Genomic DNA, 230,686 nt, shown 5'->3' on the forward strand with positions numbered 1-230,686 from the left:
CAAGCCTTCTATATGGAGCTGTGGTGAAGTTGGAGTTCACGCCGGTCTGTCACACCGGAGGTCGCGGGTTCGAGTCCCGTCAGCTCCGCCATTCTTATTCAAGAGTGGCGAACAAAGTATATGGCTCGGTAGCTCAGTCGGTAGAGCAGAGGACTGAAAATCCTCGTGTCGGCGGTTCGATTCCGTCCCGAGCCACCATGTACGAGCCATTAGCTCAGTTGGTAGAGCATCTGACTTTTAATCAGAGGGTCGAAGGTTCGAGTCCTTCATGGCTCACCAGTTTTTTCAATCGGACAAAATATGAATAGTTGATAAGATGTGCGGACGTAGCTCAATTGGTAGAGCGTCGCCTTGCCAAGGCGAAGGTCGAGGGTTCGAGACCCTTCGTCCGCTCCATTTTTGTTCGTAAACACCACTTGCTATGTGCCAGTGGTGTTTCTTGATTTATCCGCTGAACACTTTAAAAGACGAGTCAGCTTGTAGGGTGCCGATGCTTCTGGTACGATACTTGGAGTGTAAGCTCCTACGATGTTGGAGGTTTTATGAAACATAACAAAAGTATTTTGAAGAAAACGACCGTCGTTGACTTTAAGCAAGATGCTGCTTTTTTTGTTGACCGGGGAATGCGTTGTTTGAATCGGTACGACTATGATAAAGCATTGCGTTCATTTCGCCGAGCAGTTGAAATGGAGCCAACGAATGCAGAATGCCACTGCCATTTGGCAAGTGCTTTAGCTGAAACCGGACAGTTTGAAGCGTCAAATGAAGTCCTCTATGAAGTGATAGAAAAATGGGACCCATCTATGACAGAAGTGTATTTCTACATGGCGAACAACTATGCCAACTTAGAAGATTACCCTATGGCAGAAGAAATGGCTGTTCGTTATTTACAAGAAGATAGCACTGGACCGTATCGGGAAGAGGCCGAAGAGCTCCTCGACTATATTTACTTTGAGCTGGACATGCCACCGCGACACTTCCTCCCAAGTGAAAAAGAGGACGTATACAGCAAGCATGAACGAGCTCGTCGGAGTCTGGAAGAGGGACGTTTCTTGGAGGCACTGGATACCTTAAAAGAAATCGTCGAAGCCGATCCTGACTTTTTGCCAGCGTGGAACAATTTGTCTCTCGCCTACTATTATGCTGGGGAATTCCAGAAGGCGATGGAGACAATCGAACAGACGCTGGATAAGGAAGAAGGAAATCTGCATGCACTGTGCAATTTGGCGGTTTTGCTCTCCCATCACAATCAAACGACAGAGCTGTTGAGCTTGATTGATATGCTGAAAAAGGTCGTTCCGTTCCATCCGGAAAATACCTATAAGCTCGCAACAACAATGGGAGTGCTTGGCCAGCATGATGAAGCGTATTTCCATTACCAACGCATGCTGCGAAATGGACGGCCGCATGAAGCGTGCACGTACCACTATGCTGCGATCTCAGCTTATTTGAGCGGGAAAAAGGATCAGGCACTGCGCTGGTGGCAAAAAGCCAAGCAGTTAGACCCAGAAGCAGGAATCGCAGATCAGTACATTCAAATGGTAAAAAACGAACAAGAAGGGGAGACTATAAAACCGATCCCCTACCAATACAATACGAACCAACGTGATGTTTCTTGGGAAAAGGCCTCATTCACGGGAGTGGAAGATTTTAAAACAGACCCGATGATCCGAGCTTCCCTTCTCTGGGCATTGCAGCATGGACGCGATGAAGTGAAATTCGCGGTGTTGCAAACCTTGTCTCTGATCGGAGACGATGAAGCTGAAACCGCGGTCCGTCAATTTTATTACCAGACGGATAACCAACAGCTGCAAAAGTTGGCGTTGCTGGCTTTGGCTGATATGGGTGCAGACATGCCGGAAGGAACTCCTGATGGATCGAATGGTTCACCCGCGACGGATGAGCAAAAGGGCAGTATAGAAGAAGGCATAAGCCGTTATTTGCTCTCACAGGGCAAGCAAGAGGCCGGAGAATGGTGCCTCGATGTATGGCGCAAGCATCATGAATATGCCCAAAGTCTTGTACAAGTGCGAAAAGAAGTAGCGTGGGTCGCAGCATTAGAATATGTATACGGAACGATAACGAACGAAAAACAGTCACAAGCCCTTCTAGCTCAAAAATACGGCATTTCTGCCGCTACCTTGGCAAAGTGCGTCAAAGTTTTGTCGACACTTGATTTTAAATAGATTATTACATTATAATTAATTTAAATAAGGAAACAGAACTGTGTGAGATGAGGAGGCAACAACCATGAGCGATCAAAAAATTTATGATGTGATTATCGCCGGAGCTGGCCCTGCTGGAATGACGGCTGCTGTATATACATCCCGTGCGAACATGAGCACATTGATGCTGGAGAGAGGAATTCCAGGCGGTCAAATGGCGAACACGGAAGATATCGAGAACTACCCAGGCTTCACTTCTATTCTTGGCCCTGATCTCTCTACAAAAATGTTTGAGCATGCACAGCAATTCGGTGCGGAGTATGCATATGGCGAAATCAAAGAAATCCGCGATGAAGAGCCGTACAAGCGCGTTATCACGGGTGACAAGGAATACTTGACCAAGTCTGTTATTGTGGCAACTGGTGCAGAGCATCGTTTGCTCGGTGTACAAGGCGAAAAAGAATTGTCCGGCCGTGGCGTTTCTTACTGCGCGGTATGTGACGGTGCATTTTTCCGCAATAAAGAGCTGGTGGTTGTTGGTGGAGGAGACTCCGCAGTGGAAGAGGCTGTGTTCCTTACTCGCTTCGCTTCCAAAGTGACGATCGTACACCGTCGTGATCAGTTCCGTGCACAGAAAATCCTACAAAAACGCGCTTTCGATAACGAAAAAATCGAAGTGATCTGGGATACAGAACTAAAAGAAATCCGTGGTGAAGGCAAAGTACAAGCGGTTCTCTTGGAAAACACCAAAACAGGTGAACAAAGAGAATACCCAGCAGATGGGGTGTTCATCTACGTAGGTATGGACCCATTGACTGCTAGCGTACGTCCACTGGGTATCACCAACGACGCAGGCTACGTATTGACAGACGAAAAAATGTACACCAAAGTAAAAGGTGTTTTTGCAGCAGGAGATGTACGTGAAAAAATGCTGCGACAAGTCGTGACAGCTACTGGAGACGGTTCAATCGCTGCTCAATCTGCTCAACACTATGTAGAAGAGCTTAATGAAAAGCTAAAGGAACAAAATGTCACAATCTCTTAACCTGCTTGTAACATGGGTGAAATAATTCAAGAGTAATCTATAGACAATGAATTGACCCCCTTATCTATATAAACAATTGTTGCGTGGCTGGCATTCAGTCACGCATCTTTTTTTCTAAAAAAGCTTATACGCCTGTAGAAGACATCATTGGAAAAACAGGGGAAGCGGTTCAAAAAGGTGCGAATAAGGTGGACAATATGGTATGCTATTGTCAGAATCGTAGGAGGCGAGTTGCGTGACGGAATTGGGAAACGACAAGGCCATGAATCTCCTGATTATTACCGGAATGTCAGGTGCGGGAAAGACAGTTGCTGTACAAAGCTTGGAGGACCTGGGCTTTTTTTGTGTAGACAACCTACCCCCTGTACTGATTCCCAAATTTGCTGAGTTGGTCAAACAGTCTGGTGGGAGTATTGAGCGAGTCGCATTGGTGATTGACTTGCGAGGGCGTGAGTTTTTTGAAAATCTAGCCGTAACCATGGAGAGCCTCAATCAGATGAATGGATTATCGTACCACATCCTTTATCTGGATGCGAACGATCAGACATTGGTTTCTCGCTATAAGGAAACACGTCGCAGACATCCGCTTTCCCCGAACGGTTCGCCTTTGGAAGGAATTCACGCTGAGCGCCGTTTGTTGGAGGAAATGAAGGGCTGGGCGCATCAGATTATCGATACGAGTCAAATGAAGCCAGTTCAGCTTCGAGAAAAAATCATCAACCAATACGGTCAACAAGGATCACCACTTACGATTAATGTTTTGTCGTTTGGTTTCAAATACGGCGCACCAATAGACGCTGACTTGATGTTCGATGTCCGTTTTTTGCCTAACCCACATTATGTGGAGGATTTGCGTCCGAAAACAGGATGTGATCCAGACGTGGCAGAGTATGTGATGAAGCACAAGGACACAAAAGAATTCTTAGAAAAGCTTACAGACTTTTTGGGGTACACCCTGCCGCATTACCAGCGAGAAGGAAAAAGTCAACTTGTGATAGGAATAGGATGCACCGGTGGCAAGCATCGCTCGGTCGCCATTGCAGAACATTTGGGAGAAACCTTTGGTAAAGATTTTTCTGTCCGTGTCAGTCATCGAGACATGGAAAAGAACAAATGAGCATAAGATGGCAGGAAAGATTGAAGCGTGCATAAAAAGCCACCTGTGGTATGTGTATTAGAAATAATGAGGTGACATATGCCTACTAAGGGAGTCGGGAGGCTACAGTCAAGGCCATTACGGGTAGTCGTTATTGGCGGAGGAACGGGTTTGTCCGTCCTTCTACGCGGTTTGAAGCACGAGCCGGTGCATATCACAGCGATTGTGACGGTAGCAGACGATGGGGGAAGCTCTGGACGTTTGCGAGAAGAAATGGATATGCTTCCACCTGGCGACATTCGAAACGTCTTGACTGCTCTGGCCGATACAGAGCCGTTGATGGAAAAAGTCATGCAATATCGTTTTTCCACAGGCACGGGATTAGCAGGGCATAATTTGGGAAATCTATTACTTGCAGCGATGAACGAAATCACTGGAGATTTTGTCACCGCAGTCAAAACACTAAGCGGAGTTTTGGCAGTACGTGGAGATGTATTGCCAGCTTCCACGCAGTCGATTCAGTTGAAAGCGGAAATGACAGATGGATCTCTCGTAATCGGAGAATCCCAAATACCGTTGACTGGCAAAGAAATCAAGCGGGTATTCCTTGATCCGGAGGACGCTGTTCCTCTGAGCGAAGCCCTGATGGCCATTGCCGACGCGGATGCCATTTTGATTGGGCCTGGCAGCTTGTATACGAGCATCCTGCCCAATTTATTAGTACGCGGGTTATTTGAAGCGATTACACGCGCACAAGCCCCGAAAATCTACATTTGTAATGTCATGACACAACCGGGGGAGACAGACGGTTTTTCTGCATCCAGGCACGTCAATGTCATGTATGACCATGTAGATAGACCATTTCTGGATACGATCATTGTCAATTCAGCCGAGCTGCCTACCCATGTATTGGACAAATATACGGAAAAAGGAGCAGCTCCTGTCCGATGTGATTTAAAGCAATTGCGCCAACTCGGTTTAAATGTGGTGGCGAAGCCGTTAGTCACATTTGAGGACGGATACCTACGTCATGATGCACATGCTGTCAGCAAGCAGGTTGTGTCACTCGTCAAACGTAGACGGAAGGTGCTGAAGATAGAGAAGGAGTAGTGAAGTCGATGTCATTCGCCGCGCATACCAAAAAAGAACTTACCATGACGGAGGGTGCCGATTGCTGCAGCAAGGCAGAGCTCTCAGCCTTGATTCGAATGAATGGAAGTCTGCAGTTTGGAGCCGGACGACTGGTGCTGGATGTGACGACAGAGAACGCGGCGATTGCCCGACGCATTTACACGCTAATCAAGAGGTTGTTTCAGATACACGCTGAACTGCTGGTTCGCAAAAAAATGCGATTGAAAAAGAACAACGTCTACATTGTGCGTATTCCGAATAAGGCCAATGATATCTTGCAAGACTTGGGCATCATGGATCAAAGCCTGTCGTTTATCCCAGGAATCGCTCCTGAGATCGTGAAAAAGTCCTGTTGCCGCGCTGCTTATTTGCGGGGGGCTTTTTTGGCGGGGGGATCGGTGAATCATCCAGAGGCATCCAGCTATCATCTGGAGATTTTCACTTCCTATCAGGATTTTTGCGAAGCATTGACCAAGATCGCCAATCGGTATAAACTAAATGCCAAGTGCATCGAGCGGAAAAAAGGGTATGTTCTCTATATTAAAGAAGGCGAAAAGATTACAGAGTTTTTGAGCTTGATTGGGGCTCATCAGGCGCTTCTGTATTTCGAGGACGTCCGAATCGTAAAGGACATGCGGAACTCAGTAAACCGATTACACAATTGTGAGATCGCCAACATAAACAAAACGGTGAATGCAGCCACCAGACAAATGGAAAATATTCAGCTCATCGATCAAGAGATGGGATTGGAGAATTTGCCAAAACGTCTGCGCGAGGTCGCGGAGCTACGATTGGCTCATCCTGATATCAATTTGAAAGAATTGGGCGAGATGGTGCCAAGCGGAGTAGTGAGCAAATCGGGCATTAACCACCGCTTGCGAAAAATTAACGAAATCGCTGACAAAATACGAGAAAAACAAAATATTTCGATGTAGATGCATGTTATACTAAAGGATAATAGTCTACAAGTAAGGAGGTCCATTCATGGTTCAACAGCAGGTCGTGGTTCAGTTAAAGACCGGTTTGCAAGCTCGTCCAGCAGCCTTTTTCGTACAGGAGGCTAACCGTTTTGCATCGGAAGTATTCGTAGAAAAAGGCAACAAGAAGGTTAATGCGAAAAGCATCATGGGTATCATGAGCCTCGCAATCAGCTCTGGAACGGAAATTACCATTTTGGCAGAAGGGCCGGATGCCTCCCAGGCAGTTACTAGCCTTACGAATCTGGTAAGCAAGGAAGAATAGAGTCACGAGAGACACTTTTCCCTTAAGGGAGGTGTCTTTTTTTGTTGGTCATCTTGATGAATATGTATCAATTCACTTCGGGCAGGGCATTTCTAACCATGTATATTGCATGAAGGAGGAATCAGACATGAGTAACCGTGATTCGTGCCACGAAGGCCGCGATTGCTTTGACATGGACATTGACCGGATGATTAACGAAGGACTAGGGGGAGGGATCGTTTCCGACCAGAACGGCCTGATTGAAGAAACCAGTGTAGACACAATGACAGGGGCGTCGTCAGCCAAGCAAGCCCTTGAAGATGAGCAATAGGGAGCCGCTTATGAATGTAACGAGAGCACAAGCCATTATGAGCTCCGACGACCATATCAAGGTAGAGTACGAAGGACAAGCCGTTTGGATCGATGCTGTAGACGAAAAAACGTCAACAGCACGTGTGCATGAGGAAAAAAATCCAGGACATAGCCGGACGGTGTATGTCAGTCAGTTAATGGAAGTGTCACAATGATCCATTGAAAAAGCCGGGCAAATCAAGGGAAGCCTCTTGGGGTTTGCTCGGCATACAAAAAAACACTCGGCCAGTAGTCCAGGCACGAGTGCTTTTTTTACTACGTATTTCTTATTTTTTGGAAGACGGTTCGGAAGTGATTACTTTGTCAATCAATCCGTACTCTACTGCTTCTGCGGCAGAGAGGAAGTTGTCACGATCGGTATCCTTTTGGATGCGCTCCAAAGGCTGTCCAGTGCGTTCAGCCAGGATAGTGTTCAGATGATCACGCATCTTCAAAATACGTTTTGCGGCGATCTCAATGTCGCTCGCTTGTCCTTGGGCACCACCCAATGGTTGGTGAATCATGACTTCACTGTTTGGCAGAGCAAAGCGTTTGCCTTTTGCCCCAGCAGCCAGCAGGAATGCTCCCATCGAAGCAGCCATTCCGATACAAATGGTGGATACATCTGGCTTGATGAAGTGCATAGTATCGTAAATTGCCATACCAGCAGTAATAGAACCGCCTGGGCTGTTTATGTACAAGTGAATGTCTTTCTCCGGATCTTCCGCCTGAAGGAACAACAACTGTGCCACAACGATATTGGCTACGGTGTCGTTGATTGGGGTTCCCAGAAAGATGATGCGGTCTTTGAGCAGGCGGGAATAAATGTCGTAAGCACGTTCCCCGCGGTTCGTCTGTTCAATGACGGTTGGAATTAAATTCATATGCATCTAGTCTTCCTCCTCTCTTTGTAACAATATCATACACAAAAGGTCAATGAAGGTCAAACACATAAGTGCGCGCCCTCACTACCATGTTTGCCAAATTCCCTTTGTCTAAACCTACTCCAAAAAGAAAACATTCATTCCTTAGAATTCTCATCGGCCTCGGTCAAATCGACGGCGAGTTTCAGCGTGGCCTTCATCTTTTTTCCCTTGATGATCGTATACTCATCGACTTGTTTGGCTTGCAGCTGATTGATGGCTTCCGCTAGCTCCTGTTGATCTTTGTATGGTTCAATGGTCAATAAGCATTCTTCGTCACTGGCCTCTTGATAAATGAGAAAAAAACGTTCCCCTGCCATGGCAAGCCTCACTTTCGAAAGTTATCCACAATGTTATGCACAGGTTGTGCACAAAAACATTTGTTCGTGGGATATTTATTTTTTCAACGTACTTTCCAGAGCACATGAAAACGTTCCGCTAAAACGCGTTTGCTCATGAACAGGCGTCGCTAAAGGTTTTCTTATAGTCTGGTCATGATTGGCGATAGAGTTGCATAGGAGATATATGGAAAGAGTAGAGGGGTGTGTATGCTTCGCAAGTTTTCGACCTAGATCACGATGCAAAACGCGCACTTACAAGCTAATTATTCCAATTTGTTCCTGAAATGAATGAGATGCCTTTTCATCAAGATAGCCATTTCTATGCAGAGAAGTGGCTATTTCCTTGATGCAATACGTCATACACCTCTATTAGCAGACAGCAATAGAGGTCTTTTGATTGATTCTTCTTTTAATCATTTCTATTGCAAATTTTCTAAAATATCCTACAATAAGATTGTGATTCATAGTTTGCTCATAAATAAAGAGGGGGATGTTTTTGCAATGAAAAAACAGAAATCATTGTCGATACTGGCTGCAACATTTGCTCTGAGCACATTGCTCGCGGGCTGCGGTGGAGGTACGGGGACTGGTGGACAAAGCGCGACACCACAGCCGAGCAACAATAGCGGAGGAAGCACGGGCGGTGCAAGCGGAGCTACTGAGAAGCTCGTGATTGCTGTAGTTGGTCCGATGTCTGGTCAGTACTCCGACTACGGAAGCACAGCAAAAGCTGGTGCTGAATATGCGTTGAAAGAAAAAAAGGAGGCATTCAAAGCACTTGGCTTTGATGTTGAATTGTCCGCGCAAGACGACCAAGCTGACCCGAAACAAGGGGTAGCAGTCGCACAAATGTTGATTTCAAATCCTGACGTAGTCGGAGTAGTTGGCCATGCTACAACAGGTGCTTCGATTACAGCAGCAGCGCAATATGAACAAGAAAAGCTCGTAATGGTATCTCCTTCCGCAACGGGATCCGATTTGACTGAGCAAGGCAAGAAGATCGTACACCGTATTTGTGCGCGTGATGATCAACAAGGCTCTAAGGCTGCTATTTTTGCCAAAAATCAATTGAATGTAAAAACGGCTTTCGTTATGCATGACAAGGCTGCTTATGGACAAGGTCTTGCAGAAGAAGTGAAAAAGCAATTTGAAAAAGACGGCGTACAAGTTCTCGGCTATGAAGGGGTAACGGCAGGCGAGAAGGATTATAGTGCGATCATCACCCAAATCCTTGCGAAAAATCCAGAGATGATCTACTTCGGTGGATACTACTCTGATGCAGGGATCATCGTGAAGCAAGCACGTGAAAAAGGCTTCAAGGGTGTCTTCATGGGTGGCGATGGCTACGACTCCGCTGACATGGTGAAAATTGCTGGTGCGGAAAATGCGAATAACGTAGTCTTTACTTCTACTGTTGGTGATATTGGTGCTACCGAAGACGGCAAGAAATGGATCACAGATTTCGAGAGCGCGACTGGCAACAAAGTAGGGATCTTCACTTCGTTTGGTTATGACTCCATGGGGGTTATGCTGAACGGTCTGGAAGAAGCGATCAAAGCAAATGGCGGCAAAAAGCCAACTCGTGAACAAGTGCTGGAAGCTGTTCACAAAACCAAAGATTACAAAGGCAAATTCGTCAACGTAACATTCAATGAAAAAGGCGACAACGACTTTGCTTCCGTATATGTGTACAAGTATGAGGATGGAAAGAAAGTATTTATGGGTGAAGCGAAGTAATTCTTCATTATGAATCAGCCGTTTGGGACATACTACGTTTGGCATGAATACCAGAATGAAAAGGAAGGGATTCTGATGTCAAACAATCGTAATACGAAGAATGGCGGCAACCAAGGACACAGCAGCAAGACGCAAGGCACCCAAAAGCAAAAGTCTGAAAGAGATCGTAACCTGAATAAGCAGGATCCACAATAACAAACAAAAACCCACCTGGCCCAGCAATGAGCTCGCAGGTGGGTTTTTGTTTCGTTATACTCGTTGCTTGCTGGGCAGCCGCTGTTCCGGATGACCATAGCCCTGATGCTGTCTGCTACGCAGGTTTTTCGCTTGGGATTCGCGAATTTTGGCCACAAACTCACTTGTGCTCATTTTGGTGAAATCCATAGGGCACCTCCGCTGATAATGGGATGTACACCTTTCTAGGATGACCCAATTTGGTCCTGTACAATCGGCAGTGTAATCTCTACCACTGTACCTTCGTGCTCCCTGCTTTTAATTTCCAGGCTACCGTTGTGGTCTTTCATGATTTTGCTGCTGATCATGAGGCCGAGGCCAGTCCCGTTTTCTTTTGTCGTGAAAAAGGGAGCACCCAGCTTGTGAATCATTTCTTCAGAGATTCCACAGCCTGTATCCGTAAGCGTAATGAGCACCTGATGATTGTCTTTTAAGGCGGTGGCAATATGAACCTCTCCATGTCCGTCGATCGCTTCGATGGCATTTTTAATGATATTGATAAAGACTTGCTTGAGCTGGTTTTCTTCTCCCGCAATGATCGGATGGTAAGCAAATGCGGTACGGAAATCGATGTTTTTCAAGTTTGCTTCCGAACTCAATAGTGCCAAGACGCTTTCCAGCAAAGGGATGAGCGGAAGAGGCTTGATTTGAATGCTATGAGGCTTTGCCAAGACTAGCAATTCACTCACAATAAAATTGATCCGGTCCAGTTCAGAGAGCATGATATCAGCGTACTGCTGGTTATCATTCATGCTCGGATAAAGAAATTGGATAAAGCCCTTCAAGGATGTTAGGGGATTGCGAATCTCATGGGCGATCCCAGCAGCCAGCTCCCCAATCACGGACAGCTTTTCAGCCTTCCGTAATAATTCCTCGTTATTTCGGCGTTCTGTAATATCCCGCGATACGATGATAAAGCCATCACAATCTCCCGTTTTCGTCAGGATGGGGGCACCCTTTGATTCGAGAAAGATCCATTTGTTATTTTTCGTTTGGAAACGGAACTCGCATATCTTTGGTTCTTGGGTCACCAGCAAATGATGAAAGTGGTCAATGACTGTTTGCCGATCTTCTGGATGAATGTCAGCAAAGGTGAGCTGACGGCAATTTTCACTCGTTTCGATTACGCGTGAATGAGAAGGGGAGAGATAGAGGATATCCCCGTTTTTGTCCGTAATTAGAATAAGATCATCTGTGTATTCCGAGATGATTTTGTTCGTTTTCTCGCTTTTAAACAAGGCGGCCTCAGAGTATTTGCGTTCTGTGACATTTCGCGAGACTAACATGATGTTTTGTACGTCTCCTACCGCGCTTAAAATGGGGATACCGCGTGTTTCGAAGGAAACCTCGTTTCCGTTCCTATCCATAGAGCGCGTCTCGAAATGAACGGGTTGTTTCGTTGCCATGATCTCTTGAAATTTGTCCCTGAACATAGGGATATCCTCTGGATGTGTGAGTTGCAGATTGTTAGGGGAAGTAACCTCGGCTGGAACAAATCCCAATTGCTCGATTGATGGGGATGCATAGATGCGTCGCATGGATAAATCATAAATCGTCACGATATCCTGGGTATGATCGATGAGGAGACGATATTTGGCTTCGGTTTGACGCAAGGCCTCTTCAATTTTTTTGCGGTCGGAAATGTCACGGGTAATACAGGAAGCACCAATAATTTTTCCCGTTTCATCTTTGATTGGAGCAGCCGACAGAATGACATCCATCTTCGTGCCATCTTTTCGCTGCCTGATGGTTTCGTAATTGGTTAGTAAGACACCCATGCTCCTGACCGCATCAAATAACTGTTTGGTCTCGCTCCTATACTCGTCTGGAATGAAGCAGAGCGGTGAAGCGTAAATCTCCTCCATGGACCAACCGTAGTATTGCTCAAAAGCATGATTCACCAAGACGATATTGTTATCGAGATCACTAATCGAGATGGCATCCGTCGTAAAGTGAAAAAATGCTTTTAATATTTGATCTGGAAATAACACTTGCGTGATTTCCTTTTTTGAGCGTTTCTTTTTCCATAAGAAAGGGGTATTAAGCTTGTTCATCAGATTTCCCCCGCATAGTCTATCAAGTATTTGAGTGAGATAGCGTTGTCGTAACTATTCGAGATATAAGACCCATTTTCCTATCAAAATTTGGAATAGTTTGTTATTCCATAATGAATTGGTTATGCATGAAGGTTCTGACTCGCATGGAAATCAGCTATAATGAGAGTTAGAAAAAAGTCGGGGGTGTATGCATGACAACTGGTTTTATCGTTGCGTTGGTGCTCATTTTTATCGTCATCATCGGTGCGACGATTTTGGTTACAAACAAAGCTTATTCGCGTAAACCTGAACAAATAGATCCGATTCTGCCCAGTAAGGATACTGCTGGAAGTAAGGAACTCGATCAATAATGCCAGTAGGTAAAAGAAAAGGAGTGGTTATCTCAACCACTCCTGCTTTATTGACGGTATCGGAAAGTATATAGCCTACAGTTTGGAGAAGCGTTCTACGATGTCATCAACAAGCAGTTCAGCAGAAAGGATACCGCCACCTACGTTCCAGATCACTTCGTCAACTTGGAATGCCTTATTGTTTTTCGCGACATTCAGTTTTTGATAGAGCGGATCTTTCATCCATTCCTCGGTGTATTTATTGGCAGATCCATCACCGGAATAATCACCGATCCAGTAAAACATGACATCGCCATCCATTTCAGCCATGAGCTCTTTTGGAATGTCTTTTTTGAACTCATCGATGTCTTGGGAGGCTGGTCGAGCAATGCCGAGCTGGCTCAGAACAACGCCAGAGAAAGTGTCTTTCAAGTAAAGACGAGTTTTTCCAGCTACGAAACGAACGACAGAGACTTTCATCTTCGTCTTGTCACCCAGTTTTCCTTTTGCCTCTTCAATCTTCTTATCGAAATCAGCCATCAGCTTGTCGCCTTCAGCTTTTTTATTCAACGCTTCGGAGTAAAGTGCAAAGTTGATTTTCCATCTGCCTACGAGATCCTCGGAGAAGACGGTTGGGGCAATCGCGGAAAGCTGAGCGTATACTTTTTCTTGCCCTTGGCGTCCTTTTGTTCCCAGAATCAGGTCTGGCTTCAGGCTGGCGATCAGTTCAACATTCGGTTGGTTCTCGTCACCCAATTCAACTGCATCCTTCATTTTCTCTTTAATATGTGGATGCCATGGGTCACCAGGTTTACCGAGGCCACTCATGACAGCCCCAACTGGCGTAATCCCTAATGCGAGAACAGCCTCTGTGCTTTCACTAGTAAGAGCGACCACTCGCTGAGGAGTCCCTTTTATTTTTGTTGACCCCATAAAGTGTTTTACTTCTCTCTCTTCAGACGCTGCCGGTGCAGGTGTAGTTGTTGACGCAGCTGGAGTAGAAGAAGATGAGCTGGATGTAGACGTTGCCTGTCCCCCGCAACCTGTTACGAGCATCACAGCGGAAAGCATAGCCCCGAGCATCAAACGCAGGGAAGTTTTGCGCATGATGGAAAATCCCCCTTTTAACTGATAATGATTATCATTTTTCTTCACTACTGTATATGCTTATATGACAATGTGTCAATATATTTTTTGGAATGAAAGGAAAAGTATAGATATTTTTGTGCTGAATTTTCCAATAGCGATAATAAAAATCAATATCATTGACTAGCCCTATCCGCAAGCTTAGACTGATTAGTGGGAGAAACTTACATACATATGTAGCGAATAGACAGAATAGGTAGAATGCAACGGAAAGAAGGGAACAGGCGTGAATGTGATTTTGTCCAGCCGACTGCAAAAGACTACTGTACTCATAGTAGGACTCGTCGTCCTGGCAGTCGTGATGGTAGCTAGTATCCTTTTCGGAATCAATCGGTATTCGCTCACTACTGCAGTAGAGGCATACACCCAATTTTCCGGTTCAGAGGAACATTTGATTATTACGACTTCCCGAATGCCGCGTACACTTACAGCGGTAGCGGTGGGGAGCAGCCTCGCTGTAGCAGGTGTTTTGTTGCAGGCGTTGACTCGAAATCCTTTGGCTTCACCATCTCTTATTGGTGTGAACGCTGGAGCTGCAGCAGCTATTGTGACGACGATTGTTGTTTTTGGCTCGCAATTCCCAGTGTCGAAAATGATGTGGGCAGGCTTTATCGGAGCGGGTGTGACTGCTCTGCTTGTATACGGGTTGGCTTCCGCTGGGCGGGGAGGCATGACTCCGATTAAGCTGACACTTTCGGGTGCAGCGGTTGCCGCTTTTGCTTCGTCTGTGACCTCTCTGTTTATGCTGCTGCAAGAAAAGACGATGACAGAGGCTTTTTACTGGTTAGTTGGTTCTGTGGAGGGAAGACAGCTCGATCATTTTTTTATGATCATTCCTTATTTGCTAGTAGGCTGGTTAGGCGCTATGCTACTGACCGGTTCGTTAAATTTGATGGTACTCGGTGATGATGTGGCGACTGGTCTGGGCCAAAAGATTATCTTGGTAAAAGCTATAGCGATATTGATCGTGGTGCTCTTGGCAGGTGGGAGTGTCGCGCTCGCCGGACCGATTGCATTTGTGGGCATCATCATCCCGCATCTTTGTCGTTTTTTAGTCGGTCTTGATCATCGATGGTTGATTCCCTATTCGATCGTCTTCGGTGGAGCTTTTCTGGTCTGCGCTGATTTGCTTTCTCGCCTTGTATTGATGCCGATGCGTTTGGAAGTACCAGTAGGCGTAGCAACCGCCATGATCGGAGTGGCCTTTATCATCCCGCTGGTCAGGAGGAGGGCGTATGCATAGACATGTAGTCATTCGGACCAAGAAGCCAGCGCTCTCGTTTCATGTAAATAAGCGGGCGTTAGGAATTAATTTCATACTATTTTTGCTGTTATCTGTTGTGATTGTATTGAGTATTGGCTTAGGTAGCTTGCATATTCCTGTGTGGGAAGTCATCAAAGCTTTTGTGGGAGCGGGCAGTGAACAGAATGAATTGATCGTGCTCGATTGGCGGTTGCCTCGCGTTGTCGTTTCAGTCATGGTGGGGGCTTCCCTGGCGGTATCGGGGGCCATCTTACAGTCCTTGGTACGAAATCCGTTAGCTTCGCCTGATTTGATCGGAACTACAGCGGGAGCGACGGCAGCAGCGGTAGCATTTATCACATTCGCAAAAGATGTAAGTGTGCAATGGATGCCATTGGTGGCCTTGACCGGTGGATTGCTAACCGCTACGCTTACGTATCTCACTGCGTGGAAGGAGGGAGTCTCACCTTTTCGCCTCGCGCTTGTCGGTGTATGTATATCAGCGGGGATGGGAGCATTAACGATCTTTTTCATGGTGATCACCCAAACCCACAAAGCTTCAAACGCTCTAGGGTGGATGACTGGAACGGTGTACGGTATGTCTTGGGTAAATGTCATGACGTTGCTTCCGTGGACGCTTTTGTTTCTCGTGGCTACGATTTTCCAAATCCGTTATTTGAATGCCCAGGAGCTCGGTGATGATATCGCCAGAGGCATTGGCGTAGCAATTGATAAGAAGAGATTGCTCTTGATTGCGATTAGTGTGGCACTGGCAGGTGCTGCGGTCGGTGTGGCAGGAGGAATCAGTTTTATCGGTTTGATGGCTCCACATATTGCGCGTAGGCTAGTTGGCTCAGCGTATGGCTACTTGCTGCCGGCTTCCGCTGTTTTGGGTGGGATGCTTGTCGTCTTGGCTGATTTGATTGGGAGAACGGTGTTTTTACCGCATGATTTACCAGCTGGGATTTTTACCGCAGCGATTGGAGCGCCGTTTTTTGTTTATCTTTTGTATAAAACGAGGAATCATCAATAGGTCCCCTGATGTCAAGGCGATTTTTAACGAGTAAATGTCACGCAAGAGAAACAGTTCATAATCGGGCTGTTTTTTTTGTTCCCATGGGGATTCAACATAAAAAAGCGACCTCTGGAAGTCCAAGAGATCGCTTTGTCTTTATTAGTATGGTACGCCTGAAGGGAATCGAACCCCCGCACATGGTTCCGGAGACCATTGCTCTATCCACTGAGCTACAGGCGTATATTGTGACGACAATTTTCATTATAAAACATCGAGAATCTCAATGCAAACGAAAAAAAGTAGTTCAGCAGAAAAAACTAGTGATAAGGTAAGCGAGAGTGAAAAAGTCCATTGGTGAAGATCTTTCGACGTTTTTTGTGTTCTGCTTCATCAATTTGGCAGGAAAATTGCATGAGAGAACGAATATAATGAAAATAAAGAGTCATCGAGCAGCATGAGCAAGTGCGAAGGAGGCGGGCTTCATGAACATGGGATTGGGGTTATTTCAAGAACAAACACTGAAATTAGTGATGACGCCGGAATTACGCCAAGCGATTACCATATTGCAGTATTCAGCCATTGATCTCATCTCCTATTTGCAGGATCAGGCCAATGAAAATCCTGTTTTTGACCTTGAAGTTGCTGGAGAAGTCGCTTCTGCAAAAGCAGAGAAACCAGCTCCTGAGATTGACTGGAAAGAAATTGTGGGCAATCGCGCGACAGGTGAGTACGGTTCGTTGAAAAATGAAAGCACTTACAATCCGTTGGATTACGTCCAGCAAGGTGCGGAGACGCTGTACGAACATCTGGAGCGTCAACTCGGCTATGTAAAAGGATTCTCGTCGCTGCAAAAACAGATCGCTCTCTTTTTGATCGGGAATCTGGATGAGAAGGGTTATTTGGAAATTACACTGGAGGAAGCGAGTACGCGCCTAGGTGCTGAAATGCTGGAGATTGAGGACGTGTTGTCCGTCTTGCAGCATTTTGATCCAGTAGGCGTAGCTTCACGCAGCCTAGAAGAATGTCTTTTGCTGCAGCTCGAGCATTTGGCACTCGATGATGAAAAGATCGTTCAGGTCGTTCGCAACCACCTGCAAGATTTGGCGGACAATCGCTATCAGCGGATTGCAGACAAAATCGGGTGTACACCGCAAGAGGTACAGGCGATGGCAGACTTGATCCGTACGCTGAATCCGCGTCCAGGGGCGGCCTTTTCCGCAGTAGACACAAGATATGTCATTCCAGATGTGACGGTAGAGAAGGTCGGGAATGATTATGTAGTATTGGTCAATGATGTTGCTGCACCGCGGCTGAAAATCAACAGCTTCTATGAAAAGATGCTGAGCCAGCAAAAAAGTCAGGATGAAGCCAAGCAGTTCATTCACGATAAGCTGAATGCTGCTATGTGGCTGGCAAAAAGTCTGGAGCAGCGCCGCCTGACGCTCATGCGTGTAACTCAGGCCATCCTCGATATGCAACGGGAGTTTTTTGATCGGGGGATTCATTACTTAAAGCCCATGACACAAAAAGAAATAGCAGAGCGGGTCAGCCTGCATGAATCGACGATTAGTCGGGCAACCAGCAATAAATACGTCCAGACACCGCGTGGAATCTTTGAACTGAAGTATTTCTTTACGTCAGCACTCTCTACATCTAGCGGGGAAGTGACTTCTTCTGAGAGTGTTAAGCGCAGAATCAAAGCACTGATCGAACAAGAAGATCGGAAGTCTCCGTTATCTGATCAAAAGCTGGGTGAGATGCTGCTTACAGAGGGGATTGAAATCTCCCGCCGTACGGTTGCCAAGTACCGGGAAGAAATGCTGATCCCATCGTCAGCTAAACGAAAGAGGTTTTAACGGGCATGAATGAAGAAACGTTTGAAATTGTCTTGTACGGGAGAAAAAAATGTCATTTGTGCGACGAGGTGGAGCTCTACATCCGCAGTTTGGCGAAGGAGCTCCCCCTTCGTATGCGCATGGTTGATATTGAAAGTGATCCGGTCTTGCATGAAGAAATGATGTTTGTCATTCCAGTAGTCGAGATTGATGGAGAAATCGTATTTCGTTCCATTACACATGTGGTGACGCTAGAGGAGCTGCGAGACGAATTACATAGACGTGCCGCTCGGTCATGAGTGGCACTTTTTTATAGGGACTCGGGGGAACTTGCAAGATATTGTTAAATATGATACATTCAAGTTGTAGCAAGTGATCTTTTTTTTGCACCAATCGGGACAAAAAATGTATATACAGGGACTTTTAACGTCCCGATCAACAATTTGTAACCAAGGAAGAAGGCAAAATGCGACGTTTACTGGAACTGCAACAAAAATTGTTGCCTGACTTGATTCAGGTTTTGCGTCAGCGGTACATGTTGCTCCGATCCATCTATCATTTGCAGCCGATTGGCAGAAGAGGTCTAGCTCAAGCCATGGATACTACTGAGCGTATTTTGCGGGCAGAAGTGGAACTGCTAAAAGAGACGGGGCTCCTTCATGTAACGGCTGCGGGAATGAGCCTGAGTGAAGAAGGGCAACAAGTCTTGGACGACATGGAGCCTCTCGTCGGAGACCTATTCGGCCTTACTGACTTGGCGGAACGCCTGCAAAAAAAGCTGGGCATATCAGAAGTGATTGTGGTGCAGGGCAATGCAGACCAATCGCCTTGGGTAAAGGAAGAGCTGGGACGGGTAGGGGCAAGGGTACTCAAACAGGTCGTGCAAGAAGGAGACATTGTAGCGGTAACAGGTGGTTCATCCATCGCCAGCGTAGCAAGTCATCTGACGCCTTCTGCTTCGTTCAAAAACGTTCAGTTTGTCCCTGCTCGCGGTGGACTGGGAGAACGCGTAGAGCTACAAGCGAATACGCTCGCTTCCGCCATGGCAGCGAAAACAGGTGCTTCTTATCGGCTTCTTCACGTACCGGATCGCCTCCATCCAGAAGCCTTGCAGACATTGGTCAAAGAGCCGCAAGTGCAAGATGTGCTGTCGCTCTTGGGCGAGACTCGAATCGTTTTGCATGGAATCGGGGATGCCGTCACGATGGCGAGAAGGCGGAATTATTCTGAGGAAGAGCTCGCAGAATTAGGGGAGACGGGTGCTGTATCAGAAGCATTCGGTTACTACTTTAATGAAGCGGGAGAAACGGTCCACAGAATGCCGACAATTGGTTTACAGCTAGAGGAAGTGCACAAGGCAGAAACCGTGCTCTCCATTGCGGGGGGCGAAAGCAAGGCAAAAGCGATTCTTTCCTTTGCTAAGCAATCGTGTCAGAATGTACTCATTACGGACGAAGGGGCAGCTTACACGCTGTTGTCCGCACGATTGTAACGGAAGGAAGTCGGTCGCATGTCTATCACATCGGTAACACCCATCTTGGCAATGATCGCTGGCATCATTTTGAGCCTATCGCTCGGTTTTCCGATCGCATGGGGGATTGTTTTTGCGATCTTGGTCACACTGGTTAGTGTAAAAAGATTGGGTTATCCGTGGAAGCAGCAGTTCGTGTTTGGCTGGGAAGGTGTCCAAAAGGCAAAGCCCGTCCTTACGATTCTGTTTTTAGTAGGACTCTTGATTCCGCTTTTAATGATGGGAGGAACTATACCCGCCATCATTTACTACGGATTGTCGATTGTGAATGTCGAGTATTTGTTCGTTCTCTCTTTTCTGTTGACCACAGGCGTCAGTTATTTATTGGGTACATCAATCGGTACGCTGAGTACGATTGGGCTGTCTCTGATGGGCATCGCACACGCAGCAGGGATATCACCTGCGATCGTAGGAGGTGCGCTCATCTCTGGAGCGATGGTGGGGGAACGTTTCTCACCGATATCCAGCAGTCGTTTACTGGTGCTTTCCAATGTCGGTATGACAGAAGAGCAGGAAAGAAGAATACGGCGTCCTGCTTTGCTTACGGTAGCGATTTGCGCGTTACTTTTCCTGATTCTTGATCTGTTTCGACCTCAGGCGAGCTCGACGGATACCATTCAAATGTACCAGGAGCTGTTAGTCAGTCATTTTTCTGTACATTGGCTACTCATGCTGCCTCTCGTCGTGTTAATTGCATCTTTCGCACTGAGAGTAAAAGCTGTGAAGGCATTGTTTTACGGTATCGGAGCCAGTGCGATTCTAGTCGGGATCAATGGGAATTTGGATGTGAAGACGTTTTTTACATCGATGCTAGTTGGATTTGAGCTTCATTCAGGAACGCCGCTGGATCAACTGGTCCATGGGGGCGGGATGTTCGCCATATTCAGTGTTCTGGCGTTAATCATTCTCGCAGGCTTTTTAAACGGCATTTTGAACAGAGCCAATTTATTAACCCCCATCGTAGACAAAATGATGGGCCATACAAAAAATAAGACGGTATTGGTAGCGAAGGCAGCGGCATTATCGCTGTTAGTGGTCATCATCAGCTGTAATCAAACCATTCCAATATTGGTTCTCGGCTCTACTCTTCTCGGACGGTTCTCCCAATGGGAGGGAGGGCGCGAGCTGTTGGGCAAGACGATGTTGGACTCCACAGTTGTCATGCCTGTACTGATCCCATGGAACGGTCTATCGATGATGATGGCACTCACGTTAGGTGTTTCGACGATCCAGACATTGCCCTTTGTGTTTTTTCCAATCTTATTACCGATTGTGACGATATTATCGACCCGCTGTTTTTCGCCAGAGGGCAGGTTTCTCGCGATGAAGAATAAAGCTAGCTAATGAGCAGGAGGTATACATTATGGTAAAAGTAGGTATTAACGGATTTGGTCGTATCGGTCGTAACGTATTTCGTGCAGCACTGAACAATCCGAATGTAGAAATCGTGGCGGTCAATGACCTGACAGATGCACACACACTGGCTCACCTTTTGAAATATGACACCGTTCATGGTGTTCTGAACGTGAGCGTTGAAGCTTCCGAAAACACGCTCATCGTTGACGGCAAAGAAATCAAGGTGTTGGCAGAGCGCGACCCAGCTCAACTCAAATGGGCAGATTACGGTGTTGAAATTGTAGTGGAATCGACTGGACGCTTCACGAAGCGCGAAGATGCAGCGAAGCACCTGGAAGGTGGCGCGAAAAAAGTCATCATCTCCGCTCCAGCAACAAACGAAGACATTACAGTCGTAATCGGTGTAAACGAAGACAAGTACGATCCAGCTCAACACACTGTAATCTCCAACGCATCCTGCACAACGAACTGCTTGGCGCCTTATGCGAAGGTTCTCAATGAAAAATTCGGTATCGTACGCGGATTGATGACAACCGTTCACTCTTACACCAATGACCAACAAATTCTCGACCTGCCGCACAAAGATTTGCGCCGTGCCCGTGCAGCTGCGGAGAACATCATTCCAACCTCTACAGGAGCGGCAAAAGCGGTAGCACTCGTACTGCCTGAGCTGAAAGGCAAGCTGAATGGTTTCGCAATGCGCGTACCAACTCCAAACGTATCCGTAGTAGACTTGGTTGTTGAGTTGAAGACTGATGCAACTGTTGAAGAAATCAACAACGCTCTGAAAGAAGCGGCAGAAGGCCCACTCAAAGGCATTCTCGGCTACTCCGAAGAGCCACTCGTATCGTCTGATTACAATGGAAACCCTGCATCCTCCACAATTGATGCTTTGTCTACAATGGTACTGGAAGGAAACATGGTGAAAGTCGTTTCCTGGTACGATAACGAGTGGGGTTACTCCAATCGTGTCGTAGACTTGTGTCATTATGTTGCACAGCGCGGCTTCTAACACGTAAAATAGAACTGTTGTGGAAAAAAAGGGAGAGCAATCTCCCTTTTCCCATATCTTTTTTCCGAATAAAAAGCCAATGATTTGGGAGGATCGTTCATGAACAAGAAATCTATCCGCGATGTTGAGCTGGCAGGCAAGCGCGTATTCTGCCGCGTCGACTTTAACGTGCCGATGCAGGACGGGGTAATCACCGACGATACACGCATTCGTGCTGCTGTACCAACCATCCGTTTCATGATGGAGGCAGGAGCCAAAGTAATCCTGGCGAGCCATTTTGGGCGACCTAAAGGCCAAGTAGTGGAAGAGATGCGTCTTACTCCTGTCGCCGCACATCTATCCTCGCTCTTGGGCAAGGACGTGCGTAAGCTGGAGGATTGCCATGGTGCTGACGTAGAAGCGGCAGTAGAACGGATGGAGTCTGGCGACGTCATTCTGTTGGAAAACGTGCGCTTCCATGCGGGAGAAGAAAAGAACGATCCAGAACTGGCAAAAAGCTTTGCGGCCTTGGCTGATCTGTTTGTCAATGATGCTTTCGGGACAGCTCACCGGGCACATGCTTCTACAGCGGGAATCGCTGAGTACATACCAGCAGTTGCAGGCTTGTTGATGGAGAAGGAGATTCGCTTCATGGGCGGAGCCTTGTCCAATCCGGAGCGTCCGTTTACAGCGATTGTCGGCGGTGCAAAAGTAAAAGATAAGATTGCTGTCATTGAAAATTTGTTGACCAAAGTCGATCACCTGATTATCGGCGGCGGTATGGCGAATACATTCCTCAAAGCACAGGGTTACGGTATTGGTGCTTCTCTGTGTGAAGACGACAAGCTCGATCTCGCACGTACGTTGATGGATCAGGCAAAAGAGCGCGGCGTTCAATTGCTGATGCCAGTTGATGTTGTGGTAGCTGACCGTTTTGCGGCAGATGCCGAGAAGAAGGTCGTAGCAATTGATGCGATTCCAGAGGGCTGGATGGCACTCGATATTGGGCCAAAAACAGTAGAGCAGTACCACAGCGTCATTGTAGAATCCAAAACAGTGGTGTGGAACGGTCCGATGGGCGTATTTGAAATGGATGCTTTTGCAGGCGGCACGATTGGTGTAGCCAAGGCGATGGCAGCATGCAGCGGTACGACCATCATCGGTGGTGGGGATTCCGTAGCAGCTGTGGAGAAAGCAGGCGTTGCCGAGCAGATGACACACATTTCTACAGGCGGCGGAGCGTCTCTGGAATTCATGGAAGGCAAGGAACTGCCAGGCGTAGCTGTGTTGGCAGATAATCAATAAGAGCGAAGAGGGGGAGTTTGCATGCGAACACCAATTATCGCGGGGAACTGGAAGATGTTCAAGACGATGGCCGAGGCAAGAGCATTTGCGCAGGATGCCAAGGCAGGCAACAATACTTCCGGGGTACAAAAAGTCATTTGCGCACCATTTACAGCGTTGGCTGCACTTAAGGAAGAACTGGCGGGCACGGATATTGCCATCGGCGCGCAAAACATGCATTTTGAAGAGCAGGGTGCTTATACAGGGGAAATCAGCGCGTCCATGCTCAAAGAAATCGGTGTGGAGTACGTGATCCTTGGTCACTCCGAGCGCCGTCAATATTTCAATGAAACAGATGAGACCGTGAACAAAAAGGTTGTAGCCGCATTAGCAGCAGGTCTCGTACCGATTGTGTGCGTAGGCGAGAGTCTGGAGCAGCGGGAAGCGGGCGAGACAGCTGACGTCGTTCGTACGCAGACAGAAGGTGCCTTTGCTGGAGTGGACGCTGCACAAGTGGCAGATACCGTTATTGCATACGAGCCGATTTGGGCGATTGGCACAGGCAAGTCTTCCACGGCAGAGGATGCCAATGAAACGATTGCCATTATTCGTAGCGTAATCGGTGAACGCTTCGGACAAGCGACAGCTGAAAAAGTGCGCATTCAATACGGCGGAAGCGTAAAGCCGGAAAACATCGCAAGCTACATGTCACAGCCGGATATCGACGGAGCATTGGTCGGTGGAGCGAGTCTTGTAGCGGACAGTTACTTGCAGCTAGTGGCAGGAGCTACGTCGCGATAGGAGGAGAAAGCAATGGCACAAAGACCAAAACCGGTTGCCCTTTTGATTGTAGATGGTTTTGCTCTGCGTAACGAGACGCATGGAAACGCAGTAGCACAAGCCAACAAGCCGAATTTCGACCGTTACTGGAACCAATACCCTCACGCGACACTGGAGGCAAGCGGGCTGGCTGTTGGGCTTCCAGAAGGACAGATGGGGAACTCCGAAGTAGGCCATCTCAATATCGGCGCAGGGCGTGTTGTTTATCAGGATTTGACGCGCATTACCAAGTCGATTCAAGAAGGCGCTTTTTTTGAAAACGAAACACTGATCGCTGCTTTCCAGCACGCGAAGCAAAACGGCAAGCAGCTTCATCTGTTCGGGCTTTTGTCCGATGGTGGTGTACACAGTCACATTAACCACCTGTTTGCAATGCTCGAGTTGGCGAAAAAGCAGGACTTTGCGGATGTGTTCATCCACGGTTTCCTCGATGGTCGCGATGTATCGCCTGACAGTGCAGTGGGATATATCGAACAGCTGCAAGCCAAAATCGCAGAGATCGGCGTTGGTCGCATTGCTACCGTACAAGGTCGCTACTACGCGATGGATCGGGACAAACGCTGGGAGCGCGTAGAGAAGGCGTATCGTGCCATGGTGTACGCAGATGCTCCGGCTTATCGCGATCCGGTTCAAGCAGTGAAAGAATCCTACGAAAAGTCCATTATGGATGAGTTCGTCATGCCAACCGTGATTCTCGATGAGGCAGGAAAACCAGTGACGACCGTTCAAAGCGGCGATTCGGTTATTTTTTATAATTTCCGCCCGGATCGTGCGATTCAAATGTCGCAAGCCTTTACGAATGAAGATTTCCGTGGCTTTGACCGCGGAGATGAGCGTCCACGCGATCTGCATTTTGTGTGCCTGACGCATTTTTCCGAGACAGTTGACGGGTATGTCGCTTACAAGCCTTCCAATCTGGATAACACGTTGGGAGAGGTGCTTTCCCAGCAAGGCTTGAAGCAGTTGCGCATTGCCGAGACGGAGAAATATCCGCATGTGACGTTCTTCTTCAGTGGCGGGCGTGAAAAGGAGTTTCCAGGTGAGACGCGTATCTTGATTCCTTCGCCAAAAGTGGCGACGTACGACCTGCAGCCGGAGATGAGTGCACCAGAGCTGACAGACGCAGTTGTGGCTGAGATCGAGGCGGAAAATTTTGATGCGATCATCCTGAACTTTGCCAACTGCGACATGGTTGGTCATTCCGGTATGATGGAGCCAACGATCAAAGCAGTCGAGACGGTCGATGCATGCTTGGGCCGAGTGGTCGATGCCATCGTAGCAAAAGGCGGCGTAGCCGTCATCACAGCTGACCACGGCAACGCGGATCTGATGCTGGATGAAGCGGGACGTCCGATTACTTCACACAGTACGTATCCGGTGCCTGTAATCGTGACTAAAGACGGGGCTGCTCTGCGCGAAGACGGTATTTTGGCCGACTTGTCCCCAACGCTTTTAGAGCTTTTGGGGGTAGCGCAACCGGTTGAAATGACAGGCAAATCGTTACTTGCAAAATAGACTTTACTGGGACACACTGTAAGGGTAGCTTGGCGTTTATCGAAATAGATTGTAAGTGCACATGAAAAAAGGAGATGGACGAGAAATGGCAATGATTACTGACATTTATGCACGCGAAATTATGGACTCCCGCGGTAATCCAACTGTGGAAGTAGAAGTGTATCTCGAAGATGGCTCGATGGGTCGCGCAGATGTTCCATCTGGAGCGTCTACAGGTGCGTATGAAGCAGTTGAGCTTCGCGACGGTGACAAATCCCGCTACTTGGGTAAAGGCGTTCTGAAAGCTGTAGAGAACGTGAATGAAATCATTGCTCCTGAACTGATCGGCATGGACGCTCTCGATCAAGTTGGCATCGATATGGCGATGATTCAGCTCGACGGTACACCAAACAAAGCCAAGCTAGGCGCAAACGCGATTCTCGGCGTGTCCATGGCAGTAGCACGTGCAGCTGCAGACTCTCTCGGCGTTCCTCTCTACAACTACCTCGGTGGCTTCAACGCGAGAATGTTGCCAGTTCCTATGATGAACATCCTGAACGGTGGTAAGCACGCAGACAACACTGTAGACATTCAGGAATTCATGGTCATGCCAGTAGGTGCTACTTCCTTCAAGGAAGCGCTGCGCACAGGTGCGGAAATTTTCCACTCCCTGAAAAAAGTATTGGGTGAAAAAGGTCTGAGCACAGCAGTAGGGGATGAGGGTGGCTTCGCTCCAAACCTGAAATCCAACGAAGAAGCGATCACAACCATTTTGGATGCGATCAAGGCAGCAGGCTATGAGCCAGGTAAAGACGTGTTCCTCGCACTGGACGTTGCAGCTACAGAAATGTTCAAAGATGGCAAATACCACTTCGAAGGCGAAGGCGTTGTGAAAACAACAGAAGAAATGATCGCGTTCTACGAAGATCTGGTAAGCAAATACCCAATCATCTCTATCGAAGACGGTTTGTCTGAAGACGACTGGGATGGCTGGAAAGCACTGACTGACAAGCTGGGTAGCAAAGTTCAGCTGGTAGGCGACGACTTGTTCGTAACGAACACCGAGCGTCTGGCTCGCGGAATCGAAACCTCTACAGGTAACTCCATTCTGGTAAAAGTAAACCAAATCGGTACGCTGACAGAAACCTTCGAAGCAATCGAAATGGCGAAGCTGGCTGGCTATACTGCGGTGATCTCCCACCGTTCCGGTGAAACCGAAGACTCTACGATTTCGGATATCGCAGTGGCTACAAATGCAGGTCAAATCAAGACTGGTGCGCCTTCCCGCACTGACCGCGTAGCGAAGTACAACCAATTGCTGCGTATTGAAGACGAACTCGCTGATACAGCTCGTTTTGGCGGTCGTTCTGCATTCTACAACCTGAAGAAGTAAGCTTACATGATTGATAGATAAAAAGAACAGTGGCAGTCCAGGATGCAAGAAAGTCCGGGACTGCCACTGTTCTTTTTGTAGGATGAAAGAAACATGCCATTGCACTCAAGTTTTTGCATACGAAAAAAGACTGCCCATACTACTGATGGACAGTCTTTTTGTTGTTTGGCGTTTATGACATGGCGAATGCTTTGGGTTCGGCCTGCACAAAGCCCAGGCGGCTTTTACTGTACGGGATGCACATAGGAGTTCCGTACAGCGGGTCTTGCGTAATTTGGCAATCCATATCGAAAACCGTACGGACAAGGTCGGTCGTCAGTACTTCGTTTGGAGCCCCTTCTGCCACTACGGTCTGATTGTGAACGGCAACGATATGATGGGCATAGCGGCAAGCGAGATTCAGATCGTGAAGAACCATGACGATGGTGCGCTGTTCTGTTTGATTCAGTTCAAACAACAGGTCCAAAATCTCAATCTGATGCGACATATCCAAATAAGTCGTAGGCTCATCCAGCAAAATCGTTTCGGTGCCTTGGGCGAGCGTCATCGCGATCCAGGCGCGTTGACGTTGTCCGCCAGAGAGACTGTCGACGGCACGGTTAGCCATATCCGTGAGTTGAGTAGCTGCCAATGCTTTGTTGACCATCTGCTCGTCTTCTTCTGACCATTGCTGTAGCCAGTTTTGATAAGGATAGCGTCCTTGTTTGACCAATTGCAGAATCGTTAATCCTTCTGGTGCAGATGGGCCTTGAGGAAGGATGGCAAGACGTTTGGCTACCTCTTTGGTAGAGCGCTTTGCGATTGATTCTCCTTCAAGCAGGATGGCACCTTCCTTTGGTTTGAGTAAACGTGCCAGAGAGCGCAGCAATGTCGATTTACCACTGCCATTACTACCAATGAAAACAGTTATTTTTCCACGCGGGATGTTTAAATCTAATGCTTCAATGATGTTGCGTTCTCCGTACGATAACGTAAGCCGTTGGGTTTCCAAAGCTTGCATATGGGTTGGACTCCTTTCAAACGCATAGGAAGTTAAAAAATATATTCAGGGCCGCATGTGGCTATGGTGGGAGCAGAATATTTCCAGTCTAGGCTCCAGGCTACGTCCCACTGGAAGCGTGCACTGTCCGCTCCGAAGGACTCCACAAGTCGCTACGTCTGGAAATATTTTTCTCTGGCGTTACTGATCACATTCATCAATCTTTTAAAGGCTTTTTAAAATCCGTATAGCACGACAGCTCGTAGAGGAAACAGGAGAAATAAGCGAAGATCTTTGGCACGCCGACCGAGACGGAATGCAAAAAGCGAGACACGTTCTTAAGCCTCCACCTCTGAAAAACTTCCGGAAAGAACCACTTTGGACGCGGTTTCGCTTTTTGCATGGAGTCGGGCAGTGAATCCCTCAGTGGGTGGGACAAGAAGCTGAGCGTTTTCTCCTGTTTCCTCCCACCACCACAGCGGGACAAAGTTCTTTACTAGCGATTTCGGTTTTTGTACAGCAAGTAGATGAAAAACGGAGCGCCGATGGCAGAGGTGAATACCCCTACAGGCACTTCGATTGGTGAAAAAGCCATCCGTGCAATCAAATCCGCAAGCAATACGATAATGGCACCCAAGAAAGCCGAGAGTGTCATGGCACCGCCAAAGGACGGACCAATCAGTTGTTTGGCAATGTGTGGCGCCAGCAAAGCTACAAAGCTGATGTCTCCTCCAACAGAGACGGCTGTTCCCGTCAAAGCCGCGCAAATCATGAGCAGGAGGAAGCGATCCAATTGCAAGGAACTGCCGAGACTCGTTGCCAGATCATCGCCGAGCTGTTGAATGTTCACGCGTCTAGCAAGTAAGGCGGCTACGAGAATCAGTCCGACGACCCACGGCAAAATCATGAATACGTCGTTCCAGGCAACGCCGTAGATGCTTCCTGTCAGCCAGAGCAATGCCTTATTTTGCAGCAAAAACGGGCTGAACATGATCAGCATGGTGACAATGGCACCCGCTGCGATTTTGATTCCAACACCGATCATGACGAGACGAAGCGGCGTAACTCCTTTTTTCCAAGAGAGGGCATACAGCAGGAATGTTGTCAATGTCGCTCCCAAAAAAGCGATGGGAGGAAGCCATTTGATGCTCGCTGTTTCAAATAGGATCAAAAAGCCGACTGCAAAAACAGATGCTCCACCGGATACTCCAAGAATATCTGGGGAAGCCAACGGATTGCGGACGAGGCCCTGCATGATGGCACCAGCAACGGCAAGTGCGGCACCTACCAGAATAGCGATGACGATGCGTGGCAGGCGAAATTGCTCCACAATCAAAGCATTCTCTTCTGAACCGATTCCCAACAAAACTTTGACCACATCGAGCGGGGCGATTTTCATTTCACCCATTCCGAGACTGACAACCGCCACTGCGATGACGATCAGCAAGGCGAGTAGCGAAAACCAGATCGTCTTTTTATGTAGCTGAAACGATGAAAAGCGCTTGCCGATGCGAAGAGACAGGTAGTGTTTCATTATTTATCCAGCCCCTTGCGTGCGACATAGATGAAGAAAGGAATCCCGATCAGGGCTGTCATTACTCCAATAGGAACTTCTGAAGGCATTGCGATATACCGAGCGCCGATGTCTGCTAACAGCAGTAGGATGGAACCGAGTAGACCGCTGTACAAAAGCACCCAGCGAGTGTCGATTCCAACGAGATAGCGGGCCAGATGCGGAGTAACCAATCCGACAAAACCAATGGGTCCAGCAACAGCAACCGCGCAACCGGATAAGAGAACAATGACGATTCCAACACTGAATTTGACCAATAATGTGCGCTGTCCGAGACCTTTTGCTACGTCATCACCCATCAATAAGGTTTGAATCGGACGTGCGAGGACAAAAGCAGCGATCCAGGCGATGATCATATAAGGAAAGACAGTGGCTAAATACTCCAGCTTTCTGCCTCCGACTGACCCTGCTAGCCAGAACAGCACCTCGTCAGTAGCTTTTTCATTAAGGACCATCATGCCGTGTCGGATTGAGGAAGCCAAAGCGGTGATAGCTGCACCCGCTAGAACCAGCTTCACAGGTGAAAGCCCATCTCTGCCGAATGAACCGAGCAAGTAAACGATCAAACCTGCTACAGCGGCTCCTAAAAAGGAAATCCACGTAAACTGAGTCAAGGAGCTGATTCCGACAAAAGTAACGGCGAACACAACAAAAAGAGAAGCACCTGCATTAAGACCGAACAGTTCAACGTCTGCAACAGGGTTTCTCGTCAAGGATTGGAGCAGAGTTCCGGCCAAGCCGAGGCAAAAACCGACCGTAAGCGCATTGAGCACACGCGGTACTCGCACTTCTTTAATGACAATGTGCTCATTGGAGCCGTTGAAATTCGTGTAGGCATCAATCGCAGTTTGCCAACTTGTGTCAATGACGCCAAAGATGAGGCTGGCATAACTGAGGTAAGTCAGGAGAAGAAGGGCGAATATCACTCCCAGAATTTTACGAAAGTTGCTAGCTAAAAAAGAATTCATGATGGCTACATCCTTATTTCTTAGATGGTTTCATAGTTAAGTGTAGAGCTACATAAAGGAAGTGTCAATGACGTTGATAGTCATTATCATTTTGTGATTGACTTTTGACAAGCAGGGGAGTAGGATAGACTCTGTCATTGATATGAATTCTCATTATAGAAAAGGGAAAGGGGTCCTTTCATCATGTTTTCTCGTACATATCGGACCACAAGCGGTAAAGCTTTCTTTGCTGTCTTAATGGCGCTCTTACTGGTTGTTACAGGTTGTGGTACTCCGCAAGCAAGTGAACAAAAGCCGGCAGAACAAAAGCCTGCTGATCAAGCAACAGGCAATTCGGAGGGTTCCGGCCAAAGCTACACAGTGAAACACGCGATGGGCGAAACAACCATTAAAGGTACACCAGAACGCATCGTTATGTTGACTAACCAAGGTACAGAAACCTTGATGGCTCTTGGTGTGAAGCCAGTAGGGGCTGTAGGCTCGACCGTTGATCCTACTCAATTCTACGATTTCACCAAGTCTTTCCTTGAGGGTACAAAATCCGTAGGTACAGAAGGTCAACCTAACCTGGAAGCAATCGCTGCACTGAAACCTGACCTGATTCTGGGTATGAAATTCCGTCACGAAAAAATTTATCAACAATTGACTGCAATTGCTCCAACGGTATTCGTTGACGAGCCACGCGGCGACTGGAAAGAAAACTTCTCCTTGTTCTCAGAAGCAGTTAACAAAAAGGCTGAGGGTGAAAAAGTCCTCGCTGACTGGAACAAGCGCGTAGAAGAATTCAAAACAAAAGCTGGCGACAAGCTGAACACAAAAGTATCCGTTGTGCGCTTCATGCCAGGTAAAGTTCGTATCTACTACAAAAACACCTTCACTGGCGCGATCTTCAAAGACCTTGGCCTGGCACGTCCAGCTTCCCAAGACAAAGACGATTTCGCAGCAGAAGTAACCAAAGAGCGCATTCCAGAAATGGACGGCGACATCATGTTCTACTTCACGTACGAAACAGGCAAAGGCGAGGCTTCCAAGCTGGAGCAAGAGTGGACGAACGATCCTCTCTGGAAAAACCTGAACGTCGTGAAAAACAATAAAGCATTCAAAGTGGATGACACCATCTGGAATACTTCCGGTGGCGTAATCGCAGCCAATAAAGTACTGGATGAGCTGGAAGGCTACATCATCGGTAAATAATGAAAAAAAGACGGGACTGATGCTCCCGTCTTTTTTGTGTGGTTATCCTGCCATGTTGTTGAATGTTCCTCGTGGGTAGTAAATGTTTACGTGATCGATGTAGAGGGTGTTTGGGTCATCGGTCATGATACCTGAGAAAATGAATTTTAATTCATAATCAGGGGTTACCTTGTAGGTGTAGATGGTTTGGCCGCCTGTTGTGGTTTTGCTAGCAGGCTCCCCAAGTGTTTCACGCACCTCGGCAAGTGTGATTGCTTGCAGGCGTGGGTCGTAGGAGCGAATATCAACGATCTGCATTCCTTTATTAAAGGCGAAGACTAGATTGAGATCCCGGTACGTATTGTACGTGATGCCATTGACGAAGGAGACGACATCCGGTTTGCCCAGCTGTTTTTCTGCGTCATCGAACACATCTTTTTCTACCCGATACTGACTGCCAAAGATTTGGCCTTTTTGAGCCAGATCACGCACGCTTTGTAACATCTCAGCATTGTTCGCATACAGCATGAGATTTTTGTTTCCTTGCGGGTAATACAGTTGGTATTCAACAAGAATCAGGTCTTCCTTGCTCGTGCTTTCTGATCCTTGGAAGTGAAATTTCACCTGATAGTTGTTTGTGACATCGTAGGTGTAAATCGTTTGATTGCCAAACTCACTGATACGCCCCGGCTTTCCCCAGCTCTTTTCGACGGCAGACAGTCTGATTTGCTGCAAACGTGAATCTGTCCTGCGCATGTCTACGATCTGCATACCTTTGTTGTAGCCAAACAAGACCTCTTTTTTCGGGTAGGCGGAGTAGATCAATCCATTTGCTGTGTAGGTTTTCTCAGGCTTTCCCCAGCCCTGTTCAACTTCGTCTACCGTTTTTTCCAGAACGAAAGGAAGGGAGATGACTCTGCCTTCTTTCGCATTTGAGCGAATTTGTGACAAGAGCTCCTCTGACTGCGGAGTAAGCGGTGTCGTTACCCTGTTGATTGGACCCGGTCCCGGAGAAGCGGTAGGAGAGCCAGGAGCAACAGGTGCAACGGTGTCTGGTAAAGTGCTCTGGTGTTGGTTCGTAAGGAGAGAGGCTCCCAGCCAGACGGTCGCAGCGAGCACAGAGCAGAGGGCCAATCCCTTGCCAAGAGCAGAGAAACCACGATAAGAAGCAGTCCTTCCAGATTTGCTTCCATTTGTTTGGCGAATAGCAGATACGATCTCTTGCTTTTTTTCTCCGCTCATTTTCATATCCGGCATTCCTTGTAATTTCCCTAGTAAGTCATGGTCTGAATTAGATCGCATCGCCAATCATCTCCTTTTTCTCACGCTCAAGTATTTCCCTGACAGCCTTCATGGCACGGTGCAGTGTCACGTTTACTTTGTTTTCGGACCACCCAAGTATTTCAGCCGTCTCCTTGGAGGACAGTCCTTTGACTCCACGCAAAATGAGCACCTCGCGAAAAGCGGGCTTTACTTCACGGATTGCATGATAAAGTGCTTGCTGTTCCTCATGTACGTGCAGAATTTCTTCCGGTGTTTTTTCTTCCGTCTCTACATTTGCCAGCCATTTATCTGGCAGCCAATTACGAAGACGTTGCTTTCGTTTATGATCGATGGCGGTATTCCTCGCGATCGTCAATAGCCATGTTTTCGGTTGCGATCTGCCTTCGAATGCATCCAGAGACCGAAACGCTTTTAAAAAGACATCCTGGACGAGGTCTTCTACATCGCGGGTTCCTGTGTAGTAAATAAGAAATTTGTAAATATCATCGCCATAGCGCAGGAACCATTGCTCCATTAAACCGTTTTTGTCCATAGCTGAACCACCTTTTGTACGTTCTACTTGTAATTTGACGACTCAGGGTGCATTTCATTACAAAAACAAAAAAACTGCCGGAAGCAAAGGTCCGGCAGTGTGTGCATTTACGAGTGGAGCATAGAATCCCGGGTAAACCAGAGCTGATAACTGAGCATGCTGATCAGAACCGCCGAAATAGCCGCAGAGGAGCTGAAGCTGAGCATAATGAGGATTTGGTAGCGCACGGCTTCGATGGGGCTGGCACCCGCGACGATCATTCCGGTCATCATCCCTGGCAATTGGACGAGTCCGATTGTTTTCATCGTGTCAAAGGTAGGAATCATGCTCGCTTTGACAGCGCGCTTCAACACCACATGCACGGCTTGGCGTGTAGTGGCTCCCAGACAAAGCAGTGTTTCGATTTCCCCACGAGAGGCTTCTACTTCTCTGTTCATATGCGTGAGAAAAAGGCTCGTGACGATCATAGAGCTGCCAATAATCATGCCGCTCATCGGGATGAGGTACTGCGGCGTAGGAGAGACAAGCCCGAGTACAACCAACAGTCCCATGGTGATGATCTCTGTTATCGCAAGTGAAATGCAGATCCGCCAAAAGATCCCGGATAAATGCTTCGCTCTGCTGGCAGCGTTCCACGAAGCGACCAAGATCATCATGAGAATGATCACGAAAATAAACCAGACACTATCGGCAGCAAAGACAAAATGTAGGACATAGCCGATCGCGAGCAACTGAACGGTCGAACGGATGGTGCCAATCAAAATGTCTTTTTCCAAACCGAGCTTCTGCCAAACAGAGAGCAGAAGGGCAATGAAAACAAAGGCATAGGCAAAGAGTAGCCACATGTATGAAAACGTAAAAGTATGCGTCATCGCTGCACCTCACTTAAGGCAGCAAAGACATTTCCATCTTGCAAAAATTCACGAGCTTCAACGGATTGGGGCGAGTGGAAAAACGCTTCACAATCAGCGTCTTCTGCGAGCTGGTGGTTGGCCATAAACCAAATGCGCTTGCAAGCGACTCGCGCTTCTTCTAAATCATGCGTGACCCAAATTAAGGTCGTGCCCGTTTGCCGGTGCAAATCGACGAGGAGACGCTCAGCAGCCTGCTTGCTTTTCATATCGAGTGAAGCGGTGACTTCATCCAGCAGCAGGACAGGTGGCTGAAGCAACAAGCTGCGAACGAGAGCGAGCCGTTGTTTTTCACCACCGGACAGTTGAGCGGCTGGTTTTGACCAATCGATCTCTTCCATATATAACTGCTCCATCAAGTCAGAGGCGAACTTCTTATCAAAAGGACGTTGATGCAAGGTACTTACTGTCCGCAGGTTGTCTTCCACACTGCCTGGCAGCATAACAGCCTGCTGTGCCACATAACTGATTTTCATTCGCCAAGCTTTCGCGTCCCACAATGCCATTTCTTTCTTCTCTAAAAAAACCTTACCCGCATCAGGGTGCAGAAGACGACCCAAAATACGGAGCAAGGTGCTTTTTCCTTGGCCTGATCTTCCCAGAATTCCAATAATCGTAGGTTCTTTAATACTAGCGTTTACGTCACGAAACAACCATGTACTCGTGGGAGAGTGGATTTGTTTCCCCAAAGCTTCGATCTTGATGGTCATATGTAAAAGCCTCCCCATTAACGCGGAAAACACCGAAGAGGACGAGTCTTCGGTGTTTCTTTCTTACTGGCTATCTATGTACTTATTTTTTCTCCGACAGCCACTGTGAAACCGCTTGAATTTCTGGTTGTTTCTTCAGCATTCCAGGAGGCATACCGCCCTTACCATCTTTGATGATTTTAGCAATGTCGTCAGCGCTGAGCGTCGCTCCAATTTTCGTCAGGTTTGGACCTGCAATGCCTTCGAGATTTTGACCGTGACAGGAAGCGCAATTTTGTTTAAATACAGCAGCAGCGTCAATTTGTGCAGTTGGTGCGCCGCCACCATTGGCTTCTTCGCCATGTTTTGGTGGGAAAATGATTGAACCTACAAGTGCGATGAGAAAAACTAGAAACAAGATACCAAACGAAGTGAAAAAGGCCTTCGCGGAATCAATTACATCGTTTTGATTCATGTCTTTTTTGTTGGACCCAGCCATCTGACAAAGACCTCCCAAAGCAAATAATAAAGTTTCATGGTAATTTTACGGCAAAAGTTTGACAATATCAAGGAGACTACCAAACAAGACAAAGAAAGTACACAATTTGCCATTATTTCGTAAAAACACGTTGCTCTTATTCTACCTTATAACGGTCAATATTATTTGAAAGAATTTCTCTTATAAATGGAAGGGATAGCGGGTTGCTGTTACCAGACAAGTGTGATAAAGTTGTTGTATTGGTTTTTTCCGCCTTGGAAATACGTTTTGAGGTGAATGAAAATGGCATTGGCTGCGAAAATTTTACTTGTGATCGCAAGTATTGGCTTAATTATCGTCGTGTTGCTGCAATCGGGAAAAAGTGCCGGCCTTTCCGGAGCGATTGGTGGCGGCGCAGAGCAACTGATGGGCAAACAAAAAGCCCGCGGGATTGACGCACTTTTAGGGAAACTGACCGTTGTATTTGCGGTTGGCTTCATGATTTTTGCGATTTTGCTCGGGTATTTCTTGAAATCAGGAGCGTAATAGACGAACGGCCGAAAGACAGCGAGTGCAACTTGCTGTCTTTTTCTCTATTCCGATTGCGATATGCAGGAACGGTGAATACTACATAATAGGATGGTCATGGAGAAACGCGGGAATGCCACGCGAAAAAGGAGGTTTGTGAATGGAAGACCAAGAAAAAATACTCGCGTTTATGCGAGAGCAAGCATACCACCCGATGACGGTGAGGGAACTGGAAGAAGCGTTTGGAATCAAGGATTCTGTCACGTTCAAGGAGCTTGTGAAAACGCTGAATGCACTGGAAGCGAGCGGAGAGGTGATCCGCACCAGAGCGAATCGGTATGGCGTGCCTGAAAAAATGAATCTGGTACGCGGACGTCTGCAAAGTCATCCGAAGGGCTTTGGATTTGTGATCCCGGAGACACCTGACTCGGATGACGTATATGTACATGCGAATGATATGAATGGTGCACTCCATGGCGATACGGTTTTTGTCCGCGTGGAAAAAGAAGCGGGCGGCAATCGCCTGGAAGGGCAGATCATCCGCATTGTCGAGCGCGGAATCAAGCAGGTTGTAGGGACATTCAAGGATGAGAGGCATTACGCGTTTGTCATCCCCGACGAAAAGCGAATCGGCAAAGATATTTTTATCCCGAAGGACTCCTTTAATGGAGCAGTAGATGGTCACAAGGTAGTCGTGAACATCGTTCGCTATCCAGAGGGGCGTGTGAATCCAGAGGGTGAAGTCGTCGAGATTCTCGGACATAAGAACGATCCGGGCGTCGATATTCTGTCGATCATCCGTAAGTTTAACTTGCCTGAGGCTTTTCCTGAGGACGTATTAGCTGAGGCTGAGGCGGCACCAGATGAGATATCCGAGGAAGAGATCAAGGGTCGGCGTGACTTACGTGATCGTATGATGGTCACCATTGATGGAGCAGATGCCAAAGACTTGGATGATGCGGTGTCTCTTGAGAAGCTGCCAAATGGAAACGTAAGACTCGGTGTGCATATCGCTGACGTGAGTTATTACGTTCGCGATAAGTCCCAGCTGGATAATGAGGCGTATCGTCGCGGTACCAGTGTCTACTTGGTTGACCGCGTCATTCCGATGCTGCCACATCGCTTGTCCAACGGAATATGCAGTCTCAATCCGCAGGTGGATCGCTTGACGATTTCTTGTGATATGGAGATGGATGCAGGCGGGAACACCGTTAAGTACGATATATTTTTGAGCGTGATTCGTACAGATGAGCGCATGACGTATGCGGATGTACGAAGTATTTTGGACGACAAGGACGAAGCGCTGATCGAGAAGTACAGCCAACTCGTCCCGATGTTCGAGGAAATGAAGAATTTGGCATTGAAGTTGCGTGGAAAACGTATGCAGCGTGGTGCCATTGACTTTGACTTCCGCGAAGCGAAAATTTATGTGGATGAAGCGGGTACACCTACGGAAATCGGCTTCCGCACGAGATCGATTGCGGAGCAGATCATCGAAGAGTTCATGCTCGCTGCCAACGAAACAGTGGCGGAGCACTTCCACTGGATGAAGCAGCCGTTCATGTACCGGATTCACGAAGACCCGAACGCTGAAAAGCTCATGGCCTTCATGGAGTTCATCACGAATTTTGGCTACTCGATCCGCGGGAAGGGCAATTCTGTTCATCCACGTGCGTTGCAGCAGCTGCTGGAAGAGGTAAAAGGAACGCCGGAAGAAATTATTATCAGCACCGTCATGCTGCGTTCGATGAAGCAAGCGCGTTACGACGCGGAAAGTCTGGGGCATTACGGCTTGTCTACGGAGTTTTATACCCATTTCACTTCGCCGATTCGCCGTTATCCCGACCTGATCGTCCACCGCCGTATTCGCGAATGGATCGAGTTGGGGAATCAAATATCAGAAAAACGTCTGGGGTACTGGGCAGAGCAAATGCCAGTAATCGCAGAGCATGCGTCACAGCGTGAACGGTTGGCTGTCGATGCCGAGCGTGAAACAGACGATCTGAAAAAAGCGGAGTTCATGCTTGAGCGAGTGGGAGAAGAATTCGAAGGTGTCATCTCCAGCGTCACTTCGTTTGGGATTTTTGTCGAGCTGCCTAATACCATTGAAGGCTTGGTGCACGTCAGCTTTTTGACCGACGACTACTATCATTACCATGAGAAAATGTTTGCGCTGGTCGGTGAGCGTACTGGAAAGCAGTACCGGATCGGGGATGTCGTCGAGGTACGTGTAGCGAATGTCAACGTGGATGAACGCACCATCGACTTCGAAATCGTCGGGATGCCGAAGGCTGGCTTCCGTGGTAGCCGTGAGCGTACGCCTCGCGTAATAGATGGTCGCGGTGGGGATCGTAAGCCGACACGTGGCAAGCAACAAGATCGTTCACGTGCAGGCCGTCCAGATCGTCCTGGCAGACCAGATCGACCAGATCGACCAGATCGTCAAAAGGACAAAAAGCATCCGGCGGAAATCCGGCAGAAATACAAGGATCGCCGCAAAGCGGAAGGGAACAAACCTCCTCGTCGTACTGGATCGGGCAAAGCATCGAACGGTGAAGAAGTGCTGCCAATCGGTACAGGAGAAGGAGATACCCCAGCGAAACGCCAGAAGGGATTCTGGGAAGATCTCGTCAAGTCCAAGAAAAAGAATCGCAAAAATGTAGCCAGTCAGGTGAAACGGAAACGCCGTTAAACAATTGTTTAAACCCCGAAAAGTACTCGGAGCGATCCGTTTCCCTTTTCGGGGATGGCTATTTACCGGGTAAATGACTTGCCACAATGGGCAAAATTTGCTAGACTAACTGGTACGAAACGCAGTACGTACAAGTGAGGTGATCTCCATGTCAAAAGAGAAGGCCGGAACCAAGACAATCGCCCAAAACCGAAAAGCGCGCCACGATTACCACATCGAGCAAGTATACGAGGCAGGCATTGAGCTGACCGGTACGGAGATCAAGTCCGTGCGTGCGGCGCGTGTCCAGCTCAAGGACAGCTTTGCACGTGTTCAGAATGGCGAATTGCTTCTGTACAATGTGCACATCAGTCCGTACGAGCAGGGAAATCGTTTTAACCATGAGCCAGAGCGGACTCGCAAGCTGCTGATGCGCCGCTTGGAAATCCTCAAGCTCAATGGTCTGATTCGCGAAAGAGGGTACTCGCTGGTCCCGCTCAGCATTTATTTGAAGGGCGGCTGGGCCAAGGTCGAGCTCGCACTTGTCAAAGGGAAAAAGAACTACGACAAGCGCGAAGACCTCAAGAAAAAAGAGTCTGCGCGTGATATCGATCGTGCTCTGCGCGAACGTCAAAAAGGTTGATTGGATTGCACTGGCAGGCTTGGCAGCAATCAACGTTGAGTTTTGGTTGTCGCCTGTGCTATATTTAATAAGCAACAACAAGCCAATACACTGTTAGTTACAATATAGTCTAGGTGCGGATTTAATGGCTCTTCACCTAGACTTTTTCTCACCTTACCTGGGGGCGTTCTGGATTCGACGGGGATGGTAGAGCATGAGAAGCGAGCCGGGGGGCTGCGGACCTCGTCAACAACGCGGAACGCCATTAACTGGCAACAAACAACTTTCTCTCGCTGCTTAATAACCAGTGAGGCGCTACCATTCCATCGCCCATGTGGCATGACTAGCGCTCAACTTTAGTGGGATACGCCGGAGGCTTCCGCCTGGAGCCGAAGGAAGAAGATCAATCAGGCTAGGTAACGGGTCAGCGCGTCACTCCGCGAATCCGGTACCGAAATTTAAATGAGTGACTGCGCTCGGAGATGCTCATGTATCGCTGTTTTCGGACGGGGGTTCGAATCCCCCCGCCTCCACCAAATACATAAAGTGATGTCACCTGTTGAGGTGTAATTTAAACCTAATTTTTGCCGCTTCGGCAAGTATAGCTTAAAATAAACTCTCGGCAAACAGATGCTTAAATTTTTTAAATATACCTAAAAGAAGTCCTCGATAATGGGGACTTCTTTGTCTATACTCTCTAAATTTAGAGGAGGGCTTTAGATGGACAATATAGGTGGAAGAATAAAGCATATTCGCAAGTTTAATAAAATGATTCAGACTGATTTTGCTACTTTGATCGGTACAGTTCAAGGAACTTTAAGTGAAATAGAAAAGGGAAAACTAAAGCCATCTGTCGATACATTGTATGACATTAGAAAACGTTTTCAAATTGATTTAAACTGGCTTGTATTGGGTGCTATCGAGTCTTCAGAGTTATTGGTATTTGAATATGAGCTTATTAGAAAGACAAGGGAGCTAGGTGCAAATAGCCAGAAGGAGGTAATGGAATTTATATACTTCAAATTGAACCGTAACAGAGTAAGCACCTCAAAAACTAATTAAACTGAGATAAAGATAGGGGATTTCTAAAAAGCTGGGACACAACCCTTTTATAGCTTAGACAATCACTTTTCCTTTTTACTTGCAAATTTTGAGGAAATCGAAAGTGGGTTATTGGAGCCCAAAATTCATGCATACCAATTGCACTTTAAAGAATTTAATTGGGTTGCAAAGAAGGCAGGCGTAGGTGATGACGAGGTATAACCCGATAATAATGCCATTTTATGAGACTAATTGCGTTAACGCTGTGAATAGTTAAATTGAATGTAAAATAACATTAAGAAAGGCTGTCGATTCTATCGACAGCCTGAGATTTACCACTACGGTTGAATTTCTTTTTGCTTTTAATCGGAAGTAGTAACCTCTTTTTGATCTGTTGAATAGTCATAAAACCTAAACTTGGAACTATATACATATTCTTCATTTAATTCAGAAGTAATCCAAAATCTGTGTAGTTTTTCTGCTACTTCACCAGTTACGCAACTACCTCCAAACGGATCTAATATCACATCGCCTGGATCTGTTAAAAAATTAATGAAGAAAGTAGGGAGGTTTGCAGGAAATCTTGCGGGATGAGGCTTAATATTCAAAGACTTGCAAGCTTGTAAGTACCTACTGGTTGCTTCAGTATTGGGTATTTCTAATAAGTTATCTTGTAATACTTCCGATAAATTATCATAATTCAGAAGGTTTGGAGGGATTGCCCCTCCATTGTCTTTACCCCACTTTTTCCCTACTTTATGTCCTGATGGACGAGGTCCATCATTATAACCCTCTTTAAGAAGTTTCTTCATACTGGCCTTATAAGGAGTAAGTACCTTCCTATTATCAGCTTTTGGCCGTTCAGTCTTTGATAACCACCAAACTGTATTAACAGAATCCTTAACTCGAACTCTTTCAATATTTACCCATTGAATTGGGCTTGGGATTTTTGCTGGATTGTACCAATAGAATTCTTGAGCTAGGTGGAATCCTACAACATCACTACATAATTTTATCAGAAGTTCAAAATGATATAAGGATCTTGTAGGATATCCCTTATTCCAACTACCACCAATATCTATAACGAGACTGCCTGTTGGCTTCAAAATTCGTTTAAACTCATTGGCAAAATTGGTAATAAACCAGTCAACGTAATTTTGTGAATCTTCATTTCCATATTTCTTTTTCTTCAACAGTGCGAACGGTGGAGATGTCATGATAAGATCAATCGAATCATCAGGTATTGACTTTAGAAAATTAATAGAATCACAACAATATGCAAATCCATAATCAGTTTGAAAGAAAGGCTTGAAATCATTAATTACAAAAGGAAACACATTATTAGACATAATACCAACCCTGATTTTTTTTTGTGAGCTCGTATGATTATACCATAGGATTAGAATCTAAAAGAAATGATAATTACTGCGAATAGTTTCCATTGGAATATTTCCTTCACAATATGGACCAAAAATAAATGATGAGGGTTAAAGGAAACACAAATTATTACAAAATGTGTAATATAATAGTTTGTATTTGATTCTAGGGATATAATATAGATTAGGACAATTTTACTAAAAAGGTGGTTACCATGGGGAGAGAATTGTCAAATCAGGATAGACAAAGGGCTTTTCAAGCAATATTACCTAAACAAATAAATTGTGAGTATTTTAATGAACTGACTGAGTTTTCGGCACATGATCTTGGAAGAGGTATGTTAAATCACGATAGATTTGGATTAATAGAGACTTTGAAGGGTTACGAAAATTTTGAAGCAACAGACAATGATATTATTGAATCACGTATTCTTCCTTCAGGTATAGATAATATTATTCTTTCTATCTCGCTAAAAGCTTTTTTGCTTTCTAAAGATAAGAAAAATAGTGGTGACATCGCATTACTAGTCCCACCTTTTTCGTATGCTTACCCCCTTTTTCTTTCATATCACCTAATATTTCAACACCTTGGTGAAAGCCTTTCACCTTTACTAGAGGCTAGATTTGAAGAATCCCAAGGAATCTTAATACTTTCTGATAATATCGAATTGCTTTCACATATATGGAGAACGTCAGTTGCAGGGACACATCTTAGAGATCATATTAATACGTATACATTAGAAGCAGGAAAGTTTAAAGAATTTAATTTTAACAAAAGAAAAAGTTTGAAGAAAAATGGAAAAAAATTGAGTGACGGAAGCCTTCCATGGATTGCATTGTTTAGGGCTGTGAGGTACTTTTTACCGGATAGTTTAGAAAAAAGACCTGCAATAATTATGGTTGACCTATTACCATATCGTCATAGGAAAAGAGCAAATGAGTTGATTGACTGGGCAAAAAGAAATGCAAATCATGTTATTGTTATAGCTCCTCTATATGATGATAATTTATATCAAAGTGTAACTACGAAAATAATTAATGTTTTAGCTATCGACCATTTCAATCTTGGGAGAATGAAAAAATCCTTTTATATAGATGAGAACAGCTCTTTTAATCCTGTAACTGCTTGTTGGAACCTTCATGCGTCCTTACCATTTATTGAAGATATTATTAGTTCCATTTCCATCACAAAAATCTCTGTTATCAAAACATTGGAAGAACTCATGAGTACTGCCTATATGCTTATTTCTAGTTCGAAGACAAAAGATGGTTCAAAACCTAAACCCTTTTTACGACTATCAAATATATTAATGAAATTGTGTTCTTTGTCTGTTCCTTTGGAATGGTACGAGCGAGCTAGAAGTGCGGAAGGAAAACCAACTATTGAAGAGTTGATTTTGAGAGCAGCCAAATACCCAAATGAAAGTTATGAAGAAAAAATAATTATAGAAAATTTGTTACCTCAGCTTCAACAATGTATAAATGATATTTATTCATTTCTTAAAATGCAAAAGAATAGCCCAAAAGGTGAAGCCATAACAGAGCTTATTAACATCTTTCAAGAAGAAAGTAAAATTATGGTGATTGTAGATGATAAAACTGTAGCTGTTGAGTTGAAAACATGGCTTAAGTATAACGGGATAAGCGGAGATAAGCTTGAACACTTAAAAGTGATAACTCAAGAGGAATGGGCTAAAAATCAATTAAAAGAAATTTATCTAGAACAGAGTGAGCACCCCAAAAAAGTGATACTAGCAACACCCTGGAAACAACAGTATCTTAGTTCCTTCTTTTTATCTAATAACACTGATATTTACTTTCTGACTCTTCCCACTGAGACTCTTATTGTTAAAAATCAAATCAGAAAAGTTTATGAAGAGAACATTTCTTATAAAGAAAAGATGGGGGAGTTATTTTACAACTTTTTTAAAATAAATAAACTTCAGGAAAATCAGCTTTCACAAGTAATAGTAAAATACAGTGAGTTTAAAGTATCTACTCTACTTAATAAAAAATCAAATGATTATGAAAATATTAAAGTAGACTCATTATTTGACGAAAAACTACTACTAGAAATGATGACGGAAAATGATAATGACTATGAAGAAATATTTGAAGAAGATAAATTTATAGAAGAGTATTTTAATCAAGACATAAACATTCCCGAATATTATTGTAAGGCAATAAAAATTTCTGCTAGGGACATAAATCACTCTAATACTCTATTAAATTATTTTTGCTCAATGGAACAAGATTCATGTTTGAAAATAAAGAAGATCAAGGAAGAACAAGTTGATGATTTACATCCTCTAGAATTACAGAAAGGAGATATTTGGGTCAAATTAAAAAAACATCAGAGAAGAGAACTATTTGATACAGTTCTTGGACTTGCTTCTAACACTTTGGCAATGAAGTGGATACAAATAAATACTGCCGAATGGAAAGAAATGACTAATTTACTATGGCACAAATATCATAATGAAAACCAATATAGGTCAGAAACATATGAACAAATTCTTCAGGCAGTACGTGAAAAAGGCGGATCAATTTCCTCAAAATTTGCAGTAGCTAGTTGGATTAAAGGTAATGTTACGTTAGTAAGAGATGAAAAGACGGTCAGAGCAGTTGCATTAGTTATTGGGGATAAGCGCTTCATTGATCGATGGAAATTAATTTATAAGGCTATGAGGCAGCTTTGGACAATACATATTCAACTTGGAAGAGCATTAGGTAAATTGATAATTGAACAGGCTGCTTTGATTTCACCTTATAAACATCAAAAAACCGAATGGATTGATCTAGGATTAGAAATTCGCATACCGCTAGATGACGTGCTAGATGTTTTGGAACTTAAAGAAATTATTGATATTGATAAAGAAATAGAGTATAAGGTGCCACAAGAAATACTTTATAAAAAGATCAGTGAAGAAACCATCGATAACTTATTGCGGAAAGGATTGATTCAAGTTGTCCAATAAACAAAGAGTTAATGACGAAATTCGTTTCGTAACACACATGCAAGAAGTTTTAAAACTTGGGATGCTTGGAAGAAATGATTTTGAGGTTGTTGGTGAAGAGCCATCAAGAAGATTCTATTCAGGGGTATTATTTCCCGATTCTGAATTTAAAAAGCAACTGTCGGAAGAAAATAATAATATTGATCCACAGCCTGTTTTCAGAAGCTTAGCAAAAAACTGCAACATAGGTTTGGAATTTTTAGTTAAACCTATTGACGAAAAAGTGGTTGTCAATGTTTCAGGTTCTTTTAAACTATACCCGCGAATTTTTCCTACATATACTGAACAGTTAAAGGCATTGGATTACTTAATTAATCAAGATGAGGCAAGTGAGAACCAACTTGAAAATGAAAATATATATGATGAGCAAGAAGTTGAATCGGATCAAGGTAATGATAATAAAAAACAAAAGGAGGATGGACTAAAATTATTAGAAAAATACAGGCAGATTAAAGTTGAATTTGAAAATATTGAATTTGATATAGATCATGAGAGATTATTATCTCATAAATTAGACTTGGGGCAGTATATATTTGAAGCAATACAAAAAGCAGGCACCTGGGAAGACTTATTTGCTGTTAAAAATGAGTTAATATCAAAAACAGGAACTATATCTTTGATAAACCGACCGGAAAATGAGAAATCCTTTGGAGAGTGGCTAAACAGCATTAGGAGTTCCGAGGTTACATTTCCAAATTGGAGTGCTTCACTTGTAGTTGAACCACGTATATACAAAGATGAAAATAGCCAACTATTGACGAGGTTTGTTACATCATTAATTAATCAAACATCAATACCCAATAAAGAACTTGGCGAAATACCGACAGGGCATTCATTAGAATTTTTTGACTGTGAAATATCAGTAGAAATAGTTCATGGTGAGCATATTGCCTTTGAATTCGATGGTGCACCTAGAGATTACAAGTACAACAAATATTACAGTGTTAAAGGAATAAATTGTGTTGGAGAAAACACGAAAAAAGGAATAAGAAGTGAAACAGTTCCTGTTTATTTTCAAAAACTTTACAGGACTAGGGGCGATCTATCTGTTAGTTTTGATGATCTAACAACACCTGAAAAAGTAAATTATTTTTTAAAAGATGTTGCTTCAAGAATGAGGGACTATTTAAGTGATTGGAGGGAATACATCGATAATGGGGGAGACGAAGAACAATCGTTGAGAACTGATGAGGAAGTTGAAAGCTGTAGAAAAGATATGAATGAATTTATAGAGGAGATTGAGTCATTTGAATTAGGAATATATGTACTTAATAGAGATAAACGGTTGATGTCTGCTTTTAACATAATGAATGAGATTTTTAAGGAATCGGGAAAAGGTAAGTACACATCATGGAGATTATTCCAGATAATTTTTATTGTTAGAATACTTCCAAGTCTGTACTTAAGGGAAATGCCAAATAGTGAAAACAAGAAGGAACAAATTTTAAAATCTGCTCAGTATGCCGATGTACTTTGGTTTCCCACAGGTGGTGGTAAAACAGAGGCTTATCTTGGTTTAATCGTTTGTGCTTTATTTTTTGATCGGTTAAGAGGGAAAAAAATAGGCGTTTCAACATGGATAAGGTTTCCCTTAAGAATGTTATCTAAAAACCAATTAGACCGATTAGCAAAAGTTTTGATTGTTGCTGAAAAATATAGACAAAATAATTCTGAACTTAACGGAAAAGGAGTCCCATTTTCAATTGGATTTTTTGCCGGAGGAGGAAATACTGATAACTTTCTAAGTGAAAACAAAAAGAAAAAGTATTTTGAAACAGAAAGCAACAAAATTAAAGCAATGTTACTTCATAAGTGTCCGATGTGCAATGGAAAATTGAATCTTGACTTTGATAATACTGCTTGGAAGATCCTTCATAAATGTGTTAATCCAGAATGCTTTGTTTATCAAAGCCCTGTACTTCAGGGTTCGCTGCCTATATATTTAACTGATTCGGAAACGTACAGATATGTACCGAGTGTTCTTTGTGGTACCGTTGATAAGCTTGCAATCTTAGGAAGATATAGAGAATTTGTTCATATTTTTGGTCAAGTTGGGGGACGCTGTGAAAAGCATGGGTATTTTTCAGATCGTTGTATAGTGGGTGCATATGATAATTACAATTCATGTGAAGCGAAAGTGACTCCATCAAATAAAGCAAAAACACAAACTCTCAAAGAAGCATTTTATGATCCAGTACCATTCTTCTTGATTCAAGATGAGTTGCACTTGTTAAAAGAAGAACTAGGCGCTTTAAATGGGCATTATGAAGGGGTATTAAATGAACTTGCAAGAACTTTTGGTAGGGAAAAATATCATTTGCCAAAAGTAATAGCGGCCACTGCTACTATAGAGTCATATGAGCACCACATTAATCACCTGTATACTCGACCGCCAAGAAAATATCCCTCAATGGGGTATAAAAATGGCGAATCCTTCTATGCAACGAGTAGCCCAGAAATATTACGTCGCCTCTACTTAGGCATTCTGCCCCATACAAGATCGCAAGAAGAAGTAATAGGAAGATGCCTGTATCTTTATCATAGAGAAATAAAAAGGCTCTATAGTACTGCCTCTTGTGCATGGAAGGAAATTGGGCTAAAAAGTATTACATCTGAAGATCAATTTGAGGATTTTTTATCAAATTATGATCTTTCAGTGGTTTATGTCAACCAAAAATCAATGGGGCATGATGTTAAGAGAAGGATAAATGAGACAACTACTCCATCTTTAAGGCGTGATAGTGATCAAGAATTTGATTTGCAAGTGGAAATGTTAACTGGTGAAAATGATATGGATAAAATTGTTGCTGCAATTGATAGAATTGAGTCAGAAGGTCATGGAAAAGAGTATAAAGACAAGCTTCATACACTAATAGCGACAAGTCTTATTAGCCACGGAGTTGATCTAGAACGAATAAATGCTTTCTTTATGGCTGGTATGCCTTCAAAACAAGCTGAATATATCCAGGCAAGTAGCCGATCGGCACGAACTCATGCTGGTTTAGTTGTTGTGAGTTTTAGACCAAATGATTTAAGAGAACGTTCTCAATACCAATACTTTATACAAAATCACACGTTTTTAGATAGATTAGTAGATCCTGTCCCGATCAACCGTATGGCAATTAAGGCGATTGAAAGGACAATACCCGGAATTTTATCAGGATTACTTTTGTGCTTACATTCACAGAAACACGAAAAAACTATCTACAGTTGTGGTGAGTATCAAAAATATATTGCTAATTTGACAACCAGAGGAGTTCATATAACGGACGAGTTAATTAATCAATTGAAAAGTATTATTGGTACTAATCATGAATATTTCTCGCTAACATCTCGAGAAAAAGCTAATGAGGTAATTGAGGAGATATTTAACGAAAAGGATCATATACTAACTTCCTCTCCTATTACCACAAAAATAAAGGATGAAAAGGTCCTCAACCCAATCACCAGCTTTAGGGATATTGAGGAAGGGTTACCTTTACTTTCTACGCCGGAGACTGCAGTAATATTAAAAACTTCGGCACTTTAGTAAGGAATATTTAAAGGAGGGGGAAGAATGCCAAACGTAAAACGAGGACGAAGCCAAGTTTTATTTAATTATCTACCTGGTGCTGTCTTTATGGAAAATGGTATGTGGTTCATAGTGAAGGATCTAAGACTTCGTGAGTTAAATGAAGCTTCTGAGCACCTATTAAAAAATGCCCAAAAATTTATTGAAGACTGGTCAATTAATCAAGAGCTCAACTATAATGTTTATCCAAATAGAGATGATATGTGGTTTATTGGAGAGATTGAAGAAGTTAACTGTGAAGTTTTTCCACTAGTTTTATACTGTAATAATAGTACTTGTAGAAATACACATGTATATTCGGATACAGATAAGTTAATTAAACAAAATCCCCAGATGACCTGTGAATTTTGCAAAAAAGGAAAACTACAACAATATCCTTATGCTTTAATACATGCCAACGGAGATTTACAACCTATAAAGGTTAAATACAATGATGAACAGACGTGGAAAGAAAAACTAGATGGAATCCGGATGTTTGATACTCGTAGATTCACTACAGCGACTTGGTACAATTATAAAACTGGAAAATCACTTGGTGAGTTAGGCACCAAGATGACTAACTTACCTTTACCAAGTTCAATGAATAACCGCAGATTCTTAGGAGGAACACACTTAGCGGATGGAGATGTGCACTATCCTGCAATAAGGTCTTTTGTTAATCTTGAGAACGGTATGCTAAATAAGAGATTGGAGAACCCAAACTTTCACTGTATTCAAATGGGTGCTCTGCTTGGTTTAAAAGAAATAAAAGTTGATAAGTTTAAAGAGAATTTTGAATCTAGTAGTGAAAATGAAACAATAAAAAAAATGCTTGAAAAAGCTACAAATGATGCTCAAAGGGAAATGGTATTACAACTTGCAGGCTTAAGTCTTTCAGACTTAAATTCAACAGAGGAAAAAATTGTAGTGGAAGTTGACACTTTATTTGGAAGTGAGGTACCAAACGAACAAATAATTAAGGATCGATCTTTACACGAATTCATCTTTTCTTGGTATGAAAACGAAGGAAGGACAATTGATCATAAAATAAAGGAATCAGAAGAAAAATGTAATTATACTCAACAAACTGAGTTTCTTAACGCAAAGTCATTGTTGAATAGTTATGGTTTAGAAGATGTAATGTTGCTTGAAAGATTCCCAGTTGTTTCGATGGCAATTGGATTTACAAGAAAATCTTTTGATCGTAAGAAATCGGTGCTTAATCCTTTTAAACAAAAAGTAAAAGGGAAAGATAAAACAGTTATTCCAGTACTTAAGAATGAAAATGAGGCTATTATTTTTAGACTAGATCCTAGAAGGGTATTAGCCTGGTTGCAAGTTAACAATTTTATCAATAACAGAAAATTTATTCCGAAATCAAAGGAAAAAGCTCAAAGCTATTTATACAGCCAATTTATTTTTTCGGATGTTAGAGAAGAAGAAATCTCCAGGTTATCACCCAAAGACTTCTTGGATGACAAAAGAAATCTTGTCTCAATTATGGTTTTTCGCCTACTGCATACTTATCTCCATGTCCTTTTGCAGTCAGGAAAAACACTTATTGGGCTGGACGTAGATAGTTTATCAGAATATTTATTTCCATCTTCGTTGTCAGGAGCAATTTATGTTTCTAAATTACAAGGAGGTGGAATGGGGGCTCTAATTGCAGCTTTTGAAAATGATTTATCAAGGTGGTTAAAAAGTTCATATGATAAGTCACATACCTGTTTATTCGATCCGGTTTGTAGGGAACATCAAGGTGCCTGTCATGCATGTCAATACTTGAAGTTTTCATGCCGTCATTTTAACCACGGTTTAAGTAGAAATATCCTAACAGGCGGCATAATAAAAGACTACCATGAGACTATTGAGGTATTGGGGTACTTCTCTAAAGAGGTCGATGATGTAATAAATCAATGGAGGATTTAATTGAAGATACAAGAGTTAGCAATATTATTTAAGCGAAGCAAATGCGAGAATAGTGTCATAGGATGGGCTGGAATATTTCGTTATCTTGGAGCTCGCTATCGAAACGATGGCTTTTCATTAGAAGATTGGCTTAGCTTAAACTTTAACAAAATAGATAGCCAGGTTGCCCAAAGTTTGTTTAGACTACTTGAGGAGTCTGAATTACTTAAGAAAAACGGTGTGAAATATACGATTTTAGATGATAATCTTCTTCAAAGAGTGTTAGAATCGATCGAATTATTACTAAAAGTAAATTTTGTGGATATCGATAATAAAGGAGAAAAATTACTTTGGACTCTTCCTAGTGGAAGAAACGTACCGAAAAACATCTCTTGTTCGTTTAGTCATTTAAACTCTTGGGTACGGGATTTAATACTCACAGGTAGGGAACGATTAATTTTCTTTTCACCTTATTTTTCAGAAGCTGGTATAAATCATTTCTTGATAAGTTTAGAAGCGCTGGTTAAGAACAGAGAAAATATTAGAATCGATTGGATTACGAGCGATTTAACTTTACAAACAAATTATAAGGCTTTCACTTTCTTAAAACAAAGGTTCAAAAATAAAAATATGAGATTCTTTGAAGCAAGTACGTATGAAAATGAAAGATTATGGTTTCATGCAAAGTTATTATTAGTCGATGCAGAAAAAGGGTACATGGGCTCAGCAAATTTTAGTAAAGGGGGATTGGATGAACAGTTTGAATTAGGAACACCACTTGGTGCAAATTATGCTAAACCATTAACAAAGTTGATTGATTATTGGATAGATGAAGAAGATATTCTAGAGGTAAACGTTTAAAGATATACAATTCACAAATACTCAAAAAACTAACTTTTACCAACCTGTTACAAAATAAATTACCTCATCTATTAAGGTGGGGTATTTTTATCGTTCAGTCAATTCTTCGAGTATGAGTGGGTTTAGATAATAAACAAAAAAAAGTTGAATTAATGATGAGGATATTTTATGGTGGATTAATTTATTTAGTATTACTTTAATTATAAAGTAATTTGAAGCCAGGCTGCCGCTGTTTATACAAGAAAGAGGGTAAAACACTATTTCCTCGTCCAATTACAAATATTCTTTTATAAAAAGGTGTAGAGTGAACGTCTACCCCTTTTCGCCTTTCTATAAGATCTTGGCTTTTTAATTAACTTTATAAGATTTCATTATATTCATGATTTGCTGAGTTCTTACGATGAAATCTAATATTTTTAAAATACCCAGTACGCACTTCTTCATAAATTTCTTTACCTAATTTTCGCTTTTGGGGATTCGATAAAGTTGACCAATTTTGAGTTGAATTTGTTTTAACTAAGCTACACTACCAGATTTAAGTTGACTTACGCTGTTACTAATTCTGGTTCTCCATTGATTATTCACCGTAAATCACCTTCCTTCAATTAGTTCTTCTGCTTCCAAAAGAATTTTTTTGCTTCTGCTATTTTTAAAAATTGTTTCAGTTCAATTATTAAACTCTCAATCTCGTCTAAGTCGCTAATTTCTAACAAATCTTTCAACTGTAGTTGATTAATCTTTGCAGGATCAATTTGTTGTTCTTCTTGAAGAGGATTTTCTATTAGAGTGACATCGAACATGCGATTTTCTACTTGTGAATATGTCTTCCACTCTACGAAACCTACTAACCATGGTCCTTCTCATCGGCAAAGACCTGTATATTTTTAAATTCAGCACCAACTTGAATACAGTTGAACACTACGTAAAACATTCAAAACAACCTTACTATCGTTTCTTGTACGCCTATCTACATGACAACGAGGTGGAAGCCGAAAAAGAACTGGCAAAAATCACATCCGATAAACTTCGCGCCTACATCACCGTAGTGGTAGAACTCCATCGCGGCAACTACGATTTGTAGAAAAAGCACTCAATAAGATTGATTCATCAGAGCATCGAAACTATTACTCCGCACATTTAGCACTACTAAATAACAACCAAGATGCCTACAAACAACACCGATCCGAGATCAAGAATCGTATCTACGAGTTGTCACTCGATGCTGAAGTGGCCTATCATCAAGGAAACATGGCAGAAGCAGAACAATACGGCCAACTAGCCATTGCCGAATCCAAGGGCGTACAAAAGTATTTGATGATCAAGACACTTGAAAAAAGCAAACGCAGTCTGCATCGGAACTCTTACTTCTAGGTCACTTTCCTCGTTCGTTTTCTGAATCTGGGAGGGATAGCCGTGTCTCACGAATACCGATCACGAATCAACCGTGTCGTCACATGGCTGCCACAGAGTGGATACGTATCAGATGATCGTCTATGCTACGAACGAATACCTATACAGGTGGGCAAGTAGGGGCCAGGTACGTCGTTGATATTTGTGTGCCGGTAAAATATATCTAGATCTGCGTTTTTCTTCTATAAAAAGGACTGTCCCGATTCAACGCTCGAGACAGTCCTTCTTTGCGCTACAGCTCCATCGCCCATGTGGCGTGACTAAGCAAGCCTATTTCCTCAATATAGCCCATTCGACAACAACAAAATTAAGAATAAGCCCAGCCCAAATATTTACATTCAATACCTCTCCAATGACGGTTTCCATACCTTGCGGAAGAGAAAAACCGTGTAGAATAAAGTAAAGAAGGAGTAATACTGGCACCAATAGACGCGCGCTTATGGCAACTAATGTCATTCCAAAACTGCGAATCATCCACTTTCGGTGTTCCTCATATTCCCTGTTGATTGCGGTAAGGTACCCTTTCCAGCATGTGAAAAGCCAAGCGAAAGATAAGACAAGGAAGCTTGTTGCCTTCATGAAATTTTCTGCATAAAAGATACTTGCTAAAGAGAGAAGTCCGCTAATAAACACACTGTACACATAAACTCTCCCAAGAAAACGATGTATCCTTGGGTTCTTTAGGCGAATTCGGTCGACAAACTGGAAAAAGCCAGTGAGAAGAGCAATGAAAGCAGAAACGATATGAGCAACTAATAAAGGATATTGAAGAGAACCGGAAATAATCGTTATGCGGCTGTTTGCAGGATCTAATGTTAAATAGGGAGCCATAAATGGAAGGATAACCACTAGCGATACAAGAAATAATCCCCACCAAATTTTAGGAAGTTTCTCAAGCACGCAAAAGCCTCTCCCCTCTGAATAATTTGCTTACCCCCATCCTAAACGTAATTTCAAAACAAACCCTAAACGATTTCTAAAAAAAGGATAAAAACTAGGGGAGGGGCAAAACAAATGATTCAACAGCCTAACAATGAGTTGCAGATAGAGACAGGTTGATGCAGGGAGGGAGTAAAGGAGGATATCCCGTTCATTACATAAAAAAACAAAGACCAACATAGTAAATATCGCCGGTCTTTGACTCATTATCAGCTATTAATTGGGCTCCAAAACAAAGTAATACGGTTTGGAGAGAAGATTGTGCAAATGATCGCGTACTTCCACGTTTGGCAATCGGTTTAATGATTCGCTAATTTCTCGGTTCAAGTCGGCGTACTGGATTTCATACTGCTCTTCCAGGCCCACTTTTTGTTTCTCCTCGTGAATTACCTTCGCCAAACGCTTCGCTATCCCAAATAGCTCTTGATTGGTCTCACCATAACCAGGTTCATTAGCGTTTGCCAAATATCCGCGCATCTCTGCCAATCGAGACAGGGTATCGCGCCAGTTCCATACTTGAATATTTTTTTCTCTTGTTTGAGAGCATATCTCAACAAAAGGATTTTTCGATAACAAATCTTCTAATGTACTCCATGAATCTGGTCGCAGGGATTCTTCGAGTTTTTGTAGGCAGTACGCATCAGGAGAGAGTAGCTCTACCACTTCACGAAACGCTGGAATCGAGTTTCGTTGATAGCTTTTGATTCCCCACAAGCTATGTACCTGCAATGCCGTAGCAAATGACTTGCAGTGAGTATCGAGTTCTTGTAATTGTTCCTCATCTAGCTTATGACTAGCAAGAATCCTCGCTTTTACCTCATTATCAGGGATGTTTTCATTCGCTTCGCCTAATTGCATGTTTCTTTTGATGTACGTTCGAACCGTGTCTTTTGGTATCGATCTATCCTCTAAAGCACCGAGAATTCCAAATCGATAAGAGATGAACTCCTCGAATCCTTTACTACTTCCGAATCCATCATCAATGGCATGCAAATCTGGTTGCACTTCCATCATTTCAGCGAGCACCTGCTCCTCAAGTCCATAAATGCATGCTTCGATATGTGTCCAGTAGCTTCTGCATTCGTCTTCGCTCCCCAGTACACGTTGGTAGACGTCATGGAAGAAGAGGATATGAGCAATTTCGTGGAAGTAGTTTTGAAAAGGAAACTTGATGTGACTTCCTTCCAAATACGATCCTGCATTTTGATAGATCCGTCCATGTTCTGGTCGGAATAATGTTGGTAGCGTCGAATGTAGATCTAAGTATAATCCAATCCCTTCATTGTAACTATGTGCCCAAACAGCTAAATAGGTTGGGCTTAACAACAAAGCGATGGAGTGATTGGTAATTTGAACGGGCAAATTGAAATAGCCGCCGTTTATTTGAGGCTGCAAGCTTAACCAGGTCATCCCAACTGCTAGAGCCTGATATAAAGGAAATTCACCATCCGCTGCTGCTTCTCTACAAAAACGTTGAAATTGACGTATATCGCTTACAATTCCATGGTTGTTAAAACCGTAGTTACCCTCGAATTGCTCAAGTCCCTCAATAAAATCCTCTGGTGATACCGTTAAAAATACGTTAATTCCATCCACCCATAGATCGGAACCGATCTCTGATTCTAGCCATGCGTCTGCGTCCTCGGCAAGCTCTCTCAACTGATGATATCTTTCCAACAAATGCGCTTGATTCATAAACTGCACCATCCCGTCATGTTTGCTTACTGCCTGGAAAGTGAGAACTTTATGCAAAAAATTCAAGAGCACACGAGGTGCTCTTGAACAATTGATTACATTCTACATGCAATTGTTAAAATTGGAAGAGGAAGCAATTTCATTTCTTGAACGTTTTGATTATTAGAAAGTTGTGCTTTCACTACCTTTTTCATGGGCAATCCCGTCCTTCCTAGTTTTTATAATTTTATGGAAATCACGAATGCTTTTTGATTCTCTTACAAGCACACATCAACAACTACACGCCATTTCAGCGCTTTCATTTCTTGCACTTGTTTGTTCTTGTTTACTGCTACTTTTACGACCTTCTTCATGAGTTTACAGCTCCTTTCCATAGAAGTGGAATTATATGACCTTTTTTATAAAGAAAAGGCTTAGTTGTAATTATAAGGAAAATTGACAATTCATTTCAAGTTAAGAAAAATAAATATTTTCTGAAATATATAAATTTGGTTAATGGCGGCTTATTCCAGGGAAGGTACTTCCTGCTGCGACAATAGGGGTGCTTGTAGTAAACTGTATCAGGGGTGTAAGCTTGATTTCCGGCAACTTGGAGTAACTGAGCCCATAGCGATTGGAGTGTCTTTCTCTTGCAAGCGGAGTGGTACTTTGAGTTACGTGTGTTTGAAAAGAATGTTTATTTAGAGTATAGTATCAGAATGAATAAATGAGGGTTGGGTAAGCAACCATCTGAATGAACATTGATGAATGAGAGATAGAGAACAATTAGGAGGATTTTTGTGTCACAGAAAGCGCCACTTTCTTTTGTAGTTACGATAGGATTCATGTTATTTGCTTTGTTTTTTGGAGCGGGTAATTTAATTTTTCCGCCCATGCTTGGCCAATTAGCAGGAACAAATGTATGGATAGCCAATGCAGGTTTTTTAGTTACAGGGGTCGGGTTACCTTTGTTAGCGATCACAGCCTTTGTTTATTCGGGAAAAGACGACTTGCGCTCTTTAGCCAGTCGCGTGCATCCCGTATTCGGAATGGTATTCACGATTGTTCTATATCTAGCAATCGGTCCGTTTTTTGCGATACCGAGATCAGGCAATGTATCGTTTGATATTGGGGTAAAGCCTTTCCTATCAGAACAGGCAGGTCCGGCACCGCTGATTCTATTTACCATCCTGTTTTTCGCAATTGCCTGCTTCTTATCGCTCAATCCTATGAAAATTATCCATGTAGTCGGAAAAATCTTAACTCCAATTAAATTAACGTTTATTGGAATTATTGCAGTAACGGCTATTATTTATCCAATTGGAGCCCTTCAAGCCCCGCAAGCAGATTACACATCCCATGTATTTTTCAAGGGTTTTCAAGAAGGGTATTTAACATTGGATGCGCTTGTAGCTTTTGTTTTTGGAATGATCATCGTGAATGCGATTAAAGAAAAGGGAGTTACTGCAAAAAAACAAGTATTGGCTGCGTGCGCAAAAGCAACAATGATAGCCGGTTTACTTCTCGCACTTTTCTATACCGCACTTTCCTTTATGGGTGCCTCTAGTGTAGAAAAGTTGGGCCACTTAGAAAATGGTGCTGAAGTTTTGGCGAAAGTTTCGAATTACTACTTTGGTTCTTATGGTGCCATTTTATTGGGATTAATGATTACAGTGGCATGTTTGACTACTAGTGTAGGACTTATTACAGCCTGCTCTTCCTTTTTTCATGCATGGTTTCCGAAGATCTCTTACAAAAAATTCGCGGTTATTTTGTCTGTTTTCAGTACACTCGTTGCCAATATTGGATTAACGCAACTCATTAAGGTCTCCGTTCCGATCTTAATGACCATGTATCCGATTGCGATCTCGTTACTCTTCTTGACGTTTCTGCACAAAGCATTCAATGGCAGACCAGAAGTGTATCAAGGAAGTTTACTTTTCACTTTTCTGATTAGTCTGTTTGATGGCTTAAAGGCTGCTGGATTCGAAAACAGTGTTGTCTATCATTATTTTACTCAGTACCTACCACTGTATGACGTAGGTTTGGGCTGGTTGCTGCCTTCTCTTATAGGCGGGGTATGCGGATACATGATCAGTGTATTCCGGAAGAATACGTACCACGTTCAAAAACAAAAAGAGGCATGAAAATAACGTACAAACCCGTCTCTTATCATATAGGAGACGGGTTTTGTTCATAAGTCAATCAGCATCGAGTGAGAGTTAAAAATATTTTTATTTTTCTAAAGTTTACAGATTGGAATTACTCATTTTATGATATTCTATTTTTTGCGATGGATGTCATATATATGGGGTGCATAGGGTGAAAGGGCACACGACAGAGAAAGAACGGACGATTTTTGATCATACTGGAAATAGGATCAAGACAGAAGATCGAGAGATTCGAATTCTTACTAAGTATGAGGAACCACTGGTTGTCGTGTTAGGAAATGTGCTTAGCGATAGCGAATGCGATGAGCTAATCGAACATTCCAGAGAACGATTGCAACGTTCAAAAATAGGCGAAGATCGTTCAGTCAATTCTATTCGAACGAGCAGCGGGGTGTTCTGCGAGCAGACGGAGACGATTACAAGAATCGAGAAGCGGATCTCCCAAATCATGAACATTCCGATTGAACATGGTGATGGCTTGCAAGTTCTACGATATACCCCTGGCCAAGAATATAAACCCCATTATGATTTCTTTGCAGAAACGAGTCGAGCAAGTACGAACAATCGCATTAGTACGCTCGTAATGTATTTGAATGATGTGGAGCAAGGCGGAGGAACGGTGTTCCCTTTGCTTAATTTATCTGTTTTCCCTACCAAAGGCATGGCTGTCTACTTTGAATATTTTTATAGCAATCAAGAATTAAACGAGTTCACTTTGCATGCAGGGACACAAGTGATCCATGGGGAAAAGTGGGTCGCAACGATGTGGATGAGAAGACAAAGCTTTCGGGTCTCCTAGATAATGATGTCCTACGCTATTGATAGGAACAAAACTACCACCTGACAAAGGTGGCTTTTTTATGTCCTCAAGCCAAAAGTCGTCTGTTTGAACTTTCTTATATACTTGAAACGAATATTATCAAGTGTTAGACTATTTGTTATTTATTGCATAATAGCTATAGGCTAAATACAAGGGGGCATCAGATGCCTGTCTTACAGAAGAAAGCAAACCACTCGAAAAAGATTAGTCTAGTGACACTTTTAACAGGACTAGTCTCTTTATCCGTTGTACTGACTGTTACTATCCTACTTATCTCATTCTATCAATCCAAAAAACAGGCACTGATTCACACGACGTTGACCTTAAATCACACAAGTGCACTTAAAATGAGTCACACCATAGACGCTTTGATAAAATCCATGCGGAGTAGCTTACAGTATTCGGCGAGCATCTTTTCCGATATGCACGAGATGGATGCAGATGAAATACATGGGAAGCTTGAATTGATACGTCGTACAAACAACTATTTTAATTCGATTATCGTGGTGGATGAAACCGGGCTTGTTCGAGGTGTGTCTCCCGAATCAATTGGTACAGCAGGAACCTATTTGAAAATGGATGTGGGGAAAACGGTATTGGCATTAAAAAAGCCTTATATTTCTGTACCCTATATCACTGCACATTCGAATCGTCTCATTTTGCTTATTAGTGAACCCATTTTTGATAAAGACGGAATCTACCGTGGTTTTATCGGGGGAACGATTTATCTTCATGAAGAGAACATTTTAAATACCATCCTGGGGAGCAACCCAACGGACGAGTTAGGTTCATCTTTCTACATCGTAGGATCAAACGGTTATTTGTTGTTCCATCGTGATGAAAGTCGGATCGGAGAGGATATCAGTGCCAATCCAGCCGTGCAGAAGCTCACTCAAGGGCAAAGTGGCTATGAACAGATTGTCAACTTGAGGGGACAGACGGAATTGGCCGCCTACGTGAAGGTTCCAGAGAACGACTGGGGTGTCGTTGTCGTGTCGAATATCAGTGTTGTTTATGAACAAGTAAATCGTGATATTCAACGCGTTTTGCTGTATACACTGCCTCCCTTTCTACTATTAATGCTAGTTGTGATTGGACTTGCGCGCAAAGTAGCAAGACCTTTCGTATCCCTGGCCGATCTTGTGAGCAAGGCAGGTAGAGAAGAGGTGGAGTTCTCCGAAGGTAAACAGCATTGGAATCGAGAGGCTGAGCTGTTAACTCGAGCCATTCGTTTTACATTAAACGATATCAAAAAACAGACAGATCAGTTGGCTCATGATGCGCGAACAGATCCGTTGACAGGGCTAACAAACCGAAGAACGCTCGAGGAAACCATGCAAAAATGGATGATGGAGCAAATCCCCTTTTCTCTTATTATGATGGACCTTGATCGATTTAAATCCATTAATGATACGTATGGTCATCAGTCTGGAGATGAGGTGTTGAAACATTTTGCGGAAATGATTTCTTCATCACTTCGGCCCGAAGATGTGAGCAGTCGCTTTGGCGGTGAGGAATTTGTTGTCCTTGTTTCCCATGCGGGCTTGGAGGAGGCCTATCAGGTGGCCGAACGAATACGCCATACCTTAGAAACAAGTACAAATCCAATCGGGCAGCCGCTAACCGTGTCACAAGGCATTGCGCACTATCCTTCCCATGCTGTTTCTGCTGAAGATCTGATGCATGTAGCTGACGAGGCCATGTACAAAGCGAAGAGATCGGGTAGGAACCAAACAATGATAGCGGAAGTGGAGTAATCTATATGAGGAGCGAAGAGGCGAGAGAGCGCCTCTTTCTTTTTGAAAAAAAATCACTTGTTCGGTGCTAAAAAAGTAAATTCAGAGATATATTATCTCGCGATTTACATATGCATGTAACAAATGGATAATTAAGGAAACTTCTAGTTCGAAATTGTGAAGCACATGATTCTTGTATCTCACTTTGGAAGAGGGGGATTCACATGGAGAATGTTGTCACAGGGGAACAGTATGAGAGGGCACAACGCTTGCATCCTGCCAATTATTACGACGCAGTATTCAATGCTTTTGTCAGGCCAAACTGGATCAGTGGGAATCGGTTCTGGTACATCCGAGAAATCCGTTTGGAAAAGGGGACTGGCAGGCAATATGTGATCGTAGATGCTGAACAGAATACGAGTCAGCCAGCATTCGATCACGCACGATTAGCTGTCTGTTTGTCAAGAAGGGCAGGAGAAACGTATAGCGCAGAAACATTGCCACTTGGGGAACTTTTATTTACCGAGAATGGATTGTCATTCCAGTTTAAGGTGGGCGGTACTGTCTGGAACTGTGATTTACAGGAATACAGCTGCAAGCCGATAGATCATGTGGATAAGCCGTCGATGGATGAACTGCCGTCTCCAGATGGAAAGTGGGTGGCGTTCGTATATGATCACAACTTGTATGTTCGGTCACTCGAGACCGGAAAGCGTTTCAGGCTAACCCGCGACGGCAAGGCTTACTATGATTACGGAACCCAACCTGAATGTCGGCTCTCGACGGTGGGGGAGCGATTGAATAACATAAAGCTTCCTCCAGTAGCGATTTGGTCACCCGATTCCAAGATGCTGTTGACCCATCGGCTTGATCAAAGAAAGGTGCGCAATTTGTATCTGATTCAATCGGTTCCGAAAGGCGAAGAAGTCAGACCGGTACTCCACTCGTACCGTTATCCACTAGTTGGCGATCCACACGTACCGTTGGCTGAGCTGGTCGTCTGTGATTTGGAAAGGCGAACCACAGTTAAGATTGAAAACGAGCCTTTACTGGCATGTCCAGTCTCACCCCTCACTCCGGGGATGCAAATGGCCGGATGGTCAGCCGACAGTAAACAGGTATATTTCGCCCGGATGTCCCGTGATGCTCGCTCTGTCGATTTTTCCGTGGCTGATCCTTGCTCCGGTGAGGTTTGCACACTACTTCGGGAACAAAGCGATACGTTTTTGAATCAAGACCTGCATAATCTCGGTGAAACTAATCCGAATATTCGGTTATTGGTTGATGGTTCGTTCATCTGGCACTCAGAGCGTGATGGGTGGAGTCACCTCTACCATTGCGATGGCAAAACGGGGGAAATTCGCAATCCGATCACATCGGGTTCCTGGACGGTACGAAAATTGATGGCAGTGGACGAGCAGCAGGGATGGGTGTATATCACTGGAGGGGGGCTAGAAGAGGGGCGCGATCCTTATTATCAACACCTGTATCGTGTTCGTCTGGATGGAACGGGTCTGTCGTTGCTGACGCCAGAAGATGCAGAGCATGATGTTGTGTTTTCTCCCAATCTGAAGTATTTCGTCGATACGTTTTCGCGAGTTGATTTGCCGCCTGTTTCTGTTCTCCGCTCGATAGATGGCACCCTGATTCGCGAATTGGAGCACGCTGATGTAGAAATGCTGCTCGAGATGGGGTACCAATTTCCAGAAAGGATTACCGTTAAAGCACGAGACGGTGTGACGGATCTTTATGGGGTGATGCTGCGTCCATTCCCGTTTGATCCTTCACGCAAGTATCCGGTCGTCGATTACATTTACGGGGGACCACAGATCATCAATACGCCGAAAGCTTTCGCGCTCGATCCCGGTCGAAGCCATGACCCGCTGGGTGGTGGACAATCTTTGGCGCAGTTGGGTTTTATCGTATTGATCCTAGATGGAATGGGGACACCTTATCGTTCTAAATGGTTCCATGATATCTCGAACGGAAAATTGGAGGAAGCAGGAGGTTTGCTTGACCATGTGACTGCGGTAAGGCAATTGGCTGAGCGCTACCCGTATGTGGATGTTGATCGGGTAGGCATTTGGGGCTCGTCAGGGGGAGGCTACGCTTCAACAAGGGCCATGCTCTCATTTCCAGCGTTTTACAAAGCTGCGGTTTCCGCGTGTGGTAATCATGATCAACGGCTGTATATAGCAGCATGGGCGGAACGCTATCAAGGTCTGTATGACCCGGACTTGTACAAGGATCAAGACAATGCACGTCTGGCAGCCAATCTGACAGGAAAGCTCTTACTGGTGAGCGGAGATATGGATGAAAATGTGCATCCTTCCCAAACGATTCGGATGGCGAATGCGCTGATTAAAGCGGATAAAGATTTTGACATGCTGCTATTGCCCAACCGACATCACGGCTTTTCTTTGGAACCGTACTTTATCCGCAGAAAGTGGGATTATTTTGTACGGCACTTGATGAGAGCAGAACCTCCGTGGGGGAATCAAATAGCCAGCAAAAAGGCCATTGATAAAGAGCCGATAGAGAAATAGTGTGTGTAGGAAAGAAAACGGTGAACTGCGAAGAGGAGCTCTAAGAAGAGCTCCTCTTTTCCTTTTTTATTGAAACTATGGAGTGTTTTTCCGAGGAGAAGGCAGTCGCTATTTTACCTCGCGAAAACTTGCACTGACCTTTTGCAGTTCTTGTTTGAGCGAATCAAACCTTTTCTCCTCAGTCCAAGCCATGATTTGATAAAAATGTGTAGGCGTTTCGAACACTGTCACAATATACGCGATTTTGACGCCGTCACCTTCCCCTTTGGCATTGAATTGGATGGCGACCTGGTTATTTACTACGGTACGAATCGGTTTATCAACGGATACATTTTCTACTGAATCTTCAATGTTTGCTTCAACGAAGTCTGCATAGTCCTGAAGTGTGAATGAACTGTCGAGATTCTGTTTGGCATCTGATAGTACTAGTAAATACTTTTCGCTGATTCGATTGGAGATGGCTATATCAGCCTCATCATGAAGGGCTGAATCCTTGCTCCAATCGGAAGGGGCTGTTATTTGAAGTTTTTTATCCTTGCTATAGAAAATTTCTTCGGTAGGCGTTCTTGATGCGAGATCGATTATCCCAAAAATCATACCAATGATGGATAAAACAGCAACGCTGGAGAAGACAACAGCGAGTACGGTTGTTTGCTTTTTGCTGACGTTGTTCAGATCCTTCACCTTAACGACGTATGTATTCGCTGCTAGATCGCCTAACCGTTGTTTTTTGTCGGAAGCCAACACACTGATACCGGCTGGCAACCCGCCTAGAAGAAACGCATTTGCTTCGAATAGACGAATGAGGGAACGGATGAATGATTTCCATAACCCCGGCGGCCGTCCTTCTGCATTGACAGCAATGATGCGAAAAGTAAATTTTCCGATCGTATATCCGGTAAGTCCTTCTAACAGTACATAATAAGAACATAGGATAATGGCGGCTAGGATGAAGAAGTAAAGACTGTTGGCGTCTTTATCAATGGAAATCCCAAGGGAGAGTAATCCGATTAGAAAACAAGCGAGAAGAATATGATCGAGAACATGGGCTCCCCATCTCGTGAAAAAAATCGTCGCCCTGTCGTACGATTTCGATAAATCCCCCATGTTTTTTGGTGGCTCTTGTTGGACAAGAGGAGAAAATTCTGTCGGTACCGATGATGATGACGGTTGTTGCTCCAATTTTGTGCACCTCCTGAAAAAATGTAAACATATTACATTTAACCACTTTGAAAATTGTATTGTCAAATGTAGACGATTAGAATGGGAAAAGATGAGTAAGGCGCTGCCGTCCCATTCCGGGGAGAGGAGAATAGCATATGGAAATCCACCAAATACCCGAGCAATTGCCATTGATCAAACATTCCAAAGACATCTGGGGCTCTTTTGCATATAGCAAGTGTAAGGATGCATACGGTTATGACAAGAACGGGCTGAAAAGATACGCACTGATTGTTCAGCTTCAATACGATCAGACTGTGACAGAAGCAGACAAAGAGTTCCTACACTATTTGATGAGCCAAGAGATTGAGATGCATAAATCCCATCCGTATCAGGGATTACATGAATCCATGGACATTGTGGCTTATTTGTTGGCGAAGTGTAAGGATGTGAACCATATCCCACTGTTTGAGCAGGCCAAATTAAGTAATTTCGATACCTACTATGGCTTTGACACCGAGTATATCATTTCGGCGGGGATTGAAGAGGCGATCACGTATATCAAAGAGAACGATCTGTACCGAATCAGCTCTTTCTTTCAGAATAAGAAAGAGGAGCTGGAAACGATGTATACGGCTGAACATATGGAACGATGGTTTCAATCCAAGGCAAGGAATTACCCTGCCAATCTCGAGGATGAGTCCTTGATTACGTTAATGGACAGAGCAAGCGATTTCGGTAATAGGGCAGAAGCCAGAGAATTACTGGGGAAGCTAGAAGAGCAGCTGGGCTCTGACAAAAAGAATTATTCTCTGCTGTATCATCAGGCAAAACAATTGGAAGAGTACGACAAGGCACTTCACTATCTCACACAGGATCTCCCGGAACAGGAAGATTCGTTTGACAAAGTATTTCTTTGGTTAAAAATGGCCGAAATCCATTTGCTCAAGCAGGACTTGGTCAAGGCTTTTGCCAGCGTTAAACAGTGCGAGCCAGAGCTCAAACTCTTTTCCTCCTGGAGGAGTGCCGGTTTGGGCAGAAGCTTGAGCGAGACCTTGTTGGATATCAGCTTGAAGGCGAAGGATAGCGACGAGTCTTTGGCTAGAGAAGCGTACCGCTGGGCCGACCAGATGTTGAAATCGACAAACAACTACAGCAGTAACGTTTTGAGAAAGGCGCACCAGTGTGCCAAGATGCTGCAACTCAAACAGGATAAAAGGCTGTACAGTAAAAAAGTCGCAATAGAAGCCAGACGAATCAACAGAATGTTTAGATGACTCAAAGTAAACCCGGCATCTGTAATGGTCGGGTTTTTCTCTGTTTGGAAGCAACGTTCATAAAAAAAATATCCACTCATGGATCACTTTGCTGTATCTTTAATCTGAGCAATATTTCCTATCTTTATATAGACTCTTTTTCCTCGTTAGCCAACCTCATTGCGCTTCAGGTCATCGATAGCAAGGCTACTTTCCATGTTTCCTTCATGAATGTCATTTTACTTCTAGGCAGGAGATGCGTATGGATTTATTAACGTACAGTCCACTTATCGCAACCAAGCTTCATGTTCCGAAGTATGGTTCGGACTTGTTACTTCGACATCAGATATTGAAAGAAATCGATGAAGCGGGCGCTGCAAGATTGATTCTCGTGTGCGCGCCAGCCGGTTTCGGTAAAACGACAGCAGTCAGTCAATGGACGCAAAATTCTGGCAAACCGACCGGTTGGATCTCTCTGGATGAATCAGATAATGATCCCGTGCGCTTTTGGCGATATTTTGCTAGGGCAATTGATATGGCTCAGGAAGACTTGGGCAAAGAATCTTCCTCGGTGCTCCACCCACAGTACACGGCTTCTGCTGAGCAGTTGATGTCCGTGTTACTCGAAGAAATTGCGGGGTTTGAACGTGATTTTTATCTGGTATTGGACGATTACCATCTCATTAAGGAACCTTCCATTCATGAAGGACTGCAGACACTGCTTCAGCATGCTTCCTTCTATATGCATGTCGTCCTGATTACGCGGGAGGAACCTCCTTTTGCCCTTCACCGTCTACGCGTTCGGAAACAGTTGAAGCAACTGGGCTCAGACACTCTTCGGTTCAATGAGGAGGAGTGTCGACGCTTATTCCATGAGCAACTGGGTCTGAGTCTGTCAGAACAAGATATTGGCTCGCTAAGTAAACGAACGGAGGGATGGGTTGCTGGTTTGCAGTTAGCAGCCTTATCCATGCAAGGAAAGCCTGAAGCGTCTAAGGTCATTCATCAATTTTCCGGTAACGATAAGTATGTCGGAGAATATTTGACGGAAGAAGTATTGAAACGACTTCCAGAAAAGGTGCAGATGTTTTTGTTGAAAACGTCCATACTGCCGCGTCTGACAGGAGATCTATGCGCAGCCGTTACCGGAGAGCCGGACGCTCACGACATCCTTCGCATGCTCGAGAGAACGAATTCATTTGTCATCGCGCTGGATGGAATAAATGAGTGGTATCGTTATCACCATTTGTTCGCAGAACTTCTGCTTTCCCATGTAAGGAAAACCTATAACGAATTGCTTCCTGCCCTACATATCTCTGCAAGCTGTTGGTTTGAAAGTCACGGGTGGATAATGGAGGCGACTGAGCATGCGTTTCTCGGAAAAGATTGGACCCGGGCGAGCCGTTTGATCGTCGCACATGCGCCGTGGATGTTGAAACAGTACGAAAATATAACACTGCGCAGATGGATGAATTACTTTGAGAAGTCCTGGTTGGAATGCAACCCTGAGCTGTGCATTGCTTTTGCTTGGCTGCATGCTGTATCCAACGAAATTGATCAGGCGGAAATCCTCCTTCAATTGGCTGACGAAGCAACACGGACCAATCATGGGAGCTTTGACGACTGTCGAGTAGAAATGTGTGTGCTTCGGGGATATATCGAAGTGATGCGGGGAAATGTAGATCTTTCCCTCAAATATATGGAAGAATCAGTTCAAATGAAGCCAAAATTCAGCCGCTACTTCATCGTCGGTATAGAGCTGAATTCGGATGAGCCGTACGTGCTGCGTAGTCGTGTGGCCTTGAGCGGGTATTTGTCCAACGTGAATGAATACTATCCAAAACTACGGGCGATCTGGAAGCACAGTGGTCTTGGCATATTAGCCTACGGTTCCATCGTGATGGCTGAGCTCTATTATGAGAAAAATGATTTTGAGCAGTTAAAATATTTTGTACCGCGAGCAATCCAGTTAGGTACCATCTCCTTGAATTTTGGCGTATTGGTCCCCGTGTATTTGACTTTGGCCCGATGGAGAAAAGCAGAGGACCGTAACGACGAGATGTGGCTGGCCATGGAGGAAATCACATCGCTATGCCGTCAGCACGATGCGCCTCCCCATTGGATGTCTTTTGTAGAAACATTCCGCGTCCGATTATGGATCGAAGAAAATCGACGGGAAGAAATAGAAAAATGGGCCGAGCCTTACACGAAAATGAATGTCGATATTGTCGCTTCCCGACATGAATTTGAGCGAATGACGTTGGCCCGGGCATACATCTATTTAAAAAACGACAGTGCAGCCATCATGCTACTAACCAGCTTAAAGCACGAAGCGGAAATAAAGGATCGGCTCGGGAGTAGGATTGAAGCCTTTCTTCTGCTCAGCCAAGCATACATGATCCAAAAACAGCATCATGAAGCGACGGCGTGTATGCGCATGGCTGTAACGTTAGCCGCGCCAGAAGGCTATGTACGCACTTTTTTGGATGAAGGCCCTGGCGCTGCCAAAATGCTCTATTCGCTCTATAAAAGCAAAAACGTATCCAAGCAAGAGATGGCTTATCTTTCGATGCTGCTCAAAAGTGTAGAGAAGGAATTTCCTACGCTAGATATTCAAATCCGGGTATCCCCCGCATTGGAAAAATTGACGGAAAGAGAGTCGGAAGTACTGGCACTGATCGGTGAAGGGTTATCCAACTCGGAGATTGCGGACAAGCTACATCTCACACTGGGGACGGTAAAAGGGCATGTGCATCAAGTTTTTAGCAAGCTCCAGGTGAAAAATCGGGCACAAGCCATCGTCAGATTAAGAGAAAGTGAGATCGACCATTAGAATCACCCCGCCTATACGGAGGCCACTGAAAAAGTCCACTCTTTCAGTGGCCTCAGCCATTTTCGGGTGTTTGTTTTCTTTACAAATCCATCTCATGTACACACAACGGTCACATCAGCCATCTATACTCATCTTGTAAAACCAAGGTTGGCGGTCATCGGAATGGCGACGGTGAGATATGGATTCGTAAGTTTCACAATAAACTGGTAATCTATGCAATAAATGCACAACCACGAGTAAGGAGTGCGGAAATGAAACGGAAAGTGTTACTCGTAGAGGACGACGAGCTCATACGTGAATTTGTATCGGATTATTTTAAAAAAGAAGCTTGGGAAGTGTACGAAGCGCAGCACGGAAAAATGGCGATGGAACTTTTCGCTCTGCACCCTGTCGATTTAGTTGTGCTAGATATTATGATGCCCGAGATGGATGGCTGGTCGGTGTGCAGAAAAATCCGCCAACAATCCGACATTCCCATCATGATCATTACAGCAAGAGTAGACGATGATGACCAGTTGATGGGATTCGAGCTTGGCGCGGACGAATACGTCACCAAACCGTTTAGCCCAAAAGTATTAGTGGCCCGTGCCAAAGCTCTGATGAAAAGGGCAGAGGGGAGCATCGGGAGGGGAGATGATATCGCTCAGTTTGGAGCATTGACGGTAAACAAACGAGCTCACACCGTTACGATTGCAGGCGTCCCGATTTCATTGACACCAAAAGAGTATGAGCTGCTTCTGTTCTTCATTAAGCATGAAGGGACGGTCTTGTCCCGAGATAGCATTTTGAATGGGGTTTGGGGGATGGACTACTTTGGCGACCATCGCACCGTTGATACCCACGTGAAAAAACTGCGTGCCAAGCTGGATACAGAGCAGCATCTGATTCAGACGATGATCCGTTTTGGATATAAGTTTGAGGCAAAACGATGAAACGCCTTCGACTTAACGTTGTGACAAAATTATTTGCCGCCACTTTTGTTTTTGTCTTTTTGCTCTACGCTTTGATATTGATAGGGGAAAAGTTTTTCTTTGAGCGCTTTTATTTAAATGCGAAAGTAAGCGAGCTCTCACAAGCAATGGTATCTTTTCCAGATGAGTACGCTCAACTCCCTCCCGACAAGCACAAGCTGGATAAGCTGGTGGGTACATTGATGAATCGCACAGATGCCAGCATAGCGATCGTAGATGAGCAGCTCAGACAATTGAATCTCACCCCCTATTTTCTAGAAATAAAAGTAGCAAATAAAAATCAATTGATTACCTTACCGCTAAAAGAAATGCAAAGCACCGATCTCCCTGAAGGACTCCGTGTTGGAGACACGATTACCATCGACGGAATCTATATAGATGAGAACGATACGATCATGAAGCCGATACGGATTGCAAGGCAAAGTCCATCCGCAAATGTGTCCGAAAATGGACTAACCCGGGTTACGGCTGTTATTTCTGAACTCATGCTGCCTAGTCAGCAACGGGCACATAACCCTTTTTATCAGGATTCTCTCGTAGCGGATCAAATCGGACCATGGCTGGAGCAGCAATACGACGAGATTACACAGATGAAAAGCGGATCATTCATCCAGCGGAAGTGGACTGATCCGTGGAGTGGTGTAAACTATGCCATCGTGATTCATCGGTTCTCCTATCAGGGCGGGGCGAGTTTCATACTGGCGGTGACGACGTTGCAACCAGTGAGCGATGCGGTAAGTATGCTGACCAGCTATTCCTTATACGCGACGCCAGTCATCCTCGTCATCTTATTGCTGCTGTCCTTTGTCTTTTCGAAGATTATCACGAAACCATTAGTTACGCTGAATCATTCCGCTTCACGTATGGCTAATCTGGACTTCACAGAACATGCTTCGATTCATTCTCAGGATGAATTCGGTGAGCTCTCTCGCCATCTGAATACGTTAGCTGGCAAGCTAGATCAGACATTAAAAGACCTGACGAATGCCAACGTCACTCTTCGCGAGGATCTAGAGCATAAGGAAAAAATGGAGCAGCTTCGCAAAGAATTGATTGCAAACATCTCTCATGAACTCAAGACCCCGCTTGGCATTGTGAAGGGCTTTGCGGAAGGGTTAAAAGATGATGTCGCACATGAAAAGCGGGAGCGATACATGGACGTCATTTTAAGCGAAGTCGACAAGATGAACGAGCTCATTATGGATATGCTGGAGTTGTCCAAATTCGAAGCCAAAGCCATTTTGCTTCGTAGACAATCGTTTCCCGTATCGGAAGTAATAGATCGTGTAGCCGCTTCCTTCCAACTACAGCTGGCAAACAAGCAGGTACGACTATGTCTCGTCTTACCTGAAGAGAACAACGTATGGGCAGATCCAAGACGTATCGAGCAAGTGATCGTGAATTTGCTCGGCAATGCAGTCCGGCACGCCAATCCATCAAGTGAGATTCGGATTACGGGGGCCCGCGAGCGGGATTGCATCCGGTTTCGAATCGAAAATGAAGGAGCGCACATCCCAGACGATCAACTAACGCGGATATGGGAGCAATTTTATCGAGTAGATAGCTCTCGCTGGCGGAAATCTGGCGGCACGGGTCTCGGATTGGCGATCTGTAAACATATTCTCGATCTGCATGGCAGTGATTATGGTGCGGAAAATACCGTGAATGGAGTCGCTTTTTCCTTCACGTTGGTTGAAAATGAAAACAAAGGTGGAAATGACAATGAATCTGAAAAAGAATAAAATGAAAAGCTTACTGGCTGTATTGGTCCTATCACTCGTTACGAGTGCTTGTGGCACACCGCTTCCTCCAGAATCGACTGCTCAAGTGCCGCCGCAAGTTCCTCAGGAAAACAAAGAAAACAAGGAGAAACAACCGGAGAACGTTGCACAAGACATGGCCGCAGAACAGCAGGAAAAAGAAATTCTCGTCGTGGTCGACCAAGAACCGAAACCCATCGATGGGAATAGCTTCGATTTCTTTATCGAACAGGTACCTGCCGGCTATTCGTTAGCTAGCATGCAGTGGAAGTCTGAGAAAACTGACATCGTAAGCACGATAGAGCAAGCGATCAAAAACGACACAGAAGGTATCCCTGGTGGGAATGGCTTTTACATCAGTGGCAATGGACAGTTCACTGGTTTCTTTTACAAGGATGAGTTGAAGGGGGAAAAGGGGAAATTGATTTTGGTCTTTCAAAATGAGCAAGGCAATGAAAAGACATGGGAGAAGGAGCTAACCCTTAAATAGCGCCCGATCAATTGGAACCTCATTTTTGGGGTTCTTTTTATTTTGTTTCGCACATGTTTACGGTGGGGCTTTTTATTGGGAAGAAAATAATCACGAAAAGACATAACTTTAGTTAGTATTTTTTGCAATAGACTGTTGTTACCATATTTTTGTTTCACCTAGATGTTTTGCTAGGGGAGTGTGTCGACAGTAGGGGGAGTTCAAATGAAAAAGGAAGGAGGACAGTGTTATTGATGAAAAGAATGATTGCTCGTTTATTGGTATTTACTTTACTGTTTGCAATTGTCCAACCTGTGTTTATTCAAGAAAAAGTGAACGCAGCTAATCTTACAGATGTGATTAGAGTAGAGGCAGACAAGTTCGTGGATGCGTCTGGTGCCTATCCAGAGGGAATACAGTATGAATTGATTCCGAACGCGTTGATCGTCGGCTATGCGCGAGACTCGGGCGGGGATTATGGGGCTGCGAATGCTGCCCTGCGTTTTGACCTGAGCGGCGTGAAAAGTGAGAAGAAAATTGAGTCCGCCAACCTGAAAATTTATGTGCACAAGGTAGAAGCAACAGGCGGAGATATGCCCTTTATTGATCTATGGGGCTCGTCTGATGACAGCTGGAACGATGATCCTACGGTGACGATACCTATGCATCACGAAAGAATCATACCAAATGAGATGCTCCCCAGTAATTTCACAGGGTGGAAATCGTTTGATGTAACCAGCTTTGTTAAGAGCCAGATTCCAGACAAAAAAGCTACCTTTGTTTTAAGAGGACGGCAAACAGCGCCGCCAGTACCACTTTTGTATCAGCCTCAAATCGTTTTCTATGACAAAAGAAATATTAGCTACGCTTCTCAGCTGGAAATCACTTATGCTGCTAACACTCCACCAACCGATATCCTCTTATCGTCCAATTCGATTCCTGAAAACAATCAAATAGGAGCGGTAGTTGGTACGCTGTCGGCAGTAGATCCTGATCAAGGAGATACTGTTACGTTCAGCATTCTAAACAATCCGGTGCCATTTACTGTTGAGGGAAATCAACTGAAGGTAACGGAAAAATTTGATTTTGAAACGAAGTCGACTTACTTCGTACCGATAACCGCAACAGACTCGGCTGGCAATTTCTTTACCAAGATGATGACCATCCAGGTGACAGATGTAAATGAACCACCTACGACGGCGACGGTTACCATCAATGGCGGTGCTGCGATTACGAATTCAGCAAATGTGACGCTCACTATGACCCATGATGACCCTGACGCGGCCAAGCCCGAGTACCGTTTGACGAACGTGGAAGGTGGTCCTTGGAGCGAATGGAAGTCGTTTGTGACACCTGTAACGTGGACCCTCACGACAGGAGAAGGGACCAAATCGGTCTTCATGGAGCTGCGTGACGGAACAGGAACTGTCTTGCAAGCGCAGGATAGCATTGTGCTGGATACGACACCTCCGGTAGGGACAATCGAGATCAATAACGGGAACGTAGTCACTTCATCAGAAAAGGTAGAGCTTACCATTCAGGGAAGCGATGCGAACGGCCCGGTAGAATTGATGTTGTCGAATGATAACAACTTTACAGGCAGTTGGCTGCCAATCCCAGCCAATAACAAGCTGGAATGGAACTTGGCTAGTGGAGACGGACAAAAAACAGTCTACGCGAAGTTCCGTGATGGTGTAGGGAATCTGTTTACGATATCCGATACCATCGTGTTAGACAAAACGCCGCCTATTGTGACGGGGGTTGCGAATGACAGCTTCTACACGGCGGATGTCACCCCTGTCTTTGACGATGGCACAGCAACATTGAATGGTGCTCCTTTTGCCAGCGGCACAAAGGTGAGCGTGGAGGGCAAGTACACGTTAGTCGTGACGGATACAGCGGGGAATACGACGACGGTAGCCTTTACCCTGGATAAAACCGCACCTACTGGAACTCTTGCGATCAATAACGGAGCCACCCATACAAATAATCAGGATGTCATCTTGCAAATCGATGGCACTGACGCTACCAGCAAGGTAAAAATGAAGCTGTCCAACGATAACATCAGCTGGAGTGCGCCAGAGGATGTTGCGACCACCAAGGCATGGAAGTTAACAACTGGGGATGGACAGAAAACGGTCTATGTACAGTTGATCGACGAAGCTGGCAACACCCATGATTTACAGGCATCGATTACACTCGACACGGTTGCACCTGTTGTCACAGGGGTAGAGAACAACAAGCTGTACAATCAGAGTGTTACGATCAGCTTCAACGAAGGAAAGGCGACCTTGAACGGAAAGCTGATAGCTGACGGAGAAATCGTCAATGAGGATGGAGCCTATACGCTGATTGTCACAGATGAAGCGGGCAATACGACTATCCTTCCATTTTCCATCGATCAAACGAAGCCGTCAGGCAGTCTCAAGATCAATGGTGACGCCAATTATACCCATACACTGGCAACTACATTACAAATTGCCGTTACCGATTTCAGTAATGAACTACAGATGCGCTTTTCCCATGATACGAGTGATCCAGCCAATTGGACTTCCTGGGAAACGCTGACCACGACAAAGGCGTGGACCTTGCCGACTGGGGACGGAACCAAGTCGGTTTACATGGAAGTAAAGGACAAAGCAGGGAATATTGCCAGCTTTACCGATGAGATCACACTCGATATGACCAACCCTACGGGTGCCTTCGAAATCAATCAAGGCCAGTTGTATACCAACTCGAGCAAGGTTACGTTGAGTGTGGAGTCGGCTGATGCTCATGGTGTGGAAATGCGCTTGTCCAATGACAACCTGACGTGGAGCGATTGGAAAACGGCACCATCAAAAGGCGACGTTCCATGGGAGCTGAGCGGTGTTGATGGAGCCAAAACGGTCTATGTCGAGCTAAGAGATCCAGCCGGAAACCAATTGGCCCTTCAAAAGCAAATCACGCTGGATTCAGCTGGACCAGTCGTCACGGGTGTCGCCCAGAATGGTGTCTATGCGAGCGATGTAACGATTTCCTTCAACGAGGGAACAGCATTACTGAATGGCAGTCCGTTTACGAGCGGTTCTGTCGTCACTGTGGAAGGATCGTATGAGTTGGTCGTCACAGATGAGGCACAAAATCGCACGACGATTCGTTTTACGCTGGATAAAACACCAGCGACAGGAACGCTCAGCATCGATAACGGAGCCGAATTTGCGAAAACAGAAGATGTGACGTTACACCTTACTTCCCCAGGGAATACAGACGATATCGAAATGCTGATCTCTAACGCGGATGACAATTCGGGTACGTGGGAGCGTTTCGCAGAGTCAAAAGCATGGAAGCTGGCTGATGGCAGTACAAACGGCACCAAAACGGTTTATGTCAAGCTGCGGGACAAAGCGGGGAACGTCACAAAGCTAAGCGATACGATTGAGCTAGATGTGGTGGCGCCGACTGGATCTATCACGATTAATAACGGAGACAACTATACCAAGTCTCGTGATGTTACGCTCGCCATAACAGCGAATGACAGTACGAGCGATGTGCAAATCCGCTTCGCCAATGGTGACAACGACTGGAGCGATTGGGAGGCAGTAACTGCGACCAAAGCATGGCAATTGAAGTCCGGGGATGGAACCAAGACCGTCGAAATGCAGATTACGGACAAGGCAGGGCACATCACAACCGTTTCCGATACGATCGAGCTGGATGCAGATGCGCCAGTTGTTACAGGAGTCGAGGACAAAGGCATTTACAAAGATGACGTGACCATCACCTTCAATGAAGGAACCGCGACATTGAATAGTGCTCCGTTCGCAAGTGGCGACCAGGTAACAACTGAAGGCAAGCATGAACTGCGGGTCGTAGATGCTTCCGGAAACGAAACCAAGATCACGTTTACCTTGGATAAGACAGCACCAACGGGAACGTTCGTCATCAACAATGATGATCGTCTAACCAGCTCCACCAGCGTGAGACTGCATGTTACTGCTGCGGACAATTTGGGAGATGTAGAGATGCGCATCTCCAATGACCAAGGCAAGTGGAGCAGCTGGGAAAAAGTGACGGGAACAGTGCCGTGGAGCTTGACGTATGGCAATGGCACGAAAAAAGTTCTGATCCAGCTTCGCGACCAGGCAGGAAACACCGTCGAACTGGATGATTCCATTGAGCTATATGTGTCGAATCCGCCAACGGGAGAGCCGGTCACCGGAGTTGAGTTGGAGGAAGAGGAGTTAACGCTGCGTGTTGGCGATACAGAAAGCCTTCGTGCCACTGTAAAACCAACGAACGCCACCAACAAACGAGTCAAGTGGGAAAGCAGCGACTCTGAGATCGTCGAGGTAGATAAGGAAGGCAAGATCACGGCTGTAGCTCCTGGGACCGCGACGATTACAGTGACGACCGAGGATGGGAACAAAACCGATTCGGTGGAAGTAACCGTTAAGGAAATAGCCACCTTCCAGTTGGAAACAAACGAACCGTCCTTCTGGATGAAGCCAAAGGGAACCACGACCTTACGCCTTTATAAAGTAGAAGGCAAAAAACGCAAAGACATCACGCGAGACAAAAATGTTGAATACGACACAGAAAACGGGTTGGTTACCGTCAAGCAGGGCCGCATTACGGCAGGAAAAGAAGAGGGAGAAGACATCGTTACCGTTCGCTATATGGGCGAGGAACTAGAGATTCCGGTGACGGTTTCTAAGAAAACGATTCGTTCGTTGACGACTTCCTTCAAGGATTTGGTGCTGGAGATCGATGAGGAGAAGCAGCTAACTCTGACAGCCGTCTTCAGTGACAAGAACACCGAAGAGGTGACAGAAAAAGCAACGTGGTCCTCAAGCGACGAAGAGGTCATCGAAGTAACAAAAGAGGGAAAAGTGACAGCGCTGGCTGAAGGGAAGGCTGTCATTACTGCGAAATATGGCGGTAAAAAGGTAACCAATCGTGTGCTCGTAGTAGAGGAAAAGAAAGTAAAAGATTTGCGAGTATCGCGCTCTTCGCTGCGCTTGAAGGCAGACAATACTGGAGAGATCGTCCTGTATGCGGTCTATGAAAATAGATACGAGGAGATCGTCACCAAGGATGCCGAATGGACAGTGGAAGATCCAGAGATTGCGACTGTAGAAAATGGTGTCGTGACCGCACTGGAATCTGGTAAAACAACGATTACAGTGGAATACGGCGGCGAGACCATTACGATTAACATTACGGTCTGGTAAATGAAAAGGGGCTGTTCGATCTACTATGGAGGGCAGCCTCTTTTCCATCCTGTTTTTAAAGGTGAAGAAATATGGAAAACGCATCCATTGCTTTTGTCACTAGCATGATGATTGGGGCTATTTTCTTTGGTATTTTATGGTGGGAAGGCTCGTGGTTCAGTCTTCGGTTTACGAAGTGGTACTTCGGTATTTTATTTGCAGTCTCGATAGTAGTAGGAGGGTATACCCTTTTCCAAGGGTAATGATTTAACGTATCGAGTAAGCAAATTTCTACAAAGAAAAATAGACATGTTCAACCTTCTCAGGTATCGATCAATTTCTACACCAGCCTACCCGAGAAGGTAAACATGTCTATTTTTGTTTGATGATAAACCAATGTCTAGGCTAATATTTGACATAAAATTCAGATATGATATAATGCTCTTAAATGGTAATCTATTACATTTTATGCTTTTAATAGGTAATTGTTCTAAAATATCCCCTCTTCCTAGTAGAATCTGAAGCTACCTTTCCACGATTCGAAAGAACAATTCACCTTTCAATTGCAAGGCTTCCCTGCATAGGTGTTTCATACTCAACTGTATTCAAACACTACTCCACTTTTTTCGCGAATTCATAGCAATTCAATTCAGTTACCTTCCTTTTCACATCTCGTTTGTAGCCGCTTTGAACATGCACAATAAAATTTGAAAGCAACATGTTTGTTTGGTCAACTATTCCTATGTTTTTCCCTTTTTCTATTTGCTTCACCTTAACTAATCGGGTGTCCAGTCTTTATCGTGGACGATTCGATGAGTCAACGCCTACTTTGTAAAGGAGGGGGAGGCTTACCGACTACTATCCATTTTAAAAGTCTGATCAAGCAGAGCGGGTGAGGAACTTCATAATTTTAGAGGGTTCCCCCTTCATTATCAAGCTCAAAAAGGGAGGATAACCATGACCATGGAAGATCAAGTGAATCATTGGCTTTCAGAATTGGCAGGAGAGGCTCCATTGCTACAGCTTCCGTTTGATATCCCCAGACAAAAAAATGTTCGCTATGAAGAAGAGTGGCAATCGATTGATCTGTCAAAACCGGTGGGGGAGAAAGCAAGATTACTTTGCATGCAAGAAGAGACCGACATGTTTACGCTATTCTTGGCTGCATACCATAGCTATCTTTACAGATATACGGGGCAAAACGACATTCGGATTGGTGCGATAGAGGGTGATAGCTCTGTCTTTTTTGCAAGTCGAGTGATTATGAGTGGAACGACGAATTTTAAGCAGCTGTTGAACGAGGTTAAAGAGAATGGGATGGAGGAGAAGCTTACCAGCAACTCCGAAACTACGAAATTATTTCATACCTTTTTAAGAGTGGGAAAAGCTGGGGATGGGGATATCAAACTTTTTGTCGATTCCCAAATAGCAAATGTAGAGCTGCGTGTTGATGTCGAAGAAGCTGAGGGAATGCGCATAACTTTTACATATAATTCCTTCCTGTTTACACAACAGACGATACGACGAATGATCGAGAACTTTTGTAACTGGATCGAACAAGTAATCACGGATGTCGAAACTCCTATCGATTTATTGAGACTAATAACCAAAAACCAAGAGAGAGAACTGGTAGACGAGTGGTGCAGGAATGATGAACCCACGAATGTTCCTGACACAATCTTGAATGCCTTTGATTTCCAAGCCAATCGGAATCCCGATGCCATCGCGCTCGTTTTTAAGCAAGAGAAGATGACCTATCGGGAATTGGATCTCCGCTCAAATCAATTGGCGAATTACCTCCGAAAGATTGGTGTAACGAGTGAAGTGCTGGTGGGAATATGCCAAGAGCGTTCCATGGAAATGATCGTAAGCATATTAGGTGTGTTGAAAGCAGGAGGCGCTTATGTACCGATCGATCCTGCTTATCCCGTTCAAAGACTCCACTATATTATGGGAGATGCTGCTTTACAAGTAGTGATTGCGGATGAAGCGTCCGCGACGAAAGTACCTGACGGAATAAAAGTGGTAAAATTGTCGGATTATTGCGAAATTTTGTCGAATGAAAGCACGGAGCCCCCTGCAATGGAAGTAAACGGCCATAATCTTGCTTATGTCATCTATACCTCCGGCTCGACAGGAAATCCGAAAGGGGTAATGATTGAGCATCATTCCGTTATGAATTTTCTTCAAACGCTGGAGAGTCGCAGTCCGCTTTTACAAACGGACAGGCTTTTACAAAAAACGTCTGTTTCCTTTGATGCTTCTGTTTGGGAACTCTTTTGGTGGATGTTGAAAGGCGCTAGCTTGTACATCCTCCCGAACAGCGATGAGAAAGACCCTGCCTTGCTTGTGAAAGCAGTCGAGATGCATAAAATTACCCATCTCGAGTTTGTGCCATCTATGTTGAAAGCTGTATTGGATTCTATAGAAAATCATGGTTCTTCTTCTGCATTATCCTCCTTGAAATACGTCACAGTTGGAGGGGAAGTACTTCCGCCTCCTATTGTTACGAAATGTACCGATCTGTTGACCATTCCTCATGGTACAACCTTATACAACACATATGGGCCGACAGAGACGACAGTCGAGGTTGCCAGCTTCAAATGCCATCCAGATGAAACCCACGCGCAAATACCCATTGGAAAACCGAATGCCAATACACAGTTATACGTGTTGAACGAACATTTGCAAATGCAACCTGTCGGAGTTGCCGGAGAACTGTATGTCGGCGGATCAGGCGTAGCAAGAGGTTACTTGAACCGTCCTGAATTGACAAAGGAACGCTTTATTTCCAACCCGTATTGTCCAAAATCAGACTCGCGTTTGTATCGAACCGGAGATTTGGTTCGGTACTTGGCCGACGGAAACTTGGAGTATATCGGGCGCAATGACAACCAGGTAAAAGTGAGAGGGTACAGAATTGAGCTGGAGGAAATTGAAGTCACTTTAGGCAATCATTCGACTGTTGAGCAAGCAATCATTGTCGCGAAAAAAGACGCCTATGAAAATAACAAGCTGATCGCTTATGTGATAGGGTCTGGAACGGTAACAGAATGGCGTGATTATCTGAAGGCTCAGCTTCCAGAGTTCATGGTTCCGGCCTACTTTGTGAAAATGGATGTTTTCCCGCTTACTCCCAGTGGAAAAATTGACCTGAAGTCACTGCCAGAGGTAGGTAATAGTCGTCCGCATGTTTCGACGGAATATGTAAAACCGGAAACAGAATGGGAAACGAAGCTCTTGGACATTTGGATGGATTTGTTCGGATACGATGAGATTGGAGTCGAGGATAATTTCTTTGAATTAGGCGGACATTCGCTGTTGGGGACTCAGGTTATTGCCAGAATCCGTGCTCTTTTCAAGAAAGAGATTCCGTTGTCTGCTCTGTTTACCCATCCGACGATTCGGAGCATCGTGCCGATCGTAACTGCCGCAGATGAGGTAGATGCAGTGGATGCGTTACCTGCCATCAAGAGGGTATCACGAGATCGAGAATTGCCGCTTTCTTATTCGCAAGAAAGAGTGTGGTTTTTAGAACAGTTAAGCGCGAATAATTTGGCTTATATTTTTCAAGCCACAATGAAAGTGCGCGGGATGCTGGATCTCCCCATACTCAATAAGTGTTTTACAGAGATTGTGCGCAGACATGAAATATTCCGAACCGTTTTTCATGAGAAAAATGGACAACCCTATCAGGTGATCTATGAACCATTCGATGTGGAATTGCCTGTTATAGATGTTTCGCACTTACCTGAGAGTGATCGTGCCGCCGAAGTCCAAAGACTCATTCAAATGGAGATCAAAAATCCGATTGATATCGCACAGCTGCCATTGGCGCGATGGATTGTTTATAAGATTTCTGAGTTGGAGTCTGTCATTTTGTTTGTGGAGCATCATCTGATTCATGATGGATGGTCATTCCGCAAATTTTTAAAAGAACTGTTTACGTTATACAGTGCCTATCTTGAAAAGAAACCATCTCCACTGGCTGAGTTGCCGATTCAATTCGCAGACTATTGCGTATGGCAGAACGAGCTGTTTAAGCGCGGCAAGGAAAACAAGCAGTTAACGTACTGGAAGAATCTACTGCAAGGGGCCAATGGGGTTCTGGAACTACCCACTGACAGGCCACGACCAGTAAATCAAACCTTTCACGGGAATATGTTCACCCAATTAATACCGGAAGAACTGTATCTTCAATTGCGTGATTACTGCATGAAAACAAACACGACCTTATTCATGGTCATGATGTCTGCGTTTCAAACCTTGCTCCATCGTTATTCCAATCAAGAAGACATTATTGTAGGTTCGGGTATCGCGAATCGCCGCTGGAAAGACACGGAAGAATTGATCGGGATGTTTGTCAACAATATTGTGATCCGTACGCAATTTACCGACAATATGACGTTCCAGGATGTATTGCAAGATGTGAAGAGATCGGCCTTGGAAGCGTACGAGAATCAAGAGATTCCTTTTGACCAAGTAGTCGATGCCTTAAAACTGAAGCGTGATCAAAGCCGTAACCCTCTATTCCAAGTCATGTTTAGTTTCCAGGATGCAAAAGTCACGCATTTACCTGTATCCAATCTGAATATTCAACTCACCGAAGGCATTAGCAACGGATCGGCCAAATTTGATATCAACGTAGTGGTGACAAATCACGAGGAGCTCTCCTCTTCCCTTTTAACAAAGGATGAATACGGAAGTATAAGTCTTGACTGGGAATACAATACGGATTTGTATGACGAATCTACGATGCGCCGCATGTTTGCGCATTATATTGAATTGCTGAAAAGCGTTCTTACGCACAGTGACCGGACGTTGCATTCCATGCCTATGCTGACCGCTTCTGAAGAGAACCAAATTCTCCAAGAGTGGAACGATACGGATGTTGCGTTTGAGGATCAAAAAACGCTCCATCAAATATTCGAAGAGCAAGCTGCCCGGACGCCAGAGCGAATGGCGGTTGTATTCGGCAACGAACAATGGACCTACAGGCAAATAAATAACAGGGCAAACTTCCTGGCAAGCAAATTGCGAAATCAGGGAGTGAAGCCGGATACATTAGTAGGGTTACTGAGTGAGCGTTCTCCCGACATGATGATTGGTATTCTTGCCATTTTAAAAGCGGGTGGAGCGTATATGCCGATGGACACAGTGGCTCCGAAAGAAAGACTGTCCTACATTCTCCGGGATAGCGATACGAAGGTCGTCGTCATGCAAGAGAAATTCAAGACAGCGATCGATTTCAATGGACCCGTCCTGTTATTGGAAGAGAATAGGCCGGATCAGGATGTAGAATGCGAGAATCTGGAGTCCGTTGCCCATTCGAAAAATTTGGCGTACGTCATCTATACTTCAGGTTCGACGGGGGCACCAAAAGGAGTCATGATCGAGCATTGCTCGGTTGTCAATCGGATGAACTGGATGGTCCATCGCTACCCCATGAATGAGCATGACACCATCTTGCAAAAGACTCCCTATTGTTTTGATGTTTCCGTAACGGAATTAGTCCTATGGTTTTTCACTGGTAGTAAATTATGTTTCCTCGCTCCCCATGCAGAGAAAGACCCGGAGCTTATTGTCAAAACGGTTGCCCAGCATCAGATAACTTATATTCATTTTGTTCCATCTATGCTCAGCATCTTTTTAGACCATTTGGAAAACGTGGATTGCGCAGAGGAAATCAAAACTTTACAGCGAGTCTATACGACCGGGGAAGCTTTGAGTGCGGAACAGGTTCAACGTTTTCATCGATTAATCGGGCAAAGGAATCATACGACTCTTATTAATCTGTATGGTCCTACGGAAACGACTATTGAAGTGACCTACTATGATTGCCAGGCCGATAGCAAGGTAATCCCCATTGGTAAGCCTATGGATAATATTCAAGCCTACATCCTCAATAAGGAAGGGGACCTGCAACCAATAGGCGTGATGGGCGAATTGGTTATTGGGGGCATTGGTCTTGCACGAGGGTATATCGGAAAGCCTGAGTTAACAGCTGAACGTTTTGTCCCGAATCCTTTTGGCAATCCATCTGAAAGGTTATACAAGACAGGTGACTACGCTTGGTGGATGCCAGACGGCAATATTGAGTACATCGGCCGTATGGATAATCAAGTGAAAATTCGCGGTTATCGGATTGAATTAGGTGAAATCGAAGCGGTTATGAGGAAGCAGCAAGGGGCAGGAGAAGTGGCAATCATTGCCCATGAATATGAGCCGGGGGATAAACGATTAATTGCTTATTACAGTGGGGCATCAGAGGTCGAGACAGTAAAAAGCCATTTACAGAAACAGTTACCGCCTTATATGATTCCTTCTTATTTTGTACGGGTGGGGGAAATGCCGCTCACATCGAGTGGCAAATTGGATCGTAAAGCATTGCCACTGCCTGAGATCCACATAGTAAGCCATCACTACACAGCGCCGCGAAACTCAACGGAAGAATTGCTCGCACTCATATGGAGTGAAATTTTAAGAGTAAACCAAATAGGGGTATTTGATTCGTTCTTTGAATTGGGCGGGCATTCCCTATTGGCAACACAGGTTGTATCGCGCATACGAGAAGTGTTTGGTCAACATCTACCTCTCCGAGCGATCTTTGATTGCCCGACCATTGAGGGGTTGGCTAAGCGGCTAACCGAATTGCGACAAGGCGAAAAAATGGTTCAACTGCCTGCGCTCCTACAAGTGGATAGAACGGAACCCATTCCGTTATCTTTTGCGCAGCAGCGGTTGTGGTTTTTTGACCAACTGGAGCCAGGAAGCAACGTCTATAACATTCCTTATGTATGGCGCTTAAGCGGTTCATGGGATGTTGCCGGATTAGAAAAAGGATTTAACCAATTAGTTGAACGTCATGAAATGCTTCGTACCGTATTCGCAAAACAAAATGGCGTCCCTGTACAGCTCGTTAAGCCGCATCAATCAAGATCATTGCCTGTCATAGATGTAAGTAGTCTTTCCGCGGATGAAAGTGAAAAGCAGGTCCAGCATTATATTCAACAGAGTGCTGATCGCGTATTTGACTTGAGCCAAGGACCGTTGATTGAAGCCGAGCTGATTAAGCAGGATGAATCGGAGTATGTTCTACTTTGTACCGTACATCATATTGTATTCGATGGCTGGTCAGAGGATATCTTGTTGGACGAGTGGATGGCATTTTATGAAGAAGCAGTCAGCGGAACACCTGCTGATCTGCCACCGTTATCCATTCAATACGGGGACTTTGCTGTCTGGCAAAGACAATGGCTATCAGATGAGACGATGAAAGAGCAAGTGGCGTATTGGGAAAATGAACTTGCAGACGATCTTACGGTGCTTCAGCTGCCATTCGATCGTCCACGACCAGCCATTCAAACGTATGCAGGAGACATGCAGCATATCGATCTGGCCCCTTCATTATTAGAAAAACTAAAAGCTTTCAGCAAGCAAGAGGGCGCTTCCCTGTTCATGACATTACTGGCTGCCTATCAGGGCTTTCTCTCTCGGTATACCGGACAAACAGACATTTTAGTAGGAAGCCCGGTTGCGAATCGCACTCGAAAAGAAATGGAAGGGTTAATCGGGTGCTTTGTAAACACGCTGGTTTACAGAGTGAACGTCGAAGACAATCCAAGCTTCAGGCAATTGGTCGCCCAAGTCAAAGAAAAAACATTGCGCGGGCAAGAAAATCAGGATGTGCCCTTTGAAAAAATAGTAGAGGCTCTCCAGCCAGAGCGAAAGGCAAGTTACTCCCCTGTTTTCCAAACGATTTTTACGATGCAAACCCACCTGAGAAACGTAAAGCAATGGCCAAATAGAAAAATTGAGCCAGTGAAAAGCACCATCAAGGTTGCCAAATTTGATTTGTCCATTTCAATAGAAGTCAATTCAGAGCACTCGTTGACGATTTCATTCGGCTACAATACAGACCTATTTAATCCGTCCAGCATAGAACGAATGATCGGACATTTTGTGAATTGGCTCGAACAAGTGATGGCATATCCTGAGGAGTCAATAGAAGGCTTGCGATTGATTTCAGAAGAGGAAGAAAAACAACTGCTGGAAATGTGGAGTAATCATTAGGAGGTGCTGTATGCAAGATTCCATTACCGCATTATTGGAAGAACAAGTGGAACTTCATCCTGATGCCATTGCATTGGTATACAAAGATGCAAGCCTTACCTACAAGGAGCTTAACAGCAGAGCGAATCGATTGGCCCATTATTTAAAATCGTGCGGGGTTGGAGCAGAGAGCCGTGTTGGCTTGTACATGGATCGCTCGTTTGAAATGATCATCAGTATGGTCGCTATTTTAAAGGCAGGCGGGGCCTATGTCCCGCTTGACCCTGCCTACCCTGAGCAACGATTGCTTTATATGCTGCAAGATGCAAGCATTTCGATTGTGCTGACACAAGAAAGCTTGAAGTCCAGACTGCCAGACGGAATGAAAATCGTTTGTCCTGATCTGGACGCTAGCAAGATCAACAAGGAATCAGATGCGAATGTAGGCGAGAGTACGACTTCGGAAAGTCTAGCCTATTTGATGTATACGTCCGGTTCGACAGGAAATCCCAAAGGGGTACTCATCCCTCACCGAGGGGTGATCCGACTTACGAAGCACGCCTCTTATGTATCACTCACACCGGAAGAAACGATATTGCAACTAGCGTCGATCTCATTCGATGCGGCTACCTTCGAGATATGGGGGAGCTTGCTCAATGGCGCGAGATTGGTGATTTATCCATTTCACGGCCTGTCTCTTGACGAGTTGGGACAAGTGCTGCGTGACGAAAAAATCAGTACGTTATGGCTAACCGCAGGCATTTTTCATCAAATGATCGATTATCGGATCGAAGACTTAAGAGGAGTGCGTCAATTGTTGACTGGCGGCGACATCGTGTCCGCCAAACATGCGCAACGAGCTTTAGACATGTTACCAGATACACTGGTGATTAATGGGTATGGTCCGACAGAGAATACGACATTTACGTGCTACTATCACATAAAAGAGAAGAGTGAGATTCAACATTCCGTTCCAATCGGCCGACCGATCAATGATACCGAGGTCTTTATCCTAAACGATAAGCAAAAGCTCGTTCCTGTTGGTCTTGTGGGCGAATTATATGTGGGGGGAAAGGGACTCGCTTTCGGATACTGGAATCGACCGGAGTTGAATCAAGAGAAATTTATTCCGCATCCATTTCAACAAGACCCTGAAGCGCGATTATACAGGACGGGCGACCTGGTGAAATATGTGCCAGGGCGAGGAATCGAATTTATCGGTCGAAAAGATAATCAAGTAAAAATAAGAGGAAACCGGATCGAGCTCGGTGAGATCGTAGCTGTTCTCAACCAGCATGAGAGCGTAAGGGAAGCCGTCGTCCTTGTACATGAATATGGATCCGATGATAAACGCCTGATTGCTTATATCACGGGAGATGGGGATGTCGATGAATGGAAGCGGTATGCGAATGAACAATTGCCGCCTTTCATGGTCCCTTCCTATTTTGTGAAAATGGACGCTTTCCCGCTTACAGCTAACGGGAAGGTAGACCGTCAAGCATTGCCGTTGCCAGAAATGCGCACGATGAAGGATGAATTTGTCGCACCACGTACGGATACCGAGAAGAGGATCGCAGAGATTTGGTATGAAATTTTAAAGGTGGAGCGTCTTAGCATCCATGACACCTTCTTTGATTTGGGTGGACACTCGCTGCTTGCGACGCAGGTCATATCTCGCTTGCAGGATGCCTTTCATCTGTCGATCCCGTTGCGCATCTTGTTTGAATGCCCGACAATCGCAAGCCTAGATGCCAAAATGATGGAGCTTGGCTGGGATGGCAAAAGAGAACGGACACCAGCTATTGCGAGAGTCTCTCATCGAGACAAGCTGCCGTTATCGCATGCCCAGCAGCGTCTATGGTTTTTGCATCAATTGGAACCGGAAAGTACGGCCTACAACGTTCCTCACATGTGGCGCTTAACAGGGCAGTGGAATGTGCGTGCGTTGGAAACGGGATGGAATGCGCTCCTTCAACGCCATGACATCTTGCGTACTGTGTTTCCGAATGAAGGGGGTCAACCTTTCCAGGCTATTGAACCCTATGTGTATCAAACGTTACCAGTGATCGATCTACGTGATCGACCTGCTGCCGAAAAAGAAGAGCAAATCCACGACTATATCGAACAGGAAGCAGACAAAAGATTTGATCTACAGCGAGGACCCTTGATTCAAGTCAAATTAATCGTCGTCGAAGAGGATCAGTTCCTTTTGCTGTGCACGATGCATCATGTCATTACGGATGGTTGGTCTGAAGATATCTTATTGGAAGAATGGCTGGCCTTTTATGAGGAAGCAGAAAGCGGGGCACGTGCGGAACTACCAGAATTGTCGATTCAATACGCTGATTTCTCGGTATGGCAGCGCGAATGGCTGACGGATGAAGTGATGAGCCAACAACTCGACTATTGGAAAGCGGAGTTGTCCGGGGAGCTACCTGCCTTGCAATTGCCGATCGATCGACCAAGACCAAGCATTCAAACCTATGCCGGAGATATGCATAAAATTGTACTGGCATCTGAATTGCTTGAGAAGCTGAAAGCGTTCAGTCGGCAAGAGAATACCACCCTATTTATGACCCTGATGGCCGCGTACCAAGGCTTTTTATCCAGATATACCGGGCAAAACGATATTTTGGTGGGCAGCCCGATAGCGAACCGTAATGTAAAGGAAATCGAAGGATTGATTGGCTTTTTCGTCAATACGCTCGTCTACCGGGCGAACCTCCAAGACAATCCTACGTTCAAGCAATTACTTGCCCAAGTAAAAGAAAAAGCGCTACAGGCACAGGAATACCAAGATGTCCCGTTTGAAAAAATCGTAGAAATGCTGCAACTGGAGCGCAATACAAGCTACTCCCCGGTATTTCAGACGGTGTTCACATGGGCGGAAATGACAGCGGATGTCTATCGCACGTCCAGTGGGCAATTAGAAAAAATGCCGGTTCAGATCAATGTGGCGAAATTTGATCTTCAGTTATCCATGGGTGAGTCCGAAGACGGCCTCGTGATGAACATGATCTACAACACGGATCTATTTGATCCATCCACCATTGAAAAAATGACAGACCGCTTCGCGCATTGGTTGCAAGAGCTTGTAAACACACCGGATGTGCCGATTGCCTTGCTGGAATTGTTGACTGAGGAAGAACGTCACAGACTCTTACTCGAATGGAATCATACTAGTGGTGACTTTGGAAAAAATGATGGGGCTACAGTCTCTATGCAAGATTCCATCTCCACATTATTTGAAGAACAAGTGGAGCTTCATCCTGACGCCACTGCATTAGCATACAAAGGCACGAGCCTGTCCTATAGAGAGCTTAATAGCAGAGCGAATCAATTGGCGCATTATTTAAAATCGTGCGGAGTAGGAGCAGATAGCCGAGTTGGTTTGTATATGGATCGCTCGTTTGAAATGATCATCAGTATGGTTGCTATTTTAAAGGCAGGCGGTGCCTATGTTCCGCTTGACCCTGCTTACCCTGAGCAACGCTTGCTTTATATGCTGCAAGATGCAAGCATCTCGATTGTACTGACACAAGAAAGCTTGATGTCCAGACTGCCAGATGGATTGAAAATCGTTTGTCCCGACCTGCAAGCTCGTGAGATCAACAAGGAATCAGATACAAATCTAGGCGAGAGTACGACTTCGGAAAGTCTAGCCTATTTGATGTATACGTCCGGTTCGACAGGAAATCCGAAGGGGGTACTCATCCCTCATCGAGGGGTGATCCGACTTACGAAGCATGCCTCTTATGTATCACTCACACCGGAAGAAACCATGCTGCAACTCGCGTCGATCTCATTTGATGCAGCTACCTTCGAAATTTGGGGGAGCCTGCTAAATGGCGCGAAATTGGTGATTTATCCATTTCACGGCCTGTCTCTTGAAGAGTTGGGACAAGTGCTGCGTGACGAGGAAATCAGCACGTTATGGCTAACCGCAGGCGTTTTTCATCAAATGATCGATTACCGGATCGAGTATTTAAAAGGGGTGCGTCAATTGTTGGCTGGCGGCGACATCGTGTCCGCCAAGCATGCGCAACGTGCCTTGGATATGTTACCAGATACATTGGTGATTAACGGGTATGGCCCGACAGAAAACACGACATTTACTTGCTATTATCCTATAAAAAATAAGAGCGAAATCCAGCACTCCGTTCCGATCGGTCGACCGATCAATGATACGGAGGTGTATATCTTAAGCGAAATGTTAAAGGTAGTTCCTGACGGTCTCGTGGGGGAGTTGTATGTGGGAGGCAAGGGACTAGCTTTCGGATACTGGAACCGACCGGAAATGAGCCAAGAGAAGTTTATTCCGCATCCTTTTCAACAAGACTCTGAAGCGAGATTATACAGGACGGGCGACCTGGTGAAATATGTGCCGGGGCGAGGAATCGAATTTATCGGTCGAAAAGATAATCAAGTGAAAATAAGAGGGAACAGGATTGAGCTCGGTGAGATTGTAGCTGTCCTCAGTCAGCATGAGAGCGTAAGAGACGCCGTCGTCCTTATACATGAATATGGAGCGGACGATAAACGTCTGATTGCTTATATCGCGGGAGACGGGGATGTCGATGAATGGAAACGGTATGCGAGTGAACAATTGCCATCTTTCATGGTCCCTTCCTATTTTGTGAAAATGGACGTTTTCCCACTTACAGCTAACGGGAAGGTGGACCGTCAAGCATTGCCGCTTCCAGAAATGCGCACGATGAAGGACGAATTTGTCGCACCACGTACGGATACAGAGAATAGGATCGCAGAGATTTGGCGTGAAGTTTTAAAAACGGAAACGGAACGATTGAGTATCCACGATTCCTTTTTCGATTTGGGTGGACACTCGTTGCTTGCGACGCAGGTCATATCCCGCTTGCAGGAAGCCTTTCATCTATCTATCCCGTTGCGCATCCTGTTTGAATGCCCGACCATCGCAAGTCTAGATGCCAAAATGATGGAGCTTGGCCGGGATGGAAAAAAAGAACGGACACCAGCTATTGTGAAGGCCTCGCATCTTGAAAAGCTACCGTTATCGCATGCCCAGCAGCGTCTATGGTTTTTACATCAATTAGAACCGGAGAGTACGGCGTACAATGTTCCTCACATGTGGCGCTTAACAGGGCAGTGGAATGTGCAGGCGTTGGAAATGGGATGGAATGCGCTTCTTCAACGTCATGACATCTTGCGCACTGTGTTTTCGAATGAAGGGGGTCAACCTTTCCAAGTCATTGAACCCCATGTGTCTCGAACGTTACCAGTGACTGATCTACGCGATCGACCTGCCTCCGAAAAAGAAGAGCAAATTCACGATATTATCATGCAGGAAGCAGACAGAAGGTTTGATCTACAGCGGGGACCCTTGATTCAAACCAGGTTAATCGTGATCGAAGAGGATCAGTTCCTTTTGCTGTGCACCATGCATCATGTCATTACGGATGGCTGGTCAGAGGATATCTTATTGGAAGAATGGTTGGCCTTTTACGAGGAAGCAGAGAGCGGGGCACGTGCGGAGCTGTCAGAATTGCCGATTCAATACGCTGATTTCGCGGTATGGCAGCGTGAATGGCTGACGGATGAAGTGATGGGCCGACAACTGGACTATTGGAAAGCGGAGTTGTCTGGAGAGCTTCCTGTCTTGCAATTGCCGATTGATCGACCAAGACCAAGCATTCAAACCTACGCCGGAAGTATGCATAAGATGGTGCTGACATCCGAATTGCTTGAGAAGCTGAAAGCGTTTAGTCGGCAAGAGAATACCACCTTATTTATGACCCTGATGGCCGCGTACCAAGGCTTTTTATCCAGATATACCGGACAGACCGATATTTTGGTGGGAAGCCCCATAGCGAACCGACATGTAAAGGAAATCGAAGGATTGATTGGCTTTTTCGTGAATACGCTCGTCTACCGGGCGAACTTCCAAGACAATCCAACGTTCCAGCAATTCCTTGCCCAAGTAAAAGAAAAAGCTCTACAGGCACAGGAGTACCAGGATGTCCCGTTTGAAAAAATCGTAGAAATGCTGCAATTGGAACGCAATACAAGCTACTCCCCGGTATTTCAGACAGTGTTCACATGGGCAGAAATGAAAGAGGATGTCTATCATTCGTTCAGTGGGCAATTAGAAAAAATGCCGGTTCAGATCAATGTGGCGAAATTTGATCTTCAGTTATCCATGGGTGAGTCTGAGGACGGTCTCGTGATGAACATGATCTACAACACGGATTTATTTGATGCATCCACGATTGAAAAAATGACAGAGCACTTCGCAAATTGGTTGCAAGAGCTTGTGAATGCACCGGACGTGCCGATGGCCTTGCTAGAATTGTTGAGCGAGAAAGAACGTCACAAAATCCTCGTGGAGTGGAATGATACAGCAGTCGCCATTCCAGAGAATACATGCCTGCATGATTTGTTTATCGAACAAGCCAAAAAGACACCGGAACTCATTGCAGCTGAATATGGCAGTGAAAAGATGACCTATCAAGAACTGGATAGACGTTCTAACCAGTTAGCGCACTACCTGATTATGCTGGGTGTTGGACCCAATAAGCCTGTCGGGATATGTATGAATCGCTCCATCGAGCTTGTCATTTCGATTCTCGGCATCGTAAAGGCTGGCGGAGCATTTCTCCCCTTGGATACCGAAATGCCGCAAGCGAGGATGGCGAAACTGTTGGAAAGCTCCAAAACCAACATTTGTATATCCGAGCCGGAGTTCATGAACCTGTTTGGACAAGCCACTCATGTGAGATGTATAGATTCCCAAGCGGAAAAAGAAAAAATAGCAAGCATGCCGGAGGGATTGCCGGAGCAAACCGTAAAACCGACAGATTTAGTTTCGATTTATTACACGTCAGGTTCGACCGGAAATCCGAAAGGCGTTGAAAACCTCCATTATGGTTGGGTAAATCGCATGTTATGGATGCAGCGACAACATGGCTTGGGGCAGGGAGAGTCTATTCTGCAAAAAACAACCTTAACATTTGATGATGCAGCTGTTGAGTTTTTTTGGCCATTGTCTGTAGGGGGACGGATATCACTCTTGGAACCATGGCTGCATCGGGACCCTGAGGCGATTATCCAGGCTGCTATTCACTATCAAGTTGCGTGCATTCAATTTGTACCGAGCATGCTCAATATGTTTGTGGACGCCCTTTCTCCAGAGGATGCATCCAACTTGCACAAATTAAAAAATGTCATCTCCAGTGGGGAGGCGCTTTTACCCGAAACAGTAGGCAAGTTCTTTAAAAAGCTAAATGCCAAACTCCATAATACGTGGGGGGCCACAGAAGTATCGATCGACTCCACCATTTACACATGCTCGCCAATGGACGTGCTGGAAAAGGATTGTGTGAGTGTAGGCAAGCCGATTGATAACAACAGAGTCTATGTTCTTGACCAAAATAGGAAGGCTGTCCCAATTGGCGTCATTGGCGACCTCTATATTGGTGGCCTTGGATTGGCCAGAGGCTATCTGCATAATAGCGAGAAAACCCAAGAAGTATTTATGGAGAATCCGTTTGTACCTGGGGAAAGAATATATCGAACCGGCGACAAGGGGTACTTCCTGCCTTCGGGCAACATTAAATTCGTAGGCAGACAAGATAATCAAATCAAGATTAGAGGCATGCGGGTTGAATTGGGTGAAATTGAATCCACATTAAGCAGGCATCCGTCCGTTCGTGAAGCAGCCGTTATTTCTGTGAAAAACGACAGGTCAGCTACCGAATTGGCTGCTTATATCGTGGGGGACGGGGATGTAAACGAATGGCGGGCATTCCTGAAGGAGCATTTGCCTGCTTATATGATTCCAACTTATTTCATGAAGTTGGACAGCATTCCTAAAACCACGAGTGGAAAAATTGACCGAAATAGACTGGAATTACCAGCCATGAAACCAAGCGATTTCTCGATCATTGAGCCGCGCACGATACCTGAAGAACTTATCCACTCCATCTGGTGCGATATATTACAGGTGGATCGGATTTCGATCAAGGACTCATTCTTTGATAGGGGTGGACATTCCTTATTGGCTACGCAAGTCATTTCCCGCATGCGAAATGTTTTGGGGATGGACATACCTTTGCGCACGATTTTTGAGTTTCCAACCATTGAAGCGATTGCCGCCCGTATTTCTGAGATTAAGCAAGGCAGTGAGACGAATACCCGCATCCATGAAGTATCGCGCGTGGAAAATCAGACAGATGTCTCCTTATTCGAAGTATCCCATGGGCAAAGAAGACAATGGTTCCATGCAAAATTCAGTGACCAAGAAGCAGTAGGAGGGGTTTACCTCTTTGAAGTAGACGGTCCCGTTGACAGTCATTCTCTGCACAGGTCTATGGGCCTCATGTTTGAACGTCACAGAATCATGCGCACGACGATTATAGAAAACGAAGGGCAATTGTATCAAAAAGTGCATGACGACCTTGAGGTGGAGAATGCGTTTGTAGATTTGTCTTCGTTATCTGTGACGGAAGGCGAGCAGCGTATCAAAATGGATTTGCAAGTTGCTCTGTACAAGCCATTTGATTTTTCGCGAGAGTCTTTCTTCCGGATGACTTTGTATCGAATCTCATCAACGAAGCACTTCTTCATCTTGAGCGCGCATCATATTGGATTTGATGGCTGGTCGTTAGATGTGTTTATGAATGATCTCGCGGGCATTTATCAACAAGTAAAGAGTGGGGTGCAACAGGAGTTTTCCAAACCATTGGATTATATGGATTACACCTTGTGGCAGCAAGCACGGTTGCAAAATGGAGAACTGAACCGACAACGGGACTATTGGTTAAAACAACTGCAACAAAATGTAGATGCACCGTTCATACCGCGAGAAACACAATCGTTCACACACGGCAACCGAATTTCAAACGTAGCTTCGCTTCCAATCGAGCAAGTGAAGGGACAATCGCTTTTAGAATTGACTCGAATGGCTGGTGGTACCGTCTATACGAGCTTGCTTGCGGCGATCAACATTTGGCTGTCACTCCTCACAGATCAAACCATCATAACTGTCGGCTCGACATTATCTGGCCGCACGCAGACGGATCTAGAAGGAATTATTGGACCGCTCATCAATCCGGTCGCCATGCGTACAGACTTGTCTGGCAACCCGACTGTATTGGAAATGATGAACAGAACAAGAGAAACCGCATATGGTGCGTACGAGAATCAAGAGTATCCGTACAATTTGGTTGTAGAGGATCAACTAGCTGCCACAGGCGATAAGAAGAGTTTGTATTCCCTTGTTTTTATTGGACAACATGTATCGAACAATCAGCCTGAATCAGATGAAATGACCTTTACAGAATGTCCGTTACGTCGTTTTCTGGATGAAACGATTATCAAAGCATATGAAGGCAGTCACTTTGTTCAAGACGATCAATTGGATATGATGTTATTTTTGTCCACGCGTCATGACCAACTGATGTTAACTGCTCATTACAACACGGAAGCATTCAGCGAAAATGCAATGGATACGTTACTAGATCAGTTAAAGCATGTCATTTGCCAAATGATTGACAATCCAATGCAGCGCTTGTCTCAAATAAACTTGGTGGAAGAATATGATTTCAATGAACTATTCAGCTAACTAGTTTATGGCTGTTGGGGCATGCTGGTGAGAGCCGCATGCCCAACCATTACGCAGTTGCGTATCGGGGAGACTACGAATGATGGATAAAACTTTTATCAAAACGATCCCTCTGTCTGAGGCTCAAAAAGATTATTATCTACACTATTTAGTCTATCCAATGAGTCCATATTATCAGGAGCAGTATCTATTCCACTTCGAAAGTCGATTGGATGTATCGGTTACGATCCGTACACTTTACGAGATCGTGAAACGCCACGAAATCTATCGTTCCATTTTTGTTTTGGAAGACGAGCCCATCCAAAAAGTATATAGCGAGCCCATATTGGATTTTGAACATGTGTCTTCCGCTACCTGGGACGACACGATGATTAGAGAATATTTCAATGAGGAGTTCAGCAAGCCTTTTACGCTGGAAGAGGGGCCGTTATTCAGTTGCAGATTGCTCGATTATAAAGAAAGCGGCAGTATTTTATGTTTCAAGTATCACCATATCTGCTTTGATGGGTGGAGTGTTTCGCTCACCCTCGATGAATTTACGATGATCTACCAACTACTGATCACGGGCAATGATCACGTGTTGCAACCACAAATACACCAATACGCAGACTTTGTGGAGTGGGAACAGAATTACATAGCGAGCCCAGAAGGCGAAGCTGCGAGAGGTTTCTGGAAAAAGAAATTGGGTGGGACTCTTGAGCGGGTAGAAGTACCGCCAGATAAAAAGCGTCCGAGTACCCCTTCGTTTAAAGGGGGGATATCATTCTTTACGTTTACCCGCCAACTCCGGGATGAGTTGATTGCTTATCATAAACATCACAAATATCCTACGGATGTCATTTATTTATCCCTTTTTAGTGCTTTTCTTTATCGGATAACTGGGCAAGACGACATCATTGTTGGCGTACCGAGATACGGCAGGCCAAAAAGAGAGTTTCATACGATCATGGGACCGTGTATGGTAATGCTTCCCCTGCGAATCAAAATTCCTAAGAACAGCTCGCTTCGTGAATTGGCAAAGCAGATTCATGAAGAATTGTCTTTATGTTCACAGTATCAAAACTATCCAATCTCTTTGATTACAGCTGAATTGCAATATGAGCGCGATAAAAAATATGCTTCCTTTTTTTCAACGGCTTTCGTCCATCAAAAAGCGATTAAGCAAGATGCAGCGATTATGCTGGGCAATGCGCAAAATACTTTTCATAGCAATGGCCTTACCGTAAGCACCTATCCGATTGGCAAAGATGTATCCCAGTATGATTTATGTTTGGTCGTTGAAAAGGACAACCATCATGACATACTGGCAGGATTCGAATACAATTCGGATATTTTGGATGAAGAAACCATTGCCAAATGGGTTTCCGACTTTGAACGCACCAGTCTTTCTCTTTTGAAAAATGATGGTGAAAACATCCCTGCACATGCAGGCAAGCCCGCTGATTGGATGGAGAGTCTTTCCACTTTACCTTCCCTCAAGATATTGCCAGAGGACGTCATCCCACTCTCTACCGACTCAGTAAAGTTCGAGGAAGTGACGTTTGAATGGACATGCTTGCGGGAGGCTGGGATATCTCATCTGCCTAAAGTTTGGGATGCCTCTTCCTATGCGATATTCATGACCGTATTTCTCGTACTTTTGTATGCAGAAACCGAGAAGGAGGATTTGGCTTTGGCATTTCGTGCGGGGTGGGACGAGAGCGAGGATGTCCCAAGCGCCCTGCTTTTACGAGCTGATCTGACAGGCAATCCACTACTTGGCGATTTGGTTTTGCAAATACAAAGCAAGTTAAAAGAAGCCCATTATCATCAAGCGTCCTTTCCTAACACTCACGAGCCTCAACTCTTATTTGAAATGAGTAAGAATGAATATCCCTCCACGATTGATTTTCAATTCCGCATCCATAAAACTAACAACCACATACATGGCGCCATTACCTATAAATCGAATGTATTCAAGAGGGAGACAGTGCAACGGATCTGCACCCAATATGAATACTTGTTGGAAAGCGTGACAGCCGAGTCGCATCAAAGAATCCGCGAGATTGTCAGTCATCTGAACAGCCAATTTCTAACCAGTGATGATTTTGAACAATTATTTCTGTAGCGAAAGAGGTGCACTGGCTTGAAGCATTTAACAAAAGAGAACGTACTGGAAGTCATAGAGCTTTCCATGGTGCAAAAGCAATTATTACGTCCTGACAAGATGACAACCATGCGCTATCTCATCGAGCACCGTCTCGAACTGGAACGCATTCAAGAAACGTGGAAGGAATTAATTAGCCAGACGCCGGTGATGCGAACAGTTTTCCGCCAGCTTAAAAATAAACATGTACAAGTCGTATTGAAGGAGCTACCCATTCCTATTGACTGGCACGATGTACGGGAATTATCTCCTGAACAGCAAGAGCAAGTCTATCTCTCTACACTTACAGCCCATCAGGAGCCCATTCCGTATGAGGAGGGGCCATTGATCCGGGTATCGATTTTGCAGATGGACGCCAATCAATCCGTCCTCATCTGGACTCATCATGCATTAAGTATGGACGATGCCAGTCGCGAGCTTCTTGTAGCGGAATGGCTGAAACGGGTACGGGGTAATCAGCCATCTGCCGACCAGCGGGCCTCATTCAAAGAGTATGTTGCTTGGGAGTCAAGCCAAGATGGCTCCAAAGTCAAAAGCTTTTGGGCAGATCAATTCCAAGGCTATGAAAGCGAGAATGTGTTTTATCCAGTACAAGGGGCACAGAAGGATGCGAGCCATCCGATCACCTGCAACGCTGTTCTTTCCGAAGCGGTAACCACGTCCATCAGAAGGATGGCATTCGAGCAGCGAGTATCCATAGAGGCCATCTTTCAGGCTGCTTGGCTCCTCTTGGAGAATATGTACAGTGGCGAGGACAAGCTGGTCATTGGGGTTACCGTCTCTGGCAGACCGGAAACATGGAAAGAGGCGAATACCATTATTGGGCCACTGGCTCACAGCTTACCTGTTTTCCAGACCGTGCATGCGAATCAAAAAGTGCGTGATGTCGTAAAGGATGTCGAGGAAAGCTGGGAACAACTACAGCAAAATGATATGGCCACACTAGACATGGTCCGTAACTATGCAGGCATCCGAGAAACTGATCTTATATTTGGAACGACATTGACGATACGGAATGGTGCAGAAGATCACCAGGAATCTGCCATGCTTTATCGTGGCGGCCTCGAAACAGTGGAGATAGTGGTGACGGTCGGGCAGCTCATGAAAATTCAAATTTTCCATATGAATGCGTCCTCTACGAGCGATCTGGAACGATTGCAGTCCCATTACATCCATATGCTCGAGCAGATTTGCTCAGAGGCAAACAGGAACATCAGCGATCTGAACATCGTGACGGATGAAGAACAAGAGATCATGACGAAGGTGATGGGCAATTTCGCGGAGTCGAATCGCAGTATGGAGCAATTTGCGCACCAAATCATAGAAGAGCAGGTCAAGCGCAATCCTGACGCTGTTGCTGCTATCGATGGGAAGCAATCCATCACCTACCGGGAATTGAATGAGGATTCGAACCGATTGGCGCATTGGTTGCGAAGACAAGGATTTGGCCGAAATGATCTTGCTTGCCTATTTGCTGAGAGAAGCGTCGACATGCTGCTTGGTATTCTGGCTGTACTGAAAGCAGGAGGGGCCTATGTCCCGCTTGATACAGCCCATCCCGATCAACGACTCCTTACGATTCTTGATAACAGCAAGGCGAAGGTTTTACTGACCGAGGCGCGTTTCCAATCGCGTAGCATGGCCTTGGCAGACAGATTGGAGCACAAGCCAGTTGTGTTTTGCCTGAACAAAGGGGACGGGACAAGCTCGGACATTTCTTCCTTGCAAGCGTCGGATACATCGAATCCAGAGATCATCCATGCGCATGATGATTTGGCAAACGTCTTTTTTACCTCAGGCTCCACTGGTATGCCAAAAGGGGCAATGATCGAGCATAGCGGCATGCTGAATCATCTTTACGCCAAAATGGATGTCCTTGGACTGAATGAAGATAGCATCGTAGCGCAGAATGCTTCTCATTGCTTTGATATATCGGTGTGGCAATTCCTGGCTCCCTTGATGGCAGGGGGTAAGCTAGTGATTTACGACAACGAGACGGCTACTGATCCGGATGCATTGCTCCAAGCCTTGAATCGAGATGGTGTCACCGTAATTCAGCTGGTCCCGGCGATGATAGAAGCATTGCACAATGCTGCACTGACTCTCCCGCTGGAACAGCATGCGTTGCCTCAATTGCAATATATGATTTCTACTGGGGAAGGATTGCCAGTTACCCTGTGCCAAAAGTGGCAAAGCATGTATCCCGATGTGATTGTAGTGAACACGTATGGAGCTACGGAGTGCTCAGATGATACGATGCATGAAATCATTGATCGTTCGTATGCGCATGATGATTATCCTTATGTGGCCTTGGGAAGCTCGATCGCCAATATGAAGCACTATGTGCTGGACAAATGGATGCGCTCCGTTCCGGTTGGTTGTGTCGGGGAAATCTACATTTCTGGAACTGGCGTAGGGCGGGGGTATCTCCATGATGCTGAACGCACTGAGCTAGCATTTTCAGAAAATCCATTTTTGCAGGGTAGAAAAGAACGGCTATATAAAACAGGCGATTTGGGACGTTATTTGTCAAATGGGAGACTCGTATTTGTTACGCGTGCTGATTTTCAGGTGAAGGTACGCGGACATCGCATAGAGCTCGGCGAGATAGAAAATGCCCTTTTACGTCACACGCTGGTGAGACAGTGTGTAGCGGTTGCACGGGAAGATGAAAATGGGCAGAACGGAATTGTTTGCTATGTGGTCACACATGAACAGCAGAGCGAGCATGAGCTGCAAGCCTATCTCAGAACGATCTTGCCGGAGTATATGGTTCCGGAGCGAATCGTCATTCTGGATGCAATGCCACTGAATCGCAACGGAAAAGTAGACAAAAAAGCATTGCCAGAGACAGACGTGATTCAAAAGAAGTCTGAAGCATTCGTCGCTCCTCGCAACGATCTGGAACGAAGCTTGGCAGCTATCTGGCGTACCGTGCTAAACATAGAGGACATTGGGATCGACGATGACTTTTTCCAGCTTGGCGGGCATTCTATGAAAACGATTCAGGTTCGCTTGCGCATGAAAAGAGAGATGGGCATAGAAGTTACCATCAAGGACTTATTCGAGCATCGAACCATTCGGGAGTTATCCTCCCTGTTTCATCACGAGGAAGCGCTGTCCACAGGTGAGCTCCATACGCAACATGATCGATCGACGATCCCCAAGGCAACAGAGCAAGCGTATTACCCGGTGTCACATGCGCAGAGGAGACTGTTTTTCATTCAGCAGCTAGAGCCTGAGAATACGGCTTATAATATGCCGACGATCTACCATATCACGGGACCATTGAAGGAGCGTGTCCTGCATCAGGCATTCGGGTTGCTAGTAAAAAGACATGAAGTGCTGCGAACAAAGTTCCTGTTAAGAGACGGACGCCCCGTTCAACAGGTGCTGCCGAGCAATGACTTCACCTATGCATTTGTCGATCTTTCCAAGGAGTCAGAAGCGTCGAAGCAAGAAGCAATTGATCTGATTATCCAAAAAGAGACGGAAACCAGCTTTGATTTTGACAGGGATACATTGTTTCGGGTGAAGTTATGCAAGGCTGCGGAAGAAAAATACGTATTGTTAATGAACATGCATCACATGATCAGTGATCAATGGTCATGGGGGATATTGATGAAGGATTTAGGCACCATCTACGAATCCTTGCATCAAGGGGTAGACCTCGAATTGCCAGAGTTGAGCATCCAGTATAAAGATTACGCAGTCTGGCAAAATCAGTCGATTCATCATGGAGAGCTGGCAGAATCAGAAGCGTATTGGCTGAAGACATTCGAAAAAGAGATCCCAGTATTGGACTTGCCGACAGATTGCCAGCGACAGCCTGTACAAACGTATTTTTCGGCAACGGAATCTTATCAAATTCCGGAAAAAGCGTTTAGCTGCATGAAAGAGATTGCTCAGCAACATGATGCCTCCATGTTTATGGTGATTTTATCAACGATAGGCATTTGGCTGTCCAAGCTAACCAATCAACAGGATATCATCATCGGTACTCCGGAGGCTGGCCGGAACCACATGGATATTGAACAGGTCATTGGATTTTTTATTAACACACTCCCGTTGAGACTAGAAGTCAATCAGGAGCATACCTTCATCGAGGCGTTACACGTTTGGCGCCAGCAAGCACTGGAGTCTTACATGCATCATGAGTATCCATTCGATAAATTGGTCGAAAAAATTAATCCGGAAAGAGATGTTAGCCGCAATCCTATTTTTTCTTTCATGTTCCAATATATTGAAAAAACGGAAGAGGAAAATGAAATAAATGGCTTGGAAATGACAGCTGTTGAATCCTATAACTCCATGACGAATTTCGATTTATCGCTCGTATGCATGGACCTAGAAAATGGAGCGGGTTTGACTGTCGAATATCGCACGGATTTATTTAAGCCAGAAACGGTTCAACGGATGCTCAAATATTTGGGCAACATCATCGAACAGGTAGCCAATCAACCAGATATCCATTTCAAGCATATCGAATTGTTGTCAGTGGAAGAAAAACAGGCAATGATCTCTGCCTATAAGGAAGTTTCTTTTACCAATGGGGATGAGCATAAAACAATCATCGAGCTATTCGAGGAGCAAACAGAGAAAACCCCGGATCGCATTGCTCTCGCTTTTGAAGAGCAAGAACTGTCTTATTCAGAACTGAATAAACGGGTGAATCAGCTGGCGCGGACATTGGTAGCTGCGGGCGTCCATGCAAATCAAATGGTGGGGATCATCGCAGAACGGTCCATAGAGATGATCGTTGGCGTATTGGCGATTGTGAAAGCGGGTGGAGCCTACGTCCCCATTGACCCTGATTATCCGGAAGAGCGTATACGGTACATGCTGGAACATTCGGGAGCAGAAGTTTTGCTGTTGCATCAGTCGGTACGCAACAAAGTGAATACTGACAAAAAAATGATCCTGCTTGACGATGAGGAGTCCTATCATCAGGAGAATACGAATCTCGGGTTACCTGTTCAGTTTGATCAGCTTGCTTATGTGATTTATACATCAGGCACTACGGGAACGCCAAAGGGAGTCATGATTGAACACCGACAGCTTCATTCGCTTGCGCAGGCATGGAAACAAGAATACAAGCTGGATGAATTCCCCGTCAGAAGTTTGCAATGGGCAAGTTTTTCTTTTGATGTGTTTACGGGTGATTATATGAGATGCCTGTTAAACGGTGGGAAACTGGTTATTTGCCCAAAAGATGCGAGAGTGGATTTGGAGCGCCTTTACTACCTGATGGAAAAGCATGAGATTAATCTGTTTGAATCGACTCCCGTCCTTGTGATTCCTTTCATGGACTATCTCTATGAAAATGGGCTCAACATAGACTTCATGAAAATATTGATTCTTGGCTCGGATCAATGCCCGTTACATGCCTTTCACAAACTTGTTGATCGATACGGAAGCACAATGAGAATCTTAAACAGCTATGGAGTGACGGAGGCTACCATTGATTCCTCCTATTATGAAAGAGATAAACAGCAAGATTACAAATTTCTGCCGATTGGCAAGCCTTTGCCAGGGGTGAAGATGTATATTCTGGACGCCAATCTTCATGTGCAGCCTGTGGGTGTCCCAGGAGAACTGTATATTGGAGGCTTGGGAGTAGGAAAAGGATATTTCAAGCGGTCAGATTTGACGAATGAAAAATTCGTTCCCAATCCGTTTTGTATCGGTGAAAGCATGTATAAGACAGGGGATATGGCTCGATGGCTCCCCAGCGGAGATATTGAATTTTTAAGGCGATTGGATAATCAGGTAAAAATACGTGGGAATCGAATCGAATTAGAAGAAATCGAAGCGGAATTACGAAAAATGGGCGATATTCGCGACGCGGTCGTTATCGCAAGAGCGGATGAATCCGGTCAAAAAAGGCTGGTTGCATTCTATGTAGCTACAAAAGCTGTGGAATCGAACGTATTGAGAGAGTCGTTGCGGAAGTCGTTACCGGCATTTATGGTCCCAGCCCATTTTGTTCAGCTAGATGAAATACCAGTAACGCCGAATGGAAAGATTGATCGAAAAGCGTTAATGGATATCAACATCGTCTTGCAGAGTGAAATGGAATATGTGGAGCCCCAAACGGATAACGAGAAGATATTGGTAGCTGTGTGGCAAGACGTTTTACATGAGAAAAAGATTGGGACTTTGGATCATTTCTTTGAACTTGGTGGCGACTCTATCAAATCGATTCAAGTTTCATCGCAATTAGCAGCTTTGGGATACAAGATGGAGATTCGAGATCTTTTCAAATATCCAACGATCGCAGAACTGAGTACAAAACTGAAACTGATGAATAGGAAAATTGACCAGAAGGATGTGGAAGGCGTTGTACCACTGACCCCGATTCAGCATTGGTTGATACAAGAACACAGTCAGCATCTCCATCACTATAACCAATCTTTTGTGTTGTACCGCAAAGAGCGGTTTGACGAGGAGATAGTTCGCAAAGTCGTCGATAAGCTCGTACAGCACCATGATGCACTGCGAATGATTTTCCGCCAAACCGAGACAGGTTATGAGGCTTATAATCGAGGCGTCAACACTAGCGACATGTATCGTCTGGAGATTTGGGACTATCAAAACAAGAATGGGTCTGAGATCGAACAAGCGATGGACTTGAAATGCAGTGAAATTCAATCGAGGCTTAACATTTTTGATGGCCCATTAATGAGGCTAGGGTTATTCCAATGCTCGGATGGCGATCACTTGCTTATTGCTGTTCATCATTTAGTCGTAGACGGGGTATCATGGCGCATTTTAATCGACGATTTCAAAACAGCTTATGGGCAGCTCCTCCGTAATGAAGAGATTCGTTTCCCTTTAAAAAGTGATTCAATCCAATTATGGGCACAACAATTGAACGAGTATGCCAATAGCGAAAGGCTCGAGCAAGAGCGTGAATATTGGAATCGAATCGAGGAAAGGGACACTCATTCGTTGCCAACCGATTACGATGAGCAAAAACCGCTTCGGAAAACAACCAGGACGAAAACGGTCATGATGGATCAGCAGCAAACCGAGGAATTGCTAAAACAAGCCAATCGTGCCTATCAGACGGAAATCGATGAACTTTTGTTGGCTGCTATTGGAATGGGCTTTAAAAAATGGGCAAATATCGATCGCGTCGTCTTGAATATGGAAGGGCATGGTAGGGAATCGATTTTACCAGATCTGAACATTAACCGCACAGTGGGATGGTTCACGAGTGAATATCCAGTGATGGTAGATGTCGGGAACGAAATGAATCCGTCAGCTATCATTCCTAAAATCAAAAAAGATGTACGAAGAATACCACATAAAGGGATTCACTACGGTATATTGAAATATTTGTCTGCAAAATCGCCAAACACCACCATGAATGTACATCCTGAGGTCAGTTTTAATTATTTGGGACAATTTGATATGGATCGAAAAGAAAAGGATGACGACATTCAATTGTCCACATTCTCAGGCGGAGAATCAATGAGTCTGGAGCAGTTCCGGGAATGCAAGATTGACATTGAGTGCGTGGTGTTGAATGGAAGCTTTCACTTTATGGTAGCTTACAGCGAGGCACAGTATAAAACGGAAACCATCGAACGACTTACTGCATGCCTTCAGGATAGTCTTAGGGAAGTCCTCCAACACTGCATGATGAAATTGCGCAACAATCCTGACCACGAAATCGCTGGAGAATGGGTGGACTTCGAAGCAGTGATAGACGGATTTTTCGACTCTTCTACGATGAGTGATCTTCCTGGCGCAATTGCGGTGGTAGTCCAACACGGTCAAGTGAAAGTAAAGAAGGCTTACGGTTACGCCAATCTATCAGAGAAAGTGCCCATGAGTGCAGATGAAACCGTAGTCAAGGTAGGTTCGATTTCCAAACTCGTAACAGTCGCTGCCATTTTGAAGCTAGTGGAGCAAGGTCTGATTGGATGGAACGAGGATGTTCAGCAATACCTCGATATGGAAATACCGAGAAGGGTTGAGGGCCCACTAACGGTAGAACATTTACTCAGTTACACAACAGGGTTTGACTCGCCAGACGCGGGAAATGATCAAAGCTATCATTTTGGCGGGCGTGACTCCCTAACGTTACGAGAGTATATTCACCGCTATATGCCAACCGTGATTTACAAGCCTGGCGAACAATATGGGAATGAGAATTTTGCCTTTATGCTGGCGGGTTATCTGGTGGAAAGAGTGACGGGAGTTTCCTTTGATCGCTATGTAAGAGAGCATTTCTTTACGCCTCTCGAAATGACAGACAGCAGTTTTCTACTACAACCAGAATTAGAGGCGAAGATGGCCACAGGCTATGATCTGGAAAATCAGGCCGTGCAAAAGTACGATTTCAGCCCTGCAATCTCACCAGACGGCAGCATGCTCTCCACGGGGCACGATATCGCCACATTCATGCTGGCTCTCTTACGTGGAGGCGCTGATGGCAAAGGATCAATTTTAGAGGCGGATTCGATAGACAAAATGTTCTCCAGTAAATCAGTACCTCATCCAACAGGGGCAAATACAGGGTATGGATTTACGGTAAAATTCCACCCAGAATACGTACATGAGAATATTTTGGCGAAGGCAGGCGAGGTCATAGGCTTTAACTCCTTTATGTGGTTCCTGCCAGAAAAACAAATGGGGGTCTTTGTTAGTACAAATAAAAGTCAATTCAACAAAATTGAATTTTTCGATTACTTCATGAAGCGCTATCGTCCTGCGGAAGCGATCATCATGTAAATCATATTCGTGTAAACGGGGGGGCCACTATGAGCATGATTAAGACTAGTTCCATTAGTCGTTTTCCGAATACGAATGACGTAGGAATCGGTGTATCTATCGGTACTTTTGGGGAACTACTGCAGGGGATTCTAGAGGAAAATAATCTGGATTTTCTGGTGACTTTGCCTATCAAAAATGCATCCTACGCTACTTTTTATTCGATTCCAACCTTACAGGAGATCATCATCGTGCCACGCTCCAAGCAAAAATCAAAAAGGTTGGCGGAAAAAATCATTCAGCACTATGGATTGCCGGCAGGTGGAATTTTAGAGATCAACTCAGAACTTCCGGTTGGAAAAGGCTTGGCAAGCTCATCAGCAGATTTGGTGGCTGCCTCCAGAGCGGTTGGAAATTGTTTCGATATAAGCATTGAGCCTTCCTTACTAGAGTGGTTTTTGTCGAGTATTGAGCCGACGGATGGCGTTATGTATGAGGGGGCGGTTTCTTACTACCATAAAGAAGTCAGATTGCGAGAATACATCGGGGAACTGCCGGCATTATGCATTTTAAGTATTGATGAGGGAGGAACCATCGATACCGTTGAGTTCAATAAGCGAACAAAGCCCTATACCCAAGAAGACAAGATGGAGTACAGTGTGTTGTTACAAAAAATCACGAAAGCAATCAGAGAAAGAGATGTCCACATGATAGGTGCCGTCTCTTCCCGAAGTGCGATCTTGAATCAAAAGATTCTGCCCAAAAAATTATTGCCGGAAGTCATGGAGATCAACGAGAAAATTGGCGGGTTAGGTACTGTTGTGGCACATAGTGGGACCAGCCTCGGTATTTTATTGTTGAAAGAAGAACCTGATTTCTATCAAAAGCTGGAACTGGGGTATAGATGGTTAAGTGAACTGAATAAAGAAGTGCATGTGTACCACACCTAGAGGATCAGATCCAAGAGATGGCTTCTGGCATGCTCGGAAGTCATCTTCCCCAAAAATTGATTTCGTTCGTATTGGGAGTGGATTATCGAGATGGAACAGCCAGTAAGCGTTAATGAAAAGGTATCTTTTCGGGCGTTGCTTGGCTTGAAAAGTTATCGCTATTTAATCTTTTCGCAATTTGTCTCGAACATGGGAGATGGAGTATATCGATTAGCGCTTATTTGGCTAATGAAGGTTTTGACGGAAAGTCCTTTGTTAATGGCGATTTTATTGGCAGCGGAGACCATCCCATTGATCATATTTGGATTGTTCGCGGGCGTTTTTGTTGATCGAGGAAATAAAAAGAGGATCATGGTCGTTTCGCATATATTGAGAGCTGCGCTCATTTTATGCATCGTCCTGTTGTTCTTGTTTAACATGCTGCATCCTGCTGTACTGATCATCATTGCCGTTTTGCTGACTACGGTTAGTGCCTTCTTCAGGCCAGCACTCACGGTAGCGATACGGACGTTGGTTCCCGAACAACATATGACGCAAGCCCAAAGTTTATCGCAGATGATTCAAACGATTGTCAGTTTGGCGGCTCCGGCATTGGCAGCGGGGTTGATCGCGTTTGGAATGGAATATGCTTTTATTTTGAATGTCGTCACCTATTTGTTAGGTGCACTGATTATTTTATGGATAAACGAGAAGGAGCTTGTCATTTCATCTGTCAGTGAGTTTACAGCAAGAATGATCATGACGGATTTGAAGGATGGAATCCATGCGATTACGAAGCATGATTTTTTGCGAAACTGCATGATTTATTTCACCATCCTCAATTTTTTGACGGCTCCAGAAGCGATCTTGCTGCCACTGGTCGTTACCAATGTTACCGAATTAGCCATGCTCGAGATTAGTTTTTTTATCGGGATTATGCTTGGGTCGCTATGTATTAATTATTTGAATCGATATGATGCGATTATTTACATTTGCTGCGGCATTAGTCTGTTCAGTATCGGAATCGGAATGTTTGCGTTTGGTATTCCACTTGTATGGCAAGTCATATGTGTATTCGTGAATGGGATAGGCTCGGCATTCGTCAATATCAAAATGAGCACGTTGATTACCTTGATGGTGCCTAAGGAAGTCTTGGGAAGAGCATCGAGCTTGATCAGTGTAATGGTTATGTGCGCCATGCCAGTCTCCGTATTCCTGGTAGGTCTGACTACTGGTCTTGTTTCCATCTTTACGATATTTGGAATCATTGGCGGAGCGGGACTTCTCATTGTGGTTCTTATGCTGATGAACCCACACTTGAGAATGAAAAAAGAACATCACTACGATTATGCGGAACAGAAATCAGGGGGAATCTCTCTTTAGTGCAACTCCTGGTTGGATCGTTACTCAGTCGGAAGCGAGGTGTATTTTTTGCATGAGTGTAAAATTAACGGGCAGAATTGCTTCGACACCAAGCCGTCTCTTGCATGATGAAGTATTGGAACCGCAGTTCAAATATGAAGTCGATTACTTGTTGCCTGGGTATATTCAGATTGAATTCGCCATGCTTTTGGAATATGTCAGAATGGGCTTGATTACACGACAAGACGCTTTGCTTATCGCAAAGGCACTTCAGGGTGCTACACCAGAAACAATAGCTCCTGACCCTGGACGGAACATGTCTGATATTTCTTTTGCCCTCGAGCGTTATATTGAAGGTTTACTCCCGAGACCAGTACCGTGTTGGCATATGGATCGCAGCCGCAATGATGTTCAAGCGTGCGCCCAGGTGATGTTTGGTCGTGTGCAATGGCTGGAGACGATGGGGGAATTGGGACAGCTTATTCAATCGATGCATACATTGGCTGTTCAATATCGCTCGGTTCCCATGCCAGGATATACGCATTACCAATCCGCACAGTTGATTACCCCTGGATTCTATCTTTCCTCTATTAACGGTGAATTTTTGCAAGCAATGAATCGATGGATACAAATCTATGACGACATGAACCAGTGCCCGCTTGGGGCAGGGGCCATGGCTGGGGTGGAACTGCCGTGGAACCGTCAACAGTTGTCCAAGCTGCTTGGGTTCAGACAGCCTCGAATGAGTGCGTTGTCGGCGGTCGCGTCTCGGGAATGGGTTTTGAGGATGGCAGGAGAGCTGTCCACCTTCTCGGTATTGGTCTCCCGGTTTACAACGGATTTGATTCAATGGGGCAGCAGCGAAATGAACTTCCTCCAATTGCCGGATGAGCTATCAGGTATATCTTCTGCCATGCCACAGAAAAGAAACTTCCCGATCCTGGAGCGTATCCGGGGGAAGAGTGCGCATCTAACCGGATTTTATATGGATATGGTGCTAGGTCAGCGCAATACAGCTTTCACGAATTTGGTAGAGACGTCCAAAGAGGCAGGCACTCATCTTCTGACGTTGTTTCAACAAACCAAAACGTTGTTGCGCCTGTTAAAAGCGGTGATCGATCATTTGCAATTCAATGAGGATCGTTTGCTCCATATATGTAAACGGGACTTTTTTGGAGGATTTACTCTTGCGAATTTGCTGACGTTGGAGCATGAGATTCCGTATCGCACAGCACAGGTAATCGCAGGCCGATACATCGTTAGCGCGCTGGAACACGGTGTATCGCCGGAGCCGGGAGATCCACGGCTACTCGATAACGCTTGCGCGGAAGCAGGCTTTCAAGTACCGGATACGGCTTCGCTCCTCGCTGCTTCCTTCGATGTGCAGGGGGGCTTGTACGCGAAGAAATCAACGGGCTCCACGAACCCGGAGGAAGTACAGCAGATGCTGAGTGCACAGAGGGAGCATGTAGAGAAGCTGCAACGGGAGTGGCAGGATCGACAAGAGCAATTGCAGGCGATCGAAGAAAGGCGGGAGAGGTTCATGAAGAGGTTTCTTTCTGGCAAGCAAGGGAAGGATGTGAGCATAGATGCGGTATGAACAGCTGGCAGATACTATCGGGGATACCCCTCTAGTCAAGCTGAGGCTTGATGAAGGAGCAATCGGTTCTGTATATGCAAAGCTTGAGTTAATGAACCCGTTCGGTATGAAGGATCGCGTAGCCAAGCAATCGGTCTTGGCAGCGATACAGTCAGGAGAGCTTCAGGCAGGCATGCCGATTATCGAAAGCTCGTCAGGAACGTTGGCGTGTGGCTTGGCCTTGGTTGGGCGCCAATTGGGGCATGACGTACACATCGTGACTGATCCGAGAATTGACCCGATTACCTATGCCAAGTTGACCTCGCTTGGCTGCCATGTTCATGTAGTTTCGCAGATGGGAAAACAAGGGTGGCAAAGCGCCAGACTGGAACGACTCCAAGAATTAATGAGGGAGTATCCAGGAGCGTTCTGGCCTCGACAATACGATAATCCGGAAAATCCGCGTGCATATGCTGCGCTGGCCTCCGAGTTGATGCAAGACCTCGAACGAATTGATGTGCTTGTTGGTGCAGTCGGCAGCGGAGGCTCCTTGTCCGGGACCGCCAGAGAGCTGAAGCGTCATTATAAGGAGCTGCGCGTCGTAGCGGTTGATGCAGCGGGGAGTGTGATATTCGGACAGCCCGATCAGCCTACGCGTCTACAGGGTGGCTTGGGAAACAGTTTGGTCGCCAAGAATGTAGATTTTTCCATGATCGATGAAGTGCATTGGTTGAACGATGCGGAGGCATTTGCGGCTACGCTGCAGTTGGCCCGTAATGAGCATATTTTTGCTGGCAACAGCTCGGGTTCCGTGTATGCCGTAGCCAATTGGTTAGCGAGCCAAGTCGGGAGTGAGTGCAATATCGTGGCCATATTGCCGGATCGAGGGGATCGGTATGTCGATACGATCTATAACGACTCCTACCGTGAGAGCAAAGGTCTAATGCAAACGAACCTGCCAGACACGCCGCAATGTGTGGAACCAAAGACAGTCGTGACTAGCTGGTCCTATTCTAAATTAATGGGGATGTATCCGAATGAACAAACACTTTCTGTTCGTTGAAGCGAATACGACGGGGACAGGTATGCTCGCTATTAAAAAGGCGCGCGAATTGGGGTTTACGCCCGTATTTTTCACAGAGAAGCCTGAACGTTACCACGGTTTGAATGAGTTGGAATGTCATGTAGTCGTGACAGATACGAATTCCCAAGCAGAGCTGACTGACAGTGTAGCACAAGTGAATAAGGAAGGCAGAGAGATAGCCGGAATCATGTCGACAAGCGACTATTACCTCGAATCGGTAGCCAAGCTGGCCCGGAAATTCGGTTGGACAGGCAATTCTCTGGAGGCGATTGAGAACTGCCGAAATAAAGCGATGTTTCGCGAGAAGCTTCAGGGGCATCAAGTGTCTCAGCCTGAATTTTTGGCAATAGGCTCTATGGAGGCATTGATGGAAGCGCGCTCTTCCATTTCCCTGCCCTGCGTGGTGAAGCCCGCTGATGATAGCGGATCAAATAACGTACGGCTGTGCTTTAGCTGGGATGAAGTGGAGCATATGGCAGCGGAAATTCTTGCGATCACGTACAATGCGCGCGGCCAGGAAACAGCACGAACAGTTCTTCTGGAGCAGTATGTCGAGGGCCCTGAATTTAGCGTGGAGACGTTCTCGTGGCAAGGGCAATGCTTTGTCATCGGGATTACCCAGAAACGGTTAACAGGATATCCATTTTTCGTGGAAGCAGGGCATATTTTCCCTGCACCGCTGTCGGCAGAAGATAAGAAGGAGATTGAGAGAACAGTGGAAAGGGCGTTAGCGGCGGTGAACTACCAGTTCGGTGCTGCCCATACAGAAGTGAAGTGGACATCAGCAGGCTGTGTTGTCATCGAGGTCAACGCAAGGCTTGCCGGTGGAATGATTCCAGAGCTGGTTCGCCGTTCAACAGGGATTGATCTGCTTTTGCAACAGATTCGGTGTGCGGCTGGACTTGCGCCTGAATTGTCTCAAACAGTCGAAGTGCAACGATATGCAGGCATTCATTTTCTCGTGTCTGAGAGTCAGGGAACCTTTAGCAGGATACATGGAATAGATACCGTTCGCAACCTGCCGGGGATTGCTGAAGTAGCGATTCATGCAAAAATTGGTCAAAACGTCCAACCGCCGCAAAATTTCTCGCATCGTCTCGGCTATGTCATCGTGGAAGGGAAGCATTACAGCGAGACCGCTGAGCTGATCCAACAGGTAAATGACAACCTAAAGGTACAAGTAGTTCAGCAATTGGAGAGTGGGGTATGAAACCGTTGATCGAATTGAGAAGCGATACATTCACTTTGCCGACAAGTCAGATGATGGATGCCATTCAAGAGGCGGTACTCGGTGACGATGTGTATGGGGAAGATCCTACGGTTCGCCAATTGGAGCAAGAAGCGGCCCAAAAGCTGGGCAAGGAGGCAGCCATTCTCATGCCAAGTGGAACGATGGCCAATCTGGCATCCTTAATGGCGCATTGTCCTCGCGGTTCCAAAGTAATTGTAGGCAATGAGACCGACATTTACATCTATGAAGCGGGTGGCGCGGCTGTGTGCGGCGGTATTATGTACGAACCGATTCCGACGCAGCCAGATGGGAGGCTGGACATCTCAGATATGGAGCGGGTCTTTCCGTTGGAGCCAGAAGATCCACAATTCGCATTGCCCTCCCTGATCTGCTTGGAAAACCCGCATAACCGAATGGGGGGACGTGTCCTACCGCTGTCTTATTTGGCAGAGGTTCGCGCATTTGCAAACGAAAAGGGTGTGCCTGTTCATATGGACGGTGCGCGTTTGTTCAATGCGGCAGTTGCTCTTGACGTGGATGCGGCTGAGATTGCGCGTTATGCGGATTCCGTGCAAATATGTTTGTCGAAAGGGTTGTCAGCACCGATTGGTTCCCTTGTCGTCGGGTCAAAAGATTTTATTCAGAAAGTGTATCGTCTTCGCAAAATGCTGGGTGGCGGTATGCGCCAGGCTGGGATTATTGCAGCGCCAGGTCTGGTTGCCTTGCAGCAGATGACGGATCGATTGGCAGTCGATCACGCAAACGCCCTTCGCTTAGTGCGTGGTCTTGCGGAGATTCCAGGAATCGTGACGCATGTGGAAGATGTAGAGACCAATATTGTGTTCTTCCGGATAGAACACCCAATCCATACGTGGCAGACCTTCATAGAAGCAGCGCAAGCACATGGGCTGCGAGTAGCTGAGCTCGGTCACGGCCGAATTCGAGCGGTGACGCATTCCGGTATTGAGACGGCGGATATCGACAAGGCGCTAAGCATTGTACGTGAACTGTTACAGTTCCAAACGGTGTAGAGCAAACATGTACGCTCCCCCTTCATTAAGAAGGGGGATTTATTATGAAGGTTTATAAAAGAATATAAAATCATCTGATTTTTTTAAATATTTTAAAGGGAAAATATTTTCAAATAACAGAAAATTATTTAATATTAAAAAGACAGGCCTTGGGATGAATTGCCCATTATGGAAAAGGCTTGAAAAACATGTGAAAGAGGGGGAATTGATTTGAAAAAAGGGAAAGGTTGGTTGAAGCCGTTGGCGTTGCTCTCGTTAACCGGCGCGCTGTTGGTCGGTTGCTCAAGCGGGAACAATGCTTCGCCAGGAACTGCAACACCAGCACCAACAAAGAAACCGGTGGAGCAGGTGGCTCCTCAGGCGACCAGTACGGATGATGAGAAGCCAATAGACGGTGGAACGTTCACGCATTCTACGACGTCTGACATCGTCACGATCAATCCGATTTTCGGAAATGACACGGCATCTGGCGACGTTATGGAGTACACCCAGGCGTATTTGTACAATCGAAACCCAGCTTTTGATTTAGCGGTTTACCCTTGGTCCCTTGCAGCTGAGTTGCCGAAAGTAAGCGAAGATGGCCTCACCTATACAATCAAGATGAAGAATCATGCGAAATGGTCGGATGGAACGCCAATCACGGCTGACGACTTGATTTTTACCATTAATGCCATCAAAACTCCTGAGACTGGATCACCAGAAATTACGAAATACGACAAAGTTAAAGAGATGAAAAAACTGGATGATTACACCGTAGAAATCAAATTGACTCAATTGTACGCTCCGTTTGCTTTTGGATTAATGCAAAAGTTGGCACCAGCCCACGTGTTGAAAGACGTACCATTTAAAGAATTGCAAGCACATTCTTACGGAAAAGATCCAGCCAAGACACCTACTTCTGGACCGTACAAATGGTCAGAGTGGAAACAAAAGGAATTCCATGTGCTAGATGCTAACCCAGATTACTGGGGGGAAAAGAAGCCGCATATCCAAAAGGTTGTGTACAAAATCTATGCGGATCAAAACACACAAGTACAGGCTCTGATGAAAGGTGACGTTGACTTGGTAGATTCCATTCCTGTCACGCAGCTCGAAGCGGTGAAGGCGAAAGGAACGATCAACATCTCGACGGAGCCAGGTCCTAGCTATGAATACTTTGCCTTCAACTTCGACAAGAAGAACTTCCCGAACAACTACGGGTTGTTTGAAGGTCAAAAAACGCGTCAGGCCATTGCCCACGCTATCAATCGTCAAGGTATTATCGACAATATCTTGAAAGGAACCGGAAAAATTATGGATGCACCGTTCCTGCCAGGTACATGGGCAGACCCGGGCGATGCAGCAGTCCATTACGAATATAGTGCAGAGAAAGCAAAACAATTGCTGAAAGAAGACGGATGGGTAGCCGGGTCAGATGGAATCCTTGCCAAAGACGGCAATCGGTTCTCCTTTGAATTCATTTTCAACTCGGGGAACAGTCGTCGTGAACAGGCAGCAGTCGTTATTCAGCAAAACCTGAAAGAGATCGGAATTGAAGCGAAGCCAAAAGCATTAGACTTCTCGGCTCTTGTCGATCAGTATGCCAACCCTGGTAAATTCCAGGTTCTGTTACTCGGATGGCAATTGTCTGACCCAGATCCGGATGGCATTTCTACTTTCGGGAAAAAGGCATTCCCGCCTGGCAACAACGCTGGCTGGTACGACAATCCGAAGCTGGATGCGCTATGGGAAAAAGCTGTATCCACGGTTAAAAAAGAGGAGCGCGCAGCGATCTATAAAGAAGTCGGAAAAGAAATCTCGACGAACCTGCCATATGTATTCATGTATCAGTACGGAACGCCACGAGGCATGACTTCTCGCGTCAAATATAAGGATGAGTTTAAACCAGTATCCATGATTCCATATGGGGAGACCTTTGGCTTCCTGAACTGGTGGATCGACGATACCAAAAAATAAGCTCGGCTGGTAGCGGTTAGCAAAATGAAAAGGGGGAAGGGCAGCCTTATGTCCCTTCCCCTTTCAAACGAAAGGAGGATGTTGATTGACTGAATATTTAGTACGCCGCGTACTACAAGCCGTGCTTGTTTTATTTTTGATCACAGTGGTATCGTTCGGACTCATGCATGCAGCACCCGGAGGACCGCTAAAAGTCATGCTCTCACCGGGAATGTCTCCTGAAGCACAGCTCATCCAAATGAAGAATATGGGGTTGGATCAGCCAGTCTATATTCAATACATGAAATGGGTCGGTAATTTGCTGCAAGGAGATTTGGGTCATACCTTTAAAAATAACGTTCCTGTTGGTGATATTTTGTGGCCGACGGTTTGGAATACGTTTGTGCTCATGTCTGTAGCGTGGGGGCTTTCCATGCTGATCGCCATCCCGTGGGGGATCTACAACAGCACAAAGCAATACGGTCTATCTGACCAGATCGCCTCCATCGTTGCCTATCTCGGATTCGCGATGCCGACCTTCTGGTTTGGGATTATGCTACAGCAGTATTTCGCGATGCAGCTGAATCTGCTCCCACTATCTGACATGTACACGATGGGGAATGAGGGACAAGTAAGCGACCTCATTTTGCACTTGATTCTCCCTGTTACGGTGTTAACACTGGTGAACATTGCAGCCTATGTCAAATATACGCGCGCCAGTATGCTAGAGGTTTTGGAGCAAGACTATATTCGGACGGCACGTGCCAAGGGGATGAAGGAAAGACGCGTTATTTTCCGCCATGCTCTGCGGAACGCACTGATTCCTGTTGTAACGATCATCGGATTGGATTTGCCGACTCTGGTAGCAGGTGCAGCATTGACAGAGAGTGTATTTAACTGGCCAGGCATGGGGCGTCTGTTTGTGGAAATGGCTGTTGCGCGTGAATACTCTGTGTTGATGTCGATCACGTTGCTGATTTCCCTGATGGTAATTATCGGAAACCTGCTTGCCGATTTAATCTACGCACTGGTTGACCCACGAGTGCAGCTTGGACGCAAAGGAGGCAGGGCAGCATGAGTCAAGTACAGCTTCAAGATGACACTGTCGTTGAAACGAATCGACCGGGTGGACATCTCCCGACGAATCCTGTTGGTCAAAAACCTCCTGGGCTCTTTGCAACAGCGGGCAAAAAGTTTATGCGAAATCCATATGCTGTTGGTGGGCTGATCGTACTGTTGTTTTTTATTGGGATTGCTGTGTTTGCCGATTGGGTTGCACCGCATGATCCGGCAAAGGTTGATTTTATGATTACCAATCTGCCTCCTGGAACAGAAGGGCATGTGCTCGGAACAGACGAGCTCGGTCGTGATATTTTGTCCCGCCTCATTCATAGCAGCCGGGTGTCCATGCTGGTCGGCTTCAGCGTTGCTTTTGCTGCGGTTGTCATTGGGACACTGATTGGAGCGATTTCTGGTTATTTCGGCGGCTGGATTGATACATGCTTCATGCGTCTCGTTGACGTGATGAACTCCATTCCGAGTCTGTTCTTTAACATTCTAGTTCTGGCTCTCTTCGGAGCGGAATTTATCTACATGATCCTGATTTTGTCGCTGACGAGCTGGACAAGTGTGGCACGTCTGGTGCGCGGGCAGTTCCTACAGCTACGGGAAATGCAGTATGTGGAAGCAGCGAGAGCGATCGGCGTTTCGCACTGGGGCATTATTACGCGCCACCTGGTACGCAATGCAATGGCTCCCATCATTGTGTACGCGACTCTCATGGTTGGCTCGGCCATTCTGTCAGAGTCAGGTCTTTCTTATTTAGGCTTGGGGATTCAACCGCCTGAAACAAGCTGGGGGTTAATGCTGAGCAAGGCACAGGAATTCATGCTGGTCGATCCTTTGCAAGCACTTTATCCTGGTCTTTGTATTTTGCTCGTGGTGCTAGCGGTTAACTTCGTCGGAGACGGCATCCGCGATGCATTCGACCCACGGAAGAAAAAGAAGAACCCGAAAAGGAGGCTGAACAAGTGGAACGCAACATCCTCGAAATAAAAAATTTGACCACTTGCTTCTTTACGGATGACGGTACGGTCAAGGCTACGGATCGAGTGAGTATCAACGTTGGCAAAGGACAGACGGTGTGCCTGGTAGGGGAATCCGGCAGTGGAAAAAGTGTGACGTCACTTGCGGTCATGCGACTGATTGATTATGCGGGCGGATTTATTCAGAGTGGGAACGTCATGTTTCACGGTCAGGATCTGGCGGCAAAGGACTTGGATGAAATGATGCACATTCGCGGGAACAAAATCGCGATGATCTTCCAAGACCCGATGTCGGCTCTCAATCCGGTGTTTACGGTAGGCGATCAAATTGCGGAGAGCTTGATGCTGCATCAAAATATGAGCAAGGTAGATGCGTTCAAAAAAGCGATCGAGATGCTTCGTCTGGTTGGGATCCCAGCGCCGGAAGTACGAGTGAAACAGTACCCGCACGAAATGTCTGGTGGGATGTGCCAGCGTGTTGTCATCGCGATGGCCTTGGCCTGCAAACCGGAAATGCTGATAGCAGACGAGCCAACTACTGCTCTTGATGTAACGGTTCAGGCGCAAATTTTGGATTTGCTCAGACGGCTGCAAAAGGAATTGGGCATGTCAATATTACTGATCACCCATGACATGGGGGTAGCAGCAGAGATGGCGGATCGTATCGCGGTGATGTATGCAGGAACGATTGTGGAGGAAGGAACGGTCGAACGCATATTTGACGAGCCCCGGCATCCTTACACGATCGGCTTGCTACAATCTATTCCCGGATTTGAAGGGGAGCGCGGCGGAGAATTGTACACCATCCAAGGTACCATCCCGAGCATTACCCAATTGCCGACGGGCTGCCGTTTTCACCCGCGTTGTCCGCATGCGATCGACAAATGCCGAAAAGAGGAACCCATCTTGCGCGAGGTTGTTACGGGACAACAAGTGGCTTGCTGGTTGAATGAAGATGTCAGCAATCACTTCAGAATAAATCAGCGTGCCAATGCAGTCGCTGGAAGCAAAGCAGAGGTGAACCGCCAATGAACCGGGAATATTTGATCGAAGCAAAACAAATCAAAAAGTATTTTCCGATTAAGGCTGGCCTATTGAGCCGTGTCATCGGTCATGTAAAAGCCGTAGATGATGTATCTTTCGGAATTCGGCCAGGGGAGACATTCGGTCTCGTAGGAGAATCAGGCTGCGGGAAGTCGACGTTGGGGCGTGTTGTGCTGAATTTGCAAGGGGCGACGAGCGGAGAAGTGCTGTTTGACGGAACCAATATCCATGAGGTGAACAGACAAGAGAATTTGAAGCTGAGACGGGATATGCAGATTATATTTCAAGACCCATTTGGTTCGTTGAATCCGCGATTCTTGGTAAGTGATATTATTGGAGAGCCGTTACGGGTTCATCTGCGTGCATCTGCAAAGGAAATAGATGAGCGGGTAGTCGAGCTGATGAGTCTGGTGGGACTCGATCCTTCGAGGAGAAATCGGTATCCGCATGAGTTTTCCGGCGGACAGCGGCAACGGATCGGTATTGCGCGGTCGATTGCCCTCTCTCCACGGTTTATTGTGGCGGATGAAGCTGTTTCTGCACTGGATGTGTCCGTACAGTCACAGGTTTTGAACCTGATGATGAAATTACAAAAAGAGATGGGGCTGACCTATCTATTTATCGCGCATGGTCTGAATGTGGTACGCCATATTTCTGATCGGGTAGGCGTGATGTACTTGGGGAAAATGGTGGAGATTGCACGAACGGATGACTTGTTTGCACAGCCACTGCATCCGTATACGGCGGCATTGTTGTCGGCGATTCCGAAGCCTACTCCGCATCGGCGACAAGAGCGGATCGTCCTGCAAGGGGATGTACCATCTCCGGCCAATCCGCCGTCAGGTTGTCGTTTTCATCCTCGTTGTCCAATGGCGCAGGAGAGATGCAGCAAGGAGATTCCCGAGCTCATTGAGGTTGGGCAGGATCGGCAGGTCGCGTGTCATTTTCCTTTAGCATAGAGAGAGAAAGAGCCACCCGAGATGGGTGGCTTCTTCTATTCTCAAAACAACTCGATAACGGTAATACTGACATTGGCTGTTTGGGGAGGGAATGGTTCTGCAAAAAAGACCGTTCCGATGATTGCCGCCACGAGGTTAAGGACACTGGGTGCCCCAGCAGGAGTCGTTATGATAGCGGAATAGGTGGAGGCTAGGGGTGTTTTCGCAATAGTCGTATATCCAGAGCCTGGAACCGGAGCTCCATTCAGTGTGAGAAAGATGGCAGGAGGTGTGTTATTCGTCATATTGACTGAATGAGTGACAAAGTAAGTATGGCCACCTGCCAGTACGATATCAGGTGAGCCCGCAACATGGGTAATATCTGTTCCCGTTATGACGCCGTTGTTACTGAGGGCGACAGGCTGATTAGCAAAGGTTGTTATAATCGTAGTCAAATTATAGACATGCGCACTATTGGTCAGTTGTGGTCCTGTAGCGCCAGTGGCTCCGGCTGTCCCAGTATCCCCTGTAGCGCCAGTGGCCCCGGCTGTCCCAGTATCCCCTGTAGCGCCAGTGGCCCCGGCTGTCCCAGTATCCCCTGTAGCGCCAGTATCCCCAGTAGCGCCAGTGGCTCCGGCTGTCCCAGTGGCCCCTGTAGCGCCAGTGGTTCCGGCTGTCCCAGTGGCCCCCGTTGCGCCAGTGGCTCCAATTGTCCCAGTAGCTCCGGTATCCCCAGTAGGTCCACCTGCCAGACCAGTAACCCCTGGAATCGTACGAAGAATAGATGGAAGCTTTTCCCCTTCCGCGTTAATGACATGTCCTAACGCCAGCTCTTCTATAGCAATAGAGGACAATAGCATATTAATCGCGTCATCACGTGTGAGTGTTATGGTTGGAGTAATATTCGGCAAATTTGCTTGTGACACGGTTCTCCCTCCTGGAAATCATAAATAAAACTCGTCCCATTGTTCATATATGTTTGATATATAATTTTACAAAAATTACATATATATCTAGAAAAAGTGGGTTTGTTTTGGTATATATAAATCAGTGTTGTCGGATTGTATCGGAATGGGGGATATCTCCGCTATGGTTATATTAGGCTATGAACGGGAGGCATGCATGGTGCAACATAAAGGAAAATGGATAATCACCATTGCGATGGCAGTGTGTCTGATTGTGGTCTTTGGTTTTGGCAGTCAACAAACAATGGCGATTGTGCCAACCAAAAAACCAGTGATAAATATTTTTGGTAGCGATCCTGTCAATATCAATTCACACCGAAGCTTTGTCGCCGTTCAAGGAGAGTGGATTTTTTATAACAACGATGGCTTATACAAAATCAAAAAGGATGGAAGCTCCCTTCAAAAGTTGAGCAGTGATTGGGCCGATAATCTGAATGTGGTAGGTGACTGGATTTACTATACGCGCAATAAGCCTTTTAAAGAAATCTATCAGATTGAGATGCCCGCTTACGATATCAATGGTACGTATGAAGATGTGATGGAGCTCATGAAAATTAAGACAGATGGCAGTTCGAAAACAGTTATCAAGAGCAGTAGTCTTACGGAAGGGGACCCCAATAACGTACAGAAATTGTATGTAGTGGGAGATATCATTTATTACGCGGATGATTCCGGTCGTTTGTACAGGATGGACATGAACGGCAAAAAACAAAAGAAGCTGCTTGATGATTTTGAGGAAGTTTATTTCTATCAGGATTGGATTTTTTACACCAATAAGAGTGGTCAACTATGCAAAATGAAGCGGAATGGAACGCAGAAAAAGGTAGTAAGCAAAGACAAAGAACTGACCCTTATCGGTCTGTCTGGTGATTTCATTTACTACACAAAATGGGTAAACGATACAGGCGTCGTCGATGTTTATAAAATCGGACTAAAGGATGGGAAAACCGCTCTCGTCAAGAAAGGGTTGCCTCCAGCAGAAAATCCGATCATTGTCGCTGGGAAGCATCTATACTACATCTCAGAAATAAAGGACGCACATACGGTAGGCAGAATGAATATGGCGGACGGCAAGACAACCCCGCTGTATCCATTAGGTAGCATTTCCAGTCAAGCAATAAACATCGGGGGAGATTTCATCTTTTTTTACGACTCTCAAGCTTCCGATCATGATAAAAAAGAACTATTCAAAGTGAAGATGGGCGAAAACAAAGTGGAAAAGGTAACCCCAAAGGCGAAGTAAGGATAAGAGCCACCCCCAAGACGGGTGGCTCTATTATTATGGGCTAATTCCTCGGGGCATGAAGCTGACTTCTTTTTCTCTCCCAGTTCTTGTACAAAAGCACGGAGCCAAACAAGAATATGGAAGCAACGAGCGCACTGACGGGCAGCATGACTACAATTTCATCAGGGAAGACAAAAGGAAGCAGTGGAAAAGCGTATGCTGCCGGGACACGCATACCTAAGATACGTAACAAAATAAGCACCAAAATCATATCAAGCAAAGTGACTAACACCCACGAATCAATCGCGAAGGATAGCAGCGTTCCAACTGTAGCCGATATGGTTAACACCAGGCCCAGCTTAAAGGCCATCTTGCCATTGAACATCGGCTTGTGAAGAGATTCATAGACAACGACGAGTATGGGCGGAATAACTGCTACCTGTGGGTAACCAGCCATCCAACATAAACCGATCCACACGAATATCAAAATCAAGAACACGAGCATATACTGATACGGTATCTTCACTTTCTTCTCCAGGCCGTCATTCCATTTGAAGGCGAGAACGCCGAGCATGATGAGAAAGGAAAAAATGATGACGGAGATCATAAAAGACCATTCAACGGCATTCGTGACCAGAGGTAATAAGCCAGTGGCAAGGGATGGTCCAAAATTCGATTGGATGATTCGTAAAAAGAGCATCATGAGTACGAGTGTGATACTGACTTTTCCAAGGTATGGAAAGTCTACTTGATTTATCGCAAATCCGATTGCAGCCGTAATCGACGGAGCCACAAAAATTCTAGAGGGCTGTCTGATCCATCCTGGTTCTCGGTATACCCATATGCCAATCGCCATCGCTGCAATTTCTGGTAGAATCACTTCGGGATCATCGAGTATGACGGAAGCGGCTACCATGAGCAAGATAAGCGCTATGGCAATGATATAGGAAAGAATGGTTTCATTCTTCGCTATCACTGAATTCATTCTGACTAACTCCTTTTCGTTCGGATTATCCTTTATTATGGCAAGAATTGAGGAAGTCAATTGTGCCAATGGGAGCAACATTGTCTGTAACAAAACCGTCACTAACAGTGGAAAAGCAGCACCCAGAAGAGGGTCTAAACAAAATCAGAACGGCATAAGGTATGGGGTATTAGCAAGATAGTTGGAAGGTCATGATGAGCATTCCGTGTTTGATAGCGGTGAAAAATGGGCAGACCAATAAGGGAGCATTACGTTACGAATTACACCCAGTATACCGATAGGGGGAACGTGCAATTGTTGAGTTCATTTAAACCACTGAAGAGAATTGAAGAGAACAGCAAGATTGTACAGCAGACGATACAGTACATAGGAAATCAAAAAGTAAGTACGATTACGATAGAAACGCCTAAAAAACTACCTAAATGTAGGTAGTTTTTTCCTATTTGTAGAATCTAAATAAAATGTTAAAATAATGTAAAACTTTACCAGAAGGAGAGGTTAGAGGTGCTAAAGAATCTCATGCAGAGCAATGTAAAAATTGTTTTTTCTGTTCTTGGCATCTTGTTCGTTCTGGTCTCATGGCTCGTATTTGAATTGTTAAAAGGTTTGCTGCCAGATTTGATAGCAGTCATACATAAGTGGATGTTTCAACCGATCGAATGGCTGTTTATCCTAGCACCGCCACATGAGGAAAACAAGCTAGCTTCATTAGGCTCTGTTCTAGGCCTGTCTATCTTGTATTCCGCCATTTTGGCAGGAATGGTATTCATCGTTTTGTTCATCTGCGATAAGCTTAGAGGGAACGAGATCGAGTTCCAGATGGAAGTGAAATATTGTGAGAAAGAATTGGCCAATGCGATTTACAGTTTGGATGGCAGCGGTCAATCAACAGCTATTATTAATGCGAATGCGATCACGTTCATGAAGGCATTTGAAATGGAAGTAAAGACGATTTATGGATTGAAACCGGACGAGCTATGCTGTTATTGGATCGTACCTACGAATAATGACAAGCAGTTTGAAGTGTTTTACTTAACCGAGTTGAAAGATTTTGACACAGTACGTACTCTATTACTGTCTTCGATGCTTCAAGAGGATTGCCGAATTGCCGATAAACAAGTAAAGGGACGTATTCAAAACACGGACATCGAACAATTTGCAATTGTAAAAAACTTCGGAAAGTTCAGACTTGGATTCGCGGTCGCTGTTTACAAGAATGACACATTTACTCCCGAAAATATGCAGGAGTTCGAGCGGTTGACTACGTATATGTTATTATTAGGATTTGTTACCAAGTTTGTGAATAAGGTCAAAACCTTAAAGAGAGCTAGTTAGGAGTGGGATACGATGAAATTAGCTGAGTTCTTCGCGAAAAGAGGCAACGAAACTGCTGTTTACTCGAAAAATCTCTCTTCCAAGAAGAAGATTCCCAACAGCAAATTTACTCCTGGCTTCGCTAGCTTAAAACAGATTGTAGATGAACATAGTCCGAATGAGCGACATGATAATAAAGTGGTTGGAGGAAAATGACACTGCCTGTGAGCAGTGTTATTTTTTGTTTCGGGGTACTTGGGATAGAGGAAAAGCCACCTGATGAAGGTGGCTTTAGTTTTGGGAAATCTCTACACTGTGTTTGCTTTTTCTGTGTGACCATACCAGGACAGGAACCAGCAACAGTGCTATAGCGCCTCCGGCAAGTGAAAGTGTTGCGTAGCTGGCATTGGCGACGACCATACCAGACAGGGCTCCACCGGATGCACCAGCCAAGGCAATCAAGACATCGACCGTTCCCTGCGTTTTCGCACGAGTAGCGGGCTGCGTTGCATCCACGATGAGTGCTGTGCCACTAATTAATCCAAAATTCCAGCCCAGTCCGAGCAGCACAAGAGCCGTGATGAGTAGCGGCATCGAATCGGCTGGCGCAAAAGCAGCAGTCATGCTGGCTGTAAGCAGTATGACACCGGAAGCATAAGCCATTGTGGAGCGACCGATCTTGTCAACGAGTACCCCCGTCAAGAGCGAGGGGAGGTACATCGCACCGATATGAAAACCGATGACGATCCCTACTTCAGAGAGACCATGTCCGTGGTGCTTCATATGTACAGGTGTCATCGTCATAATGGCGACCATGACGATCTGCGTCAAAATCATGACGGTGGCTCCCACGATGATTCCCCGGTTATTGCTTGCAAGCTGATTCTCATTCAGACAGGACGGGGAGCTCTGATTCATCTGTTGTGCTTCGGCGATTGCTTTCGAAACGATGAACGGGTCCGGACGAAGCAATACCCAAAATACGAGACCAGCGAGGATAAAGGCTGCGGCACCTAAGATGAAAGGACCAGCCAGTGCGGGGACACCGATGGATGTAGCGAATCGTCCCATGACTTCCACCAGGTTTGGTCCTGCGACGGCCCCGAATGTAGTGGAGACCATTGCGATACTTACGGCAGTCGCTCGCTGTTTAGGCTTTGCCAAGTCTGTGCCTGCATAGCGGGCTTGCAGGTTAGTAGCGGTGCCAGCCCCATACAGAATTAAGGAAGCAAACAGAAGGACAATACTGTTTGCGACGGCTGCGATAACCACTCCAATTGCGCCAATACCTCCAGCTAAGAATCCGCTAGCGAGACCGAAACGGCGTCCAAAGCGTTGAGAGAGTCGACCCACCAGCAATGCAGCGACAGCAGAACCAAGCGTGAGCAATGCGGCAGGGATGCCCGCGAGACTTTCCGAACCGAGCATATCCTGAGCGAGGAGAGCACCTACGGTGACACCTGCCGCAAGTCCTGCACCGCCGAAAATTTGTGAGATGACTACAATCCAGAGCGTTCGTTTGTATAATCTTTGCTGTTTATCTGGGGAGTCGATGTAGCTTTGTAAATCTTCAGGTTTGAGTGACATCTGATCCACCTTTCTATGGAGAGAAAGCTTTCGTGAAGTTATGAAATTTCAGTCATCCCTTCTGATGGAAATGACTGGGGAATTTTCATTCAGTATAGTATTGGTGACGGGTAAACACAAGGAGAATCCAGCTTCATAAACACTTTGCAAAACCAAAAACACCGGACATTTTCTATCCGGTGTTTTTGCTTTATTTTCCTACGATAAGCAATAGCTCACGGAGGTTTTGTATGAGAATTTGATTTTCTTCCAGCGTACCTACACTGATTCGAATATGCTCCGGTAACCCCCAAGTATCTCCGTAACGCAAAATGATTCCTCTTTCCAGCAGCTCTTGATAAATCCTACCCGCATTTGGCCCCCATTTTACCAAGATAAAATTAGACATACTCACGGTATAGGGGATATTCATTTCATCGAATGCATCATACAGCTGCTTGCGGCCTTTGGTGTTTTCCGTAAGGGATTTTTCAAAATGCTCCACGTCCCCAAGGGCGGTAATTGCGGCTGTTTGTGCCAAAGAATTGACGTTAAACGGCTCTTTTACTTTCAGGATTTTTTGGATCACGGATGGGTGAGCGACACCAAATCCGACGCGAATACCGGCAAGCGCGTAAATTTTCGAGAAGGTTTGCAAGACGAGAACAGGATATCCTTGGCGGACAAATTCAATACCCGATGTGTAATCGTCAGCCGTTGCATAGTGACTGTAAGCAGCGTCGAGTACGACAAGCACCCCATCTGGCAATTGGTCTAGCAATGCCGTCAAGTCCTGACGAGACAAATAGGTGCCTGTCGGGTTGTTAGGGGAACAAAGGTAGATCAGCTTTGTTCGAGCCGTAATGGCTGCCAAAATAGCGGAAACATTGAAGGCATAATCGGCCTCAAGTGGAACCGTTTTGATGACAGCCCCCATGAGATGTGCGCCGAATTCATATTCACTAAAGGTCGGCGAAGGCACGACGATTTCGTCCTCGTGCTCCAAATAGGTTTCGGACATGAGCTTGATCAGTTCGTCACCGCCATTTGTGACGATTAAATGCTCCGGACTTAACTCAAGATGATCAGCCAAGTGCTCTTTCAGCGTCGTTGTATGGGCATCCGGGTAACGATGCAGCTCTGGGAGCGCACCGAGAATGGCGCGGATGATTTTAGGGGATGGGCCGAGTGGATTTTCATTTGAGGCTAATTTAATGATAGAAGAGAGTCCGTACATTTTTTTAATCTCCCAAATCGGCATTCCAGGTTGATAGGATTGTATCTTTTCTAATGCTTTTCGCGATTGTGTCGTGGGCAGTTGTTTCATCTATATGGCCTCCAAAACTTCATGGTAGCAACACTGTAAGTGAAATCTCCAACAGTGTAACCAGCCAATTCGCGAAAGATGAAACAGACCAATTACGAGGATGGACACAAATTGGATGGTTCATAAAAGTCAAGATTGGATCATGAAGGAAGGAGCCGCTTATTTTATAATCAGCCCAGAAACATCACTCATTCAAACAACACGGAAGGATAGTGAGGTGGGAAAAATGTTGATTCAAGGGCAAACGCCGCTCTTTAACGGGCTGAGAAAGCATGCCCAGAAGAATCCAATCCAATTCCATATACCAGGTCATAAGAAAGGAAAAGGGATGGATCCTGAATTTCGATGGTTCATGGGAAAAAATGCACTTTCCATCGATTTGATTAACATTGAACCATTAGACGATTTGCATCAACCAAAAGGAATTATCAAGCAAGCGCAGGAATTGGCTGCTGAAGCCTTTGGCGCTGATCACACCATATTTTCTGTTCAAGGCACGAGCGGAGTCATTATGACCATGATAATGGCGGTATGTAATCCCGGTGATAAGATCATCGTGCCACGGAATGTACACAAATCAATCATGAGCGGAATTGTTTTATCCGGTGCGACTCCTATCTTTTTACATCCAGAAATAGACCCTGTCTTCGGGATCTCGCATGGAATCACACCGCAAGCTGTGGAAAAAGCATTGGAACAGCATCCTGATGCAAAGGCAGTTCTAGTCATCAATCCAACCTATTTCGGAATTGCCGGTGACTTGAAGAGTATCGTTCAAATTGCGCATGCCAGAGGAGTGCCCGTACTCGTAGATGAAGCACATGGCTCACATGTTCACTTCCATCCCAAGCTTCCACTATCAGCGATGCAAGCTGGTGCAGATATGGCAGCAAGCAGTATGCATAAATTAGGAGGCTCTCTGACGCAGAGTTCGTTGTTGAACATTCAGGGAAATCTTGTTTCGATTCAGCGTGTACAAGCTATCTATAGCATGCTCACTACGACTTCGACCTCCTATTTACTGCTCGCTTCGCTCGATGTGGCGAGAAAGCGGTTGGTGACATCCGGGAAAGCGCTATTGGATCAAACGATTCAGCTGGCAAACGAAGCACGAGCACAAATCAATAAAATTAATTATTTGTACTGCATCGGAAGAGAAATTATCGGGACAAATGGAGCGTTTGCTCATGATCCGACCAAGCTGGTCATCTCGGTAAAAGACCTCGGCATTACGGGGTATGAAGCTGAAAAATGGCTTCGTGATCGCTATAACATTGAAGTAGAGCTATCTGACCTGTACAACATCGTTTGTATTATCACACCAAGTGATACGAAAGAAGATTTGCAAATCCTTGTCTATGCCTTGGAGGAGCTGGCTGCTGGGGCCGGGGATCAAGGAAACAGAAAAAGCCGCCCGAAAATGCAGCTTCCCAAAATACCGGTACTGGCTGTCACCCCGCGCGATGCATTTTACGCACCGACGGAGATGATTCCCGTCGAACAATCCGTGGGAAGAATCATCGCGGAGTTTGTCATGGTATATCCACCTGGTATTCCGATTTTTATCCCGGGTGAGATCATTTCGGAAGAGAATCTCATCTATACGAAGAAAAACTTAGAGGCAGGTTTACCTGTACAAGGCTTTGAAGACCCCACGCTACAAACGATACGCGTCATCAAGGAATAACCAAACAACCAGGCATTGGAGGAGAATTCTATGAAACAATATCTCAGCTTTTCGGAAGAGGTCAGACATGCACTTGATCATCAATTACCGATTGTTGCACTAGAAACGACGATTATCTCCCATGGAATGCCTTATCCGCAAAATGTAGAAATGGCGAATGACGTAGAGCAAATCATTCGCAATCATGGTGCTGTTCCGGCAACGATTGGTTTTATGGACGGGCAAATTAAGATTGGTTTGAGTGCGAGTGAGCTGGAAGAGTTCGCGACAAATAAAAATGTGGCCAAGGTTAGCCGCCGAGACATCCCGTATATTTTAGCCTCGAAAAAAATAGGAGCGGCAACCGTATCGGGGACGATGATCGGTGCTGAGTTGGCAGGCATTCGCATGTTTGCAACAGGTGGAATTGGCGGTGTTCACCGTGACGGGGAAGTGACGTGGGATGTGTCTGCTGATTTGACGGAGCTGGCAGAGACAAATGTGGCAGTCGTATGTGCGGGTTGCAAATCCATTTTGGATATCGGAAGAACACTGGAGTACTTGGAAACGCTCGGAGTGCCCGTTGTTGGCTATCAAACAACCGAATTCCCGGCTTTTTACTCCCGCCAAAGTGGATTCGATGTGTCTGTAAGCATGGATACGCCAGAAGAGGCAGCTGCGATGCTAGATGCTAAATGGAAACTCGGCTTGAAGGGCGGAGCGGTGATTGCCAATCCAATCCTCGAAGCGGATGCAATCCCTTACGATGAAATCGAAGCGATTATTCTCCAAGCGATGCATGATGCGAAAAGCCAAGGAATCACTGGTAAGCAAGTAACGCCATTCATGTTAGCGAATGTAAAAGAACGAACAGGCGGAAAAAGCCTAGAGGCGAACATTGCTCTGGTGAAAAATAATGCAAAGCTCGCTGCACAAATTGCCGTTGCGTTAAACCGTAGCGTATCATAGGAGGAAAGGCCGCCTTGGGGTGGCCTTTTTCTTTTGCTTACTTAAGGGTTCTCTACCGCCTTTCCTCCTTTGATCCGGAAGAGAATCAGCAAAAAAATCGGCAGCAGCAGGAGTACGTATCCATACTTAAAATAGACGTGATTAGTCTGCAAGAGTTGTTGATGATTGGAAAAGACGAGTAAAGACAGCAAAAGCGTAACCAAACAGACGGGCAAGCTCAGCTTTTTGTAAGTGGTGGAAAGGAGAAAGGCAAGACATTCACAGATGGCATATAAAAATACAGCTACCCGGATGAAACAGCCTGCTGTCATCGTATATAAACCATAAATGTCTCCCCGGCTTATAAAACCCATCTTTATTTGTCTGACTGTATTTTGTACCGGCCAGTCCAATTTTTCCGAGAGAGGCAGCCCAAATACAGCAATGGCACCCATTAGCATCGAGGCGCCCAAAAAGACGTTAAATAACACAAGAAAGGAGAAACCATTGAAATCATGACGCACTCCGACCCATTTTGTCTGAAGCAGGAGGACTAAGATCAGTTCCCCCCACAAGGCAATATAGAAAAGCGAGCCCTCCAGAGCAGGTCCCCAACCATTGTCGAGGATCGGCAAAATGCGGGCATAATCTTTTTCTTGCATGAGTGTCAGTCCAACTATCGGTCCCGTTATCATCGTCATCAAAAAAAAGATCACGGCAATTCTAGCGATGGATTCGATGTTTCTTTGCAGACTGAACCAAATGAGAAGGATGAAGCTCGTGCCGATTGCCCAGAGAGGCGTCTCTGGCAAAAAGGTTATTTTGACGAATTCCTCCAGACCACGCATCGTCGTAGCAGAAGCATACAGAAAATAGGCGAGTAAGATTACACACAAAATGACAGCTGGTGCTCTACCGGCTTTTTCTTCTGTTCCCGTCAGCAACGAGGTGTTTTGAAGTTTACTTCGCAGTATGCTCAACAGCAGGACGAATAGAATGCCACAAGGAATGCTGATCAAAGCAGATATCCAGCCGTCTTTGCCAGCGGTATGAATCAGTGGTTCGATTAGGAAGACGTGTCCCATGATGGGGAGACTTAATGCATGGATTGAGACCCACTGAAATCTTGAAATCGTGCGGACGTCCAACCATCCCACTCCTTATTTTTCGCCAAGTTGCTCTGCCAGAAGTCCATTTAAGAGGAGCTTGCTCTGAACATTCACTTTTACGTCTAGCTCTGAAAAGTGAGCGGGCCATTGTTCTTCCCAGGTTTTCCACACTTGTGGATACGCGCGATGCACATATTCATGAAAGCCAAAAATATCGGCCTTGTTTTTCTTCGCTACTGCTACAGCTTCATGGATTTCATCTCGAATGACATGATTGACTTTTGTCTGCAACGATTTATACGTCTCTGTGTCCATTGGAATGGGATGATTAAGACTTCCAATATATCCGTGTGGATGGACAGTCACCTGGATATGTAACTGATTATTTTCGAGAACGGGACGGATTTTTGTTTTGGAGCCTATAATCTCGATCGATGCGTATTGTCCCTGCTTTTTGAGTGGAACGATGACAATCGTGCTTTTTATTTTCCCCGTTGTCCACAGTAATCCGCGCGCCTGTGTCTCATTGATCGAAGCGATAGCTTTTCCGCCTTTGATAATGACAGCTCCAGCTTCACGGCTTTCTTTCTTTGATTGGATGGGATGACTGATCGGCAGATAGCCTACTTTCTCTTTACTCGCCATCATGCGCATAAGGTCGAGTGAACGTACGGGTGGATATTTGCCAATGGCTCGACTGGCTATCATTTTCTCGTTGATTTGCAGAGGCTGGATGTCGTTCGTATTTCCTTTTGTGTGCAGGAGAGCTTCTGCTTTCCCTTCGACATAAATGACCCAGTGACGCCCGGATAATTCCTGATCGCGAAAAAATAAATCAAGGGGACCAATGATATCCTTTTTGGCTGCGTCCGTGCCAATCGCTACGTATTGCATTTGATGATAACTAAGCTTGTACCCCGAGTACTCGATCATATTTCGGGCTGCGTCAAACATGGTATAGCCTGTCGATTGGATAATCGCGCTTTTTTCCGCCGAGCCTCCATCCGTTTTTCCACTGCTTGGCTTCATGACGTTCACAGTAAGGACATAACGGCCTTCCTCGTTCAAGTCGATTCCAATTGCCGTGACAAATCTTGTCTCAGTGAGCTCGATGTTATTCCAGCAACCCCCTAAAATGACAGTCAGCAAGCCTATCACAGCGGTTAGCGTCTTCATGATCAATCATTCTCCCTTTGCTTCTTCAGTGGGAAAGGGGTAGCACCAGAGCTTAGTTTGATGAACCAAAGAGGAAAGCGAATAAAGAAGTCCTTCCAATCTTGCAGTTTCAAAGGAGCTAAAGGAGCAAGATAAGGTATCCCAAACGAACGCAGATCGCACAAATAGATAGCAACCAGATAAAAGACGAGAAAATTGCCGTACAGTCCAAGCGCCGAGGCGGCAAAAATCGAGACAAATCGCAGAATGACTACCACGTCAGAAATGGCAGGGAAAATAAACGAAGTGATGGCTGACGCGGCAATGATAATAACGGTCGGCGCCCCAACTAATCCCGCACTAACGGCCGCCTCACCAATGACTAAAGCTCCTACGATGCTGACAGCTTGTCCGATGGGGCGAGGCATGCGGACCCCCGCCTCACGCAGCCATTCATACACGATCGCCATAAGAAGCAGCTCGATGGGCAAAGGGAACGGAACCCCTTCTCTGGCATTGATAAAGCTGAACAACAACGTGGGGGGGACTAAGTCCTTGTGGAAATTTTCGAAAGATATATAGAGAGACGGGAGAAATGCTGAGACAAAAAAAGCTGCATAGCGAAGCAAGCGCAATAAGCTGGCATAGAAAGGGCGGGAATAGTAATCCTCCGGGTTTTGAAAAAACTCTTGAAACGTAGCTGGTACCATGAGGGCAACTGGACTGCCGTCCACCAAAATGGCGACACGCCCCTCTAAAATTTTGGCTACCAGGATGTCCGGTTTCTCACTGTTGAAGATGGTTGGGAAAATGGAAAAAGGCTCGTCTTCGATCCATTGCTCAATATAGCCGGAGTCCAAGATGGCATCCATTTTTATGGCGGATATACGCTTTTTCACCTCGTCGACCAATTCTTCCTTCACAACTCCTCGGACGTAGGCGAGACATACCCTAGTATCCGATTGTGTACCGATCCAATAGGTTTCAATTTGGAGATTGGGATTGTGATATCTTTTGCGAATCAGTGAGAGATTTGTGTCAATCGTTTCAATAAAGCCTTCGCGTGGACCGCGAATGACTGCTTCTTTGGCAGGCTCTTCCACGCTTCTTTGTCCAAGCGATTTGGCTCCGATAATAATGCATTGTTTTTGGTTATGAATAAAAAGCACGATATATCCGCGGGCAAGCTGTTCGAGCACTTTATCAAGTGTGCTTTCCTTCCACGCCATCGAGACATGCAGAACAGCATTCATAATATGATCAATCATGTCCTCGTGGAGATCGCCAATGGTATTCATCAGCGGTCTAATGACATCCCGATCCATTACGTCTTGATTCGACATACCTTTCAGGAACAGCAAAGATGCTTGTTGTGATGGATTTGTCCCAAGCCAAATGGTTCGGACGGCTAGATCACTCGTGAAACCAAAATGACTCCGAACAGTGGTCACATTTGCTTGAAGATCCTCCTGGAGGGGAGTTTCTTGTGGTTCCTGGTTCTGTTTGAATTGATGGATGGATAGCTTTCTCCGAAACTTTTTGATCACGTCGCTTCACCTAATCAGTAATGAGATGGAAGTGATCTTAGGGTACCCATCGATTTCCAATTCCATTCGACTAGAGAAGGACCTTCTTTTCGTGAGAAGGTTTTTTTGTGTCTAAAAATTGTCCAAAATGTAGCGGATTATTGAACATGGCTGGTTGATCCACTTTGTCATTGGCTGGTGACACTCCATTGGTCCGGCTTTAGAGTAAGACTTGTTTCAATAGTACCCCGTGCATGGTGATAGGAGATGAGGACAAGGACATGAAGACGTCCAAGACAGTACGCTGTATGTCATTTTTGTTCATGTTCATCCTGCTGTTCTTGACGACCGGTTGCGCTGATAACTATATCGTGCTCGATCCGAAAGGACCCATTGGTGAACAGCAAAAGGACTTAATGATTTTATCCACGCTTTTAACGTTAATTGTGATTGTTCCTGTACTAATTCTTACTTTTGTCATTGTATGGCGATACCGTGACAGAGAAGGAAGAAAGGCGAAGTACACGCCGAATTGGGAACACAGTACGAAACTGGAAATCATTTGGTGGGGCATTCCCATCATCATTATTGCGTTAATTGGGATCGTGACAGTTCAGTACACGTATTCTTTGGAGCCATCGAAACCGTTGGAATCCGAGAAGAAACCGATCACGATTCAAGTGACGAATTTGGATTGGAAGTGGCTGTTCCAATATCCTGAACAAGGCATTGCCACTGTGAACTATGTACAATTCCCAGAGGATACGCCAGTACGCTTTGAAGTGACATCTGACGCCCCGATGAATTCATTCTGGATTCCACAGCTTGGCGGTCAGATTTATGCCATGTCCGGCATGTCTATGACTCTCTACCTGCAAGCAGATGAGCAGGGTGAGTACATGGGATCTGGTGCGAACTTTACCGGAAAAGAATTTGCGAAGATGTTCTTTACAGCGAATGCGACTTCCCAAGAAGACTTTGATCAATGGGTGAATCAGGTGAAAAATACTTCCCCTGGGCTGACGTTGGATGGCTACAAAGAGCTGACCAAACAAGGAACTTCGGACGTACGCTATTTCTCCGCTTTCCCTGAAGGATTGTACGAGATGACTGTGACCAAGTATGCTGCTTCACACAATCACGGCTTATCTACGAGAGTGCAACCGCCAGCGCGGGTGAAAGAATAGTCGGTTGAAATTGAAAGAGGGAGGAGAGAGACAACGATGTGGGAGAGTGTGAAAGAATTCGCCTCTGAATTTTTCGTAACAGGCGATCCACTTATTTACGGTGCGGACGTCAGCATTGTGCTTAGTATCATCGCAATCGTATCGGTGCTGACTTACTTTAAAAAATGGGGATGGCTCTGGCGCGAATGGCTGACAACTGTCGATCACAAGAAGATCGGTATCATGTACATTCTCGCTTCCGTTCTCATGCTGTTTCGAGGAGGGGTAGATGCTCTCCTGATGCGGGCTCAGCTCGCTATGCCTGATATGCAGTTTTTGAGTGGGGATCACTATAACCAGATTTTTACGACGCATGGCGTCATTATGATTCTGTTTATGGCGATGCCGCTTATGTTTGGCTTGTTCAATGTCATCGTGCCGCTGCAACTCGGTGCACGTGACGTAGCCTTTCCGTTTTTGAATGCGCTCAGCTTCTGGCTGTTTTTCTCAGGGGCGATGCTGTTTAACTTGTCCTTCGTCATTGGGGGTTCCCCGGATGCAGGATGGCTGGCTTATCCGCCGTATTCGGAGTTAGCCTTTAACCCGGGACCAGGTCAGGATTTCTACATTTGGGGAATTCAGATCTCGGGTATAGGTAGTTTGATGACCGGGATTAACTTTATTGTGACGATTTTGAAAGTGCGTGCTCCTGGTATGACGTTGATGAAAATGCCGATGTTTTCCTGGTCAGTTTTGTCGAGTTGTATCGCAATCGTTTTCGCATTCCCAATCTTGACTGTTACATTGGCACTGCTGTTTATCGACCGCTATTTGGGTGGGCACTTCTTTACCTTGGATGGCGGCGGTAACCCGATGATGTACATCAACTTGATTTGGATGTGGGGTCACCCGGAAGTTTACATTATCGTTCTGCCAGCGTTCGGGATTTTCTCCGAGATCGTGGCGACGTTCTCTCGGAAAAAACTGTTTGGTTACAAATCCATGGTGTTTGCCATGATCATCATTAGCGTTCTGTCGTTCCTCGTATGGGCGCACCATTTCTTCACAATGGGTTCCGGTGCGGACGTCAATGCGTTCTTCGCGGTCACGACGATGTTGATTGCGATTCCGACGGGTGTGAAAGTGTTTAACTGGTTGTTTACGATGTTCCGAGGAAAAATTACGTTTGAAACGCCGATGCTGTGGATGGTCGGTATTATCCCGAACTTCGTCATCGGTGGGATGACGGGTGTACTTCTGTCCGTGGCACCTGCTGACTTCCAGTATCACAATAGCTACTTCCTCGTTGCCCACTTCCACCAGGTAATTATTGCGGGTGTCGTGTTTGGATTCTTCGCGGGCTTGTATTACTGGTGGCCGAAGATTTTCGGCTTCAAGCTGAATGAGCGTATTGGCCGTTGGGCTTTCTGGCTGTGGAACATCGGGTTCTATCTGTGCTTCATGCCGCAATACGCGCTGGGCTTGATGGGAATGACGCGTCGTCTTTATTCGTACGGATGGGACAAAGGTTGGTTCGAAATGAACCTGGTATCGACGATCGGTGCCGTAATCATGGGAGCTGCCTTCCTTGTCCAAATTTGGGACATTGCACACAGCCTCAAGCACATGAAGAGAGATACAACAGGAGATCCATGGAATGCTCGCACATTGGAGTGGTCGATTCCTTCTCCAGCTCCGTTCTATAACTTTGCCGTAATGCCACAGGTAACGTCTCAAGATGATTGGCATGAAAGAAAGCTGCGCATCGAGCAAGGCTTGGAAAAGCCGGCGAAAGTAGAGCTGGAACCGATTCATATGCCGAAAAACTCCGGTATTCCAATCGTGATGTCCATGTTCTGGTTCTTTGTCGGATTCGGTTTGATTTTTGACTGGTTATGGATGGCTGTACCAGGGTTTATCGGGGTACTTGCGTGTATGGTTGTTCACTCGTTTAACTACGACACGGACTATTACGTTACGGTGGAAGAGATTAAACGTACAGAGGCTGAAGCAGGGAGGGTGATTACGTAATGGCTAATGTGAATGCTGGACATCATGATCATCATCCAGACCAAGAGGAATTGCGCACGTTTGCCTTTTGGATCTACCTCATGACGGATGTTATCTTATTCGCTACCTTGTTTGCGACGTATATCGTACTGCAAGGAAATACGGATGGTGGACCAGGTCCAAAAGATTTGTTTCAAATGAATGGTATTTACGCGAGTACGTTTATTTTGTTGACCAGTAGCTTTACGAGCGGTCTTGCCATTCTCGCGATGAATAAAGGCAATCGTCTTGCGTTGATGAACTGGCTGGGAGTTACCGTATTTTTGGGAGCATCCTTCTTGTTCCTGGAAATCAACGAGTTCATGCACCTCGTAAGCGAAGGGGCAACGATTAGCACGAGTGCATTCCTGACTGCTTTTTACACGCTGGTAGGAACGCATGGCTTGCACGTGGCGCTCGGAATAGGGTGGATGATCATCGTCATCATGCAAATCGCGAAGCGCGGCATTACACCCGTAACGAAACGAAAAGTAAACATTATCAGCTTGTTCTGGCATTTCCTTGATATTGTTTGGATTTTCGTCTTCACCATCGTGTATGTGATGGGGGTGAATTAATTGAGCAAGCAATCTGTGCATGGCACGACAGAACAACACGGCGGTCATGGTTCCCTGAAATCGTATGTGATCGGTTTCGTCTTGTCGCTTGTACTCACCATCATTCCCATTCTAGCTCTAGAGAACGGTTGGTTGGATAGCGATAAGCGAATCATCATCTATTTAGTGGCGGCTCTGTTCCAGTTTATTGTCCAGTTATTCTTCTTCATGCATCTGAAAGAAGAGGATAAACCACGTTACAACTTGATGTCGCTCTTACTCGGGTTGTTTATCGTATTCCTCATCGTGATCGGTTCGATTTGGATCATGATGTACAACATGGTCGCCCTATAATGACTAACATTTTGTCGGGGGGATGGAGATGCTAGCAGATTGGATACAGCTGACCAAGCCCCGCATTCTTCAACTCAATCTGGTAGCGGCATTCGGCGGGTATTGGGTAGCGAGTAAGTGGGAGCCGGATTGGATGCTTTTGTTATGGCTGATGATTGGAACCACACTCACAATGGCTTCGTCCTGCGTGTTAAATAACATTTGGGACTGGCAGCTTGACCAAAAAATGACTCGTACGAAAGACCGGCCACTTGCTACTGGACGCCTGAAACCTGGGGGCGTACTGCTGTACGCCCTGGTTCTCGGTCTTGTGGGAGAGCTGGTGCTATTTTATAAAGTCAATGCGTTAGTAGGTTGGCTCGGATTATTCGGGATGTTCGTATACGTAGTTGTTTACACGATGTGGCTCAAAAGAACGTCCACTTGGAGCACGTCCATTGGTGGAGTGTCCGGGGCAATGCCGCCTGTGATGGGGTATTGTGCCTATACGAATGAGATTGACGCAGGAGCGTGGCTTTTGTTCGCTTTGCTCTTCTTGTGGCAGCCTGCTCATTTCTGGTCGCTTGCCATTAGACGTGTAGATGAGTATACAGCAGCTGGATTTCCTCTCCTCCCGGTAATGAAGGGGATCAAACGGACCAAGCTGCAAATGATTCCGTACGTGGTTTTGCTATTGCCAACGGTAACGATTATGTATGTGTTGGGTTACGTAGGGATTATCTTTTTCGCTGTTTCCTTCCTATTCGGAATGGTATGGATGGGGCATACGATTATTGGGATTGTGTCGGAGAATACGGAAAAATGGGCGAAGACGAATTTTTTCATCTCGATTCATTATTTGATGATTGTGTTTGTGTGCATGGTAATGGATTCGACAGGCCGTCCCTTTTTGTAAGGGATAGTCATTCCCGTAGGAAGGGTAGGGAGTTCCATGAAAGCTATCAAGTATCTAATGATCAGTTCTCTGTTCTTGCTCGTAACTGCATGTGGCAGTGGTGCAACAGAAGAACAAGCAGAAGTTGCAGATGCAGATAAAAGTGCGATGAAGCTATACAAAAATAATTGCATGAGCTGTCACGGTAACGATTTATCCGGTAGGGTGGGTCCAGGCTTGCAGCAAGTTGGCTCGAAAATGACGGAGGAAAAACTCGTTGAAATAATTACGGTCGGCGCAAATGGCATGCCTGGTTATGAAAATGTACTCAGCGCCGAAGAAATCGGCCAGTTAGCGAAGTGGCTCTCTGAGAAAAAGGAATAGGAGAGGAGCGGTATAATGAAAAAAACAGCTTGGTTGATCATGCTCAGTATCCTGATGATTTTGGTAACTGCGTGTGGTCCAGCAAGATATGATTACAACTATCCGGTTAATGAATTTGCTTATACGGACCAGGAAGGGAAGCCTTTTTCATCGAAAGATCTGGAAAATAAGGTATGGGTTGCTAACTTTGTCTTTACTTATTGTGGAACCGTTTGTCCTACGATGACCGCAAACATGGCTGAATTGCAGAAAAAAGCAAAAGAAGCTGGCGTTGATGTGGAGTTTGTTTCCTTCTCGGTTGATCCAGAAAGAGATACGCCGGAGGCATTGAAGTCATATCTGGGTAAATTCAATGCTGACTTCTCCAATTGGCATGCATTGACTGGCTATGGATTTGATGAGATCAAAACGTTTATTCTCAAGTCATTCAAGACTCCGATAGAAAAGGACCCTAATTCCGATCAAATCGTCCACGACACGTTTTTATACTTGGTCGATCAAAAGGGAATAGTGGTTAACCGTTATGAAGGAATGACGGACGTGCCTTACAATCAAATTATCGAGGATATGAAAGCGTTGCAGGAGTAGGGGAGTCAGTCGGGTACGCCGAATAATAGGAAAGCAAGACAGATGCTCTATTTGGGAGGGGATGTAACATGTCAATTCAGCAACATAACGTACGAGTAGCAGTTGTTCAAGCTGCTTCGGTCATAATGGATCGTGATGGAAGTACGGAAAAGGCGGTTTCACTGACATTGGAAGCAGGCGAAAAAGGAGCGAAAATCGTTGTTTTTCCCGAAGCTTTTATCCCGGCGTATCCGAGAGGCCTTACTTTTGGGACAAAGGTAGGCAGTCGTTCTCCAGAAGGTCGCAAAGACTGGTTTCGTTATTGGGACAATTCGATTGTCGTCCCGAGTGAAGAGACAGACAAGCTCGGGGAGGCAGCACGCAAAGCTGGCGTGTATCTCGTCATTGGTGTGATCGAAAGAGACAATGAAAATAGCGGCGGCACCTTATATTGTTCCGTCTTATTTTTTGGTCCTGATGGTGAGTTGCTCGGCGTGCATCGCAAGCTGAAGCCGACTGCATCCGAACGGTTGATTTGGGGCGAAGGGGACGGAAGTACTTTGCCGGTATTCGATACTCCTTACGGTAAGATCGGGGCCCTGATTTGTTGGGAGAATTATATGCCGCTAGCACGAGCGGCGATGTATGCAAAAGGCGTTCAAATCTATATCGCACCTACAGCTGATGCGAGGGATGCATGGCAAGCTACCATCCGCCATATCGCATTGGAAGGCAGATGCTTCGTCTTATCGAGCAATCAGTACGTAACAAAAGATATGTATCCAACTGATTTGGCCTGCTACGACGATCTTGCCTCTTCGCCAGACGAGATGAGCAGAGGTGGAAGTGCGATTGTGGGGCCCTTGGGTGACTATATCGTCGAGCCTGTTTTTGGTCGGGAGGAGATTCTCTACGCTGATCTGGACATTCGCGATATCGCTTATAGCCAATTCGATTTTGATGTCGTTGGACATTACTCGCGACCGGATGTTTTTACGTTGTTGGTGAATGAAGAGAAAAAAGAGAATGTGAAGTGGATGAAGTAGAGCTTATATAGTATAAAAAGACCTCCATTTGCTTGATACAAGCGGTGGAGGTCTTTTTTGTAGTTGCTGTGGTGGGGGAAGAAGCGCATTTCCAGTCTACGCTTCGGCCTACGCCCCGCAAGGGGGGATTTGACTGTCCGCACCGGAATAAATGGCGGGAGCGCTTCAAACGTAGAAGTTTCGAAGAAGTATTCCATAAGTGAAGCTGAAATTCCCCGCCATTTATTCCGGTGCTGGGATGGGCTCCAGAGGCGCTTGGACTGGAAATGCGCTTCTTCCTGCGTAGCTTTGGCAAATATCCTTTAAGGTTAATCCAAGTAGTAAAAAGAGAATTAAAACTTACTACACTCTAATAGCTTGAAAGAAACAAAAGCTGTACAAAAGTCCTGTCACATGTTTGGAAGGAGACCGCCCGAACGTAGAGAGGATACAGGCGACTGGAAAACATGTGGCAGGGCTTCCCCCGACCACAATCGTTGGCGGACCACCATCTTTATGTCAAAACAGCCTTCAAAGCAGCCGCAAATTTAGTGACACCAAGCGTAATTTCCTCTTCTTTTGGTCGTGCATAGGTAAAGCGAATGTAGCCGGAGTCTGAACCATACACACTGCCTGGCACAAAGACGACGCCTCTGCGAAGGGCTTCTTCAAATAAGTGGTTGTCGTTCACATCCGGGTTAATTTTACACCACAAGTGTAATCCGCCTTGGGGAACGGTGAAAGACAGCTCATTGGGCATCTCTTTTTGCAGTGCCTCCACAAGCAAATCTCTTCTGTACTGTAGATGCATACGTAACCGCTCTAAATGTGGCAGGAAGTTATCGGAATGCAAAAACTGGGCCGCGATTTTTTGTGGCACCACGCTCAGGCCAAAATCCATCTGTTGGCGGGCATCTGCCAAACGTTCGACAACGGAATGAGGTGCTACCATCCAACCGACGCGTAAACCGGATGCAGCAATTTTGGAAAAGGAACCAATGTAGACAACGGAGCCAAGCTGATCCAATGATTTGAGTGGCAGTGGAGGCTTGCCGTCATAGGAAGTCAGACTGAAAGGATCGTCCTCGACAATCGGAAGACCGAGTTCGCTTGCTACATCCAACAGCTGCGTGCGCCGAGTGGGATCAAGACAAACCCCTGTCGGGTTTTGAAAAGTAGGATTGATAAAGATCATCTTGATCCGATGTTTTTTATACAAGGCACGAATATCTTCTGGATCGATACCGTTATTGCTGACAGGAAGGCGGAACAGACGAAGGCCAGCAGATTGAAACATAGGCAACGAGTAAGAATAAGAGGGATCTTCGATGGCAACTGCATCGCCGGGTGCAAGCAGACATTGTGTGATCAAATACAGAGATTGTTGAGAACCCGACGTGATGAGAATGGAAGAGTCGGTTGTCTGCACATTCCGATATCGTGACAAATACGAGACCAGCTCTTCACGCAAAGGCGTAAAGCCTTGTGGATTGTCGTATCCCAAATATTCGGTGAAGGGGTTTTCCTTCATCAGGGTACTGATTTCCGTGCCTGGTGAGAGCTGGGAAGACAATTCTCCACTCGCAAAATCGATGAGGCTGCTGTCTTTTTGCAAGGCCTCTCTGATCCGCCGCAGATAAGACAAATTCGGGAGGAATTGACCACCTTCTACATATCGATGCCAGTTCGGTGTATGCTTCGGAGTTGCCTCCCATTTATTTTTACTCACACGAGTACCGCTTCCTGTTCTGCTCTCGATGATGCCTAATGCCCGAAGCTCCTCGTACGCTAAAATAACAGTGCTTCGGTTTACCCCTAATTGCTCAGCCAATTTTCTCTCAGAAGGGAGCAGGCTCCCAGGGGGGAACTCTCCATATGAAATTCTGCGTTCAATCTCATCGGCTATTTGGTGGTATAGTGTTTGACTGCTCGACCGATCAGGCTTCCAAATGATAATCACAACCTTGCACATATTCATTGTTTGTTATATGGGGGGAATCCATTTCATCATAACATTGTTAAGAAAAATACATGTGACAAAACCGTTCCAAACTGTTGAACATGGATGGGTAAAAAAATGATGAATTGGATGGTTTCATTTCCGAATGAGTATGATTAGGTTTCCATCTGGTGGTGATGAATACTCGTGATGAAAATAGATAGATTTTTCTTGCAAAGAGAAAGGGTGTGTCAATCCAATCGAGAATGAGTAAAGACACAAAGCGAGGGAAAAGAGGCGTGATTAGCATTGAGTAATTTGACATTACGGTATGTAAAGGTTTTAGTTGTAGCACTATCCGCAGCATTTGGGACGTCCATTTTCTTAGGGAATCTCATGGACTACCATTCCAATTATCAATTTGTTCAACATGTTCTGTCCATGGATACCACGTTTGAGGGGAACGCACTTATGTGGCGAGCGATTACTGATCCTACTGCTCACACCATAGCTTATATCGGAATCATCATTGCGGAAGGATTGTTCTCACTTTTTGGTTGGATCGCTACAGGAAATATGCTGCGGAATGTAAAGAAGGATGCAAAAACGTTCAATAACTCTAAAACATTCGCATACATGGCTTACATGGTTGCTTTTTGTATCTGGTTTTTCGGATTTGTAATTGTGGGCGCAGAGTGGTTCGCCATGTGGCAATCACAAGTATGGAATGGTCAGCAGGTAGCGTTTAACATTACAGAGGTGATGATTGGATTCGTGATTTTGGTTTCTTTACGGGATCGAGAATTAACAGAATAGGTAAAATTAGAGCCACGTTCCTTTGAGAGCGTGGCTTTTTGGTTTGAATCGCATTTTTCGTTGGGAGTTAAATATGCGAGGGAATCACGAATGTCGGGTTATGCTGGTTCAAAATATCTTCCATTCGCTGACGCACAGTCTCTTTATACGAGGGATCTGGCAAAATGTAAAAGCGATTGCTCTTGATCGCCAGGAAGGTGTGATCAGCTACTTCTTTCGGAGAAATTCCTTGCTCGACACCTGAACGAATGAACTGGTCGATGGCGGTAGTCATTGGTGAGGGCTCCACGATATCTCCTGGTTTGCTGTACTCGGCTGGACGATTGCGATGGGCGTCACATATTTGCGTCTGAACAAAGCCGGGGCATAAAACGGAAACACCGATTTTGGCTTGGATCATTTTCAATTCGTGGTAGAGGGTTTCCGACAGACTGACTAGCGCATGCTTACTTACACGATAAATGCTATTCCCTGGTCCGGATTCAAGGCCAGCGAGAGAGGCGGTGTTCACGATGTGGCATTCAGTCCCTTGTTTTAACATCATGGGTACGAAAATTTGTGTAGCGTGAATGGCTCCCCACAAGTTCACATTCATGACCCATTGCCAATCAGCGACGGTGCTTTGCCAGATTGTCGAGCCTGCCCCAACCCCTGCATTGTTGAACAATAGATGGACAGCACCGAACGAGTCTAGCGTTTTCTGTGCAAGCTCCTGGATATCTTTTTCTTTGCTAGCGTCCGTTATAACGGCGAGGACAGTTGCTCCTGCTGCCTTTAACTCCTGCTCTACTCGTTGGAGCGCCGCTACTTCTACATCGGCAAGAACAACCTTCATCTGCTCCTCAGCACAGCGCATTGCCAATGCGCGACCAATACCACTGGCGGCTCCAGTAATAACGGCTACTTTGTTTTCAAAATGGTTCATGATAGGCCTCCTTTAAAATAAATGCAAACGTCCGCAATTATTGTTTTGATTATAATAGACAATTAAATGAAATGTCTATTTTTATTTGTGAGCGAGTGCAAGCGTGGATACTGAGAGCATGTGGTGAAAAAAGTAGCATATATTTTGATGAGACTGGAAAGATGGGTGAGATCAATATGAAGCGAATCGGAACGCAGCATTGGAGCATCATAAAGAGCTTGTTACCTCCTACGGCAGAACTAGTAGTCATGCCAAAGCCGCACGATCAACCAGCTGTTATCATCGCTGATCTCGATGGAGATAATCATCAGGAAATAGCCTGTGTTTATCGCAACCAGGGCGAAATGTACGTCATGGTCGCCAAGCAGGATGAGAATCGCTGGCATCCAATCGGCAATTTCAAAGGACAAGGTTATACGGTTTCCGATTTATTGGCTGCTCCCATTGTCGATGCCCAAATGAATAGCTTATTGATTGGGTGGCAAATAGGCGGGGTATGGTCGAATATAGATATTTTGCAGTGGACGGCGAATGGATTTATGCACATGCTCCATCAGGAGACTCGAGCAAGCAGGGTTGAGGTGGAAGACATGCCGGGGGTTAATGGAACGGATGGCAACGCTGAGCTTGCGCTGTGGCTACATGATAGCGGAAAAGCGTTTCAAGTAGAGGTGTATAGGTGGGACGCAGGAAATTTGGTAATCGCAGACGATGTCTATCCCTATTATTTTCAGAAGATGGTTACCTACTATGAGTCTGTCCTAGAAGAGCGCGATTCGGCGAGGTATTGGTACTACCTAGGTGACGCGCAAAGAAAAGCAGGGATGCATGCTCAAGCTTTTCAATCCATCGAGCGAGCATTGCAGTTTCCCAATCCGTATCCTTCTCGGGAGGCTTTGCTTCGTCGGAAGAAAGAGTTGGATGCAGCAAAAAGAAAAAACTAAAAAAGCACCCATGGAAGGGTGCTTTTACTCTATGAGGGGGAATCGTTGTTTCCTTATTGCACTTTATAAGACATCAAAATTTCTTGCGCAAGTGGCTTCCACTCTTCCATTTGTGCTTCGGTGCAATTGAAAGTGGTCATCAGCATTTTGCCATCGAGCTCTGTAAAGAAAATGAGGTTGTAAATTTTCGTATCAGCAGCAGGAGTCAGCATCTCGAACACACCAACGTTTTTCCCGTTGATTTGGATGACTTCATCGCGATACCAGGTCGCATCTTGGTACATGTTGGAGAACGCTTCTTTCATTGGGTCCTTCATGTCTTTGAGAAGGCTGTCCTGAATAGGTGTTTCTGTATGGCTAAACGCAATGTTAATGGAACCTTTTTCATCGGTATAAATCAAGGAAGGACGATTTTCCGTTGGGTATTTTGCTTTTGCCATCTCTTCGGACATGACAGTAAAGCCTTTTGGAATCAAGATTTCCACTTTGTCGTTCAGAACCTTTTTCGCTTCCAGCTTGTCGTTTGTTGCAGCTGGCGCTGGTGTAGCCGAATCTGTTTTTGGAGCATCAGTTGTTTTAGCGGCTTCTGTGGTTTGTGCTGCATTTTGCTCAGCTGGCTTTGTATCAGCTGGCTTGTTCGAACAAGCAGAGACAGCCAAAATGGAGAGCAACAAAGCTACGGATACTAGTTTTTTCATCTGAATAGATCCACCTTTTTATACATAATTGGAAAACTACGGAATTTCCTTTCCGATTCTATCATGGGGTGTATAATACTGGAAATAGGGTAGGTTAATTGTGAATATTCCAACAAAAACTCCCTCTCTTACATAATCAAGGGTACTAGGACTAAATACACCCATTCAAACAAAAATAAAATGGGTGTATTTTCCTATTTTCATATATTGTTTGTCGTAATATAGCGGTTGCGAATCTTCTCTCCCAAATATTGAACCGCAAAACGGACAAATGCCCAGTTCCATCCCATATAAATACCGAAATTGTTCAGTTGTGCAACATGTCCGAGCAAGACAAAGCGCTTAAAACAGGCATTCCGACCTTTCGGCGCTTGTAGTCTGCCATTGATGCGCAGCGTACTCCAACCCCACAAATGGGTGAAGCAATAATGCAGGGCCTCAGATGACAGTTCCACATCACAATTGACTGGATCGCATGGGGATTCGATCAACCCATCTGCTAGGGAAAAGCGAAAGGTCTTTTGATAGTCTGACAAATAAAAGGTAACGGGCCTAACGATAGAGAGAAACAGCGAATGATTATTTTTCCGAATCTGTTGCTTGAAGTCCAAGCCAGCACGCGTGAGCTTGTCCCATTCGATTTTGACAGAAGAAAGAAGAGTAGGAGAGGAAGCCATCTTCTCATAGTCTCGTGCGTAGAGGGCGAGCGCCTTCGCAGGATCATGAGCTTCATGTGGCGTCCACGTATCCCCGGGATACAAAATAATGGGTTCGGCATCCGTTTCTTCTTGCAGGAGGCGGTACACAGTGTCTACTTTATTGATTGCATCATTCATGTAATAGTTTTCCTCGTGACAAAACCAGGCGAAGCTGGCGAAGGGAATCACGTAGAGAGGTTGAAGGACTTCCACCTGTTTTCTCACCCGGGCGAGCTTTTCCATGGCTCGTTTTTTACGGAGTAGGAAGTCTTCCTTGTTCCCCGCCCAGCCTGCATACGAGAATTGCGTCCATAATAGATCGATGTCACCGACATGGTTTAGGATATCCTTGGCTTCTTGTGTGGTGCTGACCTCGCAATCGTTCAGGTTCAAGATCGTCATGTCAGCCGTCTTGATGCATAGCCACGAATCGCCGACAGGAAACGGCCGACACAAGACAGAGACATCGTCGGACAAGGAGTACCATTCGTCCCGGGAGAGCTCAATGACTTGCTGAAAGCCAAAAGCACGGCACCATTCGATTACTTTTTTATCGGCTGACTGCTGGTAGAGGATTGTGATTCGCTTGCGATACTCCTCGGGTATGGTTCGCAGGCTCTGTGGATGAAAATGATCCGGATGCTCATGAGAAAACCATATATGCGTAATCTCGGCAAAATGCTCAGAGGTGAAGTGGGTCTTGGCTAACAAGCCCCAGCCGTTATCAAAGGCAGTTCCCGTAAGCCAAGGATCGGTCAATAATTTGATGGAATCGTGTTCCCATAGAAATGAAGCGTGGTTGACCATTTGAAATTTCATGTGAATTGTTCTCCCTATGTATTCTAGCGATTTGCTAAAAGGGATGATCCTGCCGGGGAGAAAAACGTGACAGAAATTTGAAAAACATATTTATTTAGGGGTTTGTGTCACAAGCTGTGCATGACAAGGATCGTAACAAGTGAACAGCAATCAACGAGTCGAAAGGATGAACGGACATGAAAAAGCAAGCACTTGTTACCGTTAGCATGGCAGTACTCTTTCTCTCAGCGGTATCCCCATTGGGGAGCGCACAAGCGCAAACTAACATGGTAGTCGCTGCGAATACAGCGCAAGCGATCACTTTTGATCAGCTCGTCAAAGAAATGGACAAAAAACAGCCTGTCTCCATGTACATCGAATCCACGCACACATCGAAAGCGAAGCAGGGCACCGAGACCCAAAAGGCAAAAACATGGGATAACACGATCAAAGGAGAATGGAGAGAGGAAATCTCAGACGGGAAAAGGGTTCAGCATGCCGTAGGGAAGGCAGGACAGGTGGCGGCGTATCAGGAAGGCGGCAGAGGATTTGTCCACTCCGCAACCATTGGCACATACGATAATGAAATCAACAAGACGAAGCGAGAGCTACAGCGCTTGAAAGTAGCGTTGCCAGATTCGAAGGTGGCGATCACTGTGAAGGAAGCACAACTGTTGAATCGAGCCGTGTATCACGTGGTCAAAAAAGAAGAGGCGAAAATCGATGGCAAGCTTCACCATTACCAGGATGACCTGTGGATCGATAAAGAAACAGGGCTGCTGCTCAAACGCACCTTCATCCACAATCAAGCGCAAGCGTTTTCGTACACCGTAGACAAGGTGGATTTCCAACCCGTTTTCAATGAGAAAACATTCGAAGTGAGCATTCCAGCGGGTGTGGAGCAGCGCAAGTTTTCCCCTGAGGTGGAAAAGGTAGTAGCCGAGGTGACGAAGCTTTTCCCAGACACTGCAAAGTTTTCCGATTATGATGATTACGGCATCGACGGTAACTGGCAGCTCCTGAAAATGTTTGAAGCGCAAAAACGGGTGTACAGTCCGACCCCTCGAGCAGAAGCTTTCGTTATCATGGATACCCGTACAAACGATTTGAGTAAAGTAATGATCCAAAATCCAGATTGGGTGTCGAAAAAGCTCCCTGCCGAGAAGAGGGCAAAAGAGAAAGCAGCCGCTTTCCTGAAACAGCTGGTGGGCGATCAAGCGAGCCAGTATAAAGAAGAGGCAAAGGTCGAGCAGGGCGGTGGTGGTGCCAATTTTGAAGACTACGATTATGGCTTTGTGACAGCAGATGTGACGTTCCGTCCAGCCGATGGCAAGGGGATCACCATTTCTGTGGATGAAGCCGGTCGTATTGTAGGCTTTCAGTACGGGGAATAAGGTTAAGTATCAACCTGACAGCTGTCGTTTTGTGCGATGGTTGTTTTTATGTTTCATACGAAACAAAGTCGCCATTGCTGGCGACTTTGTTATGTTTATTAGTTTGGCAACACGTAAGTATATACGGAATAGTTGAAGTTGTTATTATCGTAATCGTAAGAGTGTCCTTCAACTTTAAAAGTGTATTCTTTTCCAGCAACTAAATTTACATCGAAATAGTCTTTCGTTAAAGTAGTCTCGTTTGAACCCAATATTAGTTTGAATTCTTGCTTATTAGCTTTGGAGTAGGCGATTTGAAAACGGACTTTTTGATTTACGGTAGGAGTAAACTTGAAGTAATCTTGCTGGTCTCCGTTATGTCTATCCAGTTTACCGTTAATTTGGTTTCCATCAGCTACATGAAAAACATTTGCAGTGTCTCTGGTATTGTTTGGTTCATTATCAGGGTATACGGCAGCAAATGCGGATGCAGATACACTTAATACGAGTGTTAGGGCAAGTAGACCAGTAGTAGCAAACTTTTTCATGTAAATTCCTCCTGAGTATGTAAAATTTGGGACAAGAACAAGATATCAATTATTTGGATAATTGTAAATATATGTTAGTCATGTTCACTAATCTTTCACATTTAGTGATAAGGAAGACTCACTGAAATTTATATAAAACGACAAAAAGCATTCGCAATACGAATGCTTTTTACGTGAAGCTAGTCATTGGTTTTACCCTATAAAACGAATAATCTCTTCCTTCGCTTGTCTCGTTTTCGCACGGGGTTCATTTTTCCGGTAGCCAAATGCCACCATACAAGCGACGCCGAAGCGTTCTCTGTCGAGGAGTCCCTCCGCTGCTAGGATATCCTCGACCTTTTCTTTTGCAAAGCCTTCAATGGGGCAAGAATCAATGCTGATCATGGCAGCAGACGTCATCATATTGCCAAGTGCGATGTAGGTCTGTCTGGATGCCCATTGGAACATGACTCGCTCGTCGTCAAACAAGGCGAAATCATTTTTCAGGAAGTGATCGTAAGCAGCGCCTTTTTGTTGTACGACGTTTTCCGGCAATTCTTGCGTGTCTTTCATCATATGCTGGATATATTCGGAATCAGCGGTCATTTCTTGTTTGGTCCGCGCCAGTACGATGACGAAATGGCTTGCAGTCGGCAGTTGTTTTTGCGCACCCCATGTGACGGGTAACAGCTTTTCTCTAAGAACCGGATCTTGCAGCACGAGGAAGTTCCATGGTTCAAAGCCAAAGGAGCTAGGCGACAGGCGAGCAGTCTCCATAATAAAATCAAAGTCTTCATTCGCAATTTTTTTAGCTGCATCAAACTCCTTGCAGGCATGTCTGAATTGATAAGCTTCTATGATTTGATCTTTACGCATGATGTCATACCTACTTTCGAATAAGTTTATGAAACCGTTGATAGAAAATGGGTGTTTTACAAAACTGAGCATACCGAATACACTAAAGAAAAGTAAGTACGCACTTTTTCGGTTAATACTTACGAAAAGGGAAGTGAGTGGGATGAAGAGGCCATCGATGATGTACCTATTAAATGGCAAGGAATATCCTTGCCCGATCGAGCTTGCCGTCTCGGTTTTTGCGGGAAGATGGAAGATATCGATCATTTGTCAGTTGCTCCGAGGGAAAAAAAGGTACGGTGAGTTAAAGAAAAATATAATCGGTGTGAATCATAAAATGCTGGCAGAACAATTGCGGGAGTTGGAGGAAGCAGGAATCGTCAAGCGTGAAGTGTATCCTGTCGTTCCACCAAAAGTAGAGTACGAACTGACCGAGCTAGGGAAAGGCTTGGGACCTGTCATTGATTATTTGCGAGAGTGGGGAGCTCATTTTCAAACAGATGCTACAGAAGAGTCTCTATCTACTGCTCACGGGTCATGAAAACCGCCACCTGAAAGGGTGGTTTTTTTATTTTGTAACCTCCCTGTGGTTTTTCCGACTATTACATAGGACAAAAAACAAACACAAAATTCCTTGGGAGGGAACAACTGTGAAACATACAAAGAAATTGGCAAGTACGTTACTCATGGCAAGTCTGTTGGCGACAACTCCGCTATGGCTGCAACATCCAATAATGACCGTACAAGCTGCGACCAATCAAGGGCAGGGAGTGAAGCTCTCACCAGCAGCAGAAAAAACACTCCAGACGCTCTACGCCATCCAGCCTGAATTAAAAAGCATGGACAAAAGGATTAACGGACCGAAAAACGGTGTGTACGAGCTGCGCTATGACAAAGGAATTGCCCCAGGCAAGATGGAGCTGTATGCCATGGTGGGTCTGGATGCAACGACAGGTGCTTTGCATAGCTACGAAAACGAACAGGAAATGCAAAAGCAAAACAATCAGCCATCGGAGGCGGTTGCCAAACAAAAATCCGCGGCATTTTTGCAGAAGCTCCTGGGCGATGATTTCAAAAAGTACAAAGCCACCCAAACAACCAAGGGCGAATGGGATGCTGTCACCTACACGCGCCACGAGCATGGTGTACCTGTTTTCACCGATCGTTATGTCGTTGGAGTCAACAGTTCGAGTGTCATGTACTTGAACACGTTTGAAGGTGCCCCGCTCCGAGCAGCCTCCTCCTTGTTTGCCAAGCCAGGAAAGGTATTGTCCAAAGAAGAAGTGACTGGGAAAGTCGCTGCGCTCATGGAGCTCACTTATTCCGCTCATAAAAAGGAGACAAGAAAGCCGACTTTAAAATACTCGCTGGAGTCGACCGGATACTTGGATGCTGTGACAGGAGAAGAAATCGAGAGTGCCTCTTCCCTTAAAAGCCGTTACTCGGATGTCATAGGGGTCAAGCCAGGCGGCAAGAAGTTCACAGTCAGCAATGCCGATGAAGCTACGAAGGTGCTGACAGAAGAATTTCAAATGAAAATGGATGGAATCACGTTAGAGACGGATACACATACCCCAGCGGAAATGAAAGGGGAAGGGGAAACGATTTACAAGTCCAAGGGAAGAGACGGCAGTATCACGGTCTATACGCACAACAACGAAGTGACCGGCTTCCAGGTCCGTGGAAAAGTCGAGATGGCCCATACCATACAGAATGGCAACAATCCGGCGAATGCCCAGCTTTCATACGAGCAAGCCAAGGAAAAAGCGGTTCAGTTTTTGCAACCGTACCTCGACGCTAGTGTGAAAGAGCTGAAGATCGATCAGACCAAGATCATGATGCCTTCTGCAACGGCATACAGTTTCAGTTTCTACGCCTTGCATGACGGTGTGGTCGTGACAGACCAGCAATACCTCGTCAACGTAGACGGACAGACCGGGGAAATCGTGAATTTCATGGACTACTTTACGAAGCCTGCTGCTCCTTTCCCGGACAAAAAGACCGCCATTTCCAAAGAGGCAGCCGCCAAACAGTTTTTGAAAGACCGACCTGCTGTGCTCGGGTACATGTTCCCTGTTCAGAACGAGAAGGTGGAAGCAAAGCCAAGTCTGGTTTATTCTATCGACACGGTCTCTTACTTCTTGCTTGACGCGGTAACAGGAAAATCATTCAAATAATCGTATTCGATCCCGCTTCCCATTATGAGAAGCGGGATTCCATCATGTCCTGTCGCGAGAAGAGGAGGAAGAGCCTTGGATGCTCGAGAAGATCGAGGTCAGCAAGACATATCAGGGATATACAGGATGTATTCCAAAGAAGTCTATCAGTATCTCTATCATTTTATCGGAAGTCGGGAAGCCGCAGAGGATTTGACCCAAGAAGTGTTTGTACGCGTCATTAAATCCTTGCACAGATTTGAGGAGCGCTCGAGTATGCGCACTTGGATTTTACATATTGCCAAGCATGTCGCCATCGATGAATACAGAAAGAAACGGCTGCAAACGATTTTTGCCGGGACATTGCTAAAGCTGTTGCCCAGCTCAGAGGGGTTGCCGGAAAAAGAGTTGCAGGATAAAGAGGAACGTACTCATTTTGAAAAAGCGCTACTGCAACTAAAGCCCAAGTACCGAAACGTCATCGTATTGCGGGGAATTAGAGAGTATACGGTGAAGGAAACAGCGGAAATTCTCGGCTGCACAGAGGCGAAGGTCAAGGTAGACTTTCACCGCGCGATGAAGATGGTAAAAGAAACGGCGTTACACATTTATGAAAAGGGGGATGGTGTGCATGAAATTTCCTAGCGATGAAGAAGTGTTACAGGAATTTCGGAACAGACCGGATGCAGTCCCCCGCAGCGAGTTTTTGCACACATTGGAAAGAAAGCTGGTCGAGGTCGATCAACAGCATCGCAGCAGAAGCAAAACGCGACGCACGACAATTCGACTGGGATTATCCGCAGCGGTGCTGCTAGCAGTCTTTTTGCTGGCGCCGATTTTTACCCGGCTGATTACCAATCCGGAATCCATCATGACGACGCAGCCAGAAGTTCCGCTCGTGTTGAAAGGTCAGCAGCTGAAGCTGGCGGAAGTATCCCCTGCCGCGAAGCAAACCTTGGAAAAGCTGTTCAATCTCGTTCCGGAACTAAAGACGATGGAACCCAACGTCATCGGAAAAGAAGATGGGATCTATGAAATTGTCTTCTATCAAAAGGAGCAAGGAAAGGAACAACGGTATGCATCTGTGGAGATGGTGGCAGCCACGGGGAAAATGAGCCGCTACGAAAATGAGAGAGCGTTGAATGAAGGGGCACCTTCGCCTACAGAAGAACAAGCGAAGCAAGTATCTGCTGCCTTTTTACAAGCGCTGTTGGGAGACGAATTCAAACAGTACCAATCGAGTCAGACCAGCGGCAATGATTGGGATGCGGTGACCTATACGCGCTATGCAAATGGGCTGCCCGTTTTCTCGGACCGATACGTCGTTGGCGTCAACAGTAATATCGTCACATATGCCAATACGTTCGAAGCTGCGCCACTGCAAATATCGTCGAAGTCGTTTGCTGAACCGGACGCTGTATTGTCCGAAGAAGAAATCACAACGAAAGTGGCGTCGCTCATGGAGCTTACCTATTTTGCGAGTTCGAGACATAATGGGAAGCCATCGCTGACGTTTTCTCTCCAGACGACTGGATATGTGAATGCGGTGACAGGAGAAGAAGTATGGGGGGAAGCGTCACATAAAAGCCGGTACTCCGCTGCCATCCCGGTAACGCCTGGAAGTAAGAAGGTCGCTGTGCAAACAGAGGAAGAAGTGGCGAAGGCTGTGACGGAACAGTTTCAGGTGAATCTGGACGGATTTCTCCTCACTGGTGGTAGGAAGACGATGAAGGGCGAGCAGATGACGACCTACAAGGCCAAGGAAGGGCTAGGCAGAGTCACTGTCTACTCAAACGACGGGGTAATCACAGGCTTTCAGGTGCGCCGCAGTAAAGAGACGGCCAGCTCCACACTGCATCAGAACCATCCAATAAATGCCCAGCTTAGCTATGAGGAGGCCAAGGAAAAAGCTGTTCAGTTTTTGCAGCCTTATCTGGACAGTAGTGTGAAGGAACTGAAAATCGATGAGACCCAGATGTCGATGCCTTCTGCAACGGCTTACAGCTTCACTTTTTACGCCCTTCATAATGGCGTGATCGTTGCTGACCAGCATTACCTCGTCAATGTGGATGGGCAGAACGGGGAGATTGTCAATTTCATGGACTACTTCACGAGTCCGACTGAATCCTTCCCGGAATTGGATACAGTCCTATCGAGGGAAGAAGCAGCCAAGCGATTTTTGCAGAGTCATCCGGTTGAATTGGGGTATGTGCTTCCAGTAGCAGATGGGAAGCTGCAACAAAAGCCACTTCTGGTTTATACGGTGGACACGATTTCTGGCTTTAGGCTGGATGCAGTAACAGGAAGGGCATTCAAATAATGATAGGTGATCCCGCTTCTCATCATGAGGGGCGGGATTTTTTTGGCTAATTATAAAAAAATCCCCGATTTATAGAAAAAGTTAACATGTTGACAAAATTTACCAATATTGTAGGTAAGGGTATTCTGGTTGTTCTGTATAGATGATCTGTCCATTCATCCTATGTATGAATCTGGTGCAGTTATCAACAGAATTTTCCGCCTGCCATAGAAAGGGGGGCGTTCTTCATGAATCTATAGAGGGAACCATTCCCACAGGAGAACAACTTCTAAAACAGGAGGAATGGCTATGAAAAAAAGTTTTAAATGCCTGATCACGTCTGTTTTTTCTTTGATTTGTGTTTTGTACTTTCAAACGGACGTTTTTGCCGCACCCGCATACGATGGAGTTGTCAAAATGAAGCAACCGTCAGGTGAATCGTTTCAAGCCGTGATGCATGGAGATGAATGGTTCCATTGGGCAAGCACAAAGGATGGCGATGTACTTTTACAAGATCAGGAGGGGTATTGGAATTACGCTGAACTTACATCAGATGATCTGAAATCGACGGGGAAAAAATATAAAATTGACAAAAAGCCTTCAAAAGCGGTAAGTGAGAACAAATTGATGAAATGGATAAATAAGTACGACCCTCAAGCAAATAAAAAACAGGAGTTCATGAATGAGCTGCAAAATGAATTTTCGGGATTGCCAGAGAATATTGACGGAAGTGTCACGCCAGTTTCAGGAACCCCAAAATTGCTTGTTTTGTTAATTGGGTTTACAGATGTTGATATCGCATATAGCGCCAACGATTGGAGCAACAAATTCTTTTCTGCAAATCAAAAGTCAGTAAAGCATTACTATAATGAAGTGAGTAATGGAAAAGCACAGATCACTCCAGCATCCGAAATATATGGTACGCAAAATGATGGAGTTGTGAAAGTAAGATTAGATTACGCTCATCCGGATACATCGGGAAAAGACATTAGGACGGTTATAACAGATGCACTGGATAAAGCAGATCCTCAGGTGAACTTTGCTAGTTTTGATACCAATAATGATCAAGTCATCGACTTCAAAGATGGCTTCTACATTGTAACTGTTCTGGCTGGTAATGAAGAGGCTAGTGGTGGTGCAGTGCCAAATATTTGGGCACATCAGTGGTATGCTCCCAACACAAATCATGATGGTGTTACAGTATCAGGTATGTATACGACGCAGGGTGAAAAACAATTTGGTCATATGGCAACGATGGGTATCACTGCTCATGAATTGGGTCATTCCTTGGGCCTTCCAGATCTCTATGGTGCTAATAATCATGTGGGTGGTCTAAGTATAATGGCAAATGGAACCTGGAATAATCTCCAAGGGGAAGATCCTGGAACTACACCTACTCATATGGATGCCTGGTCAAAAGGAAAATTAGGATTTGTCACACCAACTGTAGTAAATGCCACTAACAATTTTACGCTACAAGCCATCCCGAATCATTATAATGTTTTAAAGGTTCCTTTAAAGGATAATACGTATTTTTTAGTTGAGAATCGCGAAAAAGTTGGATATGATGCTAGCTTGCAAACAGATTCTGGTGGCATCGCGGTTTGGCACATTGATGAATCCATGAATAATAACACGAATGATCCTCATCCTTTCATTGACATAGAGCAATCCGTGAGCGAATACCAAGACCCATTCTATTACACGAATAATAATCATGCTGCTTCCTTTAGTCCAGACACCAATCCGAACAGTAATACCTACACTGGAGAAAAATCGGGAGTAACGATTACGACGACAAGCACAAGTAATTCTGCCATGAATGTGAATGTGGCAGTCACAGCAGGAGAAGCTAGTCTGATTCCGCAAACGAATTGGACGCTAAAATATGTAGACAGCGATGAATTGTACAATGAAGCCCCGAAAGCCTTTGATGGAAACAACAGCACGTTTTGGCACACGAAATGGAGCCCCGTAGCTCCAATGCCGCACGAGATTCAAATTGACTTGGGTGCAACGTATAGCATTTCCAAATTCAGTTACCTGCCCAGACAAGATGGTCAAGTGAACGGAACGATCAAGAACTATGAGTTCTACGTCAGTAGTGATGGAGTGAATTGGGGAACAGCTGTAGCCATAGGTACCTTTGCAAATGATACGACGTTAAAAGAAGTCAGCTTTGCAGCCAAGACAGGTCGCTATATTAAACTGCGTGCCTTAAGCGAGGTAAACAATAACCCATGGACAAGTGCGGCCGAACTCAATGTATTTGGGCAATAATGAGAGTTGGGCACATTGGATGGATATTCGATTAACGAAGGTTGAATAGAAGGATGAGGACACGAGCGGGAGCATCAGGTGAGGATGCTCCTTTTTTATGGTTGATTTTCATTTTATTAAAAAATACTTTAATAAAATTGAGGTTTTCATTAATATAATGAAAGACAGGAGGCGAGGCGATTCATGGAACGCGACGAAATTCCATCTTGGGTGTTAGCTCTGGACAAGGAGACCCTCGAATTTATCAGGAAGTTTATTATCAGTTCGGGCTCTCTCAAGGGTATGGCTGATGAGTACGGTGTATCGTACCCAACAGTGAGGGCCAAGCTCGACCGAATCATTAAAAAGATCGAATTACATAGCAAGGAAGCGGAAGTAGAGTTCGTGCAAATGATCAAAAACCTAGTCATTGACGAACGGATGAGTTTGGAGGTAGCCAAGCTCGTTATTGAAAAATACAAACAAGAAAGAGATGAAAACAGATGAGTATGGGGATGATTCAATTTTTGGTTGGGCTCGGTATTGTGGGGATGCAAAATTTACTCGGCAGACTGAATCACGCTTATTGGGGGGCTATTTTCCCAGGCTTCTTTTTGGCGTACCTGGTCTACGGTTATGTTACTGGTTTATTTAAAGAAGGCAGTGAACTGACGTTGGTCTTGGTAGCAATTGGAGGGATCGCGATTCTATCATTGGCTTGGTCGGAAGGCAGAAGAGCGATGAAGGCGAAGAGGAAGAAAGAGATGGAGAGAATGGAGTTGCTTGATTTGTAGTTACTGGAACCACCTGAATAGGGTGGTTTTTGTTTTGATAATAGTAGCTGTTGTGGGGGAAGAAGCGCATTTCCAGTCTACGCTTCGGCCTACGCCCTGCAAGGGGGGATTGACTGTCCGCTCCGGAATAAATGGCGGGAGCGCTTCAAACGTAGAATATTCGATGCAGGATTCCATAAGTGAAGCTGAAAACCCCCGCCATTTATTCCTGCGCTGGGGCGGGCTCCAGAGGCGCTTCGACTGGAAATGCGCTTCTTCTGATGCGGCTTTTGTGAACCATCTTAAAAGCAGATTCACGGGGATCCATATAATATCTTCCCGTCTCAAAGTGTTGAGAAAACAAAAAACAGTCCCCACAGAATGTATTCCGCAGAAACTGTTTTCAAGCTTCACGCTTATTTCATAAATTTTGCTACCCCATTAAAAATCCATTCCGCACCATCTCCCGCGGAGCGCTGAAACAATTGCTCAGAACCGTTCATTTCTGCATACTGCTGTTCCTCTGCGGTAATCGGGATCATCCATAACAGATTCACAGGATCGCCTGCCATGAGCGGAAGTGGAATGGTTGGTGCATCCTCAGGCTTTGCGAGCAGCATGGAGGAGAAGCGGCTGTTGATTTGACTGATTTCCTGGCACGGAATGGTGTGACCTTGTGCGAGGAAGGTCATATACGACCACGGCAGAGAGGTTTGGCCACTGATGTAGGCCAGCAATTGCTGTTCGTTTTGGGCAAGCCATTTGGTTTCGCAGGCAAAGGCTAGCTCGAATCGGCGTAATTGCTCTGGCTCTTCTGTATACTGCTCGACTTTTGGCTGGCGCAATATGGACACGCCGAGGGTCATCGCATAGGTAACTTCACCTTTTTCGATGGTTACCAATGCTTTCGGGGGCCAGTGACCGCCGTCGATGCCGTAATACTGTTTAACTGGGCCGAGAGTCGAGGTAATCGCGTCCATGAACTGCTGCTGGATGTCAGGCCAAGGGTTGCCATCCCAGCTCGTCCAAAAATGCTGGGCAGCCTCGATACGGGCAAACATGGCGTTCGTTTCTGGTGTTCCCAGTGGAAAGCATAAATGAGATTCTCCGGTGCAATCTCGTGCATACGAAGGATAGTGCGAGCCGTCCGGGGAAGGGCCAGCCCAGCTGGGAATCACACACAGCACCTCATCCTCATACAAAAGTGCCGCTGCATCACCTTCCTCCAGCCAAACGATCGAGAGCCGTTCCGGGTCCAGCCTGTCTGCTCCATCCGGATGAGCGCAGCAATCGCGTGGCAGCATGGGAGCTTGACCATCCTGCATGGCATCGAAATCGATCGAGTCCGGTGCAGGTCCGTAATTTCTTACCCAACAAGAGCGAATGCTGGCATGCTCCTCACCGGGATAATCCCACAAATAAAAAAAGACGCCGTTCTCATCCTCTTCGACAAAGGCTTGAATCGGACAAATGGGAGAGAACTCCTCTAATAGGATGTTTTTCATAGGTTTCACCTTCAATCATCGTGGTAGATTCGCCGATAACTATAAAGATTCGTGCTTGATTAAACAGGGTTAGAATACCATAATTGACTATTGATTACAAAATTCAGTACCTTGAAAATGTTTGCTCAGCAAAGGAGGTTGCCAGATGAATCAATGCACCATCTATGTCTCCATCCAACAATGCGAGAAAGTCGTCGCTGCGATTGTCGAGGCTTTTCGTGATCAATTGGTAGAGGTATCCGCAGACGAGCGGGCCGTGACCGTGACAGATAAAAAATGGTTTAGCAAGAGCAAGATCACCTTCAATCTTATGCGCGAGGATGATGACCAAGAAGACTTTCTTCAGATGAAAAAAGGGATGTACGGTTACTTCGCACAGATTGAAACGGCCCACGAGAAGGTCCAGCAAAAGCTGTTGTACCAAATTACAGCGCTCAATGTGGCGGTAGGAATTGTAGCGAGTAAGGAAATCGACCAGAAGACGTTTGCGGCCATTATGGCGATTGCCGAAGAAGTACACGGGATCGTCTTTCTCCCTACCGGAGACATGCTCGATAAGCAAGGAAGGTTGATTCTCAATACGGCAGGAGAGACCGAAGTGGACGATTTTCTGGTGACGGTCAGCGTAGACCTGATCGATGGACATATTCAGCCCTCCCAGTCAGGAGAAGCGCGCAAGGAGCGGAGCATCGAGCTATTGCAGGAGCAAGGCATTCCGTACATCCAGCATCTTCCTGTCATCGTAGGCGACGAGGACGCTGTCATCAGGAGCAAGGATGAGATGGTCCAGCGAGCGATTGCTCTATGCTTGATTGCGGTATATGCCGGAGGGATCGCCGAAAACGGACAAATCAAGGAAGAGCGGGAGTTCATCGAGGGAATTATTGAGCAGTTTGGCGCTGCTGAATTCTTTACGGAAAAAGAGAGAGACTTCTTGAAGGATCCTCAGCCAGACCGAACCGATATGATTCAGATGGTATGGATGTACGAATGCTACTGGGTACTGCTGTGGGCGCTCGGGTATGTGGAAGAGCTCCATTTCCCTGATAAAATTTGTGATGTGAACACCGCGATTGATGCTCTCAGAAGCGCAGGTGACTATGACACCTTCTACGGCAATGCGGTGGTGAGAAGCAAACAGGAGATTCTCGACCAAGCAGATTTAATCTATCGCTATGACTGGGCATGCGTGGATGCGCGCATCAACAATCGCACGGTTGCAGGCGGTTTGAATGACGAAGTAGTCGTAGAAAGACACAGAGCATTGAATTGGCTGGTTCGTTACATGGAGGATGACTGGGATCATGTGTCGATGGATACATAGGCTATATTCGCGAAAAAGTGGAGCACCTTGTGTGATCTTCTTAGCAGGAATGGGCGATAGCGGTGAGATATGGCAGATCGTTCAAGACCGCATCTCGCAGGAAGCGTCTACCTTATCCTACGATCGGGCGGGTATTGGCAGGAGTCCAGCGGTAGCGGTCGTCCCCCGGACTTGTCGCGATCTGGTGGAGGAGCTATACGATTTGTTGCAGGAGATTGAGGTGGAGGCGCCTTGTATCTTAGTCGGACATTCTTTTGGCGGTTTGGTCGCTAGACTGTTTGCTAGTCTATATCCGCAGCTTGTTTCAGGGATAGTTTTGGTTGATGCTGCTCCCGAATATAAGGAGCTCGCATATGAAAAGGTTCTGCCTGACAACCTGATCGCAGCCAATAGAGAATATTATGAGAATCCGATGCTCAATCGAGAAAAGATCGATAAGATACGGAGCTATCAAGAGATCGTAGACTATTTTCGGCAAAGTGACATACCTGTCTCGATTATCACGAGAGGCTTACCGGACGTGTGGGACGAGGAATGGCCGAACGAGGAAATCTTAACCATTGAACAACGTCTGCAAGCCGATTTCAAGAGACTTTCAACCTCAAGCAAGCAAAGAATGGCTACTCGCAGCGGGCATTATATTCATCACGATGAACCAGATATCGTGATCGAGGAAATCTTGATCATGTTGAGAGCGGTTGAACACGTCAGCGATACAAGAACCCAGCTCATGCTGGATCTGCAAAGATTGGAGCAGGAACAATACCAGTTGCGTGAAGGGGAACAACTGCAAGATTTCGTCGGACGATTGCTGCAATATATTGGTGACCCTGACCCGGAATTGCGGGATAACCTCATCTACCCGGCATTCTATGAGTGGATTCTCGATGAGAACCAGCTGACAGAAGCACAATTGCGCAGCCTCCTGCGAGAATTGACCGACGAAAAGCATTTGTTCTATCAGGTCGGCAGCGACGGTAACCCATCCGTATTTACGAGGACATTCTCTTCGTTGCCGATTGCATTGATTTTGCGCCGTCACAGACAGAAGCCTTTTTTGGCGCTAGCTGATTTCCAACACGTGAGAACTGCCATGCTCCGCTATTTTCAAGAGGAGAAGGATTTGCGCGGCTATTTGTTCGAGGGAGGCTGGGCTCACAGTACAGCTCACGGTGCAGACGTATTCGTAGAGCTGGTACAGTGCCCAGAAAGCGATGAAGCCGTACAGCGAGACGTTCTTCGTGCGATCCAGGGCGTGCTGCATAACGAAAAGCACATTTTCAATGAGGAAGAGGACGAACGACTCGCGAGCATCGTAGATATCATGATAGACAAAGGTTTGCTTACCGAGCAGGAGCTCGCTGACTGGATCAATAGTTTAGCAAGCTGTGCCGAGCTTCCAAAAAGTCGTGCTCAAGTTATCACTAGAGTGAACAGCAAGAACTTTCTGCGCTGTCTTTATCTAAGAAGGGCACGAGATAGCCGGGAAAATGATCTGGCGGCTGCCATGTTTACTGCCGTAACGAAATGTAACAGATTTGCGATCACGTAATGGATGAAGGTTGATACCGTGACAGACGGTATCAACCTTTTCTTTTTTATATTAAGTTTTAAAAGTAGCGGTCAACCAACAAAGCTGGTGAGAAGAAAAAGCGCAGGGCTCGTAGACCTTGACAACGCCTACCCAGTCGGAACTAAAAAAAGGGGACCTGCTTGTCGAACACTTCTTCTTCGAGAACCTTCCGCCCGTAGGGTGGCTTTGGCTCGACGGTCCCCTTTTTGAAGTGGAGACGGACAGTCAATCTCCCTTGCGGGCGTGTCAGAGTCGAAGAGAACTGCGCTTTTTCTTCTCCTCCACTGATTGACAATCACCTGTTAGTACTATATAGTTCTAATTATGAAACGAACCTCAAACCGTGACCATGTCATCGCCACTGCATCCAATTTGTTTTTGCAAAAAGGACTCATGAATACCAGCATGGATGACGTCGTAGCACATAGCAAAGTCTCCAAGTCCAACATTTACTACCACTTCAAAAGCAAGGAGGAGCTCGTCGTAGCTGTACTCGGCTACAGAATCAACGTCCTGAGAGGAGCACTGGAAGTCATTTTGCAACGGACAGACCTGTCTGTTTCCGCACGGGTAGGGCTGATTTTTACCACCATCGCAGAAGAACTGGAGGGCCGCTCCTGTGTAGGAGGCTGTCCGATCCTTTCCTTGCTGTCGGCACAAATACCGGAGGTCAAAGCGCGAATCAACGAGTTCCTGATCGAATGGCAGAACCTAGCGGAAAAGCTGCTCGTGGAGGGAATCGCCCGTGGGGAATTCAAGGAAAATATCTCGATTCAGCAAACAGCAGTCTTGCTCGTGACCATTGTGGAGGGAGCGATGCTCATGGCTGAATCGCAGGGTCATGCACAGGTACTCATAGGCGCAGGTCAGACACTTCTGCACTTGATTCAAGTGTAGGATTTTTTTGAAGTGAATTAGTACTGATTAGTACTATGAATATAAAGGAGGCAGAAACAATGGCTGTCGTTTTTGTAACCGGTGCGACTGGATTTATCGGCAAGGAGGTAACAAAACAGCTGGCACGAGCTGGTCATACCGTGCTGGCGCTGGTTCGTTCGCCTGAGAAGTGGGATGAATTGCTGATGCAGATGACACCTACAGAGAGGTCTAATTGCAAGGCCGTGCGGGGTGATTTGCGAAAGGAGGGCTTGGGATTATCAGCGAGCGATTACCGCCAGGTATTGCGCGCAACTGTCATCATCCATGCAGGTGTCCCGATGGATATTTCGATGGATGAAACGGTGGGGAGAGACGTGATTTTACGAGGAGTAACTCATCTCACAGCAGTAGCAAACGAATTGCATAAACAACAGCGTCTGCAAAAGCTGATTCATATCGTTGGCTACATGAGTCCGTTTGACGATGAGAGCGGGAAGTTGGGGACAGATGTTTTTGCGCCAACCGATCTTTTACGAGAGGCAGGGGGCTACGAGAAATACAAGTTTCTGGCCGATCTATACCTTAGACAAGAGGCGTACCAAAAAGGAATGCCGCTGGTCGTGGTGAATCCGAGTACGATCATAGGCCCAAGAAGCACCGGGACCACAGAACAAACAGATGGATTGGGGCTCGTGATCAGCTCCATGCGGCGTGGTAAGTTCCCTGTTCTTCCCGGTGGCAAGGAGTGGTGGTTGCCTTTGCTGGCCGTCGACGATTTAGCCGAGGTCATTGTGGGAATTGTAGAGGCAAATTACATCGAACATCAAACGTATTACGCCTTAAATGAGCGTAGTGCGACGCCAGCTTTTTCGGAGTTAATTTTGTTGATGGCCAAAGAATTACGGATGAAGCCACCAGTGATTCCTTTCCCGGTATCGGTCTTGAAAAAAATTCTCCATAACGGCGGCAGCCGCTTGCTCGGGGTACCTGCCAATTCGATGGATTTTATCGTAAAGAAAGACTTCCCGCTCGCTCCCTTTCAGCAAATGAAAGCGAAAAAAGGCCTCGATGATTACGACGTAGCGGCTTATCTTCCCAGTGTGATTGCCGATCTGGACTATCGTTTGTCGGTCAAGGATCAGAAAGTGCCTCCTCACTTTCACCGAGAGCAAATCGCAGGCATGGCCGCGTACAAGAAAGAAGGCTCGGGTACTCCGTGGCTGCTCGTGCATGGGCTTTTCAGTGAGATGAGCGATTTACTTCCGCTCGCTGAACAGCTGGGCGAACAGGCAGTATGGTTATTGGATTTGCCCGGGTTTGGCAGATCGCCCTATCACCATCACGAAAAACCGATCGAGGGCTTTATCGAGGCAGTGGCCGAGGCATTGCGGCAGCTACCGTCCCCGGTTCATCTTGCAGGACATTCATTTGGCGGGTTTTTGGCGTGGGAGGCAGCAAAGCGAGTACCGGAAAAAATCGAGAAGCTATACCTTTTGCAGCCGCCCCTGCATGCGCCGAAGTATTCTTTGCTGCTGGCGGGATTGGGAAAAAGTCCAGCCCTCCTTCAGCGTTTTTTGCAAAAGCAGGTAACGCCAGCCAAATTGGAAAAAGCAATGCTTGAGCAAGGGGTATTTCAGTCCACGGAGGAAATGCCAAAAGGCTATGTAGACAGGACAGGTAAGCTCCTGCAATCCCCACGCATCAGCAAGACGCATACAGACGTTCTGCGCTATTTGATGAATGAATTCCGGCAAATGGGAGCGACACAGCCTTTCCCTTTTCCAGTCCAGATCGTATGGGGAACACAGGATAAAACGTATCAGCTGACAAAAGAAACAGAGGATGCATTCAGGGGAGCAAATGTAGAGATCGAAAGGCTCTCCGTCGCGCATCATTTTCCGCTCAGTCATCCACAGCTAACGGCAAATGTATTGCTACAGATGAGGTACGGCAAGGAATGAGGACGGAACGATTCTTCAGAAGGGGCATGGTAGAAAGGGACCATGCTCTTTTTGAATGAAGTAAGAAAAAAACAAGTTGAACTTTCTGTAAATTTGAAATAGACTATTTTTAACTAATAACGACACTATAACGACAAGTGTCGTTAGTGATGAAAAAGGGAGGAGAGCAAAGTGTCGGAACGCAACAGGAAGAAGCTAGTTTATACGGTTTCTCACATCTGGGTGAAGACCTCATGAAGCAGTATATAGTGAAGCGCTTATTGTCGGGCATCATTGTCCTGTTTGGACTCTCCGTTTTTACATTTCTGCTCATTCATCTCATCCCGGGTGACCCTGTGCGGATCATGCTAGGGCAGCGGGCGACTGTGGAACAAATCGAATCGCTTCGCGGAGAGCTGGGCTTGAACAAACCTTTGGTCGTCCAGTATCTCGACTATGCTTCTGGCGTTTTGAAAGGGGATCTCGGCACTTCCCTGAAAACGGGCCGGCCTGTCAGCACAGAAATTGCTGATCGTTTTCCCGCGACAGCAAAAATGGCAGTAGCCAGCCTCGTGGTGGCAGTTGTGATCGGTATCGGGCTGGGTGTCCTAGCGGCGAAATACAAGGATACACCCATCGATGGAGCGATTATGACCTTTTCCACCTTTGGTATGTCTATACCCGGCTTTTGGTTGGGCTTACTCGTTATCCTTGTTTTCTCCGTCCATTTGGGCTGGTTTCCGATTGCGGGAGGGACGGGGCTAAAAGACATGGTTCTTCCAGCGTTTACCTTGGGGACATTGATGGCGACGGCACTTAGCCGACTCACTCGTGCTGGCATGGTAGAGGTTTTGTCCAATGACTATATCCGAACAGCACGTGCGAAAGGGATGAATGAACGAATTGTGCTGCTGCGGCACGCTTTTCGCAATGTGATGATTCCGATTGTGGCTGTCATTGGCCTGGAGCTGGCTGGCTTGCTGGGTGGGGCTGTGATTGTCGAGCAGGTTTTTGGCTGGCCGGGAGTGGGTACTTTGGCGATTCAAGCGATTAGCTCGCGGGATTTTCCGATGATTCAAGGAACGACGTTGTTTATTGGAGCTGTATATGTCCTCGTTGTCATTTTGATTGATGTCTTGTACGCGATTCTCGATCCTCGTATTGACTACGCCGCGAAGGAGGGGGTGTAGCGTGTTCTGGAGCAAGCAATGGTCCATGCCTCGTTTGGAATTATGGGAGAAGATCATGCAGCAAAAGAAAGCGAAATACAGCTTCCTGATGATGCTCTGCATCGTTTTGCTGGGAATCATCGGGCCGTGGATAGCTCCACATGATCCTACGAAAACGTACTACGAAGCATTTATGCAAGGGCCGTCGAAAGACTTTTGGCTAGGGACAGATGCGATTGGCCGCGATATTTTATCCCGGATGCTGTACGGAACACGAGTGACACTGACCGTAGCCGTGCTAGCGTCTGTCATGACGTTTGTAGCAGGAACGCTGATAGGTGTGACATGCGCTTACCTCGGAGGAATTGTTGACAATCTGATCATGAGAATCATGGACATCATGCTGGCGTTGCCCGGTATTGTGCTTGCTCTAGCCATTGTAGCTGTGCTCGGACCGAGTCAGGAAAATGCGATGATCGCGATCGGAATATCATCGATTCCGGCCTTTTCAATTCTGATTCGTGGTGCGGCACTCTCCATCAAGCAATCCGGCTATGTGGAAGCAAGTCGCTCCATCGGCAGCTCGAATTGGTGGATCATTACGCGCCAGTTCATTCCGAACATCTCGAACGTGCTGATCGTCTATACGACCATGTTTATTGGCAGTGCCATTTTGGGGACCTCGGCACTGGGCTTTATCGGTTTGGGTGCCCAGCCTCCTACACCGGAGTGGGGAACGATGCTGAATGAAGGGAAGAATTACTTGCGAGAAGCTTGGTGGCTCGCTACGTTTCCCGGTCTTGCGATTACGGCAGTCGTTTTTACGGTGTATCTGCTCGGGGATGCTTTGCGGGATATCTTTGATCCCAAATCATAGTTGGCGAGCTTCCGTTCCCGAAAAAGGAGTGAGTAACGTGACGAATGTGTTGGAAGTGACAGGATTGACTACCACGTTTTCAAAAAATGAAAGGGCTTTCAAGGTGGTGGACAATCTTTGCTTACAGGTCAAAAGAGGTGAATCGGTCGGGATCGTCGGAGAATCAGGATGTGGAAAAAGCGTTGCCTCTCTATCCGTGATGCGCTTGCTCAGTAAAAACGGAAGCATTGCAGGCCGTATTCAACTGAACGGAGCCGATCTCTTGCGCTATAGCGAAAAAGAGATGCAGAAGATTAGAGGAAAAGAGATCGCTATGATCTTTCAGGAGCCGATGACTTCGCTAAACCCGGTACTGACCATCGGCAAGCAATTGAGCGAAGGACTGGAAAAGCATGAGGGCATGAACCGAGTTCAATCGAGACAAAGAGTGCTCGAGCTGTTGACGCAGGTGGGTATTTCACGTGCCAATGAAATCTATCATGAGTACCCGCATCGTCTGTCAGGGGGGATGCGACAGCGCGTGATGATCGCGATGGCGATTGCTTGTCATCCAAAGCTGCTGATAGCGGACGAACCGACGACTGCCCTAGATGTAACAATCCAGGCGCAAATATTGGATGTCATGAAAAAAATCCAAAGAGAACTGGGCATGTCGCTCATCATGATCACGCATGATTTGGGCGTCGTCGCTGAGACATGTGACCGGGTACTGGTGATGTATGCCGGGCAGGTCATTGAAGCGGCGGACGTTCGCACACTGCTCCGAAGCCCCAAGCATCCGTACACCATGGGCTTGATCAAGTCAACGCCACATAATGCCAAAGGCCAGAAGAGATTGCACAGTATCGCGGGAAGTGTGCCGGCCCCCGATCATTATCCGAAGGGCTGCCGTTTTGCACCGCGATGCGAGAAGGTGATGCCTGTCTGTTTGGAGCAAAATCCCCCGTTGCTGGATGTGGATCAACAGTCGGAGTGCCGTTGTTGGCTGTATCGAGAGAACAGGGAAAGCACGGCGGTGAATGGATGAAGACGCCTCTTTTGCAAGTGAAGAACCTGAATAAGAAGTTCCTAGTCGGCAAAGGGTGGTTCCAGCAGCCGAGTTACGTGCATGCCGTCCATGGAGTGAACGTGACTGTCAACGCAGGTGAAACGTTGGGAATCGTGGGAGAGTCAGGCTGTGGCAAGTCAACACTGGGCAGATGCATTTTGCGCTTGATCGAGCCGACAGACGGCGAGATCGTGTTCGAGGGTCAAAATATCCGCAGCTTACAGAAGGCAGACATGCAAAAGCTGCGGCGTGATATGCAAATGGTGTTTCAAAATCCATTTGATACCCTCAATCCAAAGCTGACGATCCAGCACATTTTGTCAGAGCCATTAATTGCCCATGGTATCCCAAAGCGCGAGCGAGCAGCCATGATCGAAGAGACGCTGGAGATCGTCGGTTTGAACAAAAGTCATTTGTCGCGATACGCCCATGAGTTTTCCGGAGGACAAAGGCAAAGAATCGGGATCGCTCGCGCCTTGATGCTCAGGCCAAAGCTCATCATAGCTGACGAGCCTGTGTCCGCCCTGGATGTATCGATCCAATCGCAAATTCTCAATTTGCTTCAGGATTTGCAGGAGCAGTTTTCGCTCACGTATCTTTTTATCTCGCATGACTTGAGTGTCGTCGAGCATATCGCCGATCGAGTAGCGGTGATGTACTTGGGAGAAGTGATTGAGCTGGCGAAAAAAGAGGAGCTGTTTCAGCGCCCGATGCATCCCTACACTCAGTCGCTTCTCTCCGCCATTCCCATCACTGATCCTGACGAGAAAAAAGAACGGATCATTTTAACGGGGGATCTGCCGTCTCCATCGAATCCGCCGCAGGGCTGCAAGTTTCACCCGCGCTGTTGGGCGTGTATGGACGTGTGCAAGACAGAAGCTCCTCCATTCACAGAAGCAGACGGCAGACTCGTTGCGTGTCATCTCTATACAAAATAAGGGAGCAGGAGTGATAGATAGATGTTGGACCCACGTCTTACGAAGCTGGCGAATGTGCTGGTGAATTACTCGACGAATGTGCAGCCGGGAGATAACGTGCTGATCGATGCGATGGAGGTGGACGCCGCTCTGATTAAGGAGCTCGTCAAAGCTGTTTCGCGAGCAGGCGGACATTCTTTTGTGAACCTGCGTGAATCCTCGATTAGCCGTCAGTTATTGCTAGCGGGAACAGAGGAGCAATTTCGTTTAGAAACGGAGATGGACAAAGAGCGAATGGAAAAAATGCAAGCGTGCATCATCATCGAGGGTGGGCTGAACATCAATGAAGTGTCTGATGTCCCTGATGAGCAGATGAAGCTGGCTACGTCCTTTTTCAAAGAAGTAAGTATCGTGCGTCTCAAAAAGAAATGGGTCTATCTCCGTTATCCGACGCCTTCCATGGCGCAGCTAGCGAATAAGAGTACAGAAGCGTTCGAACAGTTCTACTTCGATGTCTGCACAATGGATTATGCCAAAATGGCAAAAGCCATGCAGCCGCTCAAGGAGCTGATGGAGCGAACGGACCGTGTGAAAATCACGGGACCTGGCACAGAGCTGACCTTCTCAATCAAAGGTATTCCTGCGATTCCGTGTCCGGGGCACTATAACATACCAGACGGTGAAGTATTTACGGCTCCTGTTCGCGATTCGGTGAACGGTGTCATATCGTTTAACACGCCTTCGCCTTATCAAGGCTTTACCTTTGAAAAGGTACGGCTGGAGTTTGTGGACGGGAGAATCGTTAACGCCACAGCCAATGACACGGAGCGCTTGAACAACATTTTGGATACGGATGAAGGTGCCCGGTACATTGGGGAGTTTGCATTGGGGGTGCACCCGTTCATTCGGGAGCCCATGCAGGATATTTTGTTCGATGAAAAAATCGACGGCAGCTTCCACTTTACCCCGGGACGATGCTACGACGAGGCATCCAACGGTAACAAATCAAACATCCACTGGGACATGGTCATGATTCAACGCCCAGAGTACGGTGGCGGTGAGATTTGGTTCGACGACCATTTGATTCGCAGAGACGGACGCTTTCTCTTGCCAGAGCTTGCACCACTTAATCCGGAAAACTTGAAAGAGTAGGAGGAGCATGAGACATGACACATGGAATCGACGCGCATTTTGACCTTTTGCTAGATGTCGTTATTCAACGCGAGCACGGCAGGCGAAAAGTAATAGAATCGGAATACTTACCTGATTTCGTGGCTGGCGGGGTGCAGACGGTTGTCGCAGCGATTTATATCGACAACAAATTCCTGCCGGAGATGGGCTTGAGAAAAGCACTGCAACAAATCAGCGCGTTGCACGCGGAAGCAGATGAATCGCCTGAGAAGATTATGGTTTGCAAAAGTGTGGAAGACATCGAGACCGCGAAGCGAATGGGGAAAATTGGTTTTGTACTCTCTCTGGAGGGCGCGGAACCGTTATATAATGATCTGAGTATGCTCCGTGTTTTTTACGAGCTGGGCGTGCGCCTAATGGGACTTGTGTGGAGCAGGCGGAATTTCGTTGGAGACGGTAGTCATTTTAGTCCGGTACGAGAAGGGCGCAAGGGCGGGCTCACCGAGTTCGGCATCCGCGTCGTCGAAGAGGCAGAAGCGATGGGAATCATCATTGATGTCAGCCATCTAAATGACGAAGGCTTCTGGGATCTGATCGAGGTAGCACGAAAGCCCATCATCGCTTCGCATTCCAATTGCCGGACATTAGCGAGCTCCATGCGCAATCTGACGGATGAGCAAATCAGGGCGATCGCATTCACCAACGGCGTAATCGGCATCAATGGCGTCAATCTGTTTGTAGCGGACACAGACGACCAGGCTGATATCGAGCACATGATCAATCACGTCGATCACATCGTGAAGCTGGTTGGCATTGAACACGTCGGACTGGGTCTGGACATCATCGAGCCATTTATGAAATACGATTCTCCCGATGCGTTTATTCAAGCAGGACGCAAAGATTTTGATGTCGTAAAAGGACATACCAAGGTTCCGGAGCTTGCGCGTGCCCTTGCCAAAAGAGGGTACAAGGATGAAGCGATTGAGCGTATTTTGGGCAAAAACTTCATTCGCGTGTTCAAGGACGTGTGGAAATCATAGAGAGATGAGGGAGTGGAACATTGACCATTACGATAGCGGTAATCTCTTCGGAAGAATTTTTGCCAAGGATCTTGAAGCATACCCAATCCATCGATTACATTCAACTGACCTCGTATACATACCAGAACCCCAAAGAGAGTGCTGCGTTGCTTGATCAAATCCATGACTGCGACGTGCTGCTTTTTGCTGGCCCACTTCCTTATTTTTTTGCCAAGGAAAAGGTAGAGCAAAAGAAGCTGCCTGCGGTGTACATTCCGCTCGATGAATATACCATTTCCCTCTCGTTGTTTCATACCTTGCTGAACGTTCCAGGAGGACTGGACCGCATCTCGATAGATTTGCCAAAAGCGGAGTATATTGAGAAGGTTGCTGAAGAATTGGGCATTACTTCTACGCCTTGGTATGTAAAAGACTACAGTGAGATTATTGAAGAAGGCGGGACGAGATTTGACGTGGAGGAGATTATTCAATTCCACAAGGAGCGCTGGGAACAGAAAAAGAGCCATTTTGCTTTGACTGGCGTTGACTACGTATACAGTCGATTACGTGAGATGAATATCCCTTCCGCTTCTCTCGTTAGTCCCGATAAAAATATTCGCGATGCCGTCAATCAAGCTATTGCTTACGGCCGATTGAAAATTAGCAAAAATTCGCAGATAGCTGTGGGGATTGCAGCGATCCAGCAAAATGATGGTCCGCCAGTAGAAACACAATGGCAAGATGCGACGATTATTTTGTTGCAAGAGCTGCTGGAGCTCGTCAAAGAGACGGACGCTTCCATTCAAAAATTGGGACTAGATCAATTCATCATCTATGGCACGAGAGGCAGCATCGAGCAAATGATTGAATACGGGAAGATCATGCAAGTAGTGGGCAATGTCGATCTGCTTGCCAAAGTGACGGTTGCCATTGGGTTTGGTTTTGGCCTAACAGCGAAAGAGGCCGAAGCGAACGCACGCATTGCGATCTATCATGCCCAGAAAACAAAAGAAAGCAGTGCGTATTTGGTGACGGATGAAAAAGAAGTGATCGGTCCGTTGAATACAGAAGCGAAGACGTTCCAATTAAAAAGCGAGAACAAGGAAGTGCTGGAGATCGCGGAGAAGACTGGCGCAAGTGTCGCTACCATCACGAAAATCATGCAGTATGTCAAGCTTCGCCGCGATAACCGCTTCACCGCTTCCGATTTAGCCGAGTACCTCCAGATCAGTCGCCGCAGTTCAGAAAGAACCTTGAAAAAACTGATCGATCATCAGGTCGTAGAGGTCGTCGGAGAAGAACAGCCGTATCAGCAAGGACGCCCGCGGGCTGTGTATCGCCTTAATTATTCATGACTCTCCTCATGTAACATCAACCTGTCCCGGTTTTCCGTTTGCGAAGGCAATCCGGGACCCCCACATCCCTCATGTAAGAAGCAATCCGACCTAATTAGCGACTATATAACGACAAAAGCAAGCTTCAAATGGAAATGACTCGAAAAACGGAGGTCGCGACATGCTATCAGAACGGTTAAAGAGCCAAATTCGCAGTGTTTTACTTATGTGTGTACTCGTCTTTTCCATCGTTGGCTGCAGCTCTGCTTCCACTCCGCCTACAGACGAGAAGCAAGCAAATCAACCAGCAAAAAACTCCCAGCCCAAAAAGGGTGGGACGATCACCATGGGCTACCAGATGGAGCCAGATACGCTGGACCCGCAAAAGACGTCGTTGCCAGCGGGAAATTTTGTTGGGGGCATGTTGGGGGGAGCTCTGCTGATCCTCGATCCCTTTACGTTTGAGTTGAAGCCGCATCTGGCTGAATCGTACACGATCTCGGAAGACGGCAAGACCATGACGTTCAAGATACGCCCTGGCGTGAAGTTCCATGATGGAACACCGCTCACAGCGGAAGTTTTTAAGCAAAGCTATGAACGCGCACTCGATCCGAAAACAGCCTCACCGGTTACGGGACCGGATGTATCTGCGATCAAATCCATTTCAGCTCCTGATGATTCCACATTGATCTTTCATTTGGATGAGCCCTCCGCTTCCTTACTTTCTAACTTATCATATGGCGGCTACCAGCAGCCCATTTCCATAGAGGCACGAAACAAATACGGAAATCAGCTGGGACGCAATCCTGTCGGGGTAGGTCCGTGGAAATTCGAGAGCTGGAAAACAGGCGAATCGATCACACTGGTACGAAACGACGATTATAAGTGGGCAGCTCCCTTTGCTCTGAATCAAGGACCTGTAAGACCCGACAAGTTTGTTCTGAAATTTATTCAAGACGACCAGACCATGATGGCTGCTCTCGACAGTGGAACGATTGATATTGCAACTGTACCGCCAAAAGACGCGAAGAAATACAAGGATCACAAAGATTTTACGGTGTTGGAAGGGATGCAGCCTGCAGAGTACTTTATTGGGATGAATCTGGAAAATGAAATCTTGCAGGATGTCCGCGTGAGAAAGGCACTGAACCTGGCGATCAACAAAGATGCATTGATCATAGCGGATTTGCAAGGAGAGGGGGTGCCTGTCTACGGACCGATCCCGCCTACGATGATCGGATATGATGCGGCAGTAGAGCAGTACGGCTACAAGTACAATGCGGAGCAAGCCAGACAATTGCTGGATGAAGCAGGATGGAATCCAAACGCGCAAGGGATCAGAGAAATGGATGGGAAAACGCTCAGCCTGACGATGCTCGTCGAAGATACAAATCCCGGGCATCAGTTGGTGCAAAGCATGTTCAAAGAGATTGGTGTCGAACTGCATATCCAAAAGTATGAATCGGCGACAGCTCATGAACAGGCACTAAAGGGCGAGTTCGATTTGTTCTCAACGGGTCATGGCAGCGTTGATCCAGATATTTTGAACTTGTTACTGCATTCGAGTCAGATCGGGGGCTTGAATTTCTTGCGCCTCAGTGATCAACAGCTCGATAACCTGCTAGACAAAGGACGAACGACAACAGACCAAGCGCAGCGACAGCAGGTTTTTGCAGACATTCAAAAAAGAGTCGTGGAACAGGCCTATTGGATTCCGCTCTATTCCGCAAAAACATTCGTGGTCGTCAGTAACCGGATTCAAGGCGTCAAGCCAAATCCATTAGCATCCTTGATTATTCAGGACATGTGGGTGAACGAGTAGGGCATGGCATGACAACATTCGAAAGAGGTGGAAGAAATGAGACAGCAAGGCTGGTCAGTAGAATGGGAAGACCTGGTTGAAAAAGAAATGAGGGAAGGCAGCGTTCCGGGTTTCGTCATGGGTGTGAATCTGGATGGGCAGAGCTTGTTTCGCAAAAGCTTTGGCTACCGGGATCGTGAAAAGGAACTCGAAATCACTCCTGATACCGTGATGGGTTTGGCCTCCGTTACGAAGTCCTTTACATGCATGGCGATCATGCAGCTACAGGAAGCGAAGAAGCTCTCTGTTCATGATCCAGTGATCAAATACCTCCCTGAGTTTCGTACCCCGGATCGTCAAAAAACGGAGCAGATGACGATTCATCATTTTATGACGCACACGACGGGCATTCCGCCCTTGCCGATTGATCACCTGGCGATCCGCAACTCCATGCTCGAAGACATGGCTGAAGAGGATAACCCGATTCACCGTTACTTGAAAAAGGAGTACCAGAAACCGATCTACACGTTCGAAGAGCTGATGGAAGCTCTCGCTCTGGCGGAATATGAGCTGGTGGGCTCTCCAGGACAATTGTTCAGCTATTCGAATGATTGCTATTCTCTTCTGGGAGCGGTCATAGCCAGAGTGAGTGGGAAGTCGTATGACGTTTATGTCAAAGAGCATATTTTGGAACCAGCAGACATGAAGAGCAGCACCTTTCTTCTGAGCGATCTGCCTCACTTGCCGGATGTCACCACCATCTACCATTTGAAAGAGAATAATGGAGTGTCCGAGATTTACCCAGATCCACTGTGGGAGGACGGATTACTGGTAGCCGCCTCGGGGCATTTGAATTCAACTGTACGAGACATGTTAAACTACGCTGAAATATTCCGTACGGGCGGATGCGTGGGTAAGGAACGAATTTTATCCGAGGAGAGCGTCAAACAAATGATCTATCCGCATGTTCAGAACAGCTACAGCAGGTACTACGGGTATGGCTTATCCATTCAACCCGACTACTATGGGGGTACCTTGATCAAGCACGGTGGAGCGATCAAAGGTGTCGCCGCCCATTTAGCGATTGTTCCGGAGCGGGGGATTACATCCATGGCCTTGGCCAATTTAACCGGAAGTCCCGTCGAAAAAGCCACACTGACAGCACTCCATGCCGTAGAAGGACGTCCATTGAATACGCCACAGTACCAAGTCGAGACATATAGCGTCCCTCTTTCCCAATTAGAAGAGTATGTCGGTCGATACGCTAGTGGGGAAGGAATGGATATCATCGTATATGTGGTAGAGGATGTCCTGATGATGATAGATAAGACGTTGGATGCGTTTGGTGGAAAACAACTGAACTATCTACTGCGACCAATTGGAGAGCATCAATTTATCACAGAAAGGGAGGGGAGCGAGCTGACAGTTGGCTTTGTAACAGGCGAAGACGGCTCTGTCACTGCCATGTCCCTTTATTATCGAATCATTCCACGAGTAGCAGCTGCGGAGGAGAGTCGAGTATGAAAATAACGTCTGTTTGTGTTCATGCCATTAAGCTGCCGCTAAAACGCCCATTTATTATCGCGTACGCCTCTTATGAGGATATGCCGTCCATTATTGTAAAAGTGGAGACAGACAATGGATTGGTGGGACTAGGCGAAGCGGTACCGGATCAAAATGTCACCGGAGAGACGTGGGAGTCTACCTATACGATGCTCGTTCATAATCTGGCGCCTGTTGTGATCGGTGAGAATCCGTTTGATATCGAGAGAATCCATGAGAAGATGAACCAGGCTGTTTGGGGAGTCCCAGCAGCAAAAGCCGCCATTGATATTGCCTGCTATGACTTGATGGGAAAGGCGGCTGGTCAACCTGTTTATCATTTCTTGGGCGGAAAATATCACACGACTCTTTCCTTCCCATATGTGTTAAGTATTTTAGAGCCAGAGGTCATGGCAGCTGAAGCTAGGCAAGCAGTGGCAGCTGGGTATGGCTCGATCAAAATAAAGGTGGGAGCTGATCTTCAGACAGATATCCAGCGAATCCGGGCTGTTCGGCAGGCAGTTGGTCCTAGCGTAGGGTTGCGGGTGGACGCCAACCAAGGTTGGGAGAACCGTGCGAACTCCTTGCTTGTTTTGCAACAGATCGAGGATTGTCACATTGATTGGATGGAGCAGCCTGTCCTGGCTGATGATCTCGATGCTCTCGCGGAAATTCGCAGGCAAACAACGATTCCAATCATGGTAGACGAGGGACTGCACGGGACGAAGGAAATGCGAGAAGTCATCGCGAAGAAAGCTGCAGATAAAGTAAACATCAAATTGATGAAAAGTGGAGGGATATATCCTGCTCTCAAATTGGTAAACCAGGCGGAGATGGCCGGGATGGAGTGTCAGATTGGTTCGATGCTGGAGTCTTCGATTGGCAGTGCAGCTGGTGCACATTTGTCGCTTGCGAAAAAGAACATCATTTCTAACGAATTGGCAGGACCAGCGATCATTTCGCGGGACGTAGCTCAGCTTATGGTTCACGGAAGTCAAATTGTCGTGTCAGATCAGCCAGGGTTAGGTGTAGAGCTAGACGAAGCGGTGCTTGCCGACATAACGGAGAGGTCAGAGCAGGTCATCGGAGCGAAGCGGCAACCCGTATAGGGAGAGGACTGAATGCAAAATACGCGCGTAGAAATCGTCGAGGCATTGACAGAAGACCAGCTTCAGATGATCAAGGCAATGGAGCAGGAGGCTTTTGGCGTACATGGAGCAATTGATGAATGGGTGCTCGTACCGCTTGTGCGACATGGCTGCGTTGCTCTTTTCATGGAAGCAGAGGAGGCGCGTCCTGTAGGGGTATGTCAGCTCCTGAGGGATTTTCGTCAGCCGGACAAGTGCTACATGTATGGGTATTACATCCGAGCAGATCGTAAAGGGATGGGGTATGGGTTCTCTTTCTTGAACCGATTGCTAGAGCAGCTGCGTGAGGATGGGTTTCGTCAGATTTGCCTGACCGTAAGCCCTGATAATACTGGAGCAGTCGGACTCTATCAAAAAGCAGGCTTTGCGGTTATCGAGACACGGATTGCGGAATATGGTAGTGGAAACGATCGCTATTATATGGTGAAAACGCTATAGAGGGGAGTCGCTTACGATGGAACGGTTTCCTGTCTATCGGATCAGGGGGACAGCGCGAGAACGGGGACAACAAATGGGCCAACTCACCAAAGAGCAAATATGGATCAATCTCGAAGCGTACGAAAGAACCTTTCGAGATGGAGCAGGTCTTCACTGGAAGGACGCAACCGAATATGCTACTCAGTTCATCCCCTGGATCGAGCGGTATGACCAGGAGATTATGGAGGAAATCAGAGGAATTAGCGAAGGGGCGGAGCGGGATCTGCTTGATATTGTGACGCTCAATGTTCGTAGTGAAATCATGACCAACTTAGGCGATCCATTTGGAAAAACAGATGGGTGCACGAGTGTGGCGGCTGTCCCTCCTGTGACGAAAAACCAAGAGACCATCATCGGGCAAAACTGGGATTGGATACACCTCATGGAAAAGGGGCTTGTTGTACTGGAGATCGAGCAACAGCCACGTCCGAACATTTTGATGATTACCGAAGCGGGGATCGTAGGTAAGATCGGAATGAACGACAAAGGCATGGGTGTTTGTCTGAATTTTTTGCGAATATCGGAGCGAACCGTCGGGGTTCCTATTCATATCGTATTGCGGGGAATCTTGAATAGTGGGACGCTCTCACAAGCCATCCGGCAAATCACCCGTCTACCACGTGGCACGTCAGCCAATTATTTGCTTGCGCATCGGGAAGGAGAGACGGTGGATGTGGAAGCGACCTCAAGAGCGCACGACGTCCTCTATCCAATGGAAGGGTATATCGCGCATGCCAATCATTTTGTCGGGTCCCGTATAGCTGTAGATGATCAAGCGAAAATGGGGGAAGCCGATACGCATCTGCGAATGGGGCGGGCCCTGAAGCTGTTGGCGGCAGCGCAAGGACAGATCGAAGCTGACCATATCAAGGAGATCTTTCGTGACCATATGAGTTTTCCCGAAGCCATATGCCGACATGGAGACGTGGAGTCGACTGGAGCAGAAGAGCTGGTCGGTCGCACGTTATTTTCCATCGTGATGAATCTGACAGAAGGACAGTTTGAATTGTCCAAGGGTCAACCTTGCAATACGCCGTACCATACGTACCGGTTTTCATCCAGTTAACAAGCATAAGCGTAGACATTTCTCTCTATTGTTTATTGGAGATTCATTGGCCCTGTACTCGTTGTTACCCGACCCAAATTAGGCACCGGACATGTTCCGGTGCTTTTTTGTTTACTTGACAATTAAAAGACAATGAATCATTATGTTTATTAAATAACAAACGAAAATGAATTTTGTTTATTAATTTAGTCGGTGGAAAAGTGAGGGAGAAACCATGAATCGAGAAGAACTGAAACAACTGTATAAAGAATCGAAAACGCAGGCAGGGGTGTATCAGATCAAAAACACCCAAAACCAAAAAATCTGGATCAGCGCCACCCGCAACCTGAAGACGATGAACGGAAAGCTGTTCAGTCTCAAAATGGGTTCGCATATAAACAAGCAGCTTCAACAGGAATGGAATGAGTACGGAGAAGAGGCATTCGTCTTTGAAGTGTTGGAGATTTTGAAAAAGAAGGAAGACGGATACTTTGATGAAAAGGATGCCCTGAAGAAACTGGAACAAAAATGGCTCGACCAGCTCCAGCCGTACGGAGAGCGCGGATACAACCAGGAAAAACAGAAAGAACAATAATCAAACGAAAAGAGGGAAAGAAAATGAAAATACCTACGAACTTGAACCATAAGCCTGTTGTCGTGTCGGATAACTATGAGCGCGTTGATGGCCGATTAGCCAGGAACACAGATGCGAAAGCACTTTCTCTGGGAGTGGCAGAGGGCAACTCCAGAAGAAAGGTCGATATATCTGCCAAGGTATGGAGATACACGGGAGAAGAATGGTCAAAACAATCGGAGGAACTGCCTCTCCATCGTGTTCTTGATATGTCCATACTGATTTGTCGGTCGTTGGCCCATTTTCGCGACGCATACAGATATGAGCATTATTATGACCCGCAGGAGCCTGTCATCGACCGGGTTGCCCTGCAAGGAGATGCAATGACCGTGGCGATATGCACGGACAATGAGAGTCTTCATGAAGACATTAAGCTGTTTAGCCAAGGGCTGAGCAACGACGATGAGATGATCGGTGAACGTCTGCGCACATTATCAAAACTATTAAAGGATATGGGGTATTGAAATGTTTTCCAATCGTTATGTTCGTACGATTATCCTCTCCCGCGTGCTTTTGCATTTGGGGATTTGGATCCGGAATTATGCCGTTCTTCTTTTCGTTAGCGAATTGACGAATAATAATCCGGTTTATGTATCACTGATTTCGGTTGCGGAATTCGCTCCGATCTTTCTATTTGGCCTTATTGGCGGGACCTTTGCCGACCGATGGCTGCCGAAGCGGACAATGGTTTGGAGCGATCTGCTGTCTGCCGTGTCCGTCGGGGCTGTGCTGCTTGCACTCATGAATGGTGGATGGATGGCACTTCTCATCGGAACATTTATTTCCGCCAGCCTGTCTCAATTTTCCCAACCCTCAGCCATGAAACTGTACAAGAGGCATGTGCCAACTGAACAACTACAAGGCGTGATGGCAATGTCCCAAACGCTTGTCGCTGTCTTTACGGTTTTAGGTCCGGTCATCGGTACGTTTATTTTCATCCAGTTTGGAATTACAGCCTCTCTGATTTTGACTGCTGTTCTGTTCTTAGGGTCTTCCCTTGTATTAGCGACGCTTCCCCGTGACGCGGAGGAAACGAAGTCTGATTATGCCGGCGGCTTCATAAAGGAGCTGAAGGCGGGGCTGCGCTATATTGGGACCAATCAATCCTTACGCACACTCTGTTTGACTTTCTCTGCTGTCGGATTGGCGTCAGGTCTGACACAACCGCTTCAGATTTTTCTTGTCATCGAGAATTTGGGGCAGGACAAACAATTTTTGCAGTGGTTGGTAATGACCAATGGGTTAGCCATGTTGGCAGGAGGAGCAATCATAATCGGGATAGCCAAAAAGGTACGTCCACAGATGCTGCTCATAGTAGGCTTGCTTGTCTCTGCCGTATGTACGATGGTAGTAGGCGCTACCACAACGATTTGGTTGATGATTGTTCTATTAGTGATCAGCGGTTTCTTCTTCCCTTTTATTCAAGGCGGAATCCAGACGCTGATTGTACGTAACACGGAGGGGGCATTTATTGGCCGGGTATCTGGTGCGATCACGCCAGTTTTTATGGGGATGATGGTGATTGGTATGTTTCTATCCGGCTATCTCAAGGAGACGCTCTCGTTGGTTGGGATATATGTGGTGAGCGGTGTGTTGATTATGATCGGTGCGTCTTTGCTGCTTCCTCTTCTTGGTGAGAAAAGGAACAAAGATCAAAGTGGGCCAGCACTATGAGGGGAGTAGAAATGTGATGATTGAAAATGAAAAATATGATTTGTCACCCGAAAGACAGCTGACGGATGCAGAAAAAAAGCTTGTTTGGAAAAAGCCTTCCACTCATAAGGTCAGTGAAGAAGAACAGCGCATTCGTAAAGAAATAAAACGCAACTGGAATCGCGGGGAAATGAAAATCGCCAATATATTATTAGAAGGTGATGCCGGTTCTGGTAAAACACAACTAGCCAAAGCATTATCTGCTGATTTCGGGTTGCCGTATACGAAAGTGACTTGTTTTGCTGATATGGATAAATCGGATATTATTGGCGCTATTTTGCCCGTAATTTCTTCTGAACGTTTAGAGAAAATGGAGCCTGCTGAGCAAACGGTATGGAAAGCTTTATATGAGAGCGATGGGTTTCAAAGCATAGCTGAAATTTTGATGGATGCACTGGGGATTACACAGGAACAGGCAGCTTTAAAAATGAAGCAATTACTGAAGCTTGCAGCAGCGGAAAACACCGATGGTGAAGCGATTGAGTATCGATTTTACCCTTCGGAGATCGTCAGAGCCTATCAAAAGGGTTATCTTCTGGAAATCCAAGAACCAAACGTGATTCGTGATGCTGCGGTGTTAATGGCATTAAACTCTGCCTTGGAGCTGGATGGCTGCATCAATCTTCCCACCGAGATCATACGCAGGCACCCAGACTTCATCGCGGTTATCACAACAAACCGCAGTTATGCGGGAACCAGACCGTTAAACGAAGCGCTGCGTGACAGGGTTCAGCATACGGAAAAGATGGACCTGCCGACCAAAGAAATCATGATCGAACGTGTCATAGCCAAAACTGGTTTTCAAGATGGAAAGATGTTGGGTATTTTAGCGGACATGATTATGGTTTTAGACAGAACAGCGCGGGCCAATGCGATCAAGGGCGTGGCTGGAATGCGTTCCTTTTTCTACTGGGCAGATGCAATTGCTGGAGGAGCTTCCGCAAAAGAATCCCTTTATCATAAGGTCATCTACAAGATAACAACCGATTCGGAAGAAATAAAGCTTTTGGAAGAAGCACTAAAACGTCAAGGTTTGTTTGCCAGCTTGGAAGAAGCCGAGATTGAGCTAAAAAAAAACGAAAATCTGACGACGCCATAGAGATCAGGACATGGGGAGATATAGACGACACTGGTTTTGGCAAAGACAACCATGGAGAGGAAAAGGGAATTGCATTGAAAAAATCTGCCGATAGTGACGAAAGCTCTTCCCGTGTCTCTGATGATTCTACCCATATGGAGCGTTCAGGTTTGGGGGAAGAAGGCTCTCCTAACTATCATCAGGCAAATCCTGAATCCATGTCAGAGGAAGCGAAACAAAAGGAACGCGATTTCCGTAAAAAGCTGAATCGAGAGGCAAGAGAGGTCATTTCCGATTCGATTCATAAAAAAGTAAAGCTCATTGTTCACCGTCCAGACTACGATGAGGAAAACCAACAAGAATATGTTCGTCTTTGCCAAGGACTCATGCCTATCGTGCAAGAGATTGCCAGAAAGACACTTCCGTACCTGGAACATGAGGTATCTTCCGACTTTGCGAGGAATCGTTACTATGGCAGCAAATTTCAAGCAGACAGCGTTGCTTACAGGGATTACAAGTATTTTGCCAAGAAACGTCCTCCAACGGAATCCCCTACGCTTGTGGTTGGCCTAAGGGTTGATGAATCCGCATCGATGTCAGCTTACGGGAGATTAGAAGCAGCAAAACGAGCAGTGATCGCCGTATATGAATATTGTCAGCTTTGTCATATCCCCATTTTGATCTACGGCGATACGGCGGATGTTTCCAGATTGGAGCAAATGTCGATCTTTGCCTATGTCGACTTCGATAAAGCGGATGCCAATGATCGCTTCAGGTTAATGAGAATTCATGCGAGAAGTAATAATCGCGATGGAATGGCTCTTAGATTGATGGCGGAACGATTAGCCGCGTCCCCCCAAAAAACAAAACTGTTGATTAGCATAAGTGACGGACAACCGAAAGCAATGGATGACTATACCGGAAGTTACGCTGTTACAGATATGAAACAGACCATACAGGAATATGAACGAAAAGGAGTTACTTTTCTAGCAGCGGCAATCGGTCAAGACAAGGATGTGATAAGTGAAATCTATGGGAATGAAAGATTTTTGGATATTACCAATTTGCATGAGTTCCCTGCAAAGTTAGTTCGGATGATCGCTCGGTATTTATGATGGAAGCGCGGGCATCTCTCTCTATCTATTTCGCATAGAGAGGACGCCCGCGCTCTATTATTGTTCAATATACGCGTATTTAAAGTAGGAACCGCCGAGAGGGAAGATCACGAAGTCCTTCACCTTGTCGTTTTTCACATAAGCGTTGCCGCGGAAGTGCAGTGGTGCCAGCGGCATTTCCTCCATGAGAATTCTTTCAGAGTAAAACAACAGCTGCTTGCGCTTTTGCTCGTCGGTCTCATAGTAGCTTTTATTCAGCAGATCGCGGTACTCCTTGTTGTTGAAGCGAACGACGTTGTTGCCACCCAAGTCCTTGTACATTTCGAGGAAATTGATCGGGTCGTTGAAATCGGCTCCCCATAGCCAGATGCCGAAGTCATACTTGCCATTTTGGACATCCTCGTTGAACACTTTCCATTCTGAGGTGCGAATGTCAATGTCGACTCCCAGTGTTTTCTTCCACTCGTCCTGGAGTGCTTGAGCCAACTTCTTGTCCGTTTCTCCGGTGTCATAGTAGTACGTGACTTTAGGGAATTGAGATAGCCCGAGTTCTTCCATGCCTTCTGCCAAGAGCTGCTTAGCCTTCGCCACATCCTCCTTAAAGTAGCCGTCTGGATTCAACCCCATGGAGACGGGAACCCAGCCATAAGCCGGCGGGACACCGGTCTGCAGGATGTTATCCACCAATTGCTGTCGGTTGATAGAATACGAAAACGCTTGGCGAATTTTTTTGTTGGTAAAAGGGGGCCTCTCTGTATTGAAGATGACGGCTTTGGTGCCGGGGTTATCTGCGACGAGCAGCTTGCCTTCTTCCTTGATCTGTCCGACCGCATCCGGCGACAAGCCAAAGGAAGGGTAGCCTCCCCAATCCAGGTCGCCATTTTCAAACATGGACAGGGCGGTGTTGTTATCCTCGATGATGACAATTTGGATCTGATCTAGCTTGACGTTGGCGTTGTCCCAATAAGTAGCGCTTTTGCTGAAGGTGAGCTTGGACTTATGCTCCCACTTATCCATCACAAACGGGCCATTGCCGACAATCGTTTTGGCTTCTGTTGCCCACTGGGGGTTGCTCTCGATGGTCTTTTTATGAAGAGGGTAGTAGGTAGTGAATGAGGTCAATTCGCGGAAGAACGGTGTTGGTGAGCGCAAGGTGAAATCTAGTGTGTAGTCGTCCTTTGCTTTTATCCCGACGTCCTCTTGCTTGCCTTTTCCGGTGTAAAAGTCCTCGCCCCCTTTGATATAGAAGAGCTGATACGCGTAGCCGGAAGCGGTTTTGGGGTCGAGATTGCGCTTGATGGCGTACTCAAAATCGTGAGCGGTAACAGGATCACCATTGCTCCATTTGGCGTCCTTTCGAATGGTAAAAGTAAAATGAGTGAAGTCAGGAGTATGCGTGTAGCTCTCCGCGATGGCGTTGATCATCTGGCCTTGACGGTCGACGCTGGTCAGTCCTTCGAAGGTGAGATTGATCATGTCCATTGAGGTTGAATCTGTTGCAATGCCAGCATCCATCGTAGACGGCTCCCCGGTGATGCTCCAGTGCAAGACCATTGGCTCTGAGGTAGTAGGCTTTGCTGTCGCTTGCGTTGGAGGGGATTGGATATTGTCGGCGGGTTTCGAGCTACAGCCGACTGAGAGACTAAACAACAAAACAGCAGTAGAAATGCCTAGTAGCCACTTAATCATACAGTCCTCCTGTTGAATTATTTGAAAAATAAGAAAATTTATAGTTCCTCAAAAGAATAATGCACAGCAATCAGACAGTCATTCAACACAATGTATAAACATTCATCGGAAATCACGGTTACCTGTCGGAATAAATTCATACAATTTGTCCGTTACTTAAATAACTATCGATCTGTAGGAACAACAAAAGCCACCCGCAAAAGGTGGCTTTGTCATTAGAGAGGAAAGACAGGATTACTTGTTCATCGGCAAAACACCATCGCGCGCTTTTCTCGTCCAAGGTGTTCCGAGATAAGAAAGCGCCCAGCGATCAAGACCATACCAGCCGGCAACCTTCCAAGCCAGAACGAGCCAAGTGGCAAAAACAAAAAGAAGTGGGTTGGTGCTGACCGTTCCTGCGAACAGAAAGCTGACGTTCATCAAGCCGCCGAAAAACGCTGCGATTCCTGTCAGGCAACCGAGGATCAAGCCGAGTCCGACGAGTACCTCACCCCAAGCAACGAGGAAGCCGAACACCTTGGCATTTGGTAATACCATATTTTCCAGGAACCAGGCGTACCACCCCGTTACGTCCTTTCCTTCGGCTGCTTTTGCCAAGGAGCCTTTTACGAACCCTTGAATCGCGCCGCCAGCTGCATCTCCAGTCCAGCTATCGGACTGGACTTTTTTCCATCCGGCAGTAATCCATGCATAGCCGACATACAGTCTGATGATCAACCAGATCGCAGCCGATTTCGTGCTGGTGAACAGGAAGTGTGAAACAGGATTTTCAGGAATAATAATTTCATTTTGACGATTTTGCATGTGGGTGTCCTCCTACATACGTTTTGAACATCTTCGTTCGAGCCGATTTTACCATAAGAAATGGTGGTGCAGTGCGGTTTTGGGCATAAGTTCATACGGTGTTCATTGACACTATAAGCACGGTGTTAATGGTAAATCCTAGTGTATATATTGCCAAAATACAGTAAATTCATGGAAAGATTGACAAGTTAAAGTGTGGTAAATTATGTTAAGTTATGTTTAAAAATATAACTTCTTGGAGCAGACTTATGAAACGAATGTGGATGTCTTTTCGTACTAAGCTTACCTTGATGATTTCACTATTTACGATGCTGGTAGCCATTGTGTTGTCTATTATTGACTATGTTCAGTTCAAGGCAAATATTATTTCTGACCAAGCGATACAGTACCAGCTGGTAGAGGATCATGTCACGAATGCAGTGAAGAATGTGGATATGGCATACGGCGTTTTTGAGAACGACATGGAAACCCGCATGCAGCAAACACTGCAAGTATTAACGAACAACTATCGGCAAAATCCAGCGGTGGAGACGTGGGACTATGCAGTCCTGCGTGAGCAGTATGGGATGGATATTTTCATCATTGACCGAAATATCAAGGTCGTTCATTCCAGCGTCAGAACCGATATTGGGCTTGATTTCAGCAATGCCGGGGCATTTACGGAGCTGTTGAAAAAGCGAATCAATGGAAATGAGTTTTCTGCTGATGGCATGGAGGTTGCGGTCAATACAGGTCAAATTAAAAAATTCGCTTATCTCCCTACGTTTGACCAGAAGTACCTGTTTGAAGTCAGTGTGAATTTGCAGGACAGCTCTCTTTTCCAGACCTTTAATTTCTTGGCTGTGTCGCAGGCGATCACGGAGAAATACGACATGGTAAAAGACATTCTGGTCTTTTCTCATGATGGTTACGCTTTGGGGAGAACAGGGAGCGACGGGAAAGCCTTGCGGGTGATCGATCATCACTTGCCGATTTTTACGGAAGCATACCAATCACAAGAAATCAGAGAGTTTCATGAAAAAACAGAGGAGAAAGATCTCACTTATCGCCTCGTGCCGTACAAGCTAGGCAAAGATCCCAATGATCTCAGCCAATCACGTGTCATCAAGATTGTGTATGACAATATGGAGCTGAACCAGAAGCTGGCGGACAATCTGGAGTCCGTTGTCTGGAAGCTGGTATGTTCCGTGGCAGGAGCGTTGCTGCTATCCTTCCTGCTGAGTCGCTGGATTACCCGCCCGATTGATCAAATGAGGGAGATCATTACGCAGACGGCTCAATTTGATTTGCGGGAAAAAATGGCGGTGAACGAGCAGGGCACGCAGGATGAGATAGGATTGACGGCACAGTCGATCATTGTTATGCGTGAGCAATTGAGCGAGGTTGTGAGCAAGCTGACAGCCGTGTCTCGCTCGGTCGCTGAAAATGCGCAAAGCGCGAAGCAGTCTACTGACAAAGTAAGCGAGCAGTCTAGCGGAACCGCGGAGGCTACGGGAATCTTGCTCGCCCATATGCAGGAGACGATGGCGGCCACAGAAGAGATGAATGCAACCTTGAACGACATGGAGACCGTCATTCACTCGATTACGAAAAGAACGGAAGAAGCGGCTGCGACCGCGCAGGATGTCAGCTCGCGGGCAACTGCTTTGCGTGAACATGCATTGGCTGCGGATAAAATGACGACAGAGCTCTATATGAATGTGAAGGCCCAAACAGAAATTGCGATCACCAACTCGAAGGAATCGATGGGAAAGATCAACCTGTTGGCAGAGGCGATACTCACGATCTCTGAGCAGACGAATCTGTTGGCATTGAATGCGGCGATTGAAGCTGCACGTGCGGGAGACAGCGGTAGAGGGTTTTCTGTCGTAGCGGATGAGATACGCAGACTGGCGACGCAATCGTCTGAGGTCGTGATTGATATTCAACGCATTATTCAGGTCGCGCGCGAATCCGTAGACAATCTGGCGACTCATTCGTCGAGCGTATTGGACTTCATTGAAACGCGGGTCAGTCCTGACTACGATAGCATGATGGAAGCATCAGAGAAGTACAATATGGATGCACACCGTTTCCATACGTTGCTGGCGGAATTCAGTGCTTCTTTTGAAGAGTTGAATTCAACGATTAGCAATGTGGTTACTGTGGTGGAGCAAGTAACGAACTCCATGGAGAAAAGTGCACATAGTGTGGAGGCGATTACGGAGCAATCTCGCATAATCGCGGACAATAATCAACAGATTACGTCTATTTCCGAACGGAATGTCGGCTTGACGCAGACGATGGAAGAGATCGTGCATCGATTCAAAATGTAAGAGAGTCCCCCTTTCTGGTGAAAACGGAGAGGGGGATTTTTCGTAATACATGTACAGGGATGAAAGTACCAGAAAGAAATGATTGGAAATACTTCACGGGAGGGTACTCATGAAAACCTTTATTTACATGGTCAGGCATGGAGAATCACCAAAAACCGAAGGTGACGAGAGAACACGAGGGCTGACTGATAAGGGGAGGTCAGATGCCCATCTCATTTCTCAATTGTTGAAAAGCGAGAGAATAGATGCGTTCATTTCAAGTCCGTATAAAAGGGCAATGGCAACTATAGAAGAACTAGCCCAGTCCGTAGGGAAAGAGATCGTCGTTTTTGAAGAGCTGAAAGAACTCGTTTTTATAGGAAATGATCAAATCATGGCCGATAACGAAGTATACCCACTAGTAAAGCAGATGTTTGCTGAGCCAGACTTTTCGTTGCCTGGGGGGGAATCCGTCCGTATTTGCCAGAATCGTGCGATAAGAACGTTGCGAAAGATTTTAGAGCAATATAGGGGACAGAAAGTTGTAATAGGAACGCATGGCGCCGTTATGACACTAATAATGGGGTACTTTGACAATCAGTACGACTTGGCCTTTTTATTAAAGACGTCCAAGCCTGATATTTACAAAATGGAATTTGAGGATGAGGTACTCGTGGAAACTACGCGATTATGGAAGGACTGACTATATATTAGAGACAAGAAATGAAGGTAGCTGATTTCGATGGAGGTTTGTGAGATTTTTGTGAGAATCGTTTGATACGCTAGGTGCCGACTACAAGTACAAGAGGAGGCATAAAAATGACTAGCGAAAAAGACAGAGAATCGAAGCGAAAGGAAGAACCTCTCCATTTTCGAAAAGGATTGGCTACCTTCCTTTGTCTCGTTCTTCTGACGTTGGGGATCGAGAGTCCTGCTTTTGCGGCTTTTGGAGCAGAGAATTTGGCTACTGGGAAAACCGTTACATCCGGCGGGCACTATCAAACCTATTCACCAGACAAAGCTGTAGATGGTCAGGTGGGGATTGAGAGCAGTTGGATAAGTGATACAGGTCGTACGGGATGGTTCCAGGTAGACTTGGGGGAAGAGACTGAGTTTCGTTTATGGGAAGTAGAAGCAGCGATTGATCGTAACAAGGATTATTCCTTACAAATAAGCAGTGACGGAATCAATTTTTCTGATATTCCAGATGTAAATGCGAAAGTAAAAGGAAATCAGTCATACAATACATCTCTATTATTGTCTGCTCCTGTTAAGAGTCGTTATGTCAGAGTCAATTTTACAGATACGAATGATGGTTACAATCCAAATATTATGGAATTTGGCTTATTCAACTTCAAAGAGCCTGAGGCCCCATTAAATGTGGAGGCAACGCTCGAAAAAAACAGTGCCATTGTAAGTTTCCAGTCTGGTAATCCAAATGGAAAACGAATCACGAGCTACACGGTTACCTCCCATCCTGGAAACTTGACGGCTACCGGGACAAACAGCCCGATTACCGTTGAAGGATTGAGCGATGGCACGGAGTACACATTTACAGTCACCGCAACAAATGAAATAGGGGAATCCGTTCCTTCTGCACCTTCCAACGCCATTACGCCTGTCGAAGCTACTCCATCCAAGCCAGTCATGACCCTTAGCCATAACGACTGGACGAATCAGGATGTGGAAGTAACCATGGTGGGTGAGCTGGGAAATACCATTCAGTACAAGCTGAACAATGGCTCCTGGCAAACATACACCGACAAAATAAAAGTGTCGACCGAAGGAATCACAGAGCTTGTCGCTGTTCAGGTTAACGGTTCGCAAAAAATGAGTGAAGAGGAAAAAGTGGAGGTTCGCATCGACAAGACAGCACCGGTCATTACCTTAAAGGGCGATGCGACGATGACGCTGTACAAAGGAACCCCATTCACTGATCCTGGCGTAACCATCACAGACCGAGAAAGTGGCTTGGAGGCTGAGGTCCAAGGTCACATCGATCCTATCCAAACAGGGACGTACACACTGAAGTATCACGCAAAAGATTCGGCTGGGAACAATGCTGACGTTGTCACACGCATCGTGAACGTCGTGAATAAGCCGACGCCACCACCGCAGCCTTCATACTATCCGGTTTCTGAAGTAACACTGGAGGAAGAGGCATTCACTATGACACTCGGGGATGAGCCTGTCCAGCTGCATGCTACGATCCAGCCAACGTACGCTTCCTACAAAGCTGTAGAGTGGACCAGTAGCACCCCTGAAGTAGCAGAGGTAGACAAGGAAGGCAACGTAACAGCAAAAAGCGCAGGGAAGACATCGATTACCGTAAGAGCCCTCGACGGGAACAAGACAGCAACTACAGAAGTGACCGTGAAGCGAAAAGTAACCTTTACCCTGGAAGCGTCCCCTGAGGAACTGACGATAAAGCCAAATCAGTCTAAAAACCTCAAGGTGTATGTGGTAGACGGCAAAAAGCGCAAGGATATTTCGAAAGACAAAGAAACTACGTACAACATCGACAATGATCTGATCTCTTTGAAAAAAGGACGTATTACTGCTGGGAAAACAGAAGGCGAATCTATCATTACCGTCCAGTATCAAGGGGAGGAGCTTACGATTCCGGTGAGCATTTCGGGATTGACTGTCAAGTCTATCGAATTGTCCGAGCAAACGCTTGTGTTGGAACCAGAACAGGAGAAGCAGTTAACCCTAACAGCTTTCTTCCGGGACAAGAGTAGTAGGGATGTAACAGAAAAAGCCACTTGGACTTCTAGCGATCCAGATGTACTAGAAGTGTTTGGTAACGGTGAGGTCAGAGCAGGAAAGAACGGAAAAGCTTATGTGACTGCCAAGTACGACAATAAGTACATGCGAGCAAAAGTTTTGGTGGTCGATGAAAAAGAGACGAAACAGTTAAAGCTGAATCGTTATATACTAGGTCTTTCTCCAGAAGAGACCTTTACCCTCCAAGTTCATGCCGAATATGAGAGAGGGTATACAGAATTGGTTTCCGAAGGGGTAGAATGGGTATCGGAAAATCCTGAGGTTGCAACTGTAGACAATGGTGAAGTGACGGCAGTTTCTACTGGTAATACAACACTGACAGCCAGCTACGACGGAAAAGAAGTGACGATTGAGGTAAACGTCGAATAAGACCGATCGATACACATACAAAAAAAGCCACCTGATCATGGTGGCTTTTCGTTTTGATGACTACGACACGATGAATCTTAGCTTATCAGGATTTCTGACAAAGTAGAGGTTACGAATAACTCCGTGTTCGATATGCAAAAACACCACGGTGTCGATCTTGCCGTCTTGTCTGATCACAAACCCGGTCTCGTTGTTCAAAGGTGCGAGCTCTACAGAGAAATCTGGACGCTTCGAGAAGCTGCGCATCAAGCCGAGTAAGAAGGAAGCCACGCGTTTGCCAGACAAGATCGGATGCAGGGCTGCGGTGACCTTGCCGCCGCCGTCGGAGAGCAATACGGCATCTGTGGCAAGCAGAGTGAGCAATGTCTCGACATTTCCGTGCTCCAGCGCAGACAGAAAACGGCCGATCCATTCTTCGCCGAGCTCTTTTTCTGGGGTGAAATGAGGTGCCTCAGGGTCCATCCCCATTTTCTTTTTCGCCCGACTAACGATCTTGCGGCAATTCGCTTCGCTTTTTCCAACCAGCTCGGCAATCTCATCATATTGGAAATCAAAGGCTTCTCGCAGGACGAACACCGCTCGTTCTGGGGGAGATAGCCGCTCCAACAGGACGAGCATTGCGTAGGATAGCAACTCTTTGGTAATGACAGAATCATAGCCGTCTGCATCAGGGGTAGAGATGGGCTCTGGTAGCCATGGTCCAGTATACAGCTCCCGTTTTTTGCGGGCCGATTTTAACAAATCGAGGCATCGGTTTGTGGTCATTTTGCACAGGTAAGCCTTCGGTTCGGGCATCTGTTCCAGCGAGACAGCATGGGCCTTCACGAATACGTCCTGCACGATATCCTCCGCATCCGTGGCCGAGCCGAGCATCTGATAGGCGAGGTGGAACATGAGCCCCTTATATTGTTTGTACAGAGCCTCCATGGCTGTGTCACTTCCTCTTGTGTCTTCGTACGTCCCTATTTTTTCCTATTTTATCATGCTGGCAACATTCCAGGTGAACTGGCGAAGCTTCCACCCCAATTTCCCTGTCAAAATGATATCGAGTCCCCATTTTCTCGTCCAAACCATTCCGCGTTCAGGGCCGAGTCCGACGCAGTAAATGTCCATGTAGCTTTTGTGTGCGGGGGCAGGGGTGCCATCCAAGTCGGCCAGCACAATTTTGCCCAAACGCATCGCCTGTCCGGAGGCTTCCTTGCATGTCATCGTATCTGCTTGCCCGCTGGCTGGATCTACGATGCGTGCACAATCGCCAATACTGTACACCCCCGGCGTTTCCGCTACACGATAGGATTCATCGACGACCACCTGGCCGTGTGTGGTCAGTGGCACGCCCATGCTGCGCAATGCGGGATTGGGTTGCAATCCGAGCGACCAGACGCATAGTCCGACAGCAAGCGTGCGGCCTCCAGATAGTGTTACGAGTCCATTCTGCTCATGAAGTGCCTTTTGACCATGCAAAATGGTTACACCGCCATCCGTGAGTGCACTCTCCAGCTTGCGCCCCATTTTGGGAGGGCCTTCGGTAAACAAACGATCTTGTGCGTTGATGAGATAGACTTTGACTTCATCAGGATGGATGCCGAGGTTCTTCGCTTCCTCGTGCATAGCGAAAGCCAGCTCCGCGGAGGTTTCCATCCCGCTGATGCCCGCTCCTGCAACGGCGATGGTCAACAATCGCTCGCGTTCGGACGGCTGCTTCTCATGGACGGCTTGGCGCATGTTGGCAAGCCACTTTTCCCGAACCGCCTCGGCCGTCTCGACGCCCGTCAAAGCGATGCCGCCTTGTTCTGGCTCCGGTTGGCGAATGACGCTTCCTACTGCCAGGATGAGCATGTCGTAGGGCAATGCGTGCTCTTGACCATTTTTGTTCCGAAATAAGAGGGTTTTCTCTTGCCCTTTGATCGATGTGACTGTACCTTGTACGAATTCGACGCCCTCTGGAAACAGGCTTTTTAGCGGAATCGAGATATCCGTTTTGGCAGCAGCTGGTTTGAACAACAGGACTTTGCGAAGGTGATGAGGCTCTTTATCGATTAAGATGAAGCGGATCGGGCGTCCTTTGCACGTATCGCGAACGGCTTTTAGCGCGTTGATACCTGCGTACCCGCCTCCGACAATCACACATGTTCGTTCTTTCATGCCAATCAGCTCCTCATTTGGTTTGACCATATAACGATCATGGGAGCGATTGTGTGACACACCGCAAGAGGAAAATGTCGAAAAAAAACGAATAGGGAATAGATGGGAAGATAGACATCTGAGTTCGTAGGAGGATTCTAAGCATGTCATACAACATCTACACTTTCGCACAAAGATCGGATTTAAACGATCAAGCTGATGCACTAATCGAAGCAAGCTGGTCTGCCTTCATGCTGAATGACGAAGTGGCTAACGAATATTACGGTCATCTGTATGACTGGTTCTCTCCTTATCAATTCATGCTGACGGACGAGGCTGACAAGCTGATGGCTGTAGGAAATGCGATTCCATTTTACTGGGATGGCACTGCGGAAGGGCTGCCAAAAGGCTGGGATGATGTCTTTCTGCAAGGGATTGAAGACTACCGCCAAGAAAAACAGCCAAACGCGTTATCGGCACTCTCTATCTCCATCGATCCCCACTATCGCGGCCTCGGTCTCAGCAAGCAGATGGTTACGGCGATGAAGGATATCGCCAAGGAAAATGGTTTGGCGTACTTGGTGGCGCCTGTACGTCCATCACTCAAGCACAAGTACCCACTCACGCCAATGGACAAGTATGTTCAGTGGAAAACGACCGATGCCGCTCCGTTTGATCCGTGGGTGCGCACACATTGGAAACTGGGAGCGACGATCATGCAGGTGGCGCCGGAATCCATGCTGATCAGAGGAAGCTTGACGCAATGGGAAGGCTGGACAGGGATGAAATTCCCGGAGTCCGGTTCGTACATCATTCCAGACGCATTAGTTCCCGTGCAGGTTGACGTAGAAAAGAAAGAAGTCGTATATATCGAGCCGAATATTTGGATGCAGCATTTTTTATAGAGCGATCCAAAAGGTCTGGTTTTTTGGAAAAGGAAGAACAAACAGCGAAGTAGCCGTTGTGGAAACCACAGCGGTTTCTTTTTGCATTTTCTGTCACCTTTTTGCCGTGAGACGGATCATACCTAATAGCAAGCAATCAACGGATGAGGTGAACGGGTTGAACGAAGCAGAAATAATGCCAGCGAGTCTGGAGGTTACACGGGAAGCCAGACTGAAATGGCTGATGCAGCAATACGGGGAGAAGATTTTTCATCTGGTGAGTCTTACGGTAAAGAATCATGCCTTGGCGGACGATATTACCCAAAACGTGTTTATCAAAGCATATCGGCATCTCGATCAGTTCCGCGGGGACGGACAGATCAAGCATTGGCTCTACAAGATTGCGATGAATGAAAGCAAAAAGCATTTTCGGTCGTGGTCGTTTCGCAACATTTTTCCGACGATGGATGATCATTTGGGCGACCTGATGGATCGGCAGGCAAACAATCAGGTAGAGGAAGAGATTATAAACCGGGTGAAGCGGGAAGAAGTCGTCACGTACATTCAATCCCTCGCACCGAAGTACAGGCAAGTCATCCTCCTGCATTATTACGAAGACCTGTCGATTGCGGAAGTGGCGGACATTCTCGCGGTTTCGCAGGAGGTCGTCCGTACGCGTTTGCATCGAGCCAGGAAGCAATTGAAGGAGACCATGTCGAAGGAGGTAAAAGGATGAGCGACGATCGCATGTGGAAAGAATGGAGCCAATCAGCAAAGCAATCCGTTCGTGAAAAATATCCGTTTCATTTGGAACAATTCGAGCAGGAAGTACTCACAAAAATTCAGCGTGAGAAGCGTCGCCGTCGCTGGCAGGTAACCTCTTGGGCAGCTGGAGTAGCTGTTGCTGCTACTTTGTTCTTCCAGATTGTTCAGCCCTTTGAGGGAAGCTCGTGGGGACTGACGGGGGCAGAGAGAGGACAGGAATCCTTTGAATGGATCACACCAGATGAAGGTTTCATGCATGCTTTGAAAAATGGCTATCCGATTCTGCCTGAGGTGAAATTGGAGAAGGACGGTTTTGTTTATCAGATCAGGGATGCCATGGTCGATCACAGACGGATTACGTTTACGCTGTTAATCTCCGGTGAAAAAATGGAGGAGATCGCGCGAATTCCGGATGAATCGACAAGAAGCGAGATGCTCTATGGGAGTCTTCGTGTAGATTTGGGGGGGCTGATAGAAACAGGGCATGCTCCGAAAGAATTTCAATTAATCGATGGTGTGCATTATCTTATCATCACACCGAATTACCGAATTGACGAGAAAAAAATGCGGGAGTTCATGAATCAGACGAAGCCCGTCTTGCCTGTGCAAATTGTAGATATGCGAAAAGATGATGCAGTGGTGGCAGAATTATTGTTGCCTCTTCCAAAGTCTGTCACCGTAGCGGAAAAAGTAATTCAACCGGACGCAGAAGTAGAGGCTGTGCTAGAAACAGACAGCCTGTTGACGAGTCTGAAGGTAAACCAGATAGTAGCTTCTCCGACGGTGATGGAAGCGGAGCTGGAAGCTGCTTTGCAGGATGGATTCGAGCTGTATCGCTTGGAGAATGTGAAGCTGGTAGATGGGAATGGAAAGGAATATCCGGCAATGGATGACCGAATCAATGAGAATCTGGAACGGGTTCGAGGTGGCGATGCTACCCGGGTTCAGGGCAGCGACAAGTATACCATGCAGTTTTTCCCATCGCTCTTCTTTGAAGACGTACCGGAAAAACTCGAGCTTCGATTCGACGAGGTATCTGCGAATAAATCCATTAGAGAAAACATCGTGCTGGATCGGAATGCCAAATATCCGCAAAGCATTCCATTTGGCAACAAGAAAAAGCTGAACATAGAAAAGGTGTATTATGACAAAGGCAAGCTTTTCATCGTCATCCCGAACAAGGGACCAGAAGAGATTAACTTGCGTGTAGATGGTCAGTACTACAAGGATTTCATTGTCGCAGAGAATCTGGAGACCGTTTCGCTTGCTTACAAGGTACCGAAACAGGATACGTATCAGCTGGAGATGAGCGGACTGGAGTTTGAGAGATTTCCCCTTAAAGGTGTAATACCTATTACAAAATAAGAAAGCCTTTGCACGAACCAGGAGGTCTGGTATTGTGCAAAGGCTTTTTACTGTTTTTTACACCCAACCGAGTGCCCTTGTCACCTGGGCAGTCAAGAACGTTACTCCAATCGCAATGGCGAGCGGAATGAGTGCAGAAAGCACTGTCCATTTCACACTTTTCGTCTCTTTGTAAATATTAAACAAGGTTGTGCCGCAAGGGTAATGAAGCAGAGAGAACAGCATCATGTTGAGTGCTGTCAACCAAGTCCACCCGTGCTGTAAGAAGACATCCTTGATATTGTCGATCCCTTCCACATCCACCATGGCACCGGAGGACATATACCCCATCAGAAGGATCGGCAGCACGATTTCATTAGCGGGCAAGCCGAGAATAAAGGCCATGAGAATATAGCCATCGAGACCAATGATTTGCGCAAATGGATCAAAAAAAGCAGCCATATGGGCAAGGATGCTATCCCCACCGACAAAGATATTGCCCAATACCCAAGTGATGATACCAGCAGGGGCGGCTACAATGACGGCCCTTTTCAGTACGCTCCACGATTTATCTTTACTTGCGATGAGGATCGTTTTCCAAATCTGCGGACGGCGGTAAGGGGGCAGCTCCAACGTATAGTGTGTCGGTACTCCGCGCAAAGCTGTTTTGGATAGCGTCCAGGAAACGGTAAGAGTGATAACGATTCCAAAAAGTACCATACCCATGACGATAAGAGCAGTAATCAGAGATTGCCATCCGCTGGTCGTGCTGGTCGCCATAAATAGAGACGCCAATAAGATCAAGGTAGGCCAGCGACCGTTACACGGGACGAAATTATTGGTCAGAATCGCCAGCATTCGCTCCCGAGGAGATTCGATAATCCTGGTTGAAAGGATGGCAGCTGCGTTACAGCCAAACCCCATCGACATGGTTAATGCCTGTTTTCCGTGTCCTCCTGCATTTTTAAACAGACGATCCATGTTGAACGCGACACGCGGCAGATATCCGAAGTTCTCGAGCAGGGCAAAGACTGGGAAAAAGATAGCCATCGGAGGGAGCATGACGCTGACAACCCATGAGGTACCGCGAAAGAATCCGAGAACCAGAATCCCGTGCAGCCAATCAGGTGCATGTACAGCTTGAAAGCCAGCAGTTAGATAACCCTCGACAACACCGAACATGTCCGCAAGCATTCCGGATGGAACATTGGCACCGGCGATCGTGATCCAGAATACCGCGCCTAAAATCGCCAGCATGATGGGGTAGCCCCATATTTTGGACGTCACAATTTTATCCAGCTTATATGCACTAGAAAGCTTTTGCTTGTCTTCGTATGTCACAGCTTCCTTACAAATACTGCGACTGGTGCGGTAAATGTCACTCACAATCGTGTCTCGAATCGCACTTCCTTCCACTGAGCTCCGGGCTGCGGAAAGAAGCGCATCAAGGGAATCAGAAGCATTAGTGGCAAACGGTTCGGCCATGGGTCAAAGGCTCCTTTCTTGCAGTTGTAGCCGGATCTTGCATGCGCTCTCTCAAGGTTTGCAACAAGCTTTCATCTCCATCTAACAATCGCAGAGCGATCCATCTTGTCGGAAAACGGCTACCCAAGGTTTTCTCGATGAGCGGCTCCAACTGTGCCAGCTTGGATTCAATCTGATCACTGTAGGTTATCTGTACAGGATTGGGCACGATGGTTCCGTTCGCTACTTTCTCCACCTGATCGAGCAAATTCTCGATCCCGATATGATTTCTGGCGGAAATAGATACACAGGGAACGCCTAATCTTTGCGAGATTTTTTCCAGATCAATACGAATGCCAAGCCTTTTCGCCTCATCGATCAAATTGATGCATACGACAACACGAGGGGTCATTTCCAATACCTGCAAGGCCAAATTGAGATTCCGTTCCAATGAAGTTGCATCCAGTACCACAATGGTGACGTCAGGTTGCTCGAAGATAATGTAATCTCTCGCCACTTCTTCATCCGCCGAGTTGGAATACAAGGAATACGTACCTGGCAAATCGATGATCCGAAAAGTCGTATTTCCCCGAGAGAATTCTCCCTCAGCCATTACGACTGTCTTTCCTGCCCAGTTTCCCGTATGCTGGCGAAGCCCCGTCAATGTATTGAACAACGTACTCTTACCAGTATTCGGATTTCCTGCTAAGGCAATCGTGTAAGAATTCATTTTTCGTCACTTCCCACGTACTCCCCGAATATGAGGGAGCTTTCTTCTTTGCGCAGGGCGATGATCGTGTTATTTACCCGAAAGGCGATGGGATCGCCTAGCGGACTTTTTTGCATGACTTCCACGATGTTGCCGGGGACGAAGCCGAGATCCAGCAATCGCCTGCGCAGTATACCCTGAACGTCAATACGATCCAGACAGATGTGGCTACCCATCAAGGCATCAGACAAAGGAATGCTGATAGATGGCATGATGTTCACTCTCCTTTTTCGTTAAGGACAAACTGTTGGCTTAGGGCAAAAATGAAGGTAAAAAAAAGTGCACGTAGTAGTCGTTATGTTCATGATTTTAGTTTAAGGTAAGATTCTTTCCCAGGCAACAAAGTTTTTGCTTAAGGAAACTTTTTCGTTATAAAAAACTGCACCTCCAATCGTTAATGCTCTAACAATGGGGGTACAGTTTGACCTTGATGGTCTACTATCAAGTATATCTACCCGCTAAATGCGTTCCACCGGGCTTGTCAGGCAAGTAGGTCCACCTGTTCCCTTATAAGAAATCTCCTCGCCCTCATAGTCGTACACAGTCGCACCTGCATCGAGAAGGCGTTGTTTGGTAATCGGGTTGCCTGCCACGACCATGCACACTCGTGGAGCGAGGGCGAGAACATTGCTGCCCAGATTATCGTACTCATCATCCGGTACTTCAAGTAACTGAATGTCTCTGTCGATGAGCAGTTGGCGGAAAAATACTGGCATCAGCTTGGAGTAGACGACTGCCAAATCATGATCGACCATGCTGATAATCGACATCAGATGCAGACATTCCGCAGGACCGCGATCATACGGGAGCTGTACCACGATGATTTCATCTGTAAAATCCTTGACCATTTCCGTAATTTGAGCAATAGCCGCTTCGTTCGTACGGAAGCCAAGGCCAATCGCGAGTGTTTTGTCATCCAGCCATACGAGATCGCCGCCATCTGACAACGCGTCGCCTGTGAGCTGTCCCAAAATTGGGATGTTGTTTTCTTCTAAAAAGGCTTTGTATACTTCGGCTTCTCCCTGACGGAGCTCCTTGCCAGATTTGAGGATGATTGCCCCTTTGGAAGTAAATTTCACCGGGTCATGGGCGTAAATGGAATCCAGTCCAGTTTTATCGGATTGTGGCAAGTGCAGGACGTTTTCTACATGCTCGCGCAAAAGCGATTCGAATTTGGCGTATTCATGCAGAGCGCGGTCCCAGTCAGGGCGGTCTGTATAGTTGAAGGTTTTCCACGATTGATCGAGATGTTCTTGACTGATAAATGCTTGATGGGGATGCTTGATGATGACGGTTTTCATCTTTTTAACCATGGATTGGCTGCCTTGGAACATAGTTGCCTCCCTTTTTCCACATTACAGAATATTGTTCATATTTCGAAATGTTCACCATTAGTTTACACATTCTGATTTCTGACTGTCAATCTGTGATTCCACAATGGAGTTTTTTTGCGATTCACAAAATTAGAGCAAATGGTTTAACATAGTTTCATGTGAGAAGATAGATAGAAAAGGGGGGGATGACCGTGATTCAATCGTTTGATCGAGCGATGGCGATTGCAACGGCACTTTCGTCGGATGAGCATAGAAAATGGTGGACGATCAATGATTTAGCGAAGGAATGCCAGCTCCCGGTCAGCACCATTTATCGACTGTTGTACACGTTGATGAAGCATGGACTGGTAGAGCAGGATGCTGCGACCAAGCAATATACATTGGGGATTAAATGGATGGAGTTCGGCTTACGCGTGCTCGATCGGATCGATTATCGGAAGGTGATCAAGCCGATGATCGAGGAGCTCGCCAGAGAAGTAAACGAAAGTGTTTACTTCAGTCAGCCTAGCGGACTCGAATCCATTGTCGTCGATCGCGTAGACAGTCAGCACAATATCCGTATCTACGACCAATTAGGCTTACGGATTCCGATGCATATCGGTGCGGCCAATAAAGTCGTGCTGGCACATATGTCTTTGGAAGAAGCACGACAAACCGTAGTGCAGCTCGTGGGTGAAGAGCAGGTGTCTGCTTTTATGGAGAAGCTCCAGGAGATCAGAGCAGCTGGTCATGCGGTCAGTTTTGCGGAGCGGACGGAAAATACGGCGTCCGTCGCAGCACCTGTGATTGATTACACCCAAAAGGTAATCGGGGCGTTAAGCATTGGAATTGTTACGTATGATTTGAAGGAGGAACGACTCCAGTATTTGATTGAACGAGTAAAGGATGTCGCTCACAAAACCTCGCAACGGCTAGGCTGCCTGTCAAAGGCTTGACTGGCCTTTTTTATTTTTGATGAAACCAATCGTGAAGATTGTACGTAGAAAAAAATGACATTTCTTCAAAGGGAGTGCAACAAGAAGTAACGGGAGGGGCTAACCTGTTGGAATCAATCCTCGGAGGGGTATTTACGATATTGTTTTCCTATATAAATGGATTTTTGAACCTATTGGGATTTCAAATGGATTATGGAAAAAATGCTGAAACAGGAGGCAAGATTAGCTTTTCGAAAATATTCATGGTGGTAACAGCTCTTGTGGCTTTCGATCTCATATGTGCGTGGGTTTTTTAATCATCAAACGACATAAAGCAAAAACTCGATCTACCCAACAGTCCGGGGAAATCGAGTTTTTCTTGCTTCCGGGCCAATCACTAGGACCGACCTCCCTTGCAGCAAAAGAAACTCCAAAAGAAAGAACGAAGTACGAAAACCTCGATTCTAGACATTCAACTCAGAAAAAATCCATTTGTTCCCTATAAAAATTTTGGGTTCATTTGTAACATTTCCCTTTCGCTTTCGACTATTGGGCTAAGAACGTAAAAAGAGGAAGCCAGGAGGATATTCAAAATGAAACCATACGCAACCAAAAAGCTGATGATCACAGTAGGAGCTGCTGCTTTGCTCTTCTCAAGCCCATTGTGGGTTACGCAACCACAAGTAACCGTACAAGCCGCGACAGCCACATCAACGCAACCCCAGTTGAGCAAAGCAGTCCAGAAAACCGTAGACAAGCTAAACAAACACTACCCGGAATTGAAAAACGCGGAAAAAACCATTTCGCGAAACAATCAGATGCGAGATGTCATCCACATCCAATTCCGCATCTTCAGCAACAAGGAGCGGACGAAGGTATCCCTGTATGCGGATGCCAGAATCGATGTAAACAGCGGTGCACTACTGTCCTTCTCTGCCCGGGATATTCCCGGAAAGAAACCTACTGCGCGGCCTACGGAAGCGATGGGAAAAGAAAAAGCGCAGAAAATCCTGAAGGATTTCATCGGTGACGCCATCAAGCAATACCGGATAGAAGAGGTAACCGTTGATGGTGAGGGCACAGAGGCCGTAGCAAACGTACGCTTCGTCCGTGTCGTGAATCAGATTCCGGTAAAAGAAGATTGGTACGTAGTGGCGATCAATGGCGCAGGAAAGCTGGACTATATAAACGCAGGCGAAGCAACAGGATTGCAGATGGACACGAGCAAATTCGCCGCTCCGTCAGGGGTTAAGCAACCAGATGAAATCGGCAAGCATGTAGGAGACCTGCTGCACCTCAGCTATGAGCAAAAAGCAAAGGACATTACCGCTGGCTTTCGCCCTGTCTACAGCCCAATTTTCACAGGCTATTTGGATGCACGATCAGGAGCCGAGGTAGAGTCCGGATGGACCAAGAAAAATAAGTATGGGAAACCAATCACGGTAACGCCTGGAAACCAGCGGGTCTTCGCCAAAACAAATGAGGAGATAGTCACCGCACTCTCCACTTTTATTCCATTGCCTGAAGGAATTGTGTTTAAAATGACCAAAGGTGCTCTAGTTCTCGAAGGGGAGAAGGAGTATGATGCCGTGGTTGGTAACAAAAGGTTCTTGGTGAGGACAATGAATGATCAGATCACGTACTTTCATGTATTAGAAAACCCACCAAAGCAGAAGGTGCTTACAGAAGCAGCTGCCGAGGAAAAAGCAGTGGCGTTTCTGCAACCGTTTGTGGACGCAGAAGTAACGGAGCTGGTACCACAAATGATTAACAAAGAAGAAGGCAAGCAAACGTTTCTATTTTTCCCCGTACACCAAGGTATTATGGTGGAGGGCCAGACCTATTCGGTAAAAGTTGACATGCATACGGGAGACATTGTATCCGCCGGTTTTCCAGAAGCTACTGGTAAATTATCCTATGATGATGCCTCCAATGTCGTAGGGCCCGAGCAAGCCGTACAAGCATTGCTGACAGCCAATCCGCTTACACTGAGCTACGTATTTCCTTCCTCTAACGGACGGTACCAGGCAACACCTGTCCTTGTCTATGAACAGAAAGAAAGAGGCGGAAAGGTTGACGCAGTTACGGGTCAATCCATCAAGTAGGGAGCAGGGAGAGGAAATCCAGTGCAGGACACAATCGATTACGAGTCGCGGATCAAAGCGATCTATCGCGAGCACTACCGAGATGTCTATCAATACCTCTACTACTTCACAGGGAAGCGCGAGCATGCGGAGGATTTGACGCAGGAAGTGTTTATCCGGGTCTTGGATGCCTTGGGCAGATATGAGGAGCGTTCCAGTGTGAAGACGTGGATTTTGCATATTGCCAAGCATGTCGCCATCGATGATTACCGGAAGAGGCGGGTGCAAACGCTCTTTGGCATGGAATTGTTAAAAGGGCTGCCTTCTCTTCTAGGTAGGCCGGAAGCGGAGCTGGCTTCCAAGGAAGAACAGCTGGCAATTGAGCAGGCGATGCAGAAAATGAAGCCACATCATCGGAATGTACTGATTTTACGCGGCATCAAGGCTTACAGTATCCGGGAAACAGCAGAAATCCTCGGCACCAGCGAAGCCAAAGTCCGTGTAGATTTTCACCGAGCGACAAAAGAACTCAAAAAAGTTTTGCATGTCGACTGGATAGGAGGGTTGGCCTATGAATACTCCAAATGACGAGCAATTCTTCGCGGCTCTTCCCCAGTCAAAGGATGCGGAGCCGAGGAGCGAATTCGTAGAAGCGCTGGAAGCCAAGCTGGTGCAACGGGCGCGCAAAAAAATGAATCGTCCGAATAGAGTCGGCATCAAGCTGGCGACATGGACGGTTTCCGCTGCAACGGTGGCAGCAGCAGTATGGATGCTGGGTGTAACTCCGGAGTTGTTCACACAATCTCGTTTTGAATCACAAGCGCAATTGGTTCCCCGCTCTTTCTTATCGACAGAAATAAAAGAAGGCGAGTTAAGCCAAGCGGCGATCAGAACGCTGGAAAAGCTTTACGAGAAATATCCTCCATTTCGGGAAGCGGAAAAATCGGTCTATGTAACGAAAGCCCCCCGAGAGGTATACAACATAGATTTTCGCACGTTCAGCAATAAGGAACGAACAGAAGTGTCACTATATGCCAGAGCGAAGCTAGACGCCAAAAGCGGGGCCTTGCTTGGATTCGATGCAGAGAAAATTCCAGGGCAAGAGAAAATCGAGGGAGCGCCTTCCAAGGAGAGAACAGAACAACAGGCGAAGGCATTCATGGAATCATTCCTGGGTAAAAATATGGAGCAGTATCGGTTCGAACCATTAGATACGCAAGAGGGAGCAGATGCCGTTTCGCACGCCGCCGTCCGATTGCAACGTTACGTAAATGATGTACAGGTAGAAGGCGATTCCTATGTGATCGGCATGAACGATGTGGGTCAGATTGGCTACATCAATTCAGGCGATACAACGGGAATCAATCTGGACATCGGGCAGTTTCAAGCCATAGATGAGTTACCTTCGCCGAAAAAAGCCGAGAGTGGGCTTGCAGAAGTCATGCAGTTGACGTATCAAAGAGTTGGAAAGAAGGATGTGGACTACGTCCTTCGCTATGAAGAAAACTTCTCCGGGTATCTTGACGCGCAGACAGGCAAGGAAGTGAAAACCACCTTGTGGGGTGGGGAGTCCTTTAGCGACAGTATCGCCGTCAAGCCAGGGGGCAAGAAGGCAATGGCTGCGTCGGCAAAAGAGGCTGCGGCTGCCATGGAGTTTTTCGGTCAGAAGGTAGAGGGCTATCCGTTTACGGGGAGCAATGTGCCCGCTTATATGATGGGAGACAACGAACGGGAATACGTTGCCAAAAAAGGTCAGCGAATCATGCAGCTGACTACCGTTGATAGTCGGGCGACAGCGTTCAAGATTTCTTATCCTGAGCTGAAAGAAGGTGATACGACACTCACCGTCGCAGAATTGCAGGAGCGTGCGATCTTCTTTTTGGAGCCGTATTTGGATACGAGGGTGAAGTCTGTTCGGATGCAGGAGCAAATTTACGTGATGGGCAGACAGGTTGAACTGAACTTTTTCCGGGAAGTAAACGGCGTTTTGGTGCGTGATCAGTATTATAAGGTCATGCTCGACGGGCAGACAGGAGAAATTATCGGGGCAAGGTTGACATTCCCGCATGAGCAGGATGCCTTCCCAGATGCGTCCAAGGTGATTTCAGCGGAAGAGGCGGCGCAGGTTTATCTTCAACATAAACGGCTCAGTCCCCGCTATCTATTCCCGCTTGAAAACAATAGGATTCAAGAGCAACCGGTCTTGGTCTATTCGGCAGAGATACTGAAGAGCAATGGGGATGTGGATGCCATTACGGGAGAATGGCTGCCATACGAATAAAGAGAGACACCAGGGGGAGACTCCTGGTGTTTTGTTTTGGCATAATGCCCTCCCAGAAATTGCATAGTAAAGCGTGAGGGGAGGGACAAACGTGGAAGGATTCGGAGAAAGCATGCTCGTCATCGGGCGCGTATGTACGATTATTCCTTTATTACTGCTGGTCACCTTGTTCATGGGCAAGCGCTCGAATGGAAAAAGGCACAGTCCCTCTGCAAAACCTGCAAGAAGTTACTGTGCCTTATATGGGAGCATAATGGTGAACTTGGTTCCTACTCGTGGCTTGCTTGATACATTGACCGTTCCGCCAATCGCATGAATGACATGATAGGAATACGTCAAACCAAGACCAGTTCCAGTTGTTTTCGTAGAAAAGTAAATCGTTCCAAGACGGCTGATCTGTCCTGCATCCATGCCGACACCGTTATCCTTGATGACCAACAGTGCTTTGTTTCGCTCGATGAGCAAGTCCAGGGAGACTTTTCCTTCCGAAATATCCGAGCACGCCTCGATGGCATTTTTGATGAAATTCACCAACACTTGCTTGAACTCGTCTGGATTGGCCTTGATCGTCACAGGTCTCTCAAAGTCTTGCAGCGTAAGCTCTACGTTGTGCATATTGGCAAAAGGGAGCATCACTTCGCGGATGGCATGCAGATGCTCGCTAATATTAATGATCTCATGTCGTTCCTTGAGCGGCTTGGAAATCGCAAGGTATTCGGTCAAAATGGCTTCTGTCCGTTGGATCTCGTCGAGACTGATGCGAATGTATTGATCGATTTTCACCAAATTTTCCGGGGATTCCTGTATTAATTTCAAAAAGCCTTTGACAGCTGTCAGCGGATTGCGAACCTCGTGTGCGAGCGATGCAGCAACATGGCTCATCGTCTGGATTTTTTCGTTTTGCGCGTGGCGAATAAACAGCTCCTTATCCGAAACACATTTGCTGAAAAGCGACATTAACAACCAGAGGCCGAAAAAGTTCTGAATAGGAATCACTATGGTGTAGTAAACGAGGTGTTGAGTTACATACGTGGGAAAAAAGTAATAAGTAGTCCCTAAAGCAACCGTAGAAAAAATCGCACTCGTCATAAAAAGATACAGTGTTTTCCGATAACTGGATTTGTAGTGTCGATACAAAAAGAGTGACAAGACAAAATTGACTGTAAGGATCAGCAGCGCAACCCATGTTCCTTCTCCACCTAGGTAGTACCGATAAACCAAGGCTTCAATCAGAAGGAGCAAGGCAATCTCGATTCCGCCATAAACCAGTCCGAAAAGAATGATGACATGTCGGATATCAAAGAACATGCCATTGGTGACGCTCGGGGCGAAGGTCATCGCGAGAAACATGCAGGCTGAGCTGGTGAAGACAATAAAGGAACGGCTGTAGTTCCTCATTTTGTCACGGTAATAGATGTTGAAAAACACAAACGGGATAATGGCGAAAAACCATTGAAGAATAACTTCTTTTAATAGACTCATGTAGCATCCCCATCGCAAATATTTGCTAGGCTTGTATCAATCTACGATAATTCGACAAGACACAACAAAATCCCTCTCGTTGTTACAGAACAAAATGGAATATTTATCAAGAAAATTCTTTCGGTAAACCTAGTTGACAGATAGGTAATTGCCAGATTATATTCTGTATATACTTATACAAACGTTCCGAAAATAGAAACTACTCTTATCAAGAGATGGCTGAGGGAATGGCCCTATGAAGCCCGGCAACCTAGCACGAGAGATTGTGTTCTTTCGAGCCAAGGTGCTAACTCCAACAGGTAGAATACCTGACAGATAAGAGGCGAGAATCTTGTCGATTTTTGTCCTCTTTCTCTGTGAAAGAGGATTTTTTGCTTTTATCATTTGTTTTCAAAGAGAAAAAGGGGGAACATTTGCGATGAAAAAGAAACTGGGATTACTGACTTCACTTATTGTGGCTGCGTCCGTTCTCGTTACGGCATGCGGCGGAGGAACAAGCACCGGAACCGGTAGCACGAACCAGTCAGGTGGGGAGAACGCGAAGAGAATCGCATTAATCATGCGTCAAAACGTAGGAACGTTCTCCGCACAATACATCAATGGCGTGAAGACAGAGGTGGAGAAAAACGGCGGTGAGTTGACCGTATTCAACGCGGATACCGATCTGGCAAAAATGGCGTCCAACCTCGATGCGGCTGTGAACCAAAAGTTTGATGGCATTCTGATCGACCATGGTACGGCAGAAGCGTTGCAGCAGGGTACGCAAAAGGCCGTGGATAAAAAAATTCCGGTTGTCCTGTTTGATACAGACATCAACATTCCGGGTGTGCCAGTTGTGGCGCAGGATGACAACAAGTTGGCAGAGCTGAGCCTGGAGAAGCTGGCTGCAGATACAAATGGCAAAGGCAGCATCGTAAAAATTTGGGTAGCTGGCTTTGCGCCTATGGAAAAACGCCAAGTGACGTATGAAGCTTTCCAGAAGAAATACCCGGACATCAAAGAGATTGCTGCATTCGGTTCTGCTACCAATAATACGGCACTCGATACACAAACGCAGATGGAAGCGATCTTGAAAAAGTATCCCAATAAAGGCGACATCACAGCAGTATGGGCGGCATGGGATGAATTTGCCAAAGGGGCGACACGTGCCATCCAGCAAGCAGGCCGTACGGAAATCAAAGTATACTCCATCGATTTGAGCGATGAGGATCTGCAAATGATCCAGGCGGAAAACTCTCCGTGGACAGCGACGGCAGCGGTAGACCCATCCAATATCGGGCGCATCCATGCCCAAACCGTGTTCCAAAAAATCAAAGGCGAGCAAGTGCCAGACAACGTGAAGCTGAATCCAGTGCTGGTGAAACAGGAAGACCTGCCGAAGGATAAGAAAGTAACGATGGGCGACCTGTCCCAATACGTACAAGATTGGGGCAAGTAAGAACCAAATTGACTTTTCCCGTTGATCTGTATCCGTCAACGGGATTTTTCCTTATAGAGGTTGGAACACGCAGGTAAACAGGAGGTGTGAAAAATGTCCACATTGCAGATGAAAGGGATGGCGAAGCAGTTTTCTGGGGTTCCTGCCCTGCGATCCGTCGATTTTGAGGTGCGCGCTGGAGAGGTTCATGCACTTCTCGGTGCTAATGGTGCGGGAAAGAGTACCCTGATGAAAATTCTCACGGGAGCGTATCAGGCAGATGGAGGTACGATCACCATCGATGGACAGGCGGTGTCGATTCAATCTCCGCAGGACGCCAAAGCACAGGGCATTCAATGTGTATATCAGGAAGTGGACACCGCCTTGATCCCGTATTTGAGTGTTGCTGAAAACATATTGGCGGGCCAGCTCGTCCAGGCGAGAACCAAGGGACTAATCAACTGGCAGAGCTTGTACAACGAATCGGAGCAGATTTTAAAAAACTTCGGCTTCTCTATTCCGGTGAGGATGCTCGTCGAAGAATGTACGCTGTCGGAAAAGCAATTGATTTTGATTGCACGGGCTACCGTTCAAAAGGCGAAGTACGTCATTTTCGATGAACCGACAGCGCCATTGAGCACGAAGGAGAGCGAACGGCTGTTTCAAATCATTGCGCAGTTGAAAAATGCTGGAGTCGGGATCATTTATATCTCCCACAGGTTGCCGGAAATCTTTGAAATCTGTGATCGGATCACCATCATGCGCGATGGACAACATGTCGTGACCACAGACACGGCGAAGACCAATATGGACGAAGTGATCGCGAACATGCTGGGCAAAAGCTTTGACGAGGAGTTCCCGAAGATGGAAGTGCCGATTGGCGAAACGATTTTTGAGGCGGCAGGTGTGGCTGGTGGCAAAGTACGCGGAGTCGACCTGCGAGTTCACGAGGGAGAGATCGTTGGTGTCGTCGGTCTGGTTGGGGCAGGGAAGACTGAGCTCGCCCGATTGCTCTTCGGTGCGGATGAGGCAAAGGCCGGTGCCATTCGATTGCATGGAACACGTATCCAACTGCGCTCGCCAAAAGACGCCGTCGATGCAGGGATCGTACTCGTCCCGGAGGAAAGGCGAAAAGAAGGAATTTTCGTAGAGGAGTCGGTACAGAACAACCTGTCTGTCGCCTCGTTGAAAAAGAAGTCCTGGCTCGGTTTTATCAAAAGAGGGACGGAAGCGGCTAACGCAAGAGAGCTGGTGCAGCGCCTTGGTGTAAAAACAGCCGATATCAAGCAGCTGGTCGGTTTTCTCAGCGGCGGAAACCAGCAAAAAGTCGCTATCGGCAAATGGCTGGATACAAACGCTCACCTCTTTATGTTTGACGAGCCGACAAAAGGGGTGGATATCGGCGCGAAAAGCGATATTTACCGTCTGATCGGAAATCTCGCCGAGCAGAAAAAGGGCGTTCTGTATTTCTCCTGTGAGTTTCAGGAAGTCATCGGGATCGCAGACCGGATTCTCGTCATGTTCGAGGGCAAAATCGTGAAGGAATTGAGTCGCGAGGAAGCAACACAAGAGCTGATTATGTACTACGCAAGCGGAGGTGAATAACGTGGCAGATAAAAAGTTTAGCTTATTTGATTTTGTTTATAAATACGGAACGGTTGCCGTCATTGTCATTGTCATGTTGTTATTCAGTTTGACCAACCCGTATTTCTTCACGTACGACAACTTGACGGACATTCTTCGCTCCATCTCGATTGTGACATTTGTCGCGATTGGCGTTACGTTCTCGCTGATTGTCGGAGGCTTTGACTTGTCTGTAGGATCGACAGTTTCATTGACCACAGTCGTTTCTGCTTCGATGATGGTTTGGTACGAACAAGGAGTCTTTACGACACTGGTGGTTCCGATTGTACTCAGCCTGCTCGTCGGGCTGGTCAACGCCTTCCTGGTCGTGAAAATCCGCATTCCTGATTTGCTGGCTACGCTGGCGATGCTCTACATCGTCAACGGTATTCATATGACGTATTCCCAAGGCTACTCGATCTACGCAAACATGCCGATGCAGGACGGCTCACAGGCTCCGGGAAAATTCCAGGAATGGTTCCTCTGGCTGGGCCAAGGGGAAATTCTCTCTGTACCGGTTCCCGTTATCCTGACCTTTTTACTTGTCGCGATCACGCATGTGTACTTGACCTATACGAGACAGGGACGGATGCTGTACATGACAGGCGGCAATTTGGAAGCAGCCCGTCTGTCGGGGATTCCTGTGAATCGCTATCGTACCTTGGCTTATGTGCTCTCCGCTCTTTTTGCAGGCTTGGGTGGGATGCTCTTGGCAGCGCGGATCGGTACCGGGCAGGTGAGTAGTGGCGGCTCTATGCTGATGGATGCAGTAGCGGCTGCTTTCGTAGGATTCTCCGTATTCGGTGCAGGAAAGCCAAACGTATTCGGTACATTTGTGGGAGCCATCCTGATCGGGGTGCTGCTCAACGGCATGACGATGCTCAATCTGCCGTATTACGCTTACGATATTATTAAGGGGACGGTTTTGGCGCTCGCCTTGGCTGTGACCTATTATCAACTGCGCAGAAAACGAAACGCTTAGGATCGTAACGTTCTTCTTACTTTTCTCTCATCAATTTCTCATCTTCCTATTATTCCCTTCTCTTTTTTGAAGCTTAGTATTGGTCTTACTCAAGTGAGACCAATGCGAAAGCAAATTCAAATAAAGAGAAGGGATGTTGTTTTTATGCGTATACTCGTTGTGCCTTCGGGCTTTAAGGAAAGTTTAGATGCCGAGCAGGCAGCTGAGTGCATGAAAGAAGGAATTCTGCGCGTACTCCCGCTCTCCCAAGTACAGACACTGCCGATGGTGGACGGAGGAGAAGGCTTTACAAAGGCGATTGTGAAAATTTCGAATGGCTCGATTATCGATAGGGAAGTAACTGGCCCTGTAGGAGAAAAGGTTCCTTCTCATTTCGGGATATTCGGATCAAAGACGACAGGTCAAACGGCTGTGATTGAGATGGCGGCAGCAGCAGGATTGCGACTGGTTCCAAGAAGCTTGCGTGATCCGCGCAAAACGACGACACATGGCGTCGGTGAATTGATCAAAGCGGCGCTGGACATGGGGGCAGATCGTATTTTGCTAGGCTGCGGCGATTCCGGTACTTCCGATGGCGGGGCAGGCATGGCGCAAGCACTTGGCGCGAAATTTTTGGATGCAAGCGGTCAAGAAATCCGTATTGAAGGCGGAATCTCGCTGGCAAAAGTAACGAAAATCGATGTTTCCGGCATGGACAAAAGACTCAAGCAGGTGCAAATCGATGTGGCTTGCAATTGGTTTAACAAGCTGTGTGGGGAAAACGGAGTCGCTCGCGTGTTTGGCCCGCAAAAGGGAGCAACACCGGAGCAAGTGGTTGAGCTGGAAGAAGCACTCGAACAATTCGCGGCTATCATCGAGCGAGACTTCGGTATCGACGTCAGAGAGAGGCCGGGCAGTGGTGCATCGGGTGGCTTGGGTGCCGGTCTGCATGCGCTGACGGGTGCGAATCTGTATCCACGCTACGACATCATCATGAAGTACATTGATTTGGATCGGATGCTTCAAGAGACAGACCTTGTGTTTACGGCGGAAGGCAGCATTGATTTTCAAACACCGCGAGGAAAAATTCCCGTGGAAGTGGCAAAGCGAGCGAAAAAGCATGCCCTGCCGGTAGTGGCTTTGGTGGGGACTGTTGGCAAAGGTGCCCGACTCAATTATGAGCACGGAATTGATGCGTACACGAGTATTTTGCCGATGCCGTCTACGTTGGAGGAAGCGTTCATGCATGCGCAGAAATGGCTGACCGATTGCTCGGAAAGCTCCATGAGAACCATCATGGTGGGCCTGCAGCTCGCAAATCGTTTAATGGCGAAGGAGCAAGTATCGTGATTGCACAGACTGTTGCAAAGGAAAGACCTGCCTGGGTCCTTCCAATTGTCCTAATTATGTTCGTTGAATTATTGCTCATGCTGCCGTCTTCCCTGACATTTGAAGCCAAATGGAGCTTGTTCTGTTTCTGTGTCGCTGTGATCCTGTGGACGACAACCTCGCTGAACTCTGCCTATGTAGCGATAGGCTCCGTATTACTCCTCGTCGTGACAGGAACGGCTGACCAGGAAATATTGTTCGACTCGCTCGCCTCCGATGTCATTTGGTTAATGATTGGCTCGTTCATTCTCGGCGGTGCTCTTCAAGTGACAGGCTTGGCAGGCAAACTCACAGATCTCGTCGTGAGCAAGGCAAAGAACGTCAAAAGCTTGTTTTGGCTCTTGACGATCGTCGTTCAATTTCTCGCTTTCTTTATCCCATCTACTTCTGGACGCGCAGCGGTGCTACTGCCTGTTTTTCACTCGCTGACCTCAGAAATCGAGAATAAGCAAATCACGAAAGCCATGGCGATCCTGATTCCGACGATTATTTTAGTATCGACGAGCTCCACTATGATCGGAGCCGGCTCCCATTTTATCGCACTCGATATGCTCAAGGAGTTCAATGGGGAAGGGATTAGCTTCGCGGAGTGGCTGCTGTGGGGACTGCCGTTCGGGGTAGTGGCCAGCATCATTACTTGTCGGATTGTTCTGGCTCTATTTCTCACCAAAGAAGAGATGAAGCGCCCACTCGCGAGTAAAAAGCTTTCCCTCACCTTGTCCCGCAATGAAAAATATACGGTTGCTGTGATTGGGGCGATGGTCATTTTTTGGCTGACAGAGCGTTTTCACGGAATCGAGATTGCTACCACGACAGTCGTCGGCGCCTTTCTTTTGACACTCCCCAATGTGGGCGTCATGAAGTGGAAGGATGGCGTTCAGTCTGTCTCATGGAACCTGATTCTGTTTGTAGGAGCAGCCATTGCACTCGGAAAGTCGTTGTTGGAGAGCGGCGCAGCAGAGTGGATCATGAAGAAGCTGTTCACGATCACCGAGCAGTTGGAAGGGGAATCGTCGCTGTTGATCATTGTGGTCATTACTTTGCTGACACTGACCTCCCATCTGTACATTACATCGCATACAACGAGAGCCGTCATTCTGGTTCCGCCGCTTCTCTACTTTGCGAGTAGCCTCGATTTAAATGAAGTGACCGTGTTGTTCGTAGGAATCGTCGGCATGAACTATTGCCTGACCTTCCCTGTCAGCTCCAAAGCATTGCTCATGTTCCAGGAAAGCGGCAAGGAGACCTTTTTGCCTAAGGATTTGCTGCGATTGAGCTTGTACGCAGGTGCGGCCCACGCGATCCTGATGGTCGTCTTTTATTACGCGTACTGGCAGTGGGTGGGGTTATCGATATAAGTAAAAAATTATATCTTTCGTACGGATTGCTCTTTGATCCACAGCCAATATTTGCTAAACTCAACTGGATAATGGATGCAAGGCTTAGGAGGATTACATGTCGGAGCGAATATTAATTGTGGAAGATGAAGAGAAAATTGCTCGTGTGATTCAATTAGAGCTGGAATACGAAGGATACGAAAGCGAGATCGCCAAAACAGGGCTCGAGGCGCTGGAACAATACAATCAAGGCGGATGGAACTTGATTTTGCTTGATGTACTGCTGCCAGGTTTGTCAGGTATAGAAGTGCTTCGTCGGATTCGGGTAAAGGACTCTGCGACGCCAGTCATTTTGTTGACGGCCCGAAATGCTGTCGTGGACAAAGTAAATGGACTCGATCAAGGCGCGAACGACTACATCACGAAACCTTTTGAAATCGAAGAGCTGCTGGCTCGCATCCGTTCCTGCCTCCGCTTGTCCCAAATGACGAGGAAAGTAGAAGCCAGCTCCAAAGTAGAAGTAGCGGATTTAAGCCTAGATGAAAAATCGCGGGAAGTGACGAGAGGTTCCAGTCAGATCGAGCTGACGCCGCGTGAATTCGATTTGTTGCTTTATCTGATGCAGAATAAAAACCAAGTTCTGAATCGTGAACAGATTCTAACACACGTATGGGGATTTGATTATTTCGGAGACACAAATGTCGTTGACGTGTATATCCGATACTTGCGTAAAAAGGTGGACCAAGGGTATGAAACCCCACTTTTGCATACAGTACGAGGCGTTGGTTATATGCTGAAGGGGTAGATTATGAAAATCAAAAATAAAATTCATTTGTTCTCCACGGTCGCACTCTTGCTCCTGTTGCTCATGGTCAATAGCTTCATTTACTTCATGTTCTACAAAGTGACAACAGACGGAGAGCTGGACCGTTTGCAGCGAGAAGTTCTGCATATCCAGAGTGGACTCAATCAGATCGGTGTAGAAAGTTTCGACCCTGCCACGCTGCTGCAGCCGTATTTGCCGTCGAACGGGATGATCCGGATTATCGACCAGCAATCGCGGGCCATCGTCACGCAGGAAGTAGACAACACGCAGCCAATCCCGGCACCGCAGCCCATCTTTGATAGAAAAGCGAGTGACGGTGTCTTCGATGTCAACGGAGCGAAATACGCGTACGTTAAGGTCCCGATCATTTGGACGAATGGAAAAATTGTCACGTTAGAAGTCATGGAAAGTATTGCGGGTTTGCAAGAAAATTTGAGCCTGTTGCAAAACGTCCTGCTATTTGCTTCGCTGGTTGTGCTGATTCCTGCTTTTTTTGCCGGACGCATGTTGAGCAATCTGATTTTGCGACCAGTCAACTCGATGATTCAAACGATGGAAGACATTCAAGCGCGCAGTATTTTTAAGAAAATACCGCTTGAGCACACATCCAAAGATGAATTGCACGCGTTAGGAAGTACCTTTAACAAGATGATGGATTTATTACAGCAAAACTTCGAGAAGCAGCAGCAGTTCGTCTCAGATGCTTCCCATGAATTGAAAACGCCGCTGACAGTAGTAGAAAGCTATGCGAAGCTATTGAAGCGTTGGGGAACGAAAAAGCCGGAGGTTCTGGCAGAGTCGGTGGAAGCGATCTATTCGGAAGCCGTGCGCATGAAGGATATGACCAATCAAATGCTTCTTCTCGCCAACAATAGCGCCGAATGGAATCTGGATGTCAAAGAAATCGACTTGATCCCAATGTGCCAAACGACCATTGCACAATTGACCAATGCGTATGGCAGGTCCTTTCAACTGAGCGCAAACCATGAATCGGTTCCTGTCATGGCCGATGAACAAAAACTAAAACAAGTGCTCGTCGTTTTACTCGACAATGCGATGAAATACAGCTCGAATAAAATGGAAGTGGATGTAGGGATTCAAGGAGATCGTCCATTTTTCTCAGTGAAGGATTACGGAATGGGGATTCCCGAGGAAGATTTGCAGCATGTTTTTGATCGTTTCTTCCGTGTAGACAAAGCCCGCAGCCGCGAAACAGGGGGTGTAGGACTCGGTCTTTCCATTGCCAAACAGATCGTCGATGCCCATCAAGGCGATATTGCACTCGATAGTGAAGAAGGGAAATGGACGCTCGTGACCGTTTTTCTGCCGGGGCAGGCTAAGAAATAGCAGGAGGTACGTATGAATAAAAAATGGAAAATAGGGCTGCTGGCGAGTTTTCTGTTGGTCACTACGGCATTTGGCATGCAACGGATCTTCGCGAGTATGGATTTGCAGTCCTTGTCAGAGGAGGAAGTCGAACAGATCGTGACGACCCGCTACCCGGGAAAGATTGAATCGATCTCCATGACGGATGTAGGGGAAAACAGTATTTACAATCTCCAACTCCTTAATGAGCGCGGAACATATAGTGTGATGGTAAATGCACATACAGGTGAAATTATTGATTTGAAGGAACTCTCCTTGGTCGCAGCCACTGCGCAGCCGAAGGCAAACGAAACGGCGACGAATCCAACGCAGCCGGGTTCAAATCCGACAGCTAGCACAGCGCCGCAACCGAATAACGGCGGGAAGGATGCTTTAGGCAGCGCGACCAAGCCAGCAGGGACGGGGACGGTGGGGACTGTTGCGTCAGGTAAACAACAGCCAGCTACAACCCAAACCCAAACACAGCAGCCGAAACCGAATCAAAGCGTGAAACCACCAGCGCAGCCACAGACCAAAATTACCGAGCAGCAAGCGAAACAGATTGCGACGGAAAGAACAAGTGGCGGCAAGATCGATGATGTTGATTTAATCGAGACAAAGAGTGGAGCAGTCTATCGGGTGATCACGAAAAAAGACTCCAAAACGGTAGATGTACGCGTACATGCTATTACCGGAAAGGTGCTTTCGACGACCACCATCGATAATAGCTCTACCGATGATGATGACGATGATGATCCGACACCAGCCGATAAAAATGGTAGTGCTCCGGCGGATACCTCTTCAAGTGATGACACGAGCACCATCGATACCGACGACGATGAACTGGATGATGGTGATGATGATTAAGATTTAGCATTCAAATAGAGAAAGCCGTCAGTGTCTGCATTGACGGTTTTTTCGTTCGGGAGGAAAAGAGATGGTGACATATCCGACAGAAGCGGTTCGCGAGACGATGGAGAAATGGTTTGCTATTTTTCCTGGTATGCGTGAATTGTCTCAGCAGCGAATCAAAACGCGCGATAACTGGAGAACTTGGGAGATAAAATTAGGTCATGAGCGTACAAAGCTGGAAATCGACAAAAAAACGGGTTATATAACGGAGTTTCGTTTGGAGGATGAAATTCATCAAGATTGGGTTGCTTCTGGAGAGCCAATCGATGCCAAGACAGCAACGCAGCGTATCATAGAAGTTGCAGAAGCACTGTATGGCGACCATCTGAGTGGGATGGTGAGAGATGAAATGGCGAGCTTGTCGGAGTATCGTGAAGAAAAGAATTGGAAACTTTCTTATCGTTATTGTTTTCACGACAATCCGCTTGCCAGCGTGTATCTGTTTATTACGTTAGACGAGTGGGGGAACTTGACTGACATCTACTACCGAGGATTTCATGATTTTGATCCGAAAAACAAGCCCTCCAAGCCAGAAGTGATAACAAAAGAGGAGGCGAAACAAGCGTATCTTACTTTGTATCAGGAAAATTTGATGCTCGCCTGCGACGAACAGGAAGAAGGGATACTCCAGTATCTCCCTGATGAGCCACCGATGGCCTATGCGGTTGTTCATGCCGAGACAGGGCAAATCACTAAGACCGTGATAGGAGGTAGACACCCTAAGGAAAAACACTCAGAGATTATTCCAGTAGTAACCCAAGGAAAATCTCTAATTTTTTCAAACGTGCAAGAGATTGAGTTGTGGGTGAAGGAATCTTTTCAAATTGATGTAATCGAAGCGGATATCAAAAGAGAAACGCTTGTGACACCAAACGAGGATGGGGTCACTTATAATCCTAGGAGCGGTTATTTCAAACATATTGATGCTGCGAAAAAGCCGGACTGGCCTTCTACGATCCATTACTTCTGGTCGCTGCCAGAAGCAGAAGACGCGGAAACCGTCTACGATCCTGATTTTGTATGTGTGACTCTCAATCGCCAGACCAACGAGCTACTTGCCTTTACGTTTAATCAAAAAATGGAGTATATAACGCCACGGATGTCGGACCGCGATGCTCTGCGAATAGCCACGCGCTATTTGGAAACATACATCGAGCAGGGGATTACCGAGTTGCACTATTATGAATTATGTTATTTACGTGGCACGGGAAATACGTATTACTTCTATGAGCGACGAAATGGGATCGTTTTAACAAATCGGATGTACTCCGTGAAAGTTAATCCTTGGACGGGCCAAGTAACTGGTTTTTACAAGCATGATGTACGTAAAAATAAAATAATTCCCGATCCGGGCTCGTGTGTGTCTACCAGGGAAGCTGCGGAGAGCTTCATGAGCTTGTATGACGTGGAGCTGGAATATGTGCAAGTGGAGGACAGAAATACAAGTAGAAGGGAAAAGTCTCCTGTTCCGTTCCCGGTCTATCAGCTCAAATACGCACGCACAGAGCGATATCAATATTTGGATGCCGTAACCAATCAATTTAAGCCCCGGACCCGGACGTAATGCAAAGTGAAACGGCTGATACTCTTTCACGTAGAAAGAAAAGAAGGAAGAGGATGTATCTGTTTTTTCTTGGATTAACGGTTTGCATGATCGCATGGATAGAGGGAGGCGTATTTCTATACCAAGGTGATTTGCGGTATACCTGATTGTGATTGCAAGCCAGATTGCTCACATTGAGGTGGCTAATGAAGATCAATACGCAGTGGATTCCATGTCATCGGCGCGCAGATCGATCCTTCTATATAGCGGGTAAAAAAATGCCGCTATGTGCCAGATGTGTTTCGATATTGGCTGGATACTTGATCGCGCCAGTTTTTGCAGGGATGCATCTCGTGACCTCTTACTATTTGATTGGATTGCTTTTACTGCCAATGCTCATTGACGGCTTTACCCAACAATGGAAGTGGCGGACAAGCAATAACAAGCTCCGATTTTTAACAGGGTTTAGTTTTGGTGTCGGACAGTCGTTACTCATTTCCAATCTCGTTTGGTTTTTGGTTGAGAGACTCAGGTGATTGAATTTCAATATTATGGTAATCCTTTCACCTGAGACATCCCTCCTATATAATACTGGTGGGGGGATATTAGTGATCCATTATAAGACATACATACGTGGTGAAGATTGCGAATGGGTGACTTTTGTCCATGGGGCAGGGGGCAGCTCATCGATTTGGTATAAACAACTGAAGGCATACAAAGAGAATTTCAATGTTCTTCTAGTAGATATGCGTGGTCACGGAAAATCTAAAGACATCCCAGGCAAGCTGTTCAAAACATACACCTTTGATGATGTCAGCAGAGATATCATTGAGGTTTTGGATCATGTAAAAATCACTTCCACCCATTTTGTGGGGATTTCCTTGGGGACGATCATTGTGCAGATTATTTCGGAGCAGGCCCCAGAGAGAATGCGCTCAATGGTTTTGGCAGGAGCTGTGACGCACATGAACGTGCGGTCGCGGGTGCTAATCACACTGGGGAATATGGTCAAACATTTCATCCCGTACATGTGGCTGTATCGACTGTTTGCATGGGTGATTATGCCGAGCAAGCGTCATAAAGAATCGCGCTCCTTGTTTATCCGCGAAGCCAAAAAGCTTTGTCAAAAAGAATTCAAGAGATGGTTCAAGCTGACAAAAGGCATTAATCGCTTCCTAGGAACCCTCTTTGATAAAGAGCCTCCCATCCCTACCTTGTTCATTATGGGTGACGAAGACCATATGTTTTTGCCGTTCGTCCAGATGCGTGTGAAAAAAAGACAATTTGCACAGTTGAGTCTAGTCGCTGACTGCGGTCATGTCGTCAATGTCGATCAGCCGGAAGAATTTAACCGAATTTCTATTGGGTTTATTCAAAATCAGTCGACAATAGCGCAAGGAATGTATGTATGGAATCCAGCATAGCTTCGTAAGATAAGAGCCGCAGAGGATGCTTCTGGGGTTCTTTGTTTTTTCTTCGGTTGCGATTGGCGAAGAAAAATGTTCCAATGTGAGTATGAATATGGGAAATAATTATATTTGTAGACAGGAGGGAGACACATGTCGATTCAAAATGAACATGATTTGCTGTGCTTGAAACGGATCGGTAGTATTGTGGCAGAGGCAAGAGAGACGATGATTAGGGCCGTGCGAGCAGGTGTGACTACAAAAGAACTCGACCAGATTGGCGGAGAGATCTTGGCAAAGTACGGAGCACGGTCTGCACCGAATATCACCTATGATTTTCCAGGGCATACATGCATCAGCGTCAATCACATTGTTGCGCATGGCATCCCTGATGATACCGTCCTGCAAAATGGCGATATCATCAATATTGATGTCTCGGCAGAGCTGGATGGATACTTTGCCGATACAGGTGCTTCTATCGTGGTAGGAGAAGGCGAGCCTGAAAAGCAATCCTTATGCCAATGCGCCGAGGAGTCGCTGTATAAAGCATTGGATGCGGTAAAGGCGGGATCGAAGCTAAGCCAGATTGGTCGCGTTGTTCACCAGGAGGCCAGGAAAAAAGGTTTTACAGTCGTCAAAAACCTTACGGGTCATGGCATCGGCAAAAGCTTGCATGAAGAGCCTGCTTACATTTTGAATTACTATGACAAAAAGGATAGACGCTTGCTCACAGAAGGTCTCGTGTTGGCGGTTGAAACATTTATTTCAACGGGGACGGAATATGTGGAGGATGGCAGGGACGGTTGGGCGATCATTACGCCTGATAAGAGTTATGTAGCTCAATACGAGCACACCATCGTTATAACGAAGGGGAAGCCACTTATTTTAACAGCTTGATTGCAGGGAGACCTCAGATTGATGAGGTCTTTTTTTGTGAAGAAAAACTTGCAGAATAGCCAATGATTGTATATTCTTTGTATAGGAATATACGTTCGTATTATGTGAAGGAGGTTGCTTTCCATGAATCGGTGCGGCTGGGTGAATCAAGACCCTATCTATATGGATTATCACGATCACGAGTGGGGAGTTCCTGTCTATGAAGATCGTTTGCTCTTTGAATATTTGAATTTGGAAGGCGCTCAAGCCGGACTGAGCTGGTACACGATCTTGAAGAAGCGGGAAAATTATCGAAGAGCGTTTGATAATTTTGAAGCGGAGAAAATCGTTCAATATGATGAAGCCAAGATCGAGCAATTGCTGACAGACGAAGGCATCGTTCGAAACAGGCTGAAGATTCGCGGCGTCGTGAAGAACGCCCACGCGTATTTGCGGGTTGTGGAGGAGTTTGGGTCCTTTAGCAGCTATATTTGGTCGTTTGTAGGCGGGAAGCCGATTCATAATCATTTTCAGGAAATGAAGGATGTACCTGCTTCTACCGAAATCAGCGACAAGATGAGCAAGGACTTGAAGAAGCGGGGTTTTACGTTTGTCGGTTCAACCATTTGCTACGCCTTTATGCAAGCAGTCGGCATGGTCAATGATCACGCAGCGACATGTGATCTCTATCAAAAAAACTAGGACGAGCTTACAGAGAGGGAGAATGGCATGAACGAAAATGATCTCTTACTCTTAAACTTTGAGGAAGTAAGACGTAGAAGCATCAAAGTTTGGAAGGCAATTCCTAAAGAAATGCTGAACTGGAAGCCTGACGATAAAGCGTTCACGTGCGGGGAAATGATTCGCCATGTCATCGAGGGTGAGTTTTTGTATCACCAGATTTTGATCCAACGGGGAAGCGCCGCTTTGTCTACTATCCCCAATCCGTATGAAACCAAAGAGTTTTCGACCGTAGAAGAAGATTTGGCCTTTGCGAAGCCGTATCGAGAAGAATTTCTCCGCTTCGTCAGAGGGTTGTCCAAGAGCGATCTAGAGAGTGTCCGCATCGATCGATCCGATGTAGGCTATGTCCGCACGCTTGGAGACATGCTGCTGCGAATCGCCTATCATGAGTCGGTACATACCGGTCAACTGTTAGATTATATGCGAACGATGGGTGTTGAACGTCCGAATATATGGGATTAAATGAGTGCGAAAGATAGAAAAGCAGGCAAGCTCTTCTGTTGTGAATGCGAGAGGGGCTTGCTTTTTTATTTATAAAAAAAGGTCCTTCTTCATTTAAGGTGTTTCTTGCGTGATGGGCAGATAAAACTCAAAAAGTATGAGAAATATGTACTTTTGAAGAGTAGGGACATCAGTTGTGTAAGGATAATTTCATACTTCTACACAGGCACGATCTCCACTTGAGATCGTGTTTTTTGATGCCTTCTTTGAAGTTTTTGCAGAGAATCGACCAAAAAATTATCTCCAAAAATCTGGTGGAAAGAACTTGAACTTATTACCGTAGTATGAGATACTTGTACTACAAAGAGAACGAACGTTCCTATTTCCGGATGAAAAAGACAGAAGGTGAAGCATGTGACAGATGAGCAGTTGAAAGAGCATTGCAGAAAAGTGCTCAAGAGGATTGCTTGGCGATTGCAGTACGCTGCCAAGAAGCGTTTGTACAGGGAGACGGTGATCAAAGAGGGGATGCGGGGAACGGAAGCGATCGAGGACAACCTGTCGCACCTGTATGTTCAGGAGGTGTTGATGCAACTCCCAGAAAAAGCCCGAATCATTATCAAACATGTCGTCCTTCAAGGAATGACAGAAGAACAGGTAGCCAAAAAACTGAATATGACCAGACAAGGAGTGAGTAAATGCAAAAACAAATATTTGCGCCAATTGGCCGAGAAGCTGACTCGTTCAGCCTGACCCTCCAAAAAGCACAGTCAGGGGATAATCGGGCTGTACTGACGATTCTCGACTTTCTGCTTCCCGACATGGAGTACCTTGCTTCCTTTATCAAACTACCTCGCGAAGAGAGCATGCAAGAAATGAAAACCGCGATGCTCGAAGCGATCCGCAGTGGAGAAGTGATGCTATGATGACGATTGATTACGTTCAGGTTCTCGCGGTTGTCGTGTGCTTCCTTGCTTTAATCGTCACGTTTAAGCAGGTAGATTTGCAGATTCGGATTAATAATCTGTTCAACCTGCAATTAAAGGCAAACAAAGAGAAAAAGAAAGAGCAACTGGAACAAAAAAAAGAGACTCCGACTGACGATCGGAATCCCCATTAAAGGCTTGGGGCAAAGAATACAACTGGTGAGTATCCTCTTTGCCCTCTTTCATTATACAAGAAAATGTCTATGCAAAGGAGATACGTACGAAATGATAGAAGCAGCATTAATCGGAGCAGCTGTCTTATTGATCGGAGTCATTATCGGACAGATCGGTTTGTCTCAAAGATTAAGAAAAGGCGCAAGAGTCAACGAAAACCGTTAAGCAATCATTTGGACTTCATATATGACCGAGGGGGAATAGTGCCTTGATCAGCAAAGATGTTTTCATGGAAGCAGTATGCGAGGTGTGTCCGGCGACGTGCTGGGGAAAGAAATCACATTGCCAGGTTCATGATAAGCACGTAGGAAAAATCGATTCTTGCCCGGAGTGGGACAAGTACATGCGGGATCAAGAGGCAAAGGGGCAGAAAAAGACAGTATCCGCTAGAAAAGAAGGCTTCGTCCGGCTGAGTGAGCAAGCACCCATCGTAGATTTTCTACAAAAGGCCGAAGAAGAAATTCGCGACTACAATTATATGCAAATCGAGATCGTGCGCATCCAGCGGTTTTTGCGTGAAGCAGGGGAAGGAATGGTCGCACAGTACGGACTGGATGCAGGGATGCCGAAAGGAAAAGGCAGCAATGGAGATAAGACGCACGCAGAGGTTGCACGCCGGGAGCGGAAATGGAAGAGGCTACAAAATCTGCAGGATAAAATCGAGCGGATCAACCAAGCGGTCGAGACGATTCCGGGGGAGCAGGAACGCTTGATAGTCGAAGCTTTGTTGGATGGCGATAAGAACAATCTGATTGCTAAAGAAATCGGCGTGTCCCGACAGCGGTATTATGAAATCAAGCGCAGTGCCGTGATGAAGATGGCATGGGCGATGTATGGCGATCAGGCTCTGCAGACTGGATAATGAAAAACAGAAACTGGCTTACTAAACGAGAAGCTGTCTGATAAAGACAGCTTCTTTTCATTTTCACAAGCATGTTGAATCTGACAAAGGTTGACACTTCCTGACACATCGGGTCATTTTCCCAGTTTTTCCTCCAGTTCGGTTATACTTGAGTCAAGCGAAACAAGTAAGAGAGATAAGAGCCATCCGATGAAGCTGTCGGGTGGCTTTTTATGTACGCCGACGACTCAAATGTTCGGCGAGCGGGGAAAACGGCGATTGGCGCCACACGATGGCGAGTTCAAAGCTATAGGCTACTCGCTCCCTGCTCGGCGGGCATTTGCCGTGAATGCCTTGCCAAATGAAGTGAAATAGTGGGGGGAAGAGTCATGTGACGAAGACAGAAGAGATACCGCAAGTATGGGAGGTGAAGCTGGATGGATCGTGAGCTAGCCGTTCTCATTGAACTGGTGAATGAAGCGTATCCAAAGCTCGCTACAGTTGTAAACGTGGACGATTGGATGGCGCAGAGATTCCAACCGCCAATCGCGTTTCTGTTGACGCAAGGGATCCGTGAAGAAGGAAGAAGCCTCACTTCCTATCAGGTGGTCTCAGAAGCAGCCATCGTACTCCACTATCCAAAGGTAGCAGGTGTTTACCAGCCGCTTTCAGCAGAACCGCTGCGTGAGCTCCTTCGCCAAAATCAATTTAGCTATCAAGGCAAGACGTCTGGAGTGTCCATCGAGATCGACAGCTCCACCTTGCGTATTTGGCGGGATAAAAAGGACCGGACGGAAATCGCGTTTCAGTTCACCTACAACGTGGCGGTGCAGAGAGCAGTCACAGACAAAATCAACGAATTTGATGTAGAGGGGGCCCGATCATAGTGGCACGAAAAGAACAACAAGCACAGGCCCCAGAGCTTGTGCAAACCAAACAAGAGTGGATCAAGAGCGCCGCTTACCTTGGAGCCGAACGGTTCGAGGTAGCAGGTGCTCTTTTTTCTGAAGCAGATGATCAACTACTGGCAGAAGGACAAGTGAAGAGCCGACTGACCAAATACAAAGGCGGGGTGTAAGCATGACCATTCAACGTGAACGTCCGGGTGTAACGGTCGAATTAATCGCAAAAGCAAAAGAACGTGTAGTACCGAAGAGCGGAGTCGTACTGGTGCCGTATCAAGCAGAGTGGGGCGCGCCAGATGAGCTGGTGAAGCTGGGTAGCTTTGAGGAGCGACTTGCTCAGACATTTGGCAAGGTCGATACCGTGGAGCTGGCAGCAGAAGGCGGCGCGACGATTCTCGCGTACCGCATGACGAATGGCACGGCCACAAAAGCAGCGTATGAGCAAGCCGATGCGATCAGAGTCGAGGCTCTGTATCCAGGCTTGGTGGGTAACGAGCTGAAGGTTGCCATCACTTCCTCAACGTCCGAGCCAGGCAAAAAAGAACTCCAAGTAACAGGCCCTCTGCAAACCGAGAAGTTTTCGTTTGCGGATGCGAATGAGCTGGTAGCGAAAACAAGCCAATCCAACTACGTGCGTGTAAAAAAGCTGGGCGAGACTGCCGTTACAATCGTGCCAGAAACAGCGCTGACAGGAGCGAAAAGTGGCACAGTAGCGCTGGCACCAGCTGACTCGACTAAGCTGTTCATGGCGGTTTCCGGTGCTGATTTTGACACGATGTATCTGCCTTTTGACGATGCGGCTGTACAAGCGGCAGCGAAGCAATTCATGAACGATCGTCGCACGCAAAACAAGAAGCTCAGCACGCTGGTGATCGGCGGCAAGGCAGCGGATGACGAGAACATGGCGAAGCACATCGAGCGTTCTGTGGCACAAAATGCCCGTTTTGTCGTGAATAGTGCCATTGCTGGTCAACACAACAACGGAAAAGTATACGGCAGCCTGGAGTGGGCCGCATGGGTAGCGGGTATGATTGCAGCAACTCCTGCGCATGAATCGCTGACAGCCGTCGTCGTTCCGTTGAAAAAAGCGCACAAGGATTGGGGCCACACCGATATTTTGAGTGCGCTCGGCTCTGGTACGCTGATCGCAACTCGCGACGGAGATGTGTACATCATCGAGAGCGCCGTCAATACGCTGGCTGTTCTGGGTACGCATGAGCGCGAGGACTACGGCAAAATCCGCGTCAGCATGACGCTGGATCAGATCGTCAACGACATTAGCCAAGTCGGCAAGAAATACAAAGGCAAGCTCGGCAACAACGATTTGGGCGGCGCAGTGTTTGTCTCTGCCGTCAACGCGTACATGACCGTCCGCGAACAGCAGGGCGCGATTGATACAGGCTGGACGTTTACGGATCAAAAGAACGGCATCGGGGATCGCCGTGGCTTCCTCTTGTCTGCGAAACCGCTTGATGCCATCGAATACTTTGACATTGACTGGGAGGTGCTGTAATTGGCTATTGCACGCGATATTAAACTGAAGAACTGCCAAATTTACGATGAAAACGGAGACCCGATCTTCGGTACCTTGGAAGGAAAAATGGTCCTCAAGGTAGAGTACGGCGATACGAATCGTCTGCAAAAAGGAAAAATCCAGACCGTCAACGACTGGCATGTAGAAGTGACGTTGAAAATTACCGCAACCAACGCTGCGTTGAAATACTACTGCGTCGATCAATTAACGCAAGGCAAAACCCCAGTCCTCCCATTCCTGATCGGCGAGACGCTGGACAAGGAAGCAGGCAACTCCGAACGCGTCCGCATTTCCAATATCGTGCTGAACCCAGACGAAATTACGCTGTGGGAAGCAAAAGCAGACGGCAACGATCATGCGACCTACGACCTGAAAGGGATGTCCATCGAGAAGCCGGACTACCTGGATGAATTGCCAACCTACACGGAATAGGAGAGTGCTTGCATATGAACAAAAACAAACTCGAGAAATTTTTGGCCAAGGCTAATGAACAAGCTCCGCGAAAAGAAATCACCGTCACCATCGATGGTGACGAGTGGAAGGTACGCCAACTGAATTTGTCCGAGCTGCGTGATTGCGAACGCATGGCTGACAAAGGCGAGAAAACGGATTGGTTCCTGTACAACGATGCACGTCTGGTGAAAGCCACCGAGCACGATTTTCCTTGGAATCAGGAAGAGCTGAAGAAAGCGTACAAGGTCGGCACCAAGTACGAGCTCGTCGAGAAAATTTTCCGTGACAATCCAGAGGGATACACCAAGCTGCTCAATGCGGTCCGTGAAGTCAATGCAACCCAGACGGAAGAAGAAGCTATTGAAGAAGCAAAAAACTAATCCGATCTGACGGCGAGGCCTGGCATATTTGCCGTGCCTTTTTAAAAGGCAGAGGCCGCCCGTCGGATCTACTCGAGTACGAAGTCGATTTGTACAAGCAGAAGCTGTTTATTTTTGCTTGTCAGATGATTGAGGCGGAGGACGAGGAAAGAGCTGGGGGGTAGGTCTCCCGGCTTTTTTCGGGTTCTGCTGGGTGTAGACATCTGGGAGGACAAGGAGGTGAAAGAATGGCAGGAACAATGATGGAAACGTTTGATTTAGTAGGTAAATATGACGGTTTCGCAAAAGGACTCCTGGGCTCACTAACTCCCATGATCGAAAAGTCTCTTGGAACAACGCTGAGTTCGGTTGCCCAAGAAGCTCAGGCGACTGAAAGAGAAAAGACGCTTTTTGAAATTGGTGGCAAAAGTAATGAGCAACTCCTGAAGGTAGAAGAGACTTCCATAACCATACGTGAACTCAATCCTGATATAAAGAAAGATCAAGCATACGTCCTCATCGCCAAAGCCGAACTTGTGCATGCAACCAATGGTTTAAAGTATGCAGAAAAAGCAGGCATGCTGAAAAACACGACGAGGTTTACGGAAGATGAAATCATGAAAATGATGAGCTCCATTGAGTTTTCTACTGGAGTTGATAGTACCGTTAGGCAGTCAAACGCCGTTCAGCATTTAAGCAACTTGGGAGGGGGAGCCGCGACCGGAAAATTTGTGGAATCCATGGCTCACTTCAACCTTCAGAATGGCAAATTGCTGAATACGCCTGAAAAAATGGCCGCTACTTTTGTCTCAATGGGAAAGCTTTTGAATGATTTTAAAACGTATGGCGCTTTACAAGAGAATGCAATGAAGATGGCAGACAGTGGTGATCTTGCCACAATCCTTGAGAAGCATTACAAGGCTCAAAATAAGAAGGATGCAAAGGCTAAGGCCGCCCAAGATATAGCAACGCTGAATCGAAGTCTCGCAACGGGGGAGAAAGAAACAATAAATATCGCCCTCGGAAAACTCCTGATGACTTTTTCTAGCATCCAGGATAAGACTTTACAACAACGTGCATTCGATACTTTGACAGGCGATGCCGGAGATGACATGGCGAAGGTTCTGCGAGAAGTAAGAGATATGACTACAGGGGATTTTGTGCCGGAACAGGGGAAAGAGAGCGAATATAAAGTCGGAAATGCAGCGGTGAATGCACATCAACTGTCTGCACAGAACGATGTTTATTTCAAACCCGGGCAGGCACAAGCGATGGCGAGAAACGAGGCCATGGAGATCGCGACTCTGTACGCAGAACAAATGTCTGGGATAAATACAGGGATTTCGAAAGCAGCTGAAGGAGTAATGGGCTCGTTTAACTCTTTGGACGAGTCGATAAAAAGTACTGCGATTTTTACCGGAGGATTACTAATCCTTGGCAGTGCTCTGTACCATATAATATCTCAACTGAGAAAAATCAAAGATCTTCGGACAACCAAAGAAAAGTTTCCTCAAGAAGCGACTGGTGGAAAAGACTGCTGCTGTTGTTGCGATGGCACACAAAGCCCTTCTTCTAAAAAGAAATCAAAGAAAAAAAGTTCTCCGGATCGCCGCCCTCCAACAGGAGAAAAATCTGCTTCGAATAGTGGTGGTCCCCAAGGACAAGCCGGGAAAACAAAAAACAATGCTCCAACAACTTCTACGGCAGGAAAAAAACAACCGGACGCTGGTGGCGGTAATTCGCAAAAAGAAGCAGAGAAAACTGACGGCAAAAACAAAAATCAAAATAGTGCGCCAACTCCCTCTTCTGCAGGAAATCAACCCGGATCAGATAGTGGCGGCAATCATGCTGAGGCTGGTAAAGCTGCCAGCAAAGGTGGCTGGAAACAATTGCTGAAAGGAGGACTCAGAAGGGTTCCTCTTCTGGGAACTTTATTAGGCGTCACAGCTATTGCAGGCTCAGAGAACAAGCTGGATACTGCAGCACAAGTAGGGGCAGAAGCACTTGGTGGCTGGGGAGGGGCAGCAGCGGGAGCGGCTACTGGAGCAGTTATTGGTTCGGTGTTACCTGGGATTGGTACAGCAATCGGGGGGATAGTTGGTGGTCTTATTGGTGGCATGGGTGGATCAGCGGCGGGTGGAGCCCTATACGATGGGATCAAGTCGTGGTGGCAGAACAAGACTCCTGCGCCATCTGCAGCTATGAAACCAGCAATTCAAGCAGGTCCTCCTGCTCCGAATCACTCGCCTGTTGGTAACTCAACTGGGAATCCGCAGCCTGTCTCCATTGCTATTCCGCAAGTTTCGATTCCACTGCACGTACAAGGCGTACTGCAAGATATCCCGACCATGTTAAAAATGCTCAGCGATCCATCTGTCGCGCAGAGGATCAAGGACATCATCGAGCGCTCCCTGCTGGATGCAATAGAGACGAGGGGAGGGGTAACGACATGATCCGTCTACAAGGCAAATACAGGCTGACGTTTCCGGTAACTCCTGCGGAAATCCAGTTTCGCGGCTATGGCAACGACATCGAAAGCTCGACATCGATTACGTTATTGTCCGGCAATCGCATCTCTTCCAGACGTCCAAAGTCCATCTCTTTTGACTTCATCTTACCTGGAGACAGTACGGCTCCCTATGTCGAGGTGCAAGGCTACCAAGGGCCTAGACAGTGGCTTGCTGGATTGGATCGCTTAACGGGCTCTGAAGCACTTTTGACTATAGATGAGCTTGATTTGGCTTGGAATGTGCTCATTGGGCCTTGCGACGGCAAATTTCTTGGAAAAAACGTCGATTTTCACGGCTCGATTGAGCTACCGTTGTTTGTCAAAGATGAATTCATTACGTGGAGCAATCAGACGCAGCTTCTATCCCCGGGTGCGGTCATCACGCGACAGCAGCCAGCTCGTCCGAATACGAGCGGGAAGGTAGCAAAGAAGACGCAGAAGCAGCAAGCGGCCCCACGGATAGACAGTAAAAGGTTGGAAGACAGGAAAAGAGAGATTCACGAAAAGCTAGAAAGAGAAAATAGAATGTAACGGAGGGCAGACGAAATGAAAGTCATTTACGGAAAAGAACAGACCCGCTATGACCTGACCCCAGCCGTTACCGAGCTTTCCTGGTCCTCGGCCAGAGGACAAATCGCCCAAAATTGTGATGTGAGAATCAAGGAAGGCCCGCCGTTGCAATCGGCGGGTTTTTTGATGCTCTTTACGGGTGCAGAGCTCAAGGAATCCCAGCAGCTTTTCCATGGTCCACTCGTTCGTTTTGACCGAGACGATCGAACAGGCGATCTATCGGCCACAGCATACGAACTTGGCTGGTATTTGCAAAAAAACGAAATCTCCAGACTCAAGCTGGATGGAGATGCAGGGACAGAGCTTGCACGAATCATCAAGTCGGCAGGTATCCATTTTAGCTGCCCGGCGTTCGGCTTTACGGTGAAGGAGAGAATCTCGTCCCAATCATACACGTCTCTCTTTACTTCGCTAACCGAGCAAGCGTACGAAAAGACAGGCATCCGCTATTTCGTGCAATACCAGCGAGACAAACTGACGGTACTCCCCGAGGGGAAAAACAGCATCATCCCGATGTTCAAGGCGAGCTTGCTCACAAGCAGCTCGACGGGAGAGAGTATCGAGGATGTATACACCGTTGTGACAGTGGAGCGTTACCGGGATGATCGGGTCGTGAGCAGTGCAACGAAATCAAATGATAGCCTGGTCAAACAAATAGGACGCATGCAAAAAGTCATCGATGCAGGAGAGGACAAAAACGTGGCCGGATTGGCAGCCAAGCAACTCGCGGAGTTGTCCAAAATCCCCAAGACAAGGTCCATTTCGGTTAGGCACGAGGATGAAAATGCAGCAAGGCTGCGTGCGGGCTGGCTCATCAAGATTATGGAAAAAGACAATAAAACTATTACAGATTGGATCGTCACTAGCTGCCAAGCGCGTTGGCAGGGCGGTCAATACACAATGGATCTCCAATTGGAAAGGAGGACGTAAGAGATGCATTCGGTTATCGCAAAACTGCGAGGGCACGCACAGGACGGCATCGAGAATACGCAAGGGGAATTCGGCAAACTTTTGTCGTTCTCGCCCTTGTCTGTAAAGCTCGACGAGGACCCGACACCCTTGGAGCCGTATGAGCTGTCGGCATTGCGTTCTGCCCAATTAAAGCCAGAAGATGTGGGCAAAAAAGTAGCCCTGTTGCGATGCACCAACGAGCAATACCTCCTGCTTGGGGTGGTGGAATGATGTTTCCGCAGTTGCAAGGGAGAGAAGAGATATTGGCGCAAGGAACCGAACTGCCGATTCCGTGGACATATCGGTTCGATTGGGAAACGAAGCAGTTGAGGCAGGGACCAGACGGCAGATATTTGCGCACCAAGACATACGTGGAGTACTTGGAGGAGACGGTGAAAAAGATCCTCCATACACGGCGGTTTCGCTATGCGATCTTTTCGGAGCGGTATGGTGTGGATTTTTTGTCTGGCAAAGGGCGAATGCAGTCTGCGCTGTCCTTGTCTGTGATTAAGGCACAGGTGCAAGAAGCGTTGGAGGCGCACAGTGAGATTGAGCATGCGGAGGTACTCGATATCCGCTTTGAGGGAAATCGGGTTATTTTGCATGTGGAGATTACCGGGATGCGTGGTTCGACGAGAATGGAGGTGGATGCATGGCAACGTTAGAGAAGCCGGAGATGCCGATACTTCGGGAGACGCCGGACCAGATTTATCAACGGATGGCGAACCGGATGGAAAAATTGGCTGAGCAGCGCGGGAATACGCCGCCTGCTACGGAGGAAGGGGAAATCTACTATGATCTGGGCTACCCGATTGCGGAGGAAATCAGCGATCAGCAGCAGCTTTTGGAATATGGATTTCTACAGAGATTCCTTCCTTGGGCGGACGGAGAGTTTTTGGATGCAATCGGCGTATTCTTTGGACTGCAAAGGAATGTGGCAGAAGAGGACGATGTCTACAGACAAAGGCTGATCGACAGGGCTCGAACAGAAGAAGGGGACGGACGCAGGCAAGACTATGAACGCTGGACCCGAAATGTTGAGGGTGTAGGGGGAGCAGTCGCCGTCGAGAAAGCACGACACGATTTGTCTATTGATGTGTACATTACGGACTTGGCTGGTCAGCCAGCTACACCTGCGCTGGCACAACAAGTACGGACGAAGCTGGAAGACAAGCGACGCGCGCTGCACGATCTCCAAATCCATCCTGCAAAAGTGTTTCCGGTAGCCGTTAATGTCAAAGTGATTACGCGTCCAGATATAGATATGGCAAAGATTCAAGAACAGATCATCAAGCAAATCCAAACCTATTTAAAAGGGCGTTCGCAGATCGTATACCAGCAGATCGGTGCGCTCTTTTTCGTGGATGGCGTGACGGATTTTACAGGCTACACCTTAAATGACGGGGAAGTGAACTTGACGGTGCCTGCTGATTCTGTGGCGACGTTAACCGTGGTGGTGACGACATGATTCCAGAGCGCTATCGGCGGATGCTTCCGCCGCAATGGTATGAGAATGAAGTGGCGGAATACCACTTGGAAGGTGCGGGTACAGCGGTAGATGCTTTCCATTCTCAGCGCGAGGACCTCCTGCAACAGTTTAGCCCATGGTCAGCAACCTGGGGACTGGATGTTTGGGATTGGATCTACTTTGGCAGTAAGCAATTGCAGACCATTGAAGAGCGACGTAAAAACATTCAAAGAAAGCATTGGGCTAGGTCGCCATTTACTTTACCTGTACTAGAAGCAATGGGGCAAGCTGCTGGAGAACTAGAGAAAGTAACAGAGGATTTCCCGAATAAGGAGATTGTTTTCGAATTCTCAGCGGAACAACCAATTAATGCTGTTGGATTGTCCAAGGATTTTGAGTGGATACGGCCTTTGCATGTCAATAGTAGCAGGGTGGCAGTTAACAGCAGAGGTGAAGATATCCTTATTTCGGCTCCAACTCGGTTTATTGAGGTTGAATATCCAATCTGTGGAATGTTCTATCCAGAAGACGACATGGAAGGACGCATTTTCCGAGAAACGGTGCAGGTTGCTGAGGCTACCCGTTTTCATGCGGTGAACTATCCGCTAACAAACATGATGTATCCAGAAGGGGAGGTGTAAGGCTTGGCTATCATCCAAAATCGGTTACTAGAATTGTTGCGAGATGATTTAAGTAATCAGATTAAAGGAGCATTGATTAACGTAGACGGTACGCTACGATCCTATCCGATCTACAAAACAATTAAAAATGGCTTCAAAGTAACCAAATATATTTACTTAGACGATGTACAGGCACAAGGGCGCATTCAGTCCGCGGTATTAGTGGATAGTGAGGGCAACGCTCTAGCCATTAAAAACATGCAGGTGGTAAAGGGTGACAGCGGGCTGTTGGTTGCTTTTGAATTTTCTCTGGAAGTGAAGGTGGTATAAGTGGCTTATCAAAAGACGACCTGGGTTGACCATATTGTTGACCCCGTAACGGGGGATGTAGTACAGCAGGGAACAAAGGTAACGGCAACACGGATGAATAAAATGGAGCAAGGGA

The 230,686-nt window shown here is 46.3% G+C and carries 185 protein-coding genes, 5 tRNA genes, 1 other RNA gene, 2 pseudogenes and 1 riboswitch (1 of these 194 cut by a window edge); of the genes and pseudogenes, 150 read left to right on the forward strand and 43 right to left on the reverse strand.

Features of this window, described 5'->3' with window-relative positions:
- The first annotated feature begins 14 nt into the window (after window positions 1–14).
- The 12 genes from HPY27_RS23685 (at window position 15) to HPY27_RS23740 (ending at window position 7,185) form a co-directional block, all read left to right on the forward strand.
- Window positions 15–91 (forward strand) — tRNA-Asp (locus HPY27_RS23685).
- Window positions 92–122: 31 nt separating this feature from the next.
- Window positions 123–198, forward strand: a tRNA-Phe gene (locus tag HPY27_RS23690).
- A 5-nt stretch (window positions 199–203) separates the two neighbouring features.
- A tRNA-Lys gene (locus HPY27_RS23695) sits at window positions 204–279 on the forward strand.
- A 41-nt stretch (window positions 280–320) separates the two neighbouring features.
- A tRNA-Gly gene (locus HPY27_RS23700) sits at window positions 321–396 on the forward strand.
- 146 nt (window positions 397–542) lie between these two features.
- A complete protein-coding gene (locus HPY27_RS23705) occupies window positions 543–2,186 on the forward strand; it encodes a tetratricopeptide repeat protein (RefSeq protein ID WP_174226122.1) in 1,644 nt (547 codons plus the stop codon).
- A 64-nt stretch (window positions 2,187–2,250) separates the two neighbouring features.
- Window positions 2,251–3,210, forward strand: a complete 960-nt coding sequence (gene trxB, locus HPY27_RS23710) for a thioredoxin-disulfide reductase (RefSeq protein ID WP_017251618.1) — start codon at window positions 2,251–2,253, stop codon at window positions 3,208–3,210.
- 235 nt (window positions 3,211–3,445) lie between these two features.
- Window positions 3,446–4,327, forward strand: a complete 882-nt coding sequence (gene rapZ / locus HPY27_RS23715; protein WP_007720425.1) for an RNase adapter RapZ — start codon at window positions 3,446–3,448, stop codon at window positions 4,325–4,327.
- A gap of 78 nt (window positions 4,328–4,405) precedes the next feature.
- Window positions 4,406–5,416 (forward strand): gluconeogenesis factor YvcK family protein, encoded by a 1,011-nt coding sequence (locus tag HPY27_RS23720; protein ID WP_017251619.1) that lies wholly within the window; start codon window positions 4,406–4,408, stop codon window positions 5,414–5,416.
- An 8-nt stretch (window positions 5,417–5,424) separates the two neighbouring features.
- Window positions 5,425–6,372, forward strand: coding sequence for a DNA-binding protein WhiA (gene whiA, locus HPY27_RS23725; protein ID WP_017251620.1), 948 nt, complete (start codon window positions 5,425–5,427; stop codon window positions 6,370–6,372).
- Between the two features lie 49 nt (window positions 6,373–6,421).
- On the forward strand, window positions 6,422–6,679 hold the full coding sequence (locus HPY27_RS23730) for an HPr family phosphocarrier protein (RefSeq protein ID WP_048034964.1): 258 nt from the start codon (window positions 6,422–6,424) through the stop codon (window positions 6,677–6,679).
- A 127-nt stretch (window positions 6,680–6,806) separates the two neighbouring features.
- Window positions 6,807–6,989: a hypothetical protein gene (locus HPY27_RS23735; RefSeq protein WP_017251622.1), complete on the forward strand. Its 183-nt coding sequence runs from the start codon at window positions 6,807–6,809 to the stop codon at window positions 6,987–6,989.
- Between the two features lie 10 nt (window positions 6,990–6,999).
- The gene (locus HPY27_RS23740) at window positions 7,000–7,185 is read left to right on the forward strand and encodes an H-type small acid-soluble spore protein (RefSeq protein WP_017251623.1); all 186 of its coding nucleotides are present in this window, start codon (window positions 7,000–7,002) and stop codon (window positions 7,183–7,185) included.
- A 111-nt stretch (window positions 7,186–7,296) separates the two neighbouring features.
- Here the strand turns inward: HPY27_RS23740 and clpP are convergent, their stop codons facing one another.
- Complete coding sequence (clpP, locus tag HPY27_RS23745) at window positions 7,297–7,899, reverse strand: ATP-dependent Clp endopeptidase proteolytic subunit ClpP (protein WP_007720441.1); 603 nt, start codon at window positions 7,897–7,899, stop codon at window positions 7,297–7,299.
- Window positions 7,900–8,030: 131 nt separating this feature from the next.
- Window positions 8,031–8,252 carry a hypothetical protein gene (locus HPY27_RS23750; RefSeq protein ID WP_026043328.1) on the reverse strand — a complete coding sequence of 74 codons (222 nt, stop codon included), beginning with the start codon at window positions 8,250–8,252 and terminating at the stop codon, window positions 8,031–8,033.
- 522 nt (window positions 8,253–8,774) lie between these two features.
- On the opposite strand from HPY27_RS23750, the gene HPY27_RS23755 reads away from it, so the two are divergent.
- Window positions 8,775–10,010 carry a branched-chain amino acid ABC transporter substrate-binding protein gene (locus HPY27_RS23755; protein WP_017251624.1) on the forward strand — a complete coding sequence of 412 codons (1,236 nt, stop codon included), beginning with the start codon at window positions 8,775–8,777 and terminating at the stop codon, window positions 10,008–10,010.
- Window positions 10,011–10,259: 249 nt separating this feature from the next.
- On the opposite strand, the gene HPY27_RS23760 is transcribed toward HPY27_RS23755, so the two are convergent.
- Window positions 10,260–10,394, reverse strand: coding sequence for a DUF4023 domain-containing protein (locus HPY27_RS23760; RefSeq protein WP_017251626.1), 135 nt, complete (start codon window positions 10,392–10,394; stop codon window positions 10,260–10,262).
- Between the two features lie 35 nt (window positions 10,395–10,429).
- Entirely contained in the window at window positions 10,430–12,298 is a 1,869-nt protein-coding gene (locus tag HPY27_RS23765) for a PAS domain-containing sensor histidine kinase (protein WP_174226123.1), read from the reverse strand.
- A gap of 194 nt (window positions 12,299–12,492) precedes the next feature.
- Here HPY27_RS23765 and HPY27_RS23770 point away from each other — a divergent pair, with 194 nt between their 5' ends.
- The gene (locus tag HPY27_RS23770) at window positions 12,493–12,651 is read left to right on the forward strand and encodes a hypothetical protein (protein ID WP_017251628.1); all 159 of its coding nucleotides are present in this window, start codon (window positions 12,493–12,495) and stop codon (window positions 12,649–12,651) included.
- A 75-nt stretch (window positions 12,652–12,726) separates the two neighbouring features.
- Here HPY27_RS23770 and HPY27_RS23775 read toward each other — a convergent pair whose 3' ends face one another.
- Window positions 12,727–13,737, reverse strand: coding sequence for an ABC transporter substrate-binding protein (locus HPY27_RS23775; protein WP_017251629.1), 1,011 nt, complete (start codon window positions 13,735–13,737; stop codon window positions 12,727–12,729).
- A 265-nt stretch (window positions 13,738–14,002) separates the two neighbouring features.
- On the opposite strand from HPY27_RS23775, the gene HPY27_RS23780 reads away from it, so the two are divergent.
- On the forward strand, window positions 14,003–15,019 hold the full coding sequence (locus HPY27_RS23780; protein ID WP_174226124.1) for a FecCD family ABC transporter permease: 1,017 nt from the start codon (window positions 14,003–14,005) through the stop codon (window positions 15,017–15,019).
- On the forward strand, window positions 15,012–16,052 hold the full coding sequence (locus HPY27_RS23785; RefSeq protein WP_017251631.1) for a FecCD family ABC transporter permease: 1,041 nt from the start codon (window positions 15,012–15,014) through the stop codon (window positions 16,050–16,052). The genes HPY27_RS23780 and HPY27_RS23785 overlap by 8 nt, the downstream gene beginning before the upstream one ends.
- A 147-nt stretch (window positions 16,053–16,199) precedes the next feature.
- Here HPY27_RS23785 and HPY27_RS23790 read toward each other — a convergent pair.
- Window positions 16,200–16,274: transfer RNA gene (locus tag HPY27_RS23790), tRNA-Arg, on the reverse strand.
- Between the two features lie 242 nt (window positions 16,275–16,516).
- On the opposite strand from HPY27_RS23790, the gene rpoN reads away from it, so the two are divergent.
- The 9 genes from rpoN to eno all read left to right on the forward strand — a co-directional run bounded on the left by rpoN (window position 16,517) and on the right by eno (window position 26,758).
- On the forward strand, window positions 16,517–17,890 hold the full coding sequence (rpoN, locus tag HPY27_RS23795; RefSeq protein WP_173623923.1) for an RNA polymerase factor sigma-54: 1,374 nt from the start codon (window positions 16,517–16,519) through the stop codon (window positions 17,888–17,890).
- A 5-nt stretch (window positions 17,891–17,895) separates the two neighbouring features.
- Window positions 17,896–18,168 (forward strand): glutaredoxin family protein, encoded by a 273-nt coding sequence (locus tag HPY27_RS23800; protein WP_174226125.1) that lies wholly within the window; start codon window positions 17,896–17,898, stop codon window positions 18,166–18,168.
- Window positions 18,169–18,335: 167 nt separating this feature from the next.
- Complete coding sequence (locus HPY27_RS23805) at window positions 18,336–19,361, forward strand: sugar-binding transcriptional regulator (RefSeq protein WP_017251634.1); 1,026 nt, start codon at window positions 18,336–18,338, stop codon at window positions 19,359–19,361.
- A gap of 18 nt (window positions 19,362–19,379) precedes the next feature.
- Entirely contained in the window at window positions 19,380–20,744 is a 1,365-nt protein-coding gene (locus HPY27_RS23810) for a Na+/H+ antiporter NhaC family protein (protein ID WP_173623922.1), read from the forward strand.
- Between the two features lie 19 nt (window positions 20,745–20,763).
- On the forward strand, window positions 20,764–21,768 hold the full coding sequence (gene gap, locus HPY27_RS23815) for a type I glyceraldehyde-3-phosphate dehydrogenase (RefSeq protein ID WP_007720484.1): 1,005 nt from the start codon (window positions 20,764–20,766) through the stop codon (window positions 21,766–21,768).
- 99 nt (window positions 21,769–21,867) lie between these two features.
- The gene (locus HPY27_RS23820) at window positions 21,868–23,052 is read left to right on the forward strand and encodes a phosphoglycerate kinase (protein WP_069851533.1); all 1,185 of its coding nucleotides are present in this window, start codon (window positions 21,868–21,870) and stop codon (window positions 23,050–23,052) included.
- 21 nt (window positions 23,053–23,073) lie between these two features.
- Window positions 23,074–23,832, forward strand: coding sequence for a triose-phosphate isomerase (gene tpiA, locus HPY27_RS23825; protein ID WP_173623920.1), 759 nt, complete (start codon window positions 23,074–23,076; stop codon window positions 23,830–23,832).
- Between the two features lie 12 nt (window positions 23,833–23,844).
- Window positions 23,845–25,386, forward strand: a complete 1,542-nt coding sequence (gene gpmI, locus HPY27_RS23830) for a 2,3-bisphosphoglycerate-independent phosphoglycerate mutase (protein ID WP_017251639.1) — start codon at window positions 23,845–23,847, stop codon at window positions 25,384–25,386.
- 85 nt (window positions 25,387–25,471) lie between these two features.
- Entirely contained in the window at window positions 25,472–26,758 is a 1,287-nt protein-coding gene (gene eno, locus HPY27_RS23835) for a phosphopyruvate hydratase (protein ID WP_069851539.1), read from the forward strand.
- A 172-nt stretch (window positions 26,759–26,930) separates the two neighbouring features.
- Here eno and HPY27_RS23840 read toward each other — a convergent pair whose 3' ends face one another.
- The 3 genes from HPY27_RS23840 to HPY27_RS23850 form a co-directional block, all read right to left on the reverse strand.
- A complete protein-coding gene (locus tag HPY27_RS23840; protein ID WP_017251641.1) occupies window positions 26,931–27,758 on the reverse strand; it encodes an ABC transporter ATP-binding protein in 828 nt (275 codons plus the stop codon).
- Between the two features lie 475 nt (window positions 27,759–28,233).
- Entirely contained in the window at window positions 28,234–29,271 is a 1,038-nt protein-coding gene (locus tag HPY27_RS23845; RefSeq protein ID WP_017251643.1) for a FecCD family ABC transporter permease, read from the reverse strand.
- On the reverse strand, window positions 29,271–30,278 hold the full coding sequence (locus HPY27_RS23850; protein ID WP_017251644.1) for a FecCD family ABC transporter permease: 1,008 nt from the start codon (window positions 30,276–30,278) through the stop codon (window positions 29,271–29,273). The genes HPY27_RS23845 and HPY27_RS23850 overlap by 1 nt, the downstream gene beginning before the upstream one ends.
- 183 nt (window positions 30,279–30,461) lie before the next feature.
- Between HPY27_RS23850 and HPY27_RS23855 the strand changes: the two genes are divergently transcribed.
- The gene (locus HPY27_RS23855) at window positions 30,462–31,472 is read left to right on the forward strand and encodes an ABC transporter substrate-binding protein (RefSeq protein ID WP_174226126.1); all 1,011 of its coding nucleotides are present in this window, start codon (window positions 30,462–30,464) and stop codon (window positions 31,470–31,472) included.
- A gap of 42 nt (window positions 31,473–31,514) precedes the next feature.
- Here HPY27_RS23855 and HPY27_RS23860 read toward each other — a convergent pair whose 3' ends face one another.
- From HPY27_RS23860 to HPY27_RS23880, 5 genes are all read right to left on the reverse strand, one after another.
- The gene (locus HPY27_RS23860) at window positions 31,515–32,753 is read right to left on the reverse strand and encodes a YjgB family protein (RefSeq protein WP_174226127.1); all 1,239 of its coding nucleotides are present in this window, start codon (window positions 32,751–32,753) and stop codon (window positions 31,515–31,517) included.
- Window positions 32,743–33,267, reverse strand: a complete 525-nt coding sequence (locus tag HPY27_RS23865) for an RNA polymerase sigma factor (protein WP_174226128.1) — start codon at window positions 33,265–33,267, stop codon at window positions 32,743–32,745. The genes HPY27_RS23860 and HPY27_RS23865 overlap by 11 nt, the downstream gene beginning before the upstream one ends.
- A 107-nt stretch (window positions 33,268–33,374) precedes the next feature.
- Complete coding sequence (locus HPY27_RS23870; RefSeq protein WP_174226129.1) at window positions 33,375–34,139, reverse strand: ABC transporter permease; 765 nt, start codon at window positions 34,137–34,139, stop codon at window positions 33,375–33,377.
- Window positions 34,136–34,888: an ABC transporter ATP-binding protein gene (locus HPY27_RS23875; protein ID WP_017251649.1), complete on the reverse strand. Its 753-nt coding sequence runs from the start codon at window positions 34,886–34,888 to the stop codon at window positions 34,136–34,138. The genes HPY27_RS23870 and HPY27_RS23875 overlap by 4 nt, the downstream gene beginning before the upstream one ends.
- 82 nt (window positions 34,889–34,970) lie before the next feature.
- A complete protein-coding gene (locus HPY27_RS23880; protein WP_007728788.1) occupies window positions 34,971–35,366 on the reverse strand; it encodes a YqzM family protein in 396 nt (131 codons plus the stop codon).
- Between the two features lie 282 nt (window positions 35,367–35,648).
- Between HPY27_RS23880 and secG the strand changes: the two genes are divergently transcribed.
- From secG to HPY27_RS23905, 5 genes are all read left to right on the forward strand, one after another.
- Complete coding sequence (gene secG, locus HPY27_RS23885; protein WP_007728789.1) at window positions 35,649–35,891, forward strand: preprotein translocase subunit SecG; 243 nt, start codon at window positions 35,649–35,651, stop codon at window positions 35,889–35,891.
- A gap of 142 nt (window positions 35,892–36,033) precedes the next feature.
- Window positions 36,034–38,565 (forward strand): ribonuclease R, encoded by a 2,532-nt coding sequence (rnr, locus tag HPY27_RS23890; protein ID WP_173623912.1) that lies wholly within the window; start codon window positions 36,034–36,036, stop codon window positions 38,563–38,565.
- Between the two features lie 148 nt (window positions 38,566–38,713).
- Entirely contained in the window at window positions 38,714–39,187 is a 474-nt protein-coding gene (smpB, locus tag HPY27_RS23895; RefSeq protein WP_017251652.1) for an SsrA-binding protein SmpB, read from the forward strand.
- Window positions 39,188–39,346: 159 nt separating this feature from the next.
- Window positions 39,347–39,702, forward strand: a transfer-messenger RNA (tmRNA) gene (gene ssrA / locus HPY27_RS23900).
- A gap of 184 nt (window positions 39,703–39,886) precedes the next feature.
- Window positions 39,887–40,228 (forward strand): helix-turn-helix domain-containing protein, encoded by a 342-nt coding sequence (locus tag HPY27_RS23905; protein ID WP_174226131.1) that lies wholly within the window; start codon window positions 39,887–39,889, stop codon window positions 40,226–40,228.
- 341 nt (window positions 40,229–40,569) lie between these two features.
- Here the strand turns inward: HPY27_RS23905 and HPY27_RS23910 are convergent, their stop codons facing one another.
- The gene (locus HPY27_RS23910; protein WP_174226133.1) at window positions 40,570–41,556 is read right to left on the reverse strand and encodes a DNA-methyltransferase; all 987 of its coding nucleotides are present in this window, start codon (window positions 41,554–41,556) and stop codon (window positions 40,570–40,572) included.
- Between the two features lie 242 nt (window positions 41,557–41,798).
- Between HPY27_RS23910 and HPY27_RS23915 the strand changes: the two genes are divergently transcribed.
- The 4 genes from HPY27_RS23915 to HPY27_RS23930 are packed head-to-tail and all read left to right on the forward strand — an operon-like array spanning window position 41,799 to window position 50,919.
- Window positions 41,799–44,561 carry a DrmE family protein gene (locus HPY27_RS23915; RefSeq protein ID WP_174226135.1) on the forward strand — a complete coding sequence of 921 codons (2,763 nt, stop codon included), beginning with the start codon at window positions 41,799–41,801 and terminating at the stop codon, window positions 44,559–44,561.
- The gene (locus tag HPY27_RS23920; protein ID WP_254612979.1) at window positions 44,551–48,129 is read left to right on the forward strand and encodes a helicase-related protein; all 3,579 of its coding nucleotides are present in this window, start codon (window positions 44,551–44,553) and stop codon (window positions 48,127–48,129) included. The genes HPY27_RS23915 and HPY27_RS23920 overlap by 11 nt, the downstream gene beginning before the upstream one ends.
- A 27-nt stretch (window positions 48,130–48,156) precedes the next feature.
- Window positions 48,157–50,079, forward strand: coding sequence for a hypothetical protein (locus HPY27_RS23925; protein WP_254612980.1), 1,923 nt, complete (start codon window positions 48,157–48,159; stop codon window positions 50,077–50,079).
- On the forward strand, window positions 50,080–50,919 hold the full coding sequence (locus HPY27_RS23930; RefSeq protein WP_174226136.1) for a phospholipase D-like domain-containing protein: 840 nt from the start codon (window positions 50,080–50,082) through the stop codon (window positions 50,917–50,919). It abuts the gene before it with no gap.
- 358 nt (window positions 50,920–51,277) lie between these two features.
- Here HPY27_RS23930 and HPY27_RS30675 read toward each other — a convergent pair.
- Both HPY27_RS30675 and HPY27_RS23940 read right to left on the reverse strand, forming a co-directional pair.
- Window positions 51,278–51,415: pseudogene (locus tag HPY27_RS30675) on the reverse strand (DUF1413 domain-containing protein); the annotation flags it as partial.
- A 109-nt stretch (window positions 51,416–51,524) separates the two neighbouring features.
- Window positions 51,525–51,719: a hypothetical protein gene (locus HPY27_RS23940; protein WP_174226139.1), complete on the reverse strand. Its 195-nt coding sequence runs from the start codon at window positions 51,717–51,719 to the stop codon at window positions 51,525–51,527.
- 50 nt (window positions 51,720–51,769) lie between these two features.
- Here HPY27_RS23940 and HPY27_RS30220 point away from each other — a divergent pair, with 50 nt between their 5' ends.
- Both HPY27_RS30220 and HPY27_RS30410 read left to right on the forward strand, forming a co-directional pair.
- Window positions 51,770–52,000 (forward strand): hypothetical protein, encoded by a 231-nt coding sequence (locus tag HPY27_RS30220; protein ID WP_254612981.1) that lies wholly within the window; start codon window positions 51,770–51,772, stop codon window positions 51,998–52,000.
- A gap of 167 nt (window positions 52,001–52,167) precedes the next feature.
- Window positions 52,168–52,290 carry a hypothetical protein gene (locus tag HPY27_RS30410; protein ID WP_256436659.1) on the forward strand — a complete coding sequence of 41 codons (123 nt, stop codon included), beginning with the start codon at window positions 52,168–52,170 and terminating at the stop codon, window positions 52,288–52,290.
- A gap of 309 nt (window positions 52,291–52,599) precedes the next feature.
- Here the strand turns inward: HPY27_RS30410 and HPY27_RS23950 are convergent, their stop codons facing one another.
- Window positions 52,600–53,229, reverse strand: a complete 630-nt coding sequence (locus HPY27_RS23950) for a DUF2306 domain-containing protein (protein ID WP_174226140.1) — start codon at window positions 53,227–53,229, stop codon at window positions 52,600–52,602.
- 255 nt (window positions 53,230–53,484) lie between these two features.
- The gene (locus HPY27_RS23955; protein WP_254612982.1) at window positions 53,485–54,963 is read right to left on the reverse strand and encodes a hypothetical protein; all 1,479 of its coding nucleotides are present in this window, start codon (window positions 54,961–54,963) and stop codon (window positions 53,485–53,487) included.
- A gap of 779 nt (window positions 54,964–55,742) precedes the next feature.
- Here HPY27_RS23955 and brnQ point away from each other — a divergent pair.
- The 4 genes from brnQ (at window position 55,743) to HPY27_RS23975 (ending at window position 62,215) form a co-directional block, all read left to right on the forward strand.
- Entirely contained in the window at window positions 55,743–57,089 is a 1,347-nt protein-coding gene (gene brnQ / locus HPY27_RS23960) for a branched-chain amino acid transport system II carrier protein (RefSeq protein ID WP_174226142.1), read from the forward strand.
- 175 nt (window positions 57,090–57,264) lie between these two features.
- Entirely contained in the window at window positions 57,265–57,912 is a 648-nt protein-coding gene (locus tag HPY27_RS23965; RefSeq protein WP_017251696.1) for a 2OG-Fe(II) oxygenase, read from the forward strand.
- A gap of 185 nt (window positions 57,913–58,097) precedes the next feature.
- Window positions 58,098–59,690 (forward strand): sensor domain-containing diguanylate cyclase, encoded by a 1,593-nt coding sequence (locus HPY27_RS23970; protein ID WP_173623907.1) that lies wholly within the window; start codon window positions 58,098–58,100, stop codon window positions 59,688–59,690.
- A 203-nt stretch (window positions 59,691–59,893) separates the two neighbouring features.
- On the forward strand, window positions 59,894–62,215 hold the full coding sequence (locus HPY27_RS23975; RefSeq protein WP_173623906.1) for a S9 family peptidase: 2,322 nt from the start codon (window positions 59,894–59,896) through the stop codon (window positions 62,213–62,215).
- A gap of 108 nt (window positions 62,216–62,323) precedes the next feature.
- Here the strand turns inward: HPY27_RS23975 and HPY27_RS23980 are convergent, their stop codons facing one another.
- Window positions 62,324–63,397, reverse strand: a complete 1,074-nt coding sequence (locus HPY27_RS23980) for an RDD family protein (protein WP_174226143.1) — start codon at window positions 63,395–63,397, stop codon at window positions 62,324–62,326.
- A gap of 137 nt (window positions 63,398–63,534) precedes the next feature.
- On the opposite strand from HPY27_RS23980, the gene HPY27_RS23985 reads away from it, so the two are divergent.
- The 21 genes from HPY27_RS23985 (at window position 63,535) to HPY27_RS24085 (ending at window position 117,573) form a co-directional block, all read left to right on the forward strand.
- Window positions 63,535–64,653, forward strand: coding sequence for a hypothetical protein (locus tag HPY27_RS23985; protein ID WP_173623904.1), 1,119 nt, complete (start codon window positions 63,535–63,537; stop codon window positions 64,651–64,653).
- Between the two features lie 241 nt (window positions 64,654–64,894).
- A complete protein-coding gene (locus tag HPY27_RS30450; RefSeq protein WP_174226144.1) occupies window positions 64,895–67,465 on the forward strand; it encodes a winged helix-turn-helix domain-containing protein in 2,571 nt (856 codons plus the stop codon).
- A gap of 251 nt (window positions 67,466–67,716) precedes the next feature.
- Window positions 67,717–68,397: a response regulator transcription factor gene (locus HPY27_RS23995; protein ID WP_017251702.1), complete on the forward strand. Its 681-nt coding sequence runs from the start codon at window positions 67,717–67,719 to the stop codon at window positions 68,395–68,397.
- Entirely contained in the window at window positions 68,394–70,178 is a 1,785-nt protein-coding gene (locus HPY27_RS24000) for a sensor histidine kinase (protein WP_174226145.1), read from the forward strand. Before HPY27_RS23995 ends, HPY27_RS24000 begins: the two co-directional genes overlap by 4 nt.
- Entirely contained in the window at window positions 70,159–70,686 is a 528-nt protein-coding gene (locus HPY27_RS24005) for a hypothetical protein (RefSeq protein ID WP_017251704.1), read from the forward strand. Before HPY27_RS24000 ends, HPY27_RS24005 begins: the two co-directional genes overlap by 20 nt.
- A 233-nt stretch (window positions 70,687–70,919) precedes the next feature.
- Window positions 70,920–75,878 (forward strand): Ig-like domain-containing protein, encoded by a 4,959-nt coding sequence (locus HPY27_RS24010; protein WP_174226146.1) that lies wholly within the window; start codon window positions 70,920–70,922, stop codon window positions 75,876–75,878.
- A gap of 936 nt (window positions 75,879–76,814) precedes the next feature.
- Entirely contained in the window at window positions 76,815–83,930 is a 7,116-nt protein-coding gene (locus HPY27_RS24015) for an amino acid adenylation domain-containing protein (RefSeq protein WP_174226147.1), read from the forward strand.
- A 10-nt stretch (window positions 83,931–83,940) separates the two neighbouring features.
- The gene (locus HPY27_RS24020; RefSeq protein ID WP_174226148.1) at window positions 83,941–93,507 is read left to right on the forward strand and encodes a non-ribosomal peptide synthetase; all 9,567 of its coding nucleotides are present in this window, start codon (window positions 83,941–83,943) and stop codon (window positions 93,505–93,507) included.
- Window positions 93,508–93,586: 79 nt separating this feature from the next.
- Window positions 93,587–95,614, forward strand: coding sequence for a condensation domain-containing protein (locus HPY27_RS24025; RefSeq protein ID WP_174226149.1), 2,028 nt, complete (start codon window positions 93,587–93,589; stop codon window positions 95,612–95,614).
- An 18-nt stretch (window positions 95,615–95,632) separates the two neighbouring features.
- Window positions 95,633–104,395 (forward strand): non-ribosomal peptide synthetase, encoded by an 8,763-nt coding sequence (locus tag HPY27_RS24030; RefSeq protein ID WP_174226150.1) that lies wholly within the window; start codon window positions 95,633–95,635, stop codon window positions 104,393–104,395.
- A gap of 29 nt (window positions 104,396–104,424) precedes the next feature.
- Complete coding sequence (locus tag HPY27_RS24035; RefSeq protein ID WP_069851614.1) at window positions 104,425–105,324, forward strand: GHMP family kinase ATP-binding protein; 900 nt, start codon at window positions 104,425–104,427, stop codon at window positions 105,322–105,324.
- Between the two features lie 90 nt (window positions 105,325–105,414).
- The gene (locus tag HPY27_RS24040; RefSeq protein WP_017251709.1) at window positions 105,415–106,686 is read left to right on the forward strand and encodes an MFS transporter; all 1,272 of its coding nucleotides are present in this window, start codon (window positions 105,415–105,417) and stop codon (window positions 106,684–106,686) included.
- A gap of 52 nt (window positions 106,687–106,738) precedes the next feature.
- Window positions 106,739–108,265 carry an argininosuccinate lyase gene (locus tag HPY27_RS24045; protein ID WP_174226151.1) on the forward strand — a complete coding sequence of 509 codons (1,527 nt, stop codon included), beginning with the start codon at window positions 106,739–106,741 and terminating at the stop codon, window positions 108,263–108,265.
- Window positions 108,255–109,307: a PLP-dependent cysteine synthase family protein gene (locus HPY27_RS24050; RefSeq protein WP_174226152.1), complete on the forward strand. Its 1,053-nt coding sequence runs from the start codon at window positions 108,255–108,257 to the stop codon at window positions 109,305–109,307. The genes HPY27_RS24045 and HPY27_RS24050 overlap by 11 nt, the downstream gene beginning before the upstream one ends.
- The gene (locus HPY27_RS24055; protein ID WP_174226153.1) at window positions 109,282–110,538 is read left to right on the forward strand and encodes an ATP-grasp domain-containing protein; all 1,257 of its coding nucleotides are present in this window, start codon (window positions 109,282–109,284) and stop codon (window positions 110,536–110,538) included. Before HPY27_RS24050 ends, HPY27_RS24055 begins: the two co-directional genes overlap by 26 nt.
- A complete protein-coding gene (ltaE, locus tag HPY27_RS24060) occupies window positions 110,535–111,590 on the forward strand; it encodes a low-specificity L-threonine aldolase (protein WP_174226154.1) in 1,056 nt (351 codons plus the stop codon). Before HPY27_RS24055 ends, ltaE begins: the two co-directional genes overlap by 4 nt.
- A gap of 210 nt (window positions 111,591–111,800) precedes the next feature.
- Complete coding sequence (locus HPY27_RS24065; RefSeq protein ID WP_017251714.1) at window positions 111,801–113,546, forward strand: peptide-binding protein; 1,746 nt, start codon at window positions 111,801–111,803, stop codon at window positions 113,544–113,546.
- A gap of 85 nt (window positions 113,547–113,631) precedes the next feature.
- On the forward strand, window positions 113,632–114,603 hold the full coding sequence (locus HPY27_RS24070) for an ABC transporter permease (protein WP_017251715.1): 972 nt from the start codon (window positions 113,632–113,634) through the stop codon (window positions 114,601–114,603).
- Window positions 114,600–115,580, forward strand: a complete 981-nt coding sequence (locus HPY27_RS24075) for an ABC transporter permease (RefSeq protein WP_017251716.1) — start codon at window positions 114,600–114,602, stop codon at window positions 115,578–115,580. The genes HPY27_RS24070 and HPY27_RS24075 overlap by 4 nt, the downstream gene beginning before the upstream one ends.
- Window positions 115,556–116,602: an ABC transporter ATP-binding protein gene (locus tag HPY27_RS24080; protein WP_017251717.1), complete on the forward strand. Its 1,047-nt coding sequence runs from the start codon at window positions 115,556–115,558 to the stop codon at window positions 116,600–116,602. The genes HPY27_RS24075 and HPY27_RS24080 overlap by 25 nt, the downstream gene beginning before the upstream one ends.
- Window positions 116,599–117,573, forward strand: coding sequence for an ABC transporter ATP-binding protein (locus HPY27_RS24085; RefSeq protein WP_017251718.1), 975 nt, complete (start codon window positions 116,599–116,601; stop codon window positions 117,571–117,573). Before HPY27_RS24080 ends, HPY27_RS24085 begins: the two co-directional genes overlap by 4 nt.
- 41 nt (window positions 117,574–117,614) lie before the next feature.
- On the opposite strand, the gene HPY27_RS24090 is transcribed toward HPY27_RS24085, so the two are convergent.
- On the reverse strand, window positions 117,615–118,478 hold the full coding sequence (locus tag HPY27_RS24090; protein ID WP_217438078.1) for an alpha-helical endospore appendage domain-containing protein: 864 nt from the start codon (window positions 118,476–118,478) through the stop codon (window positions 117,615–117,617).
- 196 nt (window positions 118,479–118,674) lie between these two features.
- On the opposite strand from HPY27_RS24090, the gene HPY27_RS24095 reads away from it, so the two are divergent.
- Window positions 118,675–119,760: a DUF5050 domain-containing protein gene (locus tag HPY27_RS24095; RefSeq protein ID WP_174226155.1), complete on the forward strand. Its 1,086-nt coding sequence runs from the start codon at window positions 118,675–118,677 to the stop codon at window positions 119,758–119,760.
- 43 nt (window positions 119,761–119,803) lie between these two features.
- Here HPY27_RS24095 and HPY27_RS24100 read toward each other — a convergent pair whose 3' ends face one another.
- Window positions 119,804–120,727, reverse strand: a complete 924-nt coding sequence (locus tag HPY27_RS24100) for a hypothetical protein (RefSeq protein ID WP_174226156.1) — start codon at window positions 120,725–120,727, stop codon at window positions 119,804–119,806.
- 504 nt (window positions 120,728–121,231) lie between these two features.
- Here HPY27_RS24100 and HPY27_RS24105 point away from each other — a divergent pair.
- Entirely contained in the window at window positions 121,232–122,062 is an 831-nt protein-coding gene (locus HPY27_RS24105) for a hypothetical protein (RefSeq protein ID WP_017251723.1), read from the forward strand.
- Between the two features lie 12 nt (window positions 122,063–122,074).
- Window positions 122,075–122,257 carry a hypothetical protein gene (locus HPY27_RS24110; protein ID WP_007723975.1) on the forward strand — a complete coding sequence of 61 codons (183 nt, stop codon included), beginning with the start codon at window positions 122,075–122,077 and terminating at the stop codon, window positions 122,255–122,257.
- Window positions 122,258–122,332: 75 nt separating this feature from the next.
- On the opposite strand, the gene HPY27_RS24115 is transcribed toward HPY27_RS24110, so the two are convergent.
- Both HPY27_RS24115 and hisC read right to left on the reverse strand, forming a co-directional pair.
- A complete protein-coding gene (locus tag HPY27_RS24115; protein WP_174226157.1) occupies window positions 122,333–123,628 on the reverse strand; it encodes an MFS transporter in 1,296 nt (431 codons plus the stop codon).
- Between the two features lie 190 nt (window positions 123,629–123,818).
- Entirely contained in the window at window positions 123,819–124,934 is a 1,116-nt protein-coding gene (hisC, locus tag HPY27_RS24120; RefSeq protein ID WP_173623887.1) for a histidinol-phosphate transaminase, read from the reverse strand.
- Window positions 124,935–125,163: 229 nt separating this feature from the next.
- Here hisC and HPY27_RS24125 point away from each other — a divergent pair, with 229 nt between their 5' ends.
- Window positions 125,164–126,621 (forward strand): aminotransferase class I/II-fold pyridoxal phosphate-dependent enzyme, encoded by a 1,458-nt coding sequence (locus tag HPY27_RS24125; protein ID WP_026043335.1) that lies wholly within the window; start codon window positions 125,164–125,166, stop codon window positions 126,619–126,621.
- Window positions 126,622–126,651: 30 nt separating this feature from the next.
- Entirely contained in the window at window positions 126,652–127,569 is a 918-nt protein-coding gene (locus tag HPY27_RS24130; RefSeq protein WP_173623886.1) for a pseudouridine-5'-phosphate glycosidase, read from the forward strand.
- Between the two features lie 41 nt (window positions 127,570–127,610).
- Here HPY27_RS24130 and HPY27_RS24135 read toward each other — a convergent pair whose 3' ends face one another.
- Genes HPY27_RS24135 through HPY27_RS24145 form a run of 3 tightly spaced genes read right to left on the reverse strand, consistent with a single transcriptional unit; the run spans window position 127,611 to window position 131,359 of the window.
- The gene (locus HPY27_RS24135) at window positions 127,611–128,696 is read right to left on the reverse strand and encodes a GerAB/ArcD/ProY family transporter (protein WP_017251728.1); all 1,086 of its coding nucleotides are present in this window, start codon (window positions 128,694–128,696) and stop codon (window positions 127,611–127,613) included.
- 12 nt (window positions 128,697–128,708) lie between these two features.
- Window positions 128,709–129,833, reverse strand: a complete 1,125-nt coding sequence (locus tag HPY27_RS24140; protein WP_174226158.1) for a Ger(x)C family spore germination protein — start codon at window positions 129,831–129,833, stop codon at window positions 128,709–128,711.
- A 2-nt stretch (window positions 129,834–129,835) separates the two neighbouring features.
- Complete coding sequence (locus tag HPY27_RS24145) at window positions 129,836–131,359, reverse strand: spore germination protein (protein WP_174226159.1); 1,524 nt, start codon at window positions 131,357–131,359, stop codon at window positions 129,836–129,838.
- 260 nt (window positions 131,360–131,619) lie between these two features.
- Here HPY27_RS24145 and cyoA point away from each other — a divergent pair, with 260 nt between their 5' ends.
- The 8 genes from cyoA (at window position 131,620) to HPY27_RS24185 (ending at window position 138,335) form a co-directional block, all read left to right on the forward strand.
- Entirely contained in the window at window positions 131,620–132,525 is a 906-nt protein-coding gene (gene cyoA, locus HPY27_RS24150; RefSeq protein ID WP_017251731.1) for a ubiquinol oxidase subunit II, read from the forward strand.
- A 36-nt stretch (window positions 132,526–132,561) separates the two neighbouring features.
- The gene (locus tag HPY27_RS24155; RefSeq protein WP_017251732.1) at window positions 132,562–134,535 is read left to right on the forward strand and encodes a cbb3-type cytochrome c oxidase subunit I; all 1,974 of its coding nucleotides are present in this window, start codon (window positions 132,562–132,564) and stop codon (window positions 134,533–134,535) included.
- On the forward strand, window positions 134,535–135,131 hold the full coding sequence (cyoC, locus tag HPY27_RS24160) for a cytochrome o ubiquinol oxidase subunit III (protein WP_017251733.1): 597 nt from the start codon (window positions 134,535–134,537) through the stop codon (window positions 135,129–135,131). The genes HPY27_RS24155 and cyoC overlap by 1 nt, the downstream gene beginning before the upstream one ends.
- Window positions 135,132–135,464: a cytochrome o ubiquinol oxidase subunit IV gene (gene cyoD, locus HPY27_RS24165; protein WP_017251734.1), complete on the forward strand. Its 333-nt coding sequence runs from the start codon at window positions 135,132–135,134 to the stop codon at window positions 135,462–135,464. It begins immediately after the preceding gene.
- Window positions 135,465–135,492: 28 nt separating this feature from the next.
- Window positions 135,493–136,359 (forward strand): heme o synthase, encoded by an 867-nt coding sequence (cyoE, locus tag HPY27_RS24170; protein WP_174226160.1) that lies wholly within the window; start codon window positions 135,493–135,495, stop codon window positions 136,357–136,359.
- A gap of 36 nt (window positions 136,360–136,395) precedes the next feature.
- The gene (locus HPY27_RS24175) at window positions 136,396–136,722 is read left to right on the forward strand and encodes a c-type cytochrome (RefSeq protein ID WP_017251736.1); all 327 of its coding nucleotides are present in this window, start codon (window positions 136,396–136,398) and stop codon (window positions 136,720–136,722) included.
- A 15-nt stretch (window positions 136,723–136,737) separates the two neighbouring features.
- Window positions 136,738–137,310: an SCO family protein gene (locus HPY27_RS24180; protein ID WP_173623883.1), complete on the forward strand. Its 573-nt coding sequence runs from the start codon at window positions 136,738–136,740 to the stop codon at window positions 137,308–137,310.
- 68 nt (window positions 137,311–137,378) lie between these two features.
- Window positions 137,379–138,335, forward strand: a complete 957-nt coding sequence (locus HPY27_RS24185; protein ID WP_174226161.1) for a carbon-nitrogen hydrolase family protein — start codon at window positions 137,379–137,381, stop codon at window positions 138,333–138,335.
- Window positions 138,336–138,828: 493 nt separating this feature from the next.
- On the opposite strand, the gene pdxR is transcribed toward HPY27_RS24185, so the two are convergent.
- Window positions 138,829–140,292, reverse strand: coding sequence for a MocR-like pyridoxine biosynthesis transcription factor PdxR (pdxR, locus tag HPY27_RS24190; RefSeq protein ID WP_174226162.1), 1,464 nt, complete (start codon window positions 140,290–140,292; stop codon window positions 138,829–138,831).
- A 270-nt stretch (window positions 140,293–140,562) separates the two neighbouring features.
- On the opposite strand from pdxR, the gene HPY27_RS24195 reads away from it, so the two are divergent.
- Entirely contained in the window at window positions 140,563–141,069 is a 507-nt protein-coding gene (locus HPY27_RS24195; protein ID WP_174226163.1) for a DUF2165 family protein, read from the forward strand.
- Between the two features lie 67 nt (window positions 141,070–141,136).
- On the opposite strand, the gene HPY27_RS24200 is transcribed toward HPY27_RS24195, so the two are convergent.
- Window positions 141,137–141,994: an SDR family NAD(P)-dependent oxidoreductase gene (locus HPY27_RS24200; RefSeq protein WP_174226164.1), complete on the reverse strand. Its 858-nt coding sequence runs from the start codon at window positions 141,992–141,994 to the stop codon at window positions 141,137–141,139.
- Between the two features lie 161 nt (window positions 141,995–142,155).
- Here HPY27_RS24200 and HPY27_RS24205 point away from each other — a divergent pair, with 161 nt between their 5' ends.
- Window positions 142,156–142,938, forward strand: coding sequence for a tetratricopeptide repeat protein (locus HPY27_RS24205; protein WP_174226165.1), 783 nt, complete (start codon window positions 142,156–142,158; stop codon window positions 142,936–142,938).
- A 53-nt stretch (window positions 142,939–142,991) separates the two neighbouring features.
- Here the strand turns inward: HPY27_RS24205 and HPY27_RS24210 are convergent, their stop codons facing one another.
- Together HPY27_RS24210 and HPY27_RS24215 are read right to left on the reverse strand one after the other, a co-directional pair.
- Window positions 142,992–143,636, reverse strand: a complete 645-nt coding sequence (locus tag HPY27_RS24210) for a hypothetical protein (protein ID WP_017251743.1) — start codon at window positions 143,634–143,636, stop codon at window positions 142,992–142,994.
- 200 nt (window positions 143,637–143,836) lie between these two features.
- Complete coding sequence (locus tag HPY27_RS24215; protein WP_173623880.1) at window positions 143,837–145,153, reverse strand: MBL fold metallo-hydrolase; 1,317 nt, start codon at window positions 145,151–145,153, stop codon at window positions 143,837–143,839.
- A 176-nt stretch (window positions 145,154–145,329) separates the two neighbouring features.
- Between HPY27_RS24215 and HPY27_RS24220 the strand changes: the two genes are divergently transcribed.
- On the forward strand, window positions 145,330–146,526 hold the full coding sequence (locus tag HPY27_RS24220; protein WP_174226166.1) for a hypothetical protein: 1,197 nt from the start codon (window positions 145,330–145,332) through the stop codon (window positions 146,524–146,526).
- Between the two features lie 98 nt (window positions 146,527–146,624).
- Here the strand turns inward: HPY27_RS24220 and HPY27_RS24225 are convergent, their stop codons facing one another.
- Window positions 146,625–147,053: a hypothetical protein gene (locus HPY27_RS24225; RefSeq protein ID WP_017251745.1), complete on the reverse strand. Its 429-nt coding sequence runs from the start codon at window positions 147,051–147,053 to the stop codon at window positions 146,625–146,627.
- A 192-nt stretch (window positions 147,054–147,245) separates the two neighbouring features.
- Window positions 147,246–147,908, reverse strand: a complete 663-nt coding sequence (locus tag HPY27_RS24230; RefSeq protein ID WP_174226167.1) for an NAD(P)H-dependent oxidoreductase — start codon at window positions 147,906–147,908, stop codon at window positions 147,246–147,248.
- A gap of 157 nt (window positions 147,909–148,065) precedes the next feature.
- Between HPY27_RS24230 and HPY27_RS24235 the strand changes: the two genes are divergently transcribed.
- The 7 genes from HPY27_RS24235 to HPY27_RS24265 all read left to right on the forward strand — a co-directional run bounded on the left by HPY27_RS24235 (window position 148,066) and on the right by HPY27_RS24265 (window position 155,395).
- Window positions 148,066–148,428: a winged helix-turn-helix transcriptional regulator gene (locus tag HPY27_RS24235; RefSeq protein WP_174226168.1), complete on the forward strand. Its 363-nt coding sequence runs from the start codon at window positions 148,066–148,068 to the stop codon at window positions 148,426–148,428.
- Window positions 148,429–148,537: 109 nt separating this feature from the next.
- Window positions 148,538–150,064, forward strand: coding sequence for a YcdB/YcdC domain-containing protein (locus HPY27_RS24240; RefSeq protein ID WP_174226169.1), 1,527 nt, complete (start codon window positions 148,538–148,540; stop codon window positions 150,062–150,064).
- A 75-nt stretch (window positions 150,065–150,139) separates the two neighbouring features.
- Window positions 150,140–150,688, forward strand: coding sequence for an RNA polymerase sigma factor (locus tag HPY27_RS24245; protein ID WP_017251749.1), 549 nt, complete (start codon window positions 150,140–150,142; stop codon window positions 150,686–150,688).
- Window positions 150,675–152,363 carry a YcdB/YcdC domain-containing protein gene (locus tag HPY27_RS24250; protein WP_174226170.1) on the forward strand — a complete coding sequence of 563 codons (1,689 nt, stop codon included), beginning with the start codon at window positions 150,675–150,677 and terminating at the stop codon, window positions 152,361–152,363. The genes HPY27_RS24245 and HPY27_RS24250 overlap by 14 nt, the downstream gene beginning before the upstream one ends.
- Before the next feature lie 288 nt (window positions 152,364–152,651).
- Window positions 152,652–154,622, forward strand: coding sequence for a M6 family metalloprotease domain-containing protein (locus tag HPY27_RS24255; RefSeq protein WP_174226171.1), 1,971 nt, complete (start codon window positions 152,652–152,654; stop codon window positions 154,620–154,622).
- A 183-nt stretch (window positions 154,623–154,805) separates the two neighbouring features.
- Window positions 154,806–155,108 (forward strand): DUF2089 family protein, encoded by a 303-nt coding sequence (locus HPY27_RS24260; protein WP_017251752.1) that lies wholly within the window; start codon window positions 154,806–154,808, stop codon window positions 155,106–155,108.
- Window positions 155,105–155,395 (forward strand): hypothetical protein, encoded by a 291-nt coding sequence (locus tag HPY27_RS24265; protein WP_174226172.1) that lies wholly within the window; start codon window positions 155,105–155,107, stop codon window positions 155,393–155,395. Before HPY27_RS24260 ends, HPY27_RS24265 begins: the two co-directional genes overlap by 4 nt.
- 395 nt (window positions 155,396–155,790) lie before the next feature.
- On the opposite strand, the gene HPY27_RS24270 is transcribed toward HPY27_RS24265, so the two are convergent.
- Complete coding sequence (locus HPY27_RS24270; protein WP_174226173.1) at window positions 155,791–156,879, reverse strand: suppressor of fused domain protein; 1,089 nt, start codon at window positions 156,877–156,879, stop codon at window positions 155,791–155,793.
- A gap of 145 nt (window positions 156,880–157,024) precedes the next feature.
- Between HPY27_RS24270 and HPY27_RS24275 the strand changes: the two genes are divergently transcribed.
- The 22 genes and pseudogenes from HPY27_RS24275 to HPY27_RS24380 all read left to right on the forward strand — a co-directional run bounded on the left by HPY27_RS24275 (window position 157,025) and on the right by HPY27_RS24380 (window position 180,643).
- Complete coding sequence (locus tag HPY27_RS24275; protein ID WP_174226174.1) at window positions 157,025–158,203, forward strand: DUF4272 domain-containing protein; 1,179 nt, start codon at window positions 157,025–157,027, stop codon at window positions 158,201–158,203.
- Window positions 158,184–158,897, forward strand: a pseudogene (locus HPY27_RS30235) (alpha/beta fold hydrolase); the annotation flags it as partial. The gene HPY27_RS24275 and the pseudogene HPY27_RS30235, both read left to right, overlap by 20 nt.
- Window positions 158,898–158,933: 36 nt before the next feature.
- The gene (locus HPY27_RS24285; protein ID WP_174226224.1) at window positions 158,934–159,755 is read left to right on the forward strand and encodes a DUF2785 domain-containing protein; all 822 of its coding nucleotides are present in this window, start codon (window positions 158,934–158,936) and stop codon (window positions 159,753–159,755) included.
- Between the two features lie 345 nt (window positions 159,756–160,100).
- A complete protein-coding gene (locus HPY27_RS24290) occupies window positions 160,101–160,673 on the forward strand; it encodes a TetR/AcrR family transcriptional regulator (protein WP_174226175.1) in 573 nt (190 codons plus the stop codon).
- Between the two features lie 59 nt (window positions 160,674–160,732).
- Window positions 160,733–162,616 (forward strand): alpha/beta fold hydrolase, encoded by a 1,884-nt coding sequence (locus HPY27_RS24295; RefSeq protein WP_174226176.1) that lies wholly within the window; start codon window positions 160,733–160,735, stop codon window positions 162,614–162,616.
- 149 nt (window positions 162,617–162,765) lie between these two features.
- A complete protein-coding gene (nikB, locus tag HPY27_RS24300) occupies window positions 162,766–163,785 on the forward strand; it encodes a nickel ABC transporter permease (RefSeq protein WP_254612983.1) in 1,020 nt (339 codons plus the stop codon).
- A gap of 1 nt (window position 163,786) precedes the next feature.
- Window positions 163,787–164,641 carry an ABC transporter permease gene (locus HPY27_RS24305; RefSeq protein ID WP_017251761.1) on the forward strand — a complete coding sequence of 285 codons (855 nt, stop codon included), beginning with the start codon at window positions 163,787–163,789 and terminating at the stop codon, window positions 164,639–164,641.
- A gap of 37 nt (window positions 164,642–164,678) precedes the next feature.
- Window positions 164,679–165,668, forward strand: coding sequence for an ABC transporter ATP-binding protein (locus HPY27_RS24310; protein WP_174226177.1), 990 nt, complete (start codon window positions 164,679–164,681; stop codon window positions 165,666–165,668).
- Window positions 165,665–166,627, forward strand: a complete 963-nt coding sequence (locus HPY27_RS24315) for an ABC transporter ATP-binding protein (RefSeq protein ID WP_017251763.1) — start codon at window positions 165,665–165,667, stop codon at window positions 166,625–166,627. The genes HPY27_RS24310 and HPY27_RS24315 overlap by 4 nt, the downstream gene beginning before the upstream one ends.
- A gap of 21 nt (window positions 166,628–166,648) precedes the next feature.
- Window positions 166,649–167,758, forward strand: a complete 1,110-nt coding sequence (locus HPY27_RS24320) for an aminopeptidase (RefSeq protein WP_174226178.1) — start codon at window positions 166,649–166,651, stop codon at window positions 167,756–167,758.
- 14 nt (window positions 167,759–167,772) lie between these two features.
- Window positions 167,773–168,777, forward strand: coding sequence for a dipeptidase (locus HPY27_RS24325; RefSeq protein ID WP_174226179.1), 1,005 nt, complete (start codon window positions 167,773–167,775; stop codon window positions 168,775–168,777).
- Between the two features lie 20 nt (window positions 168,778–168,797).
- Complete coding sequence (locus tag HPY27_RS24330) at window positions 168,798–170,111, forward strand: helix-turn-helix domain-containing protein (RefSeq protein WP_174226180.1); 1,314 nt, start codon at window positions 168,798–168,800, stop codon at window positions 170,109–170,111.
- Between the two features lie 160 nt (window positions 170,112–170,271).
- Window positions 170,272–171,912: an ABC transporter substrate-binding protein gene (locus HPY27_RS24335; RefSeq protein ID WP_174226181.1), complete on the forward strand. Its 1,641-nt coding sequence runs from the start codon at window positions 170,272–170,274 to the stop codon at window positions 171,910–171,912.
- 36 nt (window positions 171,913–171,948) lie between these two features.
- Entirely contained in the window at window positions 171,949–173,415 is a 1,467-nt protein-coding gene (locus HPY27_RS24340; RefSeq protein WP_174226182.1) for a serine hydrolase, read from the forward strand.
- Window positions 173,412–174,542: a mandelate racemase/muconate lactonizing enzyme family protein gene (locus HPY27_RS24345; protein WP_173623866.1), complete on the forward strand. Its 1,131-nt coding sequence runs from the start codon at window positions 173,412–173,414 to the stop codon at window positions 174,540–174,542. Before HPY27_RS24340 ends, HPY27_RS24345 begins: the two co-directional genes overlap by 4 nt.
- A 12-nt stretch (window positions 174,543–174,554) precedes the next feature.
- The gene (locus HPY27_RS24350) at window positions 174,555–175,019 is read left to right on the forward strand and encodes a GNAT family N-acetyltransferase (RefSeq protein WP_174226183.1); all 465 of its coding nucleotides are present in this window, start codon (window positions 174,555–174,557) and stop codon (window positions 175,017–175,019) included.
- Between the two features lie 16 nt (window positions 175,020–175,035).
- Window positions 175,036–176,124 carry a C45 family autoproteolytic acyltransferase/hydrolase gene (locus HPY27_RS24355; RefSeq protein ID WP_173623865.1) on the forward strand — a complete coding sequence of 363 codons (1,089 nt, stop codon included), beginning with the start codon at window positions 175,036–175,038 and terminating at the stop codon, window positions 176,122–176,124.
- Window positions 176,125–176,338: 214 nt separating this feature from the next.
- Window positions 176,339–176,698: a GIY-YIG nuclease family protein gene (locus HPY27_RS24360; protein ID WP_017251772.1), complete on the forward strand. Its 360-nt coding sequence runs from the start codon at window positions 176,339–176,341 to the stop codon at window positions 176,696–176,698.
- Window positions 176,699–176,721: 23 nt separating this feature from the next.
- Window positions 176,722–177,201, forward strand: a complete 480-nt coding sequence (locus HPY27_RS24365) for a DUF6530 family protein (protein WP_017251773.1) — start codon at window positions 176,722–176,724, stop codon at window positions 177,199–177,201.
- Between the two features lies 1 nt (window position 177,202).
- On the forward strand, window positions 177,203–178,411 hold the full coding sequence (locus HPY27_RS24370) for an MFS transporter (RefSeq protein WP_174226184.1): 1,209 nt from the start codon (window positions 177,203–177,205) through the stop codon (window positions 178,409–178,411).
- A gap of 16 nt (window positions 178,412–178,427) precedes the next feature.
- Window positions 178,428–179,549: an AAA family ATPase gene (locus HPY27_RS24375; protein ID WP_174226185.1), complete on the forward strand. Its 1,122-nt coding sequence runs from the start codon at window positions 178,428–178,430 to the stop codon at window positions 179,547–179,549.
- 74 nt (window positions 179,550–179,623) lie between these two features.
- Window positions 179,624–180,643 carry a vWA domain-containing protein gene (locus HPY27_RS24380; RefSeq protein ID WP_174226186.1) on the forward strand — a complete coding sequence of 340 codons (1,020 nt, stop codon included), beginning with the start codon at window positions 179,624–179,626 and terminating at the stop codon, window positions 180,641–180,643.
- Window positions 180,644–180,700: 57 nt separating this feature from the next.
- Here the strand turns inward: HPY27_RS24380 and HPY27_RS24385 are convergent, their stop codons facing one another.
- Window positions 180,701–182,332, reverse strand: a complete 1,632-nt coding sequence (locus tag HPY27_RS24385; protein ID WP_174226187.1) for a peptide ABC transporter substrate-binding protein — start codon at window positions 182,330–182,332, stop codon at window positions 180,701–180,703.
- Window positions 182,333–182,566: 234 nt separating this feature from the next.
- Window positions 182,567–183,136 carry a DoxX family protein gene (locus HPY27_RS24390; protein ID WP_017251778.1) on the reverse strand — a complete coding sequence of 190 codons (570 nt, stop codon included), beginning with the start codon at window positions 183,134–183,136 and terminating at the stop codon, window positions 182,567–182,569.
- 248 nt (window positions 183,137–183,384) lie between these two features.
- Here HPY27_RS24390 and HPY27_RS24395 point away from each other — a divergent pair, with 248 nt between their 5' ends.
- The 3 genes from HPY27_RS24395 (at window position 183,385) to HPY27_RS24405 (ending at window position 188,586) form a co-directional block, all read left to right on the forward strand.
- A complete protein-coding gene (locus tag HPY27_RS24395; RefSeq protein ID WP_174226188.1) occupies window positions 183,385–185,451 on the forward strand; it encodes a methyl-accepting chemotaxis protein in 2,067 nt (688 codons plus the stop codon).
- A 109-nt stretch (window positions 185,452–185,560) separates the two neighbouring features.
- A complete protein-coding gene (locus tag HPY27_RS24400) occupies window positions 185,561–186,133 on the forward strand; it encodes a histidine phosphatase family protein (RefSeq protein ID WP_174226189.1) in 573 nt (190 codons plus the stop codon).
- 116 nt (window positions 186,134–186,249) lie between these two features.
- Entirely contained in the window at window positions 186,250–188,586 is a 2,337-nt protein-coding gene (locus tag HPY27_RS24405; RefSeq protein WP_174226190.1) for an Ig-like domain-containing protein, read from the forward strand.
- Between the two features lie 60 nt (window positions 188,587–188,646).
- Here HPY27_RS24405 and HPY27_RS24410 read toward each other — a convergent pair whose 3' ends face one another.
- The gene (locus HPY27_RS24410; RefSeq protein ID WP_069851763.1) at window positions 188,647–189,513 is read right to left on the reverse strand and encodes an RNA polymerase sigma-70 factor; all 867 of its coding nucleotides are present in this window, start codon (window positions 189,511–189,513) and stop codon (window positions 188,647–188,649) included.
- 45 nt (window positions 189,514–189,558) lie between these two features.
- The gene (locus HPY27_RS24415; protein ID WP_017251783.1) at window positions 189,559–190,731 is read right to left on the reverse strand and encodes an NAD(P)/FAD-dependent oxidoreductase; all 1,173 of its coding nucleotides are present in this window, start codon (window positions 190,729–190,731) and stop codon (window positions 189,559–189,561) included.
- A 143-nt stretch (window positions 190,732–190,874) separates the two neighbouring features.
- Here HPY27_RS24415 and HPY27_RS24420 point away from each other — a divergent pair, with 143 nt between their 5' ends.
- The 3 genes from HPY27_RS24420 to HPY27_RS24430 all read left to right on the forward strand — a co-directional run bounded on the left by HPY27_RS24420 (window position 190,875) and on the right by HPY27_RS24430 (window position 193,724).
- Window positions 190,875–191,615, forward strand: coding sequence for a GNAT family N-acetyltransferase (locus HPY27_RS24420; RefSeq protein ID WP_173623858.1), 741 nt, complete (start codon window positions 190,875–190,877; stop codon window positions 191,613–191,615).
- A 157-nt stretch (window positions 191,616–191,772) separates the two neighbouring features.
- The gene (locus HPY27_RS24425) at window positions 191,773–192,330 is read left to right on the forward strand and encodes a sigma-70 family RNA polymerase sigma factor (protein WP_017251786.1); all 558 of its coding nucleotides are present in this window, start codon (window positions 191,773–191,775) and stop codon (window positions 192,328–192,330) included.
- Window positions 192,327–193,724, forward strand: a complete 1,398-nt coding sequence (locus HPY27_RS24430; protein WP_174226191.1) for a hypothetical protein — start codon at window positions 192,327–192,329, stop codon at window positions 193,722–193,724. Before HPY27_RS24425 ends, HPY27_RS24430 begins: the two co-directional genes overlap by 4 nt.
- 57 nt (window positions 193,725–193,781) lie before the next feature.
- On the opposite strand, the gene HPY27_RS24435 is transcribed toward HPY27_RS24430, so the two are convergent.
- From HPY27_RS24435 to HPY27_RS24450, 4 genes are all read right to left on the reverse strand, one after another.
- Window positions 193,782–195,188, reverse strand: coding sequence for a ferrous iron transporter B (locus tag HPY27_RS24435; protein ID WP_174226192.1), 1,407 nt, complete (start codon window positions 195,186–195,188; stop codon window positions 193,782–193,784).
- The gene (locus HPY27_RS24440) at window positions 195,166–195,897 is read right to left on the reverse strand and encodes a FeoB small GTPase domain-containing protein (RefSeq protein ID WP_174226193.1); all 732 of its coding nucleotides are present in this window, start codon (window positions 195,895–195,897) and stop codon (window positions 195,166–195,168) included. Before HPY27_RS24440 ends, HPY27_RS24435 begins: the two co-directional genes overlap by 23 nt.
- A complete protein-coding gene (locus HPY27_RS24445) occupies window positions 195,894–196,148 on the reverse strand; it encodes a FeoA family protein (RefSeq protein WP_017251790.1) in 255 nt (84 codons plus the stop codon). The genes HPY27_RS24440 and HPY27_RS24445 overlap by 4 nt, the downstream gene beginning before the upstream one ends.
- A gap of 246 nt (window positions 196,149–196,394) precedes the next feature.
- Window positions 196,395–197,270: a dimethylarginine dimethylaminohydrolase family protein gene (locus HPY27_RS24450; RefSeq protein ID WP_174226194.1), complete on the reverse strand. Its 876-nt coding sequence runs from the start codon at window positions 197,268–197,270 to the stop codon at window positions 196,395–196,397.
- 191 nt (window positions 197,271–197,461) lie between these two features.
- Here HPY27_RS24450 and HPY27_RS24455 point away from each other — a divergent pair, with 191 nt between their 5' ends.
- From HPY27_RS24455 to HPY27_RS24470, 4 genes are all read left to right on the forward strand, one after another.
- On the forward strand, window positions 197,462–198,205 hold the full coding sequence (locus tag HPY27_RS24455; RefSeq protein ID WP_174226195.1) for an IclR family transcriptional regulator: 744 nt from the start codon (window positions 197,462–197,464) through the stop codon (window positions 198,203–198,205).
- 572 nt (window positions 198,206–198,777) lie between these two features.
- A complete protein-coding gene (locus HPY27_RS24460) occupies window positions 198,778–200,289 on the forward strand; it encodes a hypothetical protein (protein WP_174226196.1) in 1,512 nt (503 codons plus the stop codon).
- 21 nt (window positions 200,290–200,310) lie between these two features.
- Window positions 200,311–200,856 carry an RNA polymerase sigma factor gene (locus HPY27_RS24465; protein ID WP_174226197.1) on the forward strand — a complete coding sequence of 182 codons (546 nt, stop codon included), beginning with the start codon at window positions 200,311–200,313 and terminating at the stop codon, window positions 200,854–200,856.
- A complete protein-coding gene (locus tag HPY27_RS24470; RefSeq protein ID WP_174226198.1) occupies window positions 200,840–202,549 on the forward strand; it encodes a hypothetical protein in 1,710 nt (569 codons plus the stop codon). Before HPY27_RS24465 ends, HPY27_RS24470 begins: the two co-directional genes overlap by 17 nt.
- Before the next feature lie 228 nt (window positions 202,550–202,777).
- Here the strand turns inward: HPY27_RS24470 and HPY27_RS24475 are convergent, their stop codons facing one another.
- Window positions 202,778–204,031: an ATP-binding protein gene (locus tag HPY27_RS24475; protein WP_174226199.1), complete on the reverse strand. Its 1,254-nt coding sequence runs from the start codon at window positions 204,029–204,031 to the stop codon at window positions 202,778–202,780.
- Window positions 204,032–204,233: 202 nt separating this feature from the next.
- A riboswitch (SAM riboswitch) is annotated at window positions 204,234–204,353 on the forward strand.
- Between the two features lie 96 nt (window positions 204,354–204,449).
- Here HPY27_RS24475 and HPY27_RS24480 point away from each other — a divergent pair.
- From HPY27_RS24480 to HPY27_RS24640, 33 genes are all read left to right on the forward strand, one after another.
- Window positions 204,450–205,469 (forward strand): sugar ABC transporter substrate-binding protein, encoded by a 1,020-nt coding sequence (locus tag HPY27_RS24480; RefSeq protein ID WP_026043340.1) that lies wholly within the window; start codon window positions 204,450–204,452, stop codon window positions 205,467–205,469.
- 93 nt (window positions 205,470–205,562) lie between these two features.
- On the forward strand, window positions 205,563–207,053 hold the full coding sequence (locus HPY27_RS24485; protein WP_174226200.1) for a sugar ABC transporter ATP-binding protein: 1,491 nt from the start codon (window positions 205,563–205,565) through the stop codon (window positions 207,051–207,053).
- Between the two features lies 1 nt (window position 207,054).
- Window positions 207,055–208,053 (forward strand): ABC transporter permease, encoded by a 999-nt coding sequence (locus HPY27_RS24490; RefSeq protein WP_016741326.1) that lies wholly within the window; start codon window positions 207,055–207,057, stop codon window positions 208,051–208,053.
- Between the two features lie 144 nt (window positions 208,054–208,197).
- On the forward strand, window positions 208,198–209,382 hold the full coding sequence (locus HPY27_RS24495) for a glycerate kinase family protein (protein WP_174226201.1): 1,185 nt from the start codon (window positions 208,198–208,200) through the stop codon (window positions 209,380–209,382).
- Between the two features lie 56 nt (window positions 209,383–209,438).
- A complete protein-coding gene (locus HPY27_RS24500) occupies window positions 209,439–210,779 on the forward strand; it encodes an SLC13 family permease (protein WP_217438087.1) in 1,341 nt (446 codons plus the stop codon).
- Window positions 210,780–210,876: 97 nt separating this feature from the next.
- Window positions 210,877–211,563 (forward strand): response regulator transcription factor, encoded by a 687-nt coding sequence (locus HPY27_RS24505; RefSeq protein WP_017251803.1) that lies wholly within the window; start codon window positions 210,877–210,879, stop codon window positions 211,561–211,563.
- Window positions 211,564–211,566: 3 nt separating this feature from the next.
- Entirely contained in the window at window positions 211,567–212,931 is a 1,365-nt protein-coding gene (locus HPY27_RS24510; protein ID WP_174226203.1) for a HAMP domain-containing sensor histidine kinase, read from the forward strand.
- A gap of 12 nt (window positions 212,932–212,943) precedes the next feature.
- A complete protein-coding gene (locus HPY27_RS24515) occupies window positions 212,944–213,816 on the forward strand; it encodes a PepSY domain-containing protein (protein ID WP_174226204.1) in 873 nt (290 codons plus the stop codon).
- Window positions 213,817–213,886: 70 nt separating this feature from the next.
- The gene (locus HPY27_RS24520; protein WP_174226205.1) at window positions 213,887–215,425 is read left to right on the forward strand and encodes a YcdB/YcdC domain-containing protein; all 1,539 of its coding nucleotides are present in this window, start codon (window positions 213,887–213,889) and stop codon (window positions 215,423–215,425) included.
- A 185-nt stretch (window positions 215,426–215,610) separates the two neighbouring features.
- Complete coding sequence (locus tag HPY27_RS24525; RefSeq protein WP_173623842.1) at window positions 215,611–215,940, forward strand: DUF2085 domain-containing protein; 330 nt, start codon at window positions 215,611–215,613, stop codon at window positions 215,938–215,940.
- A 72-nt stretch (window positions 215,941–216,012) separates the two neighbouring features.
- On the forward strand, window positions 216,013–216,828 hold the full coding sequence (locus HPY27_RS24530) for an alpha/beta fold hydrolase (RefSeq protein ID WP_174226206.1): 816 nt from the start codon (window positions 216,013–216,015) through the stop codon (window positions 216,826–216,828).
- A gap of 135 nt (window positions 216,829–216,963) precedes the next feature.
- Window positions 216,964–217,707 (forward strand): type I methionyl aminopeptidase, encoded by a 744-nt coding sequence (gene map / locus HPY27_RS24535; protein ID WP_174226207.1) that lies wholly within the window; start codon window positions 216,964–216,966, stop codon window positions 217,705–217,707.
- Window positions 217,708–217,830: 123 nt separating this feature from the next.
- Complete coding sequence (locus tag HPY27_RS24540) at window positions 217,831–218,388, forward strand: DNA-3-methyladenine glycosylase I (protein ID WP_017251810.1); 558 nt, start codon at window positions 217,831–217,833, stop codon at window positions 218,386–218,388.
- Between the two features lie 27 nt (window positions 218,389–218,415).
- Window positions 218,416–218,892, forward strand: a complete 477-nt coding sequence (locus HPY27_RS24545; RefSeq protein ID WP_106835026.1) for a DinB family protein — start codon at window positions 218,416–218,418, stop codon at window positions 218,890–218,892.
- Window positions 218,893–219,285: 393 nt separating this feature from the next.
- Complete coding sequence (locus tag HPY27_RS24550; RefSeq protein WP_017251812.1) at window positions 219,286–219,624, forward strand: sigma factor-like helix-turn-helix DNA-binding protein; 339 nt, start codon at window positions 219,286–219,288, stop codon at window positions 219,622–219,624.
- Window positions 219,570–219,797, forward strand: a complete 228-nt coding sequence (locus HPY27_RS24555; protein ID WP_017251813.1) for a hypothetical protein — start codon at window positions 219,570–219,572, stop codon at window positions 219,795–219,797. The genes HPY27_RS24550 and HPY27_RS24555 overlap by 55 nt, the downstream gene beginning before the upstream one ends.
- Window positions 219,794–219,991 (forward strand): hypothetical protein, encoded by a 198-nt coding sequence (locus HPY27_RS24560; RefSeq protein WP_017251814.1) that lies wholly within the window; start codon window positions 219,794–219,796, stop codon window positions 219,989–219,991. Before HPY27_RS24555 ends, HPY27_RS24560 begins: the two co-directional genes overlap by 4 nt.
- A gap of 248 nt (window positions 219,992–220,239) precedes the next feature.
- Window positions 220,240–220,893, forward strand: a complete 654-nt coding sequence (locus HPY27_RS24565; RefSeq protein WP_069851837.1) for a hypothetical protein — start codon at window positions 220,240–220,242, stop codon at window positions 220,891–220,893.
- A 189-nt stretch (window positions 220,894–221,082) separates the two neighbouring features.
- A complete protein-coding gene (locus HPY27_RS24570; RefSeq protein ID WP_020477556.1) occupies window positions 221,083–221,247 on the forward strand; it encodes a hypothetical protein in 165 nt (54 codons plus the stop codon).
- Between the two features lie 62 nt (window positions 221,248–221,309).
- Window positions 221,310–221,759 (forward strand): hypothetical protein, encoded by a 450-nt coding sequence (locus tag HPY27_RS24575; RefSeq protein ID WP_174226208.1) that lies wholly within the window; start codon window positions 221,310–221,312, stop codon window positions 221,757–221,759.
- On the forward strand, window positions 221,759–221,950 hold the full coding sequence (locus HPY27_RS24580) for a hypothetical protein (protein ID WP_016741308.1): 192 nt from the start codon (window positions 221,759–221,761) through the stop codon (window positions 221,948–221,950). Before HPY27_RS24575 ends, HPY27_RS24580 begins: the two co-directional genes overlap by 1 nt.
- A gap of 2 nt (window positions 221,951–221,952) precedes the next feature.
- A complete protein-coding gene (locus tag HPY27_RS24585) occupies window positions 221,953–223,290 on the forward strand; it encodes a phage tail sheath subtilisin-like domain-containing protein (protein ID WP_174226209.1) in 1,338 nt (445 codons plus the stop codon).
- Window positions 223,291–223,743: a hypothetical protein gene (locus HPY27_RS24590; RefSeq protein ID WP_007723453.1), complete on the forward strand. Its 453-nt coding sequence runs from the start codon at window positions 223,291–223,293 to the stop codon at window positions 223,741–223,743.
- A gap of 14 nt (window positions 223,744–223,757) precedes the next feature.
- Window positions 223,758–224,144, forward strand: coding sequence for a phage tail assembly chaperone (locus tag HPY27_RS24595; protein ID WP_047069578.1), 387 nt, complete (start codon window positions 223,758–223,760; stop codon window positions 224,142–224,144).
- A 227-nt stretch (window positions 224,145–224,371) separates the two neighbouring features.
- The gene (locus HPY27_RS24600; RefSeq protein ID WP_174226210.1) at window positions 224,372–226,576 is read left to right on the forward strand and encodes a hypothetical protein; all 2,205 of its coding nucleotides are present in this window, start codon (window positions 224,372–224,374) and stop codon (window positions 226,574–226,576) included.
- Window positions 226,573–227,163, forward strand: a complete 591-nt coding sequence (locus tag HPY27_RS24605) for a hypothetical protein (RefSeq protein WP_173623835.1) — start codon at window positions 226,573–226,575, stop codon at window positions 227,161–227,163. The genes HPY27_RS24600 and HPY27_RS24605 overlap by 4 nt, the downstream gene beginning before the upstream one ends.
- Window positions 227,164–227,178: 15 nt before the next feature.
- Window positions 227,179–228,132, forward strand: coding sequence for an XkdQ/YqbQ family protein (locus tag HPY27_RS24610; protein ID WP_173623834.1), 954 nt, complete (start codon window positions 227,179–227,181; stop codon window positions 228,130–228,132).
- Between the two features lie 3 nt (window positions 228,133–228,135).
- Window positions 228,136–228,384 (forward strand): hypothetical protein, encoded by a 249-nt coding sequence (locus HPY27_RS24615; protein ID WP_069851855.1) that lies wholly within the window; start codon window positions 228,136–228,138, stop codon window positions 228,382–228,384.
- Window positions 228,384–228,818 carry a DUF2634 domain-containing protein gene (locus tag HPY27_RS24620; RefSeq protein WP_174226225.1) on the forward strand — a complete coding sequence of 145 codons (435 nt, stop codon included), beginning with the start codon at window positions 228,384–228,386 and terminating at the stop codon, window positions 228,816–228,818. Before HPY27_RS24615 ends, HPY27_RS24620 begins: the two co-directional genes overlap by 1 nt.
- Window positions 228,806–229,621, forward strand: coding sequence for a baseplate J/gp47 family protein (locus HPY27_RS24625; RefSeq protein ID WP_174226211.1), 816 nt, complete (start codon window positions 228,806–228,808; stop codon window positions 229,619–229,621). The genes HPY27_RS24620 and HPY27_RS24625 overlap by 13 nt, the downstream gene beginning before the upstream one ends.
- Window positions 229,618–230,262: a putative phage tail protein gene (locus HPY27_RS24630; protein WP_174226212.1), complete on the forward strand. Its 645-nt coding sequence runs from the start codon at window positions 229,618–229,620 to the stop codon at window positions 230,260–230,262. The genes HPY27_RS24625 and HPY27_RS24630 overlap by 4 nt, the downstream gene beginning before the upstream one ends.
- Window positions 230,263–230,265: 3 nt before the next feature.
- Entirely contained in the window at window positions 230,266–230,571 is a 306-nt protein-coding gene (locus HPY27_RS24635; RefSeq protein ID WP_017251829.1) for a hypothetical protein, read from the forward strand.
- A protein-coding gene (locus HPY27_RS24640) for a hypothetical protein (protein WP_174226213.1) crosses the window boundary here: on the forward strand, window positions 230,572–230,686 show its beginning. It continues 1,133 nt past the right edge of the window; only the first 115 of its 1,248 coding nucleotides appear in the window; its start codon is at window positions 230,572–230,574; its stop codon lies off the right edge, out of view.

This window comes from Brevibacillus sp. HB1.1, assembly GCF_013332445.1.
Classification (GTDB): domain Bacteria; phylum Bacillota; class Bacilli; order Brevibacillales; family Brevibacillaceae; genus Brevibacillus; species Brevibacillus porteri.

Bases quoted from the DNA above. Each gene is read 5' to 3' on its own strand.
- HPY27_RS23705 (WP_174226122.1), top strand. From the start codon at position 543: ATGAAACATAACAAAAGTATTTTGAAGAAAACGACCGTCGTTGACTTT.
- trxB (WP_017251618.1), top strand. From the start codon at position 2,251: ATGAGCGATCAAAAAATTTATGATGTGATTATCGCCGGAGCTGGCCCT.
- HPY27_RS23720 (WP_017251619.1), top strand. From the start codon at position 4,406: ATGCCTACTAAGGGAGTCGGGAGGCTACAGTCAAGGCCATTACGGGTA.
- whiA (WP_017251620.1), top strand. From the start codon at position 5,425: ATGTCATTCGCCGCGCATACCAAAAAAGAACTTACCATGACGGAGGGT.
- HPY27_RS23730 (WP_048034964.1), top strand. From the start codon at position 6,422: ATGGTTCAACAGCAGGTCGTGGTTCAGTTAAAGACCGGTTTGCAAGCT.
- HPY27_RS23735 (WP_017251622.1), top strand. From the start codon at position 6,807: ATGAGTAACCGTGATTCGTGCCACGAAGGCCGCGATTGCTTTGACATG.
- HPY27_RS23740 (WP_017251623.1), top strand. From the start codon at position 7,000: ATGAATGTAACGAGAGCACAAGCCATTATGAGCTCCGACGACCATATC.
- clpP (WP_007720441.1), bottom strand. From the start codon at position 7,899: ATGCATATGAATTTAATTCCAACCGTCATTGAACAGACGAACCGCGGG.
- HPY27_RS23750 (WP_026043328.1), bottom strand. From the start codon at position 8,252: ATGGCAGGGGAACGTTTTTTTCTCATTTATCAAGAGGCCAGTGACGAA.
- HPY27_RS23755 (WP_017251624.1), top strand. From the start codon at position 8,775: ATGAAAAAACAGAAATCATTGTCGATACTGGCTGCAACATTTGCTCTG.
- HPY27_RS23760 (WP_017251626.1), bottom strand. From the start codon at position 10,394: ATGGATTTCACCAAAATGAGCACAAGTGAGTTTGTGGCCAAAATTCGC.
- HPY27_RS23765 (WP_174226123.1), bottom strand. From the start codon at position 12,298: ATGAACAAGCTTAATACCCCTTTCTTATGGAAAAAGAAACGCTCAAAA.
- HPY27_RS23770 (WP_017251628.1), top strand. From the start codon at position 12,493: ATGACAACTGGTTTTATCGTTGCGTTGGTGCTCATTTTTATCGTCATC.
- HPY27_RS23775 (WP_017251629.1), bottom strand. From the start codon at position 13,737: ATGCGCAAAACTTCCCTGCGTTTGATGCTCGGGGCTATGCTTTCCGCT.
- HPY27_RS23785 (WP_017251631.1), top strand. From the start codon at position 15,012: ATGCATAGACATGTAGTCATTCGGACCAAGAAGCCAGCGCTCTCGTTT.
- rpoN (WP_173623923.1), top strand. From the start codon at position 16,517: ATGAACATGGGATTGGGGTTATTTCAAGAACAAACACTGAAATTAGTG.
- HPY27_RS23800 (WP_174226125.1), top strand. From the start codon at position 17,896: ATGAATGAAGAAACGTTTGAAATTGTCTTGTACGGGAGAAAAAAATGT.
- HPY27_RS23805 (WP_017251634.1), top strand. From the start codon at position 18,336: ATGCGACGTTTACTGGAACTGCAACAAAAATTGTTGCCTGACTTGATT.
- HPY27_RS23810 (WP_173623922.1), top strand. From the start codon at position 19,380: ATGTCTATCACATCGGTAACACCCATCTTGGCAATGATCGCTGGCATC.
- gap (WP_007720484.1), top strand. From the start codon at position 20,764: ATGGTAAAAGTAGGTATTAACGGATTTGGTCGTATCGGTCGTAACGTA.
- HPY27_RS23820 (WP_069851533.1), top strand. From the start codon at position 21,868: ATGAACAAGAAATCTATCCGCGATGTTGAGCTGGCAGGCAAGCGCGTA.
- tpiA (WP_173623920.1), top strand. From the start codon at position 23,074: ATGCGAACACCAATTATCGCGGGGAACTGGAAGATGTTCAAGACGATG.
- gpmI (WP_017251639.1), top strand. From the start codon at position 23,845: ATGGCACAAAGACCAAAACCGGTTGCCCTTTTGATTGTAGATGGTTTT.
- eno (WP_069851539.1), top strand. From the start codon at position 25,472: ATGGCAATGATTACTGACATTTATGCACGCGAAATTATGGACTCCCGC.
- HPY27_RS23840 (WP_017251641.1), bottom strand. From the start codon at position 27,758: ATGCAAGCTTTGGAAACCCAACGGCTTACGTTATCGTACGGAGAACGC.
- HPY27_RS23845 (WP_017251643.1), bottom strand. From the start codon at position 29,271: ATGAAACACTACCTGTCTCTTCGCATCGGCAAGCGCTTTTCATCGTTT.
- HPY27_RS23850 (WP_017251644.1), bottom strand. From the start codon at position 30,278: ATGAATTCTTTTTTAGCTAGCAACTTTCGTAAAATTCTGGGAGTGATA.
- HPY27_RS23855 (WP_174226126.1), top strand. From the start codon at position 30,462: ATGTTTTCTCGTACATATCGGACCACAAGCGGTAAAGCTTTCTTTGCT.
- HPY27_RS23860 (WP_174226127.1), bottom strand. From the start codon at position 32,753: ATGCGATCTAATTCAGACCATGACTTACTAGGGAAATTACAAGGAATG.
- HPY27_RS23865 (WP_174226128.1), bottom strand. From the start codon at position 33,267: ATGGACAAAAACGGTTTAATGGAGCAATGGTTCCTGCGCTATGGCGAT.
- HPY27_RS23870 (WP_174226129.1), bottom strand. From the start codon at position 34,139: ATGACGCATACTTTTACGTTTTCATACATGTGGCTACTCTTTGCCTAT.
- HPY27_RS23875 (WP_017251649.1), bottom strand. From the start codon at position 34,888: ATGACCATCAAGATCGAAGCTTTGGGGAAACAAATCCACTCTCCCACG.
- HPY27_RS23880 (WP_007728788.1), bottom strand. From the start codon at position 35,366: ATGGCTGGGTCCAACAAAAAAGACATGAATCAAAACGATGTAATTGAT.
- secG (WP_007728789.1), top strand. From the start codon at position 35,649: ATGGCATTGGCTGCGAAAATTTTACTTGTGATCGCAAGTATTGGCTTA.
- rnr (WP_173623912.1), top strand. From the start codon at position 36,034: ATGGAAGACCAAGAAAAAATACTCGCGTTTATGCGAGAGCAAGCATAC.
- smpB (WP_017251652.1), top strand. From the start codon at position 38,714: ATGTCAAAAGAGAAGGCCGGAACCAAGACAATCGCCCAAAACCGAAAA.
- HPY27_RS23905 (WP_174226131.1), top strand. From the start codon at position 39,887: ATGGACAATATAGGTGGAAGAATAAAGCATATTCGCAAGTTTAATAAA.
- HPY27_RS23910 (WP_174226133.1), bottom strand. From the start codon at position 41,556: ATGTCTAATAATGTGTTTCCTTTTGTAATTAATGATTTCAAGCCTTTC.
- HPY27_RS23915 (WP_174226135.1), top strand. From the start codon at position 41,799: ATGGGGAGAGAATTGTCAAATCAGGATAGACAAAGGGCTTTTCAAGCA.
- HPY27_RS23925 (WP_254612980.1), top strand. From the start codon at position 48,157: ATGCCAAACGTAAAACGAGGACGAAGCCAAGTTTTATTTAATTATCTA.
- HPY27_RS23940 (WP_174226139.1), bottom strand. From the start codon at position 51,719: ATGTTCGATGTCACTCTAATAGAAAATCCTCTTCAAGAAGAACAACAA.
- HPY27_RS30220 (WP_254612981.1), top strand. From the start codon at position 51,770: ATGGTCCTTCTCATCGGCAAAGACCTGTATATTTTTAAATTCAGCACC.
- HPY27_RS30410 (WP_256436659.1), top strand. From the start codon at position 52,168: ATGGCAGAAGCAGAACAATACGGCCAACTAGCCATTGCCGAATCCAAG.
- HPY27_RS23955 (WP_254612982.1), bottom strand. From the start codon at position 54,963: ATGAATCAAGCGCATTTGTTGGAAAGATATCATCAGTTGAGAGAGCTT.
- HPY27_RS23970 (WP_173623907.1), top strand. From the start codon at position 58,098: ATGCCTGTCTTACAGAAGAAAGCAAACCACTCGAAAAAGATTAGTCTA.
- HPY27_RS23975 (WP_173623906.1), top strand. From the start codon at position 59,894: ATGGAGAATGTTGTCACAGGGGAACAGTATGAGAGGGCACAACGCTTG.
- HPY27_RS23985 (WP_173623904.1), top strand. From the start codon at position 63,535: ATGGAAATCCACCAAATACCCGAGCAATTGCCATTGATCAAACATTCC.
- HPY27_RS30450 (WP_174226144.1), top strand. From the start codon at position 64,895: ATGGATTTATTAACGTACAGTCCACTTATCGCAACCAAGCTTCATGTT.
- HPY27_RS23995 (WP_017251702.1), top strand. From the start codon at position 67,717: ATGAAACGGAAAGTGTTACTCGTAGAGGACGACGAGCTCATACGTGAA.
- HPY27_RS24000 (WP_174226145.1), top strand. From the start codon at position 68,394: ATGAAACGCCTTCGACTTAACGTTGTGACAAAATTATTTGCCGCCACT.
- HPY27_RS24005 (WP_017251704.1), top strand. From the start codon at position 70,159: ATGAATCTGAAAAAGAATAAAATGAAAAGCTTACTGGCTGTATTGGTC.
- HPY27_RS24010 (WP_174226146.1), top strand. From the start codon at position 70,920: ATGAAAAGAATGATTGCTCGTTTATTGGTATTTACTTTACTGTTTGCA.
- HPY27_RS24015 (WP_174226147.1), top strand. From the start codon at position 76,815: ATGACCATGGAAGATCAAGTGAATCATTGGCTTTCAGAATTGGCAGGA.
- HPY27_RS24020 (WP_174226148.1), top strand. From the start codon at position 83,941: ATGCAAGATTCCATTACCGCATTATTGGAAGAACAAGTGGAACTTCAT.
- HPY27_RS24025 (WP_174226149.1), top strand. From the start codon at position 93,587: ATGATGGATAAAACTTTTATCAAAACGATCCCTCTGTCTGAGGCTCAA.
- HPY27_RS24035 (WP_069851614.1), top strand. From the start codon at position 104,425: ATGAGCATGATTAAGACTAGTTCCATTAGTCGTTTTCCGAATACGAAT.
- HPY27_RS24040 (WP_017251709.1), top strand. From the start codon at position 105,415: ATGGAACAGCCAGTAAGCGTTAATGAAAAGGTATCTTTTCGGGCGTTG.
- HPY27_RS24045 (WP_174226151.1), top strand. From the start codon at position 106,739: ATGAGTGTAAAATTAACGGGCAGAATTGCTTCGACACCAAGCCGTCTC.
- HPY27_RS24050 (WP_174226152.1), top strand. From the start codon at position 108,255: ATGCGGTATGAACAGCTGGCAGATACTATCGGGGATACCCCTCTAGTC.
- HPY27_RS24055 (WP_174226153.1), top strand. From the start codon at position 109,282: ATGAACAAACACTTTCTGTTCGTTGAAGCGAATACGACGGGGACAGGT.
- ltaE (WP_174226154.1), top strand. From the start codon at position 110,535: ATGAAACCGTTGATCGAATTGAGAAGCGATACATTCACTTTGCCGACA.
- HPY27_RS24075 (WP_017251716.1), top strand. From the start codon at position 114,600: ATGAGTCAAGTACAGCTTCAAGATGACACTGTCGTTGAAACGAATCGA.
- HPY27_RS24085 (WP_017251718.1), top strand. From the start codon at position 116,599: ATGAACCGGGAATATTTGATCGAAGCAAAACAAATCAAAAAGTATTTT.
- HPY27_RS24095 (WP_174226155.1), top strand. From the start codon at position 118,675: ATGGTGCAACATAAAGGAAAATGGATAATCACCATTGCGATGGCAGTG.
- HPY27_RS24100 (WP_174226156.1), bottom strand. From the start codon at position 120,727: ATGAATTCAGTGATAGCGAAGAATGAAACCATTCTTTCCTATATCATT.
- HPY27_RS24110 (WP_007723975.1), top strand. From the start codon at position 122,075: ATGAAATTAGCTGAGTTCTTCGCGAAAAGAGGCAACGAAACTGCTGTT.
- HPY27_RS24115 (WP_174226157.1), bottom strand. From the start codon at position 123,628: ATGTCACTCAAACCTGAAGATTTACAAAGCTACATCGACTCCCCAGAT.
- hisC (WP_173623887.1), bottom strand. From the start codon at position 124,934: ATGAAACAACTGCCCACGACACAATCGCGAAAAGCATTAGAAAAGATA.
- HPY27_RS24130 (WP_173623886.1), top strand. From the start codon at position 126,652: ATGAAACAATATCTCAGCTTTTCGGAAGAGGTCAGACATGCACTTGAT.
- HPY27_RS24140 (WP_174226158.1), bottom strand. From the start codon at position 129,833: ATGAAGACGCTAACCGCTGTGATAGGCTTGCTGACTGTCATTTTAGGG.
- cyoA (WP_017251731.1), top strand. From the start codon at position 131,620: ATGAAGACGTCCAAGACAGTACGCTGTATGTCATTTTTGTTCATGTTC.
- HPY27_RS24155 (WP_017251732.1), top strand. From the start codon at position 132,562: ATGTGGGAGAGTGTGAAAGAATTCGCCTCTGAATTTTTCGTAACAGGC.
- cyoC (WP_017251733.1), top strand. From the start codon at position 134,535: ATGGCTAATGTGAATGCTGGACATCATGATCATCATCCAGACCAAGAG.
- cyoE (WP_174226160.1), top strand. From the start codon at position 135,493: ATGCTAGCAGATTGGATACAGCTGACCAAGCCCCGCATTCTTCAACTC.
- HPY27_RS24175 (WP_017251736.1), top strand. From the start codon at position 136,396: ATGAAAGCTATCAAGTATCTAATGATCAGTTCTCTGTTCTTGCTCGTA.
- HPY27_RS24180 (WP_173623883.1), top strand. From the start codon at position 136,738: ATGAAAAAAACAGCTTGGTTGATCATGCTCAGTATCCTGATGATTTTG.
- HPY27_RS24185 (WP_174226161.1), top strand. From the start codon at position 137,379: ATGTCAATTCAGCAACATAACGTACGAGTAGCAGTTGTTCAAGCTGCT.
- pdxR (WP_174226162.1), bottom strand. From the start codon at position 140,292: ATGAATATGTGCAAGGTTGTGATTATCATTTGGAAGCCTGATCGGTCG.
- HPY27_RS24200 (WP_174226164.1), bottom strand. From the start codon at position 141,994: ATGAACCATTTTGAAAACAAAGTAGCCGTTATTACTGGAGCCGCCAGT.
- HPY27_RS24205 (WP_174226165.1), top strand. From the start codon at position 142,156: ATGGGTGAGATCAATATGAAGCGAATCGGAACGCAGCATTGGAGCATC.
- HPY27_RS24210 (WP_017251743.1), bottom strand. From the start codon at position 143,636: ATGAAAAAACTAGTATCCGTAGCTTTGTTGCTCTCCATTTTGGCTGTC.
- HPY27_RS24215 (WP_173623880.1), bottom strand. From the start codon at position 145,153: ATGAAATTTCAAATGGTCAACCACGCTTCATTTCTATGGGAACACGAT.
- HPY27_RS24220 (WP_174226166.1), top strand. From the start codon at position 145,330: ATGAAAAAGCAAGCACTTGTTACCGTTAGCATGGCAGTACTCTTTCTC.
- HPY27_RS24225 (WP_017251745.1), bottom strand. From the start codon at position 147,053: ATGAAAAAGTTTGCTACTACTGGTCTACTTGCCCTAACACTCGTATTA.
- HPY27_RS24230 (WP_174226167.1), bottom strand. From the start codon at position 147,908: ATGCGTAAAGATCAAATCATAGAAGCTTATCAATTCAGACATGCCTGC.
- HPY27_RS24235 (WP_174226168.1), top strand. From the start codon at position 148,066: ATGATGTACCTATTAAATGGCAAGGAATATCCTTGCCCGATCGAGCTT.
- HPY27_RS24250 (WP_174226170.1), top strand. From the start codon at position 150,675: ATGAAATTTCCTAGCGATGAAGAAGTGTTACAGGAATTTCGGAACAGA.
- HPY27_RS24255 (WP_174226171.1), top strand. From the start codon at position 152,652: ATGAAAAAAAGTTTTAAATGCCTGATCACGTCTGTTTTTTCTTTGATT.
- HPY27_RS24260 (WP_017251752.1), top strand. From the start codon at position 154,806: ATGGAACGCGACGAAATTCCATCTTGGGTGTTAGCTCTGGACAAGGAG.
- HPY27_RS24265 (WP_174226172.1), top strand. From the start codon at position 155,105: ATGAGTATGGGGATGATTCAATTTTTGGTTGGGCTCGGTATTGTGGGG.
- HPY27_RS24270 (WP_174226173.1), bottom strand. From the start codon at position 156,879: ATGAAAAACATCCTATTAGAGGAGTTCTCTCCCATTTGTCCGATTCAA.
- HPY27_RS24275 (WP_174226174.1), top strand. From the start codon at position 157,025: ATGAATCAATGCACCATCTATGTCTCCATCCAACAATGCGAGAAAGTC.
- HPY27_RS24285 (WP_174226224.1), top strand. From the start codon at position 158,934: ATGCTGGATCTGCAAAGATTGGAGCAGGAACAATACCAGTTGCGTGAA.
- HPY27_RS24290 (WP_174226175.1), top strand. From the start codon at position 160,101: ATGAAACGAACCTCAAACCGTGACCATGTCATCGCCACTGCATCCAAT.
- HPY27_RS24295 (WP_174226176.1), top strand. From the start codon at position 160,733: ATGGCTGTCGTTTTTGTAACCGGTGCGACTGGATTTATCGGCAAGGAG.
- nikB (WP_254612983.1), top strand. From the start codon at position 162,766: ATGAAAAAGGGAGGAGAGCAAAGTGTCGGAACGCAACAGGAAGAAGCT.
- HPY27_RS24315 (WP_017251763.1), top strand. From the start codon at position 165,665: ATGAAGACGCCTCTTTTGCAAGTGAAGAACCTGAATAAGAAGTTCCTA.
- HPY27_RS24320 (WP_174226178.1), top strand. From the start codon at position 166,649: ATGTTGGACCCACGTCTTACGAAGCTGGCGAATGTGCTGGTGAATTAC.
- HPY27_RS24325 (WP_174226179.1), top strand. From the start codon at position 167,773: ATGACACATGGAATCGACGCGCATTTTGACCTTTTGCTAGATGTCGTT.
- HPY27_RS24335 (WP_174226181.1), top strand. From the start codon at position 170,272: ATGCTATCAGAACGGTTAAAGAGCCAAATTCGCAGTGTTTTACTTATG.
- HPY27_RS24340 (WP_174226182.1), top strand. From the start codon at position 171,949: ATGAGACAGCAAGGCTGGTCAGTAGAATGGGAAGACCTGGTTGAAAAA.
- HPY27_RS24345 (WP_173623866.1), top strand. From the start codon at position 173,412: ATGAAAATAACGTCTGTTTGTGTTCATGCCATTAAGCTGCCGCTAAAA.
- HPY27_RS24350 (WP_174226183.1), top strand. From the start codon at position 174,555: ATGCAAAATACGCGCGTAGAAATCGTCGAGGCATTGACAGAAGACCAG.
- HPY27_RS24355 (WP_173623865.1), top strand. From the start codon at position 175,036: ATGGAACGGTTTCCTGTCTATCGGATCAGGGGGACAGCGCGAGAACGG.
- HPY27_RS24360 (WP_017251772.1), top strand. From the start codon at position 176,339: ATGAATCGAGAAGAACTGAAACAACTGTATAAAGAATCGAAAACGCAG.
- HPY27_RS24365 (WP_017251773.1), top strand. From the start codon at position 176,722: ATGAAAATACCTACGAACTTGAACCATAAGCCTGTTGTCGTGTCGGAT.
- HPY27_RS24370 (WP_174226184.1), top strand. From the start codon at position 177,203: ATGTTTTCCAATCGTTATGTTCGTACGATTATCCTCTCCCGCGTGCTT.
- HPY27_RS24375 (WP_174226185.1), top strand. From the start codon at position 178,428: ATGATTGAAAATGAAAAATATGATTTGTCACCCGAAAGACAGCTGACG.
- HPY27_RS24385 (WP_174226187.1), bottom strand. From the start codon at position 182,332: ATGATTAAGTGGCTACTAGGCATTTCTACTGCTGTTTTGTTGTTTAGT.
- HPY27_RS24390 (WP_017251778.1), bottom strand. From the start codon at position 183,136: ATGCAAAATCGTCAAAATGAAATTATTATTCCTGAAAATCCTGTTTCA.
- HPY27_RS24395 (WP_174226188.1), top strand. From the start codon at position 183,385: ATGAAACGAATGTGGATGTCTTTTCGTACTAAGCTTACCTTGATGATT.
- HPY27_RS24400 (WP_174226189.1), top strand. From the start codon at position 185,561: ATGAAAACCTTTATTTACATGGTCAGGCATGGAGAATCACCAAAAACC.
- HPY27_RS24405 (WP_174226190.1), top strand. From the start codon at position 186,250: ATGACTAGCGAAAAAGACAGAGAATCGAAGCGAAAGGAAGAACCTCTC.
- HPY27_RS24410 (WP_069851763.1), bottom strand. From the start codon at position 189,513: ATGGAGGCTCTGTACAAACAATATAAGGGGCTCATGTTCCACCTCGCC.
- HPY27_RS24415 (WP_017251783.1), bottom strand. From the start codon at position 190,731: ATGAAAGAACGAACATGTGTGATTGTCGGAGGCGGGTACGCAGGTATC.
- HPY27_RS24420 (WP_173623858.1), top strand. From the start codon at position 190,875: ATGTCATACAACATCTACACTTTCGCACAAAGATCGGATTTAAACGAT.
- HPY27_RS24430 (WP_174226191.1), top strand. From the start codon at position 192,327: ATGAGCGACGATCGCATGTGGAAAGAATGGAGCCAATCAGCAAAGCAA.
- HPY27_RS24435 (WP_174226192.1), bottom strand. From the start codon at position 195,188: ATGGCCGAACCGTTTGCCACTAATGCTTCTGATTCCCTTGATGCGCTT.
- HPY27_RS24440 (WP_174226193.1), bottom strand. From the start codon at position 195,897: ATGAATTCTTACACGATTGCCTTAGCAGGAAATCCGAATACTGGTAAG.
- HPY27_RS24445 (WP_017251790.1), bottom strand. From the start codon at position 196,148: ATGCCATCTATCAGCATTCCTTTGTCTGATGCCTTGATGGGTAGCCAC.
- HPY27_RS24450 (WP_174226194.1), bottom strand. From the start codon at position 197,270: ATGTTCCAAGGCAGCCAATCCATGGTTAAAAAGATGAAAACCGTCATC.
- HPY27_RS24460 (WP_174226196.1), top strand. From the start codon at position 198,778: ATGAAACCATACGCAACCAAAAAGCTGATGATCACAGTAGGAGCTGCT.
- HPY27_RS24470 (WP_174226198.1), top strand. From the start codon at position 200,840: ATGAATACTCCAAATGACGAGCAATTCTTCGCGGCTCTTCCCCAGTCA.
- HPY27_RS24475 (WP_174226199.1), bottom strand. From the start codon at position 204,031: ATGAGTCTATTAAAAGAAGTTATTCTTCAATGGTTTTTCGCCATTATC.
- HPY27_RS24480 (WP_026043340.1), top strand. From the start codon at position 204,450: ATGAAAAAGAAACTGGGATTACTGACTTCACTTATTGTGGCTGCGTCC.
- HPY27_RS24485 (WP_174226200.1), top strand. From the start codon at position 205,563: ATGTCCACATTGCAGATGAAAGGGATGGCGAAGCAGTTTTCTGGGGTT.
- HPY27_RS24495 (WP_174226201.1), top strand. From the start codon at position 208,198: ATGCGTATACTCGTTGTGCCTTCGGGCTTTAAGGAAAGTTTAGATGCC.
- HPY27_RS24500 (WP_217438087.1), top strand. From the start codon at position 209,439: ATGTTCGTTGAATTATTGCTCATGCTGCCGTCTTCCCTGACATTTGAA.
- HPY27_RS24505 (WP_017251803.1), top strand. From the start codon at position 210,877: ATGTCGGAGCGAATATTAATTGTGGAAGATGAAGAGAAAATTGCTCGT.
- HPY27_RS24510 (WP_174226203.1), top strand. From the start codon at position 211,567: ATGAAAATCAAAAATAAAATTCATTTGTTCTCCACGGTCGCACTCTTG.
- HPY27_RS24515 (WP_174226204.1), top strand. From the start codon at position 212,944: ATGAATAAAAAATGGAAAATAGGGCTGCTGGCGAGTTTTCTGTTGGTC.
- HPY27_RS24520 (WP_174226205.1), top strand. From the start codon at position 213,887: ATGGTGACATATCCGACAGAAGCGGTTCGCGAGACGATGGAGAAATGG.
- HPY27_RS24525 (WP_173623842.1), top strand. From the start codon at position 215,611: ATGAAGATCAATACGCAGTGGATTCCATGTCATCGGCGCGCAGATCGA.
- map (WP_174226207.1), top strand. From the start codon at position 216,964: ATGTCGATTCAAAATGAACATGATTTGCTGTGCTTGAAACGGATCGGT.
- HPY27_RS24540 (WP_017251810.1), top strand. From the start codon at position 217,831: ATGAATCGGTGCGGCTGGGTGAATCAAGACCCTATCTATATGGATTAT.
- HPY27_RS24545 (WP_106835026.1), top strand. From the start codon at position 218,416: ATGAACGAAAATGATCTCTTACTCTTAAACTTTGAGGAAGTAAGACGT.
- HPY27_RS24555 (WP_017251813.1), top strand. From the start codon at position 219,570: ATGCAAAAACAAATATTTGCGCCAATTGGCCGAGAAGCTGACTCGTTC.
- HPY27_RS24560 (WP_017251814.1), top strand. From the start codon at position 219,794: ATGATGACGATTGATTACGTTCAGGTTCTCGCGGTTGTCGTGTGCTTC.
- HPY27_RS24570 (WP_020477556.1), top strand. From the start codon at position 221,083: ATGAAGCTGTCGGGTGGCTTTTTATGTACGCCGACGACTCAAATGTTC.
- HPY27_RS24575 (WP_174226208.1), top strand. From the start codon at position 221,310: ATGGATCGTGAGCTAGCCGTTCTCATTGAACTGGTGAATGAAGCGTAT.
- HPY27_RS24585 (WP_174226209.1), top strand. From the start codon at position 221,953: ATGACCATTCAACGTGAACGTCCGGGTGTAACGGTCGAATTAATCGCA.
- HPY27_RS24595 (WP_047069578.1), top strand. From the start codon at position 223,758: ATGAACAAAAACAAACTCGAGAAATTTTTGGCCAAGGCTAATGAACAA.
- HPY27_RS24600 (WP_174226210.1), top strand. From the start codon at position 224,372: ATGGCAGGAACAATGATGGAAACGTTTGATTTAGTAGGTAAATATGAC.
- HPY27_RS24605 (WP_173623835.1), top strand. From the start codon at position 226,573: ATGATCCGTCTACAAGGCAAATACAGGCTGACGTTTCCGGTAACTCCT.
- HPY27_RS24610 (WP_173623834.1), top strand. From the start codon at position 227,179: ATGAAAGTCATTTACGGAAAAGAACAGACCCGCTATGACCTGACCCCA.
- HPY27_RS24615 (WP_069851855.1), top strand. From the start codon at position 228,136: ATGCATTCGGTTATCGCAAAACTGCGAGGGCACGCACAGGACGGCATC.
- HPY27_RS24620 (WP_174226225.1), top strand. From the start codon at position 228,384: ATGTTTCCGCAGTTGCAAGGGAGAGAAGAGATATTGGCGCAAGGAACC.
- HPY27_RS24625 (WP_174226211.1), top strand. From the start codon at position 228,806: ATGGCAACGTTAGAGAAGCCGGAGATGCCGATACTTCGGGAGACGCCG.
- HPY27_RS24630 (WP_174226212.1), top strand. From the start codon at position 229,618: ATGATTCCAGAGCGCTATCGGCGGATGCTTCCGCCGCAATGGTATGAG.